At 41.6% G+C, this 230,686-nt stretch carries 220 protein-coding genes, 1 pseudogene and 1 riboswitch (2 of these 222 running past the window's edge); of the genes and pseudogenes, 49 read left to right on the top strand and 172 right to left on the bottom strand.

The window, feature by feature from the left end:
• Window positions 1-418: the 5' portion of a DUF3810 domain-containing protein gene (locus BXY41_RS02515; protein ID WP_104434231.1), read on the bottom strand. Its footprint begins 632 nt before the window's first position; 418 of the gene's 1,050 nt are visible here — the first part of the coding sequence; it begins with the start codon at window positions 416-418; the stop codon falls past the left edge of the window.
• A 176-nt stretch (window positions 419-594) separates the two neighbouring features.
• On the opposite strand from BXY41_RS02515, the gene lepB reads away from it, so the two are divergent.
• Window positions 595-1,155, top strand: a complete 561-nt coding sequence (lepB, locus tag BXY41_RS02510) for a signal peptidase I (protein WP_170072164.1) — start codon at window positions 595-597, stop codon at window positions 1,153-1,155.
• A 55-nt stretch (window positions 1,156-1,210) separates the two neighbouring features.
• Here the strand turns inward: lepB and ilvD are convergent, their stop codons facing one another.
• The gene (gene ilvD / locus BXY41_RS02505; RefSeq protein ID WP_104434229.1) at window positions 1,211-2,932 is read right to left on the bottom strand and encodes a dihydroxy-acid dehydratase; all 1,722 of its coding nucleotides are present in this window, start codon (window positions 2,930-2,932) and stop codon (window positions 1,211-1,213) included.
• Between the two features lie 261 nt (window positions 2,933-3,193).
• Between ilvD and BXY41_RS02500 the strand changes: the two genes are divergently transcribed.
• The 3 genes from BXY41_RS02500 to BXY41_RS02490 are packed head-to-tail and all read left to right on the top strand — an operon-like array spanning window position 3,194 to window position 4,959.
• Complete coding sequence (locus tag BXY41_RS02500; protein ID WP_104434227.1) at window positions 3,194-4,222, top strand: serine hydrolase domain-containing protein; 1,029 nt, start codon at window positions 3,194-3,196, stop codon at window positions 4,220-4,222.
• A complete protein-coding gene (locus BXY41_RS02495) occupies window positions 4,212-4,562 on the top strand; it encodes an inorganic pyrophosphatase (RefSeq protein WP_104434225.1) in 351 nt (116 codons plus the stop codon). Before BXY41_RS02500 ends, BXY41_RS02495 begins: the two co-directional genes overlap by 11 nt.
• 13 nt (window positions 4,563-4,575) lie before the next feature.
• The gene (locus BXY41_RS02490; RefSeq protein WP_104434223.1) at window positions 4,576-4,959 is read left to right on the top strand and encodes a VOC family protein; all 384 of its coding nucleotides are present in this window, start codon (window positions 4,576-4,578) and stop codon (window positions 4,957-4,959) included.
• Here the strand turns inward: BXY41_RS02490 and BXY41_RS02485 are convergent.
• From BXY41_RS02485 to BXY41_RS02470, 4 genes are all read right to left on the bottom strand, one after another.
• A complete protein-coding gene (locus BXY41_RS02485; RefSeq protein ID WP_104434221.1) occupies window positions 4,956-5,654 on the bottom strand; it encodes a FadR/GntR family transcriptional regulator in 699 nt (232 codons plus the stop codon). The genes BXY41_RS02490 and BXY41_RS02485 overlap by 4 nt on opposite strands.
• 20 nt (window positions 5,655-5,674) lie before the next feature.
• Window positions 5,675-6,118: a ribose 5-phosphate isomerase B gene (gene rpiB, locus BXY41_RS02480; RefSeq protein ID WP_104434219.1), complete on the bottom strand. Its 444-nt coding sequence runs from the start codon at window positions 6,116-6,118 to the stop codon at window positions 5,675-5,677.
• 81 nt (window positions 6,119-6,199) lie between these two features.
• Complete coding sequence (gene aroC, locus BXY41_RS02475; RefSeq protein WP_104434217.1) at window positions 6,200-7,312, bottom strand: chorismate synthase; 1,113 nt, start codon at window positions 7,310-7,312, stop codon at window positions 6,200-6,202.
• Window positions 7,313-7,325: 13 nt separating this feature from the next.
• Window positions 7,326-8,384 carry a lactonase family protein gene (locus BXY41_RS02470; protein WP_104434215.1) on the bottom strand — a complete coding sequence of 353 codons (1,059 nt, stop codon included), beginning with the start codon at window positions 8,382-8,384 and terminating at the stop codon, window positions 7,326-7,328.
• A 222-nt stretch (window positions 8,385-8,606) separates the two neighbouring features.
• Between BXY41_RS02470 and BXY41_RS02465 the strand changes: the two genes are divergently transcribed.
• The 6 genes from BXY41_RS02465 to BXY41_RS02445 are packed head-to-tail and all read left to right on the top strand — an operon-like array spanning window position 8,607 to window position 13,287.
• Window positions 8,607-9,140: a helix-turn-helix domain-containing protein gene (locus BXY41_RS02465; RefSeq protein WP_104434213.1), complete on the top strand. Its 534-nt coding sequence runs from the start codon at window positions 8,607-8,609 to the stop codon at window positions 9,138-9,140.
• 16 nt (window positions 9,141-9,156) lie between these two features.
• Window positions 9,157-10,233: a spermidine/putrescine ABC transporter ATP-binding protein gene (potA, locus tag BXY41_RS02460; protein WP_104434211.1), complete on the top strand. Its 1,077-nt coding sequence runs from the start codon at window positions 9,157-9,159 to the stop codon at window positions 10,231-10,233.
• Window positions 10,226-11,038 carry an ABC transporter permease gene (locus BXY41_RS02455; RefSeq protein ID WP_104434209.1) on the top strand — a complete coding sequence of 271 codons (813 nt, stop codon included), beginning with the start codon at window positions 10,226-10,228 and terminating at the stop codon, window positions 11,036-11,038. The genes potA and BXY41_RS02455 overlap by 8 nt, the downstream gene beginning before the upstream one ends.
• Window positions 11,038-11,826 carry an ABC transporter permease gene (locus tag BXY41_RS27065; RefSeq protein WP_334296909.1) on the top strand — a complete coding sequence of 263 codons (789 nt, stop codon included), beginning with the start codon at window positions 11,038-11,040 and terminating at the stop codon, window positions 11,824-11,826. Before BXY41_RS02455 ends, BXY41_RS27065 begins: the two co-directional genes overlap by 1 nt.
• Before the next feature lie 15 nt (window positions 11,827-11,841).
• Window positions 11,842-12,939, top strand: a complete 1,098-nt coding sequence (locus BXY41_RS27060; RefSeq protein WP_242980019.1) for an ABC transporter substrate-binding protein — start codon at window positions 11,842-11,844, stop codon at window positions 12,937-12,939.
• Window positions 12,940-12,963: 24 nt separating this feature from the next.
• Window positions 12,964-13,287, top strand: a complete 324-nt coding sequence (locus BXY41_RS02445) for a DUF1622 domain-containing protein (protein ID WP_104434207.1) — start codon at window positions 12,964-12,966, stop codon at window positions 13,285-13,287.
• Window positions 13,288-13,989: 702 nt separating this feature from the next.
• Here BXY41_RS02445 and BXY41_RS02440 read toward each other — a convergent pair.
• From BXY41_RS02440 to BXY41_RS02425, 4 genes are all read right to left on the bottom strand, one after another.
• Window positions 13,990-14,838 (bottom strand): Dam family site-specific DNA-(adenine-N6)-methyltransferase, encoded by an 849-nt coding sequence (locus BXY41_RS02440; protein ID WP_104434205.1) that lies wholly within the window; start codon window positions 14,836-14,838, stop codon window positions 13,990-13,992.
• Entirely contained in the window at window positions 14,829-15,881 is a 1,053-nt protein-coding gene (locus BXY41_RS02435) for a DNA adenine methylase (RefSeq protein WP_104434203.1), read from the bottom strand. The genes BXY41_RS02440 and BXY41_RS02435 overlap by 10 nt, the downstream gene beginning before the upstream one ends.
• Before the next feature lie 110 nt (window positions 15,882-15,991).
• Window positions 15,992-16,957: a GGDEF domain-containing protein gene (locus BXY41_RS02430; protein WP_104434201.1), complete on the bottom strand. Its 966-nt coding sequence runs from the start codon at window positions 16,955-16,957 to the stop codon at window positions 15,992-15,994.
• A 15-nt stretch (window positions 16,958-16,972) separates the two neighbouring features.
• Window positions 16,973-18,622 (bottom strand): methyl-accepting chemotaxis protein, encoded by a 1,650-nt coding sequence (locus BXY41_RS02425; protein ID WP_170072162.1) that lies wholly within the window; start codon window positions 18,620-18,622, stop codon window positions 16,973-16,975.
• Between the two features lie 346 nt (window positions 18,623-18,968).
• On the opposite strand from BXY41_RS02425, the gene BXY41_RS02420 reads away from it, so the two are divergent.
• Together BXY41_RS02420 and BXY41_RS02415 are read left to right on the top strand one after the other, a co-directional pair.
• Window positions 18,969-19,583, top strand: coding sequence for a recombinase family protein (locus BXY41_RS02420; protein ID WP_104434196.1), 615 nt, complete (start codon window positions 18,969-18,971; stop codon window positions 19,581-19,583).
• Window positions 19,584-19,629: 46 nt separating this feature from the next.
• Window positions 19,630-20,022: a metal-dependent transcriptional regulator gene (locus BXY41_RS02415; protein WP_104434194.1), complete on the top strand. Its 393-nt coding sequence runs from the start codon at window positions 19,630-19,632 to the stop codon at window positions 20,020-20,022.
• Window positions 20,023-20,066: 44 nt separating this feature from the next.
• Here the strand turns inward: BXY41_RS02415 and BXY41_RS02410 are convergent, their stop codons facing one another.
• A complete protein-coding gene (locus BXY41_RS02410) occupies window positions 20,067-21,935 on the bottom strand; it encodes a heavy metal translocating P-type ATPase (protein WP_104434192.1) in 1,869 nt (622 codons plus the stop codon).
• Window positions 21,936-22,187: 252 nt separating this feature from the next.
• Between BXY41_RS02410 and BXY41_RS02405 the strand changes: the two genes are divergently transcribed.
• Both BXY41_RS02405 and BXY41_RS02400 read left to right on the top strand, forming a co-directional pair.
• Window positions 22,188-23,159 carry a serine hydrolase domain-containing protein gene (locus BXY41_RS02405; RefSeq protein ID WP_104434190.1) on the top strand — a complete coding sequence of 324 codons (972 nt, stop codon included), beginning with the start codon at window positions 22,188-22,190 and terminating at the stop codon, window positions 23,157-23,159.
• Between the two features lie 19 nt (window positions 23,160-23,178).
• Complete coding sequence (locus BXY41_RS02400) at window positions 23,179-24,054, top strand: AraC family transcriptional regulator (protein WP_104434188.1); 876 nt, start codon at window positions 23,179-23,181, stop codon at window positions 24,052-24,054.
• Window positions 24,055-24,096: 42 nt separating this feature from the next.
• Here BXY41_RS02400 and BXY41_RS02395 read toward each other — a convergent pair whose 3' ends face one another.
• The 13 genes from BXY41_RS02395 to BXY41_RS02335 all read right to left on the bottom strand — a co-directional run bounded on the left by BXY41_RS02395 (window position 24,097) and on the right by BXY41_RS02335 (window position 35,888).
• The gene (locus tag BXY41_RS02395) at window positions 24,097-24,372 is read right to left on the bottom strand and encodes a metal-sensing transcriptional repressor (RefSeq protein ID WP_104434186.1); all 276 of its coding nucleotides are present in this window, start codon (window positions 24,370-24,372) and stop codon (window positions 24,097-24,099) included.
• An 88-nt stretch (window positions 24,373-24,460) separates the two neighbouring features.
• Window positions 24,461-25,366 (bottom strand): helix-turn-helix transcriptional regulator, encoded by a 906-nt coding sequence (locus tag BXY41_RS02390; protein WP_104434184.1) that lies wholly within the window; start codon window positions 25,364-25,366, stop codon window positions 24,461-24,463.
• 102 nt (window positions 25,367-25,468) lie between these two features.
• Window positions 25,469-27,637, bottom strand: a complete 2,169-nt coding sequence (locus BXY41_RS02385; protein ID WP_170072160.1) for a methyl-accepting chemotaxis protein — start codon at window positions 27,635-27,637, stop codon at window positions 25,469-25,471.
• Between the two features lie 179 nt (window positions 27,638-27,816).
• Window positions 27,817-28,992, bottom strand: a complete 1,176-nt coding sequence (locus BXY41_RS02380) for a tyrosine-type recombinase/integrase (protein WP_104434180.1) — start codon at window positions 28,990-28,992, stop codon at window positions 27,817-27,819.
• 233 nt (window positions 28,993-29,225) lie between these two features.
• On the bottom strand, window positions 29,226-30,452 hold the full coding sequence (locus tag BXY41_RS02375) for an MFS transporter (protein WP_170072158.1): 1,227 nt from the start codon (window positions 30,450-30,452) through the stop codon (window positions 29,226-29,228).
• Window positions 30,445-31,020, bottom strand: a complete 576-nt coding sequence (locus BXY41_RS02370) for an ArsR/SmtB family transcription factor (protein ID WP_104434176.1) — start codon at window positions 31,018-31,020, stop codon at window positions 30,445-30,447. The genes BXY41_RS02375 and BXY41_RS02370 overlap by 8 nt, the downstream gene beginning before the upstream one ends.
• 94 nt (window positions 31,021-31,114) lie before the next feature.
• Window positions 31,115-32,260 carry a GGDEF domain-containing protein gene (locus BXY41_RS02365; RefSeq protein ID WP_242980017.1) on the bottom strand — a complete coding sequence of 382 codons (1,146 nt, stop codon included), beginning with the start codon at window positions 32,258-32,260 and terminating at the stop codon, window positions 31,115-31,117.
• A gap of 192 nt (window positions 32,261-32,452) precedes the next feature.
• Complete coding sequence (locus tag BXY41_RS02360) at window positions 32,453-32,659, bottom strand: hypothetical protein (RefSeq protein ID WP_104434164.1); 207 nt, start codon at window positions 32,657-32,659, stop codon at window positions 32,453-32,455.
• 17 nt (window positions 32,660-32,676) lie between these two features.
• Complete coding sequence (locus BXY41_RS02355; protein WP_104434162.1) at window positions 32,677-33,603, bottom strand: AEC family transporter; 927 nt, start codon at window positions 33,601-33,603, stop codon at window positions 32,677-32,679.
• 53 nt (window positions 33,604-33,656) lie between these two features.
• Window positions 33,657-33,959 carry a PTS sugar transporter subunit IIB gene (locus tag BXY41_RS02350; RefSeq protein WP_104434160.1) on the bottom strand — a complete coding sequence of 101 codons (303 nt, stop codon included), beginning with the start codon at window positions 33,957-33,959 and terminating at the stop codon, window positions 33,657-33,659.
• 32 nt (window positions 33,960-33,991) lie between these two features.
• Complete coding sequence (locus BXY41_RS02345) at window positions 33,992-34,291, bottom strand: PTS sugar transporter subunit IIA (RefSeq protein ID WP_104434158.1); 300 nt, start codon at window positions 34,289-34,291, stop codon at window positions 33,992-33,994.
• A gap of 20 nt (window positions 34,292-34,311) precedes the next feature.
• Window positions 34,312-34,518: a hypothetical protein gene (locus BXY41_RS02340; RefSeq protein WP_104434156.1), complete on the bottom strand. Its 207-nt coding sequence runs from the start codon at window positions 34,516-34,518 to the stop codon at window positions 34,312-34,314.
• Window positions 34,519-34,577: 59 nt separating this feature from the next.
• Window positions 34,578-35,888, bottom strand: a complete 1,311-nt coding sequence (locus tag BXY41_RS02335) for a PTS sugar transporter subunit IIC (RefSeq protein WP_104434633.1) — start codon at window positions 35,886-35,888, stop codon at window positions 34,578-34,580.
• A gap of 316 nt (window positions 35,889-36,204) precedes the next feature.
• Here BXY41_RS02335 and ascB point away from each other — a divergent pair, with 316 nt between their 5' ends.
• Window positions 36,205-37,689, top strand: a complete 1,485-nt coding sequence (ascB, locus tag BXY41_RS02330; RefSeq protein WP_104434154.1) for a 6-phospho-beta-glucosidase — start codon at window positions 36,205-36,207, stop codon at window positions 37,687-37,689.
• Window positions 37,690-38,105: 416 nt separating this feature from the next.
• Here the strand turns inward: ascB and BXY41_RS02325 are convergent, their stop codons facing one another.
• Entirely contained in the window at window positions 38,106-40,013 is a 1,908-nt protein-coding gene (locus tag BXY41_RS02325) for a BglG family transcription antiterminator (protein WP_104434152.1), read from the bottom strand.
• 261 nt (window positions 40,014-40,274) lie between these two features.
• Between BXY41_RS02325 and BXY41_RS02320 the strand changes: the two genes are divergently transcribed.
• Together BXY41_RS02320 and BXY41_RS02315 are read left to right on the top strand one after the other, a co-directional pair.
• Window positions 40,275-40,595 (top strand): hypothetical protein, encoded by a 321-nt coding sequence (locus tag BXY41_RS02320; protein WP_104434150.1) that lies wholly within the window; start codon window positions 40,275-40,277, stop codon window positions 40,593-40,595.
• 5 nt (window positions 40,596-40,600) lie between these two features.
• On the top strand, window positions 40,601-40,876 hold the full coding sequence (locus tag BXY41_RS02315) for a hypothetical protein (RefSeq protein ID WP_104434148.1): 276 nt from the start codon (window positions 40,601-40,603) through the stop codon (window positions 40,874-40,876).
• A gap of 75 nt (window positions 40,877-40,951) precedes the next feature.
• On the opposite strand, the gene BXY41_RS02310 is transcribed toward BXY41_RS02315, so the two are convergent.
• Both BXY41_RS02310 and hydE read right to left on the bottom strand, forming a co-directional pair.
• Window positions 40,952-41,776: a YitT family protein gene (locus BXY41_RS02310; RefSeq protein ID WP_170072156.1), complete on the bottom strand. Its 825-nt coding sequence runs from the start codon at window positions 41,774-41,776 to the stop codon at window positions 40,952-40,954.
• Window positions 41,777-42,037: 261 nt separating this feature from the next.
• Entirely contained in the window at window positions 42,038-43,078 is a 1,041-nt protein-coding gene (hydE, locus tag BXY41_RS02305; RefSeq protein ID WP_104434144.1) for a [FeFe] hydrogenase H-cluster radical SAM maturase HydE, read from the bottom strand.
• Window positions 43,079-43,381: 303 nt separating this feature from the next.
• Here hydE and BXY41_RS02300 point away from each other — a divergent pair, with 303 nt between their 5' ends.
• Window positions 43,382-45,520, top strand: coding sequence for a glycoside hydrolase family 88/105 protein (locus BXY41_RS02300; protein ID WP_104434142.1), 2,139 nt, complete (start codon window positions 43,382-43,384; stop codon window positions 45,518-45,520).
• 34 nt (window positions 45,521-45,554) lie between these two features.
• Here the strand turns inward: BXY41_RS02300 and BXY41_RS02295 are convergent, their stop codons facing one another.
• Entirely contained in the window at window positions 45,555-46,181 is a 627-nt protein-coding gene (locus BXY41_RS02295; RefSeq protein ID WP_104434140.1) for a TetR/AcrR family transcriptional regulator, read from the bottom strand.
• Window positions 46,182-46,324: 143 nt separating this feature from the next.
• Between BXY41_RS02295 and BXY41_RS02290 the strand changes: the two genes are divergently transcribed.
• Complete coding sequence (locus BXY41_RS02290) at window positions 46,325-46,795, top strand: DUF6790 family protein (protein ID WP_104434138.1); 471 nt, start codon at window positions 46,325-46,327, stop codon at window positions 46,793-46,795.
• 78 nt (window positions 46,796-46,873) lie between these two features.
• Here the strand turns inward: BXY41_RS02290 and BXY41_RS02285 are convergent, their stop codons facing one another.
• The 5 genes from BXY41_RS02285 to BXY41_RS02265 all read right to left on the bottom strand — a co-directional run bounded on the left by BXY41_RS02285 (window position 46,874) and on the right by BXY41_RS02265 (window position 52,177).
• Window positions 46,874-47,731, bottom strand: a complete 858-nt coding sequence (locus BXY41_RS02285; RefSeq protein WP_170072154.1) for a metallophosphoesterase family protein — start codon at window positions 47,729-47,731, stop codon at window positions 46,874-46,876.
• Window positions 47,732-47,747: 16 nt separating this feature from the next.
• Complete coding sequence (locus tag BXY41_RS02280) at window positions 47,748-48,890, bottom strand: aldo/keto reductase (RefSeq protein WP_104434134.1); 1,143 nt, start codon at window positions 48,888-48,890, stop codon at window positions 47,748-47,750.
• Window positions 48,891-48,986: 96 nt separating this feature from the next.
• A complete protein-coding gene (locus BXY41_RS02275; protein WP_104434132.1) occupies window positions 48,987-49,886 on the bottom strand; it encodes an AraC family transcriptional regulator in 900 nt (299 codons plus the stop codon).
• A gap of 96 nt (window positions 49,887-49,982) precedes the next feature.
• Entirely contained in the window at window positions 49,983-51,437 is a 1,455-nt protein-coding gene (locus tag BXY41_RS02270) for a histidine kinase N-terminal 7TM domain-containing diguanylate cyclase (RefSeq protein WP_104434130.1), read from the bottom strand.
• A 191-nt stretch (window positions 51,438-51,628) separates the two neighbouring features.
• The gene (locus BXY41_RS02265; protein WP_104434128.1) at window positions 51,629-52,177 is read right to left on the bottom strand and encodes a DUF4865 family protein; all 549 of its coding nucleotides are present in this window, start codon (window positions 52,175-52,177) and stop codon (window positions 51,629-51,631) included.
• A 116-nt stretch (window positions 52,178-52,293) separates the two neighbouring features.
• On the opposite strand from BXY41_RS02265, the gene BXY41_RS02260 reads away from it, so the two are divergent.
• Complete coding sequence (locus BXY41_RS02260) at window positions 52,294-53,094, top strand: LysR family transcriptional regulator (protein WP_170072152.1); 801 nt, start codon at window positions 52,294-52,296, stop codon at window positions 53,092-53,094.
• Window positions 53,095-53,112: 18 nt separating this feature from the next.
• Here BXY41_RS02260 and BXY41_RS02255 read toward each other — a convergent pair whose 3' ends face one another.
• Genes BXY41_RS02255 through BXY41_RS02245 form a run of 3 tightly spaced genes read right to left on the bottom strand, consistent with a single transcriptional unit; the run spans window position 53,113 to window position 54,581 of the window.
• Entirely contained in the window at window positions 53,113-53,727 is a 615-nt protein-coding gene (locus tag BXY41_RS02255) for a methyltransferase family protein (RefSeq protein ID WP_104434124.1), read from the bottom strand.
• Window positions 53,720-54,142, bottom strand: a complete 423-nt coding sequence (locus BXY41_RS02250) for a hypothetical protein (protein ID WP_104434122.1) — start codon at window positions 54,140-54,142, stop codon at window positions 53,720-53,722. The genes BXY41_RS02255 and BXY41_RS02250 overlap by 8 nt, the downstream gene beginning before the upstream one ends.
• A 1-nt stretch (window position 54,143) precedes the next feature.
• On the bottom strand, window positions 54,144-54,581 hold the full coding sequence (locus tag BXY41_RS02245) for a LytTR family DNA-binding domain-containing protein (protein ID WP_104434120.1): 438 nt from the start codon (window positions 54,579-54,581) through the stop codon (window positions 54,144-54,146).
• 136 nt (window positions 54,582-54,717) lie between these two features.
• Here BXY41_RS02245 and BXY41_RS02240 point away from each other — a divergent pair, with 136 nt between their 5' ends.
• Window positions 54,718-55,446, top strand: coding sequence for an alpha/beta fold hydrolase (locus BXY41_RS02240; RefSeq protein WP_242980016.1), 729 nt, complete (start codon window positions 54,718-54,720; stop codon window positions 55,444-55,446).
• Between the two features lie 38 nt (window positions 55,447-55,484).
• Here the strand turns inward: BXY41_RS02240 and xdhB are convergent, their stop codons facing one another.
• From xdhB to BXY41_RS02215, 5 genes and pseudogenes are all read right to left on the bottom strand, one after another.
• The gene (xdhB, locus tag BXY41_RS02235; protein WP_170072150.1) at window positions 55,485-57,812 is read right to left on the bottom strand and encodes a xanthine dehydrogenase molybdopterin binding subunit; all 2,328 of its coding nucleotides are present in this window, start codon (window positions 57,810-57,812) and stop codon (window positions 55,485-55,487) included.
• Entirely contained in the window at window positions 57,802-59,259 is a 1,458-nt protein-coding gene (locus tag BXY41_RS02230; protein ID WP_104434114.1) for a xanthine dehydrogenase small subunit, read from the bottom strand. Before BXY41_RS02230 ends, xdhB begins: the two co-directional genes overlap by 11 nt.
• Before the next feature lie 126 nt (window positions 59,260-59,385).
• A riboswitch (purine riboswitch) is annotated at window positions 59,386-59,489 on the bottom strand.
• A gap of 287 nt (window positions 59,490-59,776) precedes the next feature.
• Window positions 59,777-59,890, bottom strand: a pseudogene (locus BXY41_RS27410) (rubredoxin-like domain-containing protein); the annotation flags it as partial.
• 104 nt (window positions 59,891-59,994) lie between these two features.
• Entirely contained in the window at window positions 59,995-60,672 is a 678-nt protein-coding gene (locus BXY41_RS02220; RefSeq protein WP_104434110.1) for a hypothetical protein, read from the bottom strand.
• A complete protein-coding gene (locus BXY41_RS02215; RefSeq protein ID WP_104434108.1) occupies window positions 60,669-61,595 on the bottom strand; it encodes a DMT family transporter in 927 nt (308 codons plus the stop codon). The genes BXY41_RS02220 and BXY41_RS02215 overlap by 4 nt, the downstream gene beginning before the upstream one ends.
• 121 nt (window positions 61,596-61,716) lie before the next feature.
• On the opposite strand from BXY41_RS02215, the gene pdxR (BXY41_RS02210) reads away from it, so the two are divergent.
• Window positions 61,717-63,108: a MocR-like pyridoxine biosynthesis transcription factor PdxR gene (gene pdxR / locus BXY41_RS02210; protein WP_104434106.1), complete on the top strand. Its 1,392-nt coding sequence runs from the start codon at window positions 61,717-61,719 to the stop codon at window positions 63,106-63,108.
• A 74-nt stretch (window positions 63,109-63,182) separates the two neighbouring features.
• On the opposite strand, the gene BXY41_RS02205 is transcribed toward pdxR (BXY41_RS02210), so the two are convergent.
• The 9 genes from BXY41_RS02205 to BXY41_RS02165 form a co-directional block, all read right to left on the bottom strand.
• Complete coding sequence (locus tag BXY41_RS02205; RefSeq protein WP_104434104.1) at window positions 63,183-64,241, bottom strand: MupG family TIM beta-alpha barrel fold protein; 1,059 nt, start codon at window positions 64,239-64,241, stop codon at window positions 63,183-63,185.
• On the bottom strand, window positions 64,241-65,677 hold the full coding sequence (locus tag BXY41_RS02200; protein ID WP_104434102.1) for a PTS transporter subunit EIIC: 1,437 nt from the start codon (window positions 65,675-65,677) through the stop codon (window positions 64,241-64,243). The genes BXY41_RS02205 and BXY41_RS02200 overlap by 1 nt, the downstream gene beginning before the upstream one ends.
• A gap of 69 nt (window positions 65,678-65,746) precedes the next feature.
• On the bottom strand, window positions 65,747-66,640 hold the full coding sequence (murQ, locus tag BXY41_RS02195; protein ID WP_104434100.1) for an N-acetylmuramic acid 6-phosphate etherase: 894 nt from the start codon (window positions 66,638-66,640) through the stop codon (window positions 65,747-65,749).
• Between the two features lie 3 nt (window positions 66,641-66,643).
• Complete coding sequence (locus BXY41_RS02190; RefSeq protein ID WP_104434098.1) at window positions 66,644-67,492, bottom strand: MurR/RpiR family transcriptional regulator; 849 nt, start codon at window positions 67,490-67,492, stop codon at window positions 66,644-66,646.
• A 230-nt stretch (window positions 67,493-67,722) separates the two neighbouring features.
• A complete protein-coding gene (locus tag BXY41_RS02185; protein WP_104434096.1) occupies window positions 67,723-68,043 on the bottom strand; it encodes a rhodanese-like domain-containing protein in 321 nt (106 codons plus the stop codon).
• 168 nt (window positions 68,044-68,211) lie between these two features.
• A complete protein-coding gene (locus BXY41_RS02180; protein WP_104434094.1) occupies window positions 68,212-69,432 on the bottom strand; it encodes an FAD-dependent oxidoreductase in 1,221 nt (406 codons plus the stop codon).
• Between the two features lie 55 nt (window positions 69,433-69,487).
• Entirely contained in the window at window positions 69,488-70,045 is a 558-nt protein-coding gene (locus BXY41_RS02175; protein ID WP_341457783.1) for a YeeE/YedE thiosulfate transporter family protein, read from the bottom strand.
• An 18-nt stretch (window positions 70,046-70,063) separates the two neighbouring features.
• Window positions 70,064-70,291, bottom strand: a complete 228-nt coding sequence (locus BXY41_RS02170) for a sulfurtransferase TusA family protein (protein ID WP_104434092.1) — start codon at window positions 70,289-70,291, stop codon at window positions 70,064-70,066.
• Window positions 70,292-70,314: 23 nt separating this feature from the next.
• On the bottom strand, window positions 70,315-71,007 hold the full coding sequence (locus tag BXY41_RS02165; RefSeq protein ID WP_170072148.1) for a YeeE/YedE thiosulfate transporter family protein: 693 nt from the start codon (window positions 71,005-71,007) through the stop codon (window positions 70,315-70,317).
• Window positions 71,008-71,228: 221 nt separating this feature from the next.
• Here BXY41_RS02165 and BXY41_RS02160 point away from each other — a divergent pair, with 221 nt between their 5' ends.
• On the top strand, window positions 71,229-72,128 hold the full coding sequence (locus tag BXY41_RS02160; protein ID WP_104434090.1) for a LysR family transcriptional regulator: 900 nt from the start codon (window positions 71,229-71,231) through the stop codon (window positions 72,126-72,128).
• 17 nt (window positions 72,129-72,145) lie between these two features.
• Here the strand turns inward: BXY41_RS02160 and BXY41_RS02155 are convergent, their stop codons facing one another.
• The 4 genes from BXY41_RS02155 to aguA form a co-directional block, all read right to left on the bottom strand.
• Window positions 72,146-73,492: an APC family permease gene (locus tag BXY41_RS02155; RefSeq protein WP_104434088.1), complete on the bottom strand. Its 1,347-nt coding sequence runs from the start codon at window positions 73,490-73,492 to the stop codon at window positions 72,146-72,148.
• Window positions 73,493-73,547: 55 nt separating this feature from the next.
• Window positions 73,548-74,489 carry a carbamate kinase gene (arcC, locus tag BXY41_RS02150; protein WP_104434086.1) on the bottom strand — a complete coding sequence of 314 codons (942 nt, stop codon included), beginning with the start codon at window positions 74,487-74,489 and terminating at the stop codon, window positions 73,548-73,550.
• A 61-nt stretch (window positions 74,490-74,550) separates the two neighbouring features.
• On the bottom strand, window positions 74,551-75,591 hold the full coding sequence (gene argF / locus BXY41_RS02145; RefSeq protein WP_104434084.1) for an ornithine carbamoyltransferase: 1,041 nt from the start codon (window positions 75,589-75,591) through the stop codon (window positions 74,551-74,553).
• Between the two features lie 22 nt (window positions 75,592-75,613).
• Window positions 75,614-76,747 carry an agmatine deiminase gene (aguA, locus tag BXY41_RS02140; protein WP_104434082.1) on the bottom strand — a complete coding sequence of 378 codons (1,134 nt, stop codon included), beginning with the start codon at window positions 76,745-76,747 and terminating at the stop codon, window positions 75,614-75,616.
• A 212-nt stretch (window positions 76,748-76,959) separates the two neighbouring features.
• Here aguA and BXY41_RS02135 point away from each other — a divergent pair, with 212 nt between their 5' ends.
• On the top strand, window positions 76,960-77,760 hold the full coding sequence (locus BXY41_RS02135; RefSeq protein WP_104434080.1) for a response regulator transcription factor: 801 nt from the start codon (window positions 76,960-76,962) through the stop codon (window positions 77,758-77,760).
• A gap of 147 nt (window positions 77,761-77,907) precedes the next feature.
• Here the strand turns inward: BXY41_RS02135 and BXY41_RS02130 are convergent, their stop codons facing one another.
• The 3 genes from BXY41_RS02130 to BXY41_RS02120 form a co-directional block, all read right to left on the bottom strand.
• On the bottom strand, window positions 77,908-78,129 hold the full coding sequence (locus tag BXY41_RS02130) for a sulfurtransferase TusA family protein (RefSeq protein ID WP_104434078.1): 222 nt from the start codon (window positions 78,127-78,129) through the stop codon (window positions 77,908-77,910).
• A gap of 53 nt (window positions 78,130-78,182) precedes the next feature.
• Window positions 78,183-78,788, bottom strand: a complete 606-nt coding sequence (locus BXY41_RS02125; protein ID WP_341457782.1) for a DUF2087 domain-containing protein — start codon at window positions 78,786-78,788, stop codon at window positions 78,183-78,185.
• Window positions 78,789-79,084: 296 nt separating this feature from the next.
• Window positions 79,085-80,515, bottom strand: a complete 1,431-nt coding sequence (locus BXY41_RS02120; RefSeq protein WP_242980015.1) for an aspartate ammonia-lyase — start codon at window positions 80,513-80,515, stop codon at window positions 79,085-79,087.
• Window positions 80,516-80,643: 128 nt separating this feature from the next.
• On the opposite strand from BXY41_RS02120, the gene BXY41_RS02115 reads away from it, so the two are divergent.
• Window positions 80,644-81,576 (top strand): LysR family transcriptional regulator, encoded by a 933-nt coding sequence (locus BXY41_RS02115; protein ID WP_104434073.1) that lies wholly within the window; start codon window positions 80,644-80,646, stop codon window positions 81,574-81,576.
• A 9-nt stretch (window positions 81,577-81,585) separates the two neighbouring features.
• On the opposite strand, the gene BXY41_RS02110 is transcribed toward BXY41_RS02115, so the two are convergent.
• The 4 genes from BXY41_RS02110 to BXY41_RS02095 form a co-directional block, all read right to left on the bottom strand.
• Window positions 81,586-82,128, bottom strand: coding sequence for a peroxiredoxin-like family protein (locus BXY41_RS02110; RefSeq protein ID WP_104434071.1), 543 nt, complete (start codon window positions 82,126-82,128; stop codon window positions 81,586-81,588).
• 26 nt (window positions 82,129-82,154) lie between these two features.
• Window positions 82,155-83,369, bottom strand: a complete 1,215-nt coding sequence (locus BXY41_RS02105) for a MalY/PatB family protein (protein WP_104434069.1) — start codon at window positions 83,367-83,369, stop codon at window positions 82,155-82,157.
• 83 nt (window positions 83,370-83,452) lie between these two features.
• Window positions 83,453-84,826 (bottom strand): APC family permease, encoded by a 1,374-nt coding sequence (locus BXY41_RS02100; protein WP_104434067.1) that lies wholly within the window; start codon window positions 84,824-84,826, stop codon window positions 83,453-83,455.
• 47 nt (window positions 84,827-84,873) lie between these two features.
• The gene (locus tag BXY41_RS02095; RefSeq protein ID WP_104434065.1) at window positions 84,874-85,254 is read right to left on the bottom strand and encodes a RidA family protein; all 381 of its coding nucleotides are present in this window, start codon (window positions 85,252-85,254) and stop codon (window positions 84,874-84,876) included.
• A 187-nt stretch (window positions 85,255-85,441) separates the two neighbouring features.
• Here BXY41_RS02095 and BXY41_RS02090 point away from each other — a divergent pair, with 187 nt between their 5' ends.
• Complete coding sequence (locus BXY41_RS02090; RefSeq protein WP_104434063.1) at window positions 85,442-86,080, top strand: helix-turn-helix transcriptional regulator; 639 nt, start codon at window positions 85,442-85,444, stop codon at window positions 86,078-86,080.
• A gap of 71 nt (window positions 86,081-86,151) precedes the next feature.
• On the opposite strand, the gene BXY41_RS02085 is transcribed toward BXY41_RS02090, so the two are convergent.
• From BXY41_RS02085 to BXY41_RS02070, 4 genes are all read right to left on the bottom strand, one after another.
• Window positions 86,152-86,565: a cupin gene (locus BXY41_RS02085; RefSeq protein ID WP_104434061.1), complete on the bottom strand. Its 414-nt coding sequence runs from the start codon at window positions 86,563-86,565 to the stop codon at window positions 86,152-86,154.
• A gap of 34 nt (window positions 86,566-86,599) precedes the next feature.
• Window positions 86,600-87,487, bottom strand: a complete 888-nt coding sequence (locus BXY41_RS02080) for a fructoselysine 6-kinase (protein WP_104434059.1) — start codon at window positions 87,485-87,487, stop codon at window positions 86,600-86,602.
• A 25-nt stretch (window positions 87,488-87,512) separates the two neighbouring features.
• Window positions 87,513-88,832 carry an anaerobic C4-dicarboxylate transporter family protein gene (locus BXY41_RS02075; protein WP_104434057.1) on the bottom strand — a complete coding sequence of 440 codons (1,320 nt, stop codon included), beginning with the start codon at window positions 88,830-88,832 and terminating at the stop codon, window positions 87,513-87,515.
• A 318-nt stretch (window positions 88,833-89,150) separates the two neighbouring features.
• Window positions 89,151-90,164: an SIS domain-containing protein gene (locus tag BXY41_RS02070; protein ID WP_104434055.1), complete on the bottom strand. Its 1,014-nt coding sequence runs from the start codon at window positions 90,162-90,164 to the stop codon at window positions 89,151-89,153.
• Between the two features lie 198 nt (window positions 90,165-90,362).
• Here BXY41_RS02070 and BXY41_RS02065 point away from each other — a divergent pair, with 198 nt between their 5' ends.
• Window positions 90,363-91,079 (top strand): GntR family transcriptional regulator, encoded by a 717-nt coding sequence (locus tag BXY41_RS02065; RefSeq protein ID WP_104434053.1) that lies wholly within the window; start codon window positions 90,363-90,365, stop codon window positions 91,077-91,079.
• 76 nt (window positions 91,080-91,155) lie between these two features.
• Here BXY41_RS02065 and BXY41_RS02060 read toward each other — a convergent pair whose 3' ends face one another.
• From BXY41_RS02060 to BXY41_RS01990, 15 genes are all read right to left on the bottom strand, one after another.
• Window positions 91,156-91,938 (bottom strand): trigger factor, encoded by a 783-nt coding sequence (locus BXY41_RS02060; RefSeq protein ID WP_104434051.1) that lies wholly within the window; start codon window positions 91,936-91,938, stop codon window positions 91,156-91,158.
• Between the two features lie 42 nt (window positions 91,939-91,980).
• Window positions 91,981-92,640: a Crp/Fnr family transcriptional regulator gene (locus BXY41_RS02055; RefSeq protein WP_170072146.1), complete on the bottom strand. Its 660-nt coding sequence runs from the start codon at window positions 92,638-92,640 to the stop codon at window positions 91,981-91,983.
• 25 nt (window positions 92,641-92,665) lie between these two features.
• The gene (gene hpdA, locus BXY41_RS02050; RefSeq protein ID WP_104434047.1) at window positions 92,666-93,604 is read right to left on the bottom strand and encodes a 4-hydroxyphenylacetate decarboxylase activase; all 939 of its coding nucleotides are present in this window, start codon (window positions 93,602-93,604) and stop codon (window positions 92,666-92,668) included.
• Between the two features lies 1 nt (window position 93,605).
• Window positions 93,606-93,881 (bottom strand): 4-hydroxyphenylacetate decarboxylase small subunit, encoded by a 276-nt coding sequence (gene hpdC, locus BXY41_RS02045; RefSeq protein WP_104434045.1) that lies wholly within the window; start codon window positions 93,879-93,881, stop codon window positions 93,606-93,608.
• Between the two features lie 25 nt (window positions 93,882-93,906).
• Window positions 93,907-96,603, bottom strand: a complete 2,697-nt coding sequence (hpdB, locus tag BXY41_RS02040; RefSeq protein WP_104434043.1) for a 4-hydroxyphenylacetate decarboxylase large subunit — start codon at window positions 96,601-96,603, stop codon at window positions 93,907-93,909.
• 268 nt (window positions 96,604-96,871) lie between these two features.
• Window positions 96,872-97,510, bottom strand: coding sequence for a DsbA family oxidoreductase (locus BXY41_RS02035; protein WP_104434624.1), 639 nt, complete (start codon window positions 97,508-97,510; stop codon window positions 96,872-96,874).
• A gap of 343 nt (window positions 97,511-97,853) precedes the next feature.
• Window positions 97,854-98,603, bottom strand: coding sequence for an SDR family oxidoreductase (locus BXY41_RS02030; protein ID WP_104434041.1), 750 nt, complete (start codon window positions 98,601-98,603; stop codon window positions 97,854-97,856).
• Between the two features lie 34 nt (window positions 98,604-98,637).
• Window positions 98,638-98,997 (bottom strand): VOC family protein, encoded by a 360-nt coding sequence (locus BXY41_RS02025; protein WP_104434039.1) that lies wholly within the window; start codon window positions 98,995-98,997, stop codon window positions 98,638-98,640.
• A gap of 32 nt (window positions 98,998-99,029) precedes the next feature.
• Window positions 99,030-100,895 (bottom strand): ABC transporter ATP-binding protein, encoded by a 1,866-nt coding sequence (locus BXY41_RS02020; RefSeq protein ID WP_207657048.1) that lies wholly within the window; start codon window positions 100,893-100,895, stop codon window positions 99,030-99,032.
• Window positions 100,892-102,652, bottom strand: coding sequence for an ABC transporter ATP-binding protein (locus BXY41_RS02015; protein ID WP_104434037.1), 1,761 nt, complete (start codon window positions 102,650-102,652; stop codon window positions 100,892-100,894). Before BXY41_RS02015 ends, BXY41_RS02020 begins: the two co-directional genes overlap by 4 nt.
• Window positions 102,653-102,740: 88 nt before the next feature.
• Window positions 102,741-103,169, bottom strand: a complete 429-nt coding sequence (locus tag BXY41_RS02010) for a MarR family winged helix-turn-helix transcriptional regulator (protein ID WP_104434034.1) — start codon at window positions 103,167-103,169, stop codon at window positions 102,741-102,743.
• Window positions 103,170-103,259: 90 nt separating this feature from the next.
• Entirely contained in the window at window positions 103,260-104,231 is a 972-nt protein-coding gene (locus tag BXY41_RS02005) for a hypothetical protein (protein WP_104434032.1), read from the bottom strand.
• A 23-nt stretch (window positions 104,232-104,254) separates the two neighbouring features.
• The gene (locus BXY41_RS02000; protein ID WP_104434030.1) at window positions 104,255-105,907 is read right to left on the bottom strand and encodes an ABC transporter ATP-binding protein; all 1,653 of its coding nucleotides are present in this window, start codon (window positions 105,905-105,907) and stop codon (window positions 104,255-104,257) included.
• On the bottom strand, window positions 105,904-107,628 hold the full coding sequence (locus tag BXY41_RS01995) for an ABC transporter ATP-binding protein (protein WP_104434028.1): 1,725 nt from the start codon (window positions 107,626-107,628) through the stop codon (window positions 105,904-105,906). The genes BXY41_RS02000 and BXY41_RS01995 overlap by 4 nt, the downstream gene beginning before the upstream one ends.
• A 31-nt stretch (window positions 107,629-107,659) precedes the next feature.
• A complete protein-coding gene (locus BXY41_RS01990) occupies window positions 107,660-108,934 on the bottom strand; it encodes a PucR family transcriptional regulator (RefSeq protein WP_104434026.1) in 1,275 nt (424 codons plus the stop codon).
• Window positions 108,935-109,217: 283 nt separating this feature from the next.
• On the opposite strand from BXY41_RS01990, the gene BXY41_RS01985 reads away from it, so the two are divergent.
• From BXY41_RS01985 to BXY41_RS01975, 3 genes are read left to right on the top strand one after another with little or no spacing between them, the layout of a single operon-like run.
• Window positions 109,218-110,375 (top strand): iron-containing alcohol dehydrogenase, encoded by a 1,158-nt coding sequence (locus BXY41_RS01985; RefSeq protein WP_104434024.1) that lies wholly within the window; start codon window positions 109,218-109,220, stop codon window positions 110,373-110,375.
• A 21-nt stretch (window positions 110,376-110,396) separates the two neighbouring features.
• A complete protein-coding gene (locus BXY41_RS01980; RefSeq protein WP_104434022.1) occupies window positions 110,397-112,349 on the top strand; it encodes an NAD(P)/FAD-dependent oxidoreductase in 1,953 nt (650 codons plus the stop codon).
• Between the two features lie 43 nt (window positions 112,350-112,392).
• A complete protein-coding gene (locus BXY41_RS01975) occupies window positions 112,393-113,577 on the top strand; it encodes an MFS transporter (protein WP_104434020.1) in 1,185 nt (394 codons plus the stop codon).
• A gap of 78 nt (window positions 113,578-113,655) precedes the next feature.
• Here the strand turns inward: BXY41_RS01975 and BXY41_RS01970 are convergent, their stop codons facing one another.
• The 7 genes from BXY41_RS01970 to BXY41_RS01940 all read right to left on the bottom strand — a co-directional run bounded on the left by BXY41_RS01970 (window position 113,656) and on the right by BXY41_RS01940 (window position 121,816).
• The gene (locus tag BXY41_RS01970; protein WP_104434018.1) at window positions 113,656-114,630 is read right to left on the bottom strand and encodes a CPBP family intramembrane glutamic endopeptidase; all 975 of its coding nucleotides are present in this window, start codon (window positions 114,628-114,630) and stop codon (window positions 113,656-113,658) included.
• A gap of 82 nt (window positions 114,631-114,712) precedes the next feature.
• A complete protein-coding gene (locus BXY41_RS01965) occupies window positions 114,713-116,038 on the bottom strand; it encodes a sensor histidine kinase (protein ID WP_104434016.1) in 1,326 nt (441 codons plus the stop codon).
• Between the two features lie 12 nt (window positions 116,039-116,050).
• Window positions 116,051-116,755, bottom strand: coding sequence for a LytR/AlgR family response regulator transcription factor (locus tag BXY41_RS01960; RefSeq protein WP_104434014.1), 705 nt, complete (start codon window positions 116,753-116,755; stop codon window positions 116,051-116,053).
• Window positions 116,756-116,764: 9 nt separating this feature from the next.
• Complete coding sequence (locus BXY41_RS01955; RefSeq protein WP_104434012.1) at window positions 116,765-117,373, bottom strand: hypothetical protein; 609 nt, start codon at window positions 117,371-117,373, stop codon at window positions 116,765-116,767.
• Window positions 117,374-117,526: 153 nt separating this feature from the next.
• Window positions 117,527-118,435: a glycoside hydrolase gene (locus tag BXY41_RS01950; protein ID WP_278321410.1), complete on the bottom strand. Its 909-nt coding sequence runs from the start codon at window positions 118,433-118,435 to the stop codon at window positions 117,527-117,529.
• 75 nt (window positions 118,436-118,510) lie between these two features.
• On the bottom strand, window positions 118,511-120,349 hold the full coding sequence (locus BXY41_RS01945; RefSeq protein WP_278321409.1) for a glycoside hydrolase family 43 protein: 1,839 nt from the start codon (window positions 120,347-120,349) through the stop codon (window positions 118,511-118,513).
• A gap of 12 nt (window positions 120,350-120,361) precedes the next feature.
• A complete protein-coding gene (locus BXY41_RS01940; RefSeq protein ID WP_104434010.1) occupies window positions 120,362-121,816 on the bottom strand; it encodes a glycoside hydrolase family 43 protein in 1,455 nt (484 codons plus the stop codon).
• A gap of 228 nt (window positions 121,817-122,044) precedes the next feature.
• Here BXY41_RS01940 and BXY41_RS01935 point away from each other — a divergent pair, with 228 nt between their 5' ends.
• Window positions 122,045-122,731 (top strand): N-acetylmuramidase domain-containing protein, encoded by a 687-nt coding sequence (locus BXY41_RS01935; protein WP_104434008.1) that lies wholly within the window; start codon window positions 122,045-122,047, stop codon window positions 122,729-122,731.
• An 86-nt stretch (window positions 122,732-122,817) separates the two neighbouring features.
• Here BXY41_RS01935 and BXY41_RS01930 read toward each other — a convergent pair whose 3' ends face one another.
• The 6 genes from BXY41_RS01930 to BXY41_RS01905 form a co-directional block, all read right to left on the bottom strand.
• Entirely contained in the window at window positions 122,818-123,450 is a 633-nt protein-coding gene (locus tag BXY41_RS01930) for a hypothetical protein (RefSeq protein WP_104434006.1), read from the bottom strand.
• An 86-nt stretch (window positions 123,451-123,536) separates the two neighbouring features.
• Complete coding sequence (locus BXY41_RS01925) at window positions 123,537-124,286, bottom strand: energy-coupling factor ABC transporter ATP-binding protein (RefSeq protein ID WP_104434004.1); 750 nt, start codon at window positions 124,284-124,286, stop codon at window positions 123,537-123,539.
• Between the two features lies 1 nt (window position 124,287).
• Complete coding sequence (locus BXY41_RS01920) at window positions 124,288-125,112, bottom strand: energy-coupling factor transporter transmembrane component T (RefSeq protein WP_242980014.1); 825 nt, start codon at window positions 125,110-125,112, stop codon at window positions 124,288-124,290.
• Window positions 125,093-126,106, bottom strand: coding sequence for a cobalt transporter CbiM (cbiM, locus tag BXY41_RS01915; protein ID WP_104434002.1), 1,014 nt, complete (start codon window positions 126,104-126,106; stop codon window positions 125,093-125,095). Before cbiM ends, BXY41_RS01920 begins: the two co-directional genes overlap by 20 nt.
• 105 nt (window positions 126,107-126,211) lie before the next feature.
• Window positions 126,212-126,742 (bottom strand): YcxB family protein, encoded by a 531-nt coding sequence (locus BXY41_RS01910; protein ID WP_104434000.1) that lies wholly within the window; start codon window positions 126,740-126,742, stop codon window positions 126,212-126,214.
• Between the two features lie 85 nt (window positions 126,743-126,827).
• The gene (locus BXY41_RS01905) at window positions 126,828-127,349 is read right to left on the bottom strand and encodes a nitroreductase family protein (protein ID WP_104433998.1); all 522 of its coding nucleotides are present in this window, start codon (window positions 127,347-127,349) and stop codon (window positions 126,828-126,830) included.
• 141 nt (window positions 127,350-127,490) lie between these two features.
• On the opposite strand from BXY41_RS01905, the gene rsmH reads away from it, so the two are divergent.
• Complete coding sequence (rsmH, locus tag BXY41_RS01900) at window positions 127,491-128,540, top strand: 16S rRNA (cytosine(1402)-N(4))-methyltransferase RsmH (RefSeq protein WP_104433996.1); 1,050 nt, start codon at window positions 127,491-127,493, stop codon at window positions 128,538-128,540.
• Window positions 128,541-128,636: 96 nt separating this feature from the next.
• On the opposite strand, the gene BXY41_RS01895 is transcribed toward rsmH, so the two are convergent.
• From BXY41_RS01895 to pdxR (BXY41_RS01880), 5 genes are all read right to left on the bottom strand, one after another.
• The gene (locus BXY41_RS01895; RefSeq protein WP_104433994.1) at window positions 128,637-130,421 is read right to left on the bottom strand and encodes a collagen-binding domain-containing protein; all 1,785 of its coding nucleotides are present in this window, start codon (window positions 130,419-130,421) and stop codon (window positions 128,637-128,639) included.
• A 117-nt stretch (window positions 130,422-130,538) separates the two neighbouring features.
• Window positions 130,539-131,723 carry a helix-turn-helix domain-containing protein gene (locus BXY41_RS01890; protein WP_104433992.1) on the bottom strand — a complete coding sequence of 395 codons (1,185 nt, stop codon included), beginning with the start codon at window positions 131,721-131,723 and terminating at the stop codon, window positions 130,539-130,541.
• A 205-nt stretch (window positions 131,724-131,928) separates the two neighbouring features.
• Window positions 131,929-133,302 carry a DEAD/DEAH box helicase gene (locus tag BXY41_RS01885; protein WP_104433990.1) on the bottom strand — a complete coding sequence of 458 codons (1,374 nt, stop codon included), beginning with the start codon at window positions 133,300-133,302 and terminating at the stop codon, window positions 131,929-131,931.
• A gap of 42 nt (window positions 133,303-133,344) precedes the next feature.
• A complete protein-coding gene (locus BXY41_RS26600; protein ID WP_170072144.1) occupies window positions 133,345-133,506 on the bottom strand; it encodes a hypothetical protein in 162 nt (53 codons plus the stop codon).
• A 158-nt stretch (window positions 133,507-133,664) separates the two neighbouring features.
• Window positions 133,665-135,080, bottom strand: coding sequence for a MocR-like pyridoxine biosynthesis transcription factor PdxR (gene pdxR / locus BXY41_RS01880; RefSeq protein ID WP_104433988.1), 1,416 nt, complete (start codon window positions 135,078-135,080; stop codon window positions 133,665-133,667).
• 116 nt (window positions 135,081-135,196) lie between these two features.
• Here pdxR (BXY41_RS01880) and BXY41_RS01875 point away from each other — a divergent pair, with 116 nt between their 5' ends.
• The gene (locus BXY41_RS01875) at window positions 135,197-135,565 is read left to right on the top strand and encodes a pyridoxamine 5'-phosphate oxidase family protein (RefSeq protein ID WP_104433986.1); all 369 of its coding nucleotides are present in this window, start codon (window positions 135,197-135,199) and stop codon (window positions 135,563-135,565) included.
• Between the two features lie 123 nt (window positions 135,566-135,688).
• Here BXY41_RS01875 and BXY41_RS01870 read toward each other — a convergent pair whose 3' ends face one another.
• The 4 genes from BXY41_RS01870 to BXY41_RS01855 form a co-directional block, all read right to left on the bottom strand.
• Window positions 135,689-136,945: an MFS transporter gene (locus tag BXY41_RS01870; protein ID WP_104433984.1), complete on the bottom strand. Its 1,257-nt coding sequence runs from the start codon at window positions 136,943-136,945 to the stop codon at window positions 135,689-135,691.
• Window positions 136,946-136,970: 25 nt separating this feature from the next.
• Window positions 136,971-137,909, bottom strand: coding sequence for a GNAT family N-acetyltransferase (locus BXY41_RS01865; protein ID WP_104433982.1), 939 nt, complete (start codon window positions 137,907-137,909; stop codon window positions 136,971-136,973).
• Window positions 137,910-138,108: 199 nt separating this feature from the next.
• Complete coding sequence (locus BXY41_RS01860; protein WP_104433980.1) at window positions 138,109-138,462, bottom strand: DUF2085 domain-containing protein; 354 nt, start codon at window positions 138,460-138,462, stop codon at window positions 138,109-138,111.
• Window positions 138,463-138,482: 20 nt separating this feature from the next.
• Window positions 138,483-138,770 carry a zinc-ribbon domain-containing protein gene (locus tag BXY41_RS01855; RefSeq protein ID WP_104433978.1) on the bottom strand — a complete coding sequence of 96 codons (288 nt, stop codon included), beginning with the start codon at window positions 138,768-138,770 and terminating at the stop codon, window positions 138,483-138,485.
• 436 nt (window positions 138,771-139,206) lie between these two features.
• Between BXY41_RS01855 and BXY41_RS01850 the strand changes: the two genes are divergently transcribed.
• Both BXY41_RS01850 and BXY41_RS01845 read left to right on the top strand, forming a co-directional pair.
• Window positions 139,207-141,129, top strand: a complete 1,923-nt coding sequence (locus tag BXY41_RS01850) for a heavy metal translocating P-type ATPase (RefSeq protein ID WP_349699677.1) — start codon at window positions 139,207-139,209, stop codon at window positions 141,127-141,129.
• Between the two features lie 80 nt (window positions 141,130-141,209).
• Window positions 141,210-141,803, top strand: coding sequence for a methyltransferase family protein (locus BXY41_RS01845; RefSeq protein ID WP_104433974.1), 594 nt, complete (start codon window positions 141,210-141,212; stop codon window positions 141,801-141,803).
• Here BXY41_RS01845 and BXY41_RS01840 read toward each other — a convergent pair.
• The 8 genes from BXY41_RS01840 to BXY41_RS01805 form a co-directional block, all read right to left on the bottom strand.
• Window positions 141,775-142,578, bottom strand: a complete 804-nt coding sequence (locus BXY41_RS01840) for a nitroreductase family protein (RefSeq protein WP_104433972.1) — start codon at window positions 142,576-142,578, stop codon at window positions 141,775-141,777. The two genes, BXY41_RS01845 and BXY41_RS01840, sit on opposite strands and share 29 nt — an antisense overlap.
• A complete protein-coding gene (locus tag BXY41_RS01835; protein WP_104433970.1) occupies window positions 142,571-142,999 on the bottom strand; it encodes a PCC domain-containing protein in 429 nt (142 codons plus the stop codon). Before BXY41_RS01835 ends, BXY41_RS01840 begins: the two co-directional genes overlap by 8 nt.
• 15 nt (window positions 143,000-143,014) lie before the next feature.
• A complete protein-coding gene (locus BXY41_RS01830) occupies window positions 143,015-144,220 on the bottom strand; it encodes a M20 metallopeptidase family protein (protein WP_104433968.1) in 1,206 nt (401 codons plus the stop codon).
• 66 nt (window positions 144,221-144,286) lie between these two features.
• Window positions 144,287-145,216, bottom strand: a complete 930-nt coding sequence (locus tag BXY41_RS01825; RefSeq protein WP_104433966.1) for a MetQ/NlpA family ABC transporter substrate-binding protein — start codon at window positions 145,214-145,216, stop codon at window positions 144,287-144,289.
• 14 nt (window positions 145,217-145,230) lie between these two features.
• Entirely contained in the window at window positions 145,231-145,896 is a 666-nt protein-coding gene (locus tag BXY41_RS01820) for a methionine ABC transporter permease (RefSeq protein WP_104433964.1), read from the bottom strand.
• Window positions 145,893-146,915, bottom strand: coding sequence for a methionine ABC transporter ATP-binding protein (locus tag BXY41_RS01815; RefSeq protein WP_242980013.1), 1,023 nt, complete (start codon window positions 146,913-146,915; stop codon window positions 145,893-145,895). The genes BXY41_RS01820 and BXY41_RS01815 overlap by 4 nt, the downstream gene beginning before the upstream one ends.
• 27 nt (window positions 146,916-146,942) lie before the next feature.
• Window positions 146,943-147,860, bottom strand: coding sequence for a dihydrodipicolinate synthase family protein (locus BXY41_RS01810; RefSeq protein ID WP_104433962.1), 918 nt, complete (start codon window positions 147,858-147,860; stop codon window positions 146,943-146,945).
• Between the two features lie 422 nt (window positions 147,861-148,282).
• A complete protein-coding gene (locus BXY41_RS01805; RefSeq protein WP_104433960.1) occupies window positions 148,283-148,966 on the bottom strand; it encodes a Crp/Fnr family transcriptional regulator in 684 nt (227 codons plus the stop codon).
• A 243-nt stretch (window positions 148,967-149,209) separates the two neighbouring features.
• Between BXY41_RS01805 and BXY41_RS01800 the strand changes: the two genes are divergently transcribed.
• Both BXY41_RS01800 and BXY41_RS01795 read left to right on the top strand, forming a co-directional pair.
• A complete protein-coding gene (locus BXY41_RS01800; RefSeq protein WP_104433958.1) occupies window positions 149,210-149,572 on the top strand; it encodes a BlaI/MecI/CopY family transcriptional regulator in 363 nt (120 codons plus the stop codon).
• Between the two features lie 2 nt (window positions 149,573-149,574).
• Window positions 149,575-151,215 (top strand): M56 family metallopeptidase, encoded by a 1,641-nt coding sequence (locus BXY41_RS01795; protein ID WP_104433956.1) that lies wholly within the window; start codon window positions 149,575-149,577, stop codon window positions 151,213-151,215.
• 81 nt (window positions 151,216-151,296) lie between these two features.
• On the opposite strand, the gene BXY41_RS01790 is transcribed toward BXY41_RS01795, so the two are convergent.
• From BXY41_RS01790 to BXY41_RS01780, 3 genes are all read right to left on the bottom strand, one after another.
• Window positions 151,297-152,223, bottom strand: coding sequence for a PA2928 family protein (locus BXY41_RS01790; protein WP_146088544.1), 927 nt, complete (start codon window positions 152,221-152,223; stop codon window positions 151,297-151,299).
• 632 nt (window positions 152,224-152,855) lie between these two features.
• Window positions 152,856-154,238, bottom strand: coding sequence for an amidohydrolase family protein (locus BXY41_RS01785; protein WP_104433952.1), 1,383 nt, complete (start codon window positions 154,236-154,238; stop codon window positions 152,856-152,858).
• 18 nt (window positions 154,239-154,256) lie between these two features.
• Window positions 154,257-155,654, bottom strand: coding sequence for an oxidoreductase (locus BXY41_RS01780; protein WP_104433950.1), 1,398 nt, complete (start codon window positions 155,652-155,654; stop codon window positions 154,257-154,259).
• Between the two features lie 174 nt (window positions 155,655-155,828).
• On the opposite strand from BXY41_RS01780, the gene BXY41_RS01775 reads away from it, so the two are divergent.
• Window positions 155,829-156,407, top strand: coding sequence for a TetR/AcrR family transcriptional regulator (locus BXY41_RS01775; protein ID WP_104433948.1), 579 nt, complete (start codon window positions 155,829-155,831; stop codon window positions 156,405-156,407).
• Here the strand turns inward: BXY41_RS01775 and BXY41_RS01770 are convergent.
• From BXY41_RS01770 to BXY41_RS01760, 3 genes are all read right to left on the bottom strand, one after another.
• Window positions 156,404-157,246, bottom strand: a complete 843-nt coding sequence (locus tag BXY41_RS01770) for an enoyl-CoA hydratase/isomerase family protein (protein ID WP_104433946.1) — start codon at window positions 157,244-157,246, stop codon at window positions 156,404-156,406. The two genes, BXY41_RS01775 and BXY41_RS01770, sit on opposite strands and share 4 nt — an antisense overlap.
• 126 nt (window positions 157,247-157,372) lie before the next feature.
• Window positions 157,373-158,203, bottom strand: a complete 831-nt coding sequence (locus BXY41_RS01765) for an enoyl-CoA hydratase/isomerase family protein (protein WP_104433944.1) — start codon at window positions 158,201-158,203, stop codon at window positions 157,373-157,375.
• 28 nt (window positions 158,204-158,231) lie between these two features.
• A complete protein-coding gene (locus BXY41_RS01760; RefSeq protein ID WP_242980012.1) occupies window positions 158,232-159,449 on the bottom strand; it encodes a M20 metallopeptidase family protein in 1,218 nt (405 codons plus the stop codon).
• A gap of 233 nt (window positions 159,450-159,682) precedes the next feature.
• On the opposite strand from BXY41_RS01760, the gene BXY41_RS01755 reads away from it, so the two are divergent.
• On the top strand, window positions 159,683-160,996 hold the full coding sequence (locus tag BXY41_RS01755; RefSeq protein WP_104433940.1) for a helix-turn-helix domain-containing protein: 1,314 nt from the start codon (window positions 159,683-159,685) through the stop codon (window positions 160,994-160,996).
• 60 nt (window positions 160,997-161,056) lie between these two features.
• Here BXY41_RS01755 and BXY41_RS01750 read toward each other — a convergent pair whose 3' ends face one another.
• The 8 genes from BXY41_RS01750 to BXY41_RS01715 all read right to left on the bottom strand — a co-directional run bounded on the left by BXY41_RS01750 (window position 161,057) and on the right by BXY41_RS01715 (window position 168,424).
• A complete protein-coding gene (locus BXY41_RS01750) occupies window positions 161,057-162,004 on the bottom strand; it encodes an NAD(P)-dependent oxidoreductase (protein WP_104433938.1) in 948 nt (315 codons plus the stop codon).
• Window positions 162,005-162,166: 162 nt separating this feature from the next.
• Window positions 162,167-162,559: a metal-dependent transcriptional regulator gene (locus BXY41_RS01745; RefSeq protein ID WP_242980011.1), complete on the bottom strand. Its 393-nt coding sequence runs from the start codon at window positions 162,557-162,559 to the stop codon at window positions 162,167-162,169.
• A 61-nt stretch (window positions 162,560-162,620) separates the two neighbouring features.
• Window positions 162,621-162,857 (bottom strand): hypothetical protein, encoded by a 237-nt coding sequence (locus BXY41_RS01740; protein ID WP_104433936.1) that lies wholly within the window; start codon window positions 162,855-162,857, stop codon window positions 162,621-162,623.
• 65 nt (window positions 162,858-162,922) lie between these two features.
• The gene (locus BXY41_RS01735) at window positions 162,923-163,396 is read right to left on the bottom strand and encodes a MarR family winged helix-turn-helix transcriptional regulator (protein ID WP_104433934.1); all 474 of its coding nucleotides are present in this window, start codon (window positions 163,394-163,396) and stop codon (window positions 162,923-162,925) included.
• A gap of 153 nt (window positions 163,397-163,549) precedes the next feature.
• On the bottom strand, window positions 163,550-164,326 hold the full coding sequence (locus BXY41_RS01730) for a formate/nitrite transporter family protein (RefSeq protein WP_104433932.1): 777 nt from the start codon (window positions 164,324-164,326) through the stop codon (window positions 163,550-163,552).
• A gap of 17 nt (window positions 164,327-164,343) precedes the next feature.
• A complete protein-coding gene (locus tag BXY41_RS01725; RefSeq protein WP_104433930.1) occupies window positions 164,344-165,558 on the bottom strand; it encodes an alpha/beta hydrolase family protein in 1,215 nt (404 codons plus the stop codon).
• Window positions 165,559-165,825: 267 nt separating this feature from the next.
• On the bottom strand, window positions 165,826-166,938 hold the full coding sequence (locus BXY41_RS01720) for a BMP family lipoprotein (RefSeq protein WP_104433928.1): 1,113 nt from the start codon (window positions 166,936-166,938) through the stop codon (window positions 165,826-165,828).
• A gap of 4 nt (window positions 166,939-166,942) precedes the next feature.
• Window positions 166,943-168,424, bottom strand: a complete 1,482-nt coding sequence (locus BXY41_RS01715; RefSeq protein ID WP_104433925.1) for a GGDEF domain-containing protein — start codon at window positions 168,422-168,424, stop codon at window positions 166,943-166,945.
• Between the two features lie 432 nt (window positions 168,425-168,856).
• Here BXY41_RS01715 and BXY41_RS01710 point away from each other — a divergent pair, with 432 nt between their 5' ends.
• The 4 genes from BXY41_RS01710 to BXY41_RS01695 all read left to right on the top strand — a co-directional run bounded on the left by BXY41_RS01710 (window position 168,857) and on the right by BXY41_RS01695 (window position 171,481).
• On the top strand, window positions 168,857-169,297 hold the full coding sequence (locus tag BXY41_RS01710; protein ID WP_104433923.1) for a hypothetical protein: 441 nt from the start codon (window positions 168,857-168,859) through the stop codon (window positions 169,295-169,297).
• Window positions 169,298-169,595: 298 nt separating this feature from the next.
• Window positions 169,596-169,895 carry a hypothetical protein gene (locus tag BXY41_RS01705; RefSeq protein WP_104433921.1) on the top strand — a complete coding sequence of 100 codons (300 nt, stop codon included), beginning with the start codon at window positions 169,596-169,598 and terminating at the stop codon, window positions 169,893-169,895.
• A 159-nt stretch (window positions 169,896-170,054) separates the two neighbouring features.
• A complete protein-coding gene (locus BXY41_RS01700) occupies window positions 170,055-170,525 on the top strand; it encodes an RNA polymerase sigma factor (protein WP_341457792.1) in 471 nt (156 codons plus the stop codon).
• The gene (locus BXY41_RS01695; protein WP_104433917.1) at window positions 170,522-171,481 is read left to right on the top strand and encodes a zf-HC2 domain-containing protein; all 960 of its coding nucleotides are present in this window, start codon (window positions 170,522-170,524) and stop codon (window positions 171,479-171,481) included. The genes BXY41_RS01700 and BXY41_RS01695 overlap by 4 nt, the downstream gene beginning before the upstream one ends.
• A gap of 125 nt (window positions 171,482-171,606) precedes the next feature.
• Here BXY41_RS01695 and BXY41_RS01690 read toward each other — a convergent pair whose 3' ends face one another.
• The 33 genes from BXY41_RS01690 to BXY41_RS01530 all read right to left on the bottom strand — a co-directional run bounded on the left by BXY41_RS01690 (window position 171,607) and on the right by BXY41_RS01530 (window position 206,583).
• A complete protein-coding gene (locus tag BXY41_RS01690) occupies window positions 171,607-172,020 on the bottom strand; it encodes a hypothetical protein (protein ID WP_104433915.1) in 414 nt (137 codons plus the stop codon).
• Between the two features lie 95 nt (window positions 172,021-172,115).
• Window positions 172,116-172,967 (bottom strand): hypothetical protein, encoded by an 852-nt coding sequence (locus BXY41_RS01685; RefSeq protein WP_104433913.1) that lies wholly within the window; start codon window positions 172,965-172,967, stop codon window positions 172,116-172,118.
• Between the two features lie 142 nt (window positions 172,968-173,109).
• The gene (locus tag BXY41_RS01680; protein ID WP_104433911.1) at window positions 173,110-173,700 is read right to left on the bottom strand and encodes a hypothetical protein; all 591 of its coding nucleotides are present in this window, start codon (window positions 173,698-173,700) and stop codon (window positions 173,110-173,112) included.
• A gap of 365 nt (window positions 173,701-174,065) precedes the next feature.
• Window positions 174,066-175,433 (bottom strand): 23S rRNA (uracil(1939)-C(5))-methyltransferase RlmD, encoded by a 1,368-nt coding sequence (rlmD, locus tag BXY41_RS01675; RefSeq protein WP_104433909.1) that lies wholly within the window; start codon window positions 175,431-175,433, stop codon window positions 174,066-174,068.
• Between the two features lie 130 nt (window positions 175,434-175,563).
• Window positions 175,564-177,246 carry a DEAD/DEAH box helicase gene (locus tag BXY41_RS01670; RefSeq protein ID WP_104433907.1) on the bottom strand — a complete coding sequence of 561 codons (1,683 nt, stop codon included), beginning with the start codon at window positions 177,244-177,246 and terminating at the stop codon, window positions 175,564-175,566.
• Window positions 177,247-177,463: 217 nt separating this feature from the next.
• Complete coding sequence (locus BXY41_RS01665) at window positions 177,464-178,393, bottom strand: magnesium transporter CorA family protein (protein ID WP_104433905.1); 930 nt, start codon at window positions 178,391-178,393, stop codon at window positions 177,464-177,466.
• A 169-nt stretch (window positions 178,394-178,562) separates the two neighbouring features.
• Window positions 178,563-179,159 carry a cytidylate kinase-like family protein gene (locus tag BXY41_RS01660; protein ID WP_104433903.1) on the bottom strand — a complete coding sequence of 199 codons (597 nt, stop codon included), beginning with the start codon at window positions 179,157-179,159 and terminating at the stop codon, window positions 178,563-178,565.
• Window positions 179,160-179,174: 15 nt separating this feature from the next.
• Window positions 179,175-179,837: an amino acid ABC transporter permease gene (locus BXY41_RS01655; protein ID WP_104433901.1), complete on the bottom strand. Its 663-nt coding sequence runs from the start codon at window positions 179,835-179,837 to the stop codon at window positions 179,175-179,177.
• Entirely contained in the window at window positions 179,831-180,565 is a 735-nt protein-coding gene (locus BXY41_RS01650) for an amino acid ABC transporter permease (RefSeq protein ID WP_104433899.1), read from the bottom strand. Before BXY41_RS01650 ends, BXY41_RS01655 begins: the two co-directional genes overlap by 7 nt.
• A gap of 26 nt (window positions 180,566-180,591) precedes the next feature.
• A complete protein-coding gene (locus BXY41_RS01645) occupies window positions 180,592-181,488 on the bottom strand; it encodes a transporter substrate-binding domain-containing protein (RefSeq protein ID WP_104433897.1) in 897 nt (298 codons plus the stop codon).
• Window positions 181,489-181,530: 42 nt separating this feature from the next.
• Window positions 181,531-182,262: an amino acid ABC transporter ATP-binding protein gene (locus BXY41_RS01640; protein ID WP_104433895.1), complete on the bottom strand. Its 732-nt coding sequence runs from the start codon at window positions 182,260-182,262 to the stop codon at window positions 181,531-181,533.
• Between the two features lie 129 nt (window positions 182,263-182,391).
• Window positions 182,392-183,387 carry an ABC transporter ATP-binding protein gene (locus BXY41_RS01635; RefSeq protein WP_104433893.1) on the bottom strand — a complete coding sequence of 332 codons (996 nt, stop codon included), beginning with the start codon at window positions 183,385-183,387 and terminating at the stop codon, window positions 182,392-182,394.
• Entirely contained in the window at window positions 183,380-184,408 is a 1,029-nt protein-coding gene (locus BXY41_RS01630; RefSeq protein WP_104433891.1) for an ABC transporter ATP-binding protein, read from the bottom strand. The genes BXY41_RS01635 and BXY41_RS01630 overlap by 8 nt, the downstream gene beginning before the upstream one ends.
• Window positions 184,409-184,423: 15 nt before the next feature.
• Window positions 184,424-185,302, bottom strand: coding sequence for an ABC transporter permease (locus BXY41_RS01625; protein WP_104433889.1), 879 nt, complete (start codon window positions 185,300-185,302; stop codon window positions 184,424-184,426).
• Window positions 185,303-185,308: 6 nt separating this feature from the next.
• Window positions 185,309-186,262, bottom strand: coding sequence for an ABC transporter permease (locus BXY41_RS01620; protein WP_104433887.1), 954 nt, complete (start codon window positions 186,260-186,262; stop codon window positions 185,309-185,311).
• Window positions 186,263-186,347: 85 nt separating this feature from the next.
• Window positions 186,348-187,982: an ABC transporter substrate-binding protein gene (locus BXY41_RS01615; protein WP_104433885.1), complete on the bottom strand. Its 1,635-nt coding sequence runs from the start codon at window positions 187,980-187,982 to the stop codon at window positions 186,348-186,350.
• Window positions 187,983-188,240: 258 nt separating this feature from the next.
• On the bottom strand, window positions 188,241-189,881 hold the full coding sequence (locus BXY41_RS01610) for a hypothetical protein (RefSeq protein ID WP_104433883.1): 1,641 nt from the start codon (window positions 189,879-189,881) through the stop codon (window positions 188,241-188,243).
• Between the two features lie 20 nt (window positions 189,882-189,901).
• Complete coding sequence (locus BXY41_RS01605; RefSeq protein ID WP_104433881.1) at window positions 189,902-190,852, bottom strand: ROK family protein; 951 nt, start codon at window positions 190,850-190,852, stop codon at window positions 189,902-189,904.
• Between the two features lie 63 nt (window positions 190,853-190,915).
• Window positions 190,916-191,641 carry a phosphatase gene (locus tag BXY41_RS01600; RefSeq protein ID WP_104433879.1) on the bottom strand — a complete coding sequence of 242 codons (726 nt, stop codon included), beginning with the start codon at window positions 191,639-191,641 and terminating at the stop codon, window positions 190,916-190,918.
• 122 nt (window positions 191,642-191,763) lie between these two features.
• Window positions 191,764-192,456: an MgtC/SapB family protein gene (locus BXY41_RS01595; RefSeq protein WP_104433877.1), complete on the bottom strand. Its 693-nt coding sequence runs from the start codon at window positions 192,454-192,456 to the stop codon at window positions 191,764-191,766.
• Window positions 192,457-192,621: 165 nt separating this feature from the next.
• A complete protein-coding gene (locus tag BXY41_RS01590) occupies window positions 192,622-193,356 on the bottom strand; it encodes an ABC transporter permease (protein ID WP_170072142.1) in 735 nt (244 codons plus the stop codon).
• A gap of 11 nt (window positions 193,357-193,367) precedes the next feature.
• On the bottom strand, window positions 193,368-194,078 hold the full coding sequence (locus tag BXY41_RS01585) for an ABC transporter permease (protein WP_104434615.1): 711 nt from the start codon (window positions 194,076-194,078) through the stop codon (window positions 193,368-193,370).
• Window positions 194,075-194,983 (bottom strand): ABC transporter ATP-binding protein, encoded by a 909-nt coding sequence (locus BXY41_RS01580; RefSeq protein WP_104433873.1) that lies wholly within the window; start codon window positions 194,981-194,983, stop codon window positions 194,075-194,077. The genes BXY41_RS01585 and BXY41_RS01580 overlap by 4 nt, the downstream gene beginning before the upstream one ends.
• Window positions 194,984-195,074: 91 nt before the next feature.
• Window positions 195,075-196,172, bottom strand: a complete 1,098-nt coding sequence (locus BXY41_RS01575; RefSeq protein ID WP_104433871.1) for a sensor histidine kinase — start codon at window positions 196,170-196,172, stop codon at window positions 195,075-195,077.
• The gene (locus BXY41_RS01570) at window positions 196,172-196,879 is read right to left on the bottom strand and encodes a response regulator transcription factor (RefSeq protein WP_207657047.1); all 708 of its coding nucleotides are present in this window, start codon (window positions 196,877-196,879) and stop codon (window positions 196,172-196,174) included. The genes BXY41_RS01575 and BXY41_RS01570 overlap by 1 nt, the downstream gene beginning before the upstream one ends.
• 208 nt (window positions 196,880-197,087) lie before the next feature.
• A complete protein-coding gene (iolG, locus tag BXY41_RS01565; RefSeq protein ID WP_104433867.1) occupies window positions 197,088-198,101 on the bottom strand; it encodes an inositol 2-dehydrogenase in 1,014 nt (337 codons plus the stop codon).
• 27 nt (window positions 198,102-198,128) lie between these two features.
• Window positions 198,129-199,028: a myo-inosose-2 dehydratase gene (iolE, locus tag BXY41_RS01560; protein WP_104434613.1), complete on the bottom strand. Its 900-nt coding sequence runs from the start codon at window positions 199,026-199,028 to the stop codon at window positions 198,129-198,131.
• A 69-nt stretch (window positions 199,029-199,097) separates the two neighbouring features.
• Window positions 199,098-199,883 (bottom strand): 5-deoxy-glucuronate isomerase, encoded by a 786-nt coding sequence (locus BXY41_RS01555; protein WP_104433865.1) that lies wholly within the window; start codon window positions 199,881-199,883, stop codon window positions 199,098-199,100.
• A 31-nt stretch (window positions 199,884-199,914) separates the two neighbouring features.
• Window positions 199,915-201,846: a 3D-(3,5/4)-trihydroxycyclohexane-1,2-dione acylhydrolase (decyclizing) gene (gene iolD / locus BXY41_RS01550; RefSeq protein ID WP_104433863.1), complete on the bottom strand. Its 1,932-nt coding sequence runs from the start codon at window positions 201,844-201,846 to the stop codon at window positions 199,915-199,917.
• 21 nt (window positions 201,847-201,867) lie between these two features.
• Window positions 201,868-202,902 (bottom strand): 5-dehydro-2-deoxygluconokinase, encoded by a 1,035-nt coding sequence (gene iolC, locus BXY41_RS01545; protein ID WP_104433861.1) that lies wholly within the window; start codon window positions 202,900-202,902, stop codon window positions 201,868-201,870.
• Between the two features lie 158 nt (window positions 202,903-203,060).
• The gene (locus BXY41_RS01540; protein WP_104433859.1) at window positions 203,061-204,080 is read right to left on the bottom strand and encodes a LacI family DNA-binding transcriptional regulator; all 1,020 of its coding nucleotides are present in this window, start codon (window positions 204,078-204,080) and stop codon (window positions 203,061-203,063) included.
• A gap of 96 nt (window positions 204,081-204,176) precedes the next feature.
• Window positions 204,177-205,688: a CoA-acylating methylmalonate-semialdehyde dehydrogenase gene (locus tag BXY41_RS01535; RefSeq protein WP_104433857.1), complete on the bottom strand. Its 1,512-nt coding sequence runs from the start codon at window positions 205,686-205,688 to the stop codon at window positions 204,177-204,179.
• Between the two features lie 43 nt (window positions 205,689-205,731).
• Window positions 205,732-206,583, bottom strand: coding sequence for a class II fructose-bisphosphate aldolase (locus tag BXY41_RS01530; protein WP_104433850.1), 852 nt, complete (start codon window positions 206,581-206,583; stop codon window positions 205,732-205,734).
• A gap of 225 nt (window positions 206,584-206,808) precedes the next feature.
• On the opposite strand from BXY41_RS01530, the gene BXY41_RS01525 reads away from it, so the two are divergent.
• Complete coding sequence (locus BXY41_RS01525) at window positions 206,809-207,588, top strand: DeoR/GlpR family DNA-binding transcription regulator (RefSeq protein WP_104433848.1); 780 nt, start codon at window positions 206,809-206,811, stop codon at window positions 207,586-207,588.
• Here BXY41_RS01525 and BXY41_RS01520 read toward each other — a convergent pair.
• From BXY41_RS01520 to BXY41_RS01505, 4 genes are all read right to left on the bottom strand, one after another.
• Complete coding sequence (locus tag BXY41_RS01520; protein ID WP_242980009.1) at window positions 207,585-208,904, bottom strand: glycoside hydrolase family 28 protein; 1,320 nt, start codon at window positions 208,902-208,904, stop codon at window positions 207,585-207,587. The two genes, BXY41_RS01525 and BXY41_RS01520, sit on opposite strands and share 4 nt — an antisense overlap.
• A 147-nt stretch (window positions 208,905-209,051) precedes the next feature.
• Window positions 209,052-209,897, bottom strand: coding sequence for a carbohydrate ABC transporter permease (locus BXY41_RS01515; protein ID WP_104433846.1), 846 nt, complete (start codon window positions 209,895-209,897; stop codon window positions 209,052-209,054).
• 5 nt (window positions 209,898-209,902) lie between these two features.
• Window positions 209,903-210,814: a carbohydrate ABC transporter permease gene (locus BXY41_RS01510; RefSeq protein ID WP_104433844.1), complete on the bottom strand. Its 912-nt coding sequence runs from the start codon at window positions 210,812-210,814 to the stop codon at window positions 209,903-209,905.
• Window positions 210,815-210,893: 79 nt separating this feature from the next.
• Window positions 210,894-212,264, bottom strand: a complete 1,371-nt coding sequence (locus BXY41_RS01505) for an ABC transporter substrate-binding protein (protein WP_104433842.1) — start codon at window positions 212,262-212,264, stop codon at window positions 210,894-210,896.
• A gap of 214 nt (window positions 212,265-212,478) precedes the next feature.
• On the opposite strand from BXY41_RS01505, the gene BXY41_RS01500 reads away from it, so the two are divergent.
• The 4 genes from BXY41_RS01500 to BXY41_RS01485 all read left to right on the top strand — a co-directional run bounded on the left by BXY41_RS01500 (window position 212,479) and on the right by BXY41_RS01485 (window position 217,379).
• A complete protein-coding gene (locus BXY41_RS01500; RefSeq protein ID WP_104433840.1) occupies window positions 212,479-214,236 on the top strand; it encodes a sensor histidine kinase in 1,758 nt (585 codons plus the stop codon).
• Window positions 214,230-215,771 (top strand): response regulator transcription factor, encoded by a 1,542-nt coding sequence (locus tag BXY41_RS01495; RefSeq protein WP_104433838.1) that lies wholly within the window; start codon window positions 214,230-214,232, stop codon window positions 215,769-215,771. Before BXY41_RS01500 ends, BXY41_RS01495 begins: the two co-directional genes overlap by 7 nt.
• A 100-nt stretch (window positions 215,772-215,871) precedes the next feature.
• Window positions 215,872-216,486 carry a TetR/AcrR family transcriptional regulator gene (locus tag BXY41_RS01490; RefSeq protein ID WP_104433836.1) on the top strand — a complete coding sequence of 205 codons (615 nt, stop codon included), beginning with the start codon at window positions 215,872-215,874 and terminating at the stop codon, window positions 216,484-216,486.
• Window positions 216,483-217,379 (top strand): class I SAM-dependent methyltransferase, encoded by an 897-nt coding sequence (locus BXY41_RS01485; protein ID WP_104433834.1) that lies wholly within the window; start codon window positions 216,483-216,485, stop codon window positions 217,377-217,379. The genes BXY41_RS01490 and BXY41_RS01485 overlap by 4 nt, the downstream gene beginning before the upstream one ends.
• A gap of 191 nt (window positions 217,380-217,570) precedes the next feature.
• Here the strand turns inward: BXY41_RS01485 and BXY41_RS01480 are convergent, their stop codons facing one another.
• The 3 genes from BXY41_RS01480 to BXY41_RS01470 are packed head-to-tail and all read right to left on the bottom strand — an operon-like array spanning window position 217,571 to window position 220,614.
• Window positions 217,571-218,419, bottom strand: a complete 849-nt coding sequence (locus BXY41_RS01480) for a sugar phosphate isomerase/epimerase family protein (protein WP_104433832.1) — start codon at window positions 218,417-218,419, stop codon at window positions 217,571-217,573.
• A 17-nt stretch (window positions 218,420-218,436) separates the two neighbouring features.
• Entirely contained in the window at window positions 218,437-219,591 is a 1,155-nt protein-coding gene (locus tag BXY41_RS01475) for a Gfo/Idh/MocA family protein (protein WP_104433830.1), read from the bottom strand.
• A gap of 3 nt (window positions 219,592-219,594) precedes the next feature.
• The gene (locus tag BXY41_RS01470) at window positions 219,595-220,614 is read right to left on the bottom strand and encodes a Gfo/Idh/MocA family protein (RefSeq protein ID WP_104433828.1); all 1,020 of its coding nucleotides are present in this window, start codon (window positions 220,612-220,614) and stop codon (window positions 219,595-219,597) included.
• A gap of 121 nt (window positions 220,615-220,735) precedes the next feature.
• Here BXY41_RS01470 and BXY41_RS01465 point away from each other — a divergent pair, with 121 nt between their 5' ends.
• Window positions 220,736-221,581, top strand: a complete 846-nt coding sequence (locus tag BXY41_RS01465; protein WP_104433826.1) for a helix-turn-helix domain-containing protein — start codon at window positions 220,736-220,738, stop codon at window positions 221,579-221,581.
• Window positions 221,582-221,594: 13 nt separating this feature from the next.
• Here BXY41_RS01465 and BXY41_RS01460 read toward each other — a convergent pair whose 3' ends face one another.
• The 8 genes from BXY41_RS01460 to BXY41_RS01425 all read right to left on the bottom strand — a co-directional run.
• Window positions 221,595-222,353 carry a DUF6062 family protein gene (locus BXY41_RS01460; protein ID WP_104433824.1) on the bottom strand — a complete coding sequence of 253 codons (759 nt, stop codon included), beginning with the start codon at window positions 222,351-222,353 and terminating at the stop codon, window positions 221,595-221,597.
• A gap of 2 nt (window positions 222,354-222,355) precedes the next feature.
• Window positions 222,356-223,045 carry a response regulator transcription factor gene (locus BXY41_RS01455; RefSeq protein WP_097003163.1) on the bottom strand — a complete coding sequence of 230 codons (690 nt, stop codon included), beginning with the start codon at window positions 223,043-223,045 and terminating at the stop codon, window positions 222,356-222,358.
• On the bottom strand, window positions 223,042-224,538 hold the full coding sequence (locus BXY41_RS01450) for a sensor histidine kinase (RefSeq protein WP_104433822.1): 1,497 nt from the start codon (window positions 224,536-224,538) through the stop codon (window positions 223,042-223,044). Before BXY41_RS01450 ends, BXY41_RS01455 begins: the two co-directional genes overlap by 4 nt.
• 222 nt (window positions 224,539-224,760) lie before the next feature.
• The gene (locus BXY41_RS01445; RefSeq protein ID WP_104433820.1) at window positions 224,761-226,035 is read right to left on the bottom strand and encodes a zinc-binding dehydrogenase; all 1,275 of its coding nucleotides are present in this window, start codon (window positions 226,033-226,035) and stop codon (window positions 224,761-224,763) included.
• A 35-nt stretch (window positions 226,036-226,070) separates the two neighbouring features.
• Window positions 226,071-227,000, bottom strand: coding sequence for a 1-phosphofructokinase (gene pfkB / locus BXY41_RS01440; RefSeq protein ID WP_104433818.1), 930 nt, complete (start codon window positions 226,998-227,000; stop codon window positions 226,071-226,073).
• Window positions 227,001-227,468, bottom strand: coding sequence for a PTS mannitol transporter subunit IIA (locus BXY41_RS01435; RefSeq protein WP_104433816.1), 468 nt, complete (start codon window positions 227,466-227,468; stop codon window positions 227,001-227,003).
• Between the two features lie 161 nt (window positions 227,469-227,629).
• Window positions 227,630-229,735: a BglG family transcription antiterminator gene (locus BXY41_RS01430; protein WP_104433814.1), complete on the bottom strand. Its 2,106-nt coding sequence runs from the start codon at window positions 229,733-229,735 to the stop codon at window positions 227,630-227,632.
• A gap of 1 nt (window position 229,736) precedes the next feature.
• Window positions 229,737-230,686, bottom strand: the 3' portion of a protein-coding gene (locus BXY41_RS01425; RefSeq protein ID WP_104433812.1) for a PTS sugar transporter subunit IIBC family protein. It continues 379 nt past the right edge of the window; 950 of the gene's 1,329 nt are visible here — the last part of the coding sequence; its start codon lies off the right edge, out of view — the gene reads right to left on this strand; it ends in the stop codon at window positions 229,737-229,739.

The following is a 230,686-nucleotide window of genomic DNA, read 5'->3' as shown; positions in this document are numbered from 1 at the left end:
AAGAAAGGCAGAGATTCTTCAGTTCTTCTTCTGAAGACTTTTTCATCTCCAGCCCCGAAGTTTTAGAAAACGGAGTTCTGTAATAATTAATCCCGCAGTTGAAGGTAAAAAGGAAAAACAGACACGCAATCAGAAACAGAGTCCGGATTAAAAGGCGCTTCCCTTCTCTGAAGTGCCGGATTCCATATACAAGGCAATACAGGATCAGGGCATAAGATAAAATTTCAACCACTGCAAAAGGAAATAAACCTGATAATCTGCCGATACTTCCTACCACTACCGGATAAATCAGTTTCGCATACCAGTCCCCGATTCCAGATACTGTTCTGGCCAGAATCTGGAATGTAAACGACGATATAAGTAAGACTGCCGAACTGATAATCAATTTTTTGTCTGTGCTTTTCTCTCTTTTTTCCATATCCAGCTTCCCCCAGATGTGAGTGTTTTTATGGAATAAACTTTACCACATGATTATGGACATTTCATGAATGTTTGTGAATATTTTCTTACCATTTTGTGAAACCCCTTGCACAATTTTCCAAACTCATTTAAACTTTGATACAGAACTAAGAAGAAAGCAAAGAAGAGAACATTATGAAAAGAGAAGAAAACATGCCACAGGAACCATTTAACTGGAAAGAAGAGATTATCAGCTGGATTAAAATAATTATTACAGCTGCCGTTATTGCATTTTTGCTGAACAATTTTATTATTGCTAACAGCAGGGTTCCAAGCGGTTCTATGGAAAAGACCATTATGACCGGCGACCGGGTTATCGGCTCCAGACTTTCCTATTACTTTGAAGAGCCGGAACGGGGCGACATTGTCATCTTCCATTTTCCTGACGATCCTACTGGGAAGACATATTATGTAAAGCGAGTCATCGGTCTCCCGGGCGACATCATTGATATCCGGGACGGAAAAGTCTATATTAATAATTCCGACACTCCACTTGATGAGCCATATCTGCCAGAACCCATGGAGCCTGAACCAGCCGCCCATTATGAGGTACCTGACGATTCTTACTTCATGCTGGGTGACAACCGGAATTATTCGGCTGATGCCAGAAGGTGGAAAAATAAGTACGTAAAAAAGAAAAAGATTATTGCCAAAGTATTGTTCCGCTATTTCCCTTCAATCAAACAGCTTCAGTAAAAAACGGGCGGAAGGAATCCAGGGATCATTTCCCGTTTTCCTTCCACCCGTTTTCTTATTCCATATATCCCCCTTTCATGGGCGATACTGCATGCTGGGAAAAGATTTTAAGAACGCCTGTTTTTATTCTGTCTTCTCTTGGCTTCCAGACCTTCCTCCGTTCTTCTAAAATCCGGTCTACCTCCTCCCCGCTCATGGCTTTCCCTTTTATTCCCGTAATCCGAAGACTTCTCCCCGGTATATCAATCTCAATCAGATCATCTTCTTCAATTAATGCAATTGGGCCTCCGTTGGCGGCTTCCGGTGAAATATGCCCGATGGCAGGACCTTTTGTGGCACCGGAGAATCTGCCGTCTGTTAAAAGTGCAATGGATTTTGATAAAACAGGATCAGAGGAAATGGCTTCGGTGGTATAAAACATCTCCGGCATTCCGCTTCCTTTTGGACCTTCATAACGGATTATTACTGCCTGACCAGGCTTAATCTTTCCCTGAAGCACTGCTTCCATAGCCTCTTCTTCACTGTCAAACGGTTTTGCCTTTAATACTGCCTGATGCATCTCTTTCGCTACTGCGCTGTGTTTTACAACTGCTCCGTCAGGCGCTAAATTACCTTTTAAAATAGCAACAGTTCCGTTTTTGCCAATGGGATTATCAAAAGAGCGGATTACGTCCGTCCGCTTTATTCCTATTTTTTTCAGATATTCGTCGCATGCCTCATAAAAATTATTCTTCTTTAAATCCTCCAGGTTCTGCCCTAAAGCCTTTCCAGTCACTGTCATGCATTCTAAGTGAAGCATGGATTTTATCTCCTCCATGATTCTTGGTACACCTCCTGCATAGTAGAAGTACTGAGCCGGCCATTTTCCTGCTGGTCGGATATCCAGTAGATAATGGGCGTTTTTATGAATCCGGTCAAAGGTATGGGCATCAATGGTGAGACCCAGTTCATGGGCAATGGCAGGAATGTGAAGCAGGGAATTGGTAGAACCGGATATGGCAGCGTGGACCATAATCGCATTCTCAAACGACTCCATGGTTATCATTTTCCTGGGAGTTAAGCCGTTCCTTGCAAGCCATACTGCCTGAACACCTGCTTCTTTCGCCTTAATTTTCAGTTCTTTTGAGGTGGCAGGCATAAGTGCCGTTCCCGGCAGCATGAGACCCAGGGCTTCTGCCATGATCTGCATGGTGGAAGCTGTTCCCATAAAGGAGCAGGCCCCGCAGGAGGGACAGGCATGGTGCTTATACCAGGTAAGTTTCTCCTCAGAGATTTCTCCCCTTTTACACATGGCGCTGTACATTCCAATCTGTTCCAGAGTTAAAAGATCCGGACCTGCATCCATGACACCTCCCGTTATCACGATGGAGGGAATGTTAATTCTGCCTATTCCCATGAGATGGGCTGGTACTGCCTTATCGCAGCTTGCCACAAATACCCCTGCATCATAAGGAGTTGCGTTATTATGTATTTCAATCATGTTGCAGATCATATCTCTGGATACCAGAGAATAATTTCCTCCGTCATGCCCCTGGCTCATGCCGTCACACGTATCCGTGGCAAAATAACGTGCTCCCCTGCCGCCAGATTCATAGATTCCGTCTGCTGCCTGATCCACCAGTTCCAGAAGATGGGCACTTCCCGGATGACTTTCTCCAAAGGTACTTTCAATTATGATCTGCGGTCTCTCCAAATCATCCACGGACCAGCCCATTCCCATTTTTAACGGGTCCATTTCAGGAGCAATCTTTCTTACCTGCTGACTTCTTAATTCCATCTTATTTGTTCCCCTTTTTGTTTGTAATACGTATGATGTATTTTAATATAAAATTATCATTATACGATTAAAAAGTCAATATACGAATTAATTTTAGGTATTTATATATATTTATTAATTTTACAACTCCAAATACATACGATGTATTTGGCAATTTATTATGTGCCAGAATTAAACTACTTTTTTGAAATGCTCTATACTTTACTATAATTTTTTGTTACTATGAAAGGAATTACATTGGAGTGAAAAGGAGATATCTGTATGAATATTGATAGAATAATACCAGCTGATTTTCGAGGCTGTATTTCCATTTATCAGAATGATAAGATGTTAATTGAGAAGGCATACGGATATGCAGATCTGCCCAATCAGGTTCTGAATGATATGGAAACCAGATTTGCAACAGCTTCTGCAGGAAAGGCATTTGTAGCCGTTGGAATCCTGCAGCTGATTGAAAAGGGACTGCTTCACCTGGAAGATAAAATAGGTTCATTCTTTGATTTTGACTTAGAGCAGATTGACAAGGAAATTACAGTTGAGCAGCTTCTTACCCATACTTCTGGGATACCAGACTATTTCGATGAATCTGTAATGACAGAATATGAAGAATTGTGGTATGACTTTCCAAACTATAGAATACGTTCCAACAAAGACCTGCTGCCGCTTTTTATTCACAAGCCGATGATGTATCCAAGAGGAAGCAAATTCCAATATAATAATACTGGTTTTGTGGTGTTGGCAATGATTCTTGAAAAGATCACCGGAATGGAATTCGACCGGTATCTGGAAGAATTCGTATTTGTTCCCTGTAAGATGAAACATACCGGATATTATGAGCTGGACAGACTGCCCGCAAAATGCGCCTTTAATTACATATATGACGAGGAAAGAAATGACTTCCGTACAAATATATACAGTGTAGATGTAAAAGGAACGGGCGCAGGAGGTGCCTTTACAACAATCGGTGATGTCCGTTTATTCTGGAAAAACCTTCTGTCATATCAACTGCTGTCCCCTTCCATGACGAAAACCATGTTATCAAATCATAGCGGAGAAAGCCAGTGCTATGGATATGGAATGTGGCTTAAGAAAACTGAGAATGACTTTAATCCCTATTTTCAGGGCTGTGATCCGGGTGTAAGTTTCAAATCATCCTTTGACAAGAAAAAACAGATACTGATAACAATAGTAAGTAATTATGGGGACGATGTCTGGAAACTATGGCGGGAAATTTCAGCCAATCTAACGCATTTTTACGATGAGAATGGAGGCGGTTTAAGTGAATCCTGATTTTTGGACTGCATTGGATCAGCTGGTGGGTGATTCTGAAATTGTCATTGACAGACCGAAGGGATCTGTTCATCCAAAGTATCCTGATTTCATATACAAAGTCGATTATGGATATTTAAATAACACATCCTCCATGGATGGGCAAGGCATAGACGTCTGGGTTGGTACTGAGAAAAAGCAAAGAATTGATGCAATTATGTGTATTGTTGATTTAATGAAACGGGATTCTGAAATAAAGATTCTGATCGGCTGTACAGAAGAAGAAAAAGAAATGATCTATCATACTCATAATAAAACAGAATTTATGAAGGGAATTTTAATCAGACGGAAATCCGATTAATAAGGGGGACATAATGAAAATTGAACATGTAGCCATGTATGTAAATGATTTGGAAAAAACAAAAAAATTTTTTACTAATTATTTTAATGGAAAAGCAAATGACGGTTACCACAATCCCAAAACTGGGTTCCGTTCCTATTTTCTAACCTTTGAAGACGGCTGCCGGCTGGAAATCATGAATAAACCGAATATGGAAGATCCACAGAAAACACTCACCCGCACTGGCTTTATCCACATAGCCTTCCAGGCAGGAACCAGAGAAAACGTTGAAAGTCTCACCATTCAGCTAAAACAGGATGGGTATGAAGTAATCAGCGGTCCCCGGACGACCGGTGACGGCTATTATGAAAGCTGTATCATAGATCTGGAGGGGAACCAGATTGAAATAACCATCTAATTCCCCTCCAAAGATTTAAGCATTCTCCGGTTCACAGTCAGATGCATATACATGGCGCATCTGGCCCCTTCCGGATCCTTTCTGATAATACAGTCTGTGATTTCTCTGTGCGTATCAATGGTCTCCTGTCCCAGTCTTGCATTGGTTAAATCCACAAACAGAGAGATGGATGAATTAATCACAGGAATCAGCTTTTCCACCACCCGATTGCCGCTGCATGCGGCGATCTGCCGGTGAAAAAGAATGTCTGCATGGGTATGGTCTTCTCCCCGATAAATCAGTTCCTCTACCTTGCCTTTTAATTCTTCCAGTTCCTTTAGCTGCTCTGGTCTGGCATTCACGGCAGCCAGTGCTGCAATTTCCGGTTCCAGCATCAGACGGACACTTAATAAATCAAGAGCCAGATTGGTTTTATCCTTTAAAAAGGAAAGCCCCAGAGGATCATCTAAAAGTCCCTGTCGTTCAGAAACAAAAGTCCCCGCCCCTCTTCGTATGGTAAGAATCTCTCTGGAAACCAATATCTTAACAGCTTCCCTGATGGTTCCCCTGCCCACTCCAATTTCCTGGGCAAGTTCAAATTCATTTGGGATTTTAGCACCAATCTCCAGTCCCTTTTCCACAATATCATTCAGGATCTGCTCTGCTACCTGTTCAGCCAGGGTTTGTTTTGTTCTGTTCTCCGGTTCGTGACTCATGAGCCTCCCCTTTCACAGAGTTAATTTCTCTTTTCGATATCCATTACCATATCTACACGGCGCTGATGTCTTCCGCCTTCGTACTGGGCATCCAGCCATTCTTCCGTAATCATCTTTGCCATCTCCACTCCTACAACTCTTGCGCCAAAACAAAGGACATTGGAATCATTATGCATTCTGGAAAGCTTTGCTGTGTATGGCTCACTGCAGACACAGGCACGGATTCCCTTAACTTTGTTGCATGCAAGGGAAATACCCACTCCGGTTCCGCAGATTGCGATTCCCAAATCTGCTTTTCCTTCTGTAACCGCACGGCCAACTTTCTCACCATACTCCGGGTAGTCGCAGCTTTCTGTTGAATTGGTACCAAAATCAATTACTTCATAACCTTTGCTTTCCACAAACTCCTTAATAGCTTCTTTCATCTCTATTGCTGTATGATCATTACCCATTGCTATCTTCATTATCATTCTCCTGTTTCTATATAAAATAAGTCAGTAATATATCCGGCATTTAACATAGCATAAATACCGGATATAATCAAGTTATTCAGTTTCTTCCCTATAAAAGGAAATAATACGATCCATTCTGGCAGATAAATTGGCAAGCAGCAAGTCAACCGTTGTAAGCGCCGCCATTGCCTCAACTACCACAACCGCACGGGGTACAATGATCGGATCATGGCGGCCCTTAATTTCAATCTCAGTCTCTTCTCCCTGTCTGGTAACAGTCTTCTGAGGCTGGGCAATGGAGGGAGTCGGTTTAAAAGCAGCCCGAAAAACCACCCTGGATCCATCGCTGATTCCGCCAAGGATACCTCCGGCATGATTGGTCACTTTCTTCGCTCTGCCATCTGGTTCCATACAGAAACCATCATTATTTTCAGATCCCAGAGCACGGGAAGCTAAAAATCCATCTCCGATCTCAAATCCTTTTACTGCTCCGATGGACATCACTGCTTTTGCAAGAGATGCGTCGTATTTATCAAAGACAGGATCACCGATTCCGGCCGGTACACCGTCAATGATGCATTCCACCACGCCTCCTACAGAATCTTTTCTTCCCATCATTTCTTCTAAATACTGTTCTGCCAAAAGAGAGGTCTCCTTATCAGGCATATAAAGACGGTTCTGGTCCCGCTCTTTTAAGTCAAAACGTTCTTCTTTGACTTCATACGGTCCCACCGATCTGGTATAAGCCGTTACAGTGATACCCAGGCTTCTTAAAAAGCAGGCAGCTATGGCGCCTGCCGCAACTCTGCCAATGGTTTCCCTTCCGGAGGATCGTCCACCACCCCGGTAATCCCTGAAACCATATTTTTCATCAAAGGTATAATCTGCATGGCCCGGACGGTAAACTTCCATAATATTACCATAGTCCTTAGAACGCTGATCCGTATTCCAGACAATCATGGAAATGGGAGTTCCGGTTGTCTTACCTTCAAACACCCCGGATAAAATCTCCACCTGATCCCCTTCGTTTCGCATTGTGGTAAATTTGCTTTGTCCCGGCTTTCTGCGGTCAAGGAAGCACTGAATATCCTTTTCTTCCAGAGAAAGACCGGCTGGACAGCCGTCAACCACCACACCGATTCCTTTTCCGTGGGATTCTCCCCATGTTGTGATTTTAAATATTGTGCCAAGTGTGGATCCCGCCATCGTTGTCTCTCCTTTATTTGCTGACTTTTACGATTACACAGCTGTTCGGTTCATTCACTTTTAATTCTTTTCCGTTCATAATTAAAAGACCCTTTTCGTAATCCACCGTAAAGAAGGTAATGCTGCCAGTTTCGTGGTTAATGGATGCAATATGCTTGTCATCTGGAAATACACAAATATCTTTTGGATAGCTTCCGCTGATGGGCAGGCAGCATAAATAGGTTAACAGACCAGTCTGGGGATCACGGTCATACACCGTAACCGTATTATCTCCTGCATTTCCGCAAAACATGTGTGTTTCGTCGTTTGAAAAACGCAGGGCACTGGCTGCGGTTAACTGAGTCAGCGGTTTGGGACCGGTTGTCTTAATGGTCTGGATCTTTTCAATCTTCGGCTGATGGTCTCCTGTTTCATAGGTAAATACATCGATGACATTCTTAAGTTCATGAACCAGATAGAAGAACTTTCCGTCTTTACTGAACCGGAAGAATCTGGGGGCTGACTCTAATTCACTTCTGATGGCATCCACCAAAAGCAACTCTTCGTCCTTCTCATCAAAATGGTAGATCTTCACCTGATCAATTCCCAGATCGGCAACCATAATGAATTTTCCGTCCGGAGTCCGTCTGGAGCAGCTTACATGAGGGCGGAAATTCCTTTCAGCCACGCTGCCCAGTCCCTTATGGAACACACTGGTTACAATCTCACCAACGGAACCATCGTCATTTAATCGGAGCACGGTGCACTTTCCGTCATGATAGCCGGATACAAAAATATATCTGTCATCTTTGTCCGTAGATAAATGACAGCCTCTCATACCCTTAATATTTGCGGAGTTTAATCTTGTTATGGAACCGTTCTCATGAATGCGGAACGATACTACGCCTTCATCAGCTATGGAATAAAGTGTCCTGCCATTGTTGGAAGCTATTACATAAGAAGAATTGTCTACTTCCACCTCACATCTAGGGATAAAACGGCCCTTTTCCACATCCACATCATACACCGTGATGCCCTTGGCCTGTCCATTGTAGGAATAGGAACCTACATACGCCATATATTTACCTGTCATAACACTTTTCCTCCTCGAATCTTCCTTGTATAAACTAGAAATATCATATCATAAGTTTCCCTGTTTGTTAAGGAAAAACTTCCTTAAAAACTATTGACATACATGGAAAAACAAGTATAATGTATCTTGCTGCGTGTTTATTATTACTAAACTTTATAGTTATATTTATCGTCAGTTAGTATAAGTAAACTTTCAGCTTAACATAATAAGAAGGAGGAGCAAATGGATATCGGTACAAAATTAAAGGAACTGCGTGTATTAAAAGGACTGACTCAGGAAGAACTGGCTGACCGCGCGGAACTGTCAAAGGGATTTATATCTCAGCTGGAAAGGGACTTAACTTCCCCCTCCATTGCAACTCTTATGGATATTTTACAGTGTCTGGGTACCTCCATCGGAGAGTTTTTTAATGAAAGCCGGGAAGAGCAGATCGTATTTGGCAAAACCGACTATTTTGAAAAGCACGACGCAGATTTGAAAAATGAAATTAAATGGATTATTCCAAACGCACAGAAAAATATGATGGAGCCCATCCTGCTGACTCTGGAGTCAGGAGGACAGACTTATCCGGACAATCCACATGAAGGAGAAGAATTCGGGTATATACTGCAGGGAAGCATTTCCATTCATATAGGAAATAAAACATATAAAGCGAAAAAAGGGGAATCCTTTTACTTTATACCAGATAAAAAACATTACTTAAGCAGCAAGGCAGGTGCTTCCTTAATCTGGGTAAGTTCACCTCCAAGCTTTTAACAGGAGGATAAAGCTCATGGGTCAGTCACTCATTGATTTACGAAATATATCAAAAAGCTTTGACGGAACTATGGTTCTTGATGATTTAAATCTCTCCGTAAAGGAGAACACATTCGTTACATTACTGGGCCCAAGCGGCTGCGGAAAGACCACCACACTTCGTATTATCGGAGGCTTTGAGAGCCCCAGCAAAGGCGAGGTTATCTTTGACGGTCAGAACATCACCAATCTCCCGCCCAATAAAAGACAGCTGAATACGGTCTTTCAGAAGTATGCTCTTTTCACCCATATGTCCATTGCGGAAAACATTGCATTTGGTTTGAAAATCAAGAATAAATCCAAATCTTATATTCAGGATAAGATTAAATACGCCTTAAAGCTGGTAAACTTAGACGGTTTTGAAAACCGCAGCGTCAGTTCCTTAAGCGGCGGACAGCAGCAGCGAATCGCCATTGCAAGAGCTATCGTCAACGAACCAAGGGTTCTGCTTCTTGATGAGCCTTTAGGCGCACTGGATTTAAAACTTCGTCAGGATATGCAGTATGAGCTGATTCGTTTAAAAAATGAGCTTGGCATTACCTTTATTTATGTAACCCATGATCAGGAAGAGGCTCTGACCATGTCAGATACCATAGTCGTAATGAATCAGGGCTATATTCAGCAGATGGGCTCTCCGGAAAACATTTACAATGAACCAGAGAACGCATTTGTAGCTGACTTCATCGGGGAAAGCAACATCGTTCCCGGAATTATGTTAAGAGATGAGCTGGTTGAAATATTCGGTGCCAAATTTGCCTGTGTAGATAAGGGATTCGGTTCCAATGCTCCTGTGGATGTGGTCATCAGACCGGAAGACATCGACCTGGTTGCTCCGGAAAACGGCAGCCTGGAGGGAGTGGTAACACATTTAATCTTTAAAGGCGTTCATTATGAAATGGAAGTAACTTCACCGGACGGCTTTGAATGGCTGGTGCACAGTACGGACTTATTCCCAGTGGGACAAAAGGTAGGGATTCATGTAGATCCTTTTGATATCCAGATCATGAACAAGCCGGCTTCAGAGGATGAGGAGGCCGTGGGAGTCAATGAATAAGAAATTATTGTCCGGACCGTATCTGATGTGGATGATTGGTTTCATTCTGATTCCACTTGCACTGATCGTATTTTACGGACTGACTGACAAGAGCGGAGCGTTCACACTTTCCAATGTTCTTTCTATTTCTACAGAGGAACATGCGAAAGCACTGTGGCTCTCTCTGGGTTTATCCCTTTTAAGTACTGTTTTGTGCCTGGTACTGGCTTATCCTCTTGCGATGATTCTCCGTACCAGAGGGATGGGCCAGGGAAGCTTTATCGTATTTATATTTATCCTTCCTATGTGGATGAATTTTCTTCTCCGCACCCTTGCATGGCAGACGCTTTTGGAGAAGAACGGTGTAATTAACGGAATCTTATCCGCACTCCACCTGCCAAATCAGGGACTTATCAACACTCCGGGGGCCATTATCCTTGGTATGGTATATAACTTCCTTCCATTCATGGTTCTTCCGATTTATAATGTGCTGATGAAAATCGATGACAATGTAGTAAATGCAGCAAGAGACTTAGGTGCTAATTCCCTTCAGGTGCTCATTCGGATTCTTCTTCCTTTAAGCATACCTGGAATCGTAAGCGGCATCACCATGGTTTTTGTTCCTGCACTTACCACCTTCGTAATCTCCAATATATTAGGCGGAAGCAAAATTCTTCTAATCGGAAATGTAATTGAACAGGAATTTACAAAAGGGAGCAACTGGAACTTAGGCTCCGGCCTTTCTCTGGTCCTTATGATATTTATTTTAATCAGCATGGCGCTCATCGCCAAGTATGATAAAAATGGGGAGGGAACGGTACTGTGATAAATAGAAAAACAGCTTTTATCAAACGTTTTTTCCAGGATTTTTACCTGGTTCTTATTGTGGTGTTTTTATATGCACCCATTGCAACTATGACAGTGCTGTCCTTTAATAATTCAAAATCCCGTACCCAATGGGGCGGTTTTACTACCAGATGGTACACAGAATTGTTTTCCAGCAGTACGATTATGGATGCACTTTATACCACGCTGCTGATAGCATTTGTATCGTCTCTGATTGCAGTTATTATCGGCACTGCAGCCGCCATTGCAATTAACAGCATGAAGCCGTTTCCCCGCTCTCTTCTCATGGGCATTACTAACATTCCCATGCTGAACGCGGATATCGTAACCGGAATTTCCCTGATGCTGGCGTTCATCGCCTTTGGGATTTCTCTGGGATTTAAGACCATACTGATCGCACATATTACCTTTAACATTCCGTATGTCATATTAAGTGTCATGCCGAAGTTAAAGCAGACTGATAAAAGTACCTACGAGGCAGCCATGGACTTGGGAGCCACCTCAGTTTCCGCATTTTTCAAGGTAGTATTCCCGGATATTCTGCCAGGTGTACTTTCCGGATTTTTGCTGGCATTTACCATGTCACTTGATGATTTTATTATCACACACTTTACAAAGGGTGCCGGTATTAATACATTATCGACTTTAATTTACAGTGAAGTGCGCAGGGGAATTAAACCTTCCATGTATGCACTTTCCACGATTATCTTTTTAACGGTGCTGGTTCTTCTCTTAATCACAAACTTTGCACCAAAGCGAAAAAAATAACAGGAGATCATTAATATGAAAAAAAGAATTCAAATGGTTATGGCAATCAGCGCCCTTGCCCTGCTCTCCTCTTCCCTGTTAAGCGGCTGTGGGAAATCCCAGGCCAAGGCAGGAAGCAATGGTGAGGTTTATGTTTACAACTGGGGTGAATATATTGACGAATCTGTCATTGAGGAATTTGAAAAAGAAACAGGTATTAAGGTAGTATACGATTTATTCGAAACCAATGAAGAGATGTACCCGGTTATTGAAGCTGGCGGTGTCAAATACGACGCAGTCTGCCCCTCTGACTATATGATTCAGAAGATGGCACAGAACAACCTTCTTGCAGAAATCAACTTTGACAACATTCCAAATTACAAGGAAATTGATCCCAAATATTTGGAGATGTCAAAGAGCTTTGACCCGGAAAATAAATATTCTGTCCCCTACTCCTGGGGAACCGTAGGAATTCTTTACAATACCAAAATGGTGGCGAAAGAAGATATTCCTACCAAATGGTCTGATCTGTGGGATGAGAAATTCAAAGACAACATCCTGATGCAGGACAGTGTCCGGGATGCATTTATGGTGGCATTAAAATCACTGGGATATTCCATGAATACCACCAACGAGCAGGAAATCAAAGAAGCAAAAGAGCTTTTAATCAAACAGAAGCCCCTGGTACAGGCTTATGTAATCGATCAGGTTCGTGATAAGATGATCGGCGGAGAAGCCGCTGTAGGCGTGATCTATTCCGGTGAAATGCTTTATATTCAGAATGAAGTGAAGGATCTTGGACTTGATTATTCTCTGGAATATGTAATTCCGGAAGAGGGAACCAATCTCTGGCTTGATTCCTGGGTAATTCCTGCCAATGCTCCCAACAAGGAGAATGCGGAAAAATGGATTAACTTCTTATGCCGTCCCGACATTGCAAAGAAAAACTTTGAATACATCACATATCCAACACCAAATAAAGGTGCTTTTGATCTGCTTGATCCGGAACTGAAAAACAACAAGGCTTTATTCCCGGATGACAGCATGTTAAAGAACAGCGAAGTTTACAAGTACCTGGGAGACCAGTCAGACAGCCTTTATAACGAAGCCTGGAAAGAAGTAAAATCTAATTAATAAATACCAGACGGAGGGGAACATATGGTAGGGAATCTGGAACTTTTGTTGCGGCAGGTGGTAGACATGGCAATTCTTCTCTTTGAATTCATGGGAGTAATTGTCATCATTGTATCGGGTATCAAAGGTATTATCAACTATGTCAAGCATAATCCTGCCATACGCCTGCATCTTGCTGAGGGTATGGCACTGGGACTGGAGTTTAAGCTAGGAAGCGAGATTCTAAGAACTGTAGTGGTTCGAGAGCTTTCAGAGGTTGCCCTGGTTGCTGCCATTATTGTTCTTCGGGCTGCACTCACCTTTTTGATCCATTGGGAAATTAAGGTGGAGAAAGAGGGAGATAAATAATAATAAGCCCTATAAAATGGATGAGATAAAAGTAATAACTGCAAAAAGTAACTTATCTTGAATAAATAGATGTGCAGCATTCCAGATTAGCTAGATGCTGCACATCTCTATTTTTTTTTATCGGATCTGATTAAGGAATCGAGCTATGTAAGGATTTGTAAAAACTACTATTATATGGTATGATTATTATGGTAGTCAATCTGCCGGGTGGTTTCCATCTCCGAAAGGGGGTGGTAATTGTGAACACTTATGAGGAATTTATGGTAATCATAAATGTTGCAGCGTTAATCGTTGCAATACTTACATACGTAAAACACAGTGACAAAGGTACAAAAAAATAATCACCCAGCCGACCAAAGCAATTGGTGATTATTTTCAAATAATTAAACAAGAATTTGGAAGCCACTCTGTGGAGTTGGCTACCATTTGTACCTTCAGGATAACACGATTTTATAAAATTGTCAATGAATTCGACACATTAAATAATTCCCCTTCTAATTCGTAAATATCCTTAATTGGAATCTTATCATCATATGGGCTACAATTATCCTGCTTCATTTACCCTTACTTTCGGAAAATCAGGCATCATGTCCTCCAATCTGATTGTTTCGCTCCTGGGTCATGGCGCCCTCCTCCAAGTTAGTCCCTATTAAAATTAAAAAAAGCGGAGACTCTGCAAACGAATCAGAGCTCCCGCTTTTATTAATAATTTGTTATAAGTACTTCAACCGTTACTGCATCCCGTTCTTTAAACTGATAATTACAATTAGAATAAGTTTTATCAATATAATGAATGTGATACTTCCGGCTCCATTCAATCAAAAGTTCATTGGAAAGCCCCTTATGATAAAATACATTTGACAAAGCAAACCGGATTCCAGTCTGATTGAGTTTATCGAGCAGCTCAAGCAGTTCCCGCTCTTCCTTTTCCTTCCAGTCTTTAAATCCCCGGTTACCATCGTTATAATTACCTGTTGAAATCAGATAGGGGGGATCACAGTAAACTAAATCCTCCGGCCCAAGTTTTAAATAATTCAGTTCTGTAAAGTCCTTGTTGGTGAACTGGATCTTTTTCTGCTGAAGCGCCTGGCAAAACCGGGTTAAATTCTTTTCAATATTGCTGTTAAAAGAACTCCGGTTTCTCCCAAAAGGAGAATTGAATTCATGGCTGTTATTAAACCGGATCTGATGATTAAACGCATAGCAGGTCAGAACAAAAAGTTTTGTTAGATCACCGGTTTTGTTGTAATCTGCCCGAAGCGCATAGTATCCGTCTTTATTCTGCTGGGTCAGCTGGTAGGTGTTAATAATTTCCCGGATCCGCTCCAGCAACTTGTCTATATCCGTAGCCTGAAACAGCTGAAACAGCTCAATTAAATAATGAATCTGATCATTGCAGATAATTGTCTCGGCCTCTACATTAATTCCTACATTAAATCCACCGGCAAATACATCCACAAACGTCCGGATATTGGCTGGAAACGCCTGAAAAACAGATTCCAGAATCTTAAACTTTCCTCCTGTATAGTTCAGAGGACTTTTTATGTACATGGCGGCACCTGCTTTTCTATGTAAATCAAAAGCTCCTTTAAACGTTCCGTTTCTTTCACCTTACGGCTCTTGTATCTTCGGTAAGGGATCTCATACACATGGTAGGTCTCTGGCTTTCCGAATTTTTTCATAACTGCTTCTATCTCTTCCATCGACATCAACCCGTCTGTACTATAGCTCAGTATGATATGGCGGTACCTGGCATTGGAAATCAGTTCTTCAAAGGCAGGAACTGCCTTGTTTTTCATGCAGAACTCAGATTTCTGTCCTTCCGCTTCCGGTCTTTGTCCGGTGACTCCCCGCACACTTGGATAATCATATCTGGCAGCGGTTTCCAAAACATGATAATTTGAAAAATACTGTCTGGAGTTGTAAGGAGGATCAATATAAAGAATATCGCCTTCCATCCTTTTTAACAAATCCGAGCCATTTTCATTGTAACAGCGGTTTTCTTTTCCGTTATGAGTCACTGGCAGACGGTATAATTCATAATGCTTATAGCTTCTTCTCTCCCATGACTTATGAAACGCACCATAGGTTCCAGATGTATTGGAAACAAAAGGGATTCCCTCCACAATACAGGCTACCAGATAAAAATACTCCTCTTCACTTAACAAACCGGCAGCTTTCCAATCCTCTACCGTACAGCGTGCAAAGTCAATGCGAAGAGCGTTGTCATCGTTTAAATACATCCGGCCGCCAACAGGAGCATATGTATTCTGGAAAAAGCGCCGTTCCACCGGCAGTTCTTCCATCTCTTTTTTCTCTATCCCGTTAAAATAATCCAGAGGATCTTCAATCCCTGTTTCTGCCTGCAAACGGGTAAACTCCGGCATCTGGTCGTTCTCAACGGTTGCCCGCTGAAGAACATAAGAAAAATACAGCAGGTCATTGGAACAGACCTGATACCACTGTTTAAAATATCTGGCAACCGCAGCGGTTCCAGAAAATATATCACAAAAGCTTTTCGCTTCCGGCGCTTTTTCATCTATTACATACTTAATCTGGTCCAGCAGCAGTGTCTTGCTTCCAATAAATCTCATTCTTTTCTTGCTCCCATTTCATTTTACCTGACTATCATTATAATGTAAAACCACAAAAAACACAAGAAAAGATACGCCTGTCAGCTGCTGCTTTCTAAAGACTTCTTTTTTTACTTACGCATCCGTTTAAATTGATACATTTTTTCATCTGCTATCTTTATAGCAGTCTCAGGTAACAGATCCATTTCCTTTTTAATACAGACAATTCCATAACTGAAAGACATGGAATAACCCACCGGATTTGCCGCCAGGTTTTGATTAACTTCGGCTAACCGTTTCTCAGCCTCCTCTTCTGTTAATCCGCGGTATAGAATTACAAATTCATCTCCGCCAAAACGGCATATAAAATCCCCCTGATTGACAGACTCTTTTAATTCCCGTGAAACACATGTTAAATACTGATCTCCGTTTAGGTGACCAAATTGATCATTGATTGTTTTTAATCCATCCAGATCAATCATACATAAGGCAAATAAAGGTTCCGCTTTCATATACTCATCGATGGTGCTGATACAGCACCTCCGGTTATTAAGCCCGGTCAGTTCATCTTTATATGCCATTATTTCCAGATGGGCCTCTTTTTCTTTCTGAAATGTCACATCACTAATTAAATGAATAACTACTCTCGTATCTTCCCAGTGAACCCAGTGGGATTCCACCTGAAAGATTTTTTTCTGTTTGCATTGATACTCAAATTTTTGTTTGTCTTCTATTTTACCTGGCGACTGAAGCCGGTCCATCAATCCGCATGCCTCTCCGCAGATAAACTGTCCGGTCTCCTCATTATAAAACCGATTTTTTACAAGATAGTTGGTATAAAGGATTTTGCCTGTCTTCTCCTCTGTTACAACAACCCAATCCTTCAGACTGTTAATGATAGCCAGAAGCAGGGAATTAAATCCCCTGCTTCTGGTTACCTGCTGGTTCATTTTCAACATATATCCGGAAAGACAAGAAATGGTGTCCTGTAGTTCCTTATAAACCGGAGTATCGCCCTCCAGCTGTCCTGTTACAGGATTATTTGTAATAATACTCTGAATCTGCCCAAGAAGAACATGAGCATCTTTTTCCGTCATTAACTACACCTTCAATCATGAGTTTGCGCTTGTTTTCAGTTTAAACTGGCTTATCAGGTTCATCATTACCTCTGCCTGACTGTTTAACTCCTCACTTGCCGCAGCACTTTCCTCTGAAGTCGCGGAATTGGACTGAACAACAAAAGAAATCTGATCCATTCCCCGGGAAATTTCCGTTACCGACAGGGACTGTCTTTCCGAAGCTTCAGCAATTTTTCCTACCATGCTGATAATGGTGTTGGCATGCTCTGCTACCTCAGTAAATGCCTGACTGGTACTTGAGGCGTATGTTTCTCCCTGACGAATGGTTGCAATGGAATTTTCTATGAGAGCCGAAATATTCTTGGCCGCTTCCGCAGATCCCTGAGACAGCTTTCTGATCTCATCTGCGACAACTGCAAAACCTGCGCCTGCACTTCCTGCTCTGGCTGCCTCAATTGCAGCATTTAATGCAAGCAGATTTGTCTCAGCAGCAATTGCATTAATTGTCTCTATAATCTCTGTAATATGTTGCGATACTTCCGATATGTTGCCAATGGCATTTTTAAGATGTTCCATTTCAACAAGGCTTTCTCTTACTGTCTGCCCTGCCTGGTTTCCTATGGTATCCACATTCTGGGCGTACTGGGCACTATCCTTTGCCTGTATCTGCACCTGTGCAATTGCAGCAGACAGTTCCTCTACACTGCTGGCCTGCTCTGCTGCACCCTGTGCAAGGCTCTGAGAAGCGGCAGAAACCTGTTCTGCTCCCGTAGAAACCTGTTCATACCCCTGTTTTATTTCAGACAGGGTATGATTCATCTGATTCTGGAAATATTCGATTGATTTCTGTATGTTATAAAAATCGCCTTCAAACTCTATGGTGCATTCACATGCAAAATTTCCATTGGCAAACTGGGACATGGCATAGTCTATTGCCTTTATGTAGTCTTTAATAGCCGAAACGGAATCATCCAGAGAATTGCCTAAATCCCCGACTTCATTTGTAAGGCGGTTTGTAAATGACACATCCAGTAAGCCTGCCTTTAATTTTTTACATTCTTCCTGAAGCTTAAGTATGGGGCTGACAATATGGCGGCTGACATAACGGAAGGTTAAAATTAAAAGTACAAGTGTAATAATTAATACGGCAGCACACATTGCCACTCCCTTGAAAATGGTAATCTTCATATTTTTAAGCTGCTGGTCAATATTGGCCTGCTTTTGTACCTTTGCAGAATCAAGTAGCTGAACTAATTGCTCAATTTTTTCATTAACACTGTTTTTCTCCAGTTCAATTGCTGCACTCTTATTGGTTTTTTCCAGATCCAGCACCTGGTCGGCAAGTTCATGAATCTCTTTATGCAGCGGCTCAGCCTTTTTATAAAATTCAGCCATATCCTGTGAATTCTTTACTTTGTCACTGTACAGATACGTTCCAAAATCACACTTGGTTTCATCCTTTTGACCTGTAAATTCCGTTCCGTAATTTAATGAATTGCTTAAATTGCTCCCCCATTTGTAGTGAGCGGTCTGTGCGGATAAAAGCAATTCTTTCTCTTCATAACATTCCGAAATCAACCCATTCACCTTATTAATGGACTGAAAACTTAAGGTTACAGAGATTACCATAATAAGTACGGAAACAGTAATTGCAAGAAAATGCAGAATAAATGCCTTCTTCATCGAAGTTCTTTTCATAGTTTTGTACCGGATATATGCCGGTTCCCCCTTTCATTGTTACTTAATATTGTTATAATCATCTTATTTTCGATTAATATAACCGTTTTGCCATGAATTTTATTGTCAAAAAGGTGTACCTTTCTATATCGACACCCAAAATCTCCTTTCTGCTATATTTTTGTTGAAATATGTCGAAGTTTTTATTATAATATATTATGGTTAATTATACTAATTTAACAAGCATAAAGTATTGCCGAAAAGGTACACCTTTTTAGCAATACTTTATGCTTGTCTCATTTTAAAATCTACTCTTTCTGCCATAATAGAAAAGACAGGAGGTAAATAATATATGAATAATTTCTATGGTTACGTCAGAGTATCTACGCTTGATCAGAACGTTGAACGGCAGCTTGTAGAGTTGATTAAATGGGGAGTTTTAGAGAAAAATATTTACTGTGATAAATTGTCGGGAAAAGATTTTAACCGGCCCCAGTACCAGAAATTAAAGCGCAAATTGAAAGAGGGCGATGTACTGGTGGTCAAAAGTCTGGACCGCCTTGGAAGAAATTATGAAGACATTCAGAAAGAATGGAGAGATATTGTTAAAATCACAAAAGCAGACATTGTGATTATTGACATGCCAATTCTGGATACACGGACCAATAAGGATTTAATCGGAACGCTGATCTCTGATATTGTCTTACAGCTGCTTTCTTATGTAGCCCAGGCGGAAAGAGAAAATATCAGACAAAGGCAGGCAGAAGGAATTGCCATAGCAAAAGCACAGGGAAAGCATCTGGGGAGATATCCTTCCCCCCTTCCGGATGAATTTTTTCCTATATACGAAAAATGGCTGAACCGGGAGTACTCCTTACGGACCGCCAGCAGAGAACTGGGAATTTCCATCAGTCAGTTCCGCACCATGATAAAAAAGCATGAAAAAGGTTTGGATAACCTGACTTGAAAATACAAGCCTGTTTGTGTTACAATAAACAGATACAAAAAGAACTTTGAAAGAAGGTGCTGTTACGAAAATACAGGAATCTGCTGAAAATTATCTGGAAGCAATTTTAATGCTGCATAAACGCAACGGATATGTACGCTCAATTGATATAGCCGGTGAGTTGGAATTTTCCAAACCCAGCGTCAGTGTGGCAATGAAGAATCTTCGCGAGAATGGTTTTATTGATATGGATGAAAATGGACATATAACGCTGTTGGAAAAAGGTCAGGAAATCGCAGAGCGGATGTACGAGCGCCACACCTTCCTTTCGGACTGGCTTATGGCTCTGGGCGTCGAACGTAAGATCGCATTAGAGGATGCATGCCGGATTGAACATGTGATCAGTGCTGAAAGTTTTGCAGCAATTAAAGCCTTTGTAAACGGCAGAGAAAAAGAATAATAGATAGGCAGCATTGAAAAGTCATGCTTTCCAATGCTGCTTATTTATTTTGCACTCCATTTCAGAAGAAACGCTGAGTTAATGATTACAGCCAGAGATCCTGCATTATGTACCAGTGCGCCTACCACCGGATTTAATATCCCGGTTACCGCCAGTATAATAGCCATAAAGTTTAAGAACATGGAAAAGAACAGATTATAATGTATGGTACTCATCATCTTCTTTGACAGAGCCAGAAGATGGGGGATTTCTTTTATATCATCGCTCACCAGAGCAATGTCCGCAGCTTCCACTGCTATATCACTGCCGATCCCGCCCATGGCTATCCCAACAAAAGCACGTTTTAAAGCCGGGGCATCATTGATACCATCACCAATCATGCAAACCCGTTTCTTTTCCTCCTCATAGGTATTCACCCAATTGAGTTTATCCTCAGGCAGACACTCTGCATGAATCTCCATAATCCCAAGCTGACCGGCAATATGCATGGCTGCGCTTTTATGGTCTCCTGTAAGCAGCACAGGTTCTGAACCAATTTCTTTAATCCGGCCAATCACCTCACCTGCCTCCTTTCTGATGGTATCCGATAAAGCAAGAAAACCAGCAGGAGTATTGCCTTTTGAAAGATAGATAACCGTACAGCCCTGATTAAGATAAACTTCTGCCTCTCTTCTATGCCAATCTTCCATCAGAATTCCGTTTTCAGACAAAAGTTCCGGAGTACCAGCCAGAATTTTCTTTCCCTTAACAACAGACCTAACACCCCGTCCGGGAATCATTTCGAATTCATCTGCGGGCATCACATCCTTTTTCTTTTGCTCTTTTAATGAGCGGACCACTGCTTTCCCCAGCGGATGTTCCGAACGGGACTCTGCCGCTGCTGCCAGCTCAAATATTTCATCTTCCCCATACTCTTTTGTAAAGCTGACTGCAGACACCACCTGGGGAGTCCCATAGGTTAAAGTACCAGTCTTGTCAAAGGTCAGTTTACTGACTGCAGACAAACGTTCCAGTGCATCTCCCTCCCTGACCAGGAAGCCATGCTTAGTCGCATTGCCTATGGCAGCCATAATGGCTGTCGGGGTAGCCAGAACAAGTGCGCAGGGACAAAATACAACCAGTATGGTAACGGCTCGCATAGGCTCACCTGTAAAAAACCAGGTCAGCACGGCAGTTGCCAGAGCTATGACCACAATCCACGTCGCCCATCGGTCTGCAACGCCTACTATTTTAGCCTTTCGTGCGTCTGCAGACTGAACCAGACGTATCATTCTCTGTATGGAACTGTCTTCTCCTACCCTGGTTGCCTCCATATCAAAAGAACCAAACTGATTGACTGTGCCACTGGACACTTCATCTTCCGGTCCTTTGTCCACAGGAAGGGACTCCCCCGTCATAACAGCCTGATTCACAGAGGTTCTTCCAGTTGTGATGACTCCGTCTGCAGGAACCGTCTCTCCCGGTAATACACGAAGAAGATCTCCCTTTAATACCTCTTCTGCCGGAATAATCGTCTCCAGCGCCCCATTAAGCCTCCTGGCTGTGCGGGGAGTTAAATGCACCAGTTTTTCAATCCCGTCTCTTGCCCGTTTTACTGTGAAATCTTCAAGAAATGCCCCCAACTGCATAATAAAAGCAATTTCTCCCGCAGCAAATATCTCCCCTGTTATGACAGAAGCAATCAGTGCAATGGATACCAGAACATCTGCTTTTATATCAAATTCGGTGATTAAACCAATAACTGCCTCCAGAATAATTGGAATGCCGCAAAGAAGAACTGCAATCCAGGCAGCATCAAAGGGGATTGGAGCCAAATCAAAAAAACTGATAATAAGGGCAATCACAGAAACTGCAAGACTCCCTTTTTCTTTCAAGGGCCCTCCCCACTCTAAAAACTGATTGATACGATTCATGATCTGCCTCCCTTTTTATACCTATAGGGGTATATGTATTTATCATAACCAAATATACCCCTATAGGTATCAATTGTCAAGCAGAAACATGCAATTTCACTCCGATTGAAAAAAATACATATTCTGATATACTGTACTATAGCTGCATGTGACACCGCTCCGCACAAAATGTCAGGCGGTTAAATCCATTTTCCCGTATCATAGTATCTGTGAATTGCAACAGATTATGGAAAGAGAAAGCGGGGAAATGTCATGAACGATGGTATTATTCGGTTAGAAAATATAATTGCAGCAGATTACGGTAATATCGCTGGTATTGTTGTACAAAAAAAAGGGGAAGTTGTTTATGAACGCTATTTCGACGGGTATACCCCGGTGGATGCTGTTCACGTAATGTCGGTAACCAAAAGCATTGTGGCCACACTGATTGGCATTGCCATTGATCAGGGTTATATAGAAAGCCCCGATCAGAACGTTCTGGATTTTTTCCCAGCTTACAAGCTTAAGCGGGGGGAACAGACCATAAAGCAGGTCACCATAAAAAATATGCTTACCATGACTGCGCCATACAAATATAAGTCGGAACCTTACACAAAGGTCTATTCCAGTGATGACTGGACTAAATCTGCCCTGGATTTATTAGGTGGTAAATCTGGTATAACCGGAGAATTTAAGTATTCCACAATTGGTACGCAGATTTTATCCGGAATCATAGTTAACGCCACTGGCAGATCCGTATTTGATTTTGCAGCAGAAAATCTGTTTACACCACTGGGTATTACAATTCCCGGTAATACGATAATCAAAAATAAAGAGGAACATCTTGCCTTTCTATCCAGCAGAGCTGTAAACGGCTGGGTGGTGGATCCACAGGGCGTGAACACAGCCGGATGGGGACTTTGCCTTACTCCACGGGATATGGCAAAAATCGGACAGCTTTATTTAAACGGCGGCAGCTATGAAGGCAGGGAAATTCTGTCACGGAACTGGATTGAAGAATGCACAAAAGTAAGGAGCCGTTGGGGAGATTTTTCATATGGGTATTTATGGTGGATTACAGACAGTGAGGGAGACCGTTGTTATGCGGCAATTGGCGATAGTGGAAACTTCATTTTTGTCAATCCTGAAAAAAGTATTGTTGTAGCGATTGCGTCCCGGTTTGTACCGAATTTCAAAATACAGACTACACTGATTACCAGAGATATCATTCCACTATTTGAATAAAACAAGGGGAGAAACAACGATGGATTGGATTAGCGGCATACAAAAAGCAGTGGATTACGTGGAAGACCATATAACCACAGAACTGGATTTTAGTGAGATTGCAAAACAGGCATGTTCATCCAGCTTTCATTTTCAGCGGGTATTCGGAATACTCTGCGGATTTACCCTGGGGGAATATATCCGTATGCGAAAGCTGACTCTGGCAGGGTGTGAGCTGGCGGACACTGACACACGCATTCTGGATATCGCAGTAAAATACGGTTACGACACCCAGGAAAGCTTCAGCCGCGCTTTTACACGCTTTCATGGCGTGTCCCCTACCCAGGTGCGAAATGGTGCCAGTCTGAAATCATTTTCCCGTCTTTCTGTTAAGCTGATACTGACTGGAGCCAATGTGACTGATTACAGGATTGAAAAGAGGAACAGCTTTCAAATGATTGGTAAACCCATGGAGGTGTCCGGCAAAAATGAATTGACCTCTGCCAGAATCTCTGATTTCTGGAAACAATGCCGCATGGATGGAACAATTGGCGCGCTTGCCCGGTATATTTCTTCTGATACGATGTTTGGGAAAAACATAGCGGGAACAGGTTTTGGAAAAGATGCAGCAGATTCCGGCTGCCCCTATGCCATCGGGGTTTTCTATGACGGTAATCTGCCTGCAGAAAAAGATTTAATGATATGGGAAGTTCCGGCTCATACGTATGCCGTTTTTCCGTGCATTGGTTCCATGCCAGATGCATTTACCAGACTGTATCAGCAAATATACAGTGAGTTTTTCCCCGCCAGTGAATACAGGCCCTGCGGGGGTACGGACTTTGAAGTCTATCCATCCGATGATGTAAACAATCCAGACTATTCCTGCGAAATATGGGTGGCTGTGGAAAAAAAATAGCAGGGCCTCCGCTATAACGGATGTCCTGCTTCTACGTATCAATTATGTCATGTTGGCAAAACGCTCGACTGCTTTAGTAAAACTTTCTATGGTTTTATCTGCATCTCCATGCTCAATTCCATCTCTGACACAATGATTAATATGTCCCTCCAAAACTACCTGTCCAACCCGGTGCAGCGCAGATTTTGCCGCATTGATCTGGGCAAGTACGTCCTCACAGGGGACATCTTCATCTACCATGCGGTCAATCGCCTGAACCTGACCGATGATCTTTTTTAAACGCCGATGCAGATTGTCTGCATCCATACACTGTTTCATTTCGCACCTCCGGATACCATAAGGGGTATCTGTATATTATGATAGATTCCGCGGACATTGTCAATATGGTACCATGTGATTCTATTTATCAATAGAGATTCTTAATCCGTTCCAGCAGATTTAAAAAGTTTTTCTGGTATTCCACCGGCTCAATAATCCGCACGCAATCCCGGAATCCTAGAAGCCAGCCAAATAGCGACTCCTGATCCGACCAGCTAATATTCATTAATAACCTGCCGTCTGCATTTTCACTGAAGCTGTTAATGCCGAATTCCTCTATGAGCCTCCATTTCATGGATTTATCAAATTCTGCTGTTACCTCCACTCCATTGGTCCACGAAACCTTACGGGGATCCATATGGTAGAGAGGAATCTCTCTTTTTTCACAGTCCTCATTGGTGCATCGGATCTGATCCATCCGGTTTAATTTAAACATGCGGAAATCATCTCTAAGCAGACAATATCCCCAAACATACCAGGAAGACCATTCAAATATCAACAGACAGGGCTCTAATAAACGCATGTTATCCCCACCAGGACCATAATAATGAAACTCAATCTTCTTTTTTCTCTCGATTGCATCCTTAATCAGTTCGAATTTTGGAGGAAGAGATGACTGATACCAGGAGCTTAAATTAATAACCACCGGACCACTGGCGCCTACGTAGTCATTACTGCCAAAGGAAAGCTTATCCATCAAAAGCTGATACCGGTTGCTTCCTGATACACTGTCCAGACTCTTTAAGCCGGAAAGAATTGCCTGTATCTCCCCAGAAGTAAATAATGTCTTATCTACCTTATAGCCCTCAGCGATAGAAATCCCGCCATTTTTCCCCTGCTCCGTAACGATTGGTATTCCAGCCTTGCATAAATTCTCCACATCACGGTTTATGGTTCTTCTGGATACTTCGAACTTTTCAGCAAGATAAGGAGCTGTCACCTTATCTTTTTGCAGCAATATGGAAATGATTCCGATCAGCCTGTCAATTTTCACCTCAAGGTCCCCCTTTTTTGCTATTATACCATGAACTCACCGAACACAAAACAAAAAAGATCAGCCGCAAAATGGTTTCCATCTTGGGGCTGATCTGATAAATTAATATTTTGCTGAATCATGTATATAGGAAACTGGTAATACAGTCTCTTCTTTTTGTGCTGTATATTCCTGGAATCCCGTATCTTCCTGCAGCTCAGCTGTAGCTGCAGCTTCATATAACACAGGTTCCTCTACTTGCTGCGTACATTCTCCCTGAAGCCTGAATCGTTCAACTTCCTGTTTTAATACCTGAGCCTGGGTATCTAACTCTTCACTGGAAGCGGAGCTTTCTTCCGCCGTTGCCGCATTGGTCTGTACTACGGAAGACACCTGGTTGAGTCCCTGGTTAATCTGCTCGATTGCCTCCACCTGCTCATTGGAAGCAGCTGCAATCTCCTGAATGGTTCGTTCAACCTGTCCGGACTTCTCGGCAGCAGATTTTAAAATCCGGGTTGTTTCATAGGCAATCTTTACGCCTTCTGATACAGTCTCAACGGAATGGCCGATCAGTTCTGCCGTCTGCTTGGCAGCCTCTGCTGATTTGCCGGCAAGATTGCGGACTTCATCTGCAACGACTGCAAAACCCTTACCTGCTTCTCCTGCTCTGGCTGATTCAACAGCTGCATTGAGAGCCAGAATGTTGGTCTGGAATGCAATATCTTCGATTACCTTGGTAATACTTGAGATTTTCTCAGATGCCTGACCGATTTCTTTCATGGAATGATCCAGCTTTTCCATATAGGCGTTGCCTTCATCCATACCGCTCACAGCCTGTCTTACGTATCCAGTTGCTTTCTGAACATTGTCCGCATTCTCCTGGGCGCGGGTTGACACTCCGCTTACAGATGCACTTAATTCCTCAACTGTGGCCGCCTGTTCGGCTGCTCCTGATGCAAGAGCCTGGGAAGCATCAGAAATCTGCCTGGATCCGTCTGCTACTCTGTCGGAGGATTCCTTGATCTTTGAAAATACAGAATTTAAGTTGTATGTAATTCCATTTAAGGAATCTTTGATCTGTACAAAATCACCTTTATAATCCTGGGTTACTAAAACGGTGCAATCTCCCTTTTCCAACCCGCTTAATATGGAAGAAATCTCATTGATATAATTATTCAGGGTGTTAATGGTTCCGGTAAATGATCTGGAAAGAGATTCCAGTTCATCTCCTGTATGAATCTGAGGTACTTCAGAGTGCAGGTCCCCTTCGTCAAGCTTTTTAATACGTTCTACCAGATTAACAATCGGCTTCACAATAGGTGCTGCAATTTTGAAGGACATAATCAGAGAAGCCAGAATCATCAAAGCAGCCAGGACGATGGTTATAACCAGAGACTGATAAAAACCAGCCATCATCTCCGACTGTTCTGCTACAACTGCAATGGACCAGCCGTCAGAATTAGTAATTGGCGTATATCCCATCACCAGCGTTTTACCCCTTAAACGGGATGAGCGGATAGAGGTATTGCCTGCAATCATATCCTTAATATTATTGGAAGTTGCCGCAAAAGTCTTATCGGTTTTTCCCATCTCAATATAGTTGGTTTCATTGGTAACGGTAGCTCTGTCCTTATGGGCAACTACCTTTCCTTCTTTATCTACTATAAATCCATAACCTGATTTTCCAATGGATACTCCATCAATCATTTTGCTGAATACATCGGCATCCAGAGTTCCGGTTACAACTCCATTGTACTGACCGTTATTTATCTTAGCTGCAATTACCAGAACAGTTTTGCCAAGTTCTTCGTTTTTCATGGTGGTTGAAATATAGGTTTCTCCCTTAAGCGCACGGTTGAAAAACTCCAACTGACTCATATCTGTTCCATTTGCTGCCTTCCCGTTCACATCTGCGGTTGTGACCTCCAGAAAACCGTAAGCCTCCGCCAGCTTATCCATCGCATCTTTTCTTTGATCTGCATTCTTATTCTGATTTGTAATAGAGGTGTATTGCGCAATGGCCTCAATTTTAATCTTATAAATATCAATTGCATTTTGAACAGACTGGCTATAAGCTTCCGCAGATTCCATCAATCTCATGTCAGTGTTTTTTTTTGCATCACGATAGAAAAGATAACCATTAAAAAGTCCAAAGAGGACGGAAATTGTGATACACATGGCGATGATGCCAAATAACAATCTACCTTTTATGGATTTTTTCTTTCCTTCCGAATCATTACCCTCCCCTGATTTTTTAATGACTCTCTGAAATGCCTTAATCCTTCCCGCCACAGCCATATCCTCCTACTCATCATTTGCATTCTGGAAATAAATTGCATGTTATGTAAAATTTTTACAGCATTTAATTAATCAATATTATATATCAACATGTAGATATTTGTCAATTGTGACAGAAAAATGGGGAATCTTCATTTAAATTGTAACCGAATATTGAAAAATACATATCCAACCTACCTGGCATAGGAATCTTCCATAATTTCATAATTATTTTTTATTAACGGTCCGCTCAAATCAGCATTCAGTTGATACATATCATTGAATTTTTCAATAGCAGCCTTTTTTTGTTCCATCAGAGAGTGGGCATAGACATTTAAGGTAATGGACACACTGGAATGTCCAAGAAGCTCGCTGATCGTCTTAATATCCACTCCCAGCTCCAATGCCCGGGTGGCAAAGGTATGGCGTATGGCATGAAATTTCCGGTCCTTGACGTGAGCTTCCTTTAAAAGCCGTTTATACAGTTTCTGAAAACACCTGGGGTCAAAAGGTACGTTTGTCTCTGTAAATATATAATTATCCTGATTTCGGCTTTTATATGTAGTCAGTACTGGCATGCTAAGTAAAAACTGGGGTAGAGGAATCTTTCTCATGGATTTACGGCTTTTTGGTGCCCCCACAAACAATGCGGTCTTGTGTTCTTCCTCTTCAAAATGGCGGATTCGGGATACGGTTCTGCTGATGGATAAAGTTCCTGTTTCCATATCAATATCCCCCCATTTTAATGCGCATAGTTCTCCAAGACGGATACCGGTATAAAAACAAAGAAGAATCCCCATTGCTCTCCTGTCATTGTAATGAAAAGCTGCCTGTTCAATCTGACGCTGCTCTTTCATGGAGAAAACTTCAACTTCTTTATCATCCGGCTTTGGATATTTAATTAAATCCATCACTGCAAAGCAATCAGCGGATCCCTTTAAAATCTCCTTTACTGCAATCTTAAAAATGGTAAGATTCTTCTTTTTTGATGAATCTGCCAGTTCCTCATTTTCATACATTTCCTTTACAAACCGTGCAACAGATCCCGTAGTAACACGCTGATCTTTCTCTTTCTCAAAAAAAGGAATCACATACTTATTTATGCAGCGGTAATAGCTTTCATAGGTTGAAGGCTTTACTCTTATAGAAACATCAATAAGCCATTCCTCAAAAAGTGCAGCCCCTCCCTTTATCTCACCAGATCTTTTTTCTTTTGCAGGCACCTGGTTTTCTTTGTAATTTTTCATCTTTTCCTTAACGCCTTTATAGCTTTTAGAATAAAAATACTGATATTTCCCCGTTTGTTTTAATGTTCTCCCTTCCCATCTTCCATCTTTCCGTTTATAAATATTTTCTCCTCTTCTTGGCATGGTAAAAACTCCTTTGCTTATAATATTTTATTATATGACGGTTTAATCTCTGGAAAATAATCCAATTATTTCCAAATTATAAAAAGGGCCTTTTTAATTAATCAAAAAATGACGATCCAGCATAGCTCTGGGTCGCCATTTCTGATTCCGGTACCTTTTCTGGCATGAGAACCTGGTTATTTCCGGAAATCCGCAAAAACAGCTTCTTTTCATTGCCTGTACCTTTATTTATATCAGGAGTTTTCAAATGATTCAATATCATATAAATTTATTTTCTTTTTTTGAGCCATTAAAAGCAAAGTAATTAAAAAGGTATATCCGATTAAAACCCCACCAGATGTAAGCCAGAGCCCTGTAACGTCAATGCGGTCCACCGTCAGGCTGCTGTAAACAGACCCAAACATGGATCCTGTCTGTAAGAGAAATGAGCCCACTGACAAAACACTGGCTCTCAAAGGACCTGGCGTATACTGATTGATTAAAGTATTTTCAGCCACACCGCCGGTTCCCAGGAACAGATAGATACCTCCATATAAAATAACAAAGATCCATGCCGATTGAAAAAGAGCCAGAATCAGTAAAGCGCTGCCACCCAGCACTCGGCTGATGCTGTAGATTCTCCACTGTCTTCCCGGATATTTTATGAGCAGCCTTCTGCAAAGAGAATTTCCTGCTGCTGCCAGAAAAAATCCCACAAAAGACAATACTCCCAGCATCCAGGTTCCCTGTGAGGAATCAGACAGTTTCAGATAAACCGGCTGCCAGTATGTCTCAATGGGAGTAATAAAAAATCCGGTGAACAACATGCCTGCTAAAATAAATGGAAAATCCCTCTTGGAAAATACAGTAACAAATCCTTCCTTTAAATGTCTGGCAATGTTAGGGCGTTTTGTTCCACTGCCAAATATTCGTACTTCTTTTATTCCAAATATACAAAGCCCCATGGTTACCGCGGTTAATGTAATGCGAAGCAGAATGTTGGCATTATAGGAATCTCCTAAGCTGGAAAGAAAGCCCCCAAGAATACAACCCAGTGCCAGACCTGTCTGTTCCATGATGGCAAGACGGGAGGTCACATCAGGCAGACATTCCTCTCCTCTTTTGGCCAATGCCTGATCTACAATTAAGGCATCCAGGCTTCCCGAAGAAAATGCCCTGCTGATTCCATTGAGAACCAGGCAGCAAAATAACCAGATCAGATTCTGTGAGAATAAAAGCAGACTAACCGATAAAAGCTGACAGATTCCGGATATGAGAAAAACAGTTTTTCTCCCATACAAATCTGCACAGATTCCGCTGGGCAGTTCAAAGCATAACACCGTAGCTGAATAACTGGCAATTAACAGAGGAAGGGTTTTTAAATCTGCTCCCTTTTTCAGAAGGATTAAATTCAGCACCGGCAGAAGGATACCCAGGGAAGTGTAGTTTAAAAAAATGATCAGCTGTTTTGTCTTACTCATACAGATTTTCCTCCGCGTTATAAAGAATAAAGGCATATTCCCATGGAGACTTCTCTGCAGAAGGTACCGCATGCGCATCCAGAAAATCCTTAATAAGCTTTAATAATTCCTCCCCTTCGCCAGGCGATAAGTGAACCACTCCGGTCAGAATATCCCCCAAGTCCCATCTTGATTCCAAATCCTCATTATTAAACTGCTCTATAAATTTTTTCTTCTGTGTTAAAAAGCCTTCATAGGTTCTTGCAATCTGCTCCTGAACCAGAACCTCTTTCTGCAGCTGGGTATCGTCGGGGTGGTCCAGACCAATCCGGACATTGACATAGGTCGGACAATAATATCTGGCTGTGATTCCATTAATAACCTCTGTATGATCCAGCTCAATGACCCCAAGGGATTCCAGTTTTTTAATATGATGCTGAACACTGGATGGGGAGATATCCAACTTTTGTGAAAGCTGCTTTGGTGTCATGGGCAGTTTGGAACGCTCCAGTAGCCGGAGGAGATTCTGCCTCACCGGATTCATATAAATTTCCAGTTCCTTCTTGGTAGATAGTTTAATATGATCCATTTTACTTTCTCCTTGCTTGTATTATCGTTACACAAATTATAACATTACATAGTATGTAATGTCAAGATAAAAAAATAGGGGATGGACCGCCCAGTCACTCTGCGATCTTCATCCCCTTTTCATATACTCTTACGGAGTTACGGAATTTTTTGGCATCATATAAGGCATAATCAGATAGAACAAAAAGCCTGGATGCATTCAGCGGACTGGAATATGCGGATAATCCAAAACTGGCAGTAAAGCGGATTTCTTTTTCTTCCTCGATCCGGATCTCTTCCGTCAGCCGTCTGATCTCCTCACACACCAGAACAGCTTCTTCCATTGATATATTGTGAAACAGAAGGCAGAATTCATCTCCGCCATAACGATATGGCGTATAGACACAGGAATGTTCCATCAATACTCTGGCAAATTCAATTAAGCATCTGTCCCCCATAAAGTGTCCGAACCGGTCATTGATGCTTTTAAAATGATCAATATCAACAACAGCCAGTATATGATCCTCACAGGGCTTTTCAATCTCCATAACAGACATTGCTTCATCAAGGGCTTTGCGGTTAAAAATTCCTGTCAGTTCGTCTACCTGTATGCTTTGCTTTAACTGGTGTCTCTCCAGGTCAGTTCTGATACTGGCATCGTTTTTCTTTTGCTCAAACCGGATTACTACCATACTTGCTGCAGAAAAAATAACCAGTATTACCATGGATACAAGAAAGTTACCCATGCTTAAGCTGCTGTCAAATATTCCAACTTTATCGGAATCCCATTTGATAAATATCTCAGAAAATGAGGCTGATACAATGCAGAACGTGGCTGTAATTCCCGTCAGTCTCTGATCCGCATAGATAATCGTCATCATGATTGCTCCCGGAAAAATATAATAGGTGGCAGTAAAACCACTGTGAACGGTAAACAGCACAAATGAAATCAGAACCAGCATCAGGGATACGCTGTATATTTTCTGTTTCTGAGAAAATACTCCTGATTTCATAATCAGGGTTTCTGCCAGAATACAGATCAGATTAAGCCCGGAAGGAATCATGATATATTTTAGTACATAGCGTTGTATGTTAGTGTGAATCAGACCGGATCGGGCAAAGACCACGCTCATCAGGCATTCTACAACCAGTGTAAAAAAAACAATACTTACCGTAGTCTTATAATGCAGATTCAGCCAGTTAAAATCTATGGTCTGATATTGTTTCTCTATTTCTATATTGCGGATATCATCAGGTATCACGATGGAATCCACCTCCCGTCCATATCAAACTTAACCGGATTGCCAGATCACCTGCTTATTCTAGAATATTCTCAAGATTTTATGCCGTGAACAATTAAAAGAAACAAAATTCAGTATAGCACAACAACAAAAAAAACGCACTTCATTTATACCAGATTGCGGTATAAGTGAAGTACGGTTTTCATACTCTTGTTATTGGGCCTGAACGGAAAAATAAATAGCTGCCAGTTCCTTTTCCCCCTTTAGTTTCTTCTTTAATACCTCTGCTTTTTTCCCATCCTCTCCCTCCGGATTTTCGAAAAAAAGCTTCATACCTGATTTCTTTATAAAAACAAGTCCTTCATCCTCTGCATACTTCTGAAACGTCTCCTGTTTCAATGGTGCATTGACTATAATCATTTTTATCCCCTTTATTATTATAAAATTCCGCTGGCTGCCGCCATAATGGCAGGTATGGTTATTAAGGACAGCGCTGTTGTTATGGTTAAAAGATTGGACGCGTACTGACTGTTTCTTTTATATTGAAGAGCAAACATGGTACCCATGGCTCCGCTTGGACAGGCAGCCGCAGTTAAAATCGTAATGGATATGCTTCTGTCCGCTCCTGCTGCCAGTAAAAGAAGCAGCGTCAGAGCTGGAATTACAATCAGCTTGGACAGGCTGACTATGTAGGTTCTTTTATTCTTTAATCCCCCCAGAAAATCACTTTGAGCCAGATTAATACCGGAGATCAGCATTGCTGCCGGTGTATTCATACCACCGATTAACCCAACTGGTTCCCTGATTATTTCTGGAAGCTGAATGCCTGTTAAAAACAGGAATACACCCAGAATAATAGCTGCATTGGAGGGGTTTATCAGGCTTCTTACCGTCTTTTTGACGCTTTCTGATTTTCCGCTCATTAACATGATTCCATGAGACCAGACAAACAGATTAAATACAGTCAGATAAGCGGTCATATAAAATACGCCTTCTCCACCCAGTATTCCATCGATTAAAGGAATTCCGATAAAACCGCAATTGGAATAAACAATGGACATTCGTTCCACAGCCATATCAGTACCTGTTTTCTTTGAAACTGCAATCTTTGAAACTGCAATGGCGATCACAAAGCTTGCGAAAGACAAGATGGCTGTAACTGCAAGACCATACAGACGCTCTTTGTCAAAATCAATCTGATAGGATAAAAGTATCACACAGGGAGAAATAATGTTAAGCAGGACACGGGTCAGCCTGCTGCCTGTCTCCTCATCGGCAATTCCCGCTTTATATGCGCCTGCGCCGACTAGCAGAATAATAAACATTTCGATTATTTTTGTTGCTGTAATGTAAGCCAGATCCATGTTTCTCCTCTGTCAGCTGCCTGTTACTGCGTAGGTCTTTCTTATGTCTTAACTTAATCACCAAGTGCCTTTTTTACCTGGGCAATCACTTTGGCTCCGTTCATGGTTCCATAGGCCTGCATATCGATACACTCAACGATTTTTCCAGGGCATTCTTTTTCGACTTTCGCCTTGCCAAAACGAACCTGAGGTCCTAAGAGAATAATATCCGCATCCGGCCCTTTCTCTCTTGCGCTTGCCAGCGCATAGGCGTTAATCTGACATTCGTAATTTTCTTTTGCAGCTGCTTCTTTCATCTTATTTACTAAAAGGCTTGTTGACATGCCTGCGGCACAAAACAATACAATATTTCTCATATTAACAACTTCCCTTCTTGGAATATTTTAACTTATTTTCTTAAAATATCAATCATTTCTTTGCATAAATCCATGACCGTCATGGCATTCATCAAATGATCCTGGGCATGAACCATTAAAAGCCCCACCTCCACTTTGTTGCCATTTAATTCGTTCTGGATCATCTCTGTCTGTATCTCGTGAGCTTCCTTCAGTGTGGTGTCTGCCTCCTCCATGAGTTCATCTGCTTTCTTAAAGTCACCCACTTTGGCCGCACGCAGGGCTTCTATTGCTGTACTTCTTGCATTCCCTCCGTTTACTACAAGTCTCATAACAATCATTTCAATATCCATCTCTTTGCTGCCTCTCTCTCCTAACCAGTGATGATGAGTTTCACATATGTAACCAGGGTACAGATGACAATCATGGTCCATACCCATTTTTCCGGTCTGCGAAATTCAGACGAAGGGCTTAAAACACGGTAAAGTCCGTAGGGCGGACAAAAAACAATCCACAGATAAGTAAAAATCCTTGATTTTGTAAATACATCCGTGACCTGAAGCTCCTGCTTTTCCTTCATGTTAAGATCTCCTCCTCTTTTTGTCAAACTCATAATCACCTCATTTAAGTTTCATGCTGTTATTCTTCTGTTAAAACCTGCTGTTTGTTTGAAATCAGGACAAACGGGATATACACAACAAACGCCAGGAGGATACAGATAATCTGTGTTACTGCTGCCCCTATATTTCCGCCGGAGCAAAGAAACGCCATAAGTCCCGGAGGTGTGGTCCATGGTGCATTTACCACCATTCTTCCGCAGAAACCAATCTTTGTCATGGCATAGGCAAAGGTGGCTGACACTGCCGGTGATATCATAAATGGAATGGCAAGCACGGGATTCATTACAATCGGAAGCCCGAAGGTCAGCGGTTCGTTGATGTTAAACAATGCGCAGGGAAGTGCCAGTTTTGCAATTGCTTTATAATCTTCACGCTTGGAAAAGAGCATGATAGCAATAATCAGTCCTCCCGTAATTCCAGCTCCGGTAACTGTTGAAAAACAGGACATGAATGGTGTGCTGATAATATTGGGAATTGCTGTTCCTGCTGCGTATGCAGCCTCATTCTCTGCAAAGGCAGCCAGAAGAATGGGCTCGTATACCGCCTTTGTCACCTGAGTTCCGTGAATACCAAAAGTCCATAAAACAGTGGTGATGAAAATCAGTGTAATGTATCCAGGGAAGCTGGTTAAGATATGGGACAATGGCTTCTGGATAAATGCGGTAATTGCATTAAACAATGTCATGCCTGTCGCCATTTCAAATATCATTCCCACAGCGGAAATAATAACTACGGTAATCAGTGATGGAAACAGGATTGTAAAAGATCTGGCTACATTTGATGGTACGCCGTCAGGCATATGGATTTCCAGTTTTCCGCTTTTCACCAGCCGGCAGTAAATTTCAGTAGCTGCTATGGAAGCAAACATTCCTACAAATAACCCCTGGGCATTGGTATAGACTCTGGATAGAACATTGGTAACTGCCACTTCGGTTCCGTCCGCTGCCTTTCCGCTTGCTGTAAAGGCGCAGAGGGAAATATAGGCTCCCAGTGCCACAACCGGAAGTGCTTTATCGGTAATTCCGTAGTGTTCCCCCAATTCCATTGCAATTAAGATTACACAGCCGATTGCTATAAAGTTCATGGTTCCGTAGTTGGCTGCTGTAAACATGGGATTTAATTTTCCAAGAAAGCTTAAACCCGGAATGTTTGCAAGACTGAAAAATCCTGGTGTTGTGTTGCAGATAACATTGGAAAACAGTGTACAGAATGAGCCGATAATAATTATTGGCAGAAGGCTCATAAATGCATTCTTAATCGCTGCCAGATGTCTTTGTGTCTGCATTGCCCCTGCTGCAGACAGCATGCCGTTCATTAATTTGTCTTTCATCTTTTCCTCCATCTCCACCGTATAAACGGTATTTCCATTAAATCGTTTCGCATTTCCCCAAATTTTGTGCATTTCACCTGTTTTACCTTTTTTATTTCAGGTTTTCTTATGCGTATTGTCATGTTATCATAATTGCATTTCAAACTCCATGTTCAGTTTTTCCAATTTCATAATGGCATTTTCTTCTTCTCATAAAGAGAAACAGACGCCACCACCAATTTGGAAAAAGTGTTCTTGGATATTGATTTACAGCTCTGCTATAATGATTGCATGAAACAGAGTAACTAAAACAGCAAAGGAAGAGGGAGGGTATCATATGAATCACAAACAAACATTTCCGGAAGGCTTTCTCTGGGGAGGTGCAACCGCTGCCAACCAGGTTGAGGGGGGATGGAACGAAGGCGGAAAGGGGATCTCCGTATCTGACTGTGCCAGAGCGCACTTTGATACAGATGTAACGAATTATAAGGCTCACAACGCAGTAACGTCACAAGATATAGAAGCTGCACTTGCTACCGATGATGAAGTATATTATCCCAAACGCCACGGATCTGATTTTTATCACCATTATAAAGAAGATATCAGGCTTTTTGCAGAAATGGGCTTTAAAGTCTACCGCCTGTCCATTGCCTGGTCACGTATCTTCCCAAATGGAGATGAGGAAGCGCCCAATGAAGAAGGACTTAAATTCTATGATGATGTATTTGATGAGCTTCATAAATATGGGATCGAACCTCTTGTGACCATGTCCCACTATGAACCGCCTTTAAATCTGGTATTAAACTATAAGGGCTGGTATTCCAGAGAGGTCGTCGGCTTTTTCACACGATATGTAGAAACCATCTGTACCCGGTATAAGGATAAAGTAAAATACTGGCTGACCTTTAATGAAGTGGATTCCATGATTCGTCACCCTTATACCACTGGCGGATTAATCGAAGATCGTTTCCCAGGTCAGAACTTTGAAGAGGTAATTTTCCAGGCAATGCACCACCAGTTTGTTGCATCTGCTCATGCAACCAGAATCTGTCATGAAATAATTCCCGGCTCTTTAGTTGGCTGCATGCTGACAAAGCTGACCTACTATCCCTATACCTGTAAGCCGGAAGATGTATTAAAGGCACAGCAGACCATGCGGGGAACCTATTGTTACAGTGATACCCAGGTGTTTGGAGAATACCCGGCTTACTTACTCTCCCGTTTTAAAAATAATGGCATTACCATACGGAAAGAAGACGGGGATGATGAAATCATGAAATCCTATCCTGTGGATTTTGTTTCCTTCTCCTACTATAATTCCTCCTGTGCGGCTGAAGATACTTCTAATTTGAATGTTACCTCAGGCAATACCATAAATGCCATTAAGAATCCGTACTTAAAGGCTTCTGACTGGGGTTGGCAGATTGATCCTACGGGGCTGCGGATATCTATGGTGGATCTTTACGACCGCTACCGTAAGCCGCTGTTTATTGTTGAGAACGGGCTTGGCGCTGCAGATGTGGTGAACGAAGATGGGACAATTGATGATCAGTACCGGATTGATTACTTAAGGGAACATATGAAGGCTATTTTAGATGCCATTGAAGAAGATGGGGTGGATTGTCTTGGTTATACTTCCTGGGGGTGTATCGATCTGGTTTCTGAATCCACCAAGCAGATGTCGAAGCGTTATGGTTATATCTATGTGGACTGCGATGATTACGGTAAAGGGACTTATAATCGTATGAAGAAGAAATCCTTTTACTGGTATAAGAAAGTTATTGAGTCGAATGGAATGAGTTTGTACTGGGAAGAGATTTAGGTACATAAGTACTACAATTTACAGAAATATATTAAGAAATATATTTTAACGTGTATAATTACTTGGTATATATTAAACTATCTATTGCAAGTAAACATAAGTTATGTTATATTAAAACTATAAAAAGAGTAACTGCCACACAAGGTGGAAGCTCCCATAGTAAACGTATGTCCTAACGGACACCGCCTACCCTGGTTGCGTCAGGGTAGGCTATTTTTTTAACTTGTCTATGTAAGTTAGCAATGCCAAGATAAATGTTGCAAATAACAGCACATCTGCAAATGAAAACATATCCGACACCACCTCCCCTCTTATCATGACGTAAAGACATAAAAGCCGGGAGGTTCCACCCTGTATTCAGTTACTCCTAAAAGCATTACTTTTGCTATATCACTTTTGCTCATTGCTGACCCTGCTCACATCATCTGTGCTTCTTCTATCTGAGTCATAGCCTTAATAAAAGCATCATAATCCTGCTTCTTCACCAACTCCTGAATCTGCTTCTGGCTTAACAGAAAAGAGGCAGTCAGCTGATAAAAGTGCTGAAGCTCCACACTGGTATGGTCTTTATCCGCGATGCACACCAGGAAAATGGCCCGTATTTTCTGATCTCCCCACTCCACCGGTTCGTCCAGAATTCCCACGCAGACAAAGGTCTCGCTGCTCATGGCTTTATAGGCATGGGGCATTGCAACCTGATTGCCGAAGGCTGTTTTTGCCATCCGCTCCCGCTGCAGCACTGACTCATAAAATTCCTGGGGAAGATTCTTCTTTTCTATCACAAACTGGCACATAAAGCGAAGAACCTCTGTTTTTGTTTTAAACTTTAAATGAGGCAGAAACAGATCACGTTCATAGTAGCTTAATACAGAGGAAGTCTTCTGTTCACAAAGAACTTTCTTTACATTAACTATGTCTTCATCGCCCAGAAAATATTCCACCTCCAGAATGGGCAGAGGTACCGAAACGGTGATGGGGACAGTTGTAAAGATGTAGTCATATCTGGAAAAATCCATTTTGTATAAACTTCCCACGTCACAGGCAATGATCTCATCGATATAATCTTTGAACGAATTCTTATACTTATACTGCAAAAGCTGGGCACTTCCTCTGCCGGAAGAGCAGACCAGAATGACATTCTTTTTTTTAATTTCTGTTTTCCTGCGTTCCAGGGCAAGGGCAAAAGCAAATGCAAAGTATGCTACCTCATCCTCTGACAGAGATACTTTAAAGTGTTCATTGAGAACTGTGACCGCGTTACACGCCATGGTATAGGACAGACAGAATTTTTCCTTTACATCACGGAGCATCGGATTCTTCATATCCATATCAAACCGGATGCGGACACTTAATGGGACCAGATGCTGGCTTAAGATCATTCTCAGTTCTAAATCACTGCGAAAATCAAATTTAAATAAATCATAAACCCGTTCCAGCATGGCAGTTACCAGATCACTGATTTCCTGGGTAATTATCACATTTTCTTCTACATTTTCTTCCTCTAAGAACACTTTCTTACCCGCCAGATGAATGGCAATATAGGCAACTTCATTTTCAGGGAAACTGATGTGAAACCTCTCTTCCAGCTGTCTGGCTACTACCTGGGCTATCTGATATTCGTACCGCTCCCTGGGATTTTCCATAAGCCCTTCCGGCATGGGAACATAGTGGCATTCCATAATTCTGCTGATGGCAATGTAAAGGTGGACTACCAGATTCTGATACGCTGCTCCGGTAATCATAAAATCATTTTCCTTTAAAACTGTTGAGACAATGACAGCAATCTCATCCATGCTTTCATTCCCCTTATGAAATCTCTTGCTGGAAAAAGATGCAATACAAAGTCTGGTATCAAATTCTTTTCCTTCCAGGCGGATTCCATAATTAGGCTTTCGTATCACGCGAATATTGAATTTTTTTAAAAACTGTTCTACTTCTTTCAAATCTTCCGTCAGCGTCCGTTTGGAAATATACAGACTTTCACTTAATTTCTCCAACTTTACATAGGATCCGCTGTTAATTAAGTACTCCAGTAAATACTGGATCCGTTCCTCTGAGGTGGAGGGTAAGTATTCTTCCGAGCCATGTGCATGATCCTTGCGGCAGTAAGCCTCATATTTTTCATTGTCCTGAATATTAAGGAAGTAACCTACTCCATATTTGGACACAATCCCCGCCCCATGGGGTTCTATTTCCTGATTAATTTCCTTTAAAAGATTACGGACCGTTTTTGTCCCCGCATGAATTTCTTCCGCAAGCATCTCAGCCGTATAGTAATCTCTGTCTGATAAAATATCCAAGATCTGCTTCATTCGCCTGTCCATTTTTCTTCACCCCTGTCAATAACTATCGGTATTGTTCCATCCAGATTCTCTTCCCATAACCAGATTTGTTTTGTTTGTTTTTCATTATTTATCCGTGTCGAATATTGTTTTTTTATGCATAATTACATATTAACATAAATCATCCTTTAACTGAATGAATCTTTTTTCCATTTTCAAAATGGTAATGTCTTCTTTATTTAATGAAATAAATATTACTGTACGCATATAATGAAATAGAAACTTATTGTCAAGGGAGTCTTTATGATCGGAGAAAACGAGGACGCAAGAGGAATGATTACAATGAGCGGAAGTATTATGGAGGTACAGAATGCACTTGTGGAGGAAATGTATACTTCCAACAGCAGGACGGGATATCTCCTTATCTCTTATGCTGATCCTGGTGAAAACGATATGATAAACATTGAATTACTTCAATTAAATATTGGCTGGGAAACAATCCTCATTAATCAGTTTGGCGATAACATAAGTTTATGCAGCATTACAAAAGGAACCTATGTCAATGCAACTTTTTCCACAATGATGACAAGAAGCATTCCCCCCAGTCAAACGCCTACCGGGTGATTGCCATGGTAGATGCCTTATCCTACAATATAACAACAGACCGGATTCTGTTGGTTGATTCAAACAACAATTTCATCTATACCGGGAATCCCAATGATGAAGCAGACCAGATGCGTTTTGTTATTACCAGTGCCACAGAAATCATAGATGAGAATGGAAATCCCCTGACTCTTGATGATCTTAAACCTGGGAAAATGATCCGCGTTAAGCATGCTACTTTTCAGACCGCAAGCATACCTCCCCAGACTACTGCATTTGTTATTGAACTGCTGTCTACTTAAAAAGAGAGCTGCCGGCAATTTTTTAATCCACTTCAACAATGGAATGAAAAAACTGCCGGCAGCTCTTTATTTCATTTATTCTACATCAAATCCCCTGCCTATGATGTTGTTGCTTATGCTTGCGCAGATAAAGCTGTCATCATGAAAGGACTTTACAAATTCTTTGATTGCGATTAACTCCTGCTGATTTACCACCGCCTGAATCAGCATCTTCTTTTTTACATTGGAAGTATCCATACCCTGAATAAAGGTGGCTCCTCTGTTTAAATCATTGCGTATAAACTGTGTAATCTCTAAATACTGATCTGACATAATATTAACATTATAATATTTCTCAAATCCAATGATCAGCTTATCCGTTACCACGCTTTGAACGAAGGTACAGATAAGGGAATAAACGATCATAGTCATATCTCCATAGATAATAGAAGAGAAAATAACTACCGTATTAATAATTAAATAGTAGGATCCAATTGATAAACCCTTTTTTTCTTTCAGATACAATGCCACAATGGATTCTGGTCCGTTGGCTACTCTCTGTTTCATAATAATACCACCAGCAATTCCACCTACAACGCCGCCGCTGATGGCTGCAGCGATAGGATCTGTGAGAAACTGCGGCAGAAACCGGTTAACAATACCTACATAAAAAGTAAACATAAAATAACTGAATCCAGCATAAAAAATCTGTTTCTTACTATAGCTGAAAAATGCCCAGACAAATATGGGCAATGCCATAATAATCAAAAGCAGCTGTACATCGGCACCAGTCAGACGGTTAAATACCGTTGCCAGTCCCCCAAGTCCGGTAGCGACTAAATTGTTGGCGTTTAGAATCTGACAATATGCACATGCAGAGATAAACTGGCCTATTGCTATCCAAAAAAGCTTTTTCTTCATTGTTGCTCTCCTCATTCCAGTAGGTGATTTAATAGTTTTTGCGTTTTGTTATAATGCCTTTTCACCGACACCTATTATATAGATTTCACTCCTGTTAAGCAACAACATTAATTTGTTAATTTTTTGACTATTTTCTCTTTTTATATGCTTCTATCGATTTATTTTCCGAATATATCCTGCAAATACCCATCAATGTATCAAAACATCACAGCGCTATGGTGATATAAGTCCAGAAAATCAGCTCATCCAGTTAAAAGTTTGTTAAATCTCTACAAAGTCCCCTCTTTTTTCTACCACATTGTAACCAATTGAGGCAACACGGTTTCTCAGACAAACATTACACTCTGCTGCTTCTTCTCCCGTACAGATTTTATTATCATACAGCTCATACTTTTTTCTGACACCAATGGGAGATAAATTAGGCATTAAAACATTGGAGCCAGATAGAATTCCTTTCTCTCTTCCCTTGGGATCTATGGTTCCTAACGCAGTTGTAGCCGGTATTAAAGCATTGGGAAGCATAAGCCTGAGCATTCCAATGAGAAACAGGGTTAAATCCATGCTGCCAGCTGGAAAATCCTTAAACGGAGTTTCCTTATGTGGTATGAAAGGGCCGATTCCAACCATCTGCGGAGACAATTCTTTAATAAATGCAAGATCCTCTGCCAGACACTCAGGGGTCTGGTAAGGAGAGCCCACCATAAATCCGGTTCCTACCTGATACCCGATTTCCTTTAAATTTCTTAAACATTCCTTCCTGTTTTCAAGAGAAAGGGACTCTGGGTGAAGCTTTTTATAATGTTCTTCATTGGCAGTCTCATGGCGCAAAAGGAACCGGTTGGCACCAGCTTCGTAATACGCCTGATACTGATCGTAGCTTTTTTCCCCAATGGAAAGAGTAATGGCACAATCCGGATATCCTTCTCTCATGGCTTTTATAATATCAATCATAATTTCATCAGTAAATGCCGGATCTTCTCCGCCCTGAAGAACAAAGGTCCGGAAACCAAGCTCATAACCGTTCTGACAGCAGGAAAGAATCTCCTCTTTGCTCAGGCGGTAACGGCTGACGTTTTTATTGCCCCTTCTGATCCCGCAGTAGTAACAATCATTTTTACAGTAATTGGTAAATTCTATCAGTCCTCTGATATAAACTTCCTTTTGAAAATGCTCCTGGCTGGTTGTCTGCGCCAGGGAAAAAAGATATTCACTGGTATCTTTATCAAAATTTTCTATTAAATAAATGAACTCTTCTTTTTCCAGGTTGTGATTCTTATATAATTTATCAATCAGTTCTCTCATATGCCTCTGCTCCTTCTCCTGAAACGGCTACGCTTATCAGCGCCTTATGTCTTTATTCTAACATGTTTCCCCTTACCTGCAAAAATGAATTTTCTGGCAGTGCCATGTACATTCATAGTATATTGGTATGTTTATACTATCATTTTCCTGTGCTTTGGGGAAGTGGGTTTTATCTTCTTGACGAAAAACCATACATTCGCTAAAATTATATCATAAATGGACGTGTTTTTATGTAGGTTTTCACAAAAAAACCATTCATTTTGGCTCCTATCACTCTCAAATTAATACTTAAGGAGACTATTTATGAGATATTTTAATGAGGAAGACAGTGCTTATGCAGTTTATGGGGACAGGGACAAGGATGTAATTGCACTGCTTGCCAACCGCTTCATCGGGGAAAATCCCCAGGTACCTTATCAGTACCGGCTGGATTTTACAACCGGTATATTATGTGACACAAAGGGATGGTATTTGTTTGATTTTAACAATCGATTTCCCAATGCGCAGATTGGTGATATCTGCTATGGTGCAGGTGACCTTTACAGCCACGAACAGACTCCTTCCCGCTTTGAGGTTCGCTGTCAGGGGCCCGTTGTATGTTATGTAAACGGTGAAGAGGTATACCGATCCCAGCCTGGAGATGAGAGTTTTAAGACCTCTGCTTTTTTCTCCATTGCTCTTTTATCAGGTCTTAATCATTTTGTTCTTGTGACAGAAAAAACAGAAATCGGTTTTGGATTTACTCTGCGGAATGCAAAACCGCAATGGGAACCGCCTCATTTTCTCTCACCCATACCAGAACGAAAGGGGCAGGCAGGCTTTGTTTACAGTGAACCGGTTCAGTGGAATACGGATGGTTTAAAATCCATACTTTCCGGCTGCTATGATGATATTGCCTGGTATCCACGCAATGAGTATGATAAGACGCAGTCAGACTGCCCCATCACACGGATCTTTGGCTCCTCGAGCCAGGGAACCGCTGTTTTAAAAAGTGGATTTGTTCTTGATAAAGCAAAGACAGTCCATGTCGCAGGTAAAAGCAAGACCCAGACCAGGATTTTCATTGACGGTGAGTTAAGGGGAGAGTGGCAAAACGGAACCTGGGAATCAGAAATCATGTTTCATGGAGGCTCACATAACGTCCTTATATTGTGTGAAAAAAAGGCTGGTGAAGAGGCTGGATTCGATTTTCAGCTGGAGACTGACGGCAGTGCCATTCCTCTGAATGCAGGAGTGAAAGGGTACGAAGGCTCATGGCTTTATACCGGTATGTTTGGTGATCATATTCCGCCTGTCCCAGACCTTTTGTCTATGGAAAAGGTTTACGACGGAATAAATGGTACGTGCTATTGGAAGGCTGATCTGCCGGATTCATTTGTGAGAATATTTGCAGAAGAAGAATTATACGGAAAATGGACTTATCCCTGTGGAGTTACCTTATATGGTCTGTTAACGGCCAGCCGTTATCTTAACCGCACTGACTGGCAGGAATATGCTTTGGAATATGCCCGTATGACGGCTGCAGTCTATGATTATTCCGTATATGACAAATCCGTTTTTGGCTATCCTGGAGTTAATACACAGCTTTGCTGGTTAAGCGAGCTGGACGACTGTGGATCTTTTGGTTCCTTTCTGTTAGAAGCCTACAAATACCGGCCTGCCAGAGAGGCTGAAAAACTTGCTGATGTAATTGCTGATTTTATGAGAAACCATCAGAGAAGAGAACAGGACATGGTTTTTTCCAGAAATAACAATACCATGTGGATTGATGATATGTATATGAGTATCCCCTTCTTATGCCGGTACTATCAGCTCAGCGGAGACTCTGCATATCTGGATGATGCGTGCCGCCAGGCAAAGCTTTTTAAACAGTACTTTTTCATGACGGATAAAATGCTGATGTCCCATATCATTGATTTAAATTACGGTAAGATGAACCGGATTCCATGGAGCAGAGGAAACGGCTGGGTAGTTCTTGCCCTCTCCGAACTTCTTCTTATCCTGCCAAAGGAACATCCGGATTACGTTGCCGTCACTTCCTTCTTTCTTGAAATGACAGAAGGCATATTGCAGGTACAGGACGAAACAGGTATGTGGCATCAGATTCTTGATGATTTCACCACCTATGAAGAGGCTTCTTCCACCTCCATGTTCATCTGCGCCTTTTCAAGAGGTATTCGGCTTGGTATTATAAAAGATACTCTGAAAAACCGGTGCATTACTTCCATAGCAAAGGCATGGACTGGCATGAAAAAAACAGTAATTAACCGGAAGGGCGACTTATATGGTGTCTGCCGTGGATCTGACTGTTCTTACAGCCGGTCGTATTACCGCCAGCTGGGGTGGCGCTTTAACGATCCTCACGGAATTGGTATTGCAGTGCTTGCGGGAGTGGAGAAACTTCTGCTGGACGAATTCCTACAGAATCCTGCTATCTCTTAATCAAACAGGGCGCTCCTTTTGGAACGCCCTGTTTTCAAATACCGTCTTGTTTAATCAGATACTGATGAATGGCATCAACGCCTTCCCTTATAATTCTGGAATCATCAACTGGATTATCCTGAAAAACAATCTGATCGACTAAGGAGCTCATTATATTAACCACCACAATGGAAGCCGCCTCTAGATCCTTTACTCTCAGCATATCATGAAAGGCTTTTAAATAGTCCAGTGTCATTAGACGGACTGTCTCCTGCTGCTTTTCCATAACTGCACTCACCTCTGGCATGGAATGACTGAGGATTTTTAATTCTTTGTTGAATTCTTTTGATGCTCTGTGACTTTTTATCATTTCTTCCATAAATCCCGTAATCCAGAGCCGGGGATTTTCCCGGTACGATTCTAACTGAATATTCATAGATTCATGTATTTTTAAAAACGATTCATTATAACGATCTAATATTTCTACCAGTATCATATCTTTATCCCGATAATAAAAATAAAGACTTCCAATAGAGACTTTCGCCTCTTTGGCAATTTCGTTGGTTGTGGTCTTAAAATAACCTTTCTCACAAAAAAGCTGATAAGCCATATTTCTTATTTTTTCTTTTGTCTTAATACTGCGCGTCTGTTTTGGCTGCCGCGTTGCCTGATTTGATTTCATATTAACGCCTCCCCATGTTGAATATATAGAACCATAATCTGGTTGTCAATAAATATTGAGCAATTATTCAAATATAATTGACTTATTATGATCAAGGAGTATAATTTGAGTAAATGCTCAAATTATACTCAGGAGGTAATATTATGATTTTTTTAGTTATCTGGATTCTGGGCCTATTAGTTGGATTTATCACGGCAGTTATAAACCCGGCAATGCACACATTTTCTTCATTCTGCCAGAATCTGTTGTTTTACCAGCTTACAATTACGCTTACAATTTCCGGTGCTGTCAGCTTTATAGGCCATGTATTTCGGTCTGACATGGTAGCTGAGTCAATTGGCTGGGGCAAGGGAAGCCCCTTTCAGAAGGAACTGGGATTTGCAGAAGCAGGATTTGCTCTGGCTGGACTATTCTGTATTTTTTATCACCGGGAATTCTGGTTGGCTGCAATCGTGCTGGCATCTCCTTTATATCTGCTGGCTGGAATCAACCATATCTGGGAAGTTGTTAAAAAAAAGAACTATGCGCCACATAATACATGGACGATTCTGCCGGATCTGCTAATGCCAATATCATGGATACTTTTGTTTATATTTTCAGCCCCTAAAATATAATGGACACTAAAAAATAAAGGTGATATCTTTAGCTGCTAACCTGCTGCCAAAGATATCACCTTTATTTTTATATACTATTCATAATCCCAATTCAGCTGCTGCATCTTCCCAATACGTTTCTGGAAGCATGGACCAGATACCGCTCCCTCCGTCGTTCTCCCATTTTTTAAGTGCAGTTGTAAGGCAAAGCATGGACTGATCAATTCCTGTAATCAGTGTTTTCTCAACAATCCTCGTCCAGACCCTGGCCTTTTCATTTAAATGGCTTTCATATAGTTCCTTTACCGCCAAAGATTTATCGTAATTCAACTGAATCAGCTCCGGTTTCCATATTCCCTTATCTCCGTGAAGAATACAAAACTGCGCATCTCCGCCATAGTCCCAGGGAACACCTACAGACCCCGTATTGACGTGAGTCTTCCCTTTATATTGGAAGATCCCCTGCCTGTGAGTATGTCCGCAGATAATAAGATCTGCATCCAAATGGTTCAGCACTTCCTTTGCGCTTTCACTTCCCAGGTGGAACACACCCCTGGTATTTTCTAACGTTCCGTGGCAGTAATAAAAATCAGAATAACCTTCTGTCTTCATTTTTCCTGACAAATCCATACTTTCAAAAAATTCCAGATCTTCTATTGTCAGATGTTCGTAGGTATACAAAAGACTTCCGGAAGCAGAAGATGGAGAAACCCAGCCATCTTCTACCCCGTTTTTATGATTTAATAAATAATCCTCCCGGTTCCCCCGTATAAAAGTACAGGGATACCGGTCTCTGATATGGTAGATAAGCCCCATTGTCTTTTCCGGGTATGCACAGTCACTGACATAGTCTCCCAGAAACAGAAACTGATTCACCCCTCTTTTTACTGCTTCCTCGTAACATGCATGAAACCCATGATAATTACTGTGAATATCGGAAAATACCGCTAATTTCATCTGCCTCCTCCAACTTTTAGCCCAGCAAGACCCTGGCTTTCTCCATTCTTTCAACAATTGGCACCTCAAATGGGCAACGGGTTTCACATGCCTTGCATGCGATACAGTCAGAGGCATTGGATGAAAGATTTTCATAATGGGCACGTACTGTCCCAGGAACTTCTTCCTGCATGGCAGCCAGATCATACAGTTTATTTACCATGGCAATATCGATGTGGGCAGGGCAGGGTGCGCAATGACCACAATAAGTACACTGACCGGAATAGGCATGATGGGGAGCACTGGCAAGTACACTGGCATAATCCTTTTCCTGTTCTGTGGCAGTCTCGTAGGCAAGAGCCGCTTTTACTTCATCTGGTGTGCTTAATCCCACCATTATGGAAGCGACTGCCGGACGGGTGAGAGCATAATGAATGCACTGCACCGGAGTTAAAGCCACTCCAAAAGGAGAATTTTCTGCTGAAAACAGCCTGCCTCCCCCATATCCCTTCATTACTGTAATACCAACACCTTCCCTGTCACAAAGCTTATAAAGTTCAGCCCGCTCAGGAGCTATTCCATTTAAATCTTCCTGATAATCCTTCTGGAACAATTCAGTCATATCCTCTGTCGGCGGAAGCAGATCGAATGCCGGGTTTAAACTGAAAAGAATCATCTCAATCTCACCGCTTAAAGCAGCCAGTTTTGCAACAGCGGGATTGTGAGTACTCATACCGATATGGCGAATCACTCCTTTTTCTTTCAGCCCCCTGACGTATTCAATAAACTCCCCGTTCATAATATTATCAAACTCAGCTGACTCATCCACAAAGTGTATCATTCCAAGATCCATGTAATCCGTCTGGAAACGGGTCAGCAGATCTTCAAAGGCTTCCTTTACCTTATCCATATCACGGGTTCTGACATACTGTCCATTCTGCCAGGTAGCGCCTAAATGCCCCTGTATAATCCATTGATCTCTGCAGTCTTTAATCGCTTCCCCCAGATTGGTTCTCACATTTGGCTCTGACATCCAGCAGTCTAAAATATTGACTCCCTGTTCTTTGCAAAGCCTTACCACCTCTTTTACTTCATCATAATTTTTACGTTCCAGCCATTCGCCCCCCAGGCCGATTTCGCTGACCATTAGCCCCGTTTTACCCAGTTTTCGATACCTCATTTTACCCCTCCAAGTGTTTTTTAACATATATCCATTTGTTATCTGAAGTATAGCATATCTACCATATTTTATCCAGATTACCAGGGCAGCTTCCTGTCACATTTTCTTGCGTACTGTAACAGGTATCCAGAGTTCACAGAACAGTCCGGGAGCACCTTTCTCAAAATAAATTTCGAAATCCGTCTCATCCGTATGTTCATAACCGGACTGCGGGAGAAATTCTTTAAAAAATCTGCCCCACATCTCACTGATACAGCCTCCATCATCACCAAAACAGGAGAAAACTGCATACGTTGCAGGCCCGGTCTCCCAGATCCGATATCCCTGACTAAGTAACTCTTCCACTTTCTCAACCGGTGTATCCGCATCAAGGATTACTCCGATACCGTAGTCAAAAGTCCCTTCGTTTTCTCTGGTAGGGCTGCACAACCCGTAAATATCTCTTTTCCCTTCCTGCCCCAGCGCATAAAGCTCATCAAAAATCTTTTCCTTCCTGCACGCTGTCCAGAAATCAGGTATCTCATGATTTTCCCCGTCGTTTATTATCTCATTTTTAAATGCTTTCACTTTTGCAGCAAATCTCATATTCCCCGTATCCACAATTCTGTAATCCATATTTTTTCCACCTTCCAATGTGATTTTAATAACCAGGGCATTGAATAATGAAAGCCGGGTACCCCTTAACTTTGCCGCTTTCGGAGTCACTCCGTGAAATCTGGAAAATGCCTTTGCAAAGCTTTCCGGAGTTTCATATCCGTATTTATAGGCAGCATCAATCACCTTAATATCCGTCATCTGAAGCTCCTGGCCAGCCAGAGACAGCCTGCGGTTCCTTATGTACTCACTGGCTGTCATTCCTGCCATGAGACTAAAGGTTCTGTGAAAATTATAGCTGGACATATGGACCTCTCTGGCAACATCCTCATAGCTGATCTTCTCCAAAAGATGAGCCTCCATGTAGTCAAGCGCCGTTTGTAAAAGTTTCACCCATTCCATTATCTGCACCCCCTTGTCACATATCATTATAAGATTTCAGATTGTTTTTTTCCTGTCTTCAATTGCTGCATATTGTCTGAGGAAAATCATAAAACTTTAAAAGCAAATTCTGTCTCTTCCCCTCTCCTTTGCTTCGTAAAGCTTTTTGTCTGCCTGTATCAGTGCCTCAGAGACTGTCTCTGTTCCTAACACATATTCAGAAATTCCAGCTGAAAATGTGACCTTGCAGCTCTGTGTTCCCATATTGTTTTTCTGTCTTAAAGACTCCACCCGTTTATAAGCCTCTCCCAAACTGGTTTCTGCCAGAAATATGGCAAACTCTTCCCCTCCGTAACGGCAGGAAATATGGTCTGGAAAGGTATGCTGAATCAATATTCCAAAATCACTTAAAACCCGGTCTCCCTCAAAATGACCGAAGGTATCATTGATCACTTTAAAATGATCTAAGTCCATAATTATGAATACACCGTCTAAACGGGACTGCTCCACCTGTTCCATAAAATATCTGCGGTTATAAAGCCCGGTCAGAGAATCAATGGTCGCCAGAATCTCCAGCTGTTTTTTTGCATTTTCCGATTCTGTGATATCATTGGCAACATAAATGCAGACTCTGTGAGTTTTCATCGCAATTGCCTTAAAACTGTATTTCCTGCCACAAATTTCATGTACCGGATTTATCGAGTCCAGGTTATGGTCTTTTAACTCTTCAATCAATTCATAAGACTGTCCGATTTTCATTTTTGAGAGAGACGGGAAAAATTCTTTGGATACATTATTAAAACCTAACAGCATGCCATTGCTGTCGATTACAAGAACCGCTTCGTTAATGCTTTGGAATATCATTTCATAGGTAATTGGATTAAGAACCAGCATATCATATCTGAAAAGACCCACTGTAATGGAAATGCTCATAATGAAATAGGAAAATGGAGTCAGATCCAGATAAACAGGCCCCACCCCCAACATATAAAGCATCATCGTAATTACAGGTGCACTTACCCCTAATAACAGAAACAACACTTTATCCCTGTAACTGCCACTGGATCTTTTCAGTTTTATTATTAATACCGTTATGCTGTATAAAATGGAAATGCAGAGAACGAGCACCTGAATATAATACCAGATTCCCTTTTCCAGTACCAGTATGGGAAATCCAGGTGAATCGTCCACGCCTATGGATGAGTAATATAGAAAATGATAATTATTGGTATAAACAAGAATTAATGTAATGACATTAACCATCAGTATGAGGGTTACCACAAATCGATTGGCAAACTTTTTTTCTTCTGTATACTCCCTGGTAAACATCATAATTAAAAACGGATAAAATGACGCTCCAATATATTCAACACGAGTCCAGATATACATGGTTCCCACTGTATCTGACAACAGCTCAAATGCATACCCTACGCAGTGAAAAATCATTGCAGTCATTAAAAGACAAAAATAGAAAACACCAGGAATTTTTCTTCTGGCAAGACCATAAATAACAAAATTACCGATCAGTGCAGAAGAAATGATCAGTAATACGCTCAATGAAACATTATTCATATGTATAACTCCTCTCCCGCTTGTTATTTTAGATAATCAGCAGACAAATGTCAATGTCCTGCGGACAGGAATTAATAAAATGAAAGTGATCCACTCCTCCTTACTATCTGTAGCAGCAAAAAAATGCCAAAGCACTTATTAAGCAGAGTGTTTTGGCATTATAAGCAAACATATTGACTGAATGTGAGATCTTAGCGGCTCCTTCCCTCTGAAATATGAAGAATCTGATAAATTCTGCAGCCTTCCTGGATTTGAGGGCGTTCTTTCATAAATAAAAATACACTATATTTCCATTTATCAGGATTATAGATACATACCTGCCCGGTGATTTCCTCTTTGCTTTCTGTCATCAGCCTGATTTTCCGGGGAACATTACTTAAGGATAATTCCGGAGAGATACTGCCGGTTATTTCCATTACATAGCGGGAATTCAGAAACTGATTATCAAATTCGGCAAACAGAGGTACGCCAATATTAACTTGCTGCCAGCCAAAGGATTTGATGATTTGATCATAATATCCGCCAAAGAGAAATTGATTCATGCCCTCTTCCTGATCCCATAAATAAAGAGGCGCATATGCCTGTTCAAAACCATCCATCCCTTTTTCACGTATCAGATAGCATTTATATTTCAATCCCGGAAAGCCATCCGTTTTATTTCCGTTTTCCTTCACCCGTTTTCTGATAATATCCATATCGTAATCACCTGGAAGTGTTATTACATACTGCATTCCTGTCATTTTAAATCTCCCTCCTTTTATTTTCTATAACTTCATTTTACATTACTATTTCATAATAGTATAATAATTAATAATGAATTCAAACATCATTCATAATGATGGATAGGAGAGAAAATATGGAAATAAATGACATCACTATCTTTATGGAGTTATACAGAAACAGATCCATAACGAAAACAGCAGAACTCCTGAACTATACCCAGTCCAATGTGTCCGCCCGTCTTATGAAACTTGAGAAAGAATTTCATGGTACTTTTTTTCTCCGTACCAGATCAGGGCTTAAAATACTTCCTGAAGGAGAACGTTTTTATCAATATGCCGTTATAATGGAAGATACACTTAAAAAACTGTACCAGGAATTTCAGACGGAAAGCCAGGAAATCCGTGTAGGCTCAACACAGCTTCTTTCCAGGCTCTACTTCCCATGGCTATTTGAAAAAAGCAGTTATTTTACCATGCATACTGATGCTGTAAAAAAATTAAACCGTAACTTTAACAGTCAGATTTATGATATAGTCATCACTCACATGCCCCAGTCTCCGGATACTGGAATTTTTCAGATTCAATACCCGGAAGTCCTTTTATGGGCTGCCTCCTCCAGCCTGGATTGGAACCAGGAAGAAGTTTTGCCGGTCATAGTCAGCCGGGATAAGCTATGCCCACTTCGCCATTTAACCTTGCAGACCCTGAGTCAGGGAAAAATTCAATTGTCTTTGATTGAAGTGGACACCCTGGATTTAATGATTACTCTGCTGTCAGCCAACCGGGCTATTGCATTGTTGCCTGAAAAATTAATAAAGCAAGAGAGGCGGTTAAAAGTACTTCCATCTCTTTCACCAGTTACACTTCCGGTGTATGGGTATTGCAGAAAAAAGACGGAAGCTGATCTTTTAAATCAACTATTTCAAGAAACTTAGGTACTAAATAGAAACAGTCTACCACACATAAGGAATCAACCGATAGGTGTGTTTTTCATATTCCTTATATTCGTTTCCAAAATGGCTTCTTAAAACCTCCTCTTCCACGGAAATCCTGGCTGAATAGCTTATTATGGAACCTGTCAATACCATAGCCAATGCAATCGCACCCCTAAGTCCAAGCGCTGTCCCAGCCAGACTGCAGATACTTCCTGTATATGCCGGATTTCTAACTTTTTTGTAGATGCCAGTAGTGATAAGATGCTGCTCTTTGGAAGTCTGCACTGTTAAAGTAAACGATCTCTTTAACGTTAATACCGCCCATAAACGGATCAGAATTCCAGCCAGCATTAAAATAATTCCAGGGCAGGTGAACACCACTGGCAATTTAGTATTGAGAATGGAGTCCCAGCCTTTCTGTCCAACCATAAAGAAACTCAAATAAATACATACATAAAAATTAATAATCAGCAGCCATTTGGTTCCTTTATCCCGCTTATTGGTTTTATCTGTCTCCCGGTCTTTTGGATGTGTATAGATAACGATAAAGGCTTCTGCCGCTATCATAAGTAATAAAGCAATATGATACATAAAAAATGATGCCGAATCAGGAAATTTCGATCTATCACACATTCCTGTCTCTCCAATCTTCCAATAATCGGTTTATTTCCTCTGCGCTGCTTTTTTCCATATAGTAAAAATATAAATGATTCGCTGCCATTACAAAAAAATACACGATGGAACACAGTATAATGGAGCCTGTATTAATGCCAATCCATTTAAAATTCACTGCAAAGAACAGGTTAACTGGATACAGCAATGCTGCTTCTGCAATAAAATGTCCCAGATACGTCTTAAAATTAATTCTCCCTATCAGTTCATCTAAAATGCAGGTAAGAACTAAATACCCCGCCACTTCAAAGGCAAACCCAATAAAGAGGTTTTTTCTACCCTCAGTAACTAAATTAATCATACCTGCCAGCAATATTATGACCGTAAAGCACATTGAAATCGCAGGTATATATGTTTTCAAAATCTTATGCACCATATTATCTCCTTATCTTTTCTTTTAAGTCTGTTATATATTTTCTTGAAACAAGAAGATGCTCTCCGTTATTAAGTTCTACCATAAGTCTGTGATTTGGATAGGATTTCACACTGTTGACAGCAGTAATATTTAGTAATTGCGATTTAGAAATTCGGACAATCGTTGTTTCCTCCAGCTCCGACTCCATTCCCTGAATGGTCTTTCTTGTCTCATAAATATTCCTGTCTGAATAGATAAATGTTTTCCTGTCTATTGTTTCGATGTAACAAACCTGATCCAAAGGAATCTGATAAACCTTATCTTCTTTAAAACCTTCCAGCGTAAAATTATATTGCCTGATGTGCTGGACCAGCCTTGTAATCCGTTCCGTCATATTTGGATATCTGATTTCTATCTCTGTTTCCTGTAACTCTTTTCTATGCTGCAGCAATAATCTCAATGGAACACCTCCTGACACGATAAATATAAATCATTCGATCTGTTTACTCAAGTAAATCTGTTTTAAATGCCCTGTTGAAGGTATATAATACCTGTAACGTGTTTCATTACTTATTTCATTGAAAGGATTGATGTTTATGAAAAGGTTGTTTAAAAAAACGGCAGCAGTCTTCCTGACAACCATGATCCTCTTTATCACTGCATTTTTTATTTATACATCCATCTACTATAAAGCAGAAGACGTTGCTGTAAACGCATTGAATCAGGACATAAAAAGCGGACGTGCAAAAGAGGAAAGCCAGTATATCCTTTTACCTTCCAAAACCCAGACCGATACGGCCCTTATTTTTTATCCAGGGGGAAAAGTGGAAGCGGCGGCTTACTATCCGCTTCTGTCAAAAATCTCCGACCAGGGAATCACCTGTATCCTTGTTAAAATGCCATTTCATCTTGCTGTATTTAACCCCGCCGCCGCAGATAAAATCATGAAGGAGATACCGGATATAAAAAACTGGTATATTGGCGGACATTCTCTGGGTGGAGCCATGGCAAGCAGTTACATGGCATCTCACCCTGACTCCTTGAATGGACTGATCCTTCTTGGCGCCTATCCTTATGGAGATATTGACACACAAAAGGCGCTTGTGCTGTATGGAACTATGGATGGTGTGTTAAGCCGGGAAAAAATAAAAGGAGCTGCAGATGTGATACCCATAGAGGGGGGAAATCACGCTGGCTTTGGAAATTATGGAAGTCAGAAAGGGGATGGTATTGCTTTGATTTCTGAAGAAGATCAGCAGGAAATATCTACTGACGCGATTCTTAAATTCATTACTCAAAAACAAAAGGAGAAAAGCGGTCAATAAGCTTCTCTCCTTTTCTCTATAATCCAATCGTTATCGGATCACTGTTCTTTATTCCTTTTTATCACTCTCCAGATTTTCTCCGGAGTTGCCGGAATGCTTAATTCATCCGGATAAATTCCCAGAGAACTAAGAGCATTTGTAATAGCAAAAAATACGGATTCTCCATAGATAAACGGCGGTTCTCCAATGGCCTTTGACCGCTTAATGCCAAGTTCATTCATGCAGCCTTCCATCAGTTCAATATGAAATTCCTCCGGAATATCGCCGATGGTTGGAATCTTATAGGTTGCCGGTGAACTGCTTAGAAGTCTTCCTTTGTCCTGATACACCAGTTCTTCCGTTGTAACCCAGCCCACGCCCTGGATAAAAGCACCCTGAATCTGACCGATATCCACCATCGGGTTAATGCTGCTTGCGCAGTCGTGAAGGATATGGGCTGAATCAAGGGTAGTGCGGCCGGTAAGCAAATCAACGGTTACTTCTGTGACTGCAGCGCCAAATACATAATATAAAAATGGATGCCCTTCTCCTTTGTCCCTGTCAAAGTAGATACCAGGAGTTGCATAATACCCATGATCGCATAAATCAATCCGCTCAAAATATGCTTTTTGTACCAGCTCCTTAAATGAAATAAGAGGATTCTCATAATCTGTTTTCCCCTCATGCACCCCATAGACATAGCCGTTCTCAAATACTCCGTCTTCTCCGGGATATAACTTTGATACCAGTTCTTTAAGCCTTCCAAGGATTTTAAGCGCGGCATTCTCCACCGCATGCCCGTTTAAATCACATCCGGAAGACGCAGCAGTTGCCGAAGTGTTGGCGACTCGTTTGGTATTATTGCTTTCAATTCTGATTGTTCCAATGGGAACCCCCAGGGTAGTTGCCGCAATCTGGGCGATCTTTGTGTTAACTTCCTGGCCCATCTCAATGGCTCCGTGGGTGACGGAAACTGATCCATCTGTATATACCTGAATCAGGGCACTTCCCTGGTTTAAATGGGCTGCCGTAAAGGAAATGCCAAACTTCACCGGAGTGATCCCAAGTCCTTTTTTCGCAAACCGGTTTTTCTGATTGAACGCAGCAATCTCTTTTTTCCGTTCATCCCACCGGCTGTCAGCTCTCAGTTTTTCTAAGATTCTTCCAATGTCTTCCCCATGATGGATTTCCTGCCCGTAAGGAGCCAGATCTCCTTTGTGGTACATGTTCTTCATTCTCACATCATATGGATCCAGTCCCAGGGTATATGCAATTCTCTCAATAACACTTTCAATTGCGAAAATTCCCTGAGGTCCGCCAAATCCCCGAAATGCAGTAGCGGGGTGTAAGTTTGTCTTACAGGGTCTGCCGATAATTTTAATATTTTCAATGTGATAACTGTTTTCAGCATGGAGCATTGCCCGCTCCAAAACGGAGGTGCTCACATCGGCAACCGCCCCACAGTTGGAATTAAGTTCTACGGAATATGCAAGAATCTTTCCTTCCTTATCAAATGCAACCCGATAATCGCTTTCAAAAGCATGGCGCTTTCCAGTTGAGAGCATATCCTCATCTCTGGTCAGGCGTATCAGAGCAGGCTGCCCTGTATGATAGGCTGTAAGAGCGGCAAGGCAGGCCCAGGAGGTTGCCTGGGATTCCTTTCCACCGAATCCTCCGCCCAGTCTTTTAATGTCAACTGTAACCATATTCTGAGGCAGCCCCAGAACTCCCGATGCCATCTTCTGAATCTCATTGGGATTTTGAGAAGAGGAATACAGGGTAATGCCGCCGTTGTCTTCCGGCACAGCGAGGGCACTCTGGGTTTCCAGATAAAAATGTTCCTGTCCGTCGTTTCTGATTACACCCTCCATATAACAGGGGCAGTCAGCAAATACTGACTCCACATCACCACGTTCTATTTTCCGCACAGGACCCACATACTGATCTCTTTTTATGGCTTCCCTTACAGTCAGCACAGGTGTCTCTTCTTCTACCTCAAACAGGATCTGTTCCATGGCTGCTTCCGCTTCCCTTATGCTTTCTGCAGCAATGACTGCAACAGGTTCACCCACAAACTGTACATGCCCCTGAGCCAGACATACCTCATCTTTAATGATTCCACCGATCTGGTTCTCACCCGGAATATCCTCTGCAGTCAGAACAGCAGCCACCCCTGGCATCTCACTGGCCTTTTGTGTATCCAGTTTAACAATCCGTCCGTTTGCAAATGGACTAACCATGACTTTTACATAGAGCAGGTTTCCGGGTTTCGGAATATCATCAATAAACTGGGAACGGCCCATTACGTGATCACGTCCGCTTACGTGTAACGGTGATGTTCCTGCCTGCCCCCACTGATTGTTTTGTCTTATCTGTTCATTCTTCATGACACTCTGCCTCCTGACTGCTTTCATAAGCCAGATAATGTTTCATTAAAAGATTCTCCATTACAGCTTCCCGGTAATCTGCACTCCCTCTCACATCGCCGATGGGTGATGCCTCTCCGCTGATTATGTCATAAGCCCCTAAAAAAGTTTCCTCTGTCATAGGCTTCCCTTCCAGGTAATGAGAGGTTTTTGGCATATAAAGTGTAGTAGGGCCTACACCTCCGCAGGCTATGGATGCCTTTTTAATCATGCCCTCTGATATCTGTAAGGCTATGGCTGAATTAACTGCGGATATGTCCACTTCTTTTCTCTTGCTGACCTTTTCAAAGTGGATAAAATCATACTCTCCCACCGGAATGGAAATAGAAGCAACCCACTCATCTGATTTGTTCTCTGTCTGTTTATAACCATGATAAAACTCCCGGACAGGAACGTTTCTTGTTCCGTTACAGCCGTTTAAATGTACGACTGCATTTACTGCCATCAAAAGAGGTACGGTATCTGCTACTGGCGAGGCATTAACAAGATTACCTGCCAGGGTCGCTGACGATCTTACCTGCTCCGAACACATGCCTGAAACCACATCCGAAAACTGTGGAAAAAATGGATTCACCCGATCAATAATATCCGACAATGTGACTCCGCCTCCAATGGTCAGCTGATTATCCCTGTATGAAATATTTTGCAAAGATGATATTCTGCTGATATCTACAAGAAGTCTGTAATGCTGGTTTCTTTTCTTGATTCCCACTACTACATCGCTTCCGCCATTTAAAAATCTTAAATTCTGTCCGGAAACAAGCTCTTCGTGGTCTCTTATAAAAGCTTCCAGGTGATCTTCTGAAACAGGGGAATAATACGCATGAGCCCCATCATCAATAAAAATGTCTTCATGGACAAAAGCCAGCTGTTTTTCTTCTGTCTCCTCCAGATAAGAGGGACGGATTTCTTCAGAATCAATGATTAAATCCTTTAAGTATTCCGGCACTTTCCGAATGGATGCATATCCCGTGCACCGGCAGAGATTTCCCTCTAAATATCTGCGGAATTCTTCTCTTCCGGGATTCGGTCTCTCCAGATACAGAGCCAGTATAGACAAAATTACGCCTGGTGTACAAAATCCGCACTGGGTTGCATGTGCATTTAAAACAGCTTCCTGTATGGGATGAAGCTTTTCTTTTTGTGCAAGCCCCTCAATGGTAATGAGATGTTTCCCCTCCAGCTTTGCTGCCAGATACAAACAGCCCGCAACGGACTTATAATGTACCTTTCCTTCTCTTACTTCCCCGATCACTACCGTGCATGCTCCGCAGTCCCCCTCTCCGCAGCCTTCCTTGATTCCATTTAACTGAAACCGGCTTCGAAGAAGCTCCAAAACTGTTGTTTCCCCATTGACGGAAATCTCTTTCAATTTCCCATTCAGAAAGAAGCGAATCGTCTTTTTCATACCTTTCCTTACTCCTTTTCATTCCTGTTTTTGCCGCTGGTCTGCATGCATTTCTTCGGGCAATTGGATAAAAAAAAGCCCCAGGCACACGAAACACACACAAAACAACTGCTTCCTTTGAAGCGGCAGTTCAGTCTGTGCTCATGTAGCCTAGGGCAATTTAAGGTCGCCTGGTCGAGACGCTCAAACCATATTAATGAGCTTATACAAGAAGCAGTCCATATTCAAATACTTCTTTGTATCTTTACAAATAATTATAACGGATTATACCAGATAGTCAATAAATTTTTTCTGATTTCTAGTATTTTCCTAACTTCATATGACCTGCAAGCTCTGTTTTGGATCTCTGCTTAATAACCCATGCTTCATCCTTGGCCTGTGTGAATGCTGATACACATTTGGGATCTAAGTTATCCTCAATACCTTCTTTGCATAATGCGATCATCTTCTCTGCTAATGTGATCACTTCCATGTGAATGGCGTTGGTACGATCAGAACGGTATATTTTTTCAGCATCTTCTTCACTGAGTTCTTCAAACTTCTCTGCTCCCACTTTACATTTCGGGCAAACTTCCGGAGCGGTCTCTCCTTCATGAACATAGCCGCATACAGTACATTTAAATAATTTCATATAACATGCCTCCTAAATAATTATTTTTATCAATACTCAAAAATTACTATTAGTATCTCTCATACAATCTCATTTGTCAACCAATGAGATTTTTTTCACATTTATTAACGACTCATAACTGTCAGAACCTGCAGTATCTCCGTTTTCGAACCCGGCGCAAACGCACGGATTCTCTCTTCCAGTCTTATCAGCGCAGTCTTTACTTTAAAGGCATCAATCCCCGGAGGCGCATAGATTGTAAACAGAACGTCCCTTGTATCCGGAGTTAATCTGGTATCATAGTCCGGCCCTTTTAAAATACTGGAAAACACTCTGGTGCTGTCACTCATTATCATATCACCTGCTGCTGCGGTCAATTCTCTTCCGGAAATAGACTGGTAGCATTCAGTTCCTGCTGCAAGATTTAAGTGAAGTGGTAGCTTCAGCTTGTTTAAATCATGACCGGCAGTCAGCAGCATACTTTCCAGCTCATTAAAAAACATGGACTGAAGCAAAGGTGATTTATAAACGCATGTTTTTTCCCCTTTTAGCATGGAATCAAGCTGTGCCAGCAGATGATAGCTTTGTCCAAACCTTTTGTAATAGGCTGCGTAGGCATCAACAGGACTTTGTTTTTTTAATTCTTTTCTGGTAACCCCCTCATATTTCTTCCTCAGCGCATTTAAAAATGCGGCCTCATCTTCTTTTTTGCATTCTGCTTTTTGTGTAATTCCTTTTACAATCAGGACTCCTAAATGAGTGCCAGGATAAATTTTTTCTACGCTTTCTTCAAATATAATCATAATTGCCTCCTTTTTTGTGACTGCCGTCCGATTAAAAGCATGCTTAAAATAATAAAACCTCCCCCAGCCCATTGATTCAGACCAATTGGTTCTTTCAGGAAAAACAGTGACAGCAGCATGGAGGTCAGGGGAATCATACCTGAAAATGCAGCTGTCGTATATGCATCCGTGCGCCTGACTCCCTCAAAGAAGAATATAAAAGCCAAGGCAGTAACCACCAGACCGTACCAGCCAAGTGCCAGCCATTCCTTCCAGCCAATGTCAGAAAGTAACGCTACAGGCATCTTATAAAAACCAGGGATCAGAGATAATAAAAAGGCAATTAATGATACCAGATACATTTGTATCATAGGCGGAACCAAACGTAATTCTGTATCATTACCCTCTTCCCTGTATTTTCTTGAGATAATATTGAATGTTGATTCACTTGCCGCAGCACAGAGAACCAGTAAATTTCCAGCGGCATGGCTTATAGAAAATACAGCTAAATTCTGTGGACTATTCTGTATCAGTATAATTCCCAACACGCTGCTGGCAATGCCAGATACAGTCCAGCTATGGCAGGTTTCTTTTAATACCAGAAATGCCAGAATAGAGGTAATCGCTGGTGTTGTACCAGTTAAGATACCGGCTTCCACAGTGCTTGTCAGACCCACGCCTGTCAAAAGGAACAGGCGGAATAAAACAATCCCAAAGCCCGCCTGCAACGTAAAAACTGCCAGATCCCTTTTCTTTAGGCGGGCAGCCGTACGAATAGACCTGACTCCATAAAAAGGGAACAGACATATAAGCATAATCCCTAAGCTGATCGGTGTTATCACGCGTCCATTCAGACTTTCCGTAAGCACTGATCCAGTAACAACGGAAGTCCCGGCTAAGGAAAATCCAAGCATTAAATAAATTTTTCCAGAAATATTTTTCATCTCTTCCCTTTCACACAGCATTGCAATACAGCAGATATTTGCTATAATGATATCGTAAGGAACTGGCTATGGTAAGAGCCAGTTAAGACTTATTTTCAATGGTCCAGTGAAAGGAAATATTATGTGGGGAATTGAATTATGCACCAACAGCGAAATTAGTCTGGCACGCCAGATTTTCCTTTCCCTCCGGAAACGGATTTTAACAGGAGAGATTGTTCCAGGCGAACCACTTCCCTCCACCAGGGAACTTGCAAAAGGGTTGGGAACCTCACGCAATACTGTATGTGAAGCCTATGACATGCTGTTGACAGAGGGGTTCATTATCAGCCGGCAGGGTGCTCCATCAAGGGTGTCAGAAGGGCTGCATATGATACCAGGAAGTCCAGAAAGCACCCAGATTACAGAAAAAAGCGAGCCGGTGATTCGTTGGAATTTTAAAACCGGACAGCCGGATCTGTCACTTTTTCCGTGTTCTTCCTGGAGCCAGATGATTCACAAAGCATTGAATAGTCTTTCTGTGCATCAGCTGGAATACAGCGGTCCAAAAGGATATGAACCTTTATGTATCGAGATATCCAGGTGGCTGATGCGCAGCAGAAGCATGGAGGTTGATCCGGAAGATCTGTTTATTACCTCAGGAGCAACCCAGGCATTCTATTTGCTGGTGGATATTTTATATAAAAAAGGACGGCCTTTTGCGTTAGAGAATCCTTCCCACCCAGGGATTCGTACTGTCATAAATGACCGGAATTATCCTCTGTGCTACATGCCTGTTGACCGGCAGGGTGCCGATGAATCATGGATTAAAACAATGGATTTATCTGCCGTATATGTTACTCCTTCCCACCAGTTTCCCTTAGGCAGTATTCTGCCTGCTGCACGCCGCACAGCCCTTATTCGGTTGGCAGCAGAAAAAGATTACTATATTATTGAGGATGATTACGACAGTGAATACCGCTATAGCGGTTCACCGGTAACCCCTCTTTACTCCATGGATCCCTCCAGGGTCATCTATGTGGGAACCTTTAGCAAAACTCTGTTTCCTGCCCTGAGAATCGGATTTGCAGTGATTCCTAAAGTGCTGCAGGAAAAATGGAGGCATTACCGGAATTATCTGGATGTTCAGAATCCCGTTTTAGAGCAGATCGCTCTTACGGAATTTTTAAAGAGCAGGAAAATGGATCATCACATTGGGCGTATGCGCAAAGTGTATGCAAAGAAGCGCGAAACCCTTCTGACAGCGGCGAAGGAGGCATTTGGCAATAAGGTTAATTCCTGGGGCGATGAATCGGGACTTCATGTGGCTCTCGAATTTCCGGATATGAATTTTGGAAATGATTTTGTTTCAGACTGCAAAAAAAACGGCATTCAAATACAGACTGTCTCCCAGTACTGCAATGATGAAAATTTACATACAAATAAATTATTATTGGGCTACGGTCATTTAAGTGAAAAGGAAATACTGGATGGCGTAGCGGCATTGAAATCGTTGATGGGAAAGGGATCGAAATAAAGGGAACGTATTAAATCAGACCGGAGAAAAGACAGCCAATGTCTTTTTCTCCGGTCTGATTTTTTTGAGTTTCCTCAATCTAATATCAGCTTAACTCCAAAACCTTTCTGAACGTACGTTAGATATTTCATATCCTTTTCCTTTATCTGCCCGATTACATTCAAACGTTCATCCATGGGAAGATCCACACGTGCAATTTCAAGCTCCCCCATATACCTCAAATATTTTTTATTAGAGATGGAGATACTTCCTGCTTTTCTGATCGGCATCCCGTTTTCTCTTTCTTCCGCTTCAATCACCTGTTGATACAATCTGGATTCCTGGGAGCGGAACAGATATTCACTGGAATCGGGCCTGTCATGATGAATCTGATCTCTGACAAATTCGTAGCCTGGTAATAAGTCGGTCCTCAGTTCCACATAACCCTGACTGATGCATTTTACAGCTTCCCAGTCCTTCTCTCTGATGTCCACATCTCCAACCAGCACCACATCACAGCCTCCCTCCATGGAAAGCTCCAGCATGTTATAAGCCACCTCATCCATTCGGCTTCTGTGGTCTTCCACGGTTGGTAATCCTTCAAAAAGCGGTCCTCTGAGCGTCAAGTTACCCGGCACAAATGCCATGGTTGTAAATCCCAGATACTTTAAACGGTTGTTGATTTCCCTCACCTGTCTTAAAGACAAGGCGGTAAACTGTTTGGGATAAAAGTTATGGCAGGCTGCAAATTTAGTAAAATCAGCCCCACACTGCTTCCATTCCAAAAGTTCCTCCTCCATAATGGTGGAGGCATTAAAAACAACATAAAAGTGTTTGGATATTTCAACCACTTCCCTGGGGGAAAAGCCATAATCCAGCCTGACATGGGTGATTCCTAAGGATTTTAATTCTTCCATGCTGGCAACACCCAGCTTTTCATAGGTTTCCGGTCCCACATCTGCAATCAGGTTTAATTTTTCTTCCCTGCAGCAGTCTAAAAGCTGCCTGATGCTCCTGCCATAATCCACCCCTGTCTCTTCCGGTATGTGGAGAGAGGTAAATGCATAGGTGACTCCGTTTTTTACCGCTTTTTTAATCAGTGTTTCATTCTTCTCCATACCGCTGGAGAAGTAAATGGAAATTCCAGTTTTCATTATTCCTCTCCGTATACCTCATTGATTCTGTTTTCATCTACGCCAAAGAAGTAAGTTACTAAAAATCCGCCTGCGTAAGCTACCAGCATAGCCAGTATAAAGGACAGCTGCTGGCCCGGTTTTACAATGAGAAGCCCGAACAGACCGGAAACTCCCTGGGAAACAGTTCCCAGATGAAGAAGAGCTGCCAGCGCTCCTCCGAAGCCGCTGCCGATACAGGCAGTTAAAAATGATCTGCCAAGAGGCAGGGTAACTGCGTACATCATTGGTTCTCCGATTCCAAGAATTCCTACTGGTATGGAGTCTCTTATGTATCTTTTTAATTTCTTGTTTTTTGTTTTCACATAAAGAGCAATTCCGGCTCCAACCTGACCGCCTCCTGCCATCATTAAGATGGGGAGCAGATAATTGATGCCGCCTGTGGCACCAGCCGGGTCATTTAACATGGCATGAATGGGCGTCAGTGCCTGATGCAGTCCAACTGCTACCAGAGGGAGGAAGCCCGCAGAAAGAATATAACCGCCTACAACTCCCATTTTCTCATATGCAAAGCTTAATACTGCAAAGATCACCTTGGTCAGTCCGGCTCCCAGCGGCTGAATAACTAACAAAGCAACAATTCCGCCAATGATCAGCACCAGAAGAGGACTGATAAAGGTATCAATTAAATCCGGCATGTGCTTTCTGATCCGTTTCTCCAGTTCTGCAAAAAACATACCTGCAATTAACGCTGCTAAAAGACCTCCGGAAGCGGGGTTAAACGGGGCGTTGGTAATTGGCAGAAGAATCTGCTTTTCATTAATGGTTGCAAGAAGCGGCATGCCTGCATTGGCTATGGACATCGCTCCTGCAATGGCGCCCAGTGCTCCGGAGCCACCGAACTCTCTTGCTGCATTGTAACCTACCAGAATAGGAAGGTAGGCAAACAAAGCCCAGCCCATGGTTCTGATGCAGGCGAACCACCAAACTCCTGCAAGTGCTCCGTGTGTAGAAACATTGATAACATTGCAGATACCGTTAATTAAACCTGCTGCGATGATTCCTGGCAGAAGTGCTACGAAAATATTGGCAATTTTCTTTAAGAATCTCTGAACTGGTTTGTCGTATTTTGCCTTTTGCAGTTCTTTGTTTTCTCTTGTAACTGTATTAATATCTGCACCATTCTCCCCGTCATCTGCCTGACCTTTGGGAAGTCCTGTAAGCTTATAAAATTCTTCTAACACTTTGTTTACCTTGCCAGGACCAAAGACGATCTGAAGGGTATTGCTTTCTACTACGCCAAGAACTCCCTCCACCTTCTTTAACTGCTCTAAATCCACTTTTGATAAATCTTTCACCCCGATGCGAAGCCTTGTCATACATGCAGCATTGGATGTAATGTTGGTTTTTCCTCCCAACAGTGATAACAGTTCTTCACTGACTTGCTTGTAATCCATTGTTCTCCTCCTTTAATGATAATTTTATAGTTCCGGCTTAGCTGGTAAACCAAAGCCCCCTTTCTTATTCTATTTCAAAGCCTGACGGACATTCCCGCCTGCTTTTAACAGCTTTTCTCTCGCTTCGCTGGCATCACAATCAGATAAAATCATAATTACTGCTGTTTTCACATGACCGTCTGCCTGTTCCAGTACCTCTTTTGCTTCCTCTCTCTCACACCCGGTTGCAGTCATCACAATATTTTGTGATCTCACTACCAGCTTTTCATTGCTCTGTCTGACATCCACCATTAAATTCTGATAGACCTTTCCGATTCCAATCATGCTTCCGGTTGATATCATGTTTAAAACCATTTTCTGAGCAGTTCCTGCTTTCAGTCTGGTGGAGCCGGTAAGTACTTCCGGTCCGGTGACCGGTTCAATGGCTAACATTGCTTCCTTTCCAATGTCAGAATTCCTGTTGCATGAAATGGCTACGGTTTTACAGCCAATGGAACGTGCATACCGGAGTCCATGAATGACATAAGGCGTTCTGCCGGATGCAGCAAGACCTATTACGATATCTTCCTTTGACAGCCAGATGGCTTTTAATTCCTCTTTGCACAGGGTTTCACTGTCTTCCGCGCCTTCCACTGCCTCTACGAATGCTTTTTCACCTCCTGCAATCAGACCCACAACCATCTGTGGCGGCACGCCAAAGGTAGGAGGACATTCCACTGCATCAAGTACTCCCAGGCGGCCTGATGTTCCCGCTCCCACATAGATGATTCTGCCTCCTGATTTCAGGCTTTCCGTCGCCCATTCAATCGCCTGTGCGATCTGAGGGATTACATCCCCGATTGCCTTAATAACAGCACCATCCTCCTGGTTCATAATCCGGGCAATTTGAGTGGGAGTCATCTCGTCTAACCCCATAGTATCCGGGTTTCTTGACTCGGTTGTCAGTTTTGATAAATCAATCATCTTTTATGTTCCTCCGTCCTTCTGTATATGGGTTCTGCCAAACTGGTTCATGCAGAACTCGTAATTCCGATTTACGTAAGCAGTAAACAGCACATCTACCACATTCAGCTGGGAAATTCTGGAAGACATGGCTCCGCTTCTGTGAATAAGCTCCGTCGCAGCTACAGGCAAAACATAATCTGCTTCTGCCGCAAGCTTTGACTCTACAGCCCTGGTAATGGCAATTACCTTTGCACCATTGGCCTTTGCTTCTTTGGCGCACTGAAGCATTTCTTCTGTCAGACCGGAATAGCTGATAACAATTGCCACATCTCCGGCTCGTAAATTTCTTGCTGTTAAAAACTGGGCATGCCAGTCATCACATAAATTGCAGATCACATCTGCCCTTAAAAGCTTAAGATATAAATCCCTTGCCACCAGAAGTGAGGTGCCAAGTCCAAACAGGGAAACGGTTCTGCTGGTTTCCAAAAGCTTCACACAGGAAGTGATCGTCTTAGGTTCCAGAAGCTTTCTTGTTGTTTCCAGTGACTCGATGTTTTTCTTTGTTACCTTGTAAATAATGTCTTCCACCGTGTCCTTCTGGGTAATCTTCTGAAATGCAATGTCCCGGCTTTCCCGAAATAAAGCCACCTCGTAGGCAAGAGTACTCTGAAAGTCTTTATAACCTTTGCAGCCCAGCTTTTTACACAGCCGGACAATGGTTGCGGGGGAAGTGTAGGTTTCTTTTGCAATCTCCTTAATGGTCTTCCTTAACACAGATTCCGGATTTCTCTGAAGCCGGCTGATCAGTTGTTTTTCGGCCTCTCCGGCATTTTGAACATAGTCATCAATTCTTACAAGCAGACCTTTCATTCTCTGTTCCTTTCTAAAAAGCCTGAAGGGATTCCATGCACTTTGCAGTTGTATTGAATCTCATTCTAGCGGGTTTGTATTATAGTTTCAATATGAGACGAAAACTATGAAACTTATTTTCATTATATGATGCTTTCAAAGGGATTAACAGAAGAGATTTTTCTAAAGACAGGCAAAAAAATCCGGTTCCATTTCAGAGCCCTGAAAATGAAACCGGAAGCTGACATTTTTTATTTTCTCTTTGTACCAACGTAGGAGCCTATTCCGCCGGCTACATTTACTACATCAAAGCCCTTTTTTAAAAGAGAGCTGCAGGTACGTTTGCTTCTTGCACCGGACTGGCACATAATATAGTAGGTTTTGTCCTTTATTAAATATTTTTCCGGGTTATTGATTAAGCTGCCCATGGGGATATTTTTTGCTGTTCTCATGGTTCCGCTTTTAAATTCAAATGGTTCCCGAATATCAATTAACTCAATGCTGCCAATAAGCGGGTCCAAATCATTTACGTGAATTACTTTTCCTGTACTTCTTTTTAAAAATTCAAACATATTATGATCTCCTCTAGTAGTTCCAGATATTTGTTAAGCTTATTTTCATTATAAAACTTATTTTATTATTATCCGTGACTAACTCACATATCCCGTGGGATAAAACAGAAAATCCCCTGACAGGCACCTGATGGCACCTGGCTGGGGATCACTTATAAATTTATTAACCTATTTACAAATACTCTCAATCTGTTCCTTTGTGATTTCGCTGTCAATCTTCTCCTGTATCTTACAGTCCTTAATCCATACTGCGCAGGGACCATTTGAAACACCAAGGCGTTTTGCAAGTCCGTCCGATTTATAGATGTCAATACAGGATACCCGTATATTCCTGTGGTTCTGCTCAAATTCTTTGAATACAGATAGAAGTTCTCTGGAATCTGCATCAACTGCATTATAGATATAGACCAGAGAAGGCTTTCCTTCATTCATAATCTGCTGCTCAAATATCTCACACTCAGAAAGATATTTTTCAGCACCATAGCCTGCTACGGCTCCGTCTCCCACTGCAGTTGCAACCTGCTTTAAGAATTTATCCCGGACATCACCGACTGCATAAACTCCGGGTATATTGGTTTCCATCCGCTCATTGGTAATTAAATAACCACCACGGTTCATATCCAGCATACCCTTAAATATCTCGGTATTAGGCAGATAGCCAATAAATAAGAAGCAGCTGTCAACGGTTACCGGAATTTTTTCTTCCGTCTTTACATTTTTTAAGACAACCGTGCCAAGTCTTTCCTCTCCCTCAAAGCTGTCCACAACTGTATTCCACATAAATTCCATTTTGGGATTGGCAAGTGCCTGAGCCTTTGCTATTTCATTACAGTCCATCTTTCCCTTCTCATGCATGACGGAAACAATCACCTTATCCGCAAATTTGGTTAAGAACATCCCCTCTTCAATGGCTGCATCTCCGCTGCCGATTACCATAACGGTTTTTCCCGTGTTGGCCGCAGCATCGCAGGTGGCGCAGAAAGAGATACCTTTATCATATAGATACAGTTCCTCATTCTTTGCACCGGTCAGACGAGGCTTTCCACCGCTTGCTATGATTACTGCCTTTGCCTCAAAAATATTGCGGAAGGTTTCCACTTTTTTTATATCTCCCTCAAGAGATACGCTTCTTACATCAGTTAATTTAAAGTCCACTCCGAATTTTTTAGCCTGCTTATGAAACAGATCCATCAGTCCAAGACCGGTGGCTCCTTCCGGGAAACCAGGATAGTTTTCAATCTCATTGGTATACGTTGCCAGTCCTCCCACCAGAGTCTTTTCAATAATCAGTGTCTTTAATTTTGCCCTGCCGCAATAGATACCGGCAGTTAAACCAGCCGCACCGCCGCCAATGATGACTACATCATACTGTAATGTCTTCTTTTCCATGGTAATAAGATCCTTTCTAAAGGATTGGAGCAATCATTTCTGATTGCTCCATCCATTACATAAAATATTTTGCCAGTAATTTGCTTCCGATAAATGCTCCCACCAGAAGGAACGCTCCAAATACCCAGCCGGATAAGGAGAAGGAGGCAATTGCGGTAAACAATGCTCCGATGTTACAGCCGTTTGCAAGCCTTGCTCCGTATCCCATAAGCAGACCGCCCAGGATAGCTGCCACTACCTGACGCAGGGTTTTAATCTTCTTTATTTTAAACTGTGATGCAAATAAGGTCGCCGCCAATGCTCCGAAAATAATGCCAAGATTTCGGATGGAACCGCCGTCTGTCAGAAAACTGGTATGAAGCTCCTGCTGCATCTTTTCTGATGCATAATAGGCCCAGCTGCCTGCATCTCCGCCCAGTGCGTTATAAACCCAGGTTCCCCAGACAGCAAATGTACTTGTTACTCCCCAGCCTTTTCCAAATACTGTGAAATGAGCAATCTGGAAAACGGAAAGTAAAACGGCTCCCGCCACATAGGTTAAAGGTTCCTTTAACAGTTTTTTGTAAATCGGATGATCACCCAGTTTAATAAAAAACTCTTTCAATTCATTCACCTACTTTCAAAGCGGTTATTATTTTGCTTTCTCAATAACGATTTCCCATTCACCGTCATCTACTTCTTCAATTTCAACATTGTGTCCCTGTTTTCTTGCCCATTCAGGTACATTCTTCATTGCACAGCTGTGGTCGATGGAAACAACCAGCACATCTCCTACAGATAACTCACTCATCTTTTTTTCTGTTTTCATTAACGGTACAGGACAAGCCTCGCCTAAACAATCCAGTGTAAATTCAGCCATTTTTTATCTCCTTCAAATAAAATTTATTCAATACTTCCCATTTTCTTCTGCTGCCATTTCACAGCAGCTATGTAGAGCAATACAATAATCAGGCCCTGAACCACAATTGCTCCAAACCAGCCAAACACGTCAGGTAAAAATATCTTTGGAGCATTGGTATTTAATTTGCCCCAGAATCCCATGTCATGAGCACCCCATACGGAACCTGCAATAAAAAATACCAGTGACAGCATCTGCATAAGGAAACCCTCTCCTACACGCATTAATGTTCCGGAAGCACAGCCTCCTGCAATTACCATACCGATTCCAAATAAAACGGCTCCGATCATTAACGGCAGACCGATGGGGGATACCCCCGCCATGTTTAAATTGGAATCTCCGCCGCCCATGGCGCTGGCATACTTAATTGCCACGAATCCCACGCTTGATACAGCAGCTGCCACCAGGACAGCTCTCGTTACTGATGTGCTACCTGTTATGCAGGGATCACGGAACGCTGCTGTAAAGCAGAATCTGGAACGCTGCAGAATATAACCAAATGCGATACCAAAAATCCAGTAAACCGGAAGCTTATTACTCCCCTGCCCCAAATAGAATCCAAAAGCGATGATCAGTGCAGTAAGCAACAGCGCAAATGGAATCTGACTCTTTTTGGGCTTTCTAGGCTTACGCACTCTTTGTGTACCTGTTTCGGTACTTGAATTAGTCTCTGACACTTGAATCCTCCCTTCTACATTGATAATTATATAACGATCTTTACGGTTAAATTATATCATAATAAATGGAAAGCTGTTAATCAAGATTTTTATATGGTATAAGATATCCTTATACCCAAATAAATCTTGCCACTAGTCATAATGCCGTATATTTGTTATAATTGGCCAAGGGGAAACGTACAGAATTTTAACAGTTAACAGTTTTAAGAAGGGGGATTCTTATGAACGTTCTAAATTTGAAGATGTTTATTAAAATAGTGGAAACTGGAAGCATCTCAAAGGCTGCAGAATTAATGAACATCAGCCAGTCTGCACTAAGCCAGCAGCTTCGGGCCATGGAGCTGGAAATTGGAACCCGGCTTTTTGAGCGCAATTATAACGGAGTTGTTCCTACTGATACAGGTAAAATCGTATCCCATTATGCCACGGAAATTACATCTTCTTATGACCGAATGTTTCTTGATATCTCCAACTCTCAAAACCAGAATAAAACCATACATATTATGGCCAACCCCTGTGTCTATTCTTATGCTCTGCCCTGTACCCTTTATCATGTAAAGAACAATTATCCCCAATACACCCTTCAGATGGAGGTCATGTCCAGCCAGAACATTGAAGAAAAAATAACGAAAGGTCAGGCAGATATGGGGATTATTATCGGCAAACCAAAGGATAAAAATCTTTCCTCTAAAAAGGTATTTACCGACCGGTTCTGTCTGGTTGCAGGAGAAAAGATGGAGGTTCCGGACCAGCTGTCCTCTGAGGAACTTTATGACTATCCTCTGCTGATGCTTGTAAAGAACCAGAAAACCAGGCAGCTCCTGGACAAATCTCTGGTTAAAAACGGAATTCAGATCGGCAGACTTCATATTCCCTACACACTGGAATCCACGGAATCCATTAAGCTGTCGGCAATTAACGGGTTCGGACTTGCTTTTCTGCCCTATATGGCAATAAAAAAAGAGCTTTACCATAAGCAGCTTCGCATCATTGAATGTCCCGGGCTGGAGTTTGAAAATGATTACTACTCCATCAAACGTTCTGGTGATGTTCCTGCTTCTCCTGAATCGGCAAAGCTCATAAAATATATTGAAAAAATATTAAAGGACACGATCTGCTAATAATTTTGTTATTGAACTTATTTTGTATTAATTGACCTTGCAATCATAATCTCACCCACAATTTGCGTAATAATCAGGCTTACCAGGATTACAACTGTACCAATGATTCCGCCCCCCTGTGGAAAGAGGAATGAAATACAGGATCCGATTAAAATAAGCATATGGTACACTGCACATGCAATTGCAAACTTACTTCCCGGTGCCTTGAATGGTCTTTCTTTATCTGGATCTGCTTTACGCAGTTTAATAAATGCGAGAGATAGCAAAACATAGGGCGCCAGGTAAACAACTCCTGTAAATGCAAGAATTGACCAAAATAATCCCTCATTTGATGTTGCAATCATTCCATAGAACACAATCAGTCCTGTAGCTGCTATTCCTAAAATAACAGATGCCCCAACAGGTGATCCATATTTATTCTTAACCGCAAATACTTTTGGAAATTCTCCTGCTTCTGCTGCCTCAAGAATAACTTTGTTTGCTGCCAGCGGCCATGCAAATGCGTTGCTGAAAAATAAGAGAGCCAGACAGATGGCAATGAGAATCACAAAAACCTTGCTGCCTCCATAGATGACCATGATAGCATCAATTAAACCTGTTGTTCCGTCAATTGCATCTGCCGGAAGAATGAATTCTACTGCCATTGTAGAAAATATATAAAGCCCAACTGATACAAGGGAGGATATAATCAATGCCTTTGGCATATCCTTCTTTGGATTTTTCATTTCTTCTGATGCACAGCCTACGGCATCCATTCCTGTAAGGCCATATACAAATACAGGAATCAAAGCGACCAGTGTCAAATCGAATTTCGGAACCATAGTCCCTGCATTAAATGACACAACTGCATTTCCTTTTACTGCATAGTAAATACCACCCACGATTAATGACAGACAGAATAATATTTTTGCTGCTGTACCAATGTTATTTAAATGCTTTGAATCCTTAAGAGGAATAATATTAAATAACACAATCATCCAGGTTCCTGCCACACTTAACATGATTGTCATTGTGAGTGTCATGTCCGGCCAGAATAACTGTTTAAAAATTGCAACAAACGGAATCATGACCGATGGAACAAACCCCACACAGTTTACCCAATACCACCAGTTTGTTCTTCCCGCCCACTTAGGCCCCAATGCTTTCTTCACCCAGGAATAAATACCTCCCTGCTCCGGGTAGGTACTTCCAAGTTCTGCACAAAGCACACAGTGTGTGTACAAATAGGAGCCGCCTAAAATAATAAATGATACGATGACAGATGGGCCTACCTGTGCCATTGATGCAATCAGCTCCATGGAAACAAAAGCAGATAACGTCATACCGATCATGTCAACCAGCGTCAGAGTTTTTTCTCTTTCCATATGTATTTTCCCCAATCTTTTTCTATGTGCTTTTTCTTCTCCCCCTGATTACAATTTAGGCAAATGTAATTACTGTTCCCGTCTCCCCATTCAGTGCATCAATTGCATGCTCAAGGCTTGTGATAATTGCCTTTTTCTGTGGATAAGCCCGAACAAATTTCATTGCCGCTTCTACTTTGGGAAGCATACTTCCAGGTGCAAACTGCCCCTCATCGATGTACTGAGTTGCTTTCTTTAAGCTCATAGATGAAATGCTTTCCTGATTTTCTTTGCCCCAATTGATTGCCACCTTATCCACTTCTGTAAGAATCATCAGAATATCAGCCTCGACCTCCTCTGATAACAGTTCTGCTGCAAAATCTTTATCGATGACTGCTGCAACACCTTCAAGATTTCCATCCATATTTTCTACAATAGGAATCCCACCACCACCGCATGAAATCACTACAGAAGAATCCCAAAGTTTTTTTATAGCCTCAATCTCTATGATTTTCTTAGGAATCGGGGATGCTACTACCCGTCGCCAGCCACGTCCGGCATCCTCTTTCATGGTGTAGCCTTTTGTTTTCTGTAATTCGGTTGCCTCTTCTTCTGTATAAAAAGCTCCTATTGGTTTTGTAGGATTTTTAAATGCCGGATCATCTTTGTCTACTACCATCTGTGTTGCAACTGTAAGTACCGGACAATTGATATTTTTAAGCCTTAATGCATATCGCAGTGCCTGTTGAATCTGATATCCAATGTATCCTTGTGACATGGCACCGCATACATCAAACGGCATTGCCGGTGTGACATCTTTTGCCGTTTCAGATGCAAGAAGAATTCTCCCTACCTGGGGCCCGTTTCCATGCACGATTGCAATTTCGTGTCCATCTGCACAAATCTGTGCCAATGACTCACATGTCTTACGAACAACTTCCAGCTGTCCTTCTGCTGTAGGTGCGCTATTCTTTGATTGAAGCGCATTTCCCCCTAATGCTATTACGATTTTTGACATTCTAATCTCCTTAAAATGGATTTCCCGGAACTGTTAAGATTCCGGGATTTTCCTGGTTTAATTATTCGATCCCGCTGTCAGCCATAAATTTCTCTAAGGACTCTTTTGCGGCAGCAATAGAAAGTTCAGTTGGAGCCTGCTTTCTCATGTACTGTGTCAGATACACAAGAAGACCTCTCATCGCTGTAAGTCTGTTTCCAGCTTCCAGCCAGCAGAGGGAAGAATCAGAATCAAGAACTTCATCTGTAACATCTTCATTTCTTGTTGCTGGCAGTGGATGCATAAATTTGCAACCGATATTTCCCTGTGCCATAAGTTCCCGATTCACCTGATATTCACCAAAGATTGAGACACGAACATCCTTTGGAGTTTCATTTTCATACAGACCATACCAAACGTCTGTGTAGATAACATCCGCCCCTGATAAAGCAGCTTTGTCTTCTGTTGCAAGGAACGTTGCGCCAGATTCTTTGCAGTTTTCAAGAATATGAGGAAGCGCATCTGCTGATGGACTGTGCTCCAGCCAGTATTCCTTCGGACCAAGGTGTACAAATGCCATACCGATCTTTGTACAGATTGTTGCAAGAGAAGCCGCTGTCTGTGTTCCGTCACCAACATAAACAACTTTCATATCTTCAATTTTTTTACCCTGGGGAAGGTGTTCAACCATTGTGATAACATCAGCAATAGCCTGTGTTGGATGGCTATAGTCTGACATTCCGTTTAATACCGGGATGGTACAGGCATTCCCAAGCTCCACAATTGTCTTATGGTCAATCACACGTGCCATAACAATATCAATTAACTGAGAAAGGACTTTTCCGGTATCGCCGATTGTTTCATGTCCGCCAAGCTGGATCATGCCCGGTCCAAGATATTGAGCATGTCCACCCAGCTGCTGCATAGCGGTTTCAAAGGATACTCTTGTTCTTGTTGATGACTGCTGAAAGATCATTCCAAGTGTTTTTCCTTTTAACAGTGGTGGATAGTAACCTGCTTTGATACATTTTTTAATTTCGATTGAAAGCTTAACAATCCCCATGATTTCATCTTTCGAATAATCCTGAATGTTAATAAAATGTCTTACTCCATTTGCGTACATAAATATATTCTCCTTTATAAAATCATTTTGCTTTTGGCTGCTGCTGTGTAATACAGTGAATATTTCCACCACCATATGCAATTTCTGGTGTGTACACTCCTACCACCTTACGTTCTGGAAATGCTGTCTGAACCTGCTCCATTGCAAGTGCATCATTCTCGTCTCCATACTGTGGAAGAATGACTGCGCCGTTTACAATCAGATAATTCAGATACGAAGCAATGGATATCTCTCCCTCTACACGTGGTATTGCACCTTCTGAAAAGTCAATGGTGTCTGCATCTTTCAAATAACATGGTTCCTTTGTTACACATAATTTGTGTACTTTGAGTTTCCGTCCCTTTGCATCTGTCTGCTCAGAGAGGAAATGATAAGCGGCTTGTGCTTCTTTATAGAATGGATGTTTTTCATCATCTGTGTAAATACACATAACCTCACCTGGGCGAACAAAACAGGCAACATCATCGATATGGCCATTTGTCTCGTATGGATCAATACCATCTTTTACCCACAGAACCTTTTCTACATTCAGATATTCTTTTAATTTTTCTTCAATCTGTTCCTTACTCATCTCTGGATTCCGTGATTCATGCAAAAGACACATCTCTGTTACAATACAGGTTCCCTCTCCATCAACATGAATGGACCCGCCTTCCAGGATAAAGTCTTTCTCCTCAACTGCCGTATTCTTTGGTTTATAAGTATCCACGTTTGCAATTTCACAGACTTTACGGGCAATCAGCTCATCTTCATGCCATGGGAAATACAATCCATCGACTAAACCGCCATATGCATTGAATCCCCAGTCCACTGCACGAATACCACCCCTATCATTTACCAGGAATGTGGGACCTGTATCACGAATCCAGGCGTCATCATTTGTCATCTCAATGATATTGATATTTCCATTGTTAATTGGGGCAATGCGAGCCAATGCGTTCTCATACTGGATTGGTGGAACAAGCATATTAACCATCTCAAATTCACTAATGGCCCTCGCCACATCAACGTAAGCCGCCTGTGCCGGTTTTGCTCCAAGTCTGTAATTGTCATTACGCCATGGCCAAAGTATCCAGATACATTCCTGCTCTTCAAACTCTGCAGGCATTCTGTATCCATCAGCTTTTGGAGTTGAACCTTCAATTCTTCTTGCCATCACTTTTCCTCCTTTGACAGTTCCAAATCATTTATTGTGAGCTCATTATATACGCCTCTTTTCATAACCTTCAATTACCCCCAGAATGCATATCTGTCATTAATCCCCCAGATGTAACTCTATACTACCTTCTAGAACCTTATGTAGAACTCACAGTACTCATTGCTTTTCTAAAGCACCCATTGTATAATAATGAACAAGGAGAAAATGTTATGAATACAAATAAAGAGGCAGAATCAACAATGATTTCAACGGAAGACTGGGGTATTATCAACGAAATCACGGCATTCATTTACACCACCCAGCCATACCCTGATTTAAGTCAGATTATTGAAAAATTGAAGGAAATCATCCCCTATTCCCATTCTTTCAGTTGTCTGATTAGTGATGATAATAAAAACATTGAATTTTTCTCATATCAGAGTAAGGATATCCCTCCTGCTCATATCGAGCTGTACCGCACACAATATATTAATTATGATTTCATCCTATGGTACAGTGTGTCACCCAAGGAGATGACCTTCCGTGAATCGGACATTGTGGTTGAAAAGTACATGGCTGAATCCATCTTTATGAAGGAATGGATGGAACCTATCAACGCATATTATGGTGCCGTATCCAATATCGTTGCCGATAACTACAGCTACGGTAATATCTGTCTCTATCGTTCAAAAGAAGAAGGCAATTTTTCTGACCGGGAGATGGCAATTCTTAAGACCATCAACCATCATCTCTGCCTGCGTTTCAAAGATATTTTTCCAAGGGGAATCCAGAGGAGTTCTTTTGATCAGAGCAAAAGTTTATATAAGTCAACCTATCATCTGACAGACCGGGAATTTGAAATCGTGCAGCTCATCTGTGATGGTGTCACTCGAAAAGATCTGGCTGAGCGGCTTTTTATTTCTGGAAACACATTAAAAAAACATTTGAACAATATTTATTCCAAAATAAATATTAAAAATTTTGAGGAATTATTGATGACGGTTCGACCAGGAATCAAATATATAAAATAAATCAAAAAAGGGATGTGAACTCTTTCCCGGATTGGTCAGTTACCATTCCGGGAAAGAGTTCACATCCCAGCGAAATAAAAAATCCTTATAAAGCCCGTTTTTAAGCTTTACAAGGATATGTTTTTTTTATTGAAGAATTGCCTGGCACTATCTGCCTGCTGTTATGGTAATTTCCCATACTCCATTCATTACCTCATCCAACTGGTAACTTAATTTATTGGCTTTGCAAAAGGATTCCAGATTGGAAATGGTGCAGCTGTGATCTGTAACCAGCAGATAGTCTTCTCCTTTTTGTATGGAATCCATAACTGCCTGCAGTTTCATTACTGGTACCGGGCAGATCTCGCCCAGACAGTCTATTTTTTTCATACTTTATCCTTTCCTTTTTTGATTCCGAAACCTATGGGTCAGACAGCTTATCCCTACTCTTTCACCCAGTAGAAAGTACCATCGTTCGTCCGATCCATAAAGCCATATTCAATAAGCGCTCTTCGAATGGCGGCATTATCATCATAAATTCTTTTTAAGATACGGTTTAATTCCTTCTCTTCATATTGCTTACCCGGGACAAAATTCTTTACAATTTCGCTTAACACAACCAGCTTTTTCTTCTCTCTTGCAGGTATGCTCTTTAAACCGCCCTTTTCATTAAAATAGGTTTTTCTGATACTCTCAACCTCTTTATCTGTTATATTATAGCGGTCATCCACCATGGTGGCAGAGTTGTGTGCATCTTGCAGAACACTTCCTTCCAGCCGGCTGATCTCCTTTTGTGTCTGCTCAGACAGCAGTTCCATCATAGCCAGAAAAACCTTGGCCTGCTTTTCTTTTTCCCTTAATTTATACTTGTGGTTTCGAATGGTTGAATCAGCAACGCCCAGTGCAGAAGCTACCTCCCTGTCTGACATCCCCTGTGCAATGAGCTGGAGCACCTTCTGCTGTGCCTGGGTAATGCCAGTATTTCCATAACTCATATTCAGGATATAGGTTAACATAGACCCATGTTTTTCTTTTATATGCTCTTTCATTGATTTTTCTGCGTCATAGAAAAGCCCGTCTTTTTCATAGATCCGTCCTTCCAGATAGCTTTCCCCGCAGACAACACAGGTATATGTTTCCCCCTCTTTGATATACCCGTTTTTTAGTTCATCCTTTGATGCGTCCCAAAAAATAGTATCATCTCCCTTCTATCTTATATAATGGTAATAATAACACTTTTGTTGTTTTATGTCTATATATTTGTAGTTATTTTAAATATATGTTTGCATTTTATGTTATCCATAAAAAAGCCACTGCATGTTCTGTCTTTGCAGTGGCTTTAAAACTAACAACTCTTTTTTGCAATTCCCGGTCGTGTCATATTCATGGGATTCAAAACTATATTAACATCTGCCGGAGACAGCAATCCTTTTTTTATAATCAGCTCCCTCACTGGTCTTCCTGTCCGAATGGCCTCCTTCGCAATTTCCGCAGAATCTCTGTAACCGATGTGAGGACATAAAGCAGTGATAACTCCCACACTGTTTTCTACTAATTGACGGCATCGATCCTCATTTGCAGTAATGCCGGTGATACAGTGATCCACAAATGTCTCTACCACATTTGTCAACGTATCAAGGGATTGAAACAGAGAATAAAACACAATGGGTTCAAAAGCGTTTAACTCCAGCTGTCCCGCTTCAGCCGCTAATGTTATGGTCAGATCATTCCCAATGATTTGGAAAGCCACCTGATTAACTACCTCCGGAATTACCGGATTTACTTTTCCTGGCATAATGGAAGAGCCGTTCTGTCTTGCCGGAAGGTTGATTTCTCCAAATCCCGTTCTTGGACCGGAAGACATCAGCCGTAAATCACTGGCTATTTTTGAGAGGGTAACTGCGCAGGCCTTAACAGCCCCGGATACCGCTACGAAGGAATCCAGGCTTTGTGTTGCATCAAACAGATCGGAAGCCTGGATTAAATCTATGCCGGATATTTCTTTTAATTTTGGCACAATCCGCTTCATATAATGTTCATCCGCGTTAATTCCGGTACCTATGGCGGTTCCGCCTAAATTGACATATCTTATTTCTTCAAATACTTTTTCAATGCGGATCATATCCCTTTTGACAGCCGTTGCATAGGCCTGGAATTCCTGCCCCAGACGAATGGGTACTGCATCCTGTAACTGGGTTCTTCCCATTTTAATCACATGATCAAATTCCTTTGATTTTTCCTCAAATGCCAGTTTAAGGCGCTCCAGCTGTATTAATGCTTTCTTTAAAAGAACATAACATGTCATTTTACCTGCTGTAGGAATTACATCATTGGTGGATTGTCCGCAGTTTACATGATCATTGGGATTAACCAGGCTATAGTCTCCTTTTTCTCCGCCCAGGATCTCTATGGCTCTGTTTGCAATGACTTCATTGGCATTCATATTCAGGGAAGTTCCCGCTCCGCCCTGTATGGGATCTACAATAAAATATTCCAGAAGCCTTCCTTTCAGTAATTCATCGCATGCCTGGACAATTGCCAGGGAGATTGCTTCATCCAGAAGACCCGCTTCAAAATTGGTAATCGCAGCGGCCTTTTTAATATAAACCACATTTTTAATAATTTCAGGATGCATGTTAAGTCCTGTAATATGAAAATTTTCTTTTGCCCTTAAGGACTGACTGCCATAATAAGCACTTTTTAAAACCTTCATCTCACCTATGATGTCTTTTTCCACACGATACTCTTTCTCTTTATCATTCATCCTGTATTCCATTGGATACCCTCACTTTTTGCAATTGTTTGATATGTAATTCTTGTAATAAGTATATATTCCATTTATACTATAATCAAATATCAATTGATTTATAATTATCATAACTTTACATTTATATGGAGGCAGCCATGTTTTCTGGAAAAGAATACGTTTATGAGGTCTACAAAGAAAAGAGTTTCTCAAAAGCAGCAAACAATCTCTATATTTCACAGCCCTCGTTAAGTTCCACCATTAAAAGAATTGAAACCAGAATCGGTATGCCGATTTTTGACCGGAGCATAACACCTGTGGGGCTGACGGAGTGCGGGCTTAAATACATACAGGCAGCAGAATCCATTATGGCAATAGAACAGGACTTTCGTAATTATCTCGATGATGCCAGGAATTTACAGACCGGAACACTGACCATTGGAGGCAGCAATTTATTTACTTCCTATGTCATTCCCCCTCTTATCTCCAGCCTGCACCAGAAGTATCCAGGGATTAACGTAACCATCATCGAAGACAATACCAGCAATCTTGAATCCCAGCTTTTACTGGGGTCACTGGATTTTATCGTAGATAACAGCACCCTGTGCGAAACCAAGTTTGATACTTTTTTATACCGGGAAGAACATTTAATGATCGCCGTTCCCAAAAAATACCCGATTAATCAAAACCTTCAGGAATATCAGGTTTCTCTGGAACAGATCCGGTCAGATGCATGTCAGGACCCAAAAGTTCCTGTAGTGCCTTTGATGGAATTTAAGGATTATCCCTTTATCATGCTGAAGCCGAATAATGATACCATGCAAAGGGGAACCCATTTATGTAAAGCAAATGGATTTAAGCCTGATATCCTGTTTGAACTGGATCAGCAGTCAACCGCATATCACATTGCCTGCTCCGGTATGGGGATCTGTTTTGTCAGCGATACACTATTATGTAAATCACCTGCACTTACGGATATGATTTATTACAAGCTTGACGAAGAAAAAAGCAAACGTAATATCTGTTTCTTCAGTAAGAAGAACCGGTATATTACGTTTGCCATGTCTGAATTTTTAAAATTAATTTCTTAGCTGGATAAATTACTTCATCATGTCCACAATCTGTTCTGCATCCAGAACATCATCGATTACCTTCGCATAATGAGCGTATGTTACAGTAAGGTCAGGTGATAAGATAAATGCCGCTGGCAGCTGCAGTTCGTCCCCCTCATACCTTCCATGAGAGAATCCTGCTGCCATGGCTTTCCCCACCTTCACCATGGTCTTTAGCCCTGCCAGATCTTTTTTACTGGCTGCCGGAAGAATCTCAAACTCCCGGTAGAGTTCTTCCTTTGGATCACAGACGATTTCAAAAGGGAACATATCTTCTTTTCCCATGTCCTCTCTTAATAAATCCGGATCGCTCTGCAGTACCACCAGTAATTCTCCTCCTGCTGCCGTGATCTTTTCATAGTTTTTCGCATACTGGGAGAGATCATACTGGCACAGTGTACACCCATAATAGCGGAGAAATACAAGAGCCAGTTTCTTTCCGCCTGCTGCCTCACTGAGCCGGACATTTTTACGAAAAGGTGTATCAAATGTAAAATCACGCATCTTGTCATTTACATCTATTTTTGCCATATTGTGCACCTCGTTTTTCTGTGAATTTATTTGGCGTTAAAAACATGCTCATTCAGACGCTTCATTGCTTCCTCAACTCTGCTGAAAGGAAGAGCCAGATTCAGACGAATGGAGCATGGTCCGTGGAACATGCGGCCATCCTGCCATGCAACGCCTACATCCCAGCCGGACTTTTCCAGTTCATCAATGGTTTTTCCATTTTCTTTACACCAGTCCGTACAATCCATAAACAGCATATAGGTTCCCTGTGGTTTGGAAAGCTTTACGCCTTTGAAATTCTTTGTAATATAGTCATAAGCATAATCCACATTTTTTGTGAGCACCTGGCACAGCTCATCCACCCATTCTGCGCCTTCCGATCTATAGGCACCGATTAACGCATGCATGCTCAGCACATTCATGTCATTGTAATGGGATTTGCTGCTCTGGGCGCGGACGCGGTCTCTTAAATATGGATCATAAATAATATGATAGGAACCGATCAGCCCTGCCAGGTTAAAGGTTTTGCTGGGTGCATAAAGGGCTATGGTACGCATGCGGGCATCTTCACTGACGGACTGAACCGGAATATGTTTATTTCCGTCTAAAATAAGATCGGACCAGATCTCGTCAGAAATAACGATACAATCATTATTCTTATAGACTTCCATTGCTTTTTCAATCTCCCATTTTTCCCATACTCGTCCGCATGGATTGTGAGGATTGCAGAAAATAGCGGTATGAATCTTATGAGCCTTTATTTTTTTATCCATATCCTCATAGTCCATGCGCCATACGCCGTTCTCATCCTGCTTTAATGGACTATGTATGATTTTGCGTCCATTATTTTCAAGACTCATGGTAAAACCAATATAGGTAGGGGAATGGAGGAGTACTGCATCGCCAGGTGCTGAAAATGCATTCAGTACAGAGATGACTCCGCCAAGTACACCGTTTTCATATCCGATGCATTCTTTGGTCAGTCCTGTTACCCCGTTTCTCTCCTCCTGCCACTTTATAATGGCATTGTAATATTCCTCTGATGGGCTGAAATAACCGAATGCCGGGTGCTGTACACGTTCCACAATGGTTGCACAAATGGATGGCACGGTTGGAAAGTTCATATCTGCAACCCACATCGGAATCGTATCATAGCCCTCCTTTGGAAGATCCGGAGCGAAACCTGGTAAAGTTCCAAGACCATCCACAGCAATGGCATCTTTGCCTCTGCGGTCCATAATTGATGTAAAATCGTATTTCATAGCTAATATCCTCCTTTATCTTAATTCGCCGTCGGCACGGTAAACTTTAGTGACAGCAAACACTTTGTATTTATTTTATATATTTACGCCTCATCATCTGCAAGTGCCTGAACGATAATCGCCTTTTTGTTTTCCTCCAGAAACTCCTTTTTCACTGCTCCGGTATGGATACGAAGTAAGGAGAATCCAACGCATATTGCCAGAATAACAAGGGAAGCAATGATATCCTTTCCTTTTAAATCTTTAAATAAGTTAAAAGCTACCACTCCAGCACAGGCTGCGGACAGAACACAAATAACATTATACACCGGTATGGGCATACGAAGGGCACATTTTTTCCACTGGTCCGGATATTTTTTCGGCAGTGTAATACATGCCATATTAAGATATACATTCATTACCATGGATGGAATCATTACCAGTGATATAATGGAATCCAGACTGAATCCAAGCAGAATTGGCATTACACTGAGTAAATAAAAGGCAAGCTGAATGACCCAGGGAAATCCACCTTTTGTCGTCTTTTTAAATACTGGCGGAAGCCAGCCATCTTCTGCAATCTTCATCAGCGGATAACGGAACATGGCAATACCACCTAACAAGCTGGTCGCAATTGCAAATACACCGCCGCCTAAAATAAACACAACATAAATGCTATTGGGGAATATTGCCTTCGCAGTTGCTCCTAAATTTGCTCCTGCAACCTGATCATAGGGCAATACTCCGGCCGCAACAATACTCATCAACCCATATATTACAGCTAATGCCACAGTAATCCAGAGTATAGCAAGCGGGATGGTTTTTTTCGGTTTTTCAGTAACTGCAACCATGGATACCGGTGCCATAGTGGTTCCCTGGCAGGCCCAGCCCATAATTGCAATTGCACTGACAAAACCAGCAAAGCCTCCATGGAAGAAACCACCGTCTGCATTGGAAAAATAGTCGGGTCTTACCTGAGGCATACCAAAAATAACAAAAATTGCAATTGCTCCAATTAAAATTACTGTCATTGCATTTTCTAAAAGTGTTATAAATCGGGACCCCCGCAGAGTGCTTGCAAAAAAGAGAGTCATAATCAGAACCGCCACCGGACGGGTAAACGGCGCTACTCCGGGAAATACAGCTGAAATATAGTTAACCATACCAAGAGCATAGCTTGACATTGCCATGCTGTTTACCAGAGCCATCGTTGCTGAAAAACCAGTCATTGTCGGATTAAACAGCAGCGCTTTCTGGCTGTAATCCCCCCCTTTAAATACAAACATGGAACTCATGATTACATTGTACATATAAGCCAGAAGCATAAACAAACATCCGCCGACACATACCAGGACAATGGATCTGCCTGTATAACCGATTCCAAATCCAAGTAAAACAAAGATACCTGAACCAATTGCCCCACCCAAGCCAAGACCGAAAATATTTAACATACCGAGCTTTTTGCCATGCTCTTCCATTATGTTTCCTCCTCCATAATCGTCTTATCAATTAGTTTTCATACATACTACAATACTGCGACCGCCTCAATCTCCACTCTGGCATCCTTTGGAAGGCTGCCTACCTGGAATGCCGCTCTGGCAGGGCAGGTACCCGTGAAATATTGTGCATAAACCTCATTCATTTCTGTAAACTCCCCAATATCCTTTAGTAATACGGTGGTTTTCACCACATTCTCCAAACTGCCACCGGCAGATTCCAAGACAGCCCGGATATTCTCCAGAGACTGTCTGGTCTGGGCCTTAATGTCACCTCCGGCAAATGATCCGGTTGATGGATCAATGGGAAGCTGTCCCGATACATAGATCATCCCGGATGTCATAACTGCCTGAGAATAAGGTCCAATCGCAGATGGAGCTTTGTCAGTACTCAGTTCTTTTTTCTGCAACAAAACATTCCTCCTTTTTAATAATTTTTTTATCTTTTTGATTGTAAAATTATCATATCACGCTTTTCATGTTTTGACAATATTTTTATCAATGTGACAAAATTATTATTTATTTTTTTGTTTCATAATTGATTCTTCATGGAAAAATGTTATAATGAAAGAGAGTATGAAAGGAATGTGAGTGATAATGACAGATAACGAATTATTAGAAATGTATAAACCAATGGTTTCTTTTTTATCCAGCCTGTGCGGTCCCGGCTGCGAGGTTCTGCTTCATGATGTGTCAAAATCAGACAGCGGCACTGTAATAGCGGTTGCCAACGGCCATCACTCCGGACGGGGGATTGGTTCTCCCATGACTGATCTTGCCAATCAGATCAGAAAAGATCAGATTTACAAAACCCAGGATTATCTTACGAATTATCATGGTGTGAGTAAAAGCAAAAATTTTATATCCAATACCTATTTTATTAAGAATGAAGACAGGCTGATCGGTCTGCTCTGCGTGAACCGTAATACAACAGCGATTCATGAATTGGATCTGGCTTTGTCCAATTTGAAAAAGCATTATAATCTGACAGAAGGAAGAAAGGATATACAGGAAGATTTAAGCACTCCGGTTGAAGAGATGCTTTCCACCCTTGTAAATCAGGCAGTGAAAGACGCGGGAGTCTCACCTCAGCGCATGTCCAGACAAGAAAAGATTCATATTGTTAAGCAGTTGAATGAACAGGGGATTCTGACCATGAAAGGGGCAGTCTCTGAAATTGCAAAACAGCTTTTTGTTTCTGAGCCCACTGTTTACCGGTACTTAAACCACAAATAGCCTTTTTCACACAAAAAGAGAGTTATGCCAGCAGGTTTCTACTTATGCAATAACTCTCTTTTTAATGCCTCTTACATTTCAAACATTTTTCTGGCTTTTTCTTTTATGTAAGCCACTTCCGCCTCTGTCAGATCCAAAAAATCACTGTTTTCCATAGAACAATTGGAGTCCTGCACATACATCATCTTGGTATCCTTCTGTGTGATGGAATAAAACCATACCTCCTTTGGCACATTGTATACTTTTCCCTGCTCCATAAGAGTTAACTCTATTTTAAACTGATCATTTTCTCTTTCTGCAGTAATTAAAATTGCCTTTCCAGCGGCAAGTATAAACTGTTCATCCGTTGAGTGATGAATTTCCAGATGTGCGATTCCATCAATGTCATTATCCGGCTTCCAGTTTTTAATGCTTACCAGCCATTTCTCGTTTTTGTATACACATAAGATTCCTTCATTATTATTTTCATATATATCTGGTGTCATATTAGTTACCCTCATACTTTCTTATTTTTTGACTTTATAGCTGTGTCCTTCCGGCAATTGGTACCCCGTAGCCAAAAGCCCCTTCCATAGCGCAGACCTTTGCAGCGAATTCTGCTCCCTGCTTCATTGCAGCCAGTAATCGCAGCTCCATTTTATGATCATCCTCTTCTATCAGTTCATCTGTTTCAGAGCTTTCTAATAAGGAACAGAGAAATGCAGAAAAATAGGAATCTCCAGCACCCATTGTATCAATCACGTTCTCTGCCTGCACTGCTTTGGCATAATAAGTCTTATTTTTATATAACACGTAAGAGCCTTCTTCCCCCACGGTTCCCAGTACGATTTTTACGCCATTTCCCTGTACCTTCCGCATCTCTCTTTCCCTGTCTTTTTCATTTAAATGGGCACAGGACAGGATCGCAATTGTAACATACGGGCACACCTCAATCAGATATTCATCTGTCCATCTGGTAGAAAAGTCAAATGCTATTGGCACACCTGTCTCTTTCAGATTTTCCAGATCATTCTCAATATAACTGTTCAGGTTTGTATAAATCAGCTGGAAATCCTTAATATAACGATAATCCTCATCTGTAAAATTAAAAGGATTCTCCTTTGCTATTCCTCCTTTATTGGAACCAAGAAATACGCGGTCACTATTATTTAAAGTGACAAGTGCAAATCCATTTTCACCTTCAAATGTTCTGCAGTGGCTGTCATCAATACCAATCTTTACAAGTGTATTATGAACACAATCAGCTACCTCATCAGTTCCGTACTTTCCAAGATATGCACAATCCATTCCATTCATTGTGGTATAGACACAGGTATTCACGCATTGTCCGCCCGGATACATGGTTCCTCTGGAAAGATATTTATCACAGACATTATCCCCGATAGCAATTATTTTACTGTGTTTCATCCTTCTACTCCTCCTGATTATAGTCTTAGAAAATAAATGCCCCAAGAAGCATTGCCACGGTTACAGATACAACCGTACATACCAGACCTGGAATCATATAACTATGATTGATAACAAACTTTCCAATTTTAGTTGTACCGGCAGAATCAAATGCTATAGCTGCTACACATTGACCAGAAGCCGGGATAAAATAATTTGAAGAACAGGCAATCCAGCCCGCAACAATGATATTAGCAGGAAGTCCTAATGCAATACCAATGGGAACCATGATCATTGTTGTAGAGGACTGACTGGTTGTGATCGCACCTACAATAAATACTGCCAGGATGTAAATCCAGGGATACTGATTTGTCAGTGCCGACATATGATCTGTGATAAAGGATGCCTGATCTCCGATAAATGTATTAACCAACCAGCAAAGCCCAAATGCTAAGATCACTGCAAACATTCCGGTACGGAAAACTGGCTGATCCAAAACTTTATTACTGTCAAGCTTTGTTACGAGCACCATCACTGCTGCTGCAACTAACATAAATATTTCAATTACGGTGGTAAGCGGCAGTTTTGAACCATCGGAAAGCGTTGGAACCAGTGCTTTCACTGCGCCTAAAAGAACAATCCCTACCATTGCGGTTAAAAAAATTGTGACAGATACTTTCGCTTCTTTTGAAACTTCTTTCTCCTCTTTCTGCTTTTCAGTGGATCCGATAAACTGACCAGCCGCTACACGCCTCTGGAATTCCGGATCATCTGCAAGTTCTTTTCCCTTTTTAATAACTGCAAGTGCTGCTGCAATGGTTCCTATCAGAGTAGCCGGAATACAGACAAACAGCAATGTAAAGATATTTACACCTGTATAAGGTGACTCTGCCATAAATGCAAGAATGGCTACGGTAGCTGCGGATATTGGACAAGCTGTAATTGCCTGCTGTGATGAAATAACGGAGGCAGAGATTGGACGTTCCGGCCTTACTCCGGTATCAATTGAAATTTCATTAATAACTGGAAGTAAGCTGTATACTATGTGCCCCGTTCCACACATAAATGTAAATACATAAGAAACAATTGGTGCCAATACTGTAATCATTTTAGGATTCTTCCGAAGAATCTTTTCCGCAATCATTACCAGGAAATCAAGGCCCCCACACGCCTGCATTGTTGAAGCGGCACATATTACTGCGATCATGATCAGGATAACTGTAATTGGCGGATCAGATGGTTTCACATGTAATACAAAAGTCATGATTAACATTCCAATGCCACCAGCAAAGGCAAGGAATGTTCCCCCTTTACGCACACCCAGGAATATAATTGCCAGGACAATAGCTAACTCTATCCAAAACATAACAAATCCTCCTCTAGTTTATAAATTTTGTCTTTTCTTTTAGAAACAATGCGCGCACATTATTAATACTCACAACCGTTCGATTTATTTTATATTGTATCTAATTGTATTGCTTTGTATTTAATACAATATTATATTTTTCTTGTTATTTTGTCAATAGTTATTGATTTTTTCTACATATTGTATAATTTATCAATATTTATTTGGGTGTTTTTCACAGTCTTAAAATACATTATAATACATTTGTTATAAAAAAGCCCCAGCATAGAGAAGTCTCTCCATACCGGGACCTTATTACGCTCCTGCCATACGATATATTTAATATTCTACCTTCCACATATAACGGCGTGTTGGCAATGGATGCTGACGCTCCGCTGCCAGTTCATGGTTATAAATCGGATATACATTATTAAATAAAGAGTGATTGAAATAATCGATTACAGAACCATCAATCACAGATAAACCAAGCTCTTTTGCATCCAGAATTTCGATGTTTTTAGCATATTTTTTTAAGAATACAAGTGCTCTTTCATCCAATTCCCGTGTAGAACCTTCGGAAATCTGAATCATGAATGGCCTGTTAGAATCTGTAATTTCAAATGGTCCATGAAAATACTCTCCCGTATGAATAGAACTGGAATCCAGCCACTGCATCTCCATAAATATACAGATACTTTCCATATAAGCCGCTCCATAAGATGCGCCACTGCCCATTGTATAAATTACACTGTCATTCTTTCTTGCCATTGCAAATTCCTTTGCCCGGTCCGCCACATGATTTCTTGCATTACGAATAATCGTGGTGATCATTCTGGCACCTTCATAAAATTTGTCATAATTTGCGTAACCCTCTTCTGTCTGTGCCAGAAGTTCAACAGCTACATATAAAGCGCAGAGTGTTTTTTCTCCCGAATAATCGATATTACCGGCAAGATGGTCCGGACTTGCATCAAAAGAATACAATACAATATAATCACCAAATTCAACAATTTCAGATTCCTCCAGCCATGTAAGAATAATTACGGCTGCTCCCCTATCTCTTCCAAGCTTAGCCGCCTGAATTGTTTCTGGTGTATTACCTTTATGGCACGCAAGAAGGATAATCGAATTTTCTCCAAAATCTTTTGGTGTGCTATGGACAAATTCGCTACTGTTAATCCAGGCTGATTTAATCTTTGCACTTTCTTTTTCCATAAATGTTTTCGCAGGATAAAGAGCTCCCAGAGATCCCCCGCATCCTACCAGATAAAGAGATCTTACACCTCCCTTATCTTTCTTTGCTTCAATTATTTCTGCTATGATTCTTTTGATATCTGAACTATTATACGACATATCAGCTCTCCTTTTATGTTTGTTTTGTATTTTATTTTTGTAGTTTCATGATAATACATTATAATACATTTGTCAATAATCAAAAGATCAAACAGGTAAATATGGTTTTTTTGTATACAAACGTAGCTTATTGTATTATAATAATTTCTATAACACAAACAAATTGGGTGATTATTTAGGAATCAGAGGTGAAGTTTTATGGAATTGAATAGTACAGTCGCTACCCCGCTCTATCAGCAGCTTGAGAATATACTTCGCAGTGAAATTGAACGGGGAGAACGTGCCGCTGGTACGCGTATCCCAACAGAAAATGAATTAAGCGAGCAATACAATGTAAGCAGAGTAACGGTAAGGAAAGCCCTCGCCAGACTCTCAGAGCTTGGTTATCTGGAGCGAAAAACCGGTAAGGGAACTTTTGTGGCGGAAAAAAAACTGCAAAGAGGTATTTCTGCCGGTGCAGTAAGCTTTACAGAACTGTGCAAGCTAATGGGAGCCATACCCGGTGCAAAAACCACAAAAATTGCATTGGAAGACCCCACTGCGAAAGATATTGAGCTTATGAATTTAAAGCCAGATGAAAAAATATTAGTATTAGAGCGCATCCGTTATGCAGATTCCAAACCTGTGGTATTGGAATCAAACAGATTTCCTGAGATGTTTTCATTCCTGTTTTCTGAAAACCTGAATGATCAATCACTCTATGAAATTTTGAAAACCAAGTATAACATTTTTTTAGAGCATTCTTCCAAGGAGATAGACATCATATTCGCGCCCCCGAAAGAGGCCAGATCCTTAGAAATTGCAAAAGGTTATCCTCTATTACGTATTGACAGTGTTGTACATGATTCAGATAATACTCTCACCATTCTTTGTCAGCAACTTTGTATCGGTGATAAATTCAAATTAATAATCTGAGTAATTAAAATATCCTTATACAAAAAGAACTGCCGTATAAACCGGAATACATCCGGTTCTAACGGCAGTTTTATTGTTATTTTACAACGCCAGCCTCTGCGCTTACCGCAAATTCATTCTGATCCATTAAGTATCTCATGGTTTTATTGATCAGAATATCCTGCTTCAGCTTTCTGCCCTCACTTCCGGCCAAAAGCTTTCTGATCTGGTCAGCCGGCATCAGATAAAGCGCTGATAAGCGTTTCAGTTCATAATCCAGTTCTTCAGGACTGACCTTAATCCCCTCAGCCTTTGCAACGGCATACAAAACCAGCCGGCCCTTTACCCTGCGCTCTGCCGCAGGCTGAAACTGCTTCATTAAGTCTGTCAGGGAGCTGCCTGTCATCTTGTAAAACTGTTCAAGGGACAATCCCTCCTGACTTAAGCGGCTGGCATATTCTTCTGTCATCTGCTGTATCATCTTCTCAATCATTGCTGTGACATCTCCAAATCCGGAACCCTGAATCAGAAGTTCCATTAACGCCGACTCTCTTTTGTCTGCCTCAGTATAAGAATCCTCTTTGACAAACACTTTAAGGTTCTTATATTGACCAAGGATGACCTTGGGTGACAGCTCTGCCTTTATAGAAAAAACCAGCGGCTTGTCAAGCTTCATCTGCTCCATATGAAAAGCGGACTCTGAAAGTATGATACGTTCACAGTCCTCCGCAAATTTTTCAAATTCTTCCTGGGCGAATCTCTCCAGCTTATGCTTTGTTTTTCCTGCATCACTCTCCAACAGCTTCATCCAGTGGGCGGCAGATGTTGTAAAATTGATCTTCCAGTGATTCTCTGTTATTTTTTCAATTATATATGCCATCTTCTTCGATCTCACATTCTCCTGCTTCAATGCACGATACAGTTATATGCTGCTTTCCGCAAAAAACCAGCGCATACGATTAGAAACTCTCTCCAGCTCGTCACCTCTTATGATTCTGACACACATACCCTCTTTTTTAACCCAGCCATTTTTATAAAATCTGTTTATTATATTATAAAAATTTCTTCTGCTGATTCCCATGGCTTCGCAGATATAATATTTACTGAGCGCAACCAGATCTTCTTTATCTGCTTTGGATAGCAGGTAATAAGCGATCATTTCTTCCTGTGAAAACAGTTCTTTCGCTAACAGCTTACGGTACATGAGATAAACCCGGTCACTGGTGCTTTTGTAGAAGAAGCAGGCAAAATCCTGGTTTTTCATCAATTCATCAAATACCTTGTCAGGAAAATCCAGATAAATGCAATTTGTTTTGGCTATGACAGTGGCAAAAAAGTTCTGTCCCCTTACCTTGCTGATGTGTCCGCTGAAACTGTTTTCACATACCTCATCTATGAGAATCTGCTTGCCTTCAATGCTGGTAGTCACAACCTTAATAGCGCCCTCCAGCAGGAAAATTACATGTATTCTGTCATCTGCACCGTCTGTAATGACGCTTCCTTTTTTGCAGCTTTTTAAAGAGATATCACCGATATTCCTCTCTTTAATAAATTCATAAATGTAACTGTCCTTTAAATCCATACTCTTCTCCTGCTGGTTATAGGTATTAAAACAAGGTGTCATCACCGATGTAGCACGCTATATTTGCTTTTAAATAAATATTTTGTAATTCTTTCATCCGCTCGTCGCTCATATCTCCATGATCGGAGTATTCATAAGTTTTACCCAGCTGCTCCCACTTCGTTGTACCTAACCGGTGGAATTTTAAAAGATTCACTTCGAATAAGTCATTCTCCTGCATGAACGCAATCAGCTGTCTTGCATTTTCATCACTGTCATTATAACCCCAAATGGTGGGTTGACGCAATACGAGTCTGCCCTTCCAGCCAGAGGCTTTCAATGCGGAAATGTTGGAAAGAATCCGTTCATTTCCAACCCCCGTTCCCATCTCATGAGCGATGGAGTCCATATTTTTCACATCAATAAATGCGAAATGAATGTACTCCATTACCTGGAGAAATATTTCTTCCGGAAAGTATGCACTGGTTTCAATGGATGTATGAATATTCCATTTCCTGCAGTCTTTCAGCACCTCAATGAGAAACTCATGCTGAAGTATGGGATCGCCTCCGGAAAAGGTCACCCCCCCCTCAGCCCCCCAGTTATTAAAATCACGCCGCAGAATGCTTACCAGTTCTTCCGGCTCATACTCTTTCACACATTGCTTTAAAACATTGTTCGGGCATACTCCGGTGCATTCAAAGGTCCTGCAGTTCTTACATATCTCCCAGTTTATACGTGGCTTTTCGCTTTCCGTTATGACAATGGAACCGTAGGGGCACGCATCCTTGCATGCCCTGCATCCATGATCATATTTACACATTTTTTCAGCAAACATCAGGTGCTTTTTACAGATCCAGCTTTCGGGATTGGCGCACCATTTACACTGAAGCGGGCAGCCGGCCAGAAAAACATTGGTGCGGCAGCCCGGACCGTCATGTACGGAAAAAGCCTGAATATCAAATATCAGCCCTTTTTTTTCCATATCAGGCTTCCTGATATCTTCTGCTTTCATATTTTTCACAGGAGAATGCGCCGCAGGTGGCATATGCCCAGTTTTCCTTTTCATATCCTTTGCACATTCCCATTCCGTATTTGTCTCCATCATAGAAATGGCGGCAATTTCCGCATTCCGGAGCCGGCTGGTAACTTTGACATGCGTCACTTCCTTCTCCATCAATCGGAACGATTGCCTTGCTCAGGGCACACATTCCCTTTTCACAATCTAAGTTTAAAAAGTTCACGCATTTAACATGCTTCATCTGTTCTTCCTCCTTATTGTTGGCTTTAAGCCTGATCATACTCGGTTCTATAGATCACTTCATCCTGAATCGGCTTGCCGATTTCACACCAATACTGGGTGAACCCGGCTACACGGACCATTAAGTCCCTGTATTTGTCAGGCTCCTTTTGAGCTTCCTTTAAGGTATCCGAGCCAACAACATTAAACTGAACATGAAATCCGCCCTTGCGCATATAGGCACGGATTACGTCAAGGAGCTTTCTTGTTCCGGAAAGTCCTTTCACGGCTGACGGATGAAGCTTTAAGTTCATCTGCGCATTCTGATTTTGAGAGTGGTCATATACAGTGGCTGATTCAAAGATGGCATAAATTCCGTTTTTATCGGTTCCTGCCGCTGCGGAAACAGAACCGTCGGAATAAGTGGTTCCTGCAAGCCTTCCATCCGGAGTCGCCAGAGTGACAAAGCCCTGGGGGCCATGGGTAGATACGGAAATCTGACATAAATATTCCGGCTTGCCATAATAGGAGCGGAGTGTGGGCAGGTAGTGAAGCATAAACATGTGATAGTCCTTCAGCAGACTGTCTACATAGGAATCCGCATTTCCGTATTTGGGAGCATGAATGCATGCTGCAAATATCCGGTCATACTTTGAAGCAGACTCAGTGCTTTCTCTGAAATCCGGGGAAAATACATTGGTCTCATACGCAGTCTTAAAACCGAAGTTATTAACCAGAGCCTCTGTCATCTCTTCCAGCGTAAACACCCGGTCATCAAATACATTCTTCTTTATAGAAGCCAGGGAGTTAATAAATGTTATGGTGCCGCAGGACTCAAAGTTGATACAGGCATTATATCTCGATCCACAGTTGCCAATGTGCTGTCCCTTTGCAAAGCAGTCCGGTTTCAGCAGGGAATTCACAGCAGGCATGTTATACTTTCTCCAGATATCCATCTGCATATTGTTGATCCGGTTTACAATCCGGTTTGATATATCCAGATACTTTTTCCATAAATCCACCATCTGCTCATATGTATCAATTTTCTCATTATGAGGAGGGAATACCTGTTTTCCAGTTCTCTTATCAAGACCGTTTGTAAGAACCAGCTCCAGAATCTTTGGAAGACCGGTAAAATGAATTCCGGTTCCGCAGGTTGGAGAGGCGCCTCCGGGAATCATGGTGACTTTCCCGTTATAATCCAAAGGCATAAAGCAGCCCGGAGCCGATTCCAGGCAGCCGCCCAGACACCACGCTCTAGCATCGTAAAGGTCCATTCCCTCTGCACCGTACTGTCTTAACATAAAGTTCATTCCGGTCTGATTGTTCATCCATGCCGGGAAACCCATACCAAGCTTTGTACAGGCTGCGGCTTTCATTAAGAAATCTTCCGGTGTCTTTTCATCATAAAGAACAGAAAGCGTGGGCTGTGGGGTCTTTGCTCTCATAGCCGCTTCCACAATCAGATATTCAAGAGGAGTGACTGCTGATAAACCGTCATAATTCTGTCCTCCAAGGGAAAGGTTATTAAAGGTATTTCCGGAAAGCACACCGCCTGATACACCGGCAGAGGCAAAGCACTCGATACAGGTTATCTTAATCCGGTAGAGTTCCAGCAGTTCGATTACTTCCTCATCTGTGGTAATTCCATCTTCGATATCTTTCTCATAGAACGGCTGAAGCACCTGACCCAGACGTCCGATGGATTGTCCTGACTGGGGATCTTCGTTTACGACGCCCAAATGGCAGCATAATGTCATCTGAAGGGCTTCACGGAAGGTGGATGGACGTTTATGGGCAACATTGTGCATCACCTGGGCGATTTCTAAATAATTTGCCCTGACTTCTTCATCCGGTTCTCTTGTTGCAAGGTCCTCTGCCCTTTTTCCATAGTTATCGCACCATTTACTTAAGCCTGCCGTAATTTCCTTCATTGCTGCATAATAATAACCGCGGCTCATTCCTAATATGCCGTCTTCGCCTGCTTCCCCCATTGTCTCATTAATCTTTTCATCGCAAAGCTGAATGATCCGGTCAAAACCATACTGTAATGGCATATAATAATTGATTACCTCCCTGCCCTGAGGAATGGCAAAAGAATCAAACATGACAACCACTGCATCCATGATGCGCTTAAACTGATCGTAATCCGGAAGCATCTGTGCATATTTATCACTGATGTCTTCAACAGATATACCCTCCCAATACTTGGATACCTTAACCAGGACGGGAATTTCTTCTTTTCTCATTCCAAATTTCTTCGCAATGGAAATAATATCTCCGTAGCTTTCAGTTACGTTACCGCCTCCTGCGCCTACTACTGAGACAGCATCTGCCTCGCTCTCTGCAGGGGCATCTACTTCATTCATCAGGGATTCTGCAAGAGAATTGAAAAAGCTGGCACAGACCCAGGGAAATGGAAATGCTCCGCGGAAATTCTTTGTTTTGCTCATGACCAGTTTTTCATAAGGCAGTACTGTCGGAGTGCTGTGAGCATACGCACCTCCCACTGCTCTGGCTCTTCTTACCTCAAGTATATCTCCGTCATTCTCCCACCACAGCCTGTTATACCAGTAAGGTATCTCCATATCTGCGGTAACCTTCATAGAATAATAGATGTCCATTAGCTTATTAAAACGTTCTGACGCTTCCGGTATATCCTCTTCCTTAATGCCATCAGCATTTTCTGCATCAATTCCACGTGCTTTTAAAATATCATATATTTTACTTTGTGCATCATTCATAAAAGCTTCTCCCTTCAATACATTTGTACTGATTGTATTCTTTTATGACTTTTTTTGTAGTGCACTTTGCACATATTTTATAATATATGTGGTAAATTTATCATTAAGTCAGCCGTAATGGATCCCGCAGTTCACCTAATTGTGAAGTCGCCCGGTGGTGCAGGTAGTGTCTGAAAGTAAAAATAAATAATAAAAACTGCCGTTTATACCGGATTTAAGGCGGTTTATAACGGCAGTTTTATTATTAACTGTAAATCATAAAGTCATATTATTTTTCCGATTCATATGCTTCCTGCAGTGCGTGAAGAAATGTATCAGGATTCTGAGCACCAGAGACTGCATACCAGTTATTAATTAAAAAATACGGTACTCCATTGATATTTAATCTCCCGGCCATTTCCTCTTCCTTTCTCACCGCTGACTTAAGCTGATCACCAGCCAATTGTATGGTTAAGTCAGCAATATCAAGACCTGCTTCTTCCGCCAGCTGTAGAAGAGCTTCCCTGTCTCCGATATCCATTCCTTCTTCAAAATACCCCTGAAAGAAGCGGTTCACCAATTGATTCGCTTTTCCTTTTGACTTTGCATATTGAATTATCTCATGAGCCAGTCCTGTGCTATTAAGCTTTAATAAATCAAAACGGTAATGAAGTCCGACTTCAGCTGCTGCTTTCACAATCATATCATTATTACGTTTTGCCTCCTCATAGCTGGTGTGGTACTTATCTGCGATTACCTGATTAATATCTTTTCCTTTTACAGATTCTCCTGACATGTTTAGCTCAAAACTTCTATATACGACTTCCACTTCATCTTTATGCTCAAACTTATCTAATGCCATTTCGAACTTCGTTTTGCCCATATAGCAGAAGGGGCAGACAAAATCGGACCAAATTTCTATTATCATACGATCAGCTCCTTTTCCTTTTTTTGGCTGTTTAAAGTATCTTCTTTTTTTGAAAAATACTTTTATTATACTGACAGTTTCAAAAAAAGCAAAGGGGAATCTGATTTTTATTTTAAAATAATCCAATAATTTTCATATTCCGTTCCATCATGTCCAACAGTTTATGATCCGTCCATTGAAAATTTAGTAAACCACATTGATTAAAATCATCACTGGATCTTCTCTGAAACACCTCTATGGTTCCAAATTTTTCGAGATTACGGACTAGCGCACAAAGCTTTTTCTTTTATATTCATCAATCCAGTAATTTACTGCCTACTCTGTGTCATGGTTCCTTTGTAATTCAGTTATGTGAATTGGGTTTAAAATGCCAGTTCCAGTCACCATGGTAGATCATCCGCTTATTCATACCGCCATCTACAGTAATGGTTTCTCCTGTAATAAAATCCTGATCACATAAAAATGCCACCATCTTTGAAATATCCTTTGGCGTTCCCACTTTCCCAGCCGGAATCGCAGCCACATCTTCCCGGCTAAATTTTTCCTGTTCGGTCACATTAATCCAGCCAGGTGCAATACAATTAACCAAAACCTCCGGACCTAATGAGATCGCCAGTGCATGAGTCAAAGCAACGATCCCACCTTTCGCACTGGCATAGGCTTCCGTATCAGGTTCTGACTGAAATGCGCGGGAAGAGGCAATGTTAATAATTCTGCCCCGGTTCTTCTTCAATTCATCCTTGCATAAACGGCTTAATTCGTAAGGAGCCTTCAATCCGATGGATAAGGTGTTGTCGAATTCTTCGTAAGTTAATCCTGACAAGATCCCTTTGTTTCCCCGGCAGGCGTTATTGACCAGAATATCAATCCGTTTCAGCTTATCAAGGGCAAATTCAATAAAATTTTTCAGGTCTGCCGGATCTGCCACATCTCCATTAAAATAAAACAAACCGGGGGTCTGGTTTACAATATCCAGGGATCTTTTTTCGTCTGTGTCAATAAAACACACCCGATCTCCTGCATTGATAAAAGCAGAACATATTTGTTTTCCTATTCCGTGAGCTCCCCCTGTCACAACCACGCCTCTGTTCATAGCCCTCTCCTTCTTAAAAAACAATCACATAACTCTATCCGTGCTGCACAATCTGTACTTCCAAACCATTGGGGTCTTCCACAAAAAAGAACGTGGTGGAAGGTGCTGGCGAAAATGGACCGCTTTTAATTTCTATCTGATTCTGCTTTACCATCGCCATCGCCTCTTCAATTGATGGAACTTCAAACCCAATTGATATCCCTTTGCTCTCCTGGGAAATACCGTTCTGTTCGATTAACTCAATGAGCGCATTGCCCGGCTCACCGAGCATGGCGATTTTCATATGGGGTCCAGCCTCAAACTGACTTACAATGCCAAGACCAATGATGTTGTGATAAAACCGGATTGACTCTTCTAAAGATTTTACATGAATGGTTGTCCAACAAAACTTCATATCCTGCCTCCGTATTTACTATCATATTTTTATTAAGCTGCCTCAAACTGACTGTTATAGAGCTGTGCATAAAATCCGTTCTTTGAAAGCAGTTCCTCATGGCTTCCGCTTTCGATAATGTCACCATCCTTCATAACCAGAATTAAATCTGCATTTTTAATGGTTGAAAGCCGGTGTGCAATTACAAAGGACGTTCTTCCTTTTGTAAGCTGATCCATAGCCGTCTGAACCATACGTTCTGTACGGGTATCAACCGAGCTTGTGGCTTCATCAAGGATTAATAAAGGTGCGTTTTGTATCATGGCTCTTGCAATGGTAATCAGCTGCTTCTGGCCTTCTGAAAGACTGGCCTTATCATTTAATATTGTATCATAACCCTTTGGTAATGTCATAATAAAATGATGCAGACCTACCGTTTTGCAGGCATTGATTACATCTTCATTGGTCACCCCCTGCTTGCTGTAAATAATATTTTCCCGTATGGTTCCTTCAAAAATCCAGGTATCCTGTAATACCATACTAAACTGCGCATGCACATTCTCCCTTGGTACCTGATTTACCGGTACCCCGTCAATCAGAATTTCTCCTCCATCCGTCTCATAAAATCTCATAAGCAGATTGACCATGGTAGTCTTTCCAGCTCCCGTAGGTCCAACGATAGCCACCTTCTGTCCTGCATTAATTTTTGCAGAGAAGTTATTGATTACCGGCTTATTGGGTGTGTAACCAAATCTGACATTTTTAAATTCTACAGTTCCTTTTACATCAGTCAGAACATTCTTTTTCCCTGATTCGTTCTCAAGCTCCTCTTCATCAAGGAATTCAAAAACACGTTCACTTGCAGCTGCAGTTCTCTGAAGATTATTCATTGCCTGTGCGATCTGGGATAACGGCTGGGTAAATAAACGGATATACAACATAAATGCCACAATCACACCAAAGGTGATGGTTCCTTTCATAGCAAGAGACGCACCTACCACGCAGACAGCGACATATCCAAAGTTCCCCACAAAGCTCATCAGAGGCATCATGAGTCCTGAAAGAAACTGTGATTTCCATGCACTGCTGTATAAACTGCGGTTGCTGTTTTCAAACGCATCTTTGGCTTCCCTGCTGCCATTATAAACCTTAACTACATTATGACCAGTATAAACTTCCTCAATCAGCCCGTTAATCTGACCTAATTCTGTCTGCTGTTGTTTAAAGTATTTCTGTGACTGTTTCATGATAATCATCATGAAACTAAAGCCTATTACACTGGAACCTACCGCAGTCAACGCAAGAATCCAGCTGTTATAAACCATCATGATCAAAGAACCAGCCAGCATGGTAATAGCAGAAATTAAAGTTCCAACACTTTGATTTAATGTCTGTCCGATGGCATCCACATCATTGGTCACACGGCTTAATACATCTCCGATGCTAACCGAATCAAAGTATTTCAAAGGCAGGCGGTTCATCTTCTGAGAAATATCTGTCCTCATCTTTTTCGAGATAACCTGTGTAATGGTTGCCATGACCAGACTCTGTATATAGTTTAACAGTAGTGAAACACCGTAAAACACAGCCAGCGTCCACCCAATTTTTAAAACGGCATTCATGTCAATGGTTCCCAGAACAGGCGCTCCATTTACCATGGCAGGCAGCCCTTTCATGATTTCATTTGTTAAGTTTTTTAATTGATCCGGTCCAATAATCTGTAATATGGTTCCAGCCGCAGCCGCAGCCAGGGCAAAGATGATGGCAGGAAGATATTGTTTGCAATACGCCAGAAGCTTTGTCATTGTAGTATTAAAGTTTTTTGGTTTTTCCACAACCTGCCCCATAGATCCCTTTCCCATGGGACCGCCTGACATTGGACCTGTATGGGAATTCTTTTTTCCTTGTTGTTCACTCATGATATTAATTCCTCCTGACTAAGCTGTGACATTGCGATTTCCCTGTAAACACTGCAGGTTTGAAGCAGCTCTCTGTGTGTTCCTTTTCCAACGATCTTTCCTTCATCCAGAACAATAATCTGATCTGCATCCATAATTGTACCAATTCTCTGTGCAACAATCAGACTGGTGGCTCCCTGGGATTCCTTTTTAAGAGCAGATCTTAACACCCGGTCAGTTTTATAGTCCAGTGCAGAAAAGCTGTCATCGAAAATATAAATCTCCGGTTTTCGGCAGACGGCACGGGCAATGGCAAGACGCTGTTTCTGTCCTCCTGATACATTGGTCCCTCCCTGTGCGATCTCTGCCTCATACTGATGTTCCATGTTCTCCACAAATTCACTGCCCTGAGCAGTCCTTACGGCTGATTTAATCTCTTCTGGCAGTGGTTTCTTCTTTCCATTATCGCCAAACGCCACATTGCTGCTTACTGTCCCGCGAAACATCACTGCTTTCTGGGGCACATAACCAATCTTATTATGAAGAGCCTCCTGTGTATAATCCTTTACATTCACACCATCGACCAGAATCTCGCCTTCTGTTGCGTCATAAAACCTGGGTATCAGACTGATCAGCGTACTTTTACCGCTTCCGGTAGAACCGATAAATGCCACTGTCTCACCCTTACCTGCCTGAAAACTAATGTTCTCCAGAACACAGTCGGCAGCTCCCGGATATTGAAAGCTGACGTTTTTAAATTCAATGGTTCCCTGGGCACCCATTTTCCCTTCTTTTTTATCTCCGTCAATAATAACCGGCTTTGTTTCAAGTACCTCATTAATACGCTTTGCAGAGACGGATGCTCTTGGAAGAAGGATAAAAATCATTACCAGCATCATAAAGGACATGATTACCTGAACCGCATAAGATGAGAATACCACCATGTTGGAGAATATAGTCAGCCGGTCCATAGCCTGGGCGGCGTTAATTAAATTAGCACCAATCCAGTAAATTGCCAGAGACAAACCGCTCATTAATGTAGTCATCATAGGCATCATAATTGCCATGCCACGGTTGGTGTATAACTGGGTGGCAGTCAGTTCCTGATTGGCCTGTTCAAACTTCTCTTCCTGGTAATTTTCTGCATTATACGCTCTTACAACCCGTAAACCAGTTAAATTCTCTCTTGTAACCCGGTTTAAACTGTCCGTCAGTGACTGCATTTTTTTAAATTTGGGCATAATGAACATCATAATTGTCCCAATGACCACAACCATAATTCCCACTGCAACACCTGTTGCCACAGTCCACTCATAACCTTTTCCAGCAATTTTTGTAATCGCCCAAACCACCATAATGGGAGCCTTAATAAGCATCTGAAGCCCCATGGTAATAAGCATCTGCACCTGGGTGATATCATTGGTGGACCTTGTAATTAAGCTGTCAGTAGAAAAGCGGTTAATTTCTTCCATGGAGAAAGAATCTACTTTTGAGAACAAAAGACTTCTGAGTCTCTGGGAAAAAGAAGCTGCAATTCTGGCTGCAAAGAAGCCGACTGCTACTGCAGAAACCAGGCTGCCTAAAGCACATACCAGCATTTTTGCTCCTGCCGCCCATATGTCTGCCATCTCACTGCCTGGAACCTGTGTCAGCCTGGTAATTTCTGACATATAGTCCGGAAGCTTTAAATCCAGCCAGACCTGAGCAACAATAAATATCAGACTGGCAAAAACCTGTAGCCATTCTGCCTTTTTCAAACGTTTCAGTATACTTAACATGTATGATCCTCCTGTTTACTAACTTCGTTATATACTAATAGTATTAGTTAATTCTGGTAAAATATGCAGCCGACTAATCGGCCGCATATTAATTAAACTCCTGGGGATTTCTTTTTGCAAGCTTCTTCATGATCCGGATCAACTCCGTGGCATCTGTTTCTCCCAGATACTCAAGCATGCTTCTAGTAATATTCAAAATCATATCAGAATGTTTCTTCGCCTGTTCTCTTCCTGCTTCAGTCAGATCTACGAGAATTCTTCTGCGATCCTCTGTGTCAATTCTCCGGGTAATCAGGCCTTTTGCCTCCAGACTATTCAGCGCTGCAGCGATTCTGGCAGAGGTGATTCCCATTTCGTTGCTGATTTCACTTGGAATAATACCGCCCTGACGTTTAGAAATATAAAAGAGCATAAAATTTTCGCCATGCATGGAATCATGTATCTTCTTCTGCCCATTCATATTGCGCATCTGGTGCATGATCTGCATATATTCACGGGCCAGGCTTGTATAATCCATTTTGTCACCTTCTTGTTTTGTTTTAATTAGCTAACACAGTTAACTATATACACTATTAATTATTTTGTCAATAGTTGTTATTAAATTTCTTTATTTTTTATTCAGGATATAACTGGTAACCGTTTTAATATCTTTGTTGTTACCGGAATCATTGATTTCCTGACTGAGCTCAGAATTTGTTATAAAGGTACCATCCTTCTGCTGAAAACATACTTCAGCAATTAACTGGCCGCTGCCTCCATCGTATTGATCGGAAACGATTGTAATAATGTCCTTTAACCCATCATTATTTAAATCTTTAAATGAAACTGCTTCTACATCAACACTGTAAGGAAAGCCGTTGGTAAATTCGTAGAAAATATCCCCTTCTTCATTGGTCAGATAAAAAACTACCGGTACATGATTCCCCTGAGTCAGCTTTCCAGATACAAATTTAACTTTTCCCCACGAATCCAGATCCACCAGAAAGGATTGATTCTCAATTGGTTCAAAACCTTCTATATTTTTCAGATTATTAGGAGCAAAGTCAAACTTACCTTCAGGAATCGTCATTACCGTATCTTCCGATTTCTTAGTAATCTTTATTTCTGCAGTCATTTCACTGGGAGATTTAAATGTTAATTTCAGCGTCCCTTCATTTCCCCTTGTATCATCTATAAGCACGCATTCTGCTGTATCCCCGTCTACAATTCCTTCAAATTGAGAATTGTCGATGTTGTAAGAAGGACTGCCGCCCACCGCTGTAATCTCTCCCCTAAGTTTACCGTTGTAAATACCGTTAATCACAAACGTGATGCCTCCGTTTTCAGGGAAGTTGCTGTCTGTATTTCTGATCCAGTTCTTTTTAAAATAATCCATATAGTCTGTTTCTTTTTCTTTCTCCGCCATGGTAGTTTCAGAAGGCTTACTCTCCTGAGTTGACTGTATGGATATGGTTATATCCTGAGTCTCTTTCACAGACGAACTTTCTGTATCCTGTAAGGGGTCCGACGAAGCCGCTTTCTGGCAGCCTGCTGCCAGAAAGGATACTGTAATTATCGTAAGTAGAATTTTTTTATTCATGATACCTCCATTTTATTAAGACTTCATCTTACTGATGAGATTTCAATTTTTCTATTGCATAACCTTACACCGGATTCCCGGTGTGAGATAATGAGGGCTGTTTTATTCTGTATCAATTGTTCTGCCGCCTGTAATACGAACCGTTCTGACTCATAATCCAATCCGGATGTGGCTTCATCAAACAGAATAATGGGAGCATCTTTTAAAAATGCTCTTGCAATTGCTATCCGCTGCCGTTGTCCAAAGGATAATTTACTGCCTTTATCTCCCACTACGTAATCGTATCCTCCCGGCAGTTCCATAATGAAATCATGGGCACAGGCTGCCTTCGCCGCCTGAACAATCTGTTCAAAGGACGCTTGTGGGTTACCGAAACGTATGTTTTTTTCAATGGTGCCATAAAATAGATATGGCCGCTGTGGTATATATGCAATCATCTGGCGGAGTTCATTTGCTCCGTATTCCTCCAGACTCTTTCCATCGATTGCTATATAACCTTTATCCGCATTATAAAATCCCAGCAATAATTTAAAAATGGTTGATTTCCCGCAGCCCGACCTGCCGGTTATAACTGCCACCTCATTCTGGTTAATCTGCATATTAAAATGATTCAGTACTTCTCTGTTGTTTTTGTAGCTAAAATCCACATTTTTAAACTCAATAAAACTCTGATTTTGATTCTCCTCCAGCCGGTCTGGTACATGGATTACTTCTTCCTCCATAGTTAAAAAAGATTGAATGCGTTCCAGGCTTGCAATATTATCAAAAAGTTCCGGGAATCTCTTTCCTGCTGATAAGGCAGACCAGATAATACTGGATTCCAGATTCATAAGTGCCACCAGAGTACCATAGGTTGTCTTCCCCGACTGTACCATAACCGATCCGGCAACGAGAAATACAATGCTGCATAATACAGTAAAACCACTGTTCATAGCCTCTAAAAATGCACCAATTTTCTCTCTGTTAAGGGCATTCCCTGCATATTCTTTATTTGCAGTACGAAATTTCCCGGATAAAACCTCATTTAACTGGTATTCCTTAATGGTCAATATTCCGGATAAAATATCGGTTGACCGTTCTGACAGTTTAGCACTTGCACCAGCTGTCAGACGGCCGGCTGTTTTCACCCGTTCTGAGAAAGCAGCATTGGCCAAAACACAAAGGAGAGAAATAAAAAGCAATAACATGGTCAAAGTATGATCCAGAAGAAACATGGGAATCACACTGGTAATCAAAGCGACAATGGGATTAAACGCTTCTTTGTATTTAGACCGGTAAAGTTCTTCTGCCTTATTTATATCATAGATCATCTGTGAAAGGAACTCTCCGCTGTGGCTGTTTTCAAAATAGGAAACTGGCAGCCTTGTTTTCTTTTCCATCACACTTCTTCTAAGCCCGGCCTGGAACCGGAGAACACATCGTCTGTATATGTATTGGGACAGGATTGATGTTAAAAAGGACATAAAAAACAGTCCGGCATAAAGGAACAGCTTTTCCTTCATATGTTCATAGTTCCCACTGACAGAAGCATCAATGAGCACCTGTGGGATCAGAGAAATTGTAATAGCCATTCCTGAATAGCCTAATCCCAAAGAAAGAAGAAATACAAGATACAGTCTCTTTTCTTTCCCCAGATAGTCCAGTGCCTCTTTTATCTGAGACAGGTAATGTTTCATACCAAATCCCTCCCCATACCATTCTGACTGTGAAATAATTGATAATAAAGTCCTTTTTTCCCAAGCAGTTCCTGGTGACTTCCCTGTTCTTTCAATTCCCCGTGATCCATCAGATAAATCCTGTCATAGTCCAGGACTGTATTCAGCTTATGAGCAACGGAGATAATGGTTTTGGAACTTAATGTCCTTTCAATTAATTCCGTGATTTCCTTTTCTGATTTTGGATCAAGAGCCGAAGTTGGTTCATCAAATATAATCACTTCACTGTTTCTAAGAAGAGCCCTTGCTATGGCAAATCTCTGCCTCTGCCCTCCCGACAGATTGACCCCATTCTCTTCCAGTATGGTATCATACCCCTCAGGCAGGTTTTCGATGAAAGGAGCAAGCCCTGCGTCTCCTACCGCTTTTTCCAGCTCTGCTCTGGTTGCACTGCGGTTTCCGTACAATAAGTTTTGTTCTATGGTATCCGGAAATAAAAACGTCTCCTGAGAAACAATGGAAAAGCACCCCCGCACCAGTTTTATATCCAGATCTGTAACCTGAGTTCCATAAAGAAGGTAATTTCCCTTCTGAGGCTCAAACAGTCCCAGTATCAGATTCATTAAAGTTGTCTTTCCGCTTCCGGAACCTCCCACAAAAGCAATCCGCTCTCCTTTTTTCAGTTCAAAAGTCAGATCATTTAAAATAGGATTTAAACCATCATAAGAAAAACAGATATCCTGGAATTGTATCACCGGGTCAGAAAAAGGAAGGCTGGTTACATTGCCTCTGCTGCTTTCTTCCGGTGCCTCTAACAGTCTGCGTAACCGTTCTGCACTGACTCCTGCTTTATTCAGTTCCACTAACACTGACGTAAAATTGCTGATGGGGGATGAAATAAACCCCAGCAGAACAAGAAAAGAAATAAAGTTTTCCGCTGTTAATGCTCCCTCTATCACCATACCTGCTGCAAATATACTGCAAAACAAAACAGGCAGGCAGCGAATCATAGAGCTGAAAGCATTTGTCATAGCCTCTTTTTTCTGCCGTTTTAAATCAGCCTGATAAACCTTCCAAATATTGGTATCAATTTCAGATAAATTTATCTCCTGTAAATTATAGCTTTTCTCTGTCTCATAGCATTCAAACAGTTCCTGAGTTTTAGCAGTAAGTGCATCCTGCTGTTTCTTCTTTTCTCTGGTAAAACCGGCAATGCTGTTTAAAAAGTTATGATACAGTATGGTGGTAAATGGAATCCAGATCATGGATATTAAAGTAAGCTTCCAGTCAGTCGCAAGTAAATATACAAGAATTACCAAAACGCTGATTCCATTTAAAAAAACAGAAAACAAAAGCTGCTCAAAGTATCTGCTGACATCGGAGATATCTTCATTCAGTTTATTTAAAAAAGTTCCCTTCTGCTGACCCATAAGATAATCATACCGCATATTCATTATCTTTTCCATTACATCCTGCCTTAACCTGCTGGTCATGTAAATACTTAATCTTCCAGTTACCAATTTGGAACTATAGATTACCATAACCCAAACCAGTGTCAGACAAAGTATCTGGGCAATCTTTTCTGCCAGAAAACTGCTTTTTCCCGCCAGAGTGCCCTTAATTACATCTTTTAAAAATTGTGAACACAACACTGTCATAAAAGAATTAAGTAAGGATAGCAGTAGTGCCAAAACTATGCCTTTCTTATATTTACTATAATAATGAAAAACGAAACGTAACATATTCCCCCCAGTATTCAGCCTGTCCCTGCTTTTATTTCAATAGATTTGATTTTCCTGTTTCAGTCAGATAATCAAATACAATAAACGACAGATGCAGACGAAAAATAGTTTTATCAGAAAAACTAAGATCCGTAAGTTCAATGATCTTGTTAATCCGGTACTTTAATGTATTGTAATGAATATGAAGTGCCGACGAAGTCAGAGATAAATCCTGATTGTTTTTTAAATACTCCTTTAACGTCGGGCACAATTCACTGCTGTATTCCAGGTCATGCTCTTTTAAAAACCTGATAGCAGGGTGGATTAAAACCACCGGATCACTATGCTCTGAAAACAGGCTGACCATATGATGAATGCAGAACTCATCATATAAAGCTACCCGCTCTTTATGGTTTGTCTCCGTACTGAGTTCCAGTGCAGTGAGTGCCTGGTGATAAAACGATTCAAACTTATAAATTTCCTTAAACGAATTGCTGATGCCTGCTTTAATATCAAAATCGGCGCATAATTTTTCCAGATTAATCAGTTCATTTTCAGAAAACGGTACTTTTGTTTTGTAATCATAAAGAATAATCAGATTCCCTTTAAATGTAATGACCGTTTCCCGATTCAAAAAATTCTTCATTTTTTTCTTTATAAAATAAATTTTATCCGTAATCAGTTTACGGGTCCCCAGTACAATTACCGACAGATTTTCATAGAGCTTTAAGCCGAAGCGGTTCACTCTTTCCTCAATGGCATATTTGTCATACAGACGCTGGGTGAGCATAGAAGTCAGGAGTGTATCGATCAGTGAATCTTCCTGGTCTGACGTTCCCATGGAGGTATTCATACAGATTGCAAGAAATTTGCAGAGAATATTCAGCTTATTCACATCTTCATCCGTTATGGGTTTGTTGTATTCCAGAAGCTTCAGATAACCAATGGGAATTCCGTTTCTGTTCACCTTTCCAACCAGCTGCCTGTGATGAAGGAGTCCTTCCTGCCAGATGAATCTGGAGTCCCCGGTCGACCACTCTTCACCGGGGTCATACTGGGAATTATCACCGCTTAAGATATACTTCACGTATTCCTCCGTCACATAGCCTTTGGAAAGAGTCCAGTCCCAAAGCGGTTCATCCGTGATCAGACCACCTCCGGTCTGTGCAACAAAGCAAAGGGCAACATCAACCAGCAGCACAGGATTACCCAGCTCCTGATAACCGATATCCAGCAACAGCTGTATATTATGACTGCTGTTGGAGGCATCAAGTAGTTTGTTAATAAAATCATCGGTATTTTTTCCAGTTTCAGAATCAGTCATCATAAATCGTCATCGCCTTTCATTTTCGCCTGGTAAACAAATGTGATGCATTCATAAATTTTACCATACTTTCCACGCAAACGGTTGTAAAATTTCAACAAATCGCACAGACGGCGTTTGTCATTCTGAAACAAACGCCGTCTATCTTATAACAACAATACTTTGTTAAAATTTTCATAATCTGTGCCATTGTAGGCACTCATTATAATTGCTACACTGATTGCAGAGAGATTGTTATTATAGTAACAAACATTTTCTACTACTATCTTAATAAGGAGATGCCACAATGTCAAGATATTCACAATTATGCCCGGTTTATTTCGGACCAGGGGAAGTAAACAACACAGGTGCCATAGCAAAAGAATTAGGAATGACCCATGTACTCCTGGTAACGGAAAAAGCAATTGCAGAGACTGGAATTCCTGAGAGAGTTATGGACAGCCTATTGCAGAGTGGAATTAAAGTCAGCATTTATGACGGAGTAAAAATGGACGCCCCGGATACTACCGTTATGGAAGGCGCCCAGCTTGCAGAAAGCATTGGTGCAGACGCAGTAATCGGATGCGGTGGCGGCTCCAGTCTTGATACGGCCAAAGGTATTGCCTTATATGTTACCAATAAGAAAAACGTTACTATTAAAAAAATGATTCATTTTGATCCAGCGAATCCACTTATATTAGCACCTGCCCTGAAAACAATTATGATACCGACTACTTCAGGAACCGGTTCAGAGTCCACTTTTGTAGCTGTTATTACTGATACAGAAACACATCAGAAATGTGGCTGTATCGTGTGGGCAAACGCTGCTATCGTAGATCCCGACTTAACACTGGGACTGGGTAAAACAATTACTGCCTACACTGGCATGGATGCATTTTCCCACTGCAACGAATGTCTCTGTAACGTAATGCCAAACCCTCATTCCGACACGTTAGCACTGAGCAGTATGGAACGAATTTACAAATGGCTTCCTGTGGCTGTGGACGACCCAAACTGCAAAGAAGCTCGTTATAATCTGGCCATCGCCAGCAACTTTGCAGGTATCGCATTCCAGGATTCCCAGGTAAATGTGGGACATGCCATGGCACATGCACTGGGAGCCAGATTACATATTCCTCATGGTATCGGCTGCGCCCTTGTAACTCCGTCTGTAATCGAGCTGGTCGCTGCAGCAAGGCCTGAAATTTATGGAAAAGTAGCGGAAATATTTGAACTGGAGATTTCTTCTGTTGAAGAGCTTCCCACAAAACTTGCAGATGCAGTTCGTTCGTTCAACCGCAGAATCGGAATTCCTTCCATGAAAGACCTTGGCTTTACCAGAGAGCAGGTTCTATCCACTGTTACATACGCACTTGGCGAAATGATGCGCATGGGATGTATTGTTCCCCAGGATGAAGCTGTCCTCACAGATATGATGGCAAAGGTTTATGACAATTATCAGTAAAGCAAAAAGAAAGGATTTACTATGAACTATCCAAATTTATTTTCTCCTTTAAAAATAGGCTCTTTAACAATCAGAAACCGTGTGGTCATGGGAGCAATGGGCAACATGACTGCCAATCCGGATCAGACCGTTTCCGATAAGGAAATCGCATACTATGCTGCCCGTGCAAAGGGCGGAGTCGGACTTATTGTTAACGAAGTAACCCGCGTAAATGATGAACACGGTATGATGGGCGACCGTCAGACTTCTGTCACTGATGACAAGTTTATTCCCGACCTCACAAGACTGGCCGATGCGGTTCATTATTATGACGGTGCCATCTTCGTTCAGCTTCACCACCCGGGCCGCCAGACCGCAGTACCAGGCGGAATGTGCGCAACCCCCAGCGGAGTGAAAAGTCTGCTGATAAACTGGCCCTGCTTTGAGATGACCACCCAACAGGTAGAAGAACTTGTAAAACAGTTTGTGGACGGTGCAGAACGGTGTAAAAAAGCCGGAATTGACGGAGTTGAGATCCACGCTGCCCACGGCTACATGCTCAATCAGTTTCTCTCTCCCTACACCAATAAAAGAACAGATAAATACGGCGGCAGCCCTCAGAAACGCGCCCGCATCATTCAGGAAATTGTAACAGGGATTCGTGAGAGACTGGGCGACTACCCAATTATGCTGAGAATATCAGCAGATGAATTCCTTGAGCGCTCTGTATTTCCAATTCCAGAGAATGAAACAGGTTTAAAACTGGAGGAATCCATTGAAATCGTTAAATATTTAGTACCCTTTGGAATTGATGCAGTCAATGTCTCTGCAGGCGTATACGAGACCATGAACGAAGCATGGGAGCCAGTTTCCTATCCGGAAGGCTGGAAGGTATATCTTGCTGAGGAGATTAAAAAAGTAATTGATGTTCCCGTGTTTGCAGTGGGAGTGATCCGTAATCCGGAATTTGCGGAACGTATTATTGCCCAGGGACGCACCGACGGAGTGACCATTGCCCGCGGACTTCTTGCCGATCCGGAATGGTGCAATAAAGCAGAGAGCGGGCGCACTGATGAAATCCGCCGCTGTATCTCATGTCTTAACTGTATGGAGACAATGTTTGACGGCATTAACTGCTCTGTCAACCCACGTACGGGACAGGAGTGGTTTTATAATGACATTGAAAACAATGGTAACGGGCGCTGTATTGCAGTAATCGGGGCTGGTCCTGCTGGCATGGAAGCCGCCCTGACACTTGCTCAGAGAGGTTTTGCTGTTACATTATTTGAAAAATGTGATCACCTTGGCGGTCAGGTATGGCTTGGTTCAAAACCTCCATGCAAAGAGAAAATGGGCTGGATGGGTGAATACTATGAAAGCATGTTCCAGAAGCTGAATGTGGACGTTCGCCTTAATACTCCCGCCACAGCAGAGGAAATCAAAAAGCTGAACCCTCATGCAGTGTTTGTTGCGACCGGTTCAAAGCCAGTCATTCCCGGATCTATTCCTGGTGTCAGTGGTTCCAATGTCTATACAACAGAGGAGATATTAAGCGGAAAGACCACATTTTCTAATAAAAAAATAGCAGTTATCGGCTCCGGACTGACCGGCATGGAAACTGCCGAACTGCTGGCAAGCATGGGAAACACTCTGGAAATTGTGGATATGGCTGATGAGATCGGACCTGGAGCTTACTGGCAGCCACTGACTGATATCAAGAAAAAACTGGGTGCTTCAAATCCTGAATATTATCCCGGCCATAAGCTGCTTGAGATACTGCCTGACGGAGTTATTCTGGAAGATAAAGACGGAAATAAGAAGACTCTGGCTGCAGACGCTGTGGTACTTTCACTTGGGGTAAAACCAGAGAACCGGCTGGCTGATGAACTGAAAAAAGAATTTATGAACGTAATCGTGATTGGCGATGCCAACCACATCGGCAGAATCAAACAGGCCGTTGCTTCCGGTTACCGTGAAGCTTACAAGCTTCGCTGAGTAGAACGCAGTCAGAACAGGTCATTATTGAGAGGGGACTTTTATGTTTAAGGGTAATATCAAAACAGTGATAGGGATTTTGTTTCTGGGACTAATATCAATGGGGGCAATGGCAATTTCCGCTGGTTTAAGCAGTATTGCAGCAGCTTATCCGGACGTAAGCATCGAGACCATTCAGACACTGATCACGATTCCGGCTCTTGTTATTGTTGTAGTGAGTTTTCTATCCGGGCCAATTGCTAATGTAATTTCAAAAAAGACACTTTCCCTGATTGCTCTGTGCATCTTTACAGCAGGCGGATGTATCCCGTTTTTTTCTGATTCCTTTACGGTACTGTATCTTTCAAGGTTACTGGTGGGTCTTGGAATCGGTTTACTCCAGCCCCTCAGCCAGGCGATTATTTTTGAAAGCTTTGCTGACGCACCTTCAGAAAGAGATACCATACTGGGCTGGTTAAACAGTTCCGGCTCAGTAGGGAGCATTATAATGACCATCATTGGGGGAATTGTAGTTGTCATAAGCTATAAATACATATTCCTTGTTCATCTTCTTGGTCTTGCAGCATTTTTCGGTGTATTGTTCTGTCTTCCCCAGGATCAGCCGGTTCGGAAGAAAAAAGAAGGTACTGCCGGACAGAAGATGAAGCTTCCAGGGGCAGTGTTCTACTGGTATGCAGTCATATTTGTCTACATGACATTCCTTCACTGTTTTGCGGTAAACTTATCCCTGTTTGTAGAAGGGGAAGGAATCGGCACTGCTGCTATATCCGGAATCGGTCTTTCCATGCTCACCATCGGTGGCTTTGTCTGCGGAGCGGTCTATGGAAAAATTGCAAATGTGCTTAAGAAATGGACTCTGCCGGCAGGCTTTCTGCTTTCTGCTCTCGGTCTTCTTTCTATGGCTATTGCATACTCGCCGGTTCTTGTCTATGTTTCAGGCCTGCTTACAGGTGTGGGTATGATGATGGTATTTCCACAGATCATCACCAATATTATCTCCAGCGTTTCTCCGGCGGCCATTACTTTATGCATTGCTATTAACGGCGCTGTTGTTAACATCGGTCAGACACTGGCTCCCTATGTTGTAACAAGAGTATCTTATATTCTGGCTGGTGACAGCGTACGCGGCCGCTATTATGTATGTACTTTAATACTGATGCTGGTATTTGCTGTTTCTGCAGTGAGAACCATTGGCAGAAGAAGTCCGGGAGACTTAGCTGCCGCCTGATGCAGTAATTATAAACAGATCCCGCGTTTTGTCCATAAAAGTGCCCGCCTCTGTCTCAAGTAGGCGGGCACTGAAATTTTAAACCGGCAGTTTTTCTATTCCGGATATTCCTAAGTATAGTTGAAAGGCAAAAAATATCAGAAGCCATATAGAAGAACATGTGACTCCCAGCAAGCCCCGTTCAATCCTGGTCTCCTTCATTTCCTCTCTTAATTTCTCCCGATTCATCACCATCAGATGCACTGTTCCTGCCAGGAACGCACCCTCTACGGCATAAAATACCATAGACTGCACGGATACATTCATGCCTGAAATCAAACGGGTAAATAATTCACCAAATACAAAATTATTTATAATATGCAACAATATAGACCATTTTATAGAATAGTTCATAGCCGTATATCCAAGCACCAGACCAACCATCACTGCGAAAATACTCTGAATCAGATTTCCATGAAACAATCCAAAGATGACAGCAGACATTACTACCGCATATCTGGCACCATACTTTTGAAACCCTCTCATTATGAAACCTCGGAAAATAATTTCTTCTGAAACAGGTCCGATGAATGAAACGTATATCAACATAGAGAACGTACTGCTGTTAGCAGAAGCGTTTTCAATCTCTCCCAGAATACTGTAACCAAACTGGTTAAAGCCAAGCTCCATACCTCCGCCTAATAAGCTGAAAGCAGCCTGTGCGGACATAAATACAGTCAATAGAATCAGGAATGACCTCCAGGTCATTTTATTTCTGTTATAAAACACCAGCTTGCGGCAGTCACTTTTTCGGAAATAAAAGAATAGAAAAGCAATACCCAGAATTACAGCAATAATACTGGAATTACCACTCTTCATGGCCTCATCAAGAACCGCATCCATATTAAAATCTGCGTTGCGGGAAACGCCAATGATTCTGCAGGTTATATCAACAATTACAGTAAGAAACATAATCAGTTCGTATAGAAGAATGCCCCGGACTAATTTAGATGTATTTTTTCTTATCTCCCTTTTATTCCATTGTTTTTCATTTGTTTGGGAATCACAACTCATTTCTTTTGTCTCCTTTGCTATATTTCAAGATTTATCATAGCTCCAGATATCTGCTCATAGTAATTTTTGTTGTGAAATGTCACTATCGTGTTGTGTTGTGCACAAACAAAAGGATCTCCAGTACAAAATACGTAAGATCACCATCAGCTTCCAGACGATACTCCATGTGTCCCTTATATTTTTCCACAGCCATCCTTATATTTAACAGACCAAATCCATGATTGGAATAATCCCCTTTTGACGTAACGGGCAAAAAGGCAGCTCCCCTGTACTTCACCGGATTGCGGAACATAATCCACTGCATCTCACCTTGTTTCTTAAACCGGATTTCCAACACCTTATCCGATATACGACTGTCCCTTAATGCTTCTATCCCATTGTCTGCAGCATTGGAAAAAATAGTGCAGAGATCAATGGGATTCACCGGCAGATATCCAAGTTTTCCATCAATTGATATGGATATGTTATTATTTGAAGCAATCGACAGCTTCTCATTCATGATGGCATCTACAATATCATTTCCGGTGTAAAGCTCTTTTTTTATGTTCTGTATCTGTGCATTTAAATCCATCAGATAATTCCCGGTTTCCTCATATCTGCCCTGCTGAATCAGATTGTATACACAGCTGATATGGTTTTTCATATCATGATATACTCTTCTAGTCTCTTTCTGAGTTTCCTGATATGCTTTAAAATGCTCCAGCTGTACTTTCAGATAATGTTCATTTAAGACAGCGGCCTGCTGAAAATAAATCTTACCATTTCCCTGTATCACCATTGCAATAATGGATGCTTCCAGAAAAACAATAATGAAAATGCCAGATCCCACAAAGCATTTTGAGTAAAAAGATGCTATTTTAAACTCATCCACACACACAATCAGCATTGTGAAAATAAATAGAAACAGACCGGTCATATTGATCAGATTTCTTTCCCAATTAGAAAGTGTTCGATTTATAACTGATTCATCAAAATGTTTTTTCACCTTCCAAAAAAACAAGACAAAGCCAGTCAGGAACAGGACATCGTAAATCCACATCCATGCAGATGAATGGTCAATGGTAAAAACCATGGATTCAGAAAAAAGAAAAATAAGAGAGACCGGCAGGATCAATAACGAAAATATCATACCTGTGATGGGCACTGTTATAAATATACCTCTGATCTTTTTAGACTTTCTTGTAAAAAAAATCAGCCCGCTGAAAAATACAAAAGGCAAAGCAATCAGGGCAAGGCTTTCATTATTCATAAAACAGACTAAAACTTCACAGAACAGAAAAAGTATCAGATAGATACTCCACGAACGGACATGATGTAATAATTGCTCAAAATAGATATACTTACCAATTAATATCATTATCAATAATAATTCTGTGCACCCCATTACTATGTATGCTTTTTCTAACATGACTCACCTGTCTTATCCTGATATCCGTAAATAATTTAATACTGCTTCTTTTAATCCATCCCGTTTTCCTCTGCTGACGGGTATTTTATAGCTGTTCTTCATGATGATTCTTTTACCATCAAAGGAACTCACAAACCCCAGATTGATCAGATAGCTTCTGTGAGGCTTGAAGAATAAATTTTTTGGCATCTGCATTTCCAGCTCACTGATTCTTTTACGAATCAGATATTTTCCCTGTTCCAGGTAAATATGGATATAAACATTCTCACTATGCACATACTGTATATCTGCCCAGTTTACCAGAACGGTATTTTCACCGTCCTGGAAAGAAACCCTGCCACTCTGCATCCATAATTTATTATAATCATTTAATGCTTTTTCCAGTTTCTCCACCTGCAGCGGTTTTTCCAGGTAACGAAATGCATCCACTTCATACCCTTCCAAAGCATATTCCCTGTGGCTGGTTAAAAAAATCACCGGCACGGATGGATTGATATTCCGAATCAGTCTTGAAGTCTCTATTCCATTCATGCCCGGCATTTCAATATCCATAAAAATCAGATGATATTCATATGGATGATCTCTGAACTTCTCAATAAAACTCGTACCAGTACAAAAATCTTCTATTTCAATCTCCAGGATACCATAATACGATTCCAGCCTTTCCCGCAGGAACAACTGAAACGCTCCATCATCATCACAAATTGCTGCTTTCACCGTATCTCCTTACTCATCCTTCTGCTGCAATAACACCATTCCACCCTTACGCTTATATCCAGTCTCCCACAGCTCATAGAACGAGAGCCAGCGAAATCCCCCGTAGGTAGCAATTTTAACATAAAATTCATTCTCAAATTCTTTATATCCCACCAGCATAAACCAATGCCACACCAGATCCTTAAAATTCACATTCTTATGGCGAAGCTGTAAAATAGGAATTGGAATTCCCCTGTCAATCTGATCTTTCACTTTAGCTGCTGCTTCCCTTGGGGGAGTATCTCCAGGACAGCCGGACAACTGTATCTTCTTCTCATTTACATATTCTAAATATTGATTAAATCCATCCATAAACACTTCCAGCGTATCAATCCCTCCAAAGCGCGGTCTCAGATACGGCTTCATCGTGCTGGAAAACCTAATGTAAGCTTCCTTGTCAAGTTCCTGGATATCAGATGGATACAGATGAGTTCTGTTGTGATGGAGCGCCAGATTAATGCAGACATCACATGCAGCTGCGGCTCCGCAGCCGCCTAAATGCATCATCGGATCCCGGAACCAGTCCTGATTTCCCCCGAAGGAATCTCCAATACTGAAATAGGGTAATTCTTTCTTCATCTTTCTCCTCTCTCATTTTCATTATAAGCGTATTATAATACCAGTTTCCCAGCCCGTAAATACAAATCAAAATACTTAAGAATTTAGCCGATGAAACAGGGCACCCTGACTGACTGTCAGAGCACCCTGCCTCATTCATTTTTATACGCCTGCTTAACTTAAGCTGGTTACGAAGGTTGTGACACTTCTGGCTGGAAGCTGGGCAGTGAAGGCATTACCGGATACACGGTAACTGGAACCTGCTGCAAGATTTCTGCTTCCGTCTGTGATCCAGGAGGATACCGAACCTCCCGTACCGTTCTGGAAAGTAAATTTCTGACTGACAGCAGATGTATTCTTATTAATTGCTACAATCACTGCCTTATTATCTCCTTTGTAAGCGGAAATATAAACACCATTTGACGGATTGGCTGTAGCGTCTACCCTCACATAGCCAGGTCTGACAAATTTGGAGAAATGTGCCATATTATAGCCTCGTTTGCTGATTGTTCCGTCTTCCTTCATGGGACCATACTGTCTGCGGATATACCACCATACGTAAGCCTGAAAATCACCTAAAACCATAGCATTGTGAATGTGATAGGATACCTCAAGTGCCTCCGGCCATAAATCAGCTGAATTATTATTGCTGTTTGGATAATATACCTCCGTCATCCAAAGCTCCTTATTTGCCCCCTTCTGCTTGAAAAGCGGATAAGAGAAGCTGCTCTCCGGTGTACCATAAAGATGTGCTCCAAGAATATCCATGTTGGCAAGAGCCTGAGAATCATTTAATATGGGGTCTGACATGTTCTTCATATAAGAAAATGATTCCGGTGCGATGACTTTGCAGTTAATAGATCCCGCATAATTTTTCATGAAGTTCAGCATTTCAGAAGGAGTCCACCAGGTCCACGTATGTGCATAATCGGGCTCATTCTGAACGGATATGGCGTAAAGCTCCACCCCATTGTTCTTCATAAAGGTGACAAAATCATTGAGGTGCTGGGCGTAGGCACCGTACTTATCGTACTTAAGCCGTTTCTGATTTGCTACACCGTCACGGGTGAAAGTCTCTGCCATATCACTGGGCGGATTCCATGGTGATGCAAATAGTAAGGCTCCTTTTTCCTTTGCCTTCTTCGCCGTCGCCAGTTCTCAGCTCCAGTTGTTCTTATTTTCATCAATATAAATTCTTAAAATACTAAATCCCAGCTGGTTAGTTCCGTTTCCAAATGCAGTCTCTCTCTGAGCCGCCGTCAGATCGCCAATCCATGCAGGGTGGTTGATTCCTCCGTACCCCCGGATCAGCTGTTTCTGTGCTGCCAGATTAATTGCTGCATCTCCGCCTGACGCGGATACAGCCATACTTGCTTCCAGCATATCTTCTGTTACGGCTGCCTCCATAGTACCTGTTGTTTTTCTGTTTGAGGAGACAAACCGGAACCAGTTTACATCAACGTATCCACCAGCTGATGCTGTGTTAAAGTTGTAGATACCAAACTTATCTCCCTGGAAGAACCCAAGGTCAAACGGCATATTCAGCTGCCCTCCAAGCTGAGTGAAATTCACATTGTCTGTACTGTAGGAAAAGACTGCCTTATCTGTAAGAAGATTAGCATTGGCCCGTAAGTACACAATATTACTGCGAAGTTCAGGACCATTGGTAATCACTCCCTGGGCATCTTCCTTAGCGTTGATATTGGCAACGATCTTTTTTACACCAGCGGACTTCACCACTCCAATGCAGCCATAAGGAATGTTTAACAGGCAAAGTCCTGCCTGATCCCCATCTGCCATATTGGCAGTATCCAGCTCAATGGTTCCCTGGCAGTCCGGTCCCTGAACTCTTTGGGTAAGTGTATTCGTTGCTCTCCACAGATTATTGGCCTGTTTTGCCCGAAGCCGTAAATATCCCGGTCTCTCGCTTAGTGACCATTTGCTGTTGTCGGGATAATGGTTCCACTGCCACTGAACTCCCAGAACAGTGGAATTAAATTCATCACTGTCAGGAATCGATACTACCGGATAAGAAGCTCCCACATCTGGTTTTCTGTACGTAATGGGAACACTTCCCATAGGATAGCTCTTTCCCCCGATTGTCACATTCTTAATGGTAGACGGATCCCCCAGCACCGGCCAGTCATTCTGCCACTGCATGGGTACCAGAATATCACGGCGTCCTAAGCCGTTTCCATCCTGAAATACATAGAACCACCACTCTCCGGTGGGTGTGTCAATGGGACCTCCCTGATGAATCTGGCTGCCGCCTGGTATCCTGGGCCCATTTAAAAGGATTCTCATTTCATAAGGCCCGTAAATATTTTTAGACCGCAGACAATAAGTATAGGATTCTGGTGGTGTAGAATTCCGGAATATATAGTAATACCCGTTCTTTTTTATAACATGAGTGCCTTCCACCAGATACTTGCCGGTAATTCCTTCAATACGGGTGGATACTCTGCTGTTTACCACAGACTTATAATCCCCGCTCAGTTTACTGATCTTCACATCATTTGCTTCTGAAATAATATATCCGGTTCCATCATCATCAAGAAACAGCGCCGGATCATGAAATCCCTGATTAAACACTGTTTTCGTATAAGGGCCTGCCGGATTGGTGGAAGTACACAGAATAAATTTGCCCTGTGCCTGATAAATTCCCACATAATAAACACCGTTACGGTAAGCAATGGTAGGTGCCCAGCATCCATGCCCATAATCCTCAAAATTGTTAGTGAGGGTATAAGATTTCCCGGTTCCATTTAAATCTGCCGTCACATATCCGATTATCTCCCAGTTTACCAGATCCCTTGAATGCATGATTGGGATGGAAGGAAAGGACACAAACGTAGAGCTTACCATATAAAAATCTTTTCCAACCCGAATTGCCGCAATGTCAGGATAATCCGCATTTAGTATTGGATTGGTGTAAGTACCATTTCCGTTATCTGACTGCCAGGCTGCTTTTATTGTCTCATTCATACTATTATCCATAATAGATCCCCTTTACGAAAACTGCCAATAGTCAAAATTAAATAAGTTTCCGCTGCCGTTTCCGGTAAACGCAAAGAACAGTTTATGTACTCCTGTAGCACCGCTAATTGTTGTTTCTACTTCTCTCCAGTTTTGCATGCCTCCGGTATTAGGTACAGTAAGAGTCCCCACCAGCTTACCGGTCTCGCTGTCCAGACGAACTTCAATCTTACCTCCGGAAGTTGAAGCAACGTTAGCCTTAAAGCGTTTGGCACCTGTGGAACCAAAATCTGCATTTCCTACACCAATCCAGTCTCCGTTCTGAATTCCTGTCACATCCTGATTGTATACAGGGCCTCCACCAGCAGAGCACTTTTCTGTTAAAATTCTTCCATTCCAGCCAATGGTTTCTGCTTCCACCCGCTTATATGGATTTAAATTGGAAAGCTGACTCACTCCTGCATAGTTTGCTGCAACCTCACCAATGGTTCCATCGCTGTTATGGAACAACTGGTTAATGTGAGGAGAACGGTAACCTTTACCGGAACCATATAATGCAAGACTCACGGTCTGAGTATGATAAACTACGTACCACTGATTCTTAAACTGGAAAACACAATGATGGTTATTGCCTCCGCCTCCGAAAAAGCTGCCCGGATTCTTTAAGAAATGACCTCTGTAGGTAAATGGTCCCATTGGACTGTTGCTGGTCATATATCCGATTTCTCCTGGAGGAACGCTTCCTGGGTGAGAGCCGGAAAAATTAATGCAGTAAGAGTAGTAATAAACCCCGTTATATTTGTGGATTCCTGAATCTTCAAACATGAAAGGAGCATCAATGGTGGAAGCGCTTCCCACAATACTGATCATATCCTGGCCCAGCTTAAGAACTCTGGCAGTCTTTGGATTTGCCCACTGGGACTGTGACGGATTCTGTCCTCCCGGAACTCCGCCGCCGCAGTACAGATATCCTGTTCCGTCACTGTCTACAAAGACAGCCGGATCAAAGAGCCATACCACACCGGAGATGCCTGGTGTACTGCCTGATACCAGCGCTCTGCCCAGTGGATCACTCCATGGACCAATGGGGCTGTCAGCCGTCAATACGCCGATGCCGTTTCCGCCGTTAGCGAAATAAAGGAAAAATTTGTCCTTGCCATTGATATTTTTCACCGCAGCTGCCGGTGCCCAGGAGCCGCCTGCCCATTTTGCAATTCCCTGCCCTGCGTTAGCACCGTTTGCACCTGCTACCGGAATGGCTCCATGATCGGTCCAGTTAACCATATCTTCTGACGATATTACAAAAACACTCTTTAAATTATTAAAACTGTTTTCTTTGATTGATCCATCTGCGTTGTACTCATAATTGTCGCTGGACATATAGATGTAAACTCTTCCATTGTAAGTCAGGGCAAACGGATCTGCTCCTAAGTGGTGATCGATCAGAGGGTTGGAATTACCGACTGATTTTGCAATTGTTTTATTCATCTTTTATTACCTCCTGGATTTTTAAAATTTCAAATGGCCCCCCTTAGCCGGCATAGACGGAGAAGCAATTGATCTGCAAATCTACCTGTTAAAAAGAATGGGGGGAGAGATTTGTAAACTAAAAAATTATTTATTATTTAATAAACGTTTAAAGTTTACAAATATGACTGATATCTCCTTTTTTATTACTGAATTTGCAAATTTAAAGTAATAAAAGGAGATAAGATTATGGCAGATTATGATAACTCTGGATATGCTGGTAAAGCTACTCTCACCGCTCTTGATAATGCCACCTCTGACGGCAGTTCCGGAGCCAGCGCAGCCGCAATAAACCTTAAAAAGAAATTTGGATCAATTATTTCTTCCTTTGCCTCTAAGTACTCCATTGGGGATGACGTGTTAGGCGGCTTTATTCTCACAGAATCTTCCGGATCAGGTTTTACCAGCGGAAAACTATTAATCCGTTTTGAAAACCATATTTTCTTAAAGAATGTTTCAAACGCCTCCAAGACCTTTAAAGTTGAGGATAAAGTACATTATTATTACAAAAATGGAACATGGAATAAAACCCACACCGGAAATCAGGCCAGTGAATACGATGCATTTAATCTGGCAATTGGAATTAACGAATACTACGCTTATTATTCCATTAGTATGGGTCTTCCCCATATTATGGGCTTTCACTATGAGGTCACAGGTTTTAGTTCACCAAAGGCTATGTTTAATGACTTTAGCATTAGCGAAGACAACCAGATGAAAGGCTTTTGTACCTTTATTGCAAAGTACAGCAACGGTTCTCTGATAAAAACCTGCCAGTCACGGGATTTTAATAAGATGGGAGCAATCTACAATGGAGATGGAGTCACCTATGGTCCTAAGCTTAAAACAAATGCAGCCGATTACACAAAAGCATAATCATATTAATATAAAAACAAACGCTCCCAGTGTCCTATGAACACCTGGGGCGCTTGTTTAAAATATGCCATATAATCAATCAGAAATTATTTGTTTTTCAGATAATCGTAAATGTGCCCCATGCTCATATCTTTTTCTTCAATATGATCATTTACATCATCTGTCATATCCTTCGCCAGAATAAATCCCTTTTTGTCCGCGAGGAATATTCTGGCTTTGGGACGGGGCTCCATCCCCTGGGGACCGGCACCGGTAATGTAGTTAATAATAACAATTACATCCTTTATATTATCCCCATTTACATCATGAAACGCCACCGACTCCACACTGTCAAAAAGCCCGGCATATTGATCCGTTTTATTATTTTCACCATAAAAGGGAAATGCAAAAACCACCTTACCATTTTTCATCAGGTAAAATGAAACATCTTCAAAATCCGAACCAGCTGCAGGACCGTATGACACAAACCTTACATCTCCCCAGTCGCCCAGTTCAGCATGAAAGGACTGCTCAAGTATAATCCGGTTTTCATCAAGCCTCACATCTAAACCGGACGAATCGTCATCACCGGATGATGCAGTTTCCGTTTCATATTTAATATCAATACCACTGATAGATTCTGACTCCTTAGGGATATTCTCAGCCTTTTGCTTCTGACAGCCCGCAGTTATACTTAAAGTCAGTATTGCCGCGGCAATTAACATCACCTTTCTTTTCATACGTTTTCCCCTTAAACTATTATGAATCAATAATTATTATATCTTTGGCTAATCAACGAATCAAGTCTTTCCACCTAAATAGAAGACTACACCTTGTATTGATAACACGAATCCACAAGATTTACCCTTTTTAACAGTTCCACATCCGTTAACAGCTCTTCGGTAACCATATCTGCCACAATGGTATGGGATTCTCCAAAGAGAACAGCCCTATTTGATATTTCATGCACAAGCTCAAGATTATGAGTGGAAGTTATTAAAGTCTTCCCTGCTTTGTTTAACTTCTTCAGAAAATCCACAAGCCATCTCTGCGTCTTGGGATCAAGTCCGTTCATTGGTTCATCAAGAACCAGAACCTCAGGATTTAATGACAGCACGCAGGCAATCGCAACTTTCCGCTTTTCTCCTCCGCTTAAGTGATATGGTATCCTATTACGGAATTCCTGTATCCCCAGCAAAGCAAGACAATCATTTACCCGATGTTCCACCTCTGATTCTTCAAGGCCCATCTGCCTTGGCCCGAACGCCACTTCATCATAGACACTGGAACAAAACAGCTGCGTATCGGAATTCTGAAATACGAATCCAATTTTTTGATGAAGAAGCTTTGAAAATTTTTCATCCTGAAGTTTTTTATGAGTGACTTCTTCCCCATGAAACCAATAGCTTCCAGAGTCTGGAGAAATAATTCCATTTAATAGCTTTAACAGAGTAGACTTGCCACAGCCATTTGCCCCCATTAACGCAATTGCTTCCCCTGTTTTTATGCTGAGATTAATGTGATCCAATGCAATCATATCCGTATATGAAAAACAGACATCCTTTAGTTCAATCATGTTACACCCTTCCAAAGTAAATAAATAAAGTGAAAAAAACAGCAATTATTCCAATATAGAGGTAATCCCGCCATTTAAACTTTGATTTATCATTTAAATGATATTCTCCCGTAAATCCTCTGCATTCCATGGCATGATACATATCCTCGGCCATTTCTTTGGACTGAAGAAATACAGTTCCTGCAATTCCTGCCATTGACGAATACTTGCTGCGGTTCTTTCCCACAGACCGAAGCTTTAATGCATAAAACATATTTAACGAGAATTCACCCAGCATATAAATATATTTGATTGTAATATCAAGTATGAATATAAAAATATCAGGTAAATAAAATCGTTTCAGTGCCTGAGTCAGTGCACTCCACTTTGTGGAATGAGAAAGCAGACCCATGACAGTGATTGTAGCAAACACCTTTGTAGTAATCATGATACTGCTATAGGTATTACCCAAAATAAATGCCGGCAGCATAATAATAGCCGTAAAAAAAGTAATACCCATACTTAGCTTCAAGATTACTATCATATGCGTTGTATCAGTCATGCTTAAGACTGCCAATAACCAGACATTTACAATTATAACGAATACAAAGCTTCTTGTGAGTGAAACCAGTAAAATTAAAACGAGTGTGCCTAAAACCTGAAGAGGTACATTCATTTGAAAAGCTGTTTTCCCTGGTGAATCCTGTTTTTTTATTCTGGATAACACCTTAAATACAGACAGGATACTTTTATTAACAAAAGTATCCTTATCGGCTGACGGTATGTAGTTCTCGTTTTTTAAAAGCCATTCCGGCATATCATTTACTTTAATTTCTGTATGATCCAACGTTGTTTCCAGCCTTGTCTTTTTTCATATTACCAAGTATCTTAAAGAAAATAATCATGATTGCCACTCCAGCAACTGCAGACAATAAATATCCTGCCACTTCCGGCAGTCCGCTCACTGCATAATCCGGCATAACGGCACTAAAATTAAAGCCTTCCTTCATACCGTGAGGAACAAATCCCAAAGCATTTCCCCCGGATACTACCTCCTTAATTTCATCTGTCCCCCATTCTCCCCATGCAGTTCCTGTTGCCAGAAGCCCCAGCGGAGTAAAGCAGATAAGCCCTGCTACCAAACCGTAAACAGCTCTCGTCTTTTCTTTGGCACCCTTATAAAATGTACCTGGAGATACTTTTTTTATGTAAATGACAATTGCAGCCGTAAAAACAGCTTCCACAATTCCTGCAACCAGGAGATGAGGAATCAGCATGGCAGGTATGGAAACAGAGAGGGGGTATGGACAATAAAGTGCCTGCCCCGCGCCATCTTTAAATAAAAGGGGCTGAATTCCAAATTCAATGGCGGCACAGAGTGCAGCTACATTAATTCCGGCATAGGAACCCAGAATAATACCCAGGTATTCCCCTTTTTCTGACCTGACATGGTCTTTAATAAATTTATAAATATAATATCCAAAAAACGGCAGAACAAATGCCATATTAAAACAATTTGCCCCAAAAGCAAGAATACCACCGTCGCCAAATAACAACGCCTGAATGAAGAGCGCAACCGTAACACTGATGCAGGCGGCATAAGGCCCCATCAAAACAGCCAATAGTGTACCACCTACAGCATGCCCTGTTGTTCCTCCTGGAAGCGGTACATTAAACATCATAAGAAGAAATGAAAATGCTGCCCCCACACCAAGCAGGGGGATCTTTGCTTTAGGAATTTCTTCCTTCACCTTCCTGATTGCCTTTGTCCAAACAGGAACCATGGCAGCACCCATTGCGGCACAGGTCGACGGGCTTAAATAATTGTCTGGAATATGCATGTTCTTACCAACCTTTCATAATTTTACTTTCTGCTAAGTACAATTATAAAACGTTATTTGATCTCAACAAGCCCCGGTGGAGGATATAATTTTTTATTTTTTATGTTAACTTGTGACCCTGCTTTCGTAAATTCTATCTGCAATAAAATTTTTGAAATCCTTTTTGTCTCCAATCACAAAGCTGTCCTGGGGAATCCGGATAACAAAATCTGAATTATGCCATAGATAAAAGTATTCATTGTCTTCTGTTATTCTTTTAATGTAAGAATATTCGTAAACGCTTTCTGTATTTCCTTCTTGTACTTTCATTACATCAGCAAAAGTTGTGGATCTGATCCATTCAGCTGAATCCAGCGACTTTCGAATACTATTATAAAACCTTGTATTTACTCTGTTACGCTGATAAACAAACTTATAAGTAAAACCTGCACCAAGACCAAGGAACAAACAAGATCCGATCCATTCTTTCATTAAGGCAGATATCAATGCGCATAGTAATGATATAATAAAAAACAAGACATTTCTGTTTTTCCACGCCCCAGACTTTCTTTTTGCTTCCTCACCAACAGGATTATTACAAAAATATAAATACCTGTCCAATGTCATAATAAATTCACTCTTAAATATAATCTCCATTTTATCCCCCCCTGCTTCCAATTCAGCCCTACAGCAAAAGCTTTTTTCATTCCATTCGATCTTTCAGCAAATTTTATCTAAGTAATTAAAATTTGTCAAAATGCAGCTTTTCCCGCTTGAGCATATCTTCTTCATACGGTTTCTTCTCTTCAGCAGGATAACCAATGGCAATCAGGCATTCAACACAGTACTGTCCAGGTATTCCCAGAACTTCTCTGATATAATCCCCAGCTGTTTCCTGCTCTTTATGAAATCGTTCCCTCACCTGAATCCAACAGGAACCAAGACCTAAATCCTGAGCTGTTAACTGAATTATTGTTGCAGCTATGGACGCATCCTCAACCCAGACATCGCTTAATGTATGATCCGCAATTACTGCAACTGCAAGAGGCGCACCTGCCAAAAATCCCGAACCAGGATCTCTGCTTTGTGAAAGCTGGTTTATTATTTCTTTATTGGTGACTGCTACAAATTCCCAGGGTCTTATGGAGCGTGATGAAGGGGCCAGCAGCGCACTTTTTAGTATGGTATCAATCTTTTCCTGTTCAATCTCTTTGTTTTGAAATTTCCTGATGCTTCTTCTGGATTTTAAAATATCCAATAACATAATTTTACCTCCCATTTAATCATAGATAATTACATTATATAACGAAATAAAATAAAAACAATCATTTGCCATTCTGTCATGGGTTTGTTATCATGTAAGCAGATACATTTATAAAAGATATTTAAAGAAGGTGGAACAAAAATGGATAATCAGGAACAAAAACATCAGCGCCGTCCCAGATATAAAGGGACTCATCCAAAGGCTTTTAAGGATAAATATAAAGAATTGAATCCGGAACTATATTCTGATACCGTTGCCAAGGTGATTCAAAAGGGCAATACACCAGCTGGCATGCATCGCTCTATCTGCGTACAGGAAATACTGGATATTTTAAAAATCACCCCCGGCGAGACCGGATTAGATGCAACATTAGGCTACGGCGGTCATACGTTAGAGATGCTTAAATGTCTGGATTCAAAAGGGCATATGTATGCAACCGATGTGGATCCTATCGAATTACCCCGGACACGGGAACGCCTTCAAAATCTGGGTTATGGTCCGGAGATACTGACAATCAGGCAAACCAATTTTTCCAATATTGACGAGATAATTCCGGAATCGGGCCCCCTGGATTTTATCCTGGCTGATTTAGGTGTATCTTCCATGCAGATAGACAACCCGGATCGGGGATTTTCATTTAAAACCGAGGGACCTCTTGATCTGCGGCTGAATCCGTCAAAGGGAATCTCCGCTGCTGAGCGTTTAAAAACCATTTCCCAAAATGAATTATGCGGAATGCTTTTAGAAAATGCAGACGAGCCTCATGCTGAAGAAATTGCCCGTGCGGTGACTTTAGCAATTAAAAAAGGGGAAGAGGTAACAACAACCAGCCAGCTCCGGCAGATTATTAAGGATACGCTAAAATTTATTCCGGAAAAGGACAGAGAGAATGAAATTAAAAAATCCTGTCAGCGCTGCTTTCAGGCGCTGCGGATTGATGTGAATAATGAATTTGAGGTGTTGTACGACTTTTTAGAAAAGCTTCCGGATGCTTTGGCCATAGGGGGACGTGTGGCGATACTTACTTTTCATTCAGGTGAAGACCGTCTTGTAAAAAAATCGTTTCAGCGTCTCCATCGAAGCGGTATTTATAAAGAAATCGCACCTGATGCAATCAGACCTTCAGCAGAAGAATGTAATTCCAACGGACGTGCCCGGTGTGCTAAATTACGCTGGGCTATAAAATCATAACACTAAACGTATATATTCTCCCATAAAAAAACTGCCGCAATCGAGTAAATAAACCGCTTGCGGCAGTTTTTCATAATCCAAAATACATTATAATATTTAATCAATCATGAAACTGGCTACACCAATGTTATTCAGTGTAATAATTGGCTTACACCAGAATGTGTTCCAACAGTTCTCACACATCCTTACTTTTAAAATATAGCAGCCATCATAGGGAGCTGCAAATTCAAAGCAGCCACAACCGCAGATCTTGATACAGAACATCATTGTATCAACATCATTGACCCTCTTGTATAACTTTACTTCCCAGTCATGGAAATCACCGCAGCCGCAGCCCCAGATACATCCAGCAATAATACCTGGCTTAATCAGACATTCCTGGCAGACTGGACATGGCTCTGGCTTTGGACATTCCGGACAGACCGGACAGACCGGACAGGGTTCTGGTTTCGGACACTCCGGACAGACCGGACATGCTGGACATGGCTCTGGCTTCGGACATTCCGGGCAGACCGGGCATGTCGGACAGGGCTCAGGCTTCGGACACGCCGGACAAGTCGGACAGGGCTCAGGCTTCGGGCACACCGGACAGGTCGGGCACGGCTGAGGTTTGGGACATGCCGGACAGGGCTCAGGCTTCGGGCACACTGGACAAGCAGGGCATGGTTCCGGCTTGGGGCAAGGCGGCGGAGTCGGGCAGGTCGGGCATGGCGGCGGGGTCGGACATGGCTCAGGTGTGGGACATGGCGGCGGGGTCGGGCATGGTACAGGTGCAGGGGGTGCCGGACAAGTCGGACATACCACAGGCTGCTCCTCATTTCCCGGTGATACCTCTGGCACTTCTGGTGCCGGAACCTGGCACATTACGCCACCCACAAAGGGGTAATAATGAAATTCAAAGCCGCTGGCCGCATTGACTGCAAATGATCCTAACGCCGCATTACCGCTTACATGACCGCCAGTGGGATGGGCATGGAACATTGCCTGGGGCGCCAGTATACTTCCCCAGATATCGGAGGATTTTTCCATATAAATGTTTGTGGCATCCTCAAATACATACAAAGTCCGGTTGGCTTTGCTCTCTTCTCCATAGAGACCATATTGCAGGTGAGCATCAGGACCTGTTCTCAGCCTTACGATCACATTACTTCCTTCGGGAACTTCTGCACGGATCCCTTTGTTAACCAGACCGTTTGGTCTTACATCAATGAGGAATACATTCTGTACAGGATCATTTCCCCTTAATATCCATTCGTAATTATTATCTACTACAGTTCCGGTTGGTGTTAAATTATCAATACAGTTTTTATAGTATCCAATTCCGTTCTTTGCATCCTGAAAGAATTTTGAAACGTTTGCATTGATTCTGCCTGCAGGTATATATCTTGGAACATCATAGCTGGAAATTAGATAATGATTTCCTTTGTCTGATGGTGTCCAATACTGACTTCCGCCATTGGCCTGATATAAAGCTGCCAGTTCTTTTGCCTGATCCGCCTTTCCACTTTTTCCAATTAAGTATGTGCTTCCCTTGCCTGCACGGAAGCCGCCGCCGACAACCGTATGGCCTACAATCACCAGTGGCTCACTCATTGCCACATTGCCGCCAACGAGAAAACGCACCAGATCCGGTGAGTAATTGGCATCTCTGCTGCCCTTATCTCTGGAAAACCCCCCGCTGAAACCTCTTGGGCTGTAAAAACTTCCTCCAATGGCCACAGGTCCTTCCACGTCAACAATGTTATTGGCATCATTAAATACAATAACATTTAATTTGGAGGCTGGACCAAAGGGCTGACCCTCTATATCATACCAGTTTATATTATCATAGGGTAATCCAGCACTCGCTAATGCTCCACTACTATAACTACTACCATCCATATAAACTCCTGTAAACTGCTCCGATTACATTTTTATTCTCAGTTCATTTTATTCCTATGGATATGGTTCTGTGCCGTTTTTTCGTGTTATTAATTATATTTTCAATCAATATTTTACCTATTTTTTAATTGCTTTTATAACAAACGTAACAGGAAGCATACTGGCTTTCTTCGCAAAGCTGTTGTCCTTTGATTTTATTATGTCCTCATCAGATTCTTCAATTAACTGTTCAATGATGAATCCTGCCCGTGCCAGTGCATTGATGTAGGTTGATAATTTACGGTCTGACAGTGACAGCACGCCTTCCCCAACGGAGACGGTATACCATGATTCGTCAAAATAACATTTCTTAAAGACAAGCATATCATCTTCCACTGCGACACATTTATGAATGGGATGTGACCAGCTGAATATAAATACGCCTCCTTTTTTGAGATAAGAAGCGATCCGCCGGAATGTACCATCCAGATCAGTGGTCCAGCCTATACCATACACCGAATAGACGAAATCAAAATAATCCTCTGGCAGCCCGCATTCCTCTTCCATAGACGAGCAAATCAGTTTTGCTGTGAGATTACACATCTTAAGATGCTGCTCTGCTTTATTTATCTGCTCTCTTGTAATATCAATTCCCCATAGTTCAGATGCCCCCCGCTCCCCTATATACTGTAGGGAATGGCCGGTTCCGCAGCCTATTTCCAATACTTTTTTACCGGCTACCTCATCAAAAAAGCGGCACGTTTCTTCTGAAACAAATGAGCCATAAAGCGGAAGTGCCAATGCCCCTAACACCTGGTTTCCTTTTGTACCCCAAAAGAATTTGTTGGTTTTATGAATAGTTTCCCGGTTCAGATCTACTGATACAGCATAGCCAACTTCTCCTGCACCAATAATATTTGTTCTTTGATTCACATCTCTTTCCACTGCGATACCCTCCATTAATACAAGTTTAAAGGTTAAAGGCGGGAATGGGTTCAGCGTAACCCCCTTGTCACGGGCGTGGGATGGTGCTACCCCATGCAATTGTCGGAATGCCCTTGAAAAAGCGGCCTGGGACTCGTACCCATAACGCTGTGCAATATCAATGATCTTATCTCCGTTTTGAATATCACTCACTGCCACGGTTAACCGCCTGCGGCGGATATACTCCGATACTGGAATTTGGGTCAGAAAAGAAAAAATTCTCCGAAACTCCCATTCAGAGCAATTCATAAATTGCGCTGCTGTATTATAGTCAGGTTTTCCCGAAAGATTATTTTCAATATATTCCATTGCCTGGTTCATTTGCTTTTGCCAATCCATCGCCTTACCTCCAGTGGGAATTATATCAGAGAATTGAAAGGGATACTTTGCAGCAGGTGTATTTAAATGCAAAGCCCGTTTTATTTGATATAAGAATTGTATCTGATGTGATCCGCTTTGTCCATCTTTCCTCCTATATCTGAACATGTACTTTAGTAAAAAGAGAGGTATTGAGATTTTCACATCAATCTCAATACCTCTCTTTTTATCTGCTGCTTCTTCTTGCCGAAAAACTATTATAACTCTTTTTCTCTTTTAATGTTCCATCCGCTGTCATCCGATATTTTTTCTTTGTGGCTGATGCCTTTTTTCCCGTTACGGGCTGGTGTGATTCTCTTTTTGATGCTGCATTTGATTTCTGTGAGGCTGGATGGCTTTTTGCCTTTTCTGTACGTCCTGTATCTCTTCTGGGCTGAGTGGTTTTTATTGCCGGAAAGTTGTTTTTTAATGGATAGGGATGATCGCTCACCTCTGTTAATTTTTTTCCAATTAACCGTTCAATATCCTTCAGCTGTTCTTTTTCATCAAAATCACAAAAGGATATTGCTGTTCCGGAAAGACCCGCTCTGCCTGTACGCCCAATCCGGTGTACATATGTCTCAGGAGTATCCGGCAAGTCAAAGTTTATGACATGAGTTAATTCATCAATGTCGATTCCTCTTGCTGCAATATCTGTAGCAAGCAGAATCCGCAGTGTCTTGTCTTTAAAGCAGCTTAGCGCACGCTGACGTGCTCCCTGGGATTTATCCCCGTGAATCGCCTGTGCCGATACGTTACTCCTTGCCAATTGCTTGATCAGACGGTCCGCACCATGCTTTGTACGCACAAAAACCAGGACAGAAACAATCTCTTTGTTTTCCAGAATATGCAAAAGCAGATCTTTTTTACTGCTTTTATCCGTGTAATAGAGATACTGGTTAATGGTATCCACGGTTGAAGATACGGGGGTTATTTTTATTTCCGCTGGATTTTTTAGAATCGTACCTGCCAGTCTGGCAATGTCCGGTGGCATCGTCGCGGAAAAGAGTAATGTCTGCTTCTTAGGGGGTGTTTTAGCTATGATCTTTTTCACATCATTTATAAATCCCATATCCAGCATACGGTCTGCTTCATCCAGGATCAGTATTTTTAAATGATCTATATTGATAAGCTTCTGATCCATGAGTGCCAGCAGTCTGCCCGGAGTTGCCACAAGAATATCAACTCCCTGTTTTAATTCTTCTTCCTGGGGTTTTTGGGATACTCCCCCAAAGACCACACAGCTTTTTAAATTGGTAAACTGTCCGTAGGTATGAAAACTTTCATGAATCTGAAGAGCAAGTTCTCTGGTTGGTGTTATGACAAGCGCTCTAATATTTTGTTTTGAAGTACGAGGGGCATTTTCCTTGCTTAAGAGCTGAAGGGTTGGTATGGCAAATGCGGCCGTCTTTCCAGTACCTGTCTGGGCACAGCCCAATAAATCCCTGCCTTCCAATACAACGGGTATTGCTTTTTCCTGAATCGGTGTGGGAGTTTCGTAATTCTCTTTTTCCAGTGCCTTAATAATATCAGGCATAATCTTTAAATCTTTAAACTGCATGCATTCTCCTCTAGAATCTGTATTGTCTGTCCTAATTCACATTTACTGTGAAATTTTATGCGTTCTCGTAAATTCAATTCCTATATTCTTATTCCTCTTTTCAACTTTACCACAACCAATTTTCTTTTCAGCCTGTAAAAAAGCACCCTTGGATTTCTTCTCTTCCAGTAATTTTTTCATTTTTTCTATATCTTTCATTGACATCTCGTCTTCCTCCAATCATTAATTGATCTATTATCTTTCAAAGGTAAAGGCTCTATTCTTCAAGAATAGAGCCTCTAAAAACGTTTGAAAATAGTTACCTATCTATGGTGTCAGTATACAGAATAAGTGGCTGTTTGTCAAGAATACAGGCTAATTAGTCAATATATGGTATTATTCCACGCCTTTGACAATTGCTCTATTCCTTTAATCAGTTGTTTTTCTGATACATTTCCAAAGCTTAACAAAACCATATTATTAGAATAACATTTCACATCATGCCAGAATATTGATACGGGATAAACCAATACTCCGTATTCCTTTGCACGGTCAATCATTTCTTTCTCCGTTAATCCCTGTGTCGATTCAAGCAGAATATGCAAGCCTGCATGTTTACCGTGAATCACTACTTCGTTGCTCATTAATTCATGTATCAGCCGCACCAGCAGATCATGCTTACGTTTATTTATCACACATAACTTACGTAAATGACTTTCAAAATGACCGGAGTAAATAAATTCATAAAGAATTCGCTGTTGAATTATGGATACAGGCGATTGATATAATTTAAACTCTTCATGATACCGTTTCATCCATTTTTGAGGCAATACCATATAGCTGACCCGTAAACTTGGGGATAAAGACTTGGACATCGTTCCAATATATATAACATTATCATTTCCGGAGACATTGCTGATTGATGGAATAGGTCTTGTATTGTAACGTAATTCACTGTCATAATCATCTTCAATAATTATTCCATTGTTTTTCGCAGCCCACTCCAGCAAAAGGAATCTCTTTTGTATGGGCATAACTGCACCAGTTGGAAATTGATGGGATGGTGTTACATAAATCACCTGAGCTGAGCTTTTTTCTAACTCTTTTACATTTACCCCATCTTTATCAACGCTTACAGAGACCGTATTAAATCCATTATGCTCAAAAATCTCTCTTGCGCCGAAATAGCCAGGCTCTTCAAAAGCAATTTGACTGTAAGTATTGCGGAACAACTGACTTAATAAAGATAAAGCAGACTCTAAACCGGAGCATAAGATAATCTGCTCTGCACTGCAGATAACTCCTCTTGATTTCCTTAAATATTCTGCCAGTTCTTTTCTTAATTGCAGTTCACCCTTGGGATCACTATACATTGTCATATCTTCTGCATTCAATGATGCCAACGCTTTCATTGAAACTTTTCGCCATATGTTTTGAGGGAAGTCCTGTGGACTTAAGTATCCATATTGAAAATTGCAGATAATATTTTCCTGTAATTCTCTTCCTTTATGCTCTGAGGGTAACTCAACATTCTTTCTGTCATTACCCAGGGAAAATATATTATGAATGTTCTGCACATAAAATCCGCTTCCAACTCGGCTTTCAACATATCCTTCTGAAGAAAGCTGCAGGTAAGCTTTCTCTACCGTATTTCTGCCAACTGCAAGTGATTCTGCAAGATAGCGGGTAGATACTAATTTTGAACCCTCAGGCAACTCCCCTCTTATGATCTCATCTCTAAGCTGTTCATAAATTTGTATATAGATAGGAGTTTGTACATTGTTATTTAATATTATCATATTCTCCTCCAACTGTATCCTCCAAATAGTTCATAATTGGTTCTTCCATACATGCCAATTTAATAATATACTTATATTGCAAAAATGTCAATTTACAAAACTACAGGAGGTTTTATATGTCCAACGAAAAATTATATGAAGTTATCAGACACGAAGGTGTAGTAGCAATTGTATCCAGCGGAACTGACGAACCACATGTCGTTAATACATGGAATTCATATGTTGTCATAGAAAACAACAAAATCCTTATCCCTGCTGCCGGGATGCGCAAAACCCAAAAGAACATCGGACATAATAATCGTGTATTGGTCACATTAGGAAGCAAAGAAGTAATGGGGCACAAACATATGGGAGCAGGATTTCTGATCAATGGAACCGCAGATTTTCTGGAATCTGGCTCAGAATTTGATATGATGAAAGAAAAATTTCCATTTCTGACCAGAGTTCTGGAAATTACAATTGAAACAGTGAAACAAACAATTTAGACCTGAATAACTATAAGTAACAACTTTTTCGGGAGTTTTAAAGGGGCGCTAGTTACAGCCGCAGAATTAACCCTTTAAAACTCCCGACTTTTTTATATCAGGCATATTTTTATGGAGATTATATCACTTTTCTGCAAATTCAGGATCGCAGATTTTACCAACAATGATTATTGCTATGGCATAGATTGTAAATGTAAATACAAATGGTAAACGGCGGTCTATACTGGACAGCAAGCCTGCCAGATAACCAAAGGGAGATGCAAATGCAATGGTAAAGGACATAATAAGAGCATTAATACGAGCCCGTTCATCGGGATTGATGTTTAGCTGAAGCAAGGCATCTTTGCGGGGCATTACAAGTCCGCCTGCCACCGCTCCAACAAAAACATAGACGATAATAAACGGCATACTGCTGCCAATGGGAGTCAGGATCAGGAGAACAGAGCAAGCGGCATATAATACAAGACCGATCCACATTGGTATCCGAAATTTCACAGATTCCAAACGGTGCTGTACACCAATCATGAAAATCAGCATTACAGCGGCATTTAAAATCGGGAAAAAAGCAAGATAACGGTCTGCAATTCCCAGCCTTTGCGTCACATACAGACTAAAGAAGCTGGTGTTTACCAGATTTGCTATATGTAATATAACACAGACAATCAGCACTTTTACAATCTCTTTATTCATCAGTACTTTTGGTATTAAGTCCTTATATTCATAAATCATATGAAAGACAGAGGTGTTTTTCGTTTCAGCCATACGGATCTTCCCCTGCCGGGTTTCTTCACAATACCGGAACGTAATAATTACTTTAATCATCATATTCACAGCAAAAACAACATATAGGACACGTACAACCGGAACCACGGAAAAGGTATTGATCAGCAATCCAGAGATTGGTGCAAAGAAGATTGCAATCAGCCCGCCAATATTTACCCATGTATAGATTCCGATTAAATCCCTGGAGTCTGCATCTTCGATAAGCAGACAGTACCACGCAGTCTGGTTAATCTGTTCAAAACTGTTAAATAAAACCGCTGTTAAAAAGAACCAGAAATTTCCAGAAACCGCCCATATGAGGCAGGCTACACCCCAGCCAAAGAAATCCCCCATCATGGTTGTGAACTTACGTCCCAGCTTATCAGTGAGGATACCTCCAATAAAAGAAAAAAGCACCTGAACAACCATGGAAACCGATAAAATCAAACCAATCTGAACGTCTGTGATTCCCTGTGTGTACATATATAATGTGGCAAAAGGTGCAATCAAATTATAGGGAATTCCCCAGAGAGGCTCCATTAAAATCAGAGTTTTCGGATTTCCCTTGTTATTCTTTAACAATTCAATCAGTGGATGCTTTAACAACGAATTCTTCATTTTGTGATCGTTTCCTTCTTCACATTTACTTTAACTCAAAATAATCCATAACCGATGTTTCCTGGAATCCGCAGGATTTGTACAAGTTGAGAGCCGTTCCATTTTCCGCAGCTACCTGAAGCATCACCTCTGTGGCTTTTGCATCTTTCAGCTTTTCTACCCCAAAAGTGAGAATTGCCCTTCCAAACCCGTTCCCCCTAAACTCAGGCAATACACCAAGCCCATAGATTCCGCCAGTACCACCATCAGACATCTGAAGATTCACCTTCCCGATTATCCTATCTTCCTTTTCTGCGATATAGATCGTCATGCCTCGTTTTTCTTCCTCTTCGGGCAGAAGAATGCCACGATCTTCAGAATCCTCATTTTCTTCTTCCGAATCATCTCCAAAATAAACCATGTTTTGCCGGGTTATCTCTGAAGCGTCTGCATTAACAGCTTTTCTGAATGTGATGCCAGAAGGCTGCTGTTTTTCCAACGTCTCATAAGATTTATGATTCAGATACATTTCAAATTCGGAAAATTTATAAACAGCGCTGATTTTTTTTAAAAATCCCTGACCGGAAATGGATTTTTTATCACACAATGCCAGAATCTCTTCTGCATTTCTTTTTCTGCATTCTGCAACCACCAATTCCATCAATTTTGAAAAAATCCCCTGACGTCTGTACTCAGGGTGTACCATTCCGGTAATCTCCAATGGTTGTGTTATTCCTCCAAAACTGCATATCCCCATATATCCGATTAATTCTTCACCGTTAAAGTACATGAATTCATTTATATCAGAAATCAGGGTATCCGCCGTTCTGTTTTGGGCATCACTCAGTTTATAGTCCAGCTCAAGCTTCAGAGTGATTTGATCGTTCCGGGCGCATTGTATCTCAAGCATGTGAATTAATTCATAATCATTCTGGTCAAGATTGCTTTTTAACTTCAAATAGGCGCCTTTAATTGCTTTAACCATATATCATTCTCCCTTAAAATTCAGATATCATATCGTGACTCATTAACAGAGTTTCTTTTGTCAGACAAAAAGGCAGAACCAGACGTCAAACGGATGAATTTTATTGATGAGTCGCCATAAAACAGCTCTCCTCACCAAGTTATACTTCATCTTCTTTGTGTCTGCTCCTGCCTTTTTTATTTTGCCAGATTTAACTGATTCACTTTACCATATGATATCCAGACCAATATGTAGCAATTATACTTGCCAGAAACAGATTAAAAAGACCATATCCAAAAAACAGTCCGGTCAAAAACCTCCTGATATTGGTGCTTTCATATTTAGTCAGTAACTGAATGCCACCGTCAAGTATCATGGGAATCAAGAAAATCAAAGCATATAAGATTGGTGGGTGATACATTGCATAGGTAAATCCTAACAATAGAATCCCCACCAATTCACCGGTACATCTTGCACAAATAGGAAATTGCTTTCCATTCAGAAAAAATGAACGTTCCGCCCTGCAATGGCAGCCAAAGAAAATTGGAAGCCATCGATAGAAAAAACCACTCATAACAAGTAGGGCCGCCGGATTTAATAACCCGCCATAGCACCAAGAAGTCCCAGTCCAAACATTAATGCATAAAAAAGAATCATGCAAACAACGCTGATTAATGCGCCAATACCTGCTGCTTTCGCAGTCTTTGGTTTTGAATCTTTCCAAACCAGAAACAGAATTAATCCTACTAATGGAATACAGCAGCCTAAAAGTCCCCACCCAAAACCGCCATTATCAACCACTTGAGGAGCCTGTGCCACACCACAATGTGGACAGATGGCTGCTTTGTCATCAATCTCTTTTGAACAATTTTTACAATACATCTTTTGTATCCTCCACTTATATATAATAATAATTTAAAATTAGAAGCAAATTGGATTTCTTCTAATATAATAAAATATACCATATTTTGACATATTATTCCATAATGTTTTGCATGATTACAAAAAAACGTCACAATTACTATTGTTCTTGCATTTTCTGCCACTAATCTGCAACATACCGTAACATTTTTCCGATTGTAAATATATTAAATCTATTATTATCTCAACATTACCAGTACTTTTCTGCATTATGTAAGTCGGATACACCTCATAATAATACTGGAACATATTAATAGTAAAACCATATATTTATAATTTTTTTAATAGTTTCGATTTTCATATTGACAGTTGATCATATATTCAATTATAATACAATTGAAGGATCATTCAACAGTCAATATTTGCTTTAATGATAAAAGGAAGGAAGGTTATTAATATGGCACACAATCATGAACATTCCCACAGCCATTCCCATGATCATGCACACGAGCATGAAGGCGGAGAGTTAAACAAGAGAAAAATCATACAGCTGATATCAGGTATCATTCTGTTTGCAGCAGGTCTGTTACTGAAAAAAGCGTTCCCAGATGAGGTCACATATCACTTTGCTATATTTGGACTTAGCTATTTAATACTTGGAGGAGAGGTTGTCTGGCAGGCGTTTAAAAATATTACCAAAGGCCAGATTTTTGATGAAAACTTTCTGATGAGTGTTGCAACAATCGGAGCATTTGCAATTGGTGATTTCCCAGAGGGTGTTGCAGTAATGCTTTTTTATCAGATCGGTGAGTATTTTCAGGATGCCGCAGTGCAAAAGTCAAAAAAATCCATTACATCACTTATGGATATCCGCCCCGATTACGCCAATTTAAAGCGGGGAAATGATACAGAAAAGGTTGCGCCTGACACGGTTAAAATTGGTGATATCATTTTGATTCGCCCAGGCGAAAAGATCCCGTTAGACGGATCGGTATTAGATGGCGAATCCATGTTAGACACCAGCGCACTAACCGGGGAATCGGTTCCCCGTTCTGTGAAAGCAGGGGAAGCGGTGCTGGCAGGTTGCATTAATCAAAGCGGTGTTCTGACGGTGGAGGTAACCCGGGAATTTGGCGAATCAACCGTTGCAAAGATTATTGATCTGGTAGAAAATGCCAGCAGCAAAAAAGCGCCCTCTGAAAACTTTATCACAACCTTTTCACGTTACTATACGCCGGTCGTGGTGGGGCTCGCACTTCTGCTGGCCGTCATTCCTCCGCTGTTCTTTGGTGGTACCTGGACGGAGTGGATTAACCGCGGACTCATCTTCCTTGTAATTTCCTGCCCCTGTGCACTGGTTATTTCAATCCCCCTTGGATTTTTCGGGGGGATCGGAGCTGCTTCCAAACGGGGCATCCTGGTAAAGGGCAGCAACTATCTGGAGGCGCTTAACAATCTGGATACTGTTGTGTTTGATAAAACTGGTACACTTACCAAAGGTGTTTTCGAAGTCACAGGCCTGTACCCTGCCGGTGAAACGACTAAAGAGCAGCTGTTGGAATACGCAGCAAAAGCTGAAAGCTTTTCCAACCACCCCATTGCACGTTCCATTATGAAAGCATATGGCGGTGAAATAGAAAAGGAAGCTCTGCGTGATTATGAAGAAATTTCCGGTCATGGCATCCGTGTCACATCGGATGAATCGGTGATTCTTGCCGGAAATGATAAACTGATGAAGCGTGAAAACATTGACTTCCAGCAAAATGATGAAATTGGTACGAAGGTGTATGTGGCTGTAAATGGAATCTTTGCCGGAGCAATTGTTATTGCCGACGAAATTAAGGCCGACAGCCGTTCGGCAATTGCACGCCTTAAGGATGCCGGAGTACGAAAGACTGTCATGCTGACCGGAGATAATGTACAGATTGCTGAGGCAATTGCAAATGAGCTGGGTCTTAGTGAGGTCCATGCCCAGCTGCTTCCCGATCAAAAAGTGGAACAGGTTGAAATTTTAGATAAGAACAAACCTGCAAAGGGCAAGCTGGCTTTTGTAGGAGACGGCATTAATGATGCACCAGTCCTGGCGCGTGCGGATATTGGCATTGCCATGGGCGGTCTGGGCTCGGATGCTGCCATTGAAGCGGCAGACGTAGTACTGATGACGGATGAACCCACAAAGCTTGTGGAAGCCATTGCAATTGCACGCAAAACAAAACGGATCGTGTGGCAGAATATTGCGTTTGCACTTGGAGTAAAAGGCATCATCCTTTTGTTTGGCGCCTTCGGTATTGCCACTATGTGGGAAGCGGTTTTCGCAGATGTGGGCGTATCACTGATTGCAATTCTCAACGCAATGCGGGTGTTGCGGACAAAAGACTGATTTTACAGGAGGTGCTATGAATAGCACCTCCAAAAAAATCTGTATAGAGGATCGAAGATCTGATAGAAAGGGGTAACAATATGAATCCATTAAACATGTTAGGTTTTATTGTATTGATCTTGTTTTATGGCAGTTACTTATGTAAACAAGTTTTGTTAAAAAGGAAGGGCATTGATACAAACCGCCTTGGCCGCGGCAATAAGCCAGCACGTACATTCATAATTGAAACGGCTCTTAAGCTTGCAACTTTTTCCATGGCAGCCGTGCAGATAATCAGCCTCCTGGTGATGGAAAAAGGTTATCTGGTACTGACATCTCCAATTATCCGCTTTACCGGAATCAGTATCGCTTTCCTGGGCACTGGTGTATTTATTACAGCCATGGTATGCATGAAAACCAGTTGGCGGGCGGGTATTGATGCGATCCAGCGCACATCACTGGTAAAAAGCGGAATTTACCGCATCAGCCGCAATCCGGCTTTTCTGGGTTTTGACCTGTTCTATATAGGCTTTGGACTTGCTTTTTCCAATCCTGTCCAGTTAATGTTCACGCTGTTGTGTGTGGCGGTGCTCCATCTACAGATTCTTGAGGAGGAACGGTTTCTTCCTACTGCTTTCGGCACAGCTTATGAAGAATATAAACAGGTCACTGCGCGGTATTTTTTGTTTTTTTAGAAAGGGCATGCTTACTATTCCATCGATAATAGATACGCTCCAAAGACTGGGCCATACGATTCATGAATGAACTCCCAGTCTTCTTTATATAGTAATACTGAGCAAAATTTTTATTATTATGAGTTTGTGCATGACAGGAATATTGTTCTTCCCTGCTACGAAACATCTCTTTCAGTTCCTCTATATTCAACCTGTGATACGTTTCATTAAATACCACAAAACGTTTCTCAAAACGCTGGGAGTGAACCCGTTTAAAATTGTTTGGGTAATATCCCATGGGAACTACCATCAAGGGCACTACATATTCCGGAAGGTTTAAAAATTCTGCCAGTTCTTTTTCATTTACCAGCGATGAACCCACATAGCAGCTCCCTATTCCCAGACTCTCTGCTGCTATCACAGCGCTATGTGCCGCTATCATAGTGTCCTCAAATGCGAGAAGCAGATCGGCCGGGCCGGGTGGATGATAGGCAATTCCCTCTTCCCTGGCATATTCAGGTACCCCGTTCATTTCGTAATAGTTATACCATTTATACTGATCTGCCAAAAATACCAGAACAGTTGGTGCTGCAGCAATAAATTTCTGCTGATTGCAAAGTTCCGCAATCCTCTCCTTTGCTTTCTGATCTTCAATCTTTAAGACGGAATACAACATTTGGTTTCCGGCAGTAGGGGAACTTAAAGCTGCACTTAATATTGCTTCCATATCTTCTTCCCGAATGGTCTCTGGTGCATAACGCCTTAAAGATACTCTTTCTTTCCACAAATCAATCATTAAATTCTTCTCCTTCCCCTTCAAGAGGGGTCATAAACACTCTTAAAGCCCGAAACGCTCTGCCGCCACTTAAGCCTCCGCCGAACACATGGCCTCCGGCAGTCGCACATGCCGCATGAATATGTACAAACAGAGGACTGTCCTTATCTGGATAAACATCTTCCAGATCCGGGTCCATCTGTTCGATCGGCATAACTTCTCCACACATGCTGATAATCTCTGCTGCACCGCTGACAGGCGTTTTACCGCATCGCAGGGGTAAATGGTTCTGAGTGGGAGCCGTAAATACCATATCGATCACGCTCCCCACAGCCCCTGTGATGTATACGTTTTTCCAGCCATGATCCAGAATATATTCGGTAATTACAGTCTTAATATCCTGTCCCTGCTTTACCGTTACTTCATACAATTGCTTCATCATATTATTTTTTCACCTTTATAAGCCATAAACATCTTTTTCTATCTCAAAAAAGTCCAGAGCAATACCGCACATCGTTTTTATTCCTACAGACAAAGCTTTCCGGTCCACTGTAAACTTACTGCTGTGTATGGGCGTGAATTCTTTTCCTTCGCTTCGGCATCCGATCCTGACAAAAACACCAGGATACCTATCTTTGATAAACGCGAAATCTTCTGCTCCCATGGTGACGATATCTAACATCTTTACATGATCTTCTCCTAAAAGCCGGTCTGCCATTCTTTTTGTCCTCTCCACCCAGAGATCATCGTTTCGAAACGGAGGCGGTCCCTCCTCAAAACGGACATCCGCCTCTGCCCGACCCGCTTGTGCCACTTTTGTGCAGACTTCCACGATTCTGGCAGACAAACGCCCTCTTGTTTCTTTGGTCAGCGCTCTTAGAGTTCCTTTTAGCCTCACATGATCCGGAATCACATTGTAGGTATCTCCGTCACTGTGGATACTGCAGACAGAGATCACTGCTGAATCAAACGCACTTACTTCTCTTGCAACCAGATTTTGAAGCTGTATGATTATATCCGATGCAATCACAACCGGATCGATGGTGGTATACGGATGAGCTCCATGTCCGCCTTTTCCTAATACCGTAACGTCAAAATGATCTGCGCTGGCAAGTGTGATTCCCGTTTTTAATCCGATATCACCGGCATATAAATCAGGCATTACATGGCAGGCCGCCACACCTTCTATATTATCAAAATCAATCTCTTTTGAGAGAAATAAAGACTTTGCTCCTTTTAGTATTTCCTCAGCAGGCTGAAAAAAGAAATAAATGGTACCGGAAAAATACTTTTTATATTGCTTCATGGTTCGCAAAGTCCCAAGTAAAATAGCGGTATGGGCATCGTGTCCGCATGCATGCATCACCCCTGTATTTTTGCTTTTGGGGTAGTGATCCGGATCTTCGTTTACTGGGAGGGCATCCATGTCTCCTCTTAAAAGGAGACAATGTTTCGTCCCTTCCTTTTCTCCTTTTAACACTGCTACCAGACCCGTTTTTCCAATTGATAGAATTTCGTCGCAGTCATCCTGTTCTGACAGTTCTTTCCGAATTAACCGGCTTGTCTCATATTCTTCCATTCCCAGCTCCGGGTTTTCATGAATGACTTTATATATTTCATAGATATTTGCCTCTATATCAGATATCAGTTTGAGTATGTTCAATGTCGTATCCTCATATCCAGAAAAGCGGACTCTGTGAAGAATCCGCCTTTTACATTAAGTTTCCGTTTATTTTAAATAATCTGGCAGAATCCAAAACGAACTCTGGGTCTTTATAAATTCTTTGAATTCTTCGGACTGATACGCTGCTTTCACATCTTGAACCCAGGCCTCATCCTTATGCTTACCATTTACTATTATCTGCATCATATTATCAGGAAGAATGTCCTTCTGGGATTCTGCTGCCAGAGCGGTACCAAAATCTATCCCTGCATTATAAGCATCAGAACCTCTGAGAATAATAAATGCAAAATCTGTTCTCACGCCTGCAATGGTACCGCCTTTCATTTCTACAAATTCCAGTTTATGAGGGTTTTCCTTAATATCTGCAAGAGTATACTTGGTAGGCTCAATACCTTCGTTCATCGTAATAAATCCGATCTCACTTAAAAGCTGCAGTGAACGGGCTTCATTGGAAGCGTCATTTGGGAATGCAATCTTATCGCCGTCTGCAACGTTATCAAGTTTATCTTTGGAACCGCTGTAAATCCCCGTAGGAACTGTAGGTATGGCAAGAACTGCAGTCAGTTCAGTCCCCTGGTCTTTATTGAAATTGTTAATGTAGGCAGTATGCGCATCCACATGCATATCAATTTCATCCTCACTTAATGCGATTTCCCTCTGAACGGAATCTGTGATTTCTACCGGCGTAAATTTGTAGCCTTTCTTTTCCAGAATGGGGACAATTCCTGCTTCAAATAAATCACTGGTTGCGGTAGGCATTCTTCTGTATTTGATTTCCGGATGATCTTTGGCACCGGCTGCCTCACTGGCTGCTTCTGTCTCCGCCTTTGAAGATTCCGCCTGCGTCGTGGTTGTTTCCGGCTGATCCGCCTTTGTTGCAGGAGCTGCTGTTTTAGATCCTGCGCAGCCGCTTAAGGAAGAAGCGAGGATCGCACCTGCTGCAATTGTTACTAATCTCTTGTGTAATTTTCTCATAATTTTCTCTCCTTTTAATTATGTCTTAGTTCACGGGCAATCACATTGCCCAGACTCTGTATCAGCTGTACAATAACCACCAGTATAATTACGGTCACAATCATTAACGGCATGTTAAGCCTTTCATATCCATAAGTAAGCGCCAGATTTCCAACTCCGCCTGCACCAATGGCTCCTGCCATGGCCGTGGCACCCAGAAGCCCGATGGTTCCAGTGGTTAAAGCAAGAATGAGAGAAGCTTTTGCCTCCGGTATAAGAAAATACCAGATCACCTGGGGAGTGGTGGCACCCATGGACTGGGCGGCTTCAATGATTCCCGTATTGACTTCCAATAAAGAGCTTTCGAAAAGCCGGGCAAGATAAGGGGCGATATGGACGATTAATGGAATGAGGGCTGCTATCGTACCGACCCTCGTACCAACCACCAGTTTTGTAAGAGGCATGATGGCAACCATCATTATGATAAACGGCACACTTCGCACAATATTAACCGTGGTACTGAAAATAAAAAATATGATTCTGTTTTCCAGAAGTCCATCAGGTCTTGTAAGTACCAGAATAATAGCCAGAATCATTCCGAGAATCGCACCCGCAGCCAGAGACCAGCCGACCATGTATAGGGTCTGGGAAGCGGCAAGTGCTATGGTTGAACCCGGAACCTTTAAATAATTTTCAATCATACTGCCACCTCCTCATATTCATAGTTCTCTCTCAGATATACCAGCACTTCTTCGATTTCTTCCCTTGTTCCCTTAATCTGCAGACCTATAATGGTGAGAACGGAACCCTGCATCTCATTTACTGACAGAAAGAGTGTTTTTATCTCTGCGGTAAAGTTCTCTCTTAAGCCTGGTGTAAAGGTATCACACACATTCCCGTCTAAACACCGTATCTTCACAATTTTCGAATTTCCTTTTTCTGCCGCTGCCGCTTCAAAAATGGTTTCTGGAATGGACTGGTCTACCACTGTATCCACAAATGCCTTTGTAAGGGGCTGCACTGGCTTTGCAAAAACTTCCTTTACCTTTCCCATTTCCACAACACAGCCATCTTCCATGACTGCTACCTTGTTGCATATTTTCTGTACGATATTAATCTGGTGAGTGATGATCATAATTGTTATATTCAGTTCCTGGTTGACTTTCTTTAAAAGATTCAAGATGGAATCAGTTGTTTTCGGATCCAGCGCACTGGTTGGCTCATCACACAAAAGAATACTTGGATTGGTTGTCAGTGCTCTGGCAATCCCCACTCTCTGTTTCTGGCCCCCTGACAATTTTCCGGGATATGTATCTGCCTTATCCGTCAGCTCTACAAATTCCAGTATTTCCTTCACCCTTTTTTTAATTTCTTCCTTTGGCGTATGGTTCAGGATCAGAGGCATGGCCACATTTTCATAAACGGTTTTTGCATTTACCAGATTAAATTGCTGAAAAATCATGGATATTCCTTTTCTGGCTTTTCTCAGCTCATTTCCTCTCAGTTCATTGATCACAACTCCATTTACCACTACCTTACCAGATGTGGGCCGTTCCAAAGCATTTACCATTCGGATCAAGGTGGATTTTCCGGCTCCGCTGTAACCTACCACCCCGAAGATGTCCCCCTCATCCACGGTCAGATTAATGTTTTTACAGGCATTCACCTGAATTTTCCTGCTGTTGAAGGTTTTCTCTACGTTTTCAAATTGAATGATCATCTGCTCGTCCCTTTCTGTTTTAAACCCTTATCTCTTTACGCCGTATTTATCAATAACTCCCAGTTCGCCCATTAACTTTTCCAAATCCTGCAGCCTGGAGCCACTAAGATCCTGATATGGTCTGCGTAAGTGCCCGCCGGGCAGTCCCAAAATATTGAGTGCCGCTTTAATGACTATGGGATTAGAAAATGCATAAAGATCCTGGAGAAGCGGAAACCATTTATAATACCCTGCTCTTCCTTCCTCAACAATTTCCATGCTTGTCCACGGTCTTGAATAAAGAGCCGCCTCTTCTGGGATGATATTCCCTCCAATATTTGCTGTTCCTGTTCCTCCCACGCCCAGAGTTGGGATCACGATGGAGTATTTTGGATAATCACAGCACATTATCTTTACCCTTCCTTCACAAAGCCTCTGAACCTGCACCAACTGTTCCACACTGGAAGTTGCTTCTTTGTCCACTACAAAATGAGAATGTTTTTCCGATAAGGCGCGAATCGATTCCGGTGTTACCTGTACTCCAAGTCTGGAGGGATTATTATATATTCCACATGGAATAGTAACCGCACTCATACAGTCATCAAGATGGGCAAATGCAGCTGCCTGAGGAACCAGTACATAAGGCGGTACCGTAAAAATGACACCGTCTGCTCCTTCATCCTGACAATATCTTGCAAACTCGATGCTGGATTCTGTTGTCAATGACGCTGCAGAAAAAAATACAGGAATTTTATTCTTTGTCATTTTTATCACTTCATGAACGATCTCTTTCTTTTCTTCCTGGGACAAAAGAGTTACCTCTCCTGCTGAGCCAAGAATAAACAACTGGGACGTGCCATACTTTATCTGTCTTTCGATCAAAGTTTCAAATCCTTTATAATCAACCTTATTATCTTCTGTAAATGGTGTGGGCATTGCCACCCATGACCCTGTCAAATTTATCATTCCATATCCTCCTCAATCTGAACTTATGGTTCAATATACATATAAGCATACTATAAATATATGTTATTATCTAATAGTTAAATTATTGAACCCGTAATAAAACAATTCTATAGCCGTTTCTTTTGTAAACTACTGCTGCCTCCATCCTTTCTGCTGAATTTGGGTAAATGAAAAGCCCATGTATCACTACACGGACTTCGCTGTCCTTATGCCTGTTCATCCTATCGCAAGTAAACGGTTGATTCTATCTCAAAAACAACAATGAAAGAATTGCAAACTTGTAGCAATTACTACAAAATAACCGCCATACTTTATTTTATTAATAATTTTTGGTTATTTTTGCAATTAATTTTAAGTTAAACTTAATTTTATAATATTATTAATTTATATTCTAATTAATATTACTTATAAAATAAACATATTTATTCAATATGATTAAGGGTAAATCGATTGTATTCTTCCGCATTCAGCTGGATATTACGATTTAATATACGTATTATTCCTTCCGAGCACATTTCGTTCAGTATTTTACTAATATTTACCCTGGCCCCTCCCACAATAATGCTCAACTCATAATGAGTATAATTCATCCGCAGGTCATACCATTTTCCTTCTGATACTTTTGCAGTGTCTGCTGTCGTGCAGAAAACGCGAAGAAGTCTGTTTTTACAGGAGTAAAAAGTAATGTTCTCAATTTCATGCCTTAAAATGAGAACTTTCCTTGCATAGCTGTTTAATACAGCATCACGGAAGATTTTTTCATTATCAATCAGATTTCTATATTCGGGCATACCAATTTTATACATGACGGTTTTCAGTTCCGTTTTTGAATAAAGTCCGGTAGGCTCCTGAAGGGAACAGGGCGCTTCTCCATAAAACCAGCCTGCACTCAATGTATACAGTACTTTTTCCCTTCCTTCCAGATCTACCATGTAATGACGGGTCCTTCCTTCACAGATATAATACACCCCTTCTACCATATCACCAGGTTCCAGAAATAGCTTTTTTGCCGGATACGTTACTTTCTTGCCGTATCTTTTTACAATCTCAAATAGCTTTTCATTTTCAGGTTCCGGCGAAGTCAAGCTTGAATTATCATAAAGCATAGCCCTTTCTCCTTCCTTGTAAAATTTTGGTTTATGATAGCATATTATTATTCTCTTGTAAAGTGAGGATCAGGTAGGAACCTGATCAATTTGTTACCTACCGCTGATTGGAGATAAATTTAAAGTAGATAAGTCATCAATATCAACAAATAACAAAAATTACCACACTATCAATGATTGACGTCTTTGTCTAATTGTGTTAGACTAACTTAGTCTAATAAGATTCGACAGGAGGATATTTCAGTGGAACAATATAAATTGGGTGAAATGGAGCAGAAATTTGCTGACATGATCTGGGCAAATGAGCCGGTCAGCTCCCGCACGCTCACAGAACTATGTGAAAAGGAATTTGCCTGGAAACGTACAACAACTTACACCATGCTAAAGCGATTGTGCGAGCGTAAGCTTTTTGAAAATAATAACGGCACAGTCACTGCCTTGATGTCAAAAAATGAGTTTGGAGCCGCACAGGGTGAACAGTTTCTGTCGGAGGCTTTCGCTGGCTCCCTTCCACAGTTTTTGGCGGCATTTACCCGCAGAAAAAAGCTAAATGCCACAGAAATCGAGGAGATACAGCACCTGATTGATGGATATAAGGAGGAATAGCAATGTTGGAATCAGTATTTATACAACTTTTAAATATGAGCCTCACAGCGAGTATTGCCATTGCTTTTGTTTTGGCTGTAAGAACTATTTTGCGAAAAGCGCCAAAAGTATTCTCCTATTTGCTGTGGTCGGTGGTTCTGTTCCGATTAATCTGTCCGTTCTCCTTTGAGAGCATATTTAGTCTTATGCCTGCAAAGGCAAATCCGATCTCACAGGATATCCTCTATATGCAGACGCCGAAAATTGATACTGGTATAGGAGTAATCAATCATTCTGTTAATGCGATTCTTCCAGCTGCAACACCGCAAACCAGCGCCAATCCATTACAGATCTTGATAGTAATCTTTAGTCATATGTGGTTATTTGGTGTTGCAGCTATGCTGGTATATAGTCTTTTTGCGCTCTTTCGCCTAAAAAAGGAATTAATGAATGCCACCCTGTATCGAGATAATATTTTTATTTCGTCCAGAATTGACACCGCCTTTGTCATGGGTATTTTTTGCCCAAAGATTTATCTTCCCTCTAATTTAAATGCTGCTGAGCGAAGCTATATTCTGTTACATGAACAAACACATATAAGGCGGCTTGACCACATTTTTAAACTCATAAGCTTTTTGGCACTTTGCATTCATTGGTTTAACCCTTTTGTATGGGCCGCATTTTTTCTTAGTGGCAAAGATATGGAGATGTCCTGCGATGAAGCAGTTATTAAACGGCTGGGTGATGATGTTAAAAAAGATTATTCTGCCTCCCTTCTGACTCTTGCAACGGGTAAAAGAATTGTAAGCGGTACACCTCTTGCCTTTGGAGAAGGCGATACAAAAGGCAGAATTAGAAATGTGCTGAATTATAGAAAGCCTGGTTTTTGGGCGGTTTTGGTTTCCGTACTGGCCGTTGTTTTTGTGGTTATCGGCTTAACAACAAGTCCAAAGGATCTGTCCGGTAAATCTGTTGCTGTCAATGCAACCATTCTTAAAATTGACAAAATCAATCAGACCATCACAGTAAAGGGAATTGACACCAATAGTCCCATTGGTGATAATTGTATCGTCAACTGGAAGGATGCAAATCTTCAGACAGTGATAAACAAAGAGGAACCCGTCATAATATCCATTGATGATTTCACCGAGGGTGACCACGTGGTGCTCTTTTTAGGTGAAATCCAGGAAAGTTATCCCACAAGGGCAAAGGCCACCACAATCCAGTTAGAGCCAAAAGAAACATTAGTTACAACATACCCGATTAAAGATTTGTGGGATGCACGTACGAAGTATGTAGGCGATAATTCTGCGGTTGGAAAGCTGATTGGATTGCTTCCTGTTCCAATAGGCATGCAATATGACCATTTTGAATTACAAACCGCTTCCCCGCCACATAAGGTAACAATTGTATATTCCGTTCCAGCACAATCCCTTTCAGATTACAAGAGTGAAAGTTCAGCTGCATCCGATACGTTCCGGGCAAACGCCCTTTTCTTACTGGCTTTAATAGAAAACGCAGATGAGATTCATGTTACTTTAACAGATGGCAGCCAGAAAATTGAGTTTACCAATGGACGGGAATGGGCTGATAACATTGTAGAAGGAGAAGTAACTGACTATGGAAAGAGCCCCGAAAAATTACAGGAGTTGACTGGATTCTGAAGACGCTGATTGGAAAATCATCAACCATGGTTATTGATATAAGTTTCGATAACCATGGTTGATCACTTAAAAATACAGCCTTTATTTTACTTTATTCCAGCGGTATTGATAAACATAATCGATGTTTCCTTCATCCTGACTTATTTTATATAAGTTGCCGTTGGAAATGATATAGAACCAGCCCTCTTGCTTCGAGATGGAAATAGCATTTTTAGACATACCAGTGTTTTTGTACTCAATAGTTTTAGTCCATTTAATGGAACGCTGGTTAAGCGAAACCATGGAAATACTTAAATTTTCATCATTTCTCTTTTCATGGTAAGCGATTAGCGCTGAATTTCTATCCTCAGCCCACAATATGCTCATATCTAACATATCTGAATAATAATCAGTGCCTGCCTGTTGTACCCACTGCAAGTCCTCTTCTGATAACTTTATTGTGTTCCTGGAATTGGAAAATTTATCAGATAAAGCATTCTTATAATCCGGACTTTCAGTTACGATATTGTTAACCATGTCAACCTTATAGTATTTACCATCCAATGCATATAAATATAATTCATCTTCCGAAACAAGGTCATAATCATTTTCATTATAGCTTAGATTATCTTTTAGTTCTGGAAGTTTTTTCACCCATTCTTTCTCTGTAATGTTTATTTTTCCTGTTTTGGGATTTATAAAGTTTAGCGTCTTTTTCTTATTATCTATAGTCATAATACCATTGACACTTTCCCCTATGACGTATTCCTGCCAGCCAGATAAGCGGGTCCAGCACTTTTTCCCATCTTTTAAGTTAACTGCAACAAGTGTAAACTTTACAACATTTGTGGTTATTCCATTTTCAACCCCATTGGGAAGCACCATTCTCATTTTATTGATCGCTAACGTTTCATTACCCTCGCCCACAATTATCGTCGGAGACTCTAATTCAACCCTGACGGAACTCAGAGCGCCATTAAATACGATCAGAGCAAAAGAACCTATCAGGAATTCTGAAAAAAGAATCATAATAACGGTCCAAATCGTACCCCCTATACTCTTCTCTCTCTTTAGAATCTTCTTTATCCCTTTTATCAGAAATAACAGACAACTGACAACCATAACTGAGTAAATTATATATAGAACAATGTCTTGCATAAACCAGCCACTGGGCAGCCAGTTAATAAAAAACCGTTTCCTGAGTAATAGAAAAATTAGTTCACCTAAGAAGAAATACATCATTAATAGCAGGAACAGCTTGCGGAAATAATAATGCTTCCTTTCTTCCGCTGTATTTTTAATATTCTTATAGGTAAGTATACATATACGAAATAAAACCCAGCCATATAAAACGGTTAATACAACATTATGAGTAATATCCTTATTGTAAATCCATGATGATAAAAAATTCAATATAATTCTCTCCTTTAAATTTGCTTAATAACATCTCACAAAAACATGCCCCCTCCGGCAATATGGCATTGTTTTCCCTGTGCAAGGGAGTTACAGCATTACAATGTTTTTTATTGTTTTATTAAATTTTAACACAAGATATTCACGAAAGCTATCAGATATTTAAATAAGAAATTTAAAACTTCTGTATGATTTGCTTTATCATGCAATTCGGGGCAGTCGTATGACCGCCCCGGATTGTCCATGTTTTATTTAGATTTTATCTTTAAATCACCCATCTTTGTAATAGCAATGGCATTGATTATACCATTCATAAACGTTCCTGAAATAGTGTAAGGTATTTTACCCATAGTTGTTTTCAAATCGCCTTTAAAAGCAATATTTCCATCTGCATCAATGGATCCATCTGAAAAAACATTATCATTTTTCATGAAGGATATAATGCCAGACAACGAAGCTCCCTCCACGTTCAAAACAATTTTACCAGGCATTTCACCCATTGGTGTGGATATTGAAACTTCATATTCATTCTCCATAACATCAGCATCTTTTTTTATTGCGCTCGGTGGTGTCGTAAGAACAATTTTTGGGGTATTATCATTCAGCGAATCATGTATGGCATTTTCTCCTCCGCGGCGTTTTGTAGTATCAATCCCCAACAGCTTTCCAAGGTTACTACCGAAAATCTTACGTTTATCCTCATCGGAAAGCGGCAGGTATCCATATTTCCACTGCAGTTCCTCAGGTATCTGAAAATCCAGCAGACCCAAAGAAGCTGCTCCGATTTGTGCACCATAACCGGCACTGTCTGTTCCCCAGATAATCCTGTCCGGACCAACAAAGCGGATCGCCTCTCCAAGAATATGTGCAAATTTGTACGGAGCAGTCAGCGCCCAGGGCACCAGCAGACTCAGACACAAATAGACATTGGGATGGCCAAGTGCAACCATATTCAGTGCGTCAGTGTACGGATACCCCATGTGAAATGCAACAATCTTCAGTCCTGGAAAATCCCGGGCTACATCATCAAGCTGGGTCGGATGGCAGTATTTGCTCTTGCCAGGGGGAACCCAGGAAAATCCGGTATGCATACACAAAACCGCGCCCAGTTCTTCGGCCCGTTTGTAAAATGGCCACAGTTCGGGATCATTCATATATGTATCTTCAGGGGAATAATATTTAAAAATCTTCGCACCCTTATCCATCCAGTATTCCATTTCCCAAATGGCATTTTTAACGCCTCTCTGTTTAATGGGTGACAGATTTGGCTCGATAATGAAACGATCGGGATGGGTCTGCACTGCCTTCCATGCATCACCATTTGTGCACCAGCGGCTGGAGTATCCCGTGGTATCCATCATGGATTCAGGCAGGAGGCAGGCCACATCTACACCATACTTGTCCATTGCCCGAATAATATTTTCAGGATCTGTACTTTTTGTCATTTCCCATGGTTCAATGGTATTTAAGAGAGACTCAGGCGCACACTGCAGCGTGGGACGCATAATTCCATCAATGGCACGCCACCACATCTGAACGCCGGGGTAATGATTGACTGGCTCCATATCACCGATAATATGACATTCTGGATCAATTTTAAAAAAGCCATCTTCCCATACATTGTGATTCATAAGCGTAATCTCCTTTCCTTAGATCAGTGACAAGCCATCGCATTTTTCCATAAACTTCTTAGCACGGACATCCATCAGACCTTCCGTTTTCCAGAGTTCGGGATAATATTTCTCAAAGCCCGCAGTTGGATTAACAGCGCAGCGAATCCAGCGGTTTTCAAACAGGTTCATGTAGCATTGCTGGCAACGTGCACATTTGACAATGTCACACTCACGTCCTTCTTTTACCTTTGCAGGCCAGTAAGGATCGGCAATGGATTGGCGCCCCAAAGATATGATATCGGTTTTTCCGGATGCAATTGCCTTTGCAGCGGTTTCGGGATTCATAAAGCTTGGCGTTATAATTGGCAGTCCGCCAGAAGTTGCTTTAAAACCTGGCGCCCATTTTGTAAAATCATCTTCACCATCTGGTGCAAATCCCGCTCCCAGATTTTCATAACCGCCCTGGGACACATTGAAATAATTAGCTCCCGCATCTGTAAAAAGCTTTACAAATGCGCATGCCTCTTCATTGGTCAGACCCTGAGGCATAAGCTCATCACCAGACAGACGGCATCCCAGTACCTTATCCGGGCCTGCTTTTCTGCGCACACGCTCAATGATATTTGTTACTACACGACCGCGGTTTTCTATGCTGCCTCCATACAAGTCGGTACGTTGATTGGATCGCCCCGACAGAAACTGGTGGAGCAGGTATCCATGAGGGGTATGCAGCTCCACGCCATCGAAACCAAGATCGTAGCAGGCACATACCGCTTCCACCATGAAATCCTCAAGTTTTTCGATCTCACTGATTGTCAGTTCACGGGGGGTCTGCCCACATATAATGTGGTAATATTCGGGAGCTTTTTCCTTTAACATGCTGAGAATATGAGGTTTGATTGCTTCGTATTCATCATCGCTTAAGCTTTTAATTTTATCGTAGTCCCAAATATCTGATGGGAGAGAGATTCCCGCCTGTTTCATAATGCGGCTTAATTGCCGATACCATCCCTTATTAATGTTTCGCAAGTCAATATTAAGGGGTACCGCACTGGGTGCACCAGATGCGATGCCATTCTCATCGGGATGCCCCTGCCGCCCCCAACCCGGGGAAATCTGGACAAATACCTTCGTTCCTTTATAGGAATGAATTACATCCGCCATCTGACTAAGCTGGCGGTACTTTTTCTGACTATCTGCCAGCAGCGGATTCAGACTGTCGCTGCCACGCCACGGAAAAGGATTAGCCACAACACATTCTGTGATAATCAGACCAAACCCACCTCTGGCACGGGTTGCATACCATGCATTGGACTGTTCGCTGGTATAGCCTTCCGGTCCTGTATACCCCATGTTCATGGGGGACATGGCAATGCGATTTTTCAGTTCCACATTGCCCACCTGAATAGGCTCAAATAATACATCAGTGTTCATAAAAAAACTCCTTTCAGTATTTTAGTATAGTCACAGATGATAATTAATTGACATCTGTTACTATATCTATTATACTTTTAAGGAGTATATATGCAACGCTCAAAGCGTACGCGAATGTAACTTAATTGACAAATACACTGCAATTGTTTCCCAACGAATGGAGTTTTGAAGAAAATGGACTTACGAATACAAAAAACCTATATGGCGCTTACCAGTACTTTTTATGAATTGCTGGAAGAAAAGCGTTTTGAGGATATCACAGTCAATGAACTCTGTGACCGGGCAATGGTACGCAGAGCTACATTTTATAAGCATTTCGGTGACAAATATGAGTTTTTTACCTTTATTATACGGGAGATTCAGGGGGAGTTTGACAAGGAAATCACGGGCAGCCTGGATACTGATATGCCTATTGATTTTTATATTACCATTGTCCATCGGGTCATAATATTTCTCACAGAAAGGGAGAGGCTCATCCAATCTGTGCTAAAGAGTGAATGTTTTCCGTCTTTACTTCGAATTCTATCGGAGCAGGTTGAATTTGATATTCTTCAAAAGCTGAAAGAGAATGCAGAAAAAGGGTATCGACTCATTGCTGACCCTGAGGTTATGGCCCATTTTTTTACTGGTGCCATCCTCGAAACTTTACAGTGGTGGCTCACTCATAAAAAATCTATTTCTCTGGAAAGCGTTGAGAGGCAAATCGTGGATATGATGAAAGCGGTCTATCTGTCGGCTAATGCTGATATTTAGGAGGCGGAATTATTCTTCTGAAAACGTTCCCTTATTTTCATCAGTCTCTCATAAGTACCCTCTTCATCAATGGCCATGTCGTACATTTGGTGTGCAAGTTGGAATCCCTGATTACTGACAAGGGCTTTTTTCCATGGACGGGACAAGATGGAATGGGTCAGATGTCTTGTAGATCGGGGAGCCTGCACTATCATCTCTGCAAGTTCCCACGCACGGGGAAGAAGCATTTCATGAGGCAGTACCTCACTTACAATACCAAGTTCTAATGCCACCTGTGCATTTATGTTCATGCCCGTATATGCGCAAAATGCCGCTCTCTTAATGCCTGTTAAATTTTGTAGTGCTAATACAATCCCATCACCGGGAGACACACCGCCCAGGTAATGCGCATCGAAAAAATTCGTGTCTTCGGCACAAATTGTAATATCACATAATGTTCCCATTTGCCAGTGTGATCCTGTACCATTGATCACCCCAATTGTTGGAATATCCACGCAAAAGATCAAATTTTCAATCATTCTCAATGATTCCTGATACATTTCCAGCTTACGGTTCTTCCGCCAGTCCATAAATTTTGTTTTCCATATTTCAGGGTTTGCTACTTGCCAATGATCTCCCGTTCCAGTGAGAATCATTACCTCGTTTTCAGGATCACGGCCAATATCTGACCATGCATTCCCGTATGCAGTCAGAACTGGCCAGTCAAATTGAAGCGATTCCCCCTGCGTATGCATACGTACTTCCAATATGCCGTTACGGCGGGTCATTAAAAGCAGGTCTTTGTACTTTTCCGAATATTCTTCCAGTTTTGTAGGTCCTGCCATACATTGCTCTGACATTTAATACCTCCGATCTTATAATGGGGCTGTCTTTCATGAAAATAGCAAGGGGGCTGTGTACCTAAGTTGCATCAAAAACGGGATAGCCCCTCTGCCATTATTTCATTGCTATAACTGTCAGTGACTTTATTTGCCCATTAATCGCCCTTTCATTTTGGTCAGTCGTTCAAACGCTCCTTCTTCGTCTATCGCCATATCGTACATCTGGTGAGTAAGGTGGAATCCCTGATCACTGACTAAGGCTTGTTTCCATGGACGGGATAAAATGGAATGGGTAAGATGTCTGGTGGAACGAGGTGCCTGCATTATCATCTCTGCAAGTTCCCAGGCACGGGGAAGCAGGTTTTCACGGGGGAGCACTTCACTGACAATTCCAAGGTCCAATGCTGTCTTTCCATCAATATTCTTACCGGTATATGCGTAGTATGCTGCTTTCTTAAAACCTAACATATTCTGAAGTGTAAGTATCATTCCGTCCCCTGGAGGTGTTCCCCCCAGAAAATGGGGATCAAAAAAGTCCGCATCTTCTGTACAAATGGTAATGTCGCAGAGCGTTGCGATTTCACAATGGGTTCCCGGCCCATTAATTGCCCCGATTGTGGGGATATCGATGCAGAATATCATATTTTCAAGCAGTCTCAGGGATTCATGATACTGTTCCAGTTTCTTTTGTTTCGGCCAATCCATAAATTTAGTATTCCAGACATCGGGGTTTCCGACAACCCATTTATCTCCTGTTCCGGATATAATCAAAACCTCATTTTCAGGGTCACGGCCGATATCTGACCATGCATGAGACCATGCCGTATGGGCTTCCCAATTATGATGATAAGGGCCCCCGTCGGTGTGCAGCCGCACTTCAATTATTCCGTCACGCCTGGTCATTAATAGAAATTCTTTGTACTTCTCCGAGTACTCTTCAAATTTTGTTGGTCCTATCATACGTCTCTCTGTCATTTAAATTCCTCCTTGTTTTGTTTAGATATTATCTATTACTTTCAAGCCAGTCTCTGGCGAAAGCAGCGTAAACTGCAGCTCCTTTACTAAGCACATCATCCGAAAACATTACCTTCGGATGGTGCATAGGGTAGCTATAGCCTTCTTTGGTATCGCCTGCGGTAATAAACACTGAGGTACTTGGCACCGCTTGTGTTACAAATGCAAAGTCTTCCGATCCCATTAATTTACCACCGGGTATCAATTGTGTCAGATTGATAAAAGAACTGGCACCAAAGGTGTCTGTAATCGTTGTTTTCATTTGATCGTTAAGTCCGCTGTCAATTTTCACCTCAGGACAGCCCCTGGTATATATCACATCTACCTTTGCATGAAATGTTTCCCCTATACCTGTAGAAATTTCGTGAATACGGGTTTCAATCTTATCACGCAATATGGATTTAAATGTGCGTACACTGCCTTTCATTCTGGCAATATCGGGAATCACATTGTTGGTACTTCCACCTTCCATCACTCCAATTGTAAGAACCGCACTCTCAATCGGAGAGATTTCACGGCTTATAATACCCTGTAGCGCCAAATGAAGATGAGCAGCTACATTTAACGGATCCACGGCGGCATCGGGCATTGCTCCATGTGCTCCTCTTCCGTGAATGACTATTTCAAACCAATCTGAGGAAGACGAGATCGTATCTCCAGCCTCAGGAATTAAAAATTCTCCCTCAGGAATTGGCATTCCAGACAACACATGGAGCATCATTGCTGCATCCACTTTAGGATTTTCCAGAATTCCATTTTCGAGCATCATCTTTGCCCCGTGCAAAGTTTCTTCCCCTGGCTGAAACATTAGTTTGACCGTGCCGCAAAGCTGTTCTTCCTTTTCCTTTAGTATCTCTGCAGCCCCCAGCAGCATAGAAGTATGCAGGTCATGACCGCATGCATGCATATTTCCATTCAATGATGCAAATGAAATATCCGCTTCTTCTTTTATTGGCAGCCCATCCATATCTGCACGGATAAGAATTACCTTTCCAGGCCGTTGTCCACCAATGGTAACCATTAAGCCTGATTCTCCCACAGGAGTGGGCGTAAGACCCATCGACTCCAACATCTCTTTTACATAAGCAGTCGTCCTGGGTAAACTCAAATCAAGTTCCGGAATCGCATGAAGACGATGCCTGTACATAACCAACTTTTCCTGCAGCTGATTGGCCATATCCAAAAAGTCTCCGGCTTTATTAATCACAATCAACACCTCCTATAACATAAATTGAATTAGCAAACAACAGAGTCAAATTGCCTGCCTTATATTTTAAGACATTTTAAGAACACTTTTATTATACTTATAAGCCTGTCCTCTGTCAAGAATAATTTAAGACATTTTAAGAACACTTCTTCTCAACTCCTGGGCACATTGAAATATCACATTTATTATGATATAATTCTTTTCATTGAATTTGTTTATGAAAGGAATCTACCATGAAAATCAAGCTGGGTATAATCACACCTGAGACCCATATGGACTATTTTCGCGCCATTGAAGAAGAAATGCGGTCAGTATGTCAGTTTCGTTTTCTTACAATAAGCAACTTCCGGGAGACAACAGACATATATTTGAAAAATTTAGGTTTGGTGGACGGGTTTGTTATCAGTGGCAGATTGCTCTACGAATCAATCGATAAGGAATGTCTGGATACCAAAGTACCCACTCACATTTTGCAGGATAATGAAAACCTTCTTTATCGAGAACTTTTCAGACTATTGGTCACAGAACCTGAGCTTGACATCTCCAGAATCTATGTGGATTATGCATATATTATCGATTCTTTCAGTGAATTTCAAAAATACCTGACTCATGAGGGGAAGCCTGTTGACAGCAACGATTTTTTTGAACGAGTGGAAACAATGCTCGAAAACCATATAACTCTGTGGGAAGAGAAAAAAACAGACTTGTCCATCACCGCGTTCGGCCACTTTGTTCCAGAACTCAAAAAGCACGGGGTAAGGTATATCTTAATACGCCCCACTTTGGAAAACGTGAAAGAGACCATAACAGAGATCATCAATGAAATTACCATTCTAAAGCTCAAGAACCAGAGAGCAGTCGTAGCATGCTTATCGATTGAAACGGCGCAGCTGCCAGCGATAGAGCAGCTTCAAGAGCTGAAGGACCTTGTCAGCAGATTTCTGCTCAGCGTGAATCTGGCGGATACAGCTCAGATTTCAGAAGGCTATGTGAGGCTTTACACCACATACGGTAGTTTTATGAAAATCACCTCAGACGCCCTTAACTGCACCCTGCTGGAATATCTGGGTGAGTCTGTAAGCGAAACTGTGAAAATAGGATGGGGCTCTGGACATGAATATTATCAGGCCAACGAAAATGCAACGAAAGCTCACAGACAGGCAAAAGCCTTTACCGGCAGCTGCAGCTTTTTTATAAACGAGGATCAGAAGGTGATCGGCCCGATGAAGAGTATGAATGTGATACAGTTCTCCGAACAGGGAGACCCTGGAATCATCTCATTGGCCAAACGTATGGGAATAAATAACATTAATTTACAGAAAATCATATCTTATGCGGAAATCATGAGAACAAACAAATTATCCTCTGAGGATGTTGCTCAATGCCTGTCCATGACCGTCAGAGGTGCAAATCGTATTCTCAATAAAATTGAAGAGAAAAATTATGTACAAACAGTATTTGAAAAGCGGGACAACGGTAAAGGACGTCCCAAAAAATACTACGAGTTGTTATTTCTTGACAAAGATGGGAACAGATCAGGAGAGTAACATCCAGACAGAAAGCCACTTTTTTCCTTTTGCACAAAGGGAAAAAAGTGGCTAATCCAATCAGAATAACTGGTTAAGCCTGCTTTCAGGCTCTTTACCATTTTCTACACGTCTTATATTTTTCACAAAGAAATCATATCTCTTTTTATGAAGTTTAAGGCCGTCAGGCATGCCCGCCGTATGAGGTGTGAGTATCACATTACTCAGACTACGCAGCTCACTGTCAATTGGAAGTGGCTCCGTTTCAAACACATCAAGACATGCACCTGAAATTTCTTTGTTTTTTAAGGCATCTATTAAGTCTTCTTCATTTACAATTCGACCACGGGCTGTATTGATAAATAGTGCTGTGTTTTTCATTTTCCTGAATACTTCTTTGTCGATCAGCTTTTGGGTTTGCTCATTTAAAGCTGAATGCACCGTTACAATATCTGACGTGCTTACAAGATTATCAAAATCAGTAATCTGGACATTCTCATAAGACTGTACAGCAGTATTTCTTGTGTAAACCAGCACATTTATATCAAACGCCTTGCATAACCTGGCCACTTTTTTACCAATAGCGCCAAATCCAATAATGCCTATGGTTTTTCCTTCTAACTCGCTTCCTGTATACTCCAATTGATTTTGATCCGTCTTATTTTTCATAAAACCGTCAAGAAGCGGTATGTTTTTATAATAAGACAATATGAATGCCATTACATGCTCGGCCACTGCATTGGCATTCACTCCAGCCGCATTGGCCGCCCAAATTCCCAGTTGTGTACAGGCATCGATATCTACATTATCGTATCCCGCACCTGTTTGTACCAATTTTAATCGTTTCGCTTTTGAAAGCAGATTTCGGTCAATCTTAACATGCTCTGGTATAATCACCTGGCAATCTTCAATATGATGCAGCATTTCCTCCCCAGGCGGAACAATAACGATGTCCCATTCTTTTGGGAAGCAATTTATAATATTTATTTTTGATGTCTCAGTGAAATAGCCGACTATGAGAATTTTCATTTTAAACCCCTTTCATAATTTATATTTAAAAGCATTCCATTACTAAATAATAATATTTTGTTTTCTAATTTAGTATAGTTAGTCCCATTTATACAGTCAAGTTCTATTCTTCATCCAGCGGTTCAATTTTTTCCTGGGCAAGGAAAGGATCGTTTACTTACTCTAACCTATATATTTTTTCAGAGCAAAAACAGAATCATTACTGATAATATGCTCCATTTTGCAGGCATCTGCACTTGCTGTCAGTTCATTGACATTACAACATGCAATCAGAAAATCCTTAATTATCTGAAATTTAGTTGTAATAATCTCACCCTGTTTACGTCCTTTCTCAGTGAGCTGAATTTCCCCACCTAAAGGTTTGATAACCAGCCCTTCATCCTGTAAGGCATTTACCGCACAATGGACGCTGGGCTTGGAAACCCCTAAATATACAGCAATATCAATTGAACGTACTAATTGAGTTCTTTGAGAAAGCATATATATAGCCTTTAAATATTCTTCCCTTGATGGACTAAGTTTCTTTCTCAATCCATCATTCTTATCCTGTTTCACAGCTGATCCTCCACTTTAAACTGTAATACAAAGCGTATAGTTACCATACCCTTTGACACAATTACTTTTTTAACTTTGAACTCTTATTCTTCTCGTTATCTACCGGTTGATTGATAAACAAATCAGTTTCTGTAAAGGCAGAACGATCATATGGATAAAAAGGTGCGCTGAAGCATTGAGAAAATGAATTAAAAAGTGCTTCAAGTAATTTTTGGTTAACTTTGAGTTTTTGCTGATACTGCTGTTCGCTAACCTCACTATGTTCATGAGTATAATGTTCTTTTATTTTCTTTTTCATGTTAGTCCCTCCTAACCCAGTGTTGTGAAAAATGTGTATGGTTACCATACACTTATGCAAAATTTTTATCTGATTATATTTTCATCAAAATTCTGGATCTTGTTAATTAAGCCAGACAAGAATTCTGACAAAAATTTTATATTCGAATCTGTAGCATCTTGCAGTTCATTTTCCACCATGTTGTTTATAATTTCATGATAATACATGTGATTTTTATGAGCGTTTTCTCCTTTTTCTGTCAGGCTCAGTAAATATCTGGATAAATTTAGTTCATCAACTTCTTTTTTAACCAGAGCCTTTCTCTCCAGCTTTCTCAGAATTTCAGAAACAGCTCCCTTTGTTATACCCAAAATATCCGCCAGGCCGCCCACGTGAATGCAGGGGTGTTCTGCTATCGCCTTTATCACATGGATTTCTGAGTGGAAAATTGGTACATCCGTTCCGTAGTAACGTGTTTTTTTATCCAGTTCCATTAATGCAAACGCCAGATCTAAGGATTCATATGCAATTTCATGTTTGTTGTTTTTATTTTTTTCCATACCAACAGTATATGGTTGCCATACGCTTTTGTCAAGAATATTTTATTTATGCAGAGAGGGGCCATATCCCAAGGGCTTTTTCATTGTTCAAAAAAAAGAGCAGGGTACATATTTCTATATACCTTGCTCTTAAAAGAAGAACAAATTTAACTCTTACCCAACTGACTTTGATTTGGAAGCATACCAATAAGGTACTGCAAGCAGAAGCGATCCCCCTACCATATTACCAACGGTAACAATCAATATATTTTTTATTACAGCCAAAACGGTCAAACCCGCTTCATGGGGCAGCATTAGCGCAATTGAGAAAATACCCATATTGGCGATGGAATGCTCAAACCCGGAAGCTGAAAATGCCAATACACAAAATAGCATCATAATCAGCTTCGCACTTTCCTCTTTCATCTTGTAACACAGCCAGATTGCAAGGCAAACAACAAAATTACACAGCACAGCGCGGAAAAATAACTGTCCCCAAGGTATACCAAGTTTTGAAATTGCTGTTTTTTCAATATATACATCAGATATTCCAATCATGGCTTTACTTTGCACATAAATAAAAGATAATACCACGCAACCCAGAAGATTTCCAATATAGTTTATCAGCAACAGCTTTGCTGCCTTTTTAAGACTTACCGTTCTTTCCAGGCATCCGACTGTAAATACAAAACAATTTCCAGTAAAAAGTTCACCTCCGGCAAATGCCAACAGCCCAAGGGCTACCCAAAAGGTAAGCCCGATTGCTATTTTTCCATAAAATTTTCCTTCTACCTGGGTAATTGCAGCTACGGAAAAGGAAAGAGCAACTCCTATGATAATAAAAAATCCGGACATCATTGCCAATACCATATATTTTGAGAGGTTTCCATTTAAAAAATCACTTTTATTCTGTGCCGATTCCGCAACCTTTTTAATTTCATCTGCATACATAATCGCACCTGCCTTTATTAAATTTCCTCCATGTTACAGTCAAACACTTCATCCATCCAGTCAAACATAACCTGATGGAAAAGTGCATGATTTCCCTCCTGGCAATGCTCTTCCGCCCCTTCCTCAATGGTAAACACACGGACTGTCTTGGGAGCTTTTATTTCTTCCAGCAAAGTATCCAGCTGGTCTTTGGATACAAAGTGGTCTGTCTCTCCCATGGTTAGCAAAACAGGACATTTAATAGTTCCAGCAATTCCTTTTAAAGAAGCTTTTTTCATTTCTTCAAACACTTCATACCGGTGCTGTAAGCCAAACACCCATTTTCCATTGTTAAGCATCCATTTTAGATTAGAATTGTGTTCCTCTGCCATGGCAAGCATCTGCTCTCTTTTTTCCTCCGGAAGCTGAAGTACCTGAGCCAGCTGTGGATTCTGATTCAGGGTAGAATCAAAGGTATCGTAAAATACATTGAATGCGATACAAGCCTTAACCCGCTCATCAAATGCCGCTGCTCTCGGTGCAAAATAGCCACCAAGACTCATACCAAGCAGTGCCAGCTTCTCCATATCAACTTCTGGTCTTGTCTCTAAATAATCAAGAGCTGCGCTTACCGGCACTTCTGCGTCATGTCGCATGAAAAGATTCTGTTTCCGTAACGCTTCTCCCTGTCCTGGCATTTCAAATACCAGACAATGATAGCCTCTTTTGATTGCTGCAGCGGCTCCGCAGAAATACAGTTCCTGTAAAGTGGAATCATATCCGCCTATAAATACAAGCACCGGACGTTTTTTAAGTTCTCCTTTTTTGTCCTCAGATGCACCGTAAAAATATCCTTTCAAATGAGTTCCTTCGTAAGGGATTTTTACAACTTCAAAATGTGTGTCTAAAAGCTCCATTCCTTTTTCAAATGCCATGACGCTTTTATCAAAATTTTCCATTCTTCTTTCGTCAGTTCCATCTAAAAAGAATTCTCCAGTACGATAGTAATTATGGGCCCGTAAAAATGCCTCTCTGGCGCTTACCTTATGCTTCTTATTAAAGCAATCCATCGCCGTCTGGTAAGTTCTGTCCGCTGTTTTTCTCCATTCCAGAAACCAGCTTTCAAAGTTGCCTTCTTCCATTTTTGCTGCGGTTGCAAGGCACTCCCCTATCTCTGCACCCTGATAACCTGCGTAGGCTGCTGCCCTTAATAATTCAAATGAAAATGCCTGATCGTTAAAATAAAGTTTCATGTCGGTATCCTCCTCGTAATTGTGATGTTAGTTTGTATGGTTTTGTATTTCATTGAACATTCAGTGAATAAAAATCTTTAAAAACTACCTGGAAAAATAATACGTTCTTTTCTCCAGGTAAAAAATTGTAATTGAAATTTTCATTCATCATTTGTTCAATCAACATTATATATCAATGTTTTTAAAATTGCAATAGTTTTTTATTGATAAATTATTACATGGCAGCTATAAGCCTGGGCTGGTTAAAACAACTGTTATTGAATTCCATTATTTTATATAAATAACTTTTGCGGCTGTTAAATTAAGATCTGTTGTTGTTGAATCATCTGTTTTATTATAGATAATAATTTCCCCTGCTGCCAGCTTGGCAAATATTGCATCATAATCCTGCTTTGAAAATGTACTGAATTTAGATGTTTCCATAGGAAGTCCTATGCCATTATTATTAACGGAATAGGTTTGGGGGACTCCTCCATGAAACGAACCAGTATAGTAATCCTTTAACGCATCATAAACAACTAGTTTTAACATCTTCATGGCTGAAGTAATTACCGTCACTGATTCTGAGCTCTGATCAAGATCAACGCCAATAACCTTTGCCTTATTTTCCTCTGCAGAACTCATAACCGATTTGCCGATCGCACCGCCGCATGCAAAAATCACTTGTGTGCCCTGGTGATACCAACTGTCTGCCAGTGACTTGATATCCGGTGACTCAAAGAAAGTACCTGTGTAGTTATATGTAATTTCAACCTTTGTCCCCAATTCTTCTGCAGCCAGGTTACAGCCTTGTACGAACCCATAACCATAACGAATTACGGATGGCACCGCCATTCCCCCCATAAATCCCAGTTTTTTATAGCCATCCTTTACTGCAGCATATCCAGCTAAAAATCCTGCCTGCTCCTCCGAAAATACCAGCGATAATACATTATCGTTTATTCGGGTTTCCGTATAAGATGCATTATGAGGCTGTCCGTCAATCAAAACAAATTTTACATCCGGATATTTATCCTGTTCTATAAAAACAGGTGTTTCAAATAAAAACCCAGGGCAAACAATTATTTTGGCTCCATTTTCAACTGCCAAATCAATCTTCTCGATGTAATTATCTGAAGTAGCTTCCTCTGGCTGATATAATTTATACGTAATATTATGTTCTTTTGCATACTGTTCGATTCCTTCCCATGTGGCCTGTCCAAAGGAATGGTCCTGGGTTGTTCCAAAGAACGATACCAAGGCTATTTCATATTTTTCTTTATCAAAAGAAGCCGTTACACTCTCATCTGTTTTTACCTTCTCTGAGTTATACCCATTGCTGCAACCAGATAAAATCATACAAACACTTGCAATAAGGAAAAAACTTTTCATCCTCCGCATCCTTCTACCCCTCATCTCTCTGTATGATTTTCAGCTGATTTTTCCCATTTTTTTTCGCCTCATATAACGCCCTGTCCGCCGCTTTATAGAGATTACTGAATTCTTGTGCGTCATTGGGGTATAAGCATGCACCTGCGCTGAAGGTACAAGGTTGTACGCTTCCCTCCGTTTGGGTTAAAACTTGCAGGCATTCCTTCATTTTTTTAATTTGTTCTGCTACTTCTTGTTCCAAAAGAATGTCTTTAACAAATATAATAAATTCATCTCCACCAATTCTGCCCACCACATGATGATCACCATACGCTTCTTGCAAATGATGTCCCACTCTTTTTAAAACCGCATCCCCTTCTGCATGTCCACGGCTGTCGTTGATATTTTTAAAATTATCAATATCCAATATAAACAATATCCCTCCTGCATGAGGATAATCCTTTATATACTCCTTGATCTTACTCTCTGTTGCCATCTTATTATATAATCCGGTGAGGAGATCCATATTGGCTTGCTTTAGCAGTTTTTTATTTGTTTTGTTATAAATGATGCGCATAATAATCATGGTTCCTATTAATACAATAACAAAGGTAATGATCAGAGCAAGTAAATAGTCGATTAGCTTTTTTATATCACCCCATTCTCTTGTTAACAGATTGTCATACAATTTCTTGTCAAACCCAATTGTAATATACCAGTCATTAATCCCGACGGGTGTACAGATTACATATTTATTATACGTTTGACTTGTAAAGGCAGCTATTTTTTTATTACTATTTAAAGCCATCTGCAATTGATCTGTATCGGTCTTAAGATCCCAGTCCTTTAGTAATTGAATTATTGTTGTTCCCTTAGGCGGTTTCTCTTCAATGCCATCGGTTGTAATCACAATACCATGATCTACGCTAAATACAAAATTCGCGTTATCAAATAATTTATTTTGATGAAAAATCCTCTTTATACGGCTGACGGAATAATACATTAATATGTAATTGCTGACAGTCCCTTCCCTGACAACTGGAATTACTGATACAACTGCTTCCGCCTGCATAATTCGATCTTTTTGAATGTATGCATAATAAGGTGCCGTTCCTGCATTTGGATGAAGCAATTCATCTTTCTCAACGTTTACTTTAATGCCATTCTGTGTAACTCCAATCCCATCCGTATCACAATAAACCACCATATAAGCCTGGGAATTGGCACATAAAGTTCCGATCAATGGTAACGCATCTTTGGATTTTTCCATAGGTAAAGCAACTATCATATCACGAAATGCGATTCCCATACGGGTCATATTGTCAAGATCCTCATAAATCTGGGAAGAAAATCCTTCTGCTGTTGCTGCAATCTCGTCCTCAACAATAGTAATTGCCGTCTTATTACTGCTGACGCCAAATTTATATAATGTCACAAGTATTAGAATTAGCAATGTGCTTATTGGCAAAATGATTGCTAATATCTTTGCATTAGGAGCCTTTCCGCTAATTTTCATATAACTCCTCCGATGATCTCATCAATTTTGACCTCTTTAGAACACTTGAACCTATCCTAAATACCAGAATTCAGATTGCACGTTTTATTACGTTGAGTTTACTATATTTCACATAAACCGTCCATAACAAGTGTTTCTCTTCCATAAATTCACTTAAATATATCACTTAAATATAATACATTTTTATAGCAACTTATAATTATTTTATTTATAACGTTATTTTTTAGAAATTTGTTGACATTCTAACAGTAAACATGATTTAATTATATTGTATTATAAATATTTTATTATTATTTATAATACAATGTCACAAATTGTAAACATAATATTTTTACATAAAACAATATAGTAAAGGAGTGATTCCAATGTTTTCATAAGTTTAATTATTATAGTATTACTTGTTATTCCAAATAAATGAAAGAGAGGATTGTTATGTTTAAAAAAATATTTTCTTTATCTTTAGCAGCATTAATGGTTATTTCAATAAATACAACTGTTTTTGCTTCATCATCTCAACATAATCACGAACCTGTTTCGGTTGGTAATGTCATTCATACTGAAACAGGTAATGATGTGGTAATCAAAGTAAACGAAGATCAATCATTTTATACCGCGCCTTTAATAAACTCTTTGTTAAAGGCTACTGAGACCTGCTCTCATACTCAATTAGAGGCATATGGATCTGTGACCGCTCAAAGTAATAGTTATAATAAGTCAGATTCTACATATTGTTATAGGATTAGAACTGTTCAAAATGCACGTTGTGTGCAATGTAAAAAAACTGGTTTTAAATTTTATGGCTCGTGGACAAAATATAAACACTCCTACCCCTTATTCAGCAGTACATGTAAAGAATGCGGTTATGAAAAATAACCTAAGTAGACGGCTCATTTGGTCGGACAAGTTAAACAAAAAGTAAGTGAAGTAATTGTTACCTGCCCTATATCTTTTGGATTCAAGGGTTTGCTGCCTATATTCAAACTTCAGGTAGCAAACCCTTAAAAATTGCATTAGATAATGATGACAATTCATATGTCTTATTATAGAATTTTATATTTCAATGTAACGAATTACTACTAAAATGGATATATGTTTTAGGAGGTGATTCCATTGAATATTATATCCGCATAAGGAACTATACAAAGTTATCAAGAAGAAATGAGGTGCTTTTATGCTTAACAAAATCAGAAGACCATTAACTGCAATATGTTTGGTGGCTGTAATAGGGTTGTTAACATGCGGTATCGTAAACGCAAAGGCTAATCCTACTTCGTTGCAGTTAATAGGTAAAAATAATACTGAAGTTACTTTATTTGCCGATAAACACCCCCCTATTCAAAGTGACTCCGTGGCAGACAACGAAGATTCGAATCTTGAGATAGGTCAGGTTATTGTGTCCAATGGCGTGAAAGAAATCATTTTTGCCTTAGGGACAGATGGTTCATATATAACTATTCCAGTGTCAGATTAACTGGTGGGCAGACACTCATTTATATTCGTGTCTGCTCCATTTGAAAGATTGCAGAACATATAGCAGTTTACTAACAATATAAGCTTCGGCAATTGCTGTATTTTCTGAATAAACTGCTTCGAAGTAAACATCGGCTCAGGAGGTGATTGTGTGTGGGAAATGGATGGGATTTACAAAGAATATGCGGACTTAATTTATAAATACTTGTTTTCCCTGTCTTTAAACGCTCATACAGCGGAAGAATTGACACAAGAGACTTTTTATCGTGCCATGTTATCCATTCATACATATAACGGAAACTGTAGAATGTCTACATGGCTCTGCCAGATCGCAAAACATCTATGGTATCAGGAATTGGATAAAAACCGACGAAAAAAAACGGAACCCTTGGATGAAACTTTTCCTGATTATTCAAAATCCGTTGAGTCTACGGTGATAGATAAGCAGGATAAAATGTCAATATACCGAATGCTTCACAATCTGCCCGAGCCTATGAGAGAGGTTATGTATCTGAGGCTTTCAGGAGAACTTAGTTTCAGAGAAATAGGAGAGCTTTTAAATCAATCAGAGACATGGGCGCGGGTAACCTTTTATCGAGGTAAGAAAAAATTAATGGAGGGATTGGAATGAAAAATACATTAGATTGTAGTATCGTTCGGGATATGCTCCCATTGTTTGTTGAAAATCTAACCAGTGAAGATAGTAATAATGCAATCCATCGGCATCTGGAACAGTGCGAGTCCTGCAGAAAATACCTTGAAAATATACAAAAGCCTATTGACTGCCCGACAGTACCAAAGAAGGAAATTGACTATATGCGAAAAGTAAAACACTCCTTTAAACAGAGAGCTTATATCTTGTCAGGGGTTATTACAATTTTTTGTATTATACTAATTGCAATTTTTCTCCGCTTATTTATTATTGGAACTCCTATATTTATTGGAGATGCACCTATTAATTATGAATGGAATTATGATATGGATAGTAAAGTTTATTGGATACATGGAACTATTGAAGGAGCAAATACAAGTGCCAGAATTAAAATATATGAGGATAATAAAAACAATCAAATAAAAATTAAGATATATGAGATTATGCCATCTGTTTTCTATCCCAATAATCAATTCTCAGTTAAAATTCCATGGAATGGAGAAGCAGATATTGTATGGCAAGGAAAAGAAAGTCAGCAAGTTATTACAAGGTCTCAATTTTTAAATTTGTCCATTTCCGAATTTCAAAAAGGGGATTACCAAAATATTGTAGATTTATATGATGTAAATGGGGCAGCCATGATAAAAAAGTTGTATGATAATGCTACGGAGGTTTCCAGCAAGGCCCTTATGTCTTTTGATGAAGAAAAATATGACAAATACTTTATTATTAGCTTTCCTCTTACCACCGGTATATACTCTGGATGGATTAGAGACGATAAGGAATCGCAAAAAGAAGTAATAGATGAACGTGTTTTTCTATATCAGGAAGACGGACAATATTATTTTTACAAACAAGGACAACATTTGAAAAAGATATCTGAAGATGATATGAATACAATATTAGATTATATAAAAACTAAGAAAATCAGTTAAAAAAGTGTTCTCAGATCAGAATATTATAAAAAAAGAGAATGCCAGTCATAAAGGTTCAAGATTCATAAAACTCGTAGTGGTAGACCTGCCAGGTCTACCACTTACACTGTAATCGAACACCAGACTTACTTATCAATTTTTTTAATAGTAATCTCATTATTTTCAATCACAACCTCATAATTTACTATTGAACCTTTATTGAAATTTTCTTCAAACTCTTGGCTAACAGAGTAATTATTTTTAGGATTGAGAGTTATTCTGAAATTATATGGTCCAACATTAGATATGTTAAACTTTCCAACTTCTCCGGTTTTTATATTACTGTCTATAAGTGCATCAGTATTTTCTTTACTTTTGTCAATATCACTACTTTTTATAACAATACTTTTCAAAAACAGTGGAGTATTATTCGTAATCAATAGATTATAAGTATTATCATCTGTTGTTTTCTCAATATCATTACTGCTGCTTTTTGTTCCACATCCTTGCAATAATAAAAAAAGTATGGATACTATAATAATTAGAACTCTATGTTTCATAAATTTTTATTCCTTTCTCTTCGTTCAAGGTACAAGATCCAATATTTTGAGAATCCTCAGTAAAGATCGTTTCAAACTCCATTTATTTTCACTCATCACCTCGTATTATTAAAAAAGCAGATGGGTTCAAAAGGTACAAGATCCTGTTCCTTCTCTGAAAACCTAATTTTAATTTTGGGCTGAAAAGTAATATTCGACTCTTTCTTTATTATATAATCACAACGAACTTCATAGACCTTTATTTTGGCTAATTCTTCTTCACTTATTGTATTTTTATAATCTTCTCTAATTTGCTTTTCTGTATTTTCATCTCTTGAAGCAATGAGACTGCTAATATCTATATAATTATGAACATTCTCAGGATAGAACATTTCAACTTCTAAATCTTCGGTAATGACTCCATTCGCATCCAGAATTTTATATGCATACGAATGATTTTTATTTAAAGAGACTTTATTTTGAGGTGCAATTGGAGATTCCATAATAGAAATTCCATTTTTTTCACTTGTATATACATTTAAATAAATAGGCTGAATCTTCATTGTAACTTTTGTTTTTTTACTTGTAAAGACTATATTCTTAAAGACCATTTCTTGCATGTCTTTCGTTTTATTTAAAAACAAGCGTAAAGAAATCCCATTTTTAAGTAGATTAGGATCACACCGTTTCCATTCAATATTATCGGGTTCTAACATTAGTTTATTATTATCGGACATTAACATAATATGTATATTCGAGTCAACTAAATAATTAAATTCTTCATCACTTAAGTTTTTTGTACTTGCAAAAAGCAACAGCGAGTCAGTATCTTTGGAATTATCAATATAATATAAACCAATATCTTGATTAAAATCAACCTTTTTTAATATTCTTTGGAATTCATTTTCATTACAACCACTTAGTAAAATTATTAATGTAGCTGTCAGTAAAATAAATAATTTTTTCATAATTGTATTCCTTTCAATTCTCAAAGCACAAATAAGCTAACTTTTATCATTAATAATTTATTATTCTAATCCTTACGCTGAAAAACGATAGGAGTGAATAAGTTACTTATTCACTCCTATGCCTTATATTTACGTTACCACTCTATCTTAATGATATCTGCTGTAACGCATAATACTCATCATAAGCGGCGGTATACCCAGAGCAATTATACGATTTACTATTCTTTGTTACAGTATATGTATAACGATCCTGTGAATATCTTAATACTATTCTCCCCTTATATCCAGAAGAGACAGGATAAGAAATAGTCTGTGTTGTAGTAAATGTAACAGAACCGCCTAATGTTGAAGCTACATTGGCTTTTAAAATTTCTGCATCTACCGTGACACCGCCAGTGACAGAAGCACTGATTGTAGTGCTGACGCCTCTTGAAACTGAGACAGTTCCCGGAGCAGCAACATAATTTGATATTGGTTGAAATAAATTATATCTTGTAGGTTTGCTTACATTTGAAATGACAATAACATCTTTTTTTGCGAGCCCAGCTATTGCCTGAGGCTGAAATTCAACCACCTTTTTGTTTGAAAAATTACCTAACCTTGTTTCCTCAGCCCCCGCTTCAGTTTGAGTAATCACATCCTGATACTGTGTAGCGGCAAATGCTGTCAAATTGGTTCCTAAAATTAGAAAACATGAAAGAAATAATCCTAAATACCTTTTTACACTTCCCATAAACTTTCCCTCCAAATTTTAATTAGTAATTGTAAGATATTGATTTTTAATTGTAAACCTTAAATCCCAATGGAATCACAACCTTTCATTTATAATAATGTAAAATAAATATTGTTTAATTATTTATTTTACATTATTATTAAAACATAAAATAATATTATTTGTCAAGTTAAAGTAGACAACAAAAAAGGCTATGTTTTTCAGTAACGAAGAACATAACCTCATAGGAATTGGATTCAGACGTTCATTTCCCAGGAACACGCCTTGTGTATTGGTGGGAAGTGTACAAATCCATCAGCATATAAAACATTCCTTGCGTTTGAATTTCTGCAATACTATCTTAGACAAGTAGCTTATCTATCGTTTTAATAACAACGAGTCATCAGAATCACAGTTTCAACGTGCGTCGTCCAGGGAAACATGTCACACCCTCTCACCTGCACAAGCTCATACCCCCGCTCCGCCAGATATTTCAAATCCCTTGCTAACGTCGCAGAGTCACAGCTGACATACACCACCCGCTTCGGTGCCATCTTCACAATGGTCTCCAGACATTTCTCATCGCACCCTTTTCTTGGCGGGTCCACAACAATTACATCGGCATAAACCTGATTTTTCTCAAACTGTTCCGGCAGTACCTCCTCCGCTTTTCCTACAAAAAACTCTGCGTTCTCAATCCCATTTAACCTTGCATTCTCCCTTGCATCATCAATCGCCTGGGGAACGATTTCCACTCCATAGACCTTCTTCGCTTTCTGCGCAAGAAATAAAGAGATCGTACCGATTCCGCAATACAGATCCCATACCGTCTCACCGCCTGTAAGCCCCGCATACTCCAAAGCAGTTTCATATAGCTTCTTAGTCTGTACCGGATTAACCTGATAAAAAGAAAGAGGAGAAATACGGTACTGTACAGAACCTATATAATCAGTGATATATCCGGGTCCAAAAAGGTTCTCCACCTTGTTACCCAGAATCACATTAGTCTGTTCCTTATTCACATTCAAAGATATACTTGCCATCCCAGGGATCTCAAGCAGGCTCTTCACCAACTCCTCACTATGTGGAAGCTGATTCCCGTTAATCACCTGACACACCATCAGCTCACCTGTCTGGAATCCTTTCCGGATCAGCGTATGGCGGATCAGTCCCTTATGAGTGCTCTCATCATAAGGAGCCAGATGGTATCGCTCCATATGGGCCTTAATATGCCCTAACACTTCCCGATTCTCTTCCACACCTAACAAACAGTCCTCGCACCCGATAATGGCATGAGTCCTCCCTGCATAAAAGCCTGCCACAGGCCTCCCATCCTTATCCACCCCCCAGGGAAACTGTGCTTTATTTCGATACCTCCATGGCTCGTCCATCCCCATAATAGGAAGCATTGGAACATCTTTAAAGCCGCCGATCCGGGTAATATTGCCATAGATTTTGCGTTCCTTGTAGCGAAGTTCCTCTTCGTAGCTCATAGACTGAAGCTGGCAGCCTCCGCACTGTTTCGCTACTGGGCACAATGGGGTAATTCTGCTTTCTGACGGCTTGATAATCTGTTCTAAATGCGCAAAGCCGTAATTTTTCTTCACCTTCATGGCTTTTGCTTCCACCTGATCACCAATTACTGTATCCTTTATAAACCAGGTAAAACCATCCGTTTTACCGATTCCTTCTCCTGTCTCACTCAGATCCTCAATTATTACCTGGATCCTGTCATTTTTCTTCCACTCTGCCATTTCGTCCTCCAATTGACTCCTCATTTGAACTAATTGTATCCTGTTTTTTCTCAGGAAGCAAGAAAAAAACAGGAGCTAAACAACTCCCGCAAGACAGGACGTCTTCCTTCGTTGTTCAGCTCCCGAAAATTTATTTGCCTTTTCCGTTGGCTTTTTCCATATGGATATTTTTACCTTTGATTTTAACATCTTTCATTGCAGTTAATACGGCATCAGCGCTTTCTCTTGGAACTTCTACAAAAGTATATTTGTCATACATGTCGATGCTTCCAACCATCTTGCCTGGCATACCGGATTCTCCAGCAATGGCACCAAGAATATCTCCTGGCTTTACATTCTGGTTCTTACCGATGTTAATGAATAAGCGGGCCATGTCATCTCTGGAGGAAGAATCATATCTTCCGCCGTTTCCGCCGCGGCCGCCGTTGTTGCTTCTGCCTCTGCCTCTGCCGTTTCCGCCGCCGAAGCCTTCCAGCTCGTCAAGGGAACGGGGTTCTCTGGTATCGATGATGTCTTCGTTTTCCTCACCCATCATCATACGTAAGAGGGCTGCTGCCAGATCAAGAGAGGTATAATCCTCTTCCAACAGCTTCTTCTCAATGATATTAACGGTCTTGCTTAAATCAGTATCACCGATAGTTGCTGCAACGCCTTCCAGGATCTTGTCTACCTTGATGGCAGTTACATCGTTAAGAGATGGTATTGCCTGAGGTACGATCTTGGTCTTGCAGTAACGCTGAATGTCACGAAGCTTGTATACTTCCTTGCCAACAACAAAGCTGAATGCGATTCCTTCACGTCCGGCACGACCGGTACGGCCGATACGGTGTACGTAGTATTCGTCATCCTGTGGAAGGTCATAGTTAAATACCGCTTCTACGTCGTCTACGTCGATTCCACGGGCTGCCACATCAGTAGCCACAAGAATCTCTGTCTTACCGTTACGGAAGCTGTTCATGACACGATCACGCTGGATCTGCTTTAAGTCTCCGTGAAGACCTTCTGCAAAATATCCTCTTCCCTGAAGTGCCTGTACTAACTCATCAACCTGCTTCTTGGTGTTACAGAAAACAACGGAAAGCTTTGGTGCATACATATCTAACAGACGGCACATAACTTCCACTTTGCTCTTTGGTTTTACTTCATAGTAATACTGGGTTACTTTCGGGACTGTCAGTTCTTTCTTCACTACTTTCACATTTACCGGCTCCTGCTGGAACTTTCTTGCGATATCAAGAATTGCCGGAGGCATGGTAGCGGAGAACATAACGGTCTGACGCTCTTCGGGAAGCTGGCTTAAAATCGTTTCCATATCCTCTAAAAATCCCATGTTCAGCATCTCATCTGCCTCATCCATAACAACTGTATGGACAAAATCAAACTTAACGGTTTTCCGGCGCATATGATCCATAACACGTCCCGGAGTTCCGATGATGATCTGAGTACCGTCTTTTAAAGAACGGATCTGTTTCACGATGTCCTGGCCTCCGTAGATAGGGAGAACCTTCACACCATGCATATATTTAGCAAGCCTGCGGATCTCATCTGCCACCTGAATAGCAAGCTCTCTGGTTGGACAGAGGGCCACCGCCTGAAGCTTTTTTACCTTAGGGTCAATTTTCTGTAACAGGGGAATACCAAAGGCAGCGGTCTTTCCAGTTCCTGTCTGGGCCTGACCAATGATATCTCTTCCCTCCAGCTGTACCGGAATTGCCTGGGTCTGGATCGGAGATGCCTCTTCAAATCCCATATCTGCTACTGCCCGCAGAATTCTTTCATCTAATTGTAACTCATCAAATCTAACTGTTTCCATAAATGATTAATTCCTTTCTCATTGCCAGCCGGGTTCTTATGTTGCCGACGGCCGCACAAACACACTATCGCAAACAAAACGAGAGGTATCAGGCACGTTTCAGACCTTCATCCTCTCGTTTCACACGAAAGTAAAGTATAACAGGTTTTTTTTTTCATGTCAAGGGATTCATATTAATTTTTCTACTGTTAAATGGGAATTTTATTCCTGTTTTCCGTTATTTTTTTAACCACCCTTTTTTCGTAAAATACCATATTTCTAATCCAATTAAAAGGATACTTAAAAGAATACAAAAAGGATATCCATAAGTCCAGTTAAGCTCCGGCATATTTTTAAAATTCATGCCATACCAGCCCGCTATAAGAGACAAAGGAGCAAAAACAGCAGTCACCATGGTTAAAAAGGATAATGCGTGATTCTGCTTCATTTCCATTCTCACCTGATACATCTCCCGAATCTGCTGAGCGTATTCTCGCAGTTCTCTCCCGTATTCCAAAAGCCTTGCCATTCTACCGGCAAACAGGTGAAACAGTGCCCGTTCCTCATCCTTTAACAGACCATTATAATTCTCCGTTAAGGTCTGACTCATATTCATCAGCTGCCCATAATAAGACGCCACCTTAGCCAGTTCCTTCCTGGCCTTTAGAATGATTCCCAGCACGTCTTCCTTTTCCCTTCTGCCGCTCATGATTCTGTCTTCCATTTCCGTTAAGTATTCCTCATATTTCTGAAGATATTCAATGTCATCTCTGACCTGATATTCCAAAAACTCGAACAGGAGATGGGCCGGATAAGTCTTCTCAAAAATCTGTGTCTTATCAATCTCCTTTAACATTCTATCAGCTTCTCCGCTGTCATCAATCAGGATCAGGCGGTTTTCATTCATATAATAACCAAATATCAGTGGGCGTTTCAAAGGATTTTTCTTCACAGGTATTACCAGGGTACCTACCACACAGTCTTTTAACAAATCTGTTCTGCAGTACTGCCCCCGCTCCAGACTCCGGATTAATATATGGTCTTCGTAACGGGTATGATGCCCCTTTAGATATTCTTCTTTGCTTAAAATATCAATCAGAACATCATCCTCAGATATCGATTCTTCCCCCTTTACGGGAATCAGTCTTTTGTCTAATTTATATCTCACATCTGTTTCCTCCTAAACCCGATACTCGGTCCTGTTTTGACCTGCCTTTTCTAAGTTTAGTACCTGACATTTCACTTGTCAATAGAACAGGCCTTTTGGGCAAACCTTGGGACTCCCATCCTAGTTTCACCAAAAAGGCCTATTTTAATAGGAAACTTCTGAATCCATTTTATGATTCAAATAACTGATGTACAATCTCTGCGATTAACTTTGCGGTTCCAGTCACGCCAAGTAACGAGGAGTCAATCATCAGCTGCTTATGCTCCGGATCACCAGGTAAATAGCCTGCATATTTTTTATGATACGCGTTGCGGGCTCTGTCTACGGATAAAATCATACGTTTCGCCTCAGACTCTGTCATACCAAGTGTATCCACACAGTTTTGCAGACGTTTCTCATAAGAAGCGTAGATAAAAATGTTGATATTATTTTTTTCCTTTTCAAGAAGAAAATCAGAGCATCTGCCAACCAGGATACAGCTTGTTTTTTTTGCCAGATTGAGAATAATATCCTTCTGCACATCAAATATAATATCCTGCATATATTCCTCGTCAGTTCCTAAAGGGAACATTCTTGGAAGAAAGCTGTGCCTGGATTTTTCCTCCTCGTTACTGACTGTTGAAACCGGCAGATTCAGCTTATTTGCAACTTCTTCCACAATATCCCGGTCATAAAACTCCACTCCCAGAATCTGTGACAGTTCTCTGGCAATGGAACGCCCCAGACTGCCAAACTCACGGGTAATGGTGATCGTAAACTTCTCCATAACAGATGTACCTCCCTAACCGGTCACAATTGTTTTCTGATATCCCCTGACTACACAGCTGAGGGCAAAACAGATGGTAAAATAGCAAAGTGCCTCGAAAGCAAACAGCATCATCATTCCTCTGACATCGTAGATACTGCCAAGGACTACGGCGCAGTTTCTCATGAATTCTGCTACGTCTACCATCTTTAAGAATGAGGTATCCTTAATAATGGTAATCACCTGGCTTAAGAGAGCCGGAATCACCTTCTTATATGTCTGAGGCAGTATAATGTGCCACAATGTCTGAAAAAAGCTGAAGCCCTGGGATTGCGCCCCTTCAAACTGCCCCTTGGGAATGGAATTTAACCCACCCCGAAAGATCTCTGCCATAACTGCAGAAGTGAACAGGGTAATGGCAAATACCGATACTCCTACTTTATTCCCTTTTACTGTAAAATAGATCCAGAGAATCCATAAAAGGTTGGGGGTACAGCGGAAGAACTCTGTATAGACTGCTACCAAAGTTCCTGCCCACTTCCATTTTCCGGAAGAATAAGTACGGATCAGTGCCAGTATGGTTCCGAAAAATATACTGAGGATCGTAGCCAGCACAGCGATCATGACCGTCATCTGTAAGCCTTTCAGCATGAAAAGTACATTTGCCGGTGTAAATATCTGTTGAAATAATTCTAACATGCTGCCTCCTCGTCTGCCTGTATCTCAAGCTTTTTTGCAACTGGCAGCCGCATGGAGCGGATTTCCAAATATCTTGCCAGTCTGGCTAACGGGAAACAGATAATAAAGTACATCACTGCACTTGTAAAATATGCCTGGGCAAAATACCCTCTGTCAGCGCCCCATGAATCCGTAAAATACATCAGATCCATGCCCGCAACCATGGCGAGTATGGAAGTGTTTTTAACCAGGTTTAATGCCTGATTGGCGAGAGGCGGCATAATAATTTTAATGGTCTGAGGCAGAATGATATGATACATGGTTTCCAGATAGCTAAAACCCTGAGATGCTGCTGCCTCAGACTGCCCCTTTGGAATCGCTTCAATTCCGGTTCTTATGACCTCAGAAATATAGGCACCATGATAGACGCCTACCCCGATAACCCCTAATACAAACTTAGGGATACGAAACCCGGAACTGGAAAACAGCATGGGAAGAACCGAGTAATAACACATGACCTGTAAAGCCAGAGGCGTATTCTGTATGAATTCCACATAGATTCGTGAAATGATCTTAAGCAGCTTCCACTTGGATGAAGAGAACATGCCGAATATCACTCCAAGGACCAGCGCAACCGCCAGTCCTACCAGTGATATTTTAAGTGTCATAAGAAATCCAGGGATATAATATTCGGGGAATGCCGCGAAGAGGGCACTCCATCGTTTTCCATCAAAAAGACCTTTAATCATGTCATTTTTCCTTTACTTAAAACAGCTTACTGTAATCCCCACTGATCCTGAAGTTTCTTCATGGAACCATCAGAAAGCATGGAAGTAACTTTTTTCTCTACTGCCTCTGCAAGACCTGTATTTCCCTTTGCAGCTGCAACACCGTAATCCTGCTCTGCGAAGCGGTCTTCCAGAATCATATTTCCGTCATTTACATAACCTGCAAGGATGGCGCGGTCAACAGAGAAGCAGTCAATCTGCTTGGTTGCCAGTGCCTGAGCCAGCGCAGGATAACCATCAAATTCCTGGAACTGTGGGTTTACCTTTAATCCTTTTTCATCCACATACTTCTTAAATCCGTCCTTTGTTGTGGAAGACTGTGCAACACCGATTACTTTACCATCTAAATCCTGAATGGATTTGATTCCGGAATCTTTATTTACTAAAAGACCTACTGCATCGGTATAGTATGGTGTGGAGAAATTATAGGTTTCTTTTCTTTCTGGTGTAATGGTAAAGGTTGCAATAACCAGATCGATTTCCCCATTCTCTAATAAAGGTCCTCTTGTTTTAGCCGTTACGCCCTGGAATTCCACCAGTTTCTTTTCCTTTGCCTCAGCTGCGCTGCATCCGAAGATGGATCCGGCGATCTCATATGCAAGATCATCTTCAAATCCTTCGTACTGCCCAGTTGCTGTATTCTGTAAGCTGAACTTTGGAATATCTGATTTACAGCCTACTTTTAACACTCCGCGGTCAATAATCTTCTGCACGTCTTTAGCAGCTGTGCCTGCTGCACCTGATCCGGTTGTTGCTTCTGCAGAAGAACCTGCTGCTTTGGTATCTGCCGGTGCGGTGGTTGTCTCCGGTGCTTTGGAACCGCATGCGGTTAAGGTCGCTGCCATAGCAAGCGTCAGTGCCAGGGATAACATTTTCTTCATCATAATTGTTTCCTCCTCAATCATCTTATTATATTAAACATCACCCTAATGAAGGATTTTGCTTAAGAACGCTTTTGTCCGCTCATGTTCCGGACATTCAAAGAAGTGTTCCGGTGTTCCCTCTTCCAGAATATACCCACCATCCATGAAAATTACACGGTCTGCAACCTGACGGGCAAATCCCATCTCGTGTGTCACACAAATCATGGTAATATTCTCATGAGCCAGCTCCACCATAACGTTTAATACCTCCTGCACCATCTCTGGATCCAGTGCTGATGTGGGTTCATCAAATAAAATCAGCGGCTGCTTCGTGCATAATGCTCTGGCAATTGCCACCCTCTGCTGCTGTCCGCCGGAAAGCTGTACCGGATAATTACCCGCTTTATCTTTTAAACCTACACGTTCCAGACACTTCATTGCTATCTTTTTTGCTTCTTCCTTGGGAACGTGCTGAAGTTTAACGGGTGCCAGTGTCAGATTTTCCAGAACAGTCAGATGGGGATATAAATTAAATTGCTGAAATACCATAGACGAGTATTTTTTTGCCATTTCCAAATGATTTTTCTTTGTTACCTGTGTGCCTGCCACGGTAATGGTACCGCTGGTAGGCTCCTCTAAATAGTTAATGCAACGGATAAACGTGGATTTTCCGGAGCCGGATGGTCCGATGATTACCAGTTTTTCCCCTTCCCTGACCGTAAGGCTGATGTCCTTTAACACCTCAAGGTCTCCGAAGTTCTTTTTTAAGTTTTCAACTTTCACCATATCTGGCATGTTTCCAGCCCCTCTCTGCGTAATTTCTGAAAAAAAGCATAAAGGCGCCTAAGAATCTTAAGTTCTTAGGCGCCTTTGCCTGGTTGCGTTTTTTAATTGTTGTTATTATAAAAAGTTTTGCATCAAAAGTCAAGAATTATTTTCCCCTGCATAGGGGCAGGCTACAAAATGACCGGGAGAAACTTCCATCATTTCCGGTATATGGTTTTTACAGTCTTCCCTTGCATACATACATCTGGTATGGAAATGACATCCGGTTGGAACATTCATGGGACTGGGAAGCTCACCGCTTAGCATCACCCGTTTTGACTGGGCTGCCAGCTTTGGATCTGCCAGTGGAATGGCAGAAAGCAGCGCCTTTGTGTAGGGATGAAGGGGGTTTTCATACAACTCATCACTATCTGCAATCTCCACCAGTCTTCCTAAATACATGACTCCGATCCTGGTTGAAATGTGGCGCACCATGGATAAATCGTGGGCAACAAACAGATAGGTAAGCCCCATCTCCTTTTGTAAATCCTCTAACAGATTAACCACCTGGGCCTGAATGGATACGTCAAGGGCAGAGATGGGCTCATCGCACAGAAGAAACTCCGGTTCCACTAATAATGCTCTTGCAATTCCGATTCTCTGGCGCTGTCCGCCGGAAAACTCATATGCATATTTATACATATCATCCGGTTTCAATCCCACCTTTTTTAAGATCTCTTCCATTCTGCCTTCCATTTCATCATTGGATAAACCGGAAACTGCAGTCAGGGACTCTTTTAATATCTCCCGCACATTGTGGTGGGGATCTAAAGAAGAATAGGGATCCTGGAAAATGATCTGCATCTGTTTATGAACAGGAAGAAGCTGCCTTCCTTTAAGGCCGGTGATATCCTGATCTTTAAACAAAATAGAGCCGGAAGTGGGATCATACATACGGATTAAAGTACGGCCAAGGGTGGATTTTCCGCACCCGGATTCTCCTACCAGACCAAAGGTCTCTCCTTTTCGTATGGCCAGATTAATATGATCAACTGCCTTTACCTCCGCTTTTTTCCTGCCAAAGAAATCTCTGGCTGGAAAATACTTACAAAGATCTCTGGCTTCCAGAAGTATCTCATTATTTTTATTATCCATGGGATTCTACCTCCCCTTCCTTATGATCCAGCTCTTCCCCGGAATAGATGCACAAGGCTCTCTGGGTATCGCTGTAAGTGCGGTACTGGGGAATTTCTTTCCTGCAGTCTTCACAGGCGAATTTGCACCGTTCCGCAAAAGGACAGCCAGATGGCGGGTTAATCAGTGATGGTGCCATGCCTGGTATGGGCTCCAGGCGTTCTTTCCCTGCTGAACGGGGTTTGGGCACTGCATGAAGAAGTGCCCTGGTATAAGGATGTTTGGGGGAATAGAAGATCTCCTCTGTGGTTCCTTCCTCCATTAAAAGTCCGCCGTACATAACTGCGATTCTATGGCTTAAACTGGCTACCACCCCTAAGTCATGGGTGATGAGAATAATGCTCATACCGGTTTCTTCCTGAAGACTCTTAAGCAGATCCAGGATCTGTGCCTGAATTGTCACATCAAGAGCAGTGGTAGGTTCATCGGCAATTAAAAGCTTTGGCCTGCAGCAAAGAGCCATGGCGATTAAAACCCTTTGTCTCATTCCTCCGGAAAATTCGTGGGGATACTGTCCCAACCGCTTCTCCGGAGAGGGAATTCCAACCTGGTTTAATACAGCAACCGATTCTTTTCTTGCCGCTTCTTTATCCATTCCCCGGTGGCGTTTTAATACCTCCATTAAGTGAGAGCCAATGGTCTTTAAAGGATTTAAGGCAGTCATGGGATCCTGGAAAATCATGGCCATTTCTTTTCCCCGCATCTTTCTTAACTGCTCCGGATCCATAGACAGCATATCCTGCCCGGCAAACGTAAGTTCATCAGCCTTCACCTCTGCATTATCCGGCATCAGTCCCATAACCGATTTCATAAGTACACTTTTTCCGCTTCCGGATTCTCCAACCACTGCCAGAATCTCACCGGATTTCACATACAGACTGACTCCACGCACTGCCTGTACGGTCCTGCCATGAGTATGGAAGGTGGTCCGAATGTCTGCAGCAGACAGTATTTTTTCTTTCTTTTTTAATGTCTCTTCCAATTCTTCGTCCCTCCTTTACTCTTTCTCACCGCTCATTACCTTTGGTTCTACATAGACGCGGAGCAGATTACCCAGCTTATTAAAAGCAAAAATTGTAATGATAATTAATAGACCCGGAATCAGAGCCATATGAAAACTGTTCTGCATGGTTCCCTGGGCATTTTGCAGAAGGCTTCCCCAGGAAGACATGGGCTGCTGAATACCAACTCCAAGAAAGCTTAAGGAAGATTCCGTCATAATGGCATTCGCCATACTGGTGGTAGCTGCCACAATAATAGTTGGGAAAACCGACGGTATAATATGGCTGATAATTATTTTCCATTTACTGACTCCGGAAAAACCAGCATAAAGAATAAACTCCCGTTCTTTTAAAGACAGCGTCTCGGCCCGCACAAGCCGCGCAATCTCCATCCATGTAAAAAGACCAATCACCAGTATAATAGACTGGATTCCCGGCTTTAAGAAAATGCTGACAACGGTAACCAGTACCATCCACGGTATGGAATGAAGAATATCAACGATTCTCATCAGAATCATATCCACGATTCCGCCGGTCAGCCCTGCAATGGTTCCTGCCGCCACACCAATGGTTAAACTTGTGAGCATGGCTAAAAAAGCCACAATCAGGGAAACCCTGCCGCCATAGATCACCCTTGCAAAATAATCTCTTCCCACTTCATCCGTACCAAACCAATGGGTAAGAGACGGTTCTTTCAGTCTATTGGCAATATCCGTTGCATTGGGCTCCATGGGAAGAAAGGGCGCCAGAAGTGCAAACAGAATAATGATACCTAAAAGGATCAGAGAGATAACTGCTGCTTTATCATGCTTTAAGGCCAGCTTAACACTGTCAATCCGAATTGATTTATCTTTATTTTTCGTTTCGTTTTTCATATCCTGTCACCCCATTTCCTTAATCCGCGGATCAATCAGACAATACAGGATATCCGACAGTAAATTTCCTAAAATAACCAATGTGGAGGACAACACCAGAATGATCATAACGATGGGATAATCCATACCCTGAATCGCTTTGATGAAATAAGGCCCCACTCCTGGCCAGCTAAACACTGTCTCTGTAATAATTGCTCCTGTTACCAAAAGCGGCAATGCCATACCAAGGCGCGTGATCACAGGCAGAAGCACATTTTTACATACATGCTTAAACATGATTTCACTTTTTGTCGCGCCAAACGCCCGTTGAACCAGAACATAGTCCTCAGAGAACTGTGTTAGAGTTGAGGAACGGACAAATTTAATATTCGCCGGCATGAAGGATACGGTGAGCGTGAGAAACGGCATGATAAAGTGTTTTAAAAAGTCAACTACAGAGGATTCCATTCCTACTGCATGCATTCCAACAATGGGCAGAAGCTTAAGCTTATAACCCAGAACAAAGATAAGAAGCATGGCAAACCAGAAGGAAGGAACTGCAATTCCCACGGAAGAAACCGCATCTATGATCTTATCCGCTTTTTTATTTTTATTGGCACCAGCAATCAGACCCAGAACAACCGCCAGAATATAAGCGGTTATAAAAGCCGGAAGTACAAGTTTTATCGTATTGGGAAGTCTCACCCCGAGATCTGCCGCAATACTTTGTTTTGTCACGATGGAATATCCGAAATTACCGTTCATAATCCCGTCAAGCCAGCGGACGTACTGAATATACACCGGCTGGTCATAACCGTATTTTGCTTTGATTAAATTGATTGTCTCCTGTGACATCTTAGGGGTTGTCATGGCGTCAATGGCATCATAGGGCGCAAAATGCATCAGCGCAAAGCATAGAACCGTTATGAGAAGGACCATAGGGATGGCTGTTAATATTCGTTTCAATATATATCTGGCCATATCATTTCTCCTTAATAAAGAAAGAGGTGTCTGCTGCAGTTAATGCAGCGAAACACCATTCTCTCTCATTTTTTTGCAGATGCAATTACTTTTTCTGTAACTTAGAGGTATCCTCAAAGGTATAAACAGGAACCAGCTTTGCAGCATCAATGCCTGATACATTCTTAGAAACAACTAAGAGGCGTTTGTTGGAATATAACGGATAGAAGCATGCTGTATCCTGAATCTTCTTCTGAAGATTGGTGTAAATTTCTTTCCGTTTTGTCTCGTCTGTTTCTTTACGTCCCTGTGCAAACATCTCATTGATTTCAGGCTGATCATAATACATATAATTGTATGCAGCGCCTGTTTCAAATAAGCTGGAGAAGGTGTCAGGGTCAATTCCCATGATATAACCGCCAAAGTACATATCATAGGTATTATTCTTATCCTTCATCTGCTGGCTGAGCGCCTTGGAATCAATACCGGAAAGAGTCACTTTAAATCCAGCTTTCTCAAGCTGTTCCTGTACCAGTAATGCTGAAGTGGACTGTAAGGTGTCTGAACCGCTGTATGCAAGATTCAGTTCAGGCTTCTGTACGCCGGAAGCCGCAAGATATTCTTTGGATTTCTCAAGGTTCTGCTCGTATTTTTCAACATCTTCTGTAAAGAACTTGCTGTTCGGCGGCATGAAACTCCATGGCAGATCATAATAATCAGAGCTTAAAAGAGCCGCATCTGCAATTGCCTTCTTATCAAGAGCATACAGAATTGCTTTTCTTAAATCCTCATTCTGAACACGGGCTGCATTGATCATCATATATGCCACACGGCCTTCCTGATAAGGATAAACAGTTAAGTTAGCAGAATCAAGATTCATCTGAGCAACCTGAGCCGGAGTTCCAATCCATGCATCTACTTCGCCGCTCTGGATTGCTGTCATGGCTGTATTCTCATTTTCAATAATACGGTATACGATATTATCAATAGAAGGTGCTCCCAGGAAATAGTTCTCATTCTTTGTAAACTTCACATAGGAACCTGCTGAGTACTCAGACATTACATAAGGTCCGGTTCCCACTGGCTTTGTATTAACATCATTATTTTCAAAATTAGTTACATTCTCATACACATGCTTTGGCATGATGAATATCTGGGAGAACATCTCCACTGCTGCGGAATTTACAAAAGGCATGGTTAATTTAACAGTATAATCATCAACCTTTTCGATCTTTACCGCACCTTCCTTATAAACCAACTGGGAATAAGCCCAGCCTGCATTCTCTTCCTTCTCCATAGCCTCGAATGTAAAGACAACGTCATCAGCGGTAAATTTCTCTCCGTCTGACCACTTTACATCATCGCGTAAATGCATGGTATAAGTTAAATTATCATCGGAGGTATCTATGCTCTTTGCAAGGAAATAGTTAATTCCGTCCGCATTATACATATATAACGGGGAATAGATCATCTTAATAGTCATAAGACCAAAACGGTCACTGGTTGTAATTACATTTACATTAGCACCCGGATCACCTGCGATGGCATAGGTAAATGTACTCTCTCCTCCCTCAGACGGTTTCGCCGCCTCTGCTGTGGTCTCACCAGCCCCTGCTGAGCTGCCGGACACTGCTGTTGTTCCCTCTGCTGCCGGATCTTTGCCGCCGCACGCGGTAAGTCCTCCAAGCACCATAACAGCTGCCAAAAGAATGCCCGCACGTTTCATAAAATTCTTTTTCATAATTTTCTCCTTTCATATACTGTCCCTTAAAACTTATCTGTCATTCATCAGAAAAAGTTAAAACCATTATATAACGAACTGCTTACTTTTATCAACATATTTCGACATATATCCTATTTTTCTATAGTTTTAATATGTTAATAGTAGTTTCACCATAACCCAAGTAGTAAAAAAGACAGTCGTCAAGCCGGACAACTGCCTCTTTTGGCATATGATATATTTATTATGAACAATCTTGCAAATATGACTCTGCTTTTTTTATATATTTCGAATGGAAAACGTTCTTTCATAAGGAGTATAGTCATTTAAATAGAGAGTAAAGCCGGTAGTGTTGATTTCCTCCCCAGAATAATGACCGCCGAACTCATGTGTTCCGTAACCCGGTCCGATGAGAAGCTTCTGATCTTCGTGAATCAGGTTGACGAAGCCATCTCTGAGAACCATCTCTCCTGCCTTTTCTGCTCTCATGTGGAAGTGCTCATTTTCCAGAACACTGCCTGCCGGAATACAAATTTCCACACGAAGAGGTGCTTTATCAAGTCCTTCTGCCTTAACAGTTACTTCCATACCGTCAGTTAATTCTTTCAGTGTAACTGTCATACGAATTTCACTGCTGTTTAATATCTCACGTTTCTTATGATCCATCTTCCACCAGTCAGTTGTATCCTGCTTTTCCTTAAAGGGAAGATAATACCAGCCTTTGGCTACAGAGGTCAAAACACAGCCCCCATCTTTTTCCTCAATGGTCTGGGGAACGAAATTACGAATATCACAGTAGCTTTCGCCTATTTTTAAATATACCAGAGTTTCTTTAAATTTCAAGAACAAAAATGCACTTTTTCCCTTGAGAATGCTGTAGCCGTAATTGTTAGTCTTTCCTCTGATTACGCCTGCTTCTTCAAAATGCTTATGGTAGGTATCCAGAAAGCCGTAGCCCTTAAACTCATACTGTTCCATAAAATCATGAAGCATGATTATATGCAGGCATTCCGGTGCCATATCACCCCGCTCCATATTGTCTTTGATGATTTTATGAGCGGCGCGGTCAAAGATTTCTTCTCCCGTTTTTGCAGCCATATATAAATACTGGTAGAAATACTTATCCGGATAATCGGCTTTGCCCTGATCCTGCCTTGTTGAGTTCTGTGTGAAAATGGTATCGTCGGGGTCAATGTAAAAGAGCATCATTTTTAAGTTTCGTTCTACATAACCAAGGTAATTATCATCGTCGGTTTCCTCATACATTGCCATCATGGCATTGTTAACCACTGCATTGTAATTGCCAGTGGAACGTTCTGCGTACTCCCCTTCCTCGTTCCCGTCAATTCCTTCTGCCAGATACTGGTCAGCCCGGGCAAGAAGCTGAGCCGCAAATTCAGGATTGTCTTCTTTTACAAGATTAGCACCCTGCATCAGAGCTGCAGTAATGCCCCAACGGTGGTTTGGAGTATGAAAACCACCAGTTAAAAGAGCGTTTAAGGATTCTTCCAGTATAAAGCGGTAACCATCTTTCAGTTTGTCCAGTTCGCCTTCCCCGGTATATTTTAAAAACAGACGGTAAGTTGCAATAAGACGTTTAAAGCAAAAAGAGGTATCCGGCGCAGATTTAAAATTGCAGGATGGATAATCAAAGCTTCCATCTTCTCTCTGGCAGTTTGCGATAAAGGTTACAGCTGCCTCCATGGCACGAAGTAGCCCAGCGTCTTTATAGTATCTGCTCTCAGAATTTAAATAAACCGAAGCAGCATCTGCCATCACATAGATGGTTGGCTTTACCTCTAAAATGGCACGTTTCATTCCGCCATAAAAAGGATCCTTCTCATTGGTGACCTGTGTGCTTAAAAAATGATCCACCCGCTTCTCTGCGGAACGTATCAGATGTCCCATATATCGTTTCATAATTATTGTCCTCTTTTCTTCTAGTCTAATAAAGCAGCTCCGATAAGTCCTGCATCATTGTCCAACACCGCTGGAACAATTCTTGTCCTGCGTTTTGAGGTTCTTGCATAGTCGCCCTGATCAATCACCCTTTTCAATGGTTCTAACAGCAAATCGCCGGCTTTGCTGATGCCTCCGCCGATGCAGATTAACTCCGGCTGGAATATATTGATTAAATCCAGCAGACCAGCCGCCAGATATTCAATGTACCGGTCAAATACCTTAAGCGCCGTTCCATCCTGTCTTCTGACACCGTCAAAAAGTGTCTTGCCTTCCACGCGCTCAATCTCCCCGCCGCAAAGTTCCCAGAGGATGGATTGTGTGTTTTCAAGCATCGCCTCTTTTGTCTGAGAAATCAGGGCAGTGGCGGATGCATATGCCTCAAAGCATCCTTTTCTTCCGCAATTGCAGGGAATTCCGTTCCGGTCTATGGTGAAATGCCCAAATTCTCCTGCTGCATAATTAATTCCCTCAAAAAGTTTTCCGTCAAGTATGATTCCGCCGCCTACACCGGTTCCCAGAGTAACCGCCAGCATGGAGCTTACACCTTTTCCGCTTCCTGCTATATACTCTCCCCAGGCCGCCGCATTGGCATCGTTATCAAAACGAATTTTTTTACCAGGAAGTGCCTTCTCCATCATGGAAACCACCGGCTCATCATAGAATCCCAGATTATTGGCATATTCCACCATGCCGGTCTCCTTGTTGGCTGTACCCGGCACCCCAAGTCCTACCGCTTCAATCTCTTCCCAGGCAATATTACCTTCCTTGGCTGCCTTCTTAGCCAGCTCCGCCATATCCTGAACAATTTCCCCTGCACTTCTTCCGCTTTTGGTTGGTACAGACAGGCGGGTAAAAAGTGTTCCGTCTTCTCCTACCAGACCTGCGGCTATATTGGTTCCGCCTAAGTCTATTCCGATATAATACTTCATTTTCTATCCGCTCCCTTCCGCGCACAACTGCCGGAGCGCAGCTACGCCCCGGCATTCTCTTCTCTACTGCACTCTCCGTTTATGAAGAAACCAGGACTCCAACTGCTTCATGTCTGCATTTACTACCAGTTCTTCCGGAAAGTCCAGGCTGTTTAACATAGAAAGCGCTTCTTCAAACACTCCCACACTCCGGCAAAAATGAGCATCAGAGCTGACTATTACGGGAACGCTGTATTTCATACATAATCTGGCAATGGTCCGGCAATTATCTGCAGAACTTTTTCTGACATGAAAGGTTCCTTCATTAATCTCTACCACCTTGCCATTCTTTCCAAACTCCGGTATTACCCGTTCATAATCATATTCATAACGGGCAGTCCCGCTGTGACCAATAATATCCACCAGTGGATTTTCAGCCGCATGAAGATACGCTCTTGTATGATCCTCTACGCTTCCCGGTGGTATCACATCATCATGAAAAGAGGCTATGGTATAGTCCAGACGGTTCATTATGGTATCAGGGCTTAAATCAATTTCACCTTCAAAGTCAGTGAAATTCAGTTCAGCTCCGCGATATACACGGATACCGTCCACCCACTCTGGTATTACCCTGAGATTTCGAAAATGACCTTCAGGTGCCCCATCCGGGTGAGCCGGACAGTGGTTGCTGATTCCCACAGCCATTAATCCAAAATCCTTTGCTGCCGTTATGATTTCATAAACGGTACTGTAAGCATGCCTGCTTATATCTGTATGAGTGTGCAAATCTGCAGCAAGATGTTTTATCATAAAATTCCCACTTTACTTTTTCTCGTATTCTTACCCGATGAGTATATCCCTTTTACCCGCAAAGCTTCTACATTATTTTTGTCTTTCTTTCCATAATTATTGCAATTTTTGTTTTTCTCATTCTAACCGTTCACTGAATCAATCCGTTTATCATTGGACAGACGGATAACCAGATCATTTTTTTCATAGCCAGCAGGATAAAGCAGATCAAGTTCAATCTTGGTCCCGTCCTTGGATTTCCCGATCTTTACATTCAGCACCTTAACCTTATCCTCATTGAGTTTATGAAACAACTCTGTAATAACGGCGTCGTAATGGGATGTGTTGATTTTCAGCATGCACCGGTAAGGTTCCTTGGACAAAAATGGGACATCGTGGAGCAGAACCTGTATCATAATCAACAGAAACGCGGAACCACAGCCCAGATAATAAGCACCGGCTCCTACCGCCATTCCCACTCCTGCAGTTGCCCAGATCCCGGCAGCAGTAGTCAGTCCGCTGACTGAATTGTTCTTTACAAAAATAACGCCCGCTCCCAGGAAACCAATTCCCGATACAATCTGGGCGGCGATTCTGGAGGCATCAAACTTGGGAATATCCTGAAAGCCGTACTTGGATACAACCATCATAAGAGCGGCTCCCATCGCCACAATGGCATGGGTTCTCATTCCAGCCCCTTTATTCCGGTTTTTTCTTTCGTATCCGATTAAATATCCTGAAAAACCGGCCACGACGATTCGTAAAAGCAAACTGGTCTGATAGACCAGGTCATAACGCTCCACCCAGCCAATCACCATCTGTTCCAATTGATACATGACAACTCCTCTTTTCTGTAATGAACTATATCTATTAAAATATGCTATTAATTTAACATGTTTAACCGGAAACGTCAGCGCAGAAATTGCTTTTTCCATGCTGGTTACTATGCACTTTTTGTACTTTTTACGGTCAGGATAATAATTTAAGGAAGGTAACAGAAACTACTTCCAGTCTTTACGGACAAAAGATCGTATGCCTATCATAAAATAGGCGAAAAATGTGATCAGAAGAATTAATATATATGTAGTTGGTTCCACTTGCGGAGAAAGATTTATCCCTTGTGGAAACATGGCGTAATACGGGGCGGAAAATGGGAACCATGCCCCAAGTGAAGCAGGAAGCCCTGTCAAAACAATATTGGGAATTACAGAAAAAATGCAAAGCAATAGTGCAACGCCAAAAGATTGAAAGCGGGTAGCCAGCCAAACCTGTAACATAGCAAGAGGAAAACAGGCCAGCCAGCCACCTATGATCCCCTGCAAAATACATTTCCATGGAATCATACCCTCTACATAAATTATACTTCCCGTTATTAAATATTCTGCCAGGAACAAAACCTGCATCAAAGCAATCAAAGTAATTAAAGCTAATAATTTGGACAGGATCACTTTAAAACGCGGATAGGGCATTGTAAGTAACTGCTTCCAGCCTCCATCTTTATGTTCATAAAAGCATAGAAGCGCAGCAAAAATACCTGTGAAAAGAGGCAAAAAAAACATACCATGAAAAGATACTGCCTGAAAATAAAGTGTCGTCCAATTATAGGGAAAATAGTAGGACAAAGACTTTGTATTGCCCGCAGCGAGAATCCATGTTAAAACACCTTCTAATAAAATTATGCTAAGAATAAAGAGCCATTTTATTTTTTGATACTCCGAATAAAGTAATTTATACATACTGTACTCTCCTATTTTATTTCTAAAGAACAAAATCCCATAGCACCTGCTACAAACAAAATCAGACCTGATCCCATAGCGATAGCAATCCATGTCGTATACCCTCCAATGAATGGGCTTGACATAGAAGGATATGACCAGGGAAGGATGTATAAAACATCATACTGCGTAATTCGAGGCAAGAAGAGGCTTGATATTGCACCAGTCACACCCAAACCAAGTGGAAGTGTTTGATTGGGTATGGAAATGGAAAGAAATAACTGGATAGATAGTACAGGAAACGAAGCCGCTAAACAGCCAAAAATCTGTTTCACTAAAAATGAAAATGGCAGAATTTTATTTGTATACAAAGACCATACCAGGCAGAAACCACCTAAGACCAGAATGCTGTACCAAAGCATCAGAAGAATAACCCAGACTGCTTTTGTAAAGTAAAAAGCCATACGGTTTACTGGTGAGGCAAAAAGAAATTTGAGACCCTGGGATTGATGTTCTGTTTCAGATACCATGCTGCAAAGCAGCGATATTGTTAGCAGCATACTAAAAGACAAAAACATATAAATAATATTTAAGCCTGCATATATTCCTGAATCCCCTTGCCTGAAATATAAATACCACTCCAGACAAGTGAATAAAATTAATACCACAGCACTAACAGAAGGGACAATATAGCAAATTTTCCTTGTCTTATAAAACTCTGCAAAAAATAACCGTTTCATCATAAACTACCATCCATGCCAGTCAGGTTCAGGAAGATGTCTTCTAAAGAAACCGTTAATTCCTGCATATGCTGTATGGAAAAAGATTGAAGAATATTGAACACTCTTGCCTGATCTATTTCATCCGATAAAGATATAAGCAGTTCTCCCTCCTGTAAAACTACATCGGCACCAGCAGCCGACAGTACGCGGAATGCCTCTTGCTGATTTTCAATCCGCACCAAAAGTCTGGTCGTACTTTTTTTCTCCAGTTCCTGTATACTGTCTTGAAAAATGAGCCTGCCATTTTGTATAATCCCAATTTCATCTGCTATAGTCTGAATTTCACTTAAAATATGGCTGGATAAAAAAATGGTAATTCCTTGTTGATGGCAAAGCGATAACATTAAGTTACGAATTTCCTGAATGCCTGCCGGATCAAGACCATTCATGGGCTCGTCTAAAATAAGCAGTTTCGGTCTGCGGATTAATGCCTGCGCAATACCAAGACGCTGCTTCATACCGAGGGAGTAGCCTTTTACCGTTTGCCTGGCAAAAGGAGATAACCGTACAATGTCAAGGAACTCGTCAATATCCTTCTCAGGCAAATCCAAAAGCATGCAGATTATTTTCAGATTTTTATATGCTGACAGATGTCCATAGTAAGAAGGACCTTCCACCAGTGATCCAACATTTCTCAGAATCTTTTCACGATCCCGTTGCAAAGATTGTCCCATAATCCGTATAGAGCCCTCATCCCCACGAATTAAGCTGAGGAGCATACGAATTGTTGTGGTTTTTCCTGCACCGTTTGCTCCTAAAAAACCGTAAATTTTTCCTTTTGGAACCCGTAAATTAATATGATCTACAGAAACATGTTGACCATAACGACGTGTCAACCCATCCGTTTCGATAATATATTCAGACATAAGAGACCCTCCTGTATTTTTCTTTCTGACAGGAGTATACATAATTACTCTAACTTCCAGGTAAACAAAAGTAAAATGTATATAAAATCGTTCAATTAAGTAAAATAGGCAGTTCAAAAAATATAAAGCTGCCTTGCCCTATCGTACTTTCAGCGTGAATTGACCCATTATGCAGTTCGATAAATTGTTTGGCTATGGACATACCAAGCCCCGATCCTTCTGTAGGACGGTCTGTCGGCGTTCCGCGGTAATAAGTGTCAAAAAGCTTACTTTTTGTTTCTTCATCCATCCCATTTCCATTATCTTTAACTTTAATTAAAAGATTGTTTTGTTGTTTTCCCACAGATACGTTGATTTCTGTTTCAGGGGGATTGTGTATAATTCCGTTAATAAGAATATTCTGCAGGGCTCTCTGTATCAAAGTCGTATCTATCACCATAGATAAGCCATCCAAGTCTGAATCAAAAGAAAACATGTAATCAGAAAATTGCTGAGAGTTTGCAATATCTAATACGCAATTGCGTATAAATCCAACAACTTCCACTTCTGTTTTGTGCACAATAATTTTTCCATCCTTCGATTGAAAAGAAAGATTGAGATCATCAATTAAATCTTTTATATGCCTGGATTTTTCCTCTATTTTTCTACCAAAATCTATTATCTCTCCGTCCTCCCACTTGTAGTCCTGTGCGGATATCATAGAGGCATACCCCTGAATATAGGTCAGCGGAGTTTTTAAATCATGTGTTATTCCAGCAAGCCATTCCCGTCTGCTTTTTTCCAGTGCTACCTGATCAGCCTCACTTTGTTTCAGTTTATTGCTTAAGCTGTACATCTGCTGCAAAAGTTCTCTGTACAAAAACCGCGACCATCTGCTGAGCAGAAAATTTCCGCCATGAAAACAACTGTCCGGTTCGTTAAAATTCCCTCCATCCAATGATTGTATCCAATGAATCACATATAAAACAGGTCGTAAAACAAATATAAAAAACAGGCTTGCAACAAGAACAGCCGAAAGAAAAATAGCTGTGTGGCGCATGTTTTCTTCATTTGCTAAACCTATCAGAGGACATACCTTATGCAGAAATAAAAACAATCCCATAAATACGCGGACACTGAGCAGGTAAACAACTAAAGGGATGATCATTAGCAGCAAAACTTTTCCTATTGTCCGAAAGACACTTCTCATTACAGTGCCTCCTTTTTATGAGGAATAAATTTATACCCCAATCCCCGAATATTGTGAATATATTTTACTTTATCTGTTTCAGGTTCTATTTTTTTTCGTATCCTGGAAATATGCATAACAACGGTTTTTTCATCTCCAAAATTTATCTGTTCCCATACATTTTCATATAATTGTGAAGTCGTAAATATCCTGTTGGGATGTTCTGCAAAATATAGCAGTAAGGAGTATTCAAGTGCAGTAAACTCCAAAACACTTCCATCTTTTTTAACCTCACAAGAATTCTTATTTATGCTGAAATCCTGGAATTCCAGCATGTTACTTTGATCAATTTGAGAATACAAGTGCTGGTGTCTCAGTTGTACCTTTATTCGTGCGGTCACCTCCATTGGGTTAAAAGGCTTGGTAATATAATCGTCCCCTCCCATTGCAAAACCGGTCAGCTTATCATAATCAGATGTTTTGGCTGTTAAAAAAAGCACTGGTACATCTGTTTTTTTACGCAGTTCCATACAAAACTCCAGTCCGTTAACATCTGGAAGCATGACATCTAATACAATAAGTCTGGGATTGAATTCCTGAATTAGCTGAGATGCAGCCTTGCCTGTCTGTGCTTTTTTAATATTACGAAATCCTTCTTTTTTCAAAACAATTTCCAGCATATCTAAAATTCCTTTTTCATCATCCACCAAAAGAATACATTCTTCCATTTTCATTCTCCTTCCTAAATCAACAGTCCATATAACAATATCACAGTATTTTTTACAATGAAAGTAATAAAAAGGGAAGGTTATGGATTGCCAAAGGATGCATAAAAAAATCGGCAGGCAGTAAGTACTCACTGCCTGCCGATACATACGAACAATTTTACCACAGTTTGAAAATGTCCTCCGCGGGAAACACAGCGGATCTTTCCATTTACATTGTAATTTCGGAGATTTTAACCGGTCTGTGCTCTTCAACAGATTTCTTCGCTGCGATTCCCATTAATACCGGTTTTAAACCATCTAATACGCCAAGAGGAGTGTCTGTATTATTCTCAATGGCCTGGATAAAGCAGTTCACTTCTTTTGCAAAGGACTGCATATAACGCTCTAAGAAGAAGTAAAGAGGTTTCTCGCCAGTCACACCGTCAGCAGTGCTTAAAACTGCACTGGATTCTGTGTCATTGGTGGTTGCAACCATACCCTTGGAGCCAAATACTTCTGCTCTCTGGTCATAGCCGTAAGCTGCTTTTCTGGAGTTGTCGATTACAGCAATTGCGCCGTTCTCCATCTTGATGGTGATTACAGCAGTATCCACATCGCCAGCTTCTCCAATGGCAGGATCAACTAAAACTGCAGACTGTACATAGATCTCTTCTGCATCACATCCAGCCAGATAACGTACCATATCAAAATCATGAATGGTCATATCAAGGAACATACCGCCGGATACAGCTGCATATTCTGCGCTGGGTGGCTCAGGATCTCTGGAAGTCACTTTGATAATATGGGGATCGCCAATTTTTCCTGCTGCAACTGCATTTCTCACTGCTTCAAAGTTGTGGTCAAAACGGCGGTTAAAGCCTACCTGATATTTTACCTTGCTATCCTTTAATGCATCAATTACCTCTTTGATCTTATCTACGTCATGATCAATTGGCTTCTCGCAGAATACATGCTTTCCAGCCTTAATTGCTTCTACAGAGATAGGAGAATGAGTGTTTGTAGAGGAGCAGATTAAAACTGCATCGATCTCTGGATCTGCCAGAATTTCTTTATAATCCTTGGTTGTATTGGATACACCCATGCTCTTTGCCCAGTTTGCTGTTTCCTCGTTCATAAATGGGTCAGCGATTGTCTTAATTGTTGCGTTCTTAACGATATTGCAGATGCTTGCGGTATGAACCTTTCCGATTCTGCCTGCTCCGATAATTCCTACGGTTACCATAATATTCTTCTCCTTTTATCCTTTAAATTAAAGACCTGTCTTTTCAGCAATGAATTTTCTTGCACGGATTGCATATTCTAACGGATTGGCCTTAGCCGGATCCTGCTCTGCTTCCACTACCATATATCCCTCATAAGCTGCATCTTCCAGCACCTTGAAGATTGGCTCAAACTCTACACAGCCATCGCCTGGAATGGTGAATGCGCCTGCACGTACGCCTGCCAGGAAGCTCATCTTCTCTTCTCTCACCTGTTTCACTACTTCCGGACGGATATCTTTTAAATGAACATGTTTAATACGCTTGATGTGCTTTGTTACCATCTCAACCGGATTCTCTCCGCAGTAAGCGAAGTGGCCGCTGTCAAAAAGCAGACTTACGTATTCCGGATCTGTATGTTCCATCATGCGGTCTGTCTCAGCAGCTGACTGAACTACGGTTCCCATATGATGGTGGAATGTTAATGCCACGCCGTATTTTTCCTTGGACAGCTTGCCAAGACGGTTTAAGCCTGTGCACAGAAGATCCCATTCTCTGTCGTCCATCTCATGCTTTCCTTCGAAAACCGGCTGGTCCTGAATTCCCTGTGTGCTGTAGCTCTGCTCGGAAACACCTACTACCTTTGCGCCCATGGCAGCTAAGAAAGCTACGTGTTTCTCAAACTCAGCCTCAGTCTCTTCGTAAGGTTTGCTGATTAAGAATGTGGAAAACCATGCATTGCAGATCTCAACCCCTCTTAATTCCAGAGCCTTCTTTAAAACCTCCGGATCTTTGGGGTATTTATTACCCACTTCAGAACCGGTAAATCCTGCAAGTGCCATTTCGCTGACACACTGCTCGAAGGTATTCTCCTTACCTAAATCCGGAAGATCATCGTTTGTCCATGCAATTGGTGCAATTCCTAATTTAACTTTCTCCTTGTTTAACATTTTTGCTTCCCTTCCCTGTCTTTTCATATTTTTATACCGCTGGTTTCGCGGCGATTAACCCCTGTGTTATTAAAACTCGGCATCATGCAGCCACACGTATCGTTCATCTTCGTTGCGGTCAGTCTGATTCCATGGATTGCCCTCCAGATGGCGGATCATCCAACAGGTATACATCTGGTATCCCGGAGCCACTGCCTGGGGATGAAGTTCCCCTCCCGGAATTGCGGAAAAGCTTCCATCTGTGCTTTTAAATACCTGGTCGCCTACAAAGCTGGCACCAAATCCTTCCGGGTGGTCAAAAAGGAAATAGTAGGTCTCCGGCTGTGGATGTCTGTGAGGAAGATAACCGGACCAGTTCCCCCGGTCATTTAAAACCTCTCCTAAAACCATATTGGAGTAAGGAGCGATCTCTATGTCAAAAATGGTATTCACCCGACGTTTTGCCACATTGCCAAACTTGCCCACAGAAGAATACTTCCATGGTGCATCTTCGGGCTGATACAGTTTTGCTTCAAAGGTTCTTTTATTTTCTGCTGACTGGACTAAAATTTCTGAATCCTCTTTTGCTTCCACGGAAATCTCTGTTCCTGCACAGCCATGCAGACACCATGGTCCCTCCGTAAAAACATCAATTCTTGAGGCTTCCTGCTCCACATTGCCGCCACGGTATACGATCTTTCCCTTTAAAAGAAGCACAGCAGTTTCTTCTTCCTCTTTTAAAAAGGTTCTGGTTTCCCCGGCTTTCATGCGGTAAACACGAATGTCCATGTTCATTTCCTTATACTCATTGGTATAAGTTGTTAAAATCTTTTCTCCGGACTCATCAAATTCCGGATATCCGAATACCTGACTCATATTTTCTTCCTTTCCGGTCATATCCGGCCGTTTAATACTTTCTTGCTGCGTTTCTGCCTTCCATGACTCTTCCAAACGCTTCGTTTACGCTGGTTTTTTCAGACGTATCAGCAAGTCCCACATTCCACCAGGATTCATATCCGTCGGACATGGTCTTCGGAATTACCTTTAAGTCAAACAGGCAGGCTCTCTCCTGGCTCTTGGCATCATTCAATGCATCTTCCAGTTCTGCAATGGTACGGCAGGTATAAGTCTTTAATCCATAACCTTCTCCCACCTTTGCATAGTCAACAGGAATTAAATCGCCGGTTGGTTTTTTCCCGTCTGTATAGCGGTACTCTGTTGCAAGGCTTCCAATTCCATGGTTCATCTCCAGGTTGTTGATACATCCAAAACCGCAGTTATCAAAGATCAGGATATTGACTTTTTGTCTCTCCTGCATAATTGTCATAATTTCACTGTGCAGCATCTGAAAACTGGAATCGCCGACTACGCAGTAAACCTCATGTTCCGGCTCTGCAAATTTAACGCCCAGAGTTGCTGCCACTTCATATCCCATACAGGAATATCCATACTCGGCATGATATCCGCCCCGCTTGTCAGTGGTCCACATACGCTGCATACAGCTTGGAAGGGAACCTCCTGCCGTAATGATTGTGGCATCTGCATCAATCACTCTTCTGATTGCTGCCAGTGCTGCGGTCTGGGTGATCTTACCATTGGTCAGACGGACAAATTCCGGAATCGTTCTTGGATCTCTGGCTTTGATAATGGGTTCGAAATCATCTCCTGTATACTCAATGCTGCCCAGGCGAACCATCTCTTCATCCCACTTTTTCTTTGCGTCTGTGATCTCATTGCGGTACTGGGATACATACTGTTTTTCTCTCAGCTTTTCTGTCAGTGCCTCTACGGTTACTTTTGCATCTCCCACTGCCATGGATGCATCCATTTTATAGGCATGGAATCTGCTGTTATTTATAGTAACAAATTTCACATTTTCTCTTTTAAACAGCCACTTGGAGCTGGTGGTAAAATCGCTGAGTCTGGTTCCAATGGCGATTACCACATCTGCATCCTTTGCAATGACATTGGAGGCATAAGTACCGGTTACTCCAATTCCTCCAAGACAGTAGGGATGGCTGGATTTGCAGGCGCTCTTTCCAGCCTGGCTCTCTCCAAAGGGAATCTTAAATTCTTCACAGAATTGTTCTACCACTTCTCCTGCATCTGAGTAACGAACTCCTCCGCCTACAATCACGATGGGTTTCTTCGCTTCTGCAATGATTTCAGCAATTTCTTCCAGTTCTTCTTCCACTGCAACAGGTCTTGTAATCTTATGAACCCGTTTTTTAAAGAAATACTCCGGATAATCAAAGGATTCTCCCTCTACATCCTGACAGAGGGAAATACAGCAGGCTCCTGTCTCTGCCGGATCTGTGAGCACCCGCATGGCATTAATTAAGGCGCTCATAATCATCTCAGGTCTGGTAATTCTGTCCCAGTACTTGCATACCGGTTTAAATGCATCGTTGGTGGTGGTGGCAAGGCTGCTGCTCTGCTCTAACTGCTGAAGCACCGGATCAGGCTGTCTGGATGCGAAGGTGTCCGCAGGAAATACCAGCAATGGAATGTTATTGACAGTTGCAGTAGCACAGGCTGTCACCATATTGGCAGCTCCAGGTCCTACTGAGGAAGCACAGGGAATAATTCTTCTGCGTTGGTTCTGTTTGGCAAATGCAATGGCTGTATGGCACATCCCCTGCTCGTTTCTTCCCTGAAGAACCCGAAGCTGTCCCGGATTCGTGTCCAGAGCCTCTCCCAGACCAACTGCAATTCCATGGCCGAAGATTGTAAAAAAACCTTCAACAAACTTAATTTCTGTTCCATCCACTGAAACATACTGGTTATCCAGGAACTTTACAAGTGCCTGTGCTGTTGTCATTCTTATTGTTTTTGACATGTTCCGCTCTCCTTTATATTTTTATACACGGGCGATCATCTCACCGAATTTTTCCTTTTCCTCTTTTATAAATGCATGCACTTCCTCTGGTGTGGGAAGAGAGTCCGAGCAGTTATTGCTCTTTACCATCATGGACGCTTCTGCAGAACCAAATTCCAGGCAGTCAATAATATCCCAGCCCTGATACAGACCATACAGGAAACCGGAACCATATCCATCTCCGCCTCCAAAGCCCTTTCTTGCCTCTACCGGGAACGGTTTTATGGAAAATGACTGGCCATCCCGGGTATATGCGGTAGACCCCTTCATACCATGCTTGATTACCACAATTGCTGCATGGTATCCCTGCCATAAAGCAGCACTTTCTTCATCTGTCATACCAGGTTTAATCAGCTTTTCTGTCAGATCAAATTCTTCTCTTGATCCCATAATAATATCCGCTTCTTTTGCAACCGTTGAGTAGTAAATAGATAACTCATCTGTATTTTTCCAGTTATATGCCCTGTAATCAATGTCAAATATAATTCTTACATCGTTTCTCTTAGCCAGCATCACAGCCTTAAGAGCCGCTTCTCTTGATGGGCTCTCTGCAAGTGCAGTACCTGAAATTAAAATGGCTTTTGCCTTTTTAATATATTCTTCGTCAATGTCTTCCACACTCAGCTGCAAATCAGCAATGCAGTTTCGATACATCAGAATGCTGCTTTCGCTGGAGGACAGCATCTCTGTAAACGTAAGTCCCAGTTTTTCTCCGTTTTTACATTTGGTAATGTGGGAGGTATCAATTCCCTGTTCATTAAAATAATCCACTACAAATTCGCCGAACTGGTCATCGGATACTTTTCCAAGAAATCCAGCTTTCATTCCATGTCTTGTCACGCCTACGGCAATGTTGGCAGGAGAACCGCCTACAAATTTTTCAAACATGTGAACCTTTTTAAGCGGCTTAAACTCTTCCTTCACCTGCTCATTGTAAGCAGGGTTAAAATCAATGGCCACTCTGCCAAGAAGTATTAAATCAAGCTCTCTGGCTTCGTTAAATTTTATATATTCCATCGTTACACCTCTCCCATCTGTTTGCGTGCTTTTTCGCTCATCTCATGTGCCTACATTATACCACGCACGCAGTCCGCGTGCAAGTGATTTCGCTTACTTAATAAAAAAAATCAGGATCTGTTTTTTATCCTGAACAGACCCCTGATTCCATGGTGATTTTAAATATTGTATTTTGTTTTAATAATAATATCCGTGTAAAAAAATTCCTGCCCTTTTCCGCTTCCAGCCTGCATGATATCCGTAAGGATGAACAGGGCGCGGTACCCTTGTGTATAACCATTCTGGTCAATGAGAAAATCAGCGATTCCTTCTTCCAAAGCCCTGATATTACCCGTGGTCAGATCATAGATAATAATATGGGGCTTTTTTTCCAGCTTCAGCTCTTCAAACGCCTTTTTTACGCCCCCCTGGCCTCCTGAGAATATCACCGCACCCTGGAGATCCGGATAAGCAGTCAGAGTGTTGACAAGGATTTTTTCCACCTCTTCCTTTTCGTCAAAGCTGCTCTGTACTCCCACAAGCTCAAGCCCCGGAAACGTCCTCTTTATCTCATCCACAAACCCATCCACACGCATACTGTTAACACTATTCCCAAAATATCCAGTAATAGCGAGAATCTTTCCCTGTCCGCCGGTGAGCATTCCCATAAGCCCAGCAGCCGTGCGTCCGCTCCGTTTGTTGTCCTGACCCACAAAACAGCTTCGTTTTGTCCCTACAATATCCGTATTAAAAGTCACCACCGAGATTCCCTGCTCAATCAGGGAATTAATTTTATCCCTTATTTTATCACACTCCACAGGCATGATTGCAATTCCTGAGACCTTGTTTTTTTCCAGCCTTTCAATGGCTGCAAGCTGCTCTTCCTCGCTCACAGTAACACACTCTTCCATTACAAAGACGATTCCTCTTTTTTTCAATTCTTTTTGTGCATCTTCTAACCCTTTTCTGATGGGAATCATAAATGACGATTTAGCCAGCTGGGTTACTATGCCGATTTTAACCGATTCCTTTTTTACTGCCGTCTTTTCTTTTTTCGGCACATAACCGATTTCGTCTGCAATCTGAAAGATCCGCTCTTCCACTTCCTTGTCAATCCGCCCCCGTTTATTTAACGCGCGGTCAACAGTACCTCTGGACACACCTGCCCGCTCTGCTATTTCCCGAATCGTTCCCGCCATCTGTTCTCTCCTTTAAGCAATTCACTTCACCAATCATATCACACATAAAAATAGCACGCAAGTGTATGCGTGCTATTTTTTCAATAAAAACAACTTTTAGATTGTTCCATCCCAGGTATTAACAGCTGTGGACTCTCCGGTTTCTTCGTCGAACCATCTGGTGGTAACTACTTTATTCTCTGTATAGAATCTGAAACCATCTTTTCCTAAGCAGTGAAGGTCTCCGATAAATGACAGCTTATTGCCGTTGAATGGGAACATGCCAACCGGTACCGGAATTCCTACGTTGATACCAATCATACCGCCGTCTGTATGTCTTGCAAACTCTCTTGCATAGCGACCGTTCTGTGTAAAGATAACAGATCCGTTGGCAAATGGATTGGCATTCATAACTGCAAGTCCTTCCTCGAAGGTCTTTACTCTCTTAATGCAAAGTACCGGTCCGAAGATCTCTCTTTCGCCTACGCTCATTTCAGGAGTAACATGATCAAGAATTGTTGGCCCTAAGTAGAATCCGTTTTCAAATCCTTCTACTACCACATCACGGCCGTCCAGTACCACCTTGGCACCCTCTGCGATTCCTGTCTCAATCCATTTTACAACGGAATCTTTGTGTGCCTGATTGATAACCGGTCCAAGATTTGTGGTTTTGTCATAAGCTGGTCCCACTTTTAACTTTTTAGCCTGTGCTACGATTTCTGCTACAAGTGCATCCGCAATTTCTTCCTGAACAACGACTACCGGAAGAGCCATACATCTTTCACCAGCACAGCCAAATGTGGAGTTAATGATACCTGCTGCCACACGTTTAACAGGAGCATCTTTTAATACAAGAGCATGGTTCTTGGCTTCGCAAAGAGCCTGAACTCTCTTTCCTGTTGCTGCAGCTGTGGAATAAATGTGCTTTCCAACCGATGTGGAACCTACGAAGGTAATTCCCTTAACATCATCGTGTGTAAGAAGAATCTCTGCTTCGTTTCTGGAGCAGGTAACGATATTAATTACGCCGTCCGGAAGTCCTGCTTCTTTGTACAGCTCAGCAATACGCATGCTGGACTGAGGAGTAAAGGAAGCTGCTTTTAATACGATGGTGTTACCGCAGGCGATACACATAGGAGTCATCCAGCCCATTGGAATCATCGCCGGGAAGTTAAATGGTACGATACCTGCAAATACACCCAGAGGCATACGGTATAATACTGTGTCAAATCCGCTGGAAGCGTCCATTAAACTTTCTCCCATCATCAGTGACGGAGCGCTGATGGCCTGCTCAGTTCCTTCTTTTGCTTTCAGCACATCACCCTGAGCTTCTTCCCAGTTTTTACCGTTTTCTTTCGCTACCAGCATGGTCAGTTCATCCATATGCTCGATCAGTAAATCTCTCAGCTTATAAAGAATCTGAACTCTTTTAATAACCGGAGTTGCTGACCAGGATGGAAATGCTGCTTTCGCTGCTGCTACAGCCTCTTCCACTTCATCCGGAGTACAGCATGGTACTTTCGCAATCACTTCACCAGTGCTTGGGTCAAAGGCATCTGTATACTTCGTTGTTTTAGATTCCTTCCACTGACCGTTTACAAAATACTTTAATGTTTTTACTTCTCCCATCTTTCTATCCTTTCCTTTCTTAGCTGTTTTATATATTTAATAGTTAATATGATAGCGGCTCTACGCAGTTAAAGATCCTGATATGCTGTTTCACATTCTCATATACTCCCTGGACCATGGCTTCATTCAATCCAAAGTAATCATGTCTGCCTTCTGATTTCAAATACTTTTCAGCTTCTCTGGTGAGACTGTCAAAGCTGGCTGTTGCAATGTTGATCTTTCGGATTCCTAGTCCAACCGCTTTTCTGAAGTCTTCCGGAGTAATACCGGTTCCGCCGTGCAGTACCAGGGGAACATCTGTCTTTTCATCAATTGCCTTTAAAACATCAAATGCCAGTCTGGGTGCAACCGGATAGTTGCCGTGGGCATTGCCGATGGCTACTGCCAACGCGTCCACACCTGTCCTCTCGCAAAATACTTTCGCATCTTCCGGATTGGTGCAGCGGATTCCATCATCTGTGCTCCCATCTTCACTACCGCCTACAAGACCAAGTTCCGCTTCCACGGTGGCCCCATATTCTTTTGCCAGACGGGCTGCTTCTAAGGTTTTGTTAATGTTCTCTTCAAAGGGAAGTGTAGAGCCGTCCATCATGACTGAGGTAAATCCATATTCCAGAGCCTGTCTCAGCACACCAATGGTCTTGCCGTGATCCAAATGAACTGCAACCTCTACCTTTGCGTTCCTTGCAGCTTCTACCATCATAGGCCCCATGAGTGACAGCGGGGAATGTGGCAGACGGACTTCTGCAATCTGTAAGATAATGGGAGTGTTCATTTCTTCAGCTGCCTTTATGGCACCTTTTATCATCTCTAAATTACCAACACTGAATGCTCCCACCGCCCGATTTTGCTCTGATGCCTGATTTAGCAAATCTTTCATTTTTACTAATCCCATGTCCTGTTTCCTCTCTCTTCCTCCCTTTATGAGTATGTTTTGATTTTGTTTTTGTAATGTGTTGGTTATATTCTAACACCTTAATCGAGAACGGTCAAGATCTACAGAAAAATTTTTTTCTTAATTTGGTGATCTATTGGTGATTTCTTGATATTTTTGCTTGTGTCTGATATAATAGGTCAATAACAGCAGAACAATGGAACCGCCATATAAGGAGTACAAGCTATGAGAATTTCCCGAATTGAACAATTAGAGCAATATATACTGGAGCACAAATCCGCATCCATCGATACCCTGTGCGAATTATTTCAGATTTCCAAAAACACGCTGCGCCGGGATCTGGAGGTGCTTGTGGGTAGAGGAACTGTGGAAAAGGTTTATGGAGGTGTGATTGCCTCAGAAAATATCCCTCCAATCCCAGATCTCGTCACATTTCAGGACAGAGCCAGCCGCAATTTTTTAAGCAAACAGAGAATTGCATCTCTTGCCGCTTCCTTTGTGCGGGACAGAGATATCATATTCATTGACAGCGGAACCACTACCATGAATATTGTAGACTTTCTTACTCATTTAAATACAGTCACTGTCATAACAAACAGCGTTCAGGTCATTAACAAATCCATGAATTATCCCAATATTGACTTAATCGTGCTCCCAGGCACGTTAAAAAGGGATACGGCTTCTCTGACCGGCAGCTCCTGTGTGGAATATTTAGAGGATTATAATATTGTGCGTGCATTTATGGCATGTACCGGTATTTCCGTGGAATCAGGAATCTGTAATGCATCAACGGATGAGTACAACATAAAAAAAGCAGCATTAAAAAAAAGCCAGAAGCATTATCTTCTGGCGGATTCTTCCAAGTTTGGCCGGGCATCTCTTATGACCTATGGAGATATGAATCAGTTTGATTATATTTTAACGGAAAAGATGCCGGAAGACGCATTCTGCTCCTATTGCAAAGAGCAAAACTGCGCCATTTCCGTTGCTTCTTATGAAGATTAAATCGTGATTTCCTGGGAGTGACTTAAGGTAACATCCTGCTTGTAGAACGGTCTCATACTTTCCGCCACCTGGATCTTTACATGCTCAAACCGGATATCCCTGGCATACTCCGCGTAAATTCCCGATATTTTAGTACGAATCAGTCCATCTCCCTGGCAGGGGCGGATATCATATCCCTCAATCTCCCAACGGGAGTTTTTCTCCAGAGTGAGGTGGATGTTTTCAAAACTCACGTCTTCAATATAGTTATCTTCACTTCCCCGGATAAAGATTCCATTTTCACCCTTGCAGCTGATATTCTCAAACCGCACATTTTTGATTTTTCCGGCCTTTACACCCGGCTTTCTGTCATGGGCTGTAATGCAGATCGGTTCTGCCCTTCCCCACCACTCATGGGAGAAGCGGCGTGTTTCAATGGTGATATTGGAGAATACCACATTCTCTACATTTCCTCCGTCTCTGATCTGTATGGAGATACCACGGTTGCTTTTACTGATGGTGCAGTTTTCTACGAGAACATTTCTAAAATCACTTTCCCCTTCCGTTCCGAACTTGATCGCAGCACTGGTGGAGATTAAGGTACAGTTTGAGATTACAATATTCTCACAGGGACCGTACTGTTTATAGTCGCCTGAATTTTTTAATACAATTGCATCGTCGCCGCATTCAATGTGGCAGCCGATAATCCGTACATTGGTACAGTGATCCGGATCAATGCCGTCGGAATTAGCCATCTGTAAGTTATTAAGAAGGCGGATTCCCTCAATTAATACATCGTTGCATCCCACCAGATGAACGGTCCAGAATGCGCAGTTTACCAGCTTCACGTCACGGATGGTGAGATGGTTAAATTTTTCTAACAGCATCAGGGGAATTCTGGGATAATAAGTTCCTTCAATGTGATAACCGGAATTATCCCCGTAAAATATGGCCTCATTGGCATCTATGGTACCAAATCCGGTAATTGCCACATTCTCCTGGTCATAACCGTATATAAATGCATGAAATGGTCTGCCATTATATTCACTGTTTAAAAAAGATGGAAGACCGGATTCATGAGCCACGATCTTTCCGCCGTTGGCCAGAGGATAATAATCATTTAAATCATCGCTGGCCTTTAATACTGCTCCCATCTCTAAATGAAACTCTACATTTGATTTAAGAAGAATAGAACCGCTGTTATAGATATATCCGCCGGGAAGGAGTACACGGCCGCCGCCTGCGCCGGTGCATTTGTCAATTGCTTTCTGAATTGCTGCAGCGTCATTTGTTTTCCCATCGCCTTTTGCTCCGAATTCCAATACATTGTAAATCATAATTTCCTCCATTTCCTGTGCCTTAACCAGATTGTACTACTAAACTGCCCAATTATATCAATTTAGACTGACAAATGAAAGGTCTAAACCGAAAAAAATAACAGAGGCGCACAAAAAAGCTGTTTTTTGTACTGCCTCTGCCATATTTTAACCTTTTAATCCAGATGTGCTGATTCCTTCCACCAGATACTTCTGCAGGCTGATAAAGATAATAACTGCAGGCAAAATGGAGAGTGTTGCCATTGCAAACATGGCTCCGTAATCAGAGGAGGAACCTGGATCACAGAACAATTTTAATGCAAGACTGACCGGATACTTTGCAGATTCATTAATGTATAAGAGGGCGGAAAGGAAATCATCCCATCTCCACATGAATGAGAAAATACTTGAAGTAATTAAAGCCGGTGTAATTAAGGGCAGTATAATTCTTGCAAATATACCGTAGTAGGAGCAGCCGTCAATCTTAGCGGCTTCATCAAGTTCCCTGGGAATTCCGTCAATAAAGTTAATCATCAGGTAGATAAAGAAGCCCTGAATTGCAAAATAATAGGGGACAATCAGAGGTCTGTAACTTCCTACCCAACCCAGCTTCTGATACCATAAATACTGGGGAATCATTAATACCTGCGCCGGCAGCATCATGGAAAGAAGCATGGCTACGAACAGGAACTTTCTTCCGAAAAATCTGCATCTGGCCAGTCCATATGCCACAAAAGCAGAGGAAAATACCGTACCAAGGGTTGCAACAACAGCAATAAACATGGAATTTCTTAAAAATACAGCAAATCCTGTTTTTGCAAATCCCCTCCAGCCGGTTGCATAATTAGCAAACACAAACTTCTTAGGTATCAGCTGACCTGCTGTGATAAAAATAGTATTGCTCTCCTTAAACGAACTCATGATCATCCAGACAAGAGGGTAAATCATGATCAGACCAAGGCCGCAGACAATGACGTGATAGACGATCCCGCCCATTCTTTTCCTTGTTTTCATGAATATTACACTCCTTCCGTATAGACCCAGAATTTTTTAGTAGCAAATAAGATTAATGTAATCAGACCGATAATCCCCAGCATGACCCATGCCAGTGCGGCACCGTAACCGGTATTGTAAAACTCAAAGGATTGCTGGTACATATAAACGGTGTAAAACAAAGTGGAATTCAGGGGTTTCCCCTGTGTAATAATAAAGCACTGAGTAAATGCCAAAAATCCATTGATGGTCTGCATCACCAGATTAAAAAATATGGTGGGTGTCAGAAGAGGAAGTGTGATCTTAAAAAACTGGGAAAAACGGTTTGCTCCGTCCACTCTCGCGGCTTCATAAAGCGTAACCGGAATCTGTTTTAGCGACGATAGGAAGATCAGCATGGAAGAACCAAACTGCCAGACAGCCAGTATAATCAGGGTCCAGATGGCTGTATTTACATTTCCAAGCCATGGGAAACTGGTTTTTATTCCAATAATCCGAAGCAGCTGATTTACCACTCCGTCAGTTGCAAATATACGCTTCCACAGAATCGCCACCGCCACCGAACCACCGATAATAGACGGAAGATAGTAGGCCGCCCGGTAGAATGCCGTAGCTTTTGTAGTCCTAAACAGAATAAGTGCTACAATCAGGGCAAATACCAGACGCATGGGAACCGATACAAATGCAAAATAAAAGGTGACTCCGATGGTCTTTAAAAACACCGGATCATCCGTAAACATCTTTATGTAATTTTTCATTCCTACAAAGACTGGCGGTGCCAGAATATTGTAGTCGCAAAAAGAATAATAAAGGGACAGCCCCATGGGAACTACCATGAACATGAGAAATCCTATGCTAAACGGAAGGCTGAATACGAATCCTGCCGTACTTTCCCTGTTCATAAAATGTCTGAAGCTTTCCCTCTTTTTTTCTTTCATATACGTCCCCTCCGTTCACATATCACTGCTCTGATTGAAAACGGGGCAGAGCGTTCTCTGCCCCGAATATTACCGGTAATTATTTCTGGCTCATGATCTTATTGGCACTGTTATAGAATTCCTCAGCAGCTGCTTTTGAATCAAATGTACCATAGCAAAGCTGCTCCTGAACCTGATTTAACAGATTAAATACCTCACTTGCTCCATCTGGCTGGGGAGGATTGATCGGTGAACTGTTAGGTGTTACAACTTCGTTGATATAGCGGATGATCTCCTGGTTGATGGCATCCATCTTGGGTGAAAGCTCCTGCGCAATCTTGCTGGATGCAGGAACGCCTCTTTCGCCTAAAAGAATATTATTTGCATCGCTTGAATTAATCAGATAATTTAACACTTTCACTGCTTCATCCGGATTCTTGGTATGAGCTCCGATGGAGAAGAACTGGCTGGATTTTAAGTAGCCGGACTTCTTGGGATCAGGAGAGGGCCAGGTAGTCATGCCAATGGTCACACCTTCCGGAGCAGCGTTCTGAACTGCTGTCAGCTGGTTGGAGTTTGCAAATGCACACCAGGACATGGTTTCCGGACTGGAACCGTTTACAAGTGGATCCTGCTCCACAGAACCAATGGAGATTTCTGCAAATACACCCGGATCGATGAGCCATCCCTCTTTTAAGCCGGTCTCATACATCTGGAAGAACGGAATGTAGCTCTCTGCTGTTCCGCCCATCTTCTTATCACCGAATAAAACCACATCGTATGCTCTCATAAAATAGTCCAGATAAGTCTGGGCTGTGCCGTAAACAATTGACGTCTTATATCCCGTTTTTTCATAAACCTGACGGCATACTGCCTCGAAGTCGTCAATGGTCATATAGTCCTTAATTGTAATACCGTTCTTATCAAGTAACGTCTTGTTATACATCATGGCAGGAGAGTTAATACCTGCGCAGATTGCATAAACTCCTCCGTCCACGGTACCGGAAGCCATGGTGTTTTCCGAAATATTGGATACATCCAGGGTTCCCTTTTCAATATAAGGCTTTAAATCAACTAACAGGTTGTTCTTTACATACTGATCTATGTACATGTAATCCATCTGAACAAGATCAGGAAGTGACTGGCCTGCTGCCGATGTAGCAAGCTTGTTCCAGTAATCAGACCACTCGGAAAACTGTCCTTCAATGGTTACTCCTTTATTCTGCTCGGAATAAAGGTCTAAAGCTGCCTGTGTTCTCTCATTTCTGACCTGGTTCCCCCACCAGCTCATAGTAAGTTTTACATCTCCGCTTCCACCGGAGGCTTCCTTAGAAGGAGCTGCCGTGGTTGCCTGTGTGGTTGCAGGTGCCTGGGCTGCAGCTGTGGTAGCACTTGCAGAACTTCCTCCGCATCCTGCCAGAGTAGCTGCCGCCATACAGCATGACATCAGTAATGCAATTTTTTTCTTCATAATACCTTCCTCCTTAAAATTAATTACTCATCTTAGGTAGCTTTATTATACGTTTCTGAGAATAAGCAGTAAATGTGGAAAACCGAGTTGAAAGTGGAAAAAACCGAGTTTTTTTGTATAATTTGTATATTTTTAACGGTTTTGTGTTGTATTATTGTCACGTTTTATATATAATCTGTTTATCAGACCAGGGCTGTCCCGTTAAGGAGGACGTATGAAAGCATTTATCCGGAATCTTACGTTAAAAAAGAAGATTCAGTCCATTGTATTTCTATGTATCCTGCTCCTTACTACCGTTTCTGTATTTAATATCCGCATGATCTCTGTGGCTCACCAGAAGGTTCTTTATCAGACAGTTGCTTCCTCTTTGTCTTTTTCCGCCAAGGAACTGAATAACCATCTGGACGTGATCAGCACCATGGCGGATATGGTGCTTGCAGACAGTACCATGCAGAAAAATCTGGGAATTCTAAAGGATACAGAGAAGATCCAGGAACGCACTGTGGCCTATAAGGCGATCTATGGTATGTTAAATGAATACTATTTTAACTTCAGGAAAAATAACATCCGCTACATGAGCCTGTACCAGGGCAATTTTTCCATTCACACCCACATTATCAATAAAGAAAAACTTCCCGATTCCATACGTAAGGACTTAATTTCACGGGCTGAAGCGGCAAAGGGAAAGACCATTCTGGTAACGGATTACAGCAACCAGTACGGACTTTTTATGGTTAAGAACATCCGCCGCACCCAGTTTTTAAAGCTGGATTCCATCGGCAGTCTGATCATAAACATTGATATGAAACAGCTGATTGATTCCTCCACGGATAACAGCCATCTCTACGAATCTGCCGATTATATTCTGTATGATGGGGAGAATTTAATCTATCAGTCTTCAGCTGTCACTGACAAAGATCCTTCGGTGGTCTCAAAGATCTTTCAATCCCGTTACGGTCTGTTTCAGTCCATGGGCAGGAACTATTTCTATGTAAGGCAGGCTCTTTCCAATTATAACTGGGATTATGTCTGCATCATTCCTTATGATAATATCCTGGCTTCTCTTACCACAAGTTTTCGGTTTTCTTTTTTTATTACCGTCATTGCAGTAATTATATCCAGTATTCTTTCTTCCGCACTGATTGACTCCATAATCCGGCACTTTAATAACCTGCTGTTAAAAATGAAAAACTTTGCTGACGGGCAGAAAGAGCCCCTTAACATTCCCTATGATTATACAGGGCGGACCGATGAACTGGGTATCCTTCATACCCAGTTTGACCAGATGGTAAATGAGGTAAATATACTGATTCAGAATGGCTACTTAAACGAAATTTTAAGAAAAGAAGCACAGCTAAAAGCCCTGGAAACCCAGATGAACCCCCACTTCCTTTACAACACACTGGAATCCATCAACTGGAGAGCCAAATCGGTGGGAGCTAAGGATATCTCTTCCATGGCCGAAAATCTGGGCACACTTTTAAGAATTACTCTGGATCAGAAAAGCAAGGAAGTTCCTTTAAGGAGAGAACTGGAGCTGGTGCAGTGCTATATGACCATTCAGAAATTTCGTTATGAAGACCGGCTGGAATATAAAATTACAGTTCCCGAAGATCTTTACTCCTGCTACGTGTTAAAACTCACCCTGCAGCCATTGGTGGAAAACTCCATACGATACGGCCTGGAAGAGAATACAGAGGGCTGTTTTATTCACATATTGGCAGAACGGTCTCTGGATGTCCTTTATGTTTACATAAAAAATAACGGATCTGCTTTTGAGGATCAGCTGTTAGAAAAGCTGAAGACCAATCAAATCAGTCCCCATGGCTTTGGAATCGGTCTGCTTAACATCCTGCAGCGGATGCAGCTGACCTATGGAGAGGAATACGGTCTCACCCTTTATAATGAAAATGAACAGGCAGTGGCAAGGCTTGCCTTTCCTCTTGTCCGAAAGGAGAATGGAAATTGCTGAAATTAATGATTGCAGATGACGAACGTATGATACGGGAATCCATTTCCAGTTTAATTAACTGGAACAGTCTGGGAATTGAGCTGATCGGAAGCTGCAGCGATGGCATCGAGGCCTATAACATGATACTTGATGAATCCCCTGATATTGTTCTGACCGATATCCGTATGCCGGGGATTTCCGGTCTTGAACTGGTTGAGCGGATTTCACAGACAGACATGGATATTCAGTTTATTATTCTTTCCGGGTTCGGAGAATTTGAATATGCCAAACAGGCCATGAAATACCGGGTACACCATTACCTGCTAAAGCCCAGCAATGAAGAGCAGATTATTGAAAGCATGAAAGATGTGATTAAGGAATATTATCACAGGCGTGCCTTTAAAGATCTGCAGGACAGGCAGAAAGCGCTGACCTGCCACCTTCATTACAGTGTGCTGGCAAATATTATTAACGAAGGAATTTTTATGGAGGATGGTTCCAGTCCCGCCTGGGAAGTCTATTCCGGCTTTATGGACTTCTGCTACACCGGTTACGAGCTGTGCTACCTTCATTATCTGGAGGAACCCCTCCTGGAAACAGCCCTCCAGCAGATTTATGACTACATGACCGAAAGTGCACCAGGCATTGCTGTATACAGTATTTACGTTAAAAATACCCTGATTTTGTTTTTCGAAAGCCACCAGGTTTCCTATGAACTTCTGGATGATTTTATGATACGGCTGGCACGAAACAATCAGTCTGTTACACTGGATTATCACAGAAACAGCTATTCAAATCTGATTCAGCTGATCGAGGCATTAACCGCGAAGATCAGACGGTATGGTATGATTTATTTTATGAATGGGTTAAGACCAGTACCAATCTGCAATTACAAAAATCTGATTGAGAAACTGGAACAACTGACCACTCTTTTGATGGAAGCAGATATGGCAGAACAGCAGATGGGCCTAAAAGAACTAAAGGACACGCTTCACGATATCAGCAATCCTGATTTTTTAAAGCAGGCAGGCTCCCGCATTATTATTAAATTAACAGCTGGAAACCGCTATGGCTCTTCTATCGTAGCCACCGAATATTTAATGACCTTAAACCAGCAGACGGATCCGGAGATCATACGCAATATGCTGATGGAGAAAATAAACAGGATACTGGAGGACTCTTTGGAAACCACCCGGTCCTACAGTCCGTTCATTGAAAAAGTCATACAGTATGTGGAAAACAATTTAGACAATCCAAGTCTGACACTGAAATGGATTGCTGACAATTACTTATTTATGAATGTGGATTACGTCAGTGCCCGTTTTATGAAAGAAACCCGGCAGAAATTTTCCAATTACCTGACTACTCAGCGAATCCAGAAAGCAAAGAAGCTTCTGGCTGAGGGGCACGCAGAACAGATTCAATGGATTGCAGAAAAGGTGGGCTGCGGAAACAACCCCCAGTATTTCAGCCAGATCTTTAAGAAGAATACAGGTATGTCGCCTAGTGCTTACGTGAAACAGATGAATGGAGGGGAATTATATCCTCCCAATTGATATTTCTTCACTTTAGAAAAGAGATTGACATTTATGTAAAATAGATTTAAACTCTGATTACCAGCGGTAATTACCACTGGTAATCAGAAAGGCGATCCATATGAAAAAAAGTATATCAAAAGAACAAATAATTGAAACAGCACTTGAATTGTTAAAGGACAAAAGCAATATTCGGGAAATAAATCTTCGGGAAATTGCTCGTGTTCTTGGCTGCGCTCACACAAATTTATATAATTATTACCCCTCTTTTAATGATTTGCTTTGGGAAGCCCATATAGAAATTGGGATAAAGTTTATTCAACAAATGAACTTGATCCTTGAACGCATACAAGATCCTAAGGCTAAGCTTTATCAGTTTTATTATTTTCTGTCAGAATTTTATCTGGATAATAAAGGCTGGTTTCGTCTTGCGTGGCTGGATTACATTGACGTTGTGCGACCGGATAAAGATAAGATCGTCACAGAGAAAACTGTATCGGAAATGGTTGAATTGTTGAGAAATATCTGGATTGGCATTTATTCCAATGAGCTTGATCGAAAATCAATACGCCGTGTATTACATGATGTGCATTGCTATATTGTTGGTGAAGTATCAAGTTATATAAATGGCAGAGGAATCATACATGACAAAGAATTGCTTAAGCAGCATATTGCGGAAACCTCGGTGACTTTTTTTACGCTTTATTTAAAAGAGGAGTGTGATATAAAGGCATGAAGGTCAGCGTGGCAGAATTGGTTGATGTTGTAGATCAGCAGTTTCAGCAAAGCTTGTTTAAAAACTTGTTTTGCACGGTAGAAAGTCAAATTCATTTTAATGTAAATACGAGAAAGGCACTTCAGCTGCTAAATGAACAGAAATCAGATAAATTTACCAATGAAGATGTGGATGTTCTATTACAGAATATTATAAACAGATTCATTTGGACATTTTACAGAACAGATCCTTATATTAACTTTAACGCTGAAGATAAGTTGATAATTCCACAAATCTATCTGTTGATGTTACGTGATGTTTCTAAATTTCAGATTGAAGAAGTGGAAAAACGTCATTATGAACGAATATGTTGGTTTATAAGAAAAACAAATCCAGGCATTTACCAAATCAACCGTAACCCAGACAGATATGCGAAACATTTCACATCAGCTGAATATTCGTCAGCTTTTCAAATGGAGTTACTAGGTATAGACAGGCAGCATTTAAAAGAACCTATATTGGATATAGGTTGTGGAGAACACGGTTATTTAGTCAATTATTTAAGAGAACAAGGGTTGGAAGCTTTTGGAATAGATCGCTTACAGATAGACAAAGGCTATTTTTTTAACGGTAATTGGCTTGAATTTGAATATGGAAATCAAAGATGGGGAACGATTATTTCCAACCTTTCTTTTAGCAGTCACTTTCTCCATCATTTTTCCCAAAAGGATGGTTTGGATATTTCCTATGCAAAGGTTTACATGAAAATATTGAAGTCACTTGTAACAGGAGGAACTTGGATTTATGCCCCGTCTATCACTTACTTTGAAAATTTGCTGCCAGACAATAAATACCTTGTCAGCCAATCACCAATAGATACAGGCTCTTATAAAACTGTTATTCACAAGTTATAGATGGAGATTTCTTATATAACTATAAGATTTATACTTCCCCTTTGTATAACAGGGTGTTTTATTGTTTGTAATACGACATTAGGAAGGTACTGCCATATTTCAGTACCTTCCTTTTAAACAGCTATAGCTATATCCTGATCGGGCTCAAAGGTATAAGAAATTTTCCTCCAGCATGATGCTAAAGTATCTGATTAAATCCTTTCCAGTATTTTTATCAAAGCATCATGTGCCATGGTGAACGCCTCTTCCCCGCTCATCTTCTTCTTTTGCTCCCCATGCTGTTCCAGTGCGGAGAAGCCGGCAAAATCACTGAGATGGGGTTCCAGGGATAAAAAGCCCTGATATCCACTTTCTTTCAAGTTTCCAAGTATCTTTTCCACATTTCCGTCTCCCATTCCTGCAGGAACCACGCTTGCATCCGCCCAGAGCGCATCCTTTATATGAATGTAGGAAATGTAGGGTTTTAACATCTCATAAGCTTCCATGGTATCCTGTTTGCACTGTACAAAGTTGGCAAAATCAAATACTGCCTTAAAATGATCCCCATAAAATTCTTTCATAATTTCCAGGCATCGGTCTGCCATATCGCCATAAATATCCTTCTCATTTTCATGAAGAAGAATCACTTCATTTGCTTTGGCATAATCCACAAACTGACCCAGCTGATCCATCACCTTGTTTTTATAAGGCTCATAGCTGGAATTTTCCGGCATAAAAAAGCTGAACATACGGATATTGGGAGTTTCCATTACATGTGCCAGTTCCACTGTATGCCTAAATAACTCCATATGAGGAGCAAACTCATCTGCAATTTTAATTTTACCAATGGGAGAACCTACGGATGATAATTTGATTCCATTGCTGTCAAGGCGTCTTTTAATCTCTTTTGCCTCTTCTGTTGTATGCTCCACCAGACCTTTCCCATCTACTCCGCGCATCTCTACATAAGACATTCCCAGTTTTTTAAGCACGTTCATCTGAACGTCTAAATCCATATCAATCTCATCTGCAAATCCGGATAGTTTTATTTTGTCCCACATTATGCTCTCTCCTTTTCTTAATAACTTCCTTCTGTATCAAATACCACGCCAGTTCCCTCTTTTTTTCTGGAAGCAGCACGTCGTTTATTTAATTCCTCTAAAAACAGATTTTCATCAAATGGAATTTCAACTTCCTGATTCAGCCAGCTGGATAAATGCATGGCGTTTGATAAGGTCAGTCCATTGATTCCTTCCACTCCTTCTGCCACCAAAGGTGTTCCTCTTAAAATCTTCCCTGCAAATGCCTTTAATACTCCCACATGCTGCTCGTTGACACCGTCTGTCTCCACCTCTGTGACGGTACATTCTGGTGTATCAAATCCGCCTTTTGCGGTTTTACAGAAGGTTCGCTCATTTTCCGCCAGTTTATGAAGCATAAGGCGGTCATTTTCACAAACCACTTTCCCCATCTCCAGGGTGATCTCGAACCGGTTTGTACCGGGTGCATCTGCTGTTGTGGTTACAAAGACTCCTGTTGCCCCGTTTGGATATTCCAGATAGGCTGTCACATCATCCTCCACCTCAATATCATGCCATTTTCCGTTGTGGCAGAAGGCACGTACCTTATCCGGCATTCCGCAAATCCATTGAAGCAGGTCCATATTATGAGGACATTGATTTAGCAGTACGCCTCCGCCTTCTCCGTCCCAGGTTGCTCTCCAGCTGCCGGAATCATAATAGGACTGGGTTCTGTACCAGTCGGTTACAATCCAGTTCACCCGTTTGATTGCTCCTAACTCTCCGCCAGTTACCAGCTCATGCAGCTTTCTGTAAATGCAGTTGGTTCTTTGATTGAACATCATGGCAAATACCCGGTCAGATTTTTGCGCTGCTTCATTCATCTCTCTGACCTGAGCTGTGTAAACACCTGCAGGCTTCTCACACAGAACATGGTGGCCGTGCTCCATAGCATAGATTGTAAGCTCCGGATGCTGATAATGAGGTACAGCAATTAATACAGCATCACACACTCCTGCATCAATTAAATCCGATCCTTCTTTAAAAAACAGGGTCTCAGCAGGCATATATTCTTTCGCCCAGGCAATCCGTCCATCCTCCCTGTCAGCCACTGCTGTCACTTCAATCTCCGGAACCTTCCCTTCCTGAATACTTTTTAAATGGTTGGTACCCATATTACCAATTCCGATAATTCCCAGTCTCACTTTTTCCATGATTTATTTCTCCTCACTTCCTGCAGATTCATAGATATCCATCATTGTATTAAACGTAAGCCGAACCGACTTAAGATCATTCCTATAAGCTTTTCCTGTGCTGACGCAGTCATAAAAATCGTGAATGCAGGCTTCATGACCACTGCCCCAATAAGATTTTCCCGGTACAAGGCTTTGTTTCGAACGCCAGATAACAGGTTCCATCTCTCCTGCCTCCTGATAAGTGACTGTATCTCCTTCCACCCGGATAAATCCTCTTTCCCCCGCAATCTCAATGAGAACAGGTGCGTCACTGACGTACGCAGTGGTGGCGTAGAAACTGGCTCTTACAGGATCTTTCCCCTGGGTAAACTCCATATAGGCTTCCAGGGTATCCTCCACCTCTACAATACCCTTTAAGTGATGATTGCTCATGGAAGCTTCTGTTTTGATCGGCTTGCCAAGCCAGCGGAGCAGCAGATCAAGAGCATGTATGGACTGATTCATAAGGGCTCCGCCGCCTTCTGTCTCCAGCTTTCCTCTCCATCCGCTTTCGGTGTAATAAGGTGCATTCCTGTTCCAGGTAACAAACGCTCTTCCTCCCCGCAGGGCTCCGATTTTACCTTCCTCAATCAGCTCGGTGGCTTTTTTCGTTGTCTCGTTATACCGGTTCTGAAAACAGATTCCAAGTCTTGCGCCACTTTCTGAAGATGCCTTCTCTAACTGTTCAAATTGCTGCCTGCTAATGGCCGGCGGCTTCTCCATAAATACGTGAAGGCCCTTCTTTAAGGCCCTTTCTGCCATTGGAACATGACAAAAATGAGGCGTACAAATATGAATTCCATCCAGTTCTTCTTGCTCAAGCATCTCTTCTAAGGATTCATATGCATGGCCTTTTCCTTCCGTATATTGGCGACAGAATTCCTCTGCCCTGTCTATACGAATATCAGCCATGGCACAGAGTCTGACTTCTTTTAATTCCTTCAAGATCATGGAATGGACTTTTCCGATATTTCCGCATCCAATCACTCCAACCCGAACCATAATCATTCCCCTTTTCTTTTCCTTGTTTCTTCTGTATTTCTATTATATAATTATTTTAACGCAATTTGTTTGCGCAGATTGACTATAAACATGCGTAGATTGTCTATTTAAGGAGGTGCCCATGAAAAAGGAAAGCCCCTATCATTACAGTGAATTTTCCGATCCCATCAGCTGTGATTTCACCACCAGCAATATGGCTGGTAATGTGGATTTTCACATGCATAACAGCCATGAAATTTATCTACTGGTAGACGGCCATATCCAGTATTTTGTTGAAAATGCATGCTATGACATGAGTCCCGGCAGCCTGATTCTGTTTTCCAACCGGGAGATTCATAAAGCAATCAATACCTCCAATGAACCCTTTACCAGACTGGTGATTCACGTTAATCCATCTTACATCCGGCCTTATTGTACCCCATCAACCAATCTCTTAGACTGCTTTCACAGAGATCCCGGAAAAAACAATCTGGTATTGCTGTCCCAGACCGATCATGAACTTCTCATTTCCATGGCAAAAAATCTGGAGAAGGCAATAAAAAATCGCCGCCCGTACGGCAGCGATTTAACAGCGTTAACAACCATTATTCAAATTCTCATACTGATTAATCAGGCCTGGCAGAATACCGGCTCTGTAAAAACAGCGCCAAGACCTCATCGGGCACAGGCAATCATGAATTATATTGATGACAATCTGACCGAACCCCTTACACTGGACTCTATCTCCCTTGCCCTGTCCCTGGATAAATATTATTTAAGCCACTTATTTAAATCAGAGACAGAGAGCAGCATCTTCCAGTATATTGTGGTTAAGCGGGTAGCTCTTGCAAAAGAACTGCTCTTAAAAGGTCATACGGTTTCAGAAGCCTGCCATCTGTCAGGTTTTGTGGATTACTCCAACTTTATCCGCACGTTCCGGCAGACAACCGGCTGTACACCGGGGCAATTTAAACGGCTTAATCCGTAGACACCAAAACAGACTATTTCTGCTTATAGGGAGGATCAGCAGGGTATCCTCCCCTGATCTTCTGCATACCGCGCTGGACGGCATCCTTTGACTGCTTCCAGTCCGCATCTCTGTTTAAATAATCATACTTTTCAATAAACCAGTCTATGTCACCGGAAACCCGTTCCATATTCTTAAGCGTCAGCGGAAAAATTACAGAATACAGCCGGGTCCGTTCTTCGTCATTTAAATACCGGTCTGACTCTCTTAACAGGTCTCCAAAGTGATGAAGGCAAAAACCTTTGCTATTTTTCATCTTTTCAGTGAAGGAAGCATCTTTTTTATACAGATGATAAAACGTAGCAATGTAGCGTTCATAAACCGCCGAAGACCTGTCGCAGATATAGCAGGTCTTCTCTTTGCCCTCAATCCAGCTGCATATGGAATTCTCCTCTGTCTTTCTGCCGGTGATCCGGTCCTTCAGGGACTTTTTACCGGGGGAAAAATTCTTAAATTCTTCCTGCATTTCTGATATCATCTTCTTGTAATAGGTTTTTAATATCCAGCCATTGCCCAGGGCATTGCCGTAATCAAACATCCGCTTCTGGTGAGTCCGGCAAAAGCCTGCGCAGTCGGTTTTCTCTCTGGTATCACTCTCCATATAGGAGGCACAGGATCCCAGTACGAAGTCCATCAGCTCTTCTTCCCCTTTGCGCTCTAAATAGCAAAAGGGACATTCTTCATCCGCATCCATGGCATCATTTAGGGGAATCTCGTATAGTTTTTCCTTCATCATCACACCTTAAAGCGGTAACCTACGCCCCAGATTGTCTCAATATACTGAGGTTTCGCCGTGTTGAATTCAATTTTTTCCCTGATCTTTTTAATATGCACCGTTACTGTGGCGATATCTCCGATGGATTCCATATCCCAGATCTTATTGAACAGCTCTTCTTTCGTATAAACATGGTTGGGGTTCTGAGCCAGGAATGTAAGCAGATCGAATTCTTTGGTAGTAAAGTTCTTCTCTTCCCCATTTACCCATACGCGTCTTGCCGTCTTATCGATCTTAAGTCCGCGGATCTCGATCATCTCATTATCCGGCATACCGCTGCCAATCAACCGCTCATAACGGGCAAGATGAGCCTTCACGCGGGCAACCATCTCGCTGGGAGAAAAGGGTTTCGTAATATAATCATCAGCACCCAGTCCAAGTCCCCTGATTTTATCGATGTCCTCTTTTTTAGCAGAAACCATAATAATGGGAGTGTTTTTCACTTCACGAACCTTCCTGCAAATCTCAAATCCATCCACTCCAGGAAGCATGAGATCCAGTATGAGTAAATCAAAATCCTCATGGAGCGCCAGCTTAAGCCCTTCTTCTCCGTCATTTTCAATCTCAACTTCAAAACCGCTTAACTCAAGATAATCTTTCTCCAGCTCTGCGATGCTCTCTTCATCTTCCACTATCAATATTCTGCTCATTCCTGCATGACCTCCTGGTATTTTCTTAAAACAAAATGTATCTCAGTTCCAATTCCTTCTTTGCTGGTGGCCCAGATTCTGCCTCCGTGATCCTCAATGATCTTCTTGACAATGGATAAACCGATTCCGCTTCCGCCCTGGGAAGAATTTCGCGAAGAATCAGTCCGGTAGAAGCGGTCAAAAATACTTGGTAAGTCCTTCGCCGGAATTCCTTTTCCGTTGTCTTCAATCTCAACCTGGATAAAATCACCTACATCCTTGATCCTGATATTAATGATGCCGTTTTTCTTATCCATATACTTTACTGAATTGCTGACGATGTTGTTAATGACTCTTCGCATCTGTTCTGCATCCGCTATAATAATCACATCTTCATCTACATAATTAAAATAACCAAGCTCAATGCTTCTTGCCTCCATCTCCAGACCTACCTCATCGATGCAGTCACCAAAATAATTGGACACATTGATTTTGGAAAACGTATAAGGAATCTTATTGGTATCGATCTTGGAATAAAAGGTCAGCTCATCAATCAGCTTATCCATATCGTTGGCTTTGTTATAGATTGTCCGGATATAACGGTCTAACTTCTCAGGGGATGAGGCAACCCCATCCATAATTCCCTCCACATATCCTTTAATGGCGGTAATGGGCGTCTTTAAATCATGGGAAATGTTACTGATCAGTTCCTTATTCTCCTTGTCGTACTGAACCTTTTCCTCTGCTGATTCCTTTAACCGGATTCTCATCTCTTCAAAATCCTGGCAGAGCTGACCGATCTCGTCATCATTCTCTACTTCCAGATTAAAATCCAGATTCCCATCCTTGATCTTTTTCGTGGCTACCTGCAGCCGTCCCAGAGGACTTACGACTGACCGGTATACCCACATCATTAAAATCGCATCCGTAAATAATATAATCATAATGGCTGCAAACAGCATCTCTGCCATCATAACCTTAATTTCAGGCAGAAGACCGTCTACGTTGGATACGATGAAAACACTTCCCGTCTCCTGGTCTGAATACAGGAAGTCCATCTGCTTCACCAGATGCTGTGTCTCCCCATCCAGATAAATCGCACCATCAAGAGTGCTGTCTATCTCCTCATACTTGGGCAGCTGGTCGAAAATTCCCTGAGTGATATGGCTGTTACCGTCATAAATCAGATTATTCCCTTTCCGCACAATCATATAGGCGTATTTGGATGCCAGATTATCATTAAGCTTCTGCAAAAAATCCTGATCATTAAACTGGTCAGGGTCACTTTGTAATATCCGGCTGATCTCTTTTTGGGTTTCTCTGGTTAAACGGTTAAATATCTGCAGGGAATTGCCGGATAACAGATCTACATGCTCCGTTAAGTTATAGGCTTTGCGGAATGCTTTCATCTGATAACTTCCAAGACCTGCCACCACTGCAAAAATCATGGTCAGAGGAACGACCGTTATGATTATAAACGCTACGACCAGGCGTGTTCTTAATTTTAGTTTCACCTTTTCGTCTCTCCCACGTTATCTTTGATTTATAACAAAAATTTAATATTACGTAAAGGTATTATAACACACATAGCTCTCAAAATTTATAAAACAATTCTAAAATTTAAGTCATTATGTAAAATAGATGATATTACCGTTTTTATTCATAAATTAGAAAGGACCGTTGACCCATAAGTTTAAATGTCACTTATGGACCAACGATCCCTGCTTCGTATTTATTTATAATTCATTTGGATTAATACCAAAATGATCAAAAAGAATTTTTTCAGCCTCCCGGTTCCATAGTCCCTTATGGGCACTGCAGGATTCACTGAGCTTTTTAAATAGCGGATTAGTCTTTCCCAGTTCTTCAAAATCGTCAATGGCTGTTAAAGGCAGATCAAATTGGGTATAGGTAAGTTTTTTCCCTCCGGGAATGGATGGCAGATTCTTTGTCGCCTCTGCAATGCTGTCAATTCCTCCTACATGGGTCACCATAACAGCCGCTTCAATGGCTCCATCGGCCGACAGCTGATTGGCTTCTACCAGATCATCTGTATTACCGCCAGTCGTTCCCATAATATGTGTACTTGTATAATGGCAGTTGTAAAGATTGATTTCCGCCTTAAACTGGCTGTCAGAGGGTCCGGCAAAGAAGTTCATACAGCCGTCAAATGCCAGGAGTTTATCCCCCATCTGTGCTACCTCTTTCACAGGTACATACACAAATACATCATCATAACCATGCCCCTCCGTAAATGCCATAAGTTCCGAAACAGGATCAGCCATGACAGCTGTATTCACATAGCGAAGCTCAATCCCTCTCTCCAAAGCAGACTCTTCTGTAATAACTTCCTTTGCCCGGGCAATCCGCTCATCACTGATATCCGTTACCACAATTCTTTTTGGCTTATTTTCAAACTGCAGACCATAACTGACTGCTCCCAGTCCCATGGGACCACAGCCTCCCATAATCAGGATGTTACCATCTGCTTTCGTTCCCATTGCATGATCGTAATTCCTTTTGTTGGTATGATAATTGGCATGAAATCCACCAATGATACAGCTCATTGGCTCTCCCAGTGATGCTTCAAAAAAGCTCTCACCGTTATAATCAAGAAGACATCCCAGTTCCATAACCTCGTTAGGCATAATACAGTAAGTACAGGCCCCTCCGCAGAATTCATAGGAATATCCCGGTGAATCCAGCTTTCCCTTGTAATTTAATGCTGGCTGAAGAGAAAATTTCTGTCCCGGCCGAAACTGGTCCTTCCACTTGTTCCCAACTTCCACAATCAGTCCCGCACACTCATGACCCACAATGACTGGATTGGTATCCATGTTCTGAGGTGCTCTTTTATGCTTTTTCCCCTGCTTTACCAGCTTGTAGGTGGACATACAGATACTGTCGCTTACGATTTTTACAAGAATCTCATCTTCCTTAATGGGAGGAAGTTCAAACTCCTCCAGTCTTAAGTCATCTGCACCGTACATTCTTACCGCTTTTGTTTTCATATTTCCAGCCTCCAGCCTATTCATGAATTTTAGTATTAAATCTCCAACAGTTCTACCCGCTCCACCAGTTCATCCACCAGGCTGCGTTTAGGCGGCTTGGTTCCTATGCTGGTGACCGCACCTGCTGAAGCCCCCATACATAAGCGAATACAGGTTTCAAGGGGAAGCTTTTCATCCCAGCTGTATGCCATGGCTGCAACCAGAGCATCCCCGGCGCCTACAGTGGAATGGGCTTTCACCCGAAGCCCGGGACAACGGTACCGTTTATCCTTTGTTAAAAAAATGGCACCCATTTGCCCAAGAGAGATTGCTGCCATGGAGACTCCCTGATCAAGAAGTTTCCCGCCCATGGAAACCAGTTCCTGTTCGGAAGCCCTGTAATCCATCTGATAATACCGTTCCAGTTCTGAGCGGTTGGGTTTTAACATATCCGGTTTTCCTTTTAAGGATTCTGAAAACAGCACGCCGTCTGCATCCAGCAAAACCATTGCCCCTTTTTGGTGAACCTGTTCCGTAATTTTTCTGTATATATCCGTTGGTATCCCCGCCGGGATGCTTCCTGCCAGTACAAACAGGGTATCCGGATTTGCATAACCTTCCAGCCTCTTAAGAAGATCGTTAAGCTGTTCCTTTGATACTTCCGGTCCAGGCTCATTCAGTTCTGTCACCTCACCGGTTTCCTCCACCACCTTTAAATTCGTTCTCGTCTCCCCTTTTACTTCCACGAAATCGGTCCTGAGCCCCAGGTCAGTCAGAACCTGTTTGATGATGGTGCCGCTGGTTCCTCCCACAAAACCTGTGGCAATACTCTCCCCTCCTAATTCTCTGATTGTTTTGGAAACGTTAATGCCTTTTCCACCGGCATCAATTTCCACCCGCTTTATTCTGTTTAAATCTCCCCGTTCAAATTTTCCAATATCCACTGTTTTATCAATGGCTGGATTCATGGTTACTGTAACGATCATTTAAGAACACCCCTTTCCGGTAAACATGGTATAGATTTCCTTGGCACTGCATCTGGTGATCCGGTCCACATCGTCCGGATCAGCAAGACACTGTGCAATGACAGAAAGTATTTCCAGATGCTCCTCTCCTGCTCCCGCAATCCCTATAACCAGTTTTACCATCTCTCCTCCCCAGTCTGTTCCATCAGGAAATACCATGACTGCAATACCGGAACGTCTGATGTTTTTTTTGGCTTCCTCCACACCGTGAGGAAGTGCAATTCCATTGCCGATATTAGTTGGGAAGGTCAGTTCCCGCTGAAGCATTGCATCTATATAGGATTCATCCACACAGCCACTTTCCCAAAGCATTCTCCCCACTTCTCTTATGACTGTATCTTTTTCTCCGGATCTGCAATTCAGGCGGATATTCCCAAGTTCCAAAAGTTCTGTATTCTTTTCTTCATTTTTTTTCCCGTATCCAAACACGCTGTTCCCCTCCTTCGCTGGTGTTCTATTAAATTATAGGGTTCCTGTCTTATGTTTTTCAACGAAAACAAAATGGCATTTGGCGCCATCAGATAATGCCAAAATTAAAAAGCACAAAAAAACCAGGTCCTTTACGGACCCGGCTTTCCTGTTTTGATTCCTTAGATTTTATCCAGATAATGTCTGAAATATTGATTCAGATATTGGGAAACAAATGCTCTTATTTCCTCTTTTCCTCCATGCCTGACAGCTTCTAAAAACGCCTCTTCCTCAATCAGCCGCTCGCTTAACACCCCAAGGATTTCACTGTTTTCTGCTGTGTGGTCATCCTTTGGAACCAGCATGACCAGCACAACACATACTCCTTTAAAATATGGATCAGAAAATGAGGTTCCATCTTTTGTCTGGCAGACTGAAAATACCGGCTTTACCACTCCTTCCGTCCTGGCATGAAGCAGGGCGAAGTTTAAATCAGGGAAAATCTGGCTGCTAAGCCGTTCTCTCCTCATTAAATCCTCCTGTATCATGGACTGACGTTCCGGATAAGAAGCCAGCTTTTCACTGACAGCGATGAGAAGCTCCTCAAAGGTGATCCCATTGTCTACCCGCTGATATTCCATGAGCCTGATCACATTTTTAATCTGGACCGCCATAAAATTCACCTGGTCCAGCTGAATGGTAAACTCCTTGTTATCCTGCTTTTTAGGCATATATTCGCATTGGCGCACCTTCCCCGCAATCCGTTCCATTTCTTCCACGGAAAGGAGAGGACTCACATACAGGATGTCTGCTTCTTCTTTCAGTGGTACCGTGGATACAAAGAAATCTGTCTTGTTTAACACATAGGGCGATAAGTCCGTCATGCCATAAACAGACAGCTCCACCCTGTCTGAAAAATCTCTGGCAATTCTGGAAGACATAAGCCGGGAAATCCCGATTCCGCTGGCGCAGACGATCCCGATATTCACCTTTCTCCGGCTTTCCTTTCTGCTTTCCATACGGACCTCAGCCGCGCCAAAGTGTACGGCAAGAAACCCGATCTCCGGCTCCGGCACCTCATATCCGTATCGGTCTTCAATTACCCTGGCAACGGTTCTGCACCGATCAAATATGGCAGGATAATCCCGTTTGATCTGCTCCAGCAAAGGGTTCTGGATCTTCATCCCATTGGCAAGGCGAACCAGAGTGGGTTTTAAATGAGCAATCAGTCCCTGGATTACAAATTCCTCATCCTGCTTCAGTAAATATGCCATGCCATCGTTATAGCAGTCAATCATTTCATTGACCACCTCCCACAGCTCCCTGGATTCCTCTATTTCACTTTTTGACTTTTCATCAATATTCAGCTGCTGAATCTTAGAGCCTTTGATGTGCAGGCAGATATAGGCACACTCAATTTCCGGAATCTGAATCCGGAATTCTTCTTCCAGGGATTTGGTTATGGTTTCTGCAAGATCATAATCCTGATCTTTCTGCAGAAAATCTGCCATCATGGGATTCTCTTCTATAATCTCCTGGCGGCGGATCCGGTTTACGGCAATTGCCACATGGATCACCAGACCAAGATAGGAATCCTGGGTCAGATTCAGTATTCGCTTATCTCTTATCCTTAAGATACAGGCAGTCACCCGCTTTACAATATCATCGTCCAGAATTCTGTAAATGTTTCTCTCACTCTTATTTTGAATTACATCTAACACGGTCTGGTTTCTGTCTTCATACATCCCCTGTATCATCTCTGTATGGATGTTTTCATCGATAAAAACCCGGAGAGCCCTGCGGAAATCCCGTTCACTGCCCTCAATAAACACACCGTATCCCGGTTTTCTCTTAATTTCCAGATGATATCTGTGAAACCACTCTTTCACTGCTTCCAGATCCGAACTGACAGTCGCTTCGCTTACCCCAAATATATCACTGTAATAATACAGTTTCTTTAATGTCTTATCTTTGAGTATTTCCAGGATCAGACGCTTCTGGCGTTCAATCCGGTCTGAAACATCAAGGGCATCATCTGCTTCAAGCTCGGCCTTTAAGGCTTCGATCTGAGTTCTGTCTCCTTCCAGCCAGATACCAGTCCCGGTTTTGGAGCAAAAAGTCAGCCCGTATTTCTTCAACGCCCTGGGAATATACTCCAGCTCCCGTTGCACGGTTCTTTTGCTGATACGGATCTGGTCTGCAAGCTGCTTTACAGGAACAGGCCCCTGTTCTTTAATCAATGCCAGAACGATTTGCTGCATTCTGGGCGTAAAATCACTGCCTCCCATCTTATCCACCTCCCATTAACCAGTTCAGGAGTTCCTTATAACCAGACATATCTGTTAAATTGTCCACCGTGAAGCACGGAATATGAATTTGCGGCAGAGTGCGGGCAAAATCCTTCTGGCAGACAACCGCATCTGCATCAGCAGGAATCCGGTCAGCGGACACATGGAATACCTCTATCCCTGTTAAGCCTTCCAGTCTCAGTCTCTTCTTAAAAAGTGCACTGGCCATGGCACTGGATCCCATTCCTACATCGCAGACAAAATATATTTTTGCATGTTCCATTCTCATTGGCATCACTTCATCCTTTTGTTCCTTTTCTGTATCAGCAGATGATTTCCCCCTGTTTCCCAGCAGAATCAGGCAGGATACAAGGCAGGCCACAGCAGCGGAAATAAAAATTCCCATAACAATTCCCAGCCAATGCTTTTTATCTGCCATAATCAGTATGGTAATCATGCTTCCGGGGGAAGCCGGTCCCAGAAGTCCGCTGCCTGTCATCATGAAACAGTAATTCCCCGCAATGCTTCCGGCTATGGCACCTGCCAATAACCGGATATCTGACAGGATATAAGGGAAATAAACCTCATGAATACCTCCCAGAGATTGTATAATAAGGCTGGAAACCATTGTTTTTCTCATATTGGGGTGAACCAGGGCATAAGCAAGAAGAATACCAAATCCCGGTCCGGGATTGGTCTCCAAAAGAAACAAAATGGAACTCTCCTGGGTTTTTAACTGTTCCAGCCCCAGCGGCAGAAAAAAGCCATGATTAATCCAGTTATTAAAGAAAATAATTTTTAACGGCTCTACTATAAAGCTGATAAAGGGGATGATTCCCCTGTCTATCATAAATGATAAACCATTTCCTAAAAATCCCAACAGCCATTCTGCCTCCGGTATCACAAAGAAATAGGCAGCGCCCCCGGCAAGAAGCCCTAACGATGCTAAAT

It is taken from the genome of Lacrimispora xylanisolvens, assembly GCF_002934545.1.
GTDB classification, from domain to species: domain Bacteria; phylum Bacillota; class Clostridia; order Lachnospirales; family Lachnospiraceae; genus Lacrimispora; species Lacrimispora xylanisolvens.
This window is presented reverse-complemented; position numbering and strand designations above follow the sequence as displayed.

Bases quoted from the DNA above. Each gene is read 5' to 3' on its own strand.
- lepB (WP_170072164.1), top strand. From the start codon at position 595: ATGAAAAGAGAAGAAAACATGCCACAGGAACCATTTAACTGGAAAGAA.
- ilvD (WP_104434229.1), bottom strand. From the start codon at position 2,932: ATGGAATTAAGAAGTCAGCAGGTAAGAAAGATTGCTCCTGAAATGGAC.
- BXY41_RS02500 (WP_104434227.1), top strand. From the start codon at position 3,194: ATGAATATTGATAGAATAATACCAGCTGATTTTCGAGGCTGTATTTCC.
- BXY41_RS02490 (WP_104434223.1), top strand. From the start codon at position 4,576: ATGAAAATTGAACATGTAGCCATGTATGTAAATGATTTGGAAAAAACA.
- BXY41_RS02485 (WP_104434221.1), bottom strand. From the start codon at position 5,654: ATGAGTCACGAACCGGAGAACAGAACAAAACAAACCCTGGCTGAACAG.
- rpiB (WP_104434219.1), bottom strand. From the start codon at position 6,118: ATGAAGATAGCAATGGGTAATGATCATACAGCAATAGAGATGAAAGAA.
- aroC (WP_104434217.1), bottom strand. From the start codon at position 7,312: ATGGCGGGATCCACACTTGGCACAATATTTAAAATCACAACATGGGGA.
- BXY41_RS02470 (WP_104434215.1), bottom strand. From the start codon at position 8,384: ATGACAGGTAAATATATGGCGTATGTAGGTTCCTATTCCTACAATGGA.
- BXY41_RS02465 (WP_104434213.1), top strand. From the start codon at position 8,607: ATGGATATCGGTACAAAATTAAAGGAACTGCGTGTATTAAAAGGACTG.
- potA (WP_104434211.1), top strand. From the start codon at position 9,157: ATGGGTCAGTCACTCATTGATTTACGAAATATATCAAAAAGCTTTGAC.
- BXY41_RS02455 (WP_104434209.1), top strand. From the start codon at position 10,226: ATGAATAAGAAATTATTGTCCGGACCGTATCTGATGTGGATGATTGGT.
- BXY41_RS27060 (WP_242980019.1), top strand. From the start codon at position 11,842: ATGAAAAAAAGAATTCAAATGGTTATGGCAATCAGCGCCCTTGCCCTG.
- BXY41_RS02445 (WP_104434207.1), top strand. From the start codon at position 12,964: ATGGTAGGGAATCTGGAACTTTTGTTGCGGCAGGTGGTAGACATGGCA.
- BXY41_RS02440 (WP_104434205.1), bottom strand. From the start codon at position 14,838: ATGTACATAAAAAGTCCTCTGAACTATACAGGAGGAAAGTTTAAGATT.
- BXY41_RS02435 (WP_104434203.1), bottom strand. From the start codon at position 15,881: ATGAGATTTATTGGAAGCAAGACACTGCTGCTGGACCAGATTAAGTAT.
- BXY41_RS02430 (WP_104434201.1), bottom strand. From the start codon at position 16,957: ATGACGGAAAAAGATGCTCATGTTCTTCTTGGGCAGATTCAGAGTATT.
- BXY41_RS02425 (WP_170072162.1), bottom strand. From the start codon at position 18,622: ATGAAGAAGGCATTTATTCTGCATTTTCTTGCAATTACTGTTTCCGTA.
- BXY41_RS02420 (WP_104434196.1), top strand. From the start codon at position 18,969: ATGAATAATTTCTATGGTTACGTCAGAGTATCTACGCTTGATCAGAAC.
- BXY41_RS02410 (WP_104434192.1), bottom strand. From the start codon at position 21,935: ATGAATCGTATCAATCAGTTTTTAGAGTGGGGAGGGCCCTTGAAAGAA.
- BXY41_RS02405 (WP_104434190.1), top strand. From the start codon at position 22,188: ATGAACGATGGTATTATTCGGTTAGAAAATATAATTGCAGCAGATTAC.
- BXY41_RS02400 (WP_104434188.1), top strand. From the start codon at position 23,179: ATGGATTGGATTAGCGGCATACAAAAAGCAGTGGATTACGTGGAAGAC.
- BXY41_RS02395 (WP_104434186.1), bottom strand. From the start codon at position 24,372: ATGAAACAGTGTATGGATGCAGACAATCTGCATCGGCGTTTAAAAAAG.
- BXY41_RS02380 (WP_104434180.1), bottom strand. From the start codon at position 28,992: ATGCCAAGAAGAGGAGAAAATATTTATAAACGGAAAGATGGAAGATGG.
- BXY41_RS02375 (WP_170072158.1), bottom strand. From the start codon at position 30,452: ATGAGTAAGACAAAACAGCTGATCATTTTTTTAAACTACACTTCCCTG.
- BXY41_RS02370 (WP_104434176.1), bottom strand. From the start codon at position 31,020: ATGGATCATATTAAACTATCTACCAAGAAGGAACTGGAAATTTATATG.
- BXY41_RS02360 (WP_104434164.1), bottom strand. From the start codon at position 32,659: ATGATTATAGTCAATGCACCATTGAAACAGGAGACGTTTCAGAAGTAT.
- BXY41_RS02355 (WP_104434162.1), bottom strand. From the start codon at position 33,603: ATGGATCTGGCTTACATTACAGCAACAAAAATAATCGAAATGTTTATT.
- BXY41_RS02350 (WP_104434160.1), bottom strand. From the start codon at position 33,959: ATGAGAAATATTGTATTGTTTTGTGCCGCAGGCATGTCAACAAGCCTT.
- BXY41_RS02345 (WP_104434158.1), bottom strand. From the start codon at position 34,291: ATGGATATTGAAATGATTGTTATGAGACTTGTAGTAAACGGAGGGAAT.
- BXY41_RS02340 (WP_104434156.1), bottom strand. From the start codon at position 34,518: ATGAAGGAAAAGCAGGAGCTTCAGGTCACGGATGTATTTACAAAATCA.
- BXY41_RS02335 (WP_104434633.1), bottom strand. From the start codon at position 35,888: ATGAAAGACAAATTAATGAACGGCATGCTGTCTGCAGCAGGGGCAATG.
- ascB (WP_104434154.1), top strand. From the start codon at position 36,205: ATGAATCACAAACAAACATTTCCGGAAGGCTTTCTCTGGGGAGGTGCA.
- BXY41_RS02325 (WP_104434152.1), bottom strand. From the start codon at position 40,013: ATGGACAGGCGAATGAAGCAGATCTTGGATATTTTATCAGACAGAGAT.
- BXY41_RS02320 (WP_104434150.1), top strand. From the start codon at position 40,275: ATGATCGGAGAAAACGAGGACGCAAGAGGAATGATTACAATGAGCGGA.
- BXY41_RS02315 (WP_104434148.1), top strand. From the start codon at position 40,601: ATGGTAGATGCCTTATCCTACAATATAACAACAGACCGGATTCTGTTG.
- BXY41_RS02310 (WP_170072156.1), bottom strand. From the start codon at position 41,776: ATGAAGAAAAAGCTTTTTTGGATAGCAATAGGCCAGTTTATCTCTGCA.
- hydE (WP_104434144.1), bottom strand. From the start codon at position 43,078: ATGAGAGAACTGATTGATAAATTATATAAGAATCACAACCTGGAAAAA.
- BXY41_RS02300 (WP_104434142.1), top strand. From the start codon at position 43,382: ATGAGATATTTTAATGAGGAAGACAGTGCTTATGCAGTTTATGGGGAC.
- BXY41_RS02295 (WP_104434140.1), bottom strand. From the start codon at position 46,181: ATGAAATCAAATCAGGCAACGCGGCAGCCAAAACAGACGCGCAGTATT.
- BXY41_RS02290 (WP_104434138.1), top strand. From the start codon at position 46,325: ATGATTTTTTTAGTTATCTGGATTCTGGGCCTATTAGTTGGATTTATC.
- BXY41_RS02285 (WP_170072154.1), bottom strand. From the start codon at position 47,731: ATGAAATTAGCGGTATTTTCCGATATTCACAGTAATTATCATGGGTTT.
- BXY41_RS02280 (WP_104434134.1), bottom strand. From the start codon at position 48,890: ATGAGGTATCGAAAACTGGGTAAAACGGGGCTAATGGTCAGCGAAATC.
- BXY41_RS02275 (WP_104434132.1), bottom strand. From the start codon at position 49,886: ATGGAATGGGTGAAACTTTTACAAACGGCGCTTGACTACATGGAGGCT.
- BXY41_RS02270 (WP_104434130.1), bottom strand. From the start codon at position 51,437: ATGAATAATGTTTCATTGAGCGTATTACTGATCATTTCTTCTGCACTG.
- BXY41_RS02265 (WP_104434128.1), bottom strand. From the start codon at position 52,177: ATGACAGGAATGCAGTATGTAATAACACTTCCAGGTGATTACGATATG.
- BXY41_RS02260 (WP_170072152.1), top strand. From the start codon at position 52,294: ATGGAAATAAATGACATCACTATCTTTATGGAGTTATACAGAAACAGA.
- BXY41_RS02255 (WP_104434124.1), bottom strand. From the start codon at position 53,727: ATGTGTGATAGATCGAAATTTCCTGATTCGGCATCATTTTTTATGTAT.
- BXY41_RS02250 (WP_104434122.1), bottom strand. From the start codon at position 54,142: ATGGTGCATAAGATTTTGAAAACATATATACCTGCGATTTCAATGTGC.
- BXY41_RS02240 (WP_242980016.1), top strand. From the start codon at position 54,718: ATGAAAAGGTTGTTTAAAAAAACGGCAGCAGTCTTCCTGACAACCATG.
- xdhB (WP_170072150.1), bottom strand. From the start codon at position 57,812: ATGAAGAATGAACAGATAAGACAAAACAATCAGTGGGGGCAGGCAGGA.
- BXY41_RS02230 (WP_104434114.1), bottom strand. From the start codon at position 59,259: ATGAAAAAGACGATTCGCTTCTTTCTGAATGGGAAATTGAAAGAGATT.
- BXY41_RS02220 (WP_104434110.1), bottom strand. From the start codon at position 60,672: ATGATTATATTTGAAGAAAGCGTAGAAAAAATTTATCCTGGCACTCAT.
- BXY41_RS02215 (WP_104434108.1), bottom strand. From the start codon at position 61,595: ATGAAAAATATTTCTGGAAAAATTTATTTAATGCTTGGATTTTCCTTA.
- pdxR (WP_104434106.1), top strand. From the start codon at position 61,717: ATGTGGGGAATTGAATTATGCACCAACAGCGAAATTAGTCTGGCACGC.
- BXY41_RS02205 (WP_104434104.1), bottom strand. From the start codon at position 64,241: ATGAAAACTGGAATTTCCATTTACTTCTCCAGCGGTATGGAGAAGAAT.
- BXY41_RS02200 (WP_104434102.1), bottom strand. From the start codon at position 65,677: ATGGATTACAAGCAAGTCAGTGAAGAACTGTTATCACTGTTGGGAGGA.
- murQ (WP_104434100.1), bottom strand. From the start codon at position 66,640: ATGATTGATTTATCAAAACTGACAACCGAGTCAAGAAACCCGGATACT.
- BXY41_RS02190 (WP_104434098.1), bottom strand. From the start codon at position 67,492: ATGAAAGGTCTGCTTGTAAGAATTGATGACTATGTTCAAAATGCCGGA.
- BXY41_RS02185 (WP_104434096.1), bottom strand. From the start codon at position 68,043: ATGTTTGAATTTTTAAAAAGAAGTACAGGAAAAGTAATTCACGTAAAT.
- BXY41_RS02180 (WP_104434094.1), bottom strand. From the start codon at position 69,432: ATGGAAAAGAAGACATTACAGTATGATGTAGTCATCATTGGCGGCGGT.
- BXY41_RS02170 (WP_104434092.1), bottom strand. From the start codon at position 70,291: ATGGCTGAATTTACACTGGATTGTTTAGGCGAGGCTTGTCCTGTACCG.
- BXY41_RS02160 (WP_104434090.1), top strand. From the start codon at position 71,229: ATGAACGTTCTAAATTTGAAGATGTTTATTAAAATAGTGGAAACTGGA.
- BXY41_RS02155 (WP_104434088.1), bottom strand. From the start codon at position 73,492: ATGGAAAGAGAAAAAACTCTGACGCTGGTTGACATGATCGGTATGACG.
- arcC (WP_104434086.1), bottom strand. From the start codon at position 74,489: ATGTCAAAAATCGTAATAGCATTAGGGGGAAATGCGCTTCAATCAAAG.
- argF (WP_104434084.1), bottom strand. From the start codon at position 75,591: ATGTACGCAAATGGAGTAAGACATTTTATTAACATTCAGGATTATTCG.
- aguA (WP_104434082.1), bottom strand. From the start codon at position 76,747: ATGGCAAGAAGAATTGAAGGTTCAACTCCAAAAGCTGATGGATACAGA.
- BXY41_RS02135 (WP_104434080.1), top strand. From the start codon at position 76,960: ATGAATACAAATAAAGAGGCAGAATCAACAATGATTTCAACGGAAGAC.
- BXY41_RS02130 (WP_104434078.1), bottom strand. From the start codon at position 78,129: ATGAAAAAAATAGACTGTCTGGGCGAGATCTGCCCGGTACCAGTAATG.
- BXY41_RS02125 (WP_341457782.1), bottom strand. From the start codon at position 78,788: ATGAAAGAGCATATAAAAGAAAAACATGGGTCTATGTTAACCTATATC.
- BXY41_RS02120 (WP_242980015.1), bottom strand. From the start codon at position 80,515: ATGGAATACAGGATGAATGATAAAGAGAAAGAGTATCGTGTGGAAAAA.
- BXY41_RS02115 (WP_104434073.1), top strand. From the start codon at position 80,644: ATGTTTTCTGGAAAAGAATACGTTTATGAGGTCTACAAAGAAAAGAGT.
- BXY41_RS02110 (WP_104434071.1), bottom strand. From the start codon at position 82,128: ATGGCAAAAATAGATGTAAATGACAAGATGCGTGATTTTACATTTGAT.
- BXY41_RS02105 (WP_104434069.1), bottom strand. From the start codon at position 83,369: ATGAAATACGATTTTACATCAATTATGGACCGCAGAGGCAAAGATGCC.
- BXY41_RS02100 (WP_104434067.1), bottom strand. From the start codon at position 84,826: ATGGAAGAGCATGGCAAAAAGCTCGGTATGTTAAATATTTTCGGTCTT.
- BXY41_RS02090 (WP_104434063.1), top strand. From the start codon at position 85,442: ATGACAGATAACGAATTATTAGAAATGTATAAACCAATGGTTTCTTTT.
- BXY41_RS02085 (WP_104434061.1), bottom strand. From the start codon at position 86,565: ATGACACCAGATATATATGAAAATAATAATGAAGGAATCTTATGTGTA.
- BXY41_RS02080 (WP_104434059.1), bottom strand. From the start codon at position 87,487: ATGAAACACAGTAAAATAATTGCTATCGGGGATAATGTCTGTGATAAA.
- BXY41_RS02075 (WP_104434057.1), bottom strand. From the start codon at position 88,832: ATGTTTTGGATAGAGTTAGCTATTGTCCTGGCAATTATATTCCTGGGT.
- BXY41_RS02070 (WP_104434055.1), bottom strand. From the start codon at position 90,164: ATGTCGTATAATAGTTCAGATATCAAAAGAATCATAGCAGAAATAATT.
- BXY41_RS02065 (WP_104434053.1), top strand. From the start codon at position 90,363: ATGGAATTGAATAGTACAGTCGCTACCCCGCTCTATCAGCAGCTTGAG.
- BXY41_RS02060 (WP_104434051.1), bottom strand. From the start codon at position 91,938: ATGGCATATATAATTGAAAAAATAACAGAGAATCACTGGAAGATCAAT.
- BXY41_RS02055 (WP_170072146.1), bottom strand. From the start codon at position 92,640: ATGGATTTAAAGGACAGTTACATTTATGAATTTATTAAAGAGAGGAAT.
- hpdA (WP_104434047.1), bottom strand. From the start codon at position 93,604: ATGGAAAAAAAAGGGCTGATATTTGATATTCAGGCTTTTTCCGTACAT.
- hpdC (WP_104434045.1), bottom strand. From the start codon at position 93,881: ATGAAGCATGTTAAATGCGTGAACTTTTTAAACTTAGATTGTGAAAAG.
- hpdB (WP_104434043.1), bottom strand. From the start codon at position 96,603: ATGAATGATGCACAAAGTAAAATATATGATATTTTAAAAGCACGTGGA.
- BXY41_RS02035 (WP_104434624.1), bottom strand. From the start codon at position 97,510: ATGATAATAGAAATTTGGTCCGATTTTGTCTGCCCCTTCTGCTATATG.
- BXY41_RS02030 (WP_104434041.1), bottom strand. From the start codon at position 98,603: ATGAACAGAGGCGTGGTTGTGACAGGGGGAGCTCACGGAATAGGAAAA.
- BXY41_RS02025 (WP_104434039.1), bottom strand. From the start codon at position 98,997: ATGAAGTTTTGTTGGACAACCATTCATGTAAAATCTTTAGAAGAGTCA.
- BXY41_RS02020 (WP_207657048.1), bottom strand. From the start codon at position 100,895: ATGAGTGAACAACAAGGAAAAAAGAATTCCCATACAGGTCCAATGTCA.
- BXY41_RS02015 (WP_104434037.1), bottom strand. From the start codon at position 102,652: ATGTTAAGTATACTGAAACGTTTGAAAAAGGCAGAATGGCTACAGGTT.
- BXY41_RS02010 (WP_104434034.1), bottom strand. From the start codon at position 103,169: ATGGATTATACAAGCCTGGCCCGTGAATATATGCAGATCATGCACCAG.
- BXY41_RS02005 (WP_104434032.1), bottom strand. From the start codon at position 104,231: ATGAATAAAAAAATTCTACTTACGATAATTACAGTATCCTTTCTGGCA.
- BXY41_RS02000 (WP_104434030.1), bottom strand. From the start codon at position 105,907: ATGAAACATTACCTGTCTCAGATAAAAGAGGCACTGGACTATCTGGGG.
- BXY41_RS01995 (WP_104434028.1), bottom strand. From the start codon at position 107,628: ATGTTACGTTTCGTTTTTCATTATTATAGTAAATATAAGAAAGGCATA.
- BXY41_RS01990 (WP_104434026.1), bottom strand. From the start codon at position 108,934: ATGATGACTGATTCTGAAACTGGAAAAAATACCGATGATTTTATTAAC.
- BXY41_RS01985 (WP_104434024.1), top strand. From the start codon at position 109,218: ATGTCAAGATATTCACAATTATGCCCGGTTTATTTCGGACCAGGGGAA.
- BXY41_RS01980 (WP_104434022.1), top strand. From the start codon at position 110,397: ATGAACTATCCAAATTTATTTTCTCCTTTAAAAATAGGCTCTTTAACA.
- BXY41_RS01975 (WP_104434020.1), top strand. From the start codon at position 112,393: ATGTTTAAGGGTAATATCAAAACAGTGATAGGGATTTTGTTTCTGGGA.
- BXY41_RS01970 (WP_104434018.1), bottom strand. From the start codon at position 114,630: ATGAGTTGTGATTCCCAAACAAATGAAAAACAATGGAATAAAAGGGAG.
- BXY41_RS01965 (WP_104434016.1), bottom strand. From the start codon at position 116,038: ATGTTAGAAAAAGCATACATAGTAATGGGGTGCACAGAATTATTATTG.
- BXY41_RS01955 (WP_104434012.1), bottom strand. From the start codon at position 117,373: ATGAAGAAAGAATTACCCTATTTCAGTATTGGAGATTCCTTCGGGGGA.
- BXY41_RS01950 (WP_278321410.1), bottom strand. From the start codon at position 118,435: ATGGCAGAGACTTTCACCCGTGACGGTGTAGCAAATCAGAAACGGCTT.
- BXY41_RS01945 (WP_278321409.1), bottom strand. From the start codon at position 120,349: ATGGATAATAGTATGAATGAGACAATAAAAGCAGCCTGGCAGTCAGAT.
- BXY41_RS01940 (WP_104434010.1), bottom strand. From the start codon at position 121,816: ATGAATAAAACAATTGCAAAATCAGTCGGTAATTCCAACCCTCTGATC.
- BXY41_RS01935 (WP_104434008.1), top strand. From the start codon at position 122,045: ATGGCAGATTATGATAACTCTGGATATGCTGGTAAAGCTACTCTCACC.
- BXY41_RS01930 (WP_104434006.1), bottom strand. From the start codon at position 123,450: ATGAAAAGAAAGGTGATGTTAATTGCCGCGGCAATACTGACTTTAAGT.
- BXY41_RS01925 (WP_104434004.1), bottom strand. From the start codon at position 124,286: ATGATTGAACTAAAGGATGTCTGTTTTTCATATACGGATATGATTGCA.
- cbiM (WP_104434002.1), bottom strand. From the start codon at position 126,106: ATGCATATTCCAGACAATTATTTAAGCCCGTCGACCTGTGCCGCAATG.
- BXY41_RS01910 (WP_104434000.1), bottom strand. From the start codon at position 126,742: ATGGAGATTATATTTAAGAGTGAATTTATTATGACATTGGACAGGTAT.
- BXY41_RS01905 (WP_104433998.1), bottom strand. From the start codon at position 127,349: ATGTTATTGGATATTTTAAAATCCAGAAGAAGCATCAGGAAATTTCAA.
- rsmH (WP_104433996.1), top strand. From the start codon at position 127,491: ATGGATAATCAGGAACAAAAACATCAGCGCCGTCCCAGATATAAAGGG.
- BXY41_RS01895 (WP_104433994.1), bottom strand. From the start codon at position 130,421: ATGGATGGTAGTAGTTATAGTAGTGGAGCATTAGCGAGTGCTGGATTA.
- BXY41_RS01890 (WP_104433992.1), bottom strand. From the start codon at position 131,723: ATGGATTGGCAAAAGCAAATGAACCAGGCAATGGAATATATTGAAAAT.
- BXY41_RS01885 (WP_104433990.1), bottom strand. From the start codon at position 133,302: ATGCAGTTTAAAGATTTAAAGATTATGCCTGATATTATTAAGGCACTG.
- BXY41_RS26600 (WP_170072144.1), bottom strand. From the start codon at position 133,506: ATGTCAATGAAAGATATAGAAAAAATGAAAAAATTACTGGAAGAGAAG.
- pdxR (WP_104433988.1), bottom strand. From the start codon at position 135,080: ATGATAATATTAAATAACAATGTACAAACTCCTATCTATATACAAATT.
- BXY41_RS01875 (WP_104433986.1), top strand. From the start codon at position 135,197: ATGTCCAACGAAAAATTATATGAAGTTATCAGACACGAAGGTGTAGTA.
- BXY41_RS01870 (WP_104433984.1), bottom strand. From the start codon at position 136,945: ATGAAGAATTCGTTGTTAAAGCATCCACTGATTGAATTGTTAAAGAAT.
- BXY41_RS01865 (WP_104433982.1), bottom strand. From the start codon at position 137,909: ATGGTTAAAGCAATTAAAGGCGCCTATTTGAAGTTAAAAAGCAATCTT.
- BXY41_RS01860 (WP_104433980.1), bottom strand. From the start codon at position 138,462: ATGAGTGGTTTTTTCTATCGATGGCTTCCAATTTTCTTTGGCTGCCAT.
- BXY41_RS01855 (WP_104433978.1), bottom strand. From the start codon at position 138,770: ATGTATTGTAAAAATTGTTCAAAAGAGATTGATGACAAAGCAGCCATC.
- BXY41_RS01850 (WP_349699677.1), top strand. From the start codon at position 139,207: ATGGCACACAATCATGAACATTCCCACAGCCATTCCCATGATCATGCA.
- BXY41_RS01845 (WP_104433974.1), top strand. From the start codon at position 141,210: ATGAATCCATTAAACATGTTAGGTTTTATTGTATTGATCTTGTTTTAT.
- BXY41_RS01840 (WP_104433972.1), bottom strand. From the start codon at position 142,578: ATGATTGATTTGTGGAAAGAAAGAGTATCTTTAAGGCGTTATGCACCA.
- BXY41_RS01835 (WP_104433970.1), bottom strand. From the start codon at position 142,999: ATGATGAAGCAATTGTATGAAGTAACGGTAAAGCAGGGACAGGATATT.
- BXY41_RS01825 (WP_104433966.1), bottom strand. From the start codon at position 145,216: ATGAGAAAATTACACAAGAGATTAGTAACAATTGCAGCAGGTGCGATC.
- BXY41_RS01820 (WP_104433964.1), bottom strand. From the start codon at position 145,896: ATGATTGAAAATTATTTAAAGGTTCCGGGTTCAACCATAGCACTTGCC.
- BXY41_RS01815 (WP_242980013.1), bottom strand. From the start codon at position 146,915: ATGATCATTCAATTTGAAAACGTAGAGAAAACCTTCAACAGCAGGAAA.
- BXY41_RS01810 (WP_104433962.1), bottom strand. From the start codon at position 147,860: ATGATAAATTTGACAGGGTCATGGGTGGCAATGCCCACACCATTTACA.
- BXY41_RS01805 (WP_104433960.1), bottom strand. From the start codon at position 148,966: ATGCTTTATGATAATTCAAGCTTGACTTCGCCGGAACCTGAAAATGAA.
- BXY41_RS01795 (WP_104433956.1), top strand. From the start codon at position 149,575: ATGTTGGAATCAGTATTTATACAACTTTTAAATATGAGCCTCACAGCG.
- BXY41_RS01790 (WP_146088544.1), bottom strand. From the start codon at position 152,223: ATGATTCTTTTTTCAGAATTCCTGATAGGTTCTTTTGCTCTGATCGTA.
- BXY41_RS01785 (WP_104433952.1), bottom strand. From the start codon at position 154,238: ATGAATCACAATGTATGGGAAGATGGCTTTTTTAAAATTGATCCAGAA.
- BXY41_RS01780 (WP_104433950.1), bottom strand. From the start codon at position 155,654: ATGAACACTGATGTATTATTTGAGCCTATTCAGGTGGGCAATGTGGAA.
- BXY41_RS01775 (WP_104433948.1), top strand. From the start codon at position 155,829: ATGGACTTACGAATACAAAAAACCTATATGGCGCTTACCAGTACTTTT.
- BXY41_RS01770 (WP_104433946.1), bottom strand. From the start codon at position 157,246: ATGTCAGAGCAATGTATGGCAGGACCTACAAAACTGGAAGAATATTCG.
- BXY41_RS01765 (WP_104433944.1), bottom strand. From the start codon at position 158,203: ATGACAGAGAGACGTATGATAGGACCAACAAAATTTGAAGAGTACTCG.
- BXY41_RS01755 (WP_104433940.1), top strand. From the start codon at position 159,683: ATGAAAATCAAGCTGGGTATAATCACACCTGAGACCCATATGGACTAT.
- BXY41_RS01750 (WP_104433938.1), bottom strand. From the start codon at position 162,004: ATGAAAATTCTCATAGTCGGCTATTTCACTGAGACATCAAAAATAAAT.
- BXY41_RS01740 (WP_104433936.1), bottom strand. From the start codon at position 162,857: ATGAAAAAGAAAATAAAAGAACATTATACTCATGAACATAGTGAGGTT.
- BXY41_RS01735 (WP_104433934.1), bottom strand. From the start codon at position 163,396: ATGGAAAAAAATAAAAACAACAAACATGAAATTGCATATGAATCCTTA.
- BXY41_RS01730 (WP_104433932.1), bottom strand. From the start codon at position 164,326: ATGTATGCAGATGAAATTAAAAAGGTTGCGGAATCGGCACAGAATAAA.
- BXY41_RS01725 (WP_104433930.1), bottom strand. From the start codon at position 165,558: ATGAAACTTTATTTTAACGATCAGGCATTTTCATTTGAATTATTAAGG.
- BXY41_RS01720 (WP_104433928.1), bottom strand. From the start codon at position 166,938: ATGCGGAGGATGAAAAGTTTTTTCCTTATTGCAAGTGTTTGTATGATT.
- BXY41_RS01715 (WP_104433925.1), bottom strand. From the start codon at position 168,424: ATGAAAATTAGCGGAAAGGCTCCTAATGCAAAGATATTAGCAATCATT.
- BXY41_RS01710 (WP_104433923.1), top strand. From the start codon at position 168,857: ATGTTTAAAAAAATATTTTCTTTATCTTTAGCAGCATTAATGGTTATT.
- BXY41_RS01705 (WP_104433921.1), top strand. From the start codon at position 169,596: ATGCTTAACAAAATCAGAAGACCATTAACTGCAATATGTTTGGTGGCT.
- BXY41_RS01700 (WP_341457792.1), top strand. From the start codon at position 170,055: ATGGATGGGATTTACAAAGAATATGCGGACTTAATTTATAAATACTTG.
- BXY41_RS01695 (WP_104433917.1), top strand. From the start codon at position 170,522: ATGAAAAATACATTAGATTGTAGTATCGTTCGGGATATGCTCCCATTG.
- BXY41_RS01690 (WP_104433915.1), bottom strand. From the start codon at position 172,020: ATGAAACATAGAGTTCTAATTATTATAGTATCCATACTTTTTTTATTA.
- BXY41_RS01685 (WP_104433913.1), bottom strand. From the start codon at position 172,967: ATGAAAAAATTATTTATTTTACTGACAGCTACATTAATAATTTTACTA.
- BXY41_RS01680 (WP_104433911.1), bottom strand. From the start codon at position 173,700: ATGGGAAGTGTAAAAAGGTATTTAGGATTATTTCTTTCATGTTTTCTA.
- rlmD (WP_104433909.1), bottom strand. From the start codon at position 175,433: ATGGCAGAGTGGAAGAAAAATGACAGGATCCAGGTAATAATTGAGGAT.
- BXY41_RS01670 (WP_104433907.1), bottom strand. From the start codon at position 177,246: ATGGAAACAGTTAGATTTGATGAGTTACAATTAGATGAAAGAATTCTG.
- BXY41_RS01660 (WP_104433903.1), bottom strand. From the start codon at position 179,159: ATGGAGAAGTTTACGATCACCATTACCCGTGAGTTTGGCAGTCTGGGG.
- BXY41_RS01655 (WP_104433901.1), bottom strand. From the start codon at position 179,837: ATGTTAGAATTATTTCAACAGATATTTACACCGGCAAATGTACTTTTC.
- BXY41_RS01650 (WP_104433899.1), bottom strand. From the start codon at position 180,565: ATGATTAAAGGTCTTTTTGATGGAAAACGATGGAGTGCCCTCTTCGCG.
- BXY41_RS01645 (WP_104433897.1), bottom strand. From the start codon at position 181,488: ATGATGAAGAAAATGTTATCCCTGGCACTGACGCTTGCTATGGCAGCG.
- BXY41_RS01640 (WP_104433895.1), bottom strand. From the start codon at position 182,262: ATGCCAGATATGGTGAAAGTTGAAAACTTAAAAAAGAACTTCGGAGAC.
- BXY41_RS01635 (WP_104433893.1), bottom strand. From the start codon at position 183,387: ATGGATAATAAAAATAATGAGATACTTCTGGAAGCCAGAGATCTTTGT.
- BXY41_RS01625 (WP_104433889.1), bottom strand. From the start codon at position 185,302: ATGAAAAACGAAACGAAAAATAAAGATAAATCAATTCGGATTGACAGT.
- BXY41_RS01620 (WP_104433887.1), bottom strand. From the start codon at position 186,262: ATGGCCAGATATATATTGAAACGAATATTAACAGCCATCCCTATGGTC.
- BXY41_RS01615 (WP_104433885.1), bottom strand. From the start codon at position 187,982: ATGAAAAAGAATTTTATGAAACGTGCGGGCATTCTTTTGGCAGCTGTT.
- BXY41_RS01610 (WP_104433883.1), bottom strand. From the start codon at position 189,881: ATGAAACGATATATGGGACATCTGATACGTTCCGCAGAGAAGCGGGTG.
- BXY41_RS01605 (WP_104433881.1), bottom strand. From the start codon at position 190,852: ATGAAGTATTATATCGGAATAGACTTAGGCGGAACCAATATAGCCGCA.
- BXY41_RS01600 (WP_104433879.1), bottom strand. From the start codon at position 191,641: ATGATAAAACATCTTGCTGCAGATTTGCACACTCATACAGATATAAGC.
- BXY41_RS01595 (WP_104433877.1), bottom strand. From the start codon at position 192,456: ATGTATCAATTGGAACAGATGGTGATTGGCTGGGTGGAGCGTTATGAC.
- BXY41_RS01590 (WP_170072142.1), bottom strand. From the start codon at position 193,356: ATGTATAAATTACTTTATTCGGAGTATCAAAAAATAAAATGGCTCTTT.
- BXY41_RS01585 (WP_104434615.1), bottom strand. From the start codon at position 194,078: ATGATGAAACGGTTATTTTTTGCAGAGTTTTATAAGACAAGGAAAATT.
- BXY41_RS01580 (WP_104433873.1), bottom strand. From the start codon at position 194,983: ATGTCTGAATATATTATCGAAACGGATGGGTTGACACGTCGTTATGGT.
- BXY41_RS01575 (WP_104433871.1), bottom strand. From the start codon at position 196,172: ATGAGAAGTGTCTTTCGGACAATAGGAAAAGTTTTGCTGCTAATGATC.
- BXY41_RS01570 (WP_207657047.1), bottom strand. From the start codon at position 196,879: ATGGAAGAATGTATTCTTTTGGTGGATGATGAAAAAGGAATTTTAGAT.
- iolG (WP_104433867.1), bottom strand. From the start codon at position 198,101: ATGGTAACCGTAGGAATTATCGGAGCAGGCAGAATCGGAAAGGTTCAT.
- iolE (WP_104434613.1), bottom strand. From the start codon at position 199,028: ATGTTAAACAAGGAGAAAGTTAAATTAGGAATTGCACCAATTGCATGG.
- BXY41_RS01555 (WP_104433865.1), bottom strand. From the start codon at position 199,883: ATGAGTCAGGTATTCGGATATCCGGAATTTGATGAGTCCGGAGAAAAG.
- iolD (WP_104433863.1), bottom strand. From the start codon at position 201,846: ATGTCAAAAACAATAAGAATGACAACAGCACAGGCACTTGTAAAGTTC.
- iolC (WP_104433861.1), bottom strand. From the start codon at position 202,902: ATGGAATATATAAAATTTAACGAAGCCAGAGAGCTTGATTTAATACTT.
- BXY41_RS01540 (WP_104433859.1), bottom strand. From the start codon at position 204,080: ATGGCGGGAACGATTCGGGAAATAGCAGAGCGGGCAGGTGTGTCCAGA.
- BXY41_RS01535 (WP_104433857.1), bottom strand. From the start codon at position 205,688: ATGGGAGAAGTAAAAACATTAAAGTATTTTGTAAACGGTCAGTGGAAG.
- BXY41_RS01530 (WP_104433850.1), bottom strand. From the start codon at position 206,583: ATGGGATTAGTAAAAATGAAAGATTTGCTAAATCAGGCATCAGAGCAA.
- BXY41_RS01525 (WP_104433848.1), top strand. From the start codon at position 206,809: ATGAGAATTTCCCGAATTGAACAATTAGAGCAATATATACTGGAGCAC.
- BXY41_RS01520 (WP_242980009.1), bottom strand. From the start codon at position 208,904: ATGATTTACAATGTATTGGAATTCGGAGCAAAAGGCGATGGGAAAACA.
- BXY41_RS01515 (WP_104433846.1), bottom strand. From the start codon at position 209,897: ATGAAAACAAGGAAAAGAATGGGCGGGATCGTCTATCACGTCATTGTC.
- BXY41_RS01510 (WP_104433844.1), bottom strand. From the start codon at position 210,814: ATGAAAGAAAAAAAGAGGGAAAGCTTCAGACATTTTATGAACAGGGAA.
- BXY41_RS01505 (WP_104433842.1), bottom strand. From the start codon at position 212,264: ATGAAGAAAAAAATTGCATTACTGATGTCATGCTGTATGGCGGCAGCT.
- BXY41_RS01500 (WP_104433840.1), top strand. From the start codon at position 212,479: ATGAAAGCATTTATCCGGAATCTTACGTTAAAAAAGAAGATTCAGTCC.
- BXY41_RS01490 (WP_104433836.1), top strand. From the start codon at position 215,872: ATGAAAAAAAGTATATCAAAAGAACAAATAATTGAAACAGCACTTGAA.
- BXY41_RS01485 (WP_104433834.1), top strand. From the start codon at position 216,483: ATGAAGGTCAGCGTGGCAGAATTGGTTGATGTTGTAGATCAGCAGTTT.
- BXY41_RS01480 (WP_104433832.1), bottom strand. From the start codon at position 218,419: ATGTGGGACAAAATAAAACTATCCGGATTTGCAGATGAGATTGATATG.
- BXY41_RS01475 (WP_104433830.1), bottom strand. From the start codon at position 219,591: ATGGAAAAAGTGAGACTGGGAATTATCGGAATTGGTAATATGGGTACC.
- BXY41_RS01470 (WP_104433828.1), bottom strand. From the start codon at position 220,614: ATGGTTCGGGTTGGAGTGATTGGATGCGGAAATATCGGAAAAGTCCAT.
- BXY41_RS01465 (WP_104433826.1), top strand. From the start codon at position 220,736: ATGAAAAAGGAAAGCCCCTATCATTACAGTGAATTTTCCGATCCCATC.
- BXY41_RS01460 (WP_104433824.1), bottom strand. From the start codon at position 222,353: ATGAAGGAAAAACTATACGAGATTCCCCTAAATGATGCCATGGATGCG.
- BXY41_RS01455 (WP_097003163.1), bottom strand. From the start codon at position 223,045: ATGAGCAGAATATTGATAGTGGAAGATGAAGAGAGCATCGCAGAGCTG.
- BXY41_RS01445 (WP_104433820.1), bottom strand. From the start codon at position 226,035: ATGAAAACAAAAGCGGTAAGAATGTACGGTGCAGATGACTTAAGACTG.
- pfkB (WP_104433818.1), bottom strand. From the start codon at position 227,000: ATGATCGTTACAGTAACCATGAATCCAGCCATTGATAAAACAGTGGAT.
- BXY41_RS01430 (WP_104433814.1), bottom strand. From the start codon at position 229,735: ATGGGAGGCAGTGATTTTACGCCCAGAATGCAGCAAATCGTTCTGGCA.